The 170921-nt window shown below is 66.3% G+C and carries 167 protein-coding genes, 2 tRNA genes, 1 rRNA gene, 1 pseudogene and 1 riboswitch (1 of these 172 cut by a window edge); of the genes and pseudogenes, 94 read left to right on the top strand and 77 right to left on the bottom strand.

The window, feature by feature from the left end:
* Positions 1–111 (top strand): 5S ribosomal RNA (gene rrf, locus ACQCVD_RS05265); the annotation flags it as partial.
* Between the two features lie 132 nt (positions 112–243).
* Positions 244–600: a VOC family protein gene (locus tag ACQCVD_RS05260; protein WP_426822663.1), complete on the top strand. Its 357-nt coding sequence runs from the start codon at positions 244–246 to the stop codon at positions 598–600.
* On the opposite strand, the gene ACQCVD_RS05255 is transcribed toward ACQCVD_RS05260, so the two are convergent.
* The 4 genes from ACQCVD_RS05255 to ACQCVD_RS05240 form a co-directional block, all read right to left on the bottom strand.
* Positions 597–1766 (bottom strand): pyridoxal phosphate-dependent aminotransferase, encoded by a 1170-nt coding sequence (locus tag ACQCVD_RS05255; protein ID WP_426822662.1) that lies wholly within the window; start codon positions 1764–1766, stop codon positions 597–599. The two genes, ACQCVD_RS05260 and ACQCVD_RS05255, sit on opposite strands and share 4 nt — an antisense overlap.
* 14 nt (positions 1767–1780) lie before the next feature.
* On the bottom strand, positions 1781–2422 hold the full coding sequence (locus ACQCVD_RS05250) for a DUF3239 domain-containing protein (protein WP_426822661.1): 642 nt from the start codon (positions 2420–2422) through the stop codon (positions 1781–1783).
* Positions 2423–4111, bottom strand: a complete 1689-nt coding sequence (locus tag ACQCVD_RS05245) for a DNA repair helicase XPB (protein ID WP_426822660.1) — start codon at positions 4109–4111, stop codon at positions 2423–2425.
* Between the two features lie 65 nt (positions 4112–4176).
* Entirely contained in the window at positions 4177–6453 is a 2277-nt protein-coding gene (locus ACQCVD_RS05240) for a helicase-associated domain-containing protein (RefSeq protein WP_426822659.1), read from the bottom strand.
* A gap of 100 nt (positions 6454–6553) precedes the next feature.
* On the opposite strand from ACQCVD_RS05240, the gene ACQCVD_RS05235 reads away from it, so the two are divergent.
* Complete coding sequence (locus ACQCVD_RS05235; RefSeq protein ID WP_426822658.1) at positions 6554–6745, top strand: hypothetical protein; 192 nt, start codon at positions 6554–6556, stop codon at positions 6743–6745.
* 133 nt (positions 6746–6878) lie between these two features.
* Here the strand turns inward: ACQCVD_RS05235 and ACQCVD_RS05230 are convergent, their stop codons facing one another.
* Positions 6879–7484, bottom strand: coding sequence for a resuscitation-promoting factor Rpf1 domain-containing protein (locus tag ACQCVD_RS05230; RefSeq protein WP_426822657.1), 606 nt, complete (start codon positions 7482–7484; stop codon positions 6879–6881).
* Between the two features lie 6 nt (positions 7485–7490).
* A riboswitch (cyclic di-AMP (ydaO/yuaA leader) is annotated at positions 7491–7661 on the bottom strand.
* Between the two features lie 395 nt (positions 7662–8056).
* Between ACQCVD_RS05230 and ACQCVD_RS05225 the strand changes: the two genes are divergently transcribed.
* On the top strand, positions 8057–8443 hold the full coding sequence (locus ACQCVD_RS05225; protein ID WP_426822656.1) for a cold-shock protein: 387 nt from the start codon (positions 8057–8059) through the stop codon (positions 8441–8443).
* Positions 8444–8451: 8 nt separating this feature from the next.
* On the opposite strand, the gene ACQCVD_RS05220 is transcribed toward ACQCVD_RS05225, so the two are convergent.
* Positions 8452–9000: a DUF2771 domain-containing protein gene (locus tag ACQCVD_RS05220; protein WP_426822655.1), complete on the bottom strand. Its 549-nt coding sequence runs from the start codon at positions 8998–9000 to the stop codon at positions 8452–8454.
* Between the two features lie 11 nt (positions 9001–9011).
* Positions 9012–9830, bottom strand: coding sequence for a glutaminyl-peptide cyclotransferase (locus ACQCVD_RS05215; RefSeq protein WP_426822654.1), 819 nt, complete (start codon positions 9828–9830; stop codon positions 9012–9014).
* Between ACQCVD_RS05215 and ACQCVD_RS05210 the strand changes: the two genes are divergently transcribed.
* Positions 9829–10545, top strand: coding sequence for a DUF3027 domain-containing protein (locus ACQCVD_RS05210; RefSeq protein WP_426822672.1), 717 nt, complete (start codon positions 9829–9831; stop codon positions 10543–10545). The genes ACQCVD_RS05215 and ACQCVD_RS05210 overlap by 2 nt on opposite strands.
* On the opposite strand, the gene ACQCVD_RS05205 is transcribed toward ACQCVD_RS05210, so the two are convergent.
* The gene (locus ACQCVD_RS05205) at positions 10542–11243 is read right to left on the bottom strand and encodes a hypothetical protein (protein WP_426822652.1); all 702 of its coding nucleotides are present in this window, start codon (positions 11241–11243) and stop codon (positions 10542–10544) included. The two genes, ACQCVD_RS05210 and ACQCVD_RS05205, sit on opposite strands and share 4 nt — an antisense overlap.
* A 149-nt stretch (positions 11244–11392) precedes the next feature.
* Here ACQCVD_RS05205 and ACQCVD_RS05200 point away from each other — a divergent pair, with 149 nt between their 5' ends.
* Entirely contained in the window at positions 11393–12871 is a 1479-nt protein-coding gene (locus ACQCVD_RS05200) for an NCS2 family permease (RefSeq protein ID WP_426822651.1), read from the top strand.
* 39 nt (positions 12872–12910) lie between these two features.
* A complete protein-coding gene (locus tag ACQCVD_RS05195; protein WP_426822650.1) occupies positions 12911–13747 on the top strand; it encodes a TrmH family RNA methyltransferase in 837 nt (278 codons plus the stop codon).
* On the opposite strand, the gene ACQCVD_RS05190 is transcribed toward ACQCVD_RS05195, so the two are convergent.
* From ACQCVD_RS05190 to serC, 3 genes are all read right to left on the bottom strand, one after another.
* Positions 13744–14652 (bottom strand): DUF6928 family protein, encoded by a 909-nt coding sequence (locus tag ACQCVD_RS05190; RefSeq protein ID WP_426822649.1) that lies wholly within the window; start codon positions 14650–14652, stop codon positions 13744–13746. The genes ACQCVD_RS05195 and ACQCVD_RS05190 overlap by 4 nt on opposite strands.
* A gap of 21 nt (positions 14653–14673) precedes the next feature.
* Positions 14674–15648 carry a septation protein SepH gene (sepH, locus tag ACQCVD_RS05185; RefSeq protein WP_426822648.1) on the bottom strand — a complete coding sequence of 325 codons (975 nt, stop codon included), beginning with the start codon at positions 15646–15648 and terminating at the stop codon, positions 14674–14676.
* A 109-nt stretch (positions 15649–15757) separates the two neighbouring features.
* Positions 15758–16897 (bottom strand): phosphoserine transaminase, encoded by a 1140-nt coding sequence (serC, locus tag ACQCVD_RS05180; RefSeq protein WP_426822647.1) that lies wholly within the window; start codon positions 16895–16897, stop codon positions 15758–15760.
* A gap of 516 nt (positions 16898–17413) precedes the next feature.
* Between serC and ACQCVD_RS05175 the strand changes: the two genes are divergently transcribed.
* The 6 genes from ACQCVD_RS05175 (at position 17414) to ACQCVD_RS05150 (ending at position 23507) form a co-directional block, all read left to right on the top strand.
* Entirely contained in the window at positions 17414–18727 is a 1314-nt protein-coding gene (locus ACQCVD_RS05175) for a citrate synthase (protein ID WP_426822646.1), read from the top strand.
* A gap of 146 nt (positions 18728–18873) precedes the next feature.
* Positions 18874–19236 (top strand): FKBP-type peptidyl-prolyl cis-trans isomerase FkpA, encoded by a 363-nt coding sequence (gene fkpA, locus ACQCVD_RS05170; RefSeq protein ID WP_426822645.1) that lies wholly within the window; start codon positions 18874–18876, stop codon positions 19234–19236.
* A gap of 91 nt (positions 19237–19327) precedes the next feature.
* Positions 19328–20191: an aldo/keto reductase gene (locus ACQCVD_RS05165; RefSeq protein WP_426822644.1), complete on the top strand. Its 864-nt coding sequence runs from the start codon at positions 19328–19330 to the stop codon at positions 20189–20191.
* A 406-nt stretch (positions 20192–20597) separates the two neighbouring features.
* A complete protein-coding gene (locus tag ACQCVD_RS05160; protein ID WP_426822643.1) occupies positions 20598–20879 on the top strand; it encodes a DUF485 domain-containing protein in 282 nt (93 codons plus the stop codon).
* Between the two features lie 9 nt (positions 20880–20888).
* Positions 20889–22535, top strand: a complete 1647-nt coding sequence (locus ACQCVD_RS05155; protein WP_426822642.1) for a solute symporter family protein — start codon at positions 20889–20891, stop codon at positions 22533–22535.
* Positions 22536–22622: 87 nt separating this feature from the next.
* Complete coding sequence (locus ACQCVD_RS05150) at positions 22623–23507, top strand: hypothetical protein (RefSeq protein WP_426822641.1); 885 nt, start codon at positions 22623–22625, stop codon at positions 23505–23507.
* A gap of 9 nt (positions 23508–23516) precedes the next feature.
* On the opposite strand, the gene ACQCVD_RS05145 is transcribed toward ACQCVD_RS05150, so the two are convergent.
* A complete protein-coding gene (locus tag ACQCVD_RS05145) occupies positions 23517–24401 on the bottom strand; it encodes a DUF1906 domain-containing protein (RefSeq protein ID WP_426822640.1) in 885 nt (294 codons plus the stop codon).
* Between the two features lie 156 nt (positions 24402–24557).
* Complete coding sequence (locus tag ACQCVD_RS05140) at positions 24558–24740, bottom strand: hypothetical protein (protein WP_426822639.1); 183 nt, start codon at positions 24738–24740, stop codon at positions 24558–24560.
* 927 nt (positions 24741–25667) lie between these two features.
* Here ACQCVD_RS05140 and ACQCVD_RS05135 point away from each other — a divergent pair.
* The 4 genes from ACQCVD_RS05135 to ACQCVD_RS05120 all read left to right on the top strand — a co-directional run bounded on the left by ACQCVD_RS05135 (position 25668) and on the right by ACQCVD_RS05120 (position 29245).
* A complete protein-coding gene (locus tag ACQCVD_RS05135) occupies positions 25668–26459 on the top strand; it encodes an ABC transporter permease (RefSeq protein WP_426822638.1) in 792 nt (263 codons plus the stop codon).
* Between the two features lie 191 nt (positions 26460–26650).
* Positions 26651–27394: an ABC transporter permease gene (locus tag ACQCVD_RS05130; protein WP_426822637.1), complete on the top strand. Its 744-nt coding sequence runs from the start codon at positions 26651–26653 to the stop codon at positions 27392–27394.
* Positions 27387–28205 (top strand): ABC transporter ATP-binding protein, encoded by an 819-nt coding sequence (locus tag ACQCVD_RS05125; protein ID WP_426822636.1) that lies wholly within the window; start codon positions 27387–27389, stop codon positions 28203–28205. The genes ACQCVD_RS05130 and ACQCVD_RS05125 overlap by 8 nt, the downstream gene beginning before the upstream one ends.
* A 68-nt stretch (positions 28206–28273) precedes the next feature.
* Entirely contained in the window at positions 28274–29245 is a 972-nt protein-coding gene (locus tag ACQCVD_RS05120) for an ABC transporter substrate-binding protein (RefSeq protein WP_426822635.1), read from the top strand.
* Between the two features lie 120 nt (positions 29246–29365).
* Here ACQCVD_RS05120 and ACQCVD_RS05115 read toward each other — a convergent pair whose 3' ends face one another.
* Positions 29366–29905 (bottom strand): MarR family winged helix-turn-helix transcriptional regulator, encoded by a 540-nt coding sequence (locus ACQCVD_RS05115; RefSeq protein ID WP_426822671.1) that lies wholly within the window; start codon positions 29903–29905, stop codon positions 29366–29368.
* 539 nt (positions 29906–30444) lie between these two features.
* Positions 30445–30517, bottom strand: a tRNA-Arg gene (locus ACQCVD_RS05110).
* A 165-nt stretch (positions 30518–30682) separates the two neighbouring features.
* On the opposite strand from ACQCVD_RS05110, the gene ACQCVD_RS05105 reads away from it, so the two are divergent.
* Positions 30683–30955 (top strand): hypothetical protein, encoded by a 273-nt coding sequence (locus tag ACQCVD_RS05105; RefSeq protein ID WP_426822634.1) that lies wholly within the window; start codon positions 30683–30685, stop codon positions 30953–30955.
* Here ACQCVD_RS05105 and ACQCVD_RS05100 read toward each other — a convergent pair whose 3' ends face one another.
* From ACQCVD_RS05100 to ACQCVD_RS05085, 4 genes are read right to left on the bottom strand one after another with little or no spacing between them, the layout of a single operon-like run.
* Positions 30956–31207: a mycoredoxin gene (locus ACQCVD_RS05100; protein WP_426822633.1), complete on the bottom strand. Its 252-nt coding sequence runs from the start codon at positions 31205–31207 to the stop codon at positions 30956–30958.
* 3 nt (positions 31208–31210) lie between these two features.
* Positions 31211–31741 (bottom strand): dihydrofolate reductase, encoded by a 531-nt coding sequence (locus ACQCVD_RS05095; RefSeq protein ID WP_426822632.1) that lies wholly within the window; start codon positions 31739–31741, stop codon positions 31211–31213.
* On the bottom strand, positions 31741–32553 hold the full coding sequence (locus tag ACQCVD_RS05090) for a thymidylate synthase (protein WP_426822631.1): 813 nt from the start codon (positions 32551–32553) through the stop codon (positions 31741–31743). Before ACQCVD_RS05090 ends, ACQCVD_RS05095 begins: the two co-directional genes overlap by 1 nt.
* A gap of 47 nt (positions 32554–32600) precedes the next feature.
* A complete protein-coding gene (locus ACQCVD_RS05085) occupies positions 32601–33362 on the bottom strand; it encodes a 3'(2'),5'-bisphosphate nucleotidase CysQ (RefSeq protein WP_426822630.1) in 762 nt (253 codons plus the stop codon).
* Between the two features lie 34 nt (positions 33363–33396).
* Here ACQCVD_RS05085 and ACQCVD_RS05080 point away from each other — a divergent pair, with 34 nt between their 5' ends.
* On the top strand, positions 33397–38145 hold the full coding sequence (locus tag ACQCVD_RS05080; protein WP_426822629.1) for an ATP-dependent helicase: 4749 nt from the start codon (positions 33397–33399) through the stop codon (positions 38143–38145).
* 199 nt (positions 38146–38344) lie between these two features.
* On the top strand, positions 38345–39196 hold the full coding sequence (locus ACQCVD_RS05075) for a DNA-formamidopyrimidine glycosylase family protein (protein ID WP_426822628.1): 852 nt from the start codon (positions 38345–38347) through the stop codon (positions 39194–39196).
* Here the strand turns inward: ACQCVD_RS05075 and ACQCVD_RS05070 are convergent.
* Positions 39132–39785 carry a DedA family protein gene (locus ACQCVD_RS05070; protein WP_426822627.1) on the bottom strand — a complete coding sequence of 218 codons (654 nt, stop codon included), beginning with the start codon at positions 39783–39785 and terminating at the stop codon, positions 39132–39134. The genes ACQCVD_RS05075 and ACQCVD_RS05070 overlap by 65 nt on opposite strands.
* Before the next feature lie 37 nt (positions 39786–39822).
* Positions 39823–40392, bottom strand: a complete 570-nt coding sequence (locus ACQCVD_RS05065; RefSeq protein WP_426822626.1) for a DUF1707 domain-containing protein — start codon at positions 40390–40392, stop codon at positions 39823–39825.
* Between the two features lie 133 nt (positions 40393–40525).
* Here ACQCVD_RS05065 and ACQCVD_RS05060 point away from each other — a divergent pair, with 133 nt between their 5' ends.
* Positions 40526–40939, top strand: coding sequence for a YccF domain-containing protein (locus tag ACQCVD_RS05060; protein ID WP_426822625.1), 414 nt, complete (start codon positions 40526–40528; stop codon positions 40937–40939).
* Positions 40940–40943: 4 nt separating this feature from the next.
* Here ACQCVD_RS05060 and ACQCVD_RS05055 read toward each other — a convergent pair whose 3' ends face one another.
* The 6 genes from ACQCVD_RS05055 to ACQCVD_RS05030 form a co-directional block, all read right to left on the bottom strand.
* Positions 40944–41489 (bottom strand): hypothetical protein, encoded by a 546-nt coding sequence (locus tag ACQCVD_RS05055; RefSeq protein WP_426822624.1) that lies wholly within the window; start codon positions 41487–41489, stop codon positions 40944–40946.
* A 66-nt stretch (positions 41490–41555) separates the two neighbouring features.
* The gene (locus ACQCVD_RS05050) at positions 41556–43043 is read right to left on the bottom strand and encodes a glutamate-cysteine ligase family protein (RefSeq protein WP_426822623.1); all 1488 of its coding nucleotides are present in this window, start codon (positions 43041–43043) and stop codon (positions 41556–41558) included.
* A gap of 64 nt (positions 43044–43107) precedes the next feature.
* Positions 43108–44754, bottom strand: coding sequence for a glucose-6-phosphate isomerase (gene pgi, locus ACQCVD_RS05045; RefSeq protein WP_426822622.1), 1647 nt, complete (start codon positions 44752–44754; stop codon positions 43108–43110).
* A gap of 99 nt (positions 44755–44853) precedes the next feature.
* Positions 44854–45681 (bottom strand): hypothetical protein, encoded by an 828-nt coding sequence (locus ACQCVD_RS05040; RefSeq protein ID WP_426822621.1) that lies wholly within the window; start codon positions 45679–45681, stop codon positions 44854–44856.
* A gap of 9 nt (positions 45682–45690) precedes the next feature.
* Complete coding sequence (locus tag ACQCVD_RS05035) at positions 45691–46164, bottom strand: DUF6998 domain-containing protein (protein WP_426822620.1); 474 nt, start codon at positions 46162–46164, stop codon at positions 45691–45693.
* A 7-nt stretch (positions 46165–46171) separates the two neighbouring features.
* Entirely contained in the window at positions 46172–46480 is a 309-nt protein-coding gene (locus ACQCVD_RS05030; protein WP_426822619.1) for a chorismate mutase, read from the bottom strand.
* 78 nt (positions 46481–46558) lie between these two features.
* On the opposite strand from ACQCVD_RS05030, the gene pcrA reads away from it, so the two are divergent.
* A complete protein-coding gene (pcrA, locus tag ACQCVD_RS05025; RefSeq protein WP_426822618.1) occupies positions 46559–48973 on the top strand; it encodes a DNA helicase PcrA in 2415 nt (804 codons plus the stop codon).
* On the opposite strand, the gene ACQCVD_RS05020 is transcribed toward pcrA, so the two are convergent.
* Both ACQCVD_RS05020 and ACQCVD_RS05015 read right to left on the bottom strand, forming a co-directional pair.
* A complete protein-coding gene (locus tag ACQCVD_RS05020) occupies positions 48970–49308 on the bottom strand; it encodes an antibiotic biosynthesis monooxygenase family protein (protein ID WP_426822617.1) in 339 nt (112 codons plus the stop codon). The two genes, pcrA and ACQCVD_RS05020, sit on opposite strands and share 4 nt — an antisense overlap.
* A 96-nt stretch (positions 49309–49404) precedes the next feature.
* The gene (locus tag ACQCVD_RS05015) at positions 49405–50199 is read right to left on the bottom strand and encodes a M23 family metallopeptidase (protein ID WP_426822616.1); all 795 of its coding nucleotides are present in this window, start codon (positions 50197–50199) and stop codon (positions 49405–49407) included.
* Positions 50200–50480: 281 nt separating this feature from the next.
* On the opposite strand from ACQCVD_RS05015, the gene ACQCVD_RS05010 reads away from it, so the two are divergent.
* From ACQCVD_RS05010 to purH, 3 genes are read left to right on the top strand one after another with little or no spacing between them, the layout of a single operon-like run.
* Entirely contained in the window at positions 50481–52148 is a 1668-nt protein-coding gene (locus ACQCVD_RS05010; RefSeq protein WP_426822615.1) for a DUF6350 family protein, read from the top strand.
* 10 nt (positions 52149–52158) lie between these two features.
* A complete protein-coding gene (purN, locus tag ACQCVD_RS05005) occupies positions 52159–52758 on the top strand; it encodes a phosphoribosylglycinamide formyltransferase (protein ID WP_426822614.1) in 600 nt (199 codons plus the stop codon).
* Entirely contained in the window at positions 52748–54316 is a 1569-nt protein-coding gene (gene purH, locus ACQCVD_RS05000; protein WP_426822613.1) for a bifunctional phosphoribosylaminoimidazolecarboxamide formyltransferase/IMP cyclohydrolase, read from the top strand. The genes purN and purH overlap by 11 nt, the downstream gene beginning before the upstream one ends.
* Positions 54317–54358: 42 nt before the next feature.
* Here the strand turns inward: purH and ACQCVD_RS04995 are convergent, their stop codons facing one another.
* Entirely contained in the window at positions 54359–54865 is a 507-nt protein-coding gene (locus tag ACQCVD_RS04995) for an RDD family protein (protein ID WP_426822612.1), read from the bottom strand.
* Between the two features lie 49 nt (positions 54866–54914).
* Positions 54915–55214, bottom strand: a complete 300-nt coding sequence (locus ACQCVD_RS04990; RefSeq protein WP_426822611.1) for an antibiotic biosynthesis monooxygenase family protein — start codon at positions 55212–55214, stop codon at positions 54915–54917.
* Positions 55215–55293: 79 nt separating this feature from the next.
* Between ACQCVD_RS04990 and ACQCVD_RS04985 the strand changes: the two genes are divergently transcribed.
* From ACQCVD_RS04985 to ACQCVD_RS04975, 3 genes are all read left to right on the top strand, one after another.
* A complete protein-coding gene (locus tag ACQCVD_RS04985; RefSeq protein ID WP_426822610.1) occupies positions 55294–56145 on the top strand; it encodes an HpcH/HpaI aldolase/citrate lyase family protein in 852 nt (283 codons plus the stop codon).
* Positions 56146–56306: 161 nt separating this feature from the next.
* Positions 56307–56876, top strand: coding sequence for a hypothetical protein (locus tag ACQCVD_RS04980; protein WP_426822609.1), 570 nt, complete (start codon positions 56307–56309; stop codon positions 56874–56876).
* Entirely contained in the window at positions 56873–57736 is an 864-nt protein-coding gene (locus ACQCVD_RS04975) for a hypothetical protein (RefSeq protein WP_426822608.1), read from the top strand. The genes ACQCVD_RS04980 and ACQCVD_RS04975 overlap by 4 nt, the downstream gene beginning before the upstream one ends.
* A gap of 25 nt (positions 57737–57761) precedes the next feature.
* On the opposite strand, the gene ACQCVD_RS04970 is transcribed toward ACQCVD_RS04975, so the two are convergent.
* From ACQCVD_RS04970 to ACQCVD_RS04955, 4 genes are all read right to left on the bottom strand, one after another.
* A complete protein-coding gene (locus tag ACQCVD_RS04970; RefSeq protein WP_426822607.1) occupies positions 57762–58454 on the bottom strand; it encodes a TetR/AcrR family transcriptional regulator in 693 nt (230 codons plus the stop codon).
* Between the two features lie 74 nt (positions 58455–58528).
* Positions 58529–59476, bottom strand: a complete 948-nt coding sequence (locus tag ACQCVD_RS04965; protein ID WP_426822606.1) for a putative nucleotidyltransferase substrate binding domain-containing protein — start codon at positions 59474–59476, stop codon at positions 58529–58531.
* 177 nt (positions 59477–59653) lie between these two features.
* Entirely contained in the window at positions 59654–59827 is a 174-nt protein-coding gene (rpmF, locus tag ACQCVD_RS04960) for a 50S ribosomal protein L32 (protein ID WP_426822605.1), read from the bottom strand.
* A gap of 14 nt (positions 59828–59841) precedes the next feature.
* Positions 59842–60108: a type B 50S ribosomal protein L31 gene (locus ACQCVD_RS04955; protein WP_426822604.1), complete on the bottom strand. Its 267-nt coding sequence runs from the start codon at positions 60106–60108 to the stop codon at positions 59842–59844.
* Between the two features lie 233 nt (positions 60109–60341).
* On the opposite strand from ACQCVD_RS04955, the gene ACQCVD_RS04950 reads away from it, so the two are divergent.
* Together ACQCVD_RS04950 and ACQCVD_RS04945 are read left to right on the top strand one after the other, a co-directional pair.
* A complete protein-coding gene (locus ACQCVD_RS04950) occupies positions 60342–60704 on the top strand; it encodes an ArsR/SmtB family transcription factor (protein WP_426822603.1) in 363 nt (120 codons plus the stop codon).
* A gap of 1 nt (position 60705) precedes the next feature.
* Positions 60706–62334, top strand: coding sequence for a SulP family inorganic anion transporter (locus ACQCVD_RS04945; RefSeq protein ID WP_426822602.1), 1629 nt, complete (start codon positions 60706–60708; stop codon positions 62332–62334).
* Here ACQCVD_RS04945 and ACQCVD_RS04940 read toward each other — a convergent pair.
* A complete protein-coding gene (locus tag ACQCVD_RS04940; protein ID WP_426822601.1) occupies positions 62298–63206 on the bottom strand; it encodes a CPBP family intramembrane glutamic endopeptidase in 909 nt (302 codons plus the stop codon). The genes ACQCVD_RS04945 and ACQCVD_RS04940 overlap by 37 nt on opposite strands.
* A 110-nt stretch (positions 63207–63316) precedes the next feature.
* Here ACQCVD_RS04940 and ACQCVD_RS04935 point away from each other — a divergent pair, with 110 nt between their 5' ends.
* The 11 genes from ACQCVD_RS04935 (at position 63317) to ACQCVD_RS04885 (ending at position 71214) form a co-directional block, all read left to right on the top strand.
* Positions 63317–64486 carry a sensor histidine kinase gene (locus tag ACQCVD_RS04935; RefSeq protein ID WP_426822600.1) on the top strand — a complete coding sequence of 390 codons (1170 nt, stop codon included), beginning with the start codon at positions 63317–63319 and terminating at the stop codon, positions 64484–64486.
* A complete protein-coding gene (locus tag ACQCVD_RS04930; protein ID WP_426822599.1) occupies positions 64483–65106 on the top strand; it encodes a response regulator in 624 nt (207 codons plus the stop codon). Before ACQCVD_RS04935 ends, ACQCVD_RS04930 begins: the two co-directional genes overlap by 4 nt.
* Positions 65107–65277: 171 nt before the next feature.
* Positions 65278–65514 carry a 50S ribosomal protein L28 gene (gene rpmB, locus ACQCVD_RS04925; RefSeq protein ID WP_426822598.1) on the top strand — a complete coding sequence of 79 codons (237 nt, stop codon included), beginning with the start codon at positions 65278–65280 and terminating at the stop codon, positions 65512–65514.
* A gap of 2 nt (positions 65515–65516) precedes the next feature.
* Positions 65517–65681, top strand: coding sequence for a 50S ribosomal protein L33 (gene rpmG, locus ACQCVD_RS04920; RefSeq protein WP_426822597.1), 165 nt, complete (start codon positions 65517–65519; stop codon positions 65679–65681).
* A gap of 3 nt (positions 65682–65684) precedes the next feature.
* Positions 65685–65990: a 30S ribosomal protein S14 gene (gene rpsN / locus ACQCVD_RS04915; protein ID WP_015400294.1), complete on the top strand. Its 306-nt coding sequence runs from the start codon at positions 65685–65687 to the stop codon at positions 65988–65990.
* A 15-nt stretch (positions 65991–66005) separates the two neighbouring features.
* Positions 66006–66251: a 30S ribosomal protein S18 gene (gene rpsR / locus ACQCVD_RS04910; RefSeq protein WP_426822596.1), complete on the top strand. Its 246-nt coding sequence runs from the start codon at positions 66006–66008 to the stop codon at positions 66249–66251.
* 420 nt (positions 66252–66671) lie between these two features.
* Entirely contained in the window at positions 66672–67364 is a 693-nt protein-coding gene (locus tag ACQCVD_RS04905) for a response regulator transcription factor (RefSeq protein WP_426822595.1), read from the top strand.
* A gap of 128 nt (positions 67365–67492) precedes the next feature.
* Positions 67493–68938: an ATP-binding protein gene (locus tag ACQCVD_RS04900; protein WP_426822594.1), complete on the top strand. Its 1446-nt coding sequence runs from the start codon at positions 67493–67495 to the stop codon at positions 68936–68938.
* Between the two features lie 107 nt (positions 68939–69045).
* On the top strand, positions 69046–70332 hold the full coding sequence (locus ACQCVD_RS04895) for a S1C family serine protease (RefSeq protein WP_426822593.1): 1287 nt from the start codon (positions 69046–69048) through the stop codon (positions 70330–70332).
* 76 nt (positions 70333–70408) lie between these two features.
* Positions 70409–70990, top strand: a complete 582-nt coding sequence (locus tag ACQCVD_RS04890) for a MogA/MoaB family molybdenum cofactor biosynthesis protein (protein ID WP_426822592.1) — start codon at positions 70409–70411, stop codon at positions 70988–70990.
* 2 nt (positions 70991–70992) lie between these two features.
* Positions 70993–71214: a hypothetical protein gene (locus ACQCVD_RS04885; protein ID WP_426822591.1), complete on the top strand. Its 222-nt coding sequence runs from the start codon at positions 70993–70995 to the stop codon at positions 71212–71214.
* Between the two features lie 5 nt (positions 71215–71219).
* Here ACQCVD_RS04885 and mscL read toward each other — a convergent pair whose 3' ends face one another.
* The 3 genes from mscL to ACQCVD_RS04870 form a co-directional block, all read right to left on the bottom strand.
* Positions 71220–71648, bottom strand: coding sequence for a large conductance mechanosensitive channel protein MscL (gene mscL, locus ACQCVD_RS04880; protein ID WP_426822590.1), 429 nt, complete (start codon positions 71646–71648; stop codon positions 71220–71222).
* A gap of 130 nt (positions 71649–71778) precedes the next feature.
* Positions 71779–72414: an SAF domain-containing protein gene (locus tag ACQCVD_RS04875; protein WP_426822589.1), complete on the bottom strand. Its 636-nt coding sequence runs from the start codon at positions 72412–72414 to the stop codon at positions 71779–71781.
* Between the two features lie 38 nt (positions 72415–72452).
* Entirely contained in the window at positions 72453–73061 is a 609-nt protein-coding gene (locus ACQCVD_RS04870; protein WP_426822588.1) for a 5-formyltetrahydrofolate cyclo-ligase, read from the bottom strand.
* 163 nt (positions 73062–73224) lie between these two features.
* On the opposite strand from ACQCVD_RS04870, the gene ACQCVD_RS04865 reads away from it, so the two are divergent.
* The 6 genes from ACQCVD_RS04865 to ACQCVD_RS04840 all read left to right on the top strand — a co-directional run bounded on the left by ACQCVD_RS04865 (position 73225) and on the right by ACQCVD_RS04840 (position 78656).
* Entirely contained in the window at positions 73225–74166 is a 942-nt protein-coding gene (locus ACQCVD_RS04865; RefSeq protein ID WP_426822587.1) for a UTP--glucose-1-phosphate uridylyltransferase, read from the top strand.
* A gap of 87 nt (positions 74167–74253) precedes the next feature.
* Entirely contained in the window at positions 74254–75543 is a 1290-nt protein-coding gene (gene glp / locus ACQCVD_RS04860) for a gephyrin-like molybdotransferase Glp (RefSeq protein ID WP_426822586.1), read from the top strand.
* A gap of 4 nt (positions 75544–75547) precedes the next feature.
* Complete coding sequence (locus ACQCVD_RS04855; RefSeq protein ID WP_426822585.1) at positions 75548–76240, top strand: GNAT family N-acetyltransferase; 693 nt, start codon at positions 75548–75550, stop codon at positions 76238–76240.
* Between the two features lie 100 nt (positions 76241–76340).
* A complete protein-coding gene (gene glpR / locus ACQCVD_RS04850) occupies positions 76341–77501 on the top strand; it encodes a gephyrin-like molybdotransferase receptor GlpR (protein WP_426822584.1) in 1161 nt (386 codons plus the stop codon).
* A gap of 74 nt (positions 77502–77575) precedes the next feature.
* On the top strand, positions 77576–77998 hold the full coding sequence (locus ACQCVD_RS04845; protein WP_426822583.1) for a DoxX family protein: 423 nt from the start codon (positions 77576–77578) through the stop codon (positions 77996–77998).
* On the top strand, positions 77991–78656 hold the full coding sequence (locus ACQCVD_RS04840; RefSeq protein WP_426822582.1) for a zf-HC2 domain-containing protein: 666 nt from the start codon (positions 77991–77993) through the stop codon (positions 78654–78656). The genes ACQCVD_RS04845 and ACQCVD_RS04840 overlap by 8 nt, the downstream gene beginning before the upstream one ends.
* Before the next feature lie 12 nt (positions 78657–78668).
* Here ACQCVD_RS04840 and ACQCVD_RS04835 read toward each other — a convergent pair whose 3' ends face one another.
* Positions 78669–80243, bottom strand: a complete 1575-nt coding sequence (locus ACQCVD_RS04835) for a dolichyl-phosphate-mannose--protein mannosyltransferase (RefSeq protein ID WP_426822581.1) — start codon at positions 80241–80243, stop codon at positions 78669–78671.
* Positions 80244–80292: 49 nt separating this feature from the next.
* Here ACQCVD_RS04835 and rsmI point away from each other — a divergent pair, with 49 nt between their 5' ends.
* The 4 genes from rsmI to ACQCVD_RS04815 all read left to right on the top strand — a co-directional run bounded on the left by rsmI (position 80293) and on the right by ACQCVD_RS04815 (position 87211).
* Positions 80293–81156, top strand: coding sequence for a 16S rRNA (cytidine(1402)-2'-O)-methyltransferase (gene rsmI / locus ACQCVD_RS04830; RefSeq protein WP_426822580.1), 864 nt, complete (start codon positions 80293–80295; stop codon positions 81154–81156).
* Positions 81157–81327: 171 nt separating this feature from the next.
* Complete coding sequence (locus ACQCVD_RS04825) at positions 81328–83130, top strand: BCCT family transporter (RefSeq protein ID WP_426822579.1); 1803 nt, start codon at positions 81328–81330, stop codon at positions 83128–83130.
* Between the two features lie 53 nt (positions 83131–83183).
* Positions 83184–85022 (top strand): methionine--tRNA ligase, encoded by a 1839-nt coding sequence (gene metG, locus ACQCVD_RS04820; RefSeq protein ID WP_426822578.1) that lies wholly within the window; start codon positions 83184–83186, stop codon positions 85020–85022.
* A gap of 56 nt (positions 85023–85078) precedes the next feature.
* Positions 85079–87211, top strand: a complete 2133-nt coding sequence (locus ACQCVD_RS04815) for a RecQ family ATP-dependent DNA helicase (RefSeq protein ID WP_426822577.1) — start codon at positions 85079–85081, stop codon at positions 87209–87211.
* Here the strand turns inward: ACQCVD_RS04815 and ACQCVD_RS04810 are convergent.
* Complete coding sequence (locus tag ACQCVD_RS04810) at positions 87208–87630, bottom strand: DUF3806 domain-containing protein (protein ID WP_426822576.1); 423 nt, start codon at positions 87628–87630, stop codon at positions 87208–87210. The two genes, ACQCVD_RS04815 and ACQCVD_RS04810, sit on opposite strands and share 4 nt — an antisense overlap.
* A gap of 11 nt (positions 87631–87641) precedes the next feature.
* Positions 87642–88556, bottom strand: a complete 915-nt coding sequence (locus ACQCVD_RS04805) for a phosphotransferase family protein (protein WP_426822575.1) — start codon at positions 88554–88556, stop codon at positions 87642–87644.
* Between the two features lie 25 nt (positions 88557–88581).
* Between ACQCVD_RS04805 and ACQCVD_RS04800 the strand changes: the two genes are divergently transcribed.
* From ACQCVD_RS04800 to ACQCVD_RS04785, 4 genes are all read left to right on the top strand, one after another.
* Positions 88582–89430 (top strand): TatD family hydrolase, encoded by an 849-nt coding sequence (locus ACQCVD_RS04800; protein WP_426822574.1) that lies wholly within the window; start codon positions 88582–88584, stop codon positions 89428–89430.
* A 276-nt stretch (positions 89431–89706) separates the two neighbouring features.
* On the top strand, positions 89707–90855 hold the full coding sequence (locus tag ACQCVD_RS04795; RefSeq protein WP_426822573.1) for a transglycosylase family protein: 1149 nt from the start codon (positions 89707–89709) through the stop codon (positions 90853–90855).
* Positions 90856–90932: 77 nt separating this feature from the next.
* Positions 90933–91823 carry a 16S rRNA (adenine(1518)-N(6)/adenine(1519)-N(6))-dimethyltransferase RsmA gene (gene rsmA, locus ACQCVD_RS04790; protein ID WP_426822572.1) on the top strand — a complete coding sequence of 297 codons (891 nt, stop codon included), beginning with the start codon at positions 90933–90935 and terminating at the stop codon, positions 91821–91823.
* A 4-nt stretch (positions 91824–91827) separates the two neighbouring features.
* Positions 91828–92793, top strand: coding sequence for a 4-(cytidine 5'-diphospho)-2-C-methyl-D-erythritol kinase (locus ACQCVD_RS04785; RefSeq protein WP_426822571.1), 966 nt, complete (start codon positions 91828–91830; stop codon positions 92791–92793).
* On the opposite strand, the gene ACQCVD_RS04780 is transcribed toward ACQCVD_RS04785, so the two are convergent.
* On the bottom strand, positions 92790–94040 hold the full coding sequence (locus ACQCVD_RS04780) for a hypothetical protein (RefSeq protein ID WP_426822570.1): 1251 nt from the start codon (positions 94038–94040) through the stop codon (positions 92790–92792). The two genes, ACQCVD_RS04785 and ACQCVD_RS04780, sit on opposite strands and share 4 nt — an antisense overlap.
* 88 nt (positions 94041–94128) lie before the next feature.
* On the opposite strand from ACQCVD_RS04780, the gene ACQCVD_RS04775 reads away from it, so the two are divergent.
* The 3 genes from ACQCVD_RS04775 to ACQCVD_RS04765 are packed head-to-tail and all read left to right on the top strand — an operon-like array spanning position 94129 to position 98065.
* On the top strand, positions 94129–95943 hold the full coding sequence (locus ACQCVD_RS04775) for an ABC-F family ATP-binding cassette domain-containing protein (protein WP_426822569.1): 1815 nt from the start codon (positions 94129–94131) through the stop codon (positions 95941–95943).
* Complete coding sequence (locus tag ACQCVD_RS04770) at positions 95940–97712, top strand: alpha/beta hydrolase (protein ID WP_426822568.1); 1773 nt, start codon at positions 95940–95942, stop codon at positions 97710–97712. The genes ACQCVD_RS04775 and ACQCVD_RS04770 overlap by 4 nt, the downstream gene beginning before the upstream one ends.
* Before the next feature lie 29 nt (positions 97713–97741).
* Positions 97742–98065: a putative quinol monooxygenase gene (locus ACQCVD_RS04765; RefSeq protein ID WP_426822567.1), complete on the top strand. Its 324-nt coding sequence runs from the start codon at positions 97742–97744 to the stop codon at positions 98063–98065.
* Positions 98066–98125: 60 nt separating this feature from the next.
* Here the strand turns inward: ACQCVD_RS04765 and ACQCVD_RS04760 are convergent, their stop codons facing one another.
* Complete coding sequence (locus ACQCVD_RS04760; protein ID WP_426822566.1) at positions 98126–98683, bottom strand: DUF6434 domain-containing protein; 558 nt, start codon at positions 98681–98683, stop codon at positions 98126–98128.
* Between the two features lie 79 nt (positions 98684–98762).
* Between ACQCVD_RS04760 and ppk2 the strand changes: the two genes are divergently transcribed.
* Positions 98763–99632, top strand: a complete 870-nt coding sequence (gene ppk2 / locus ACQCVD_RS04755) for a polyphosphate kinase 2 (RefSeq protein ID WP_426822670.1) — start codon at positions 98763–98765, stop codon at positions 99630–99632.
* A gap of 55 nt (positions 99633–99687) precedes the next feature.
* Entirely contained in the window at positions 99688–100761 is a 1074-nt protein-coding gene (locus ACQCVD_RS04750; protein ID WP_426822565.1) for an enoyl-CoA hydratase/isomerase family protein, read from the top strand.
* Here ACQCVD_RS04750 and ACQCVD_RS04745 read toward each other — a convergent pair.
* The 5 genes from ACQCVD_RS04745 to ACQCVD_RS04725 form a co-directional block, all read right to left on the bottom strand.
* A complete protein-coding gene (locus ACQCVD_RS04745; protein WP_426822564.1) occupies positions 100758–101963 on the bottom strand; it encodes a DUF6882 domain-containing protein in 1206 nt (401 codons plus the stop codon). The genes ACQCVD_RS04750 and ACQCVD_RS04745 overlap by 4 nt on opposite strands.
* Positions 101964–102043: 80 nt before the next feature.
* Positions 102044–102637 (bottom strand): TetR/AcrR family transcriptional regulator, encoded by a 594-nt coding sequence (locus tag ACQCVD_RS04740; RefSeq protein ID WP_426822563.1) that lies wholly within the window; start codon positions 102635–102637, stop codon positions 102044–102046.
* On the bottom strand, positions 102621–104999 hold the full coding sequence (locus ACQCVD_RS04735) for an MMPL family transporter (protein WP_426822562.1): 2379 nt from the start codon (positions 104997–104999) through the stop codon (positions 102621–102623). Before ACQCVD_RS04735 ends, ACQCVD_RS04740 begins: the two co-directional genes overlap by 17 nt.
* A gap of 206 nt (positions 105000–105205) precedes the next feature.
* The gene (locus ACQCVD_RS04730; RefSeq protein ID WP_426822561.1) at positions 105206–106345 is read right to left on the bottom strand and encodes a glycosyltransferase family 4 protein; all 1140 of its coding nucleotides are present in this window, start codon (positions 106343–106345) and stop codon (positions 105206–105208) included.
* An 18-nt stretch (positions 106346–106363) separates the two neighbouring features.
* On the bottom strand, positions 106364–107578 hold the full coding sequence (locus tag ACQCVD_RS04725; protein WP_426822560.1) for an NAD-dependent epimerase/dehydratase family protein: 1215 nt from the start codon (positions 107576–107578) through the stop codon (positions 106364–106366).
* A 332-nt stretch (positions 107579–107910) separates the two neighbouring features.
* Here ACQCVD_RS04725 and ACQCVD_RS04720 point away from each other — a divergent pair, with 332 nt between their 5' ends.
* Positions 107911–108573: a hypothetical protein gene (locus tag ACQCVD_RS04720; protein WP_426822559.1), complete on the top strand. Its 663-nt coding sequence runs from the start codon at positions 107911–107913 to the stop codon at positions 108571–108573.
* Positions 108574–108576: 3 nt separating this feature from the next.
* Here ACQCVD_RS04720 and ACQCVD_RS04715 read toward each other — a convergent pair whose 3' ends face one another.
* From ACQCVD_RS04715 to ACQCVD_RS04705, 3 genes are all read right to left on the bottom strand, one after another.
* Positions 108577–108957 (bottom strand): hypothetical protein, encoded by a 381-nt coding sequence (locus tag ACQCVD_RS04715; protein WP_426822558.1) that lies wholly within the window; start codon positions 108955–108957, stop codon positions 108577–108579.
* A 9-nt stretch (positions 108958–108966) separates the two neighbouring features.
* Entirely contained in the window at positions 108967–109869 is a 903-nt protein-coding gene (locus ACQCVD_RS04710) for a hypothetical protein (protein ID WP_426822557.1), read from the bottom strand.
* Between the two features lie 626 nt (positions 109870–110495).
* Positions 110496–112136, bottom strand: coding sequence for a peptide chain release factor 3 (locus tag ACQCVD_RS04705; protein WP_426822556.1), 1641 nt, complete (start codon positions 112134–112136; stop codon positions 110496–110498).
* Between the two features lie 126 nt (positions 112137–112262).
* On the opposite strand from ACQCVD_RS04705, the gene ACQCVD_RS04700 reads away from it, so the two are divergent.
* On the top strand, positions 112263–112817 hold the full coding sequence (locus ACQCVD_RS04700) for an NADPH-dependent FMN reductase (protein ID WP_426822555.1): 555 nt from the start codon (positions 112263–112265) through the stop codon (positions 112815–112817).
* 39 nt (positions 112818–112856) lie between these two features.
* Here ACQCVD_RS04700 and pth (ACQCVD_RS04695) read toward each other — a convergent pair whose 3' ends face one another.
* Positions 112857–113531 (bottom strand): aminoacyl-tRNA hydrolase, encoded by a 675-nt coding sequence (pth, locus tag ACQCVD_RS04695; RefSeq protein ID WP_426822554.1) that lies wholly within the window; start codon positions 113529–113531, stop codon positions 112857–112859.
* Positions 113532–113552: 21 nt separating this feature from the next.
* Between pth (ACQCVD_RS04695) and ACQCVD_RS04690 the strand changes: the two genes are divergently transcribed.
* From ACQCVD_RS04690 to ACQCVD_RS04675, 4 genes are all read left to right on the top strand, one after another.
* On the top strand, positions 113553–114557 hold the full coding sequence (locus ACQCVD_RS04690; RefSeq protein ID WP_426822553.1) for a nitronate monooxygenase: 1005 nt from the start codon (positions 113553–113555) through the stop codon (positions 114555–114557).
* 136 nt (positions 114558–114693) lie between these two features.
* Entirely contained in the window at positions 114694–115647 is a 954-nt protein-coding gene (locus tag ACQCVD_RS04685) for a 3,4-dioxygenase subunit beta (RefSeq protein WP_426822552.1), read from the top strand.
* 92 nt (positions 115648–115739) lie between these two features.
* Positions 115740–117197, top strand: a complete 1458-nt coding sequence (locus ACQCVD_RS04680) for a glyceraldehyde-3-phosphate dehydrogenase (protein ID WP_426822551.1) — start codon at positions 115740–115742, stop codon at positions 117195–117197.
* 199 nt (positions 117198–117396) lie between these two features.
* A complete protein-coding gene (locus ACQCVD_RS04675) occupies positions 117397–117612 on the top strand; it encodes a hypothetical protein (protein WP_426822550.1) in 216 nt (71 codons plus the stop codon).
* Between the two features lie 22 nt (positions 117613–117634).
* Here the strand turns inward: ACQCVD_RS04675 and ACQCVD_RS04670 are convergent, their stop codons facing one another.
* Positions 117635–118891, bottom strand: a complete 1257-nt coding sequence (locus ACQCVD_RS04670) for a M20 family metallo-hydrolase (protein ID WP_426822549.1) — start codon at positions 118889–118891, stop codon at positions 117635–117637.
* A gap of 59 nt (positions 118892–118950) precedes the next feature.
* Between ACQCVD_RS04670 and ACQCVD_RS04665 the strand changes: the two genes are divergently transcribed.
* Positions 118951–119901, top strand: a complete 951-nt coding sequence (locus ACQCVD_RS04665; protein WP_426822548.1) for a LysR family transcriptional regulator — start codon at positions 118951–118953, stop codon at positions 119899–119901.
* On the opposite strand, the gene ACQCVD_RS04660 is transcribed toward ACQCVD_RS04665, so the two are convergent.
* From ACQCVD_RS04660 to ACQCVD_RS04645, 4 genes are all read right to left on the bottom strand, one after another.
* Positions 119898–120635, bottom strand: a complete 738-nt coding sequence (locus ACQCVD_RS04660) for a maleylpyruvate isomerase family mycothiol-dependent enzyme (protein WP_426822547.1) — start codon at positions 120633–120635, stop codon at positions 119898–119900. The genes ACQCVD_RS04665 and ACQCVD_RS04660 overlap by 4 nt on opposite strands.
* Positions 120635–121462 (bottom strand): fumarylacetoacetate hydrolase family protein, encoded by an 828-nt coding sequence (locus tag ACQCVD_RS04655; protein WP_426822546.1) that lies wholly within the window; start codon positions 121460–121462, stop codon positions 120635–120637. The genes ACQCVD_RS04660 and ACQCVD_RS04655 overlap by 1 nt, the downstream gene beginning before the upstream one ends.
* Positions 121463–121467: 5 nt before the next feature.
* Complete coding sequence (locus ACQCVD_RS04650; protein WP_426822545.1) at positions 121468–122595, bottom strand: cupin domain-containing protein; 1128 nt, start codon at positions 122593–122595, stop codon at positions 121468–121470.
* A 144-nt stretch (positions 122596–122739) separates the two neighbouring features.
* Positions 122740–123525, bottom strand: coding sequence for an IclR family transcriptional regulator (locus ACQCVD_RS04645; RefSeq protein WP_426822544.1), 786 nt, complete (start codon positions 123523–123525; stop codon positions 122740–122742).
* Between the two features lie 65 nt (positions 123526–123590).
* Here ACQCVD_RS04645 and ACQCVD_RS04640 point away from each other — a divergent pair, with 65 nt between their 5' ends.
* Together ACQCVD_RS04640 and ACQCVD_RS04635 are read left to right on the top strand one after the other, a co-directional pair.
* The gene (locus ACQCVD_RS04640) at positions 123591–124961 is read left to right on the top strand and encodes an MFS transporter (protein ID WP_426822543.1); all 1371 of its coding nucleotides are present in this window, start codon (positions 123591–123593) and stop codon (positions 124959–124961) included.
* Between the two features lie 64 nt (positions 124962–125025).
* Positions 125026–126402: an FAD-dependent monooxygenase gene (locus ACQCVD_RS04635; protein ID WP_426822542.1), complete on the top strand. Its 1377-nt coding sequence runs from the start codon at positions 125026–125028 to the stop codon at positions 126400–126402.
* Between the two features lie 26 nt (positions 126403–126428).
* Here ACQCVD_RS04635 and pth (ACQCVD_RS04630) read toward each other — a convergent pair whose 3' ends face one another.
* Positions 126429–126983 carry an aminoacyl-tRNA hydrolase gene (gene pth, locus ACQCVD_RS04630; RefSeq protein ID WP_426822541.1) on the bottom strand — a complete coding sequence of 185 codons (555 nt, stop codon included), beginning with the start codon at positions 126981–126983 and terminating at the stop codon, positions 126429–126431.
* A 141-nt stretch (positions 126984–127124) separates the two neighbouring features.
* A complete protein-coding gene (locus tag ACQCVD_RS04625; protein ID WP_426822540.1) occupies positions 127125–127736 on the bottom strand; it encodes a 50S ribosomal protein L25/general stress protein Ctc in 612 nt (203 codons plus the stop codon).
* Between the two features lie 468 nt (positions 127737–128204).
* Here ACQCVD_RS04625 and ACQCVD_RS04620 point away from each other — a divergent pair, with 468 nt between their 5' ends.
* From ACQCVD_RS04620 to ACQCVD_RS04610, 3 genes are all read left to right on the top strand, one after another.
* On the top strand, positions 128205–128987 hold the full coding sequence (locus tag ACQCVD_RS04620; protein WP_426822539.1) for a 2-keto-4-pentenoate hydratase: 783 nt from the start codon (positions 128205–128207) through the stop codon (positions 128985–128987).
* Between the two features lie 42 nt (positions 128988–129029).
* On the top strand, positions 129030–129458 hold the full coding sequence (locus tag ACQCVD_RS04615; protein ID WP_426822538.1) for a VOC family protein: 429 nt from the start codon (positions 129030–129032) through the stop codon (positions 129456–129458).
* A 213-nt stretch (positions 129459–129671) separates the two neighbouring features.
* Entirely contained in the window at positions 129672–130787 is a 1116-nt protein-coding gene (locus ACQCVD_RS04610) for an MFS transporter (RefSeq protein WP_426822537.1), read from the top strand.
* Here ACQCVD_RS04610 and ACQCVD_RS04605 read toward each other — a convergent pair.
* From ACQCVD_RS04605 to ACQCVD_RS04575, 7 genes and pseudogenes are all read right to left on the bottom strand, one after another.
* A pseudogene (locus tag ACQCVD_RS04605) lies at positions 130788–131423 on the bottom strand (DNA alkylation repair protein).
* A 16-nt stretch (positions 131424–131439) separates the two neighbouring features.
* Positions 131440–132198, bottom strand: a complete 759-nt coding sequence (locus ACQCVD_RS04600) for an SDR family NAD(P)-dependent oxidoreductase (protein WP_426822536.1) — start codon at positions 132196–132198, stop codon at positions 131440–131442.
* Positions 132199–132533: 335 nt separating this feature from the next.
* Positions 132534–133511 (bottom strand): ribose-phosphate diphosphokinase, encoded by a 978-nt coding sequence (locus ACQCVD_RS04595; protein WP_426822535.1) that lies wholly within the window; start codon positions 133509–133511, stop codon positions 132534–132536.
* Positions 133512–133521: 10 nt separating this feature from the next.
* Entirely contained in the window at positions 133522–134988 is a 1467-nt protein-coding gene (gene glmU, locus ACQCVD_RS04590) for a bifunctional UDP-N-acetylglucosamine diphosphorylase/glucosamine-1-phosphate N-acetyltransferase GlmU (RefSeq protein ID WP_426822534.1), read from the bottom strand.
* A gap of 137 nt (positions 134989–135125) precedes the next feature.
* Entirely contained in the window at positions 135126–136661 is a 1536-nt protein-coding gene (locus ACQCVD_RS04585) for a cation:proton antiporter (protein WP_426822533.1), read from the bottom strand.
* Positions 136662–136719: 58 nt separating this feature from the next.
* Entirely contained in the window at positions 136720–137937 is a 1218-nt protein-coding gene (locus tag ACQCVD_RS04580) for an MFS transporter (RefSeq protein ID WP_426822669.1), read from the bottom strand.
* Between the two features lie 167 nt (positions 137938–138104).
* The gene (locus ACQCVD_RS04575) at positions 138105–138464 is read right to left on the bottom strand and encodes a hypothetical protein (protein WP_426822532.1); all 360 of its coding nucleotides are present in this window, start codon (positions 138462–138464) and stop codon (positions 138105–138107) included.
* 81 nt (positions 138465–138545) lie between these two features.
* Here ACQCVD_RS04575 and ACQCVD_RS04570 point away from each other — a divergent pair, with 81 nt between their 5' ends.
* From ACQCVD_RS04570 to ACQCVD_RS04550, 5 genes are all read left to right on the top strand, one after another.
* Complete coding sequence (locus tag ACQCVD_RS04570) at positions 138546–140054, top strand: multicopper oxidase family protein (protein WP_426822531.1); 1509 nt, start codon at positions 138546–138548, stop codon at positions 140052–140054.
* Between the two features lie 247 nt (positions 140055–140301).
* Positions 140302–140967 (top strand): TetR family transcriptional regulator, encoded by a 666-nt coding sequence (locus tag ACQCVD_RS04565; RefSeq protein WP_426822530.1) that lies wholly within the window; start codon positions 140302–140304, stop codon positions 140965–140967.
* Positions 140968–140993: 26 nt separating this feature from the next.
* A complete protein-coding gene (gene mfd, locus ACQCVD_RS04560; protein ID WP_426822668.1) occupies positions 140994–144632 on the top strand; it encodes a transcription-repair coupling factor in 3639 nt (1212 codons plus the stop codon).
* A gap of 177 nt (positions 144633–144809) precedes the next feature.
* A complete protein-coding gene (locus tag ACQCVD_RS04555; protein ID WP_426822529.1) occupies positions 144810–144950 on the top strand; it encodes a hypothetical protein in 141 nt (46 codons plus the stop codon).
* 100 nt (positions 144951–145050) lie between these two features.
* The gene (locus ACQCVD_RS04550) at positions 145051–146427 is read left to right on the top strand and encodes a benzoate/H(+) symporter BenE family transporter (protein WP_426822528.1); all 1377 of its coding nucleotides are present in this window, start codon (positions 145051–145053) and stop codon (positions 146425–146427) included.
* 50 nt (positions 146428–146477) lie between these two features.
* Here the strand turns inward: ACQCVD_RS04550 and ACQCVD_RS04545 are convergent, their stop codons facing one another.
* Positions 146478–147956, bottom strand: a complete 1479-nt coding sequence (locus tag ACQCVD_RS04545) for an amino acid permease (protein ID WP_426822527.1) — start codon at positions 147954–147956, stop codon at positions 146478–146480.
* 68 nt (positions 147957–148024) lie between these two features.
* On the opposite strand from ACQCVD_RS04545, the gene ACQCVD_RS04540 reads away from it, so the two are divergent.
* A complete protein-coding gene (locus ACQCVD_RS04540; RefSeq protein ID WP_426822526.1) occupies positions 148025–148666 on the top strand; it encodes a MazG nucleotide pyrophosphohydrolase domain-containing protein in 642 nt (213 codons plus the stop codon).
* A gap of 7 nt (positions 148667–148673) precedes the next feature.
* Here ACQCVD_RS04540 and ACQCVD_RS04535 read toward each other — a convergent pair whose 3' ends face one another.
* Together ACQCVD_RS04535 and ACQCVD_RS04530 are read right to left on the bottom strand one after the other, a co-directional pair.
* A complete protein-coding gene (locus tag ACQCVD_RS04535) occupies positions 148674–149093 on the bottom strand; it encodes a hypothetical protein (RefSeq protein WP_426822525.1) in 420 nt (139 codons plus the stop codon).
* 166 nt (positions 149094–149259) lie between these two features.
* Positions 149260–149640 carry a hypothetical protein gene (locus tag ACQCVD_RS04530; protein WP_426822524.1) on the bottom strand — a complete coding sequence of 127 codons (381 nt, stop codon included), beginning with the start codon at positions 149638–149640 and terminating at the stop codon, positions 149260–149262.
* Between the two features lie 235 nt (positions 149641–149875).
* Between ACQCVD_RS04530 and ACQCVD_RS04525 the strand changes: the two genes are divergently transcribed.
* The 6 genes from ACQCVD_RS04525 to ACQCVD_RS04500 all read left to right on the top strand — a co-directional run bounded on the left by ACQCVD_RS04525 (position 149876) and on the right by ACQCVD_RS04500 (position 154464).
* A complete protein-coding gene (locus tag ACQCVD_RS04525; protein WP_426822523.1) occupies positions 149876–150661 on the top strand; it encodes a lytic transglycosylase domain-containing protein in 786 nt (261 codons plus the stop codon).
* 178 nt (positions 150662–150839) lie between these two features.
* A complete protein-coding gene (eno, locus tag ACQCVD_RS04520; protein ID WP_426822522.1) occupies positions 150840–152117 on the top strand; it encodes a phosphopyruvate hydratase in 1278 nt (425 codons plus the stop codon).
* Positions 152118–152207: 90 nt separating this feature from the next.
* A complete protein-coding gene (locus tag ACQCVD_RS04515) occupies positions 152208–152777 on the top strand; it encodes an FtsB family cell division protein (RefSeq protein WP_426822521.1) in 570 nt (189 codons plus the stop codon).
* A gap of 33 nt (positions 152778–152810) precedes the next feature.
* Positions 152811–153368: a DUF501 domain-containing protein gene (locus tag ACQCVD_RS04510; RefSeq protein ID WP_426822520.1), complete on the top strand. Its 558-nt coding sequence runs from the start codon at positions 152811–152813 to the stop codon at positions 153366–153368.
* Positions 153365–154351: an exopolyphosphatase gene (locus ACQCVD_RS04505; RefSeq protein ID WP_426822519.1), complete on the top strand. Its 987-nt coding sequence runs from the start codon at positions 153365–153367 to the stop codon at positions 154349–154351. Before ACQCVD_RS04510 ends, ACQCVD_RS04505 begins: the two co-directional genes overlap by 4 nt.
* Positions 154352–154390: 39 nt before the next feature.
* Positions 154391–154464 (top strand) — tRNA-Leu (locus ACQCVD_RS04500).
* A gap of 3 nt (positions 154465–154467) precedes the next feature.
* Here the strand turns inward: ACQCVD_RS04500 and ACQCVD_RS04495 are convergent.
* Positions 154468–156108, bottom strand: coding sequence for a dihydroxyacetone kinase family protein (locus ACQCVD_RS04495; RefSeq protein WP_426822518.1), 1641 nt, complete (start codon positions 156106–156108; stop codon positions 154468–154470).
* A gap of 113 nt (positions 156109–156221) precedes the next feature.
* On the opposite strand from ACQCVD_RS04495, the gene ACQCVD_RS04490 reads away from it, so the two are divergent.
* Entirely contained in the window at positions 156222–157031 is an 810-nt protein-coding gene (locus ACQCVD_RS04490) for a Bax inhibitor-1/YccA family protein (protein WP_426822516.1), read from the top strand.
* A 146-nt stretch (positions 157032–157177) separates the two neighbouring features.
* On the opposite strand, the gene ACQCVD_RS04485 is transcribed toward ACQCVD_RS04490, so the two are convergent.
* The 3 genes from ACQCVD_RS04485 to ACQCVD_RS04475 all read right to left on the bottom strand — a co-directional run bounded on the left by ACQCVD_RS04485 (position 157178) and on the right by ACQCVD_RS04475 (position 158906).
* A complete protein-coding gene (locus ACQCVD_RS04485) occupies positions 157178–157678 on the bottom strand; it encodes a hypothetical protein (RefSeq protein ID WP_426822515.1) in 501 nt (166 codons plus the stop codon).
* 19 nt (positions 157679–157697) lie between these two features.
* A complete protein-coding gene (greA, locus tag ACQCVD_RS04480) occupies positions 157698–158222 on the bottom strand; it encodes a transcription elongation factor GreA (protein WP_426822514.1) in 525 nt (174 codons plus the stop codon).
* A 243-nt stretch (positions 158223–158465) separates the two neighbouring features.
* Positions 158466–158906, bottom strand: a complete 441-nt coding sequence (locus ACQCVD_RS04475) for a DUF4307 domain-containing protein (RefSeq protein WP_426822513.1) — start codon at positions 158904–158906, stop codon at positions 158466–158468.
* Positions 158907–159068: 162 nt separating this feature from the next.
* Here ACQCVD_RS04475 and mca point away from each other — a divergent pair, with 162 nt between their 5' ends.
* From mca to ACQCVD_RS04455, 4 genes are all read left to right on the top strand, one after another.
* Positions 159069–159938, top strand: coding sequence for a mycothiol conjugate amidase Mca (gene mca / locus ACQCVD_RS04470; protein WP_426822512.1), 870 nt, complete (start codon positions 159069–159071; stop codon positions 159936–159938).
* A 56-nt stretch (positions 159939–159994) separates the two neighbouring features.
* Positions 159995–160312 carry a hypothetical protein gene (locus ACQCVD_RS04465; RefSeq protein ID WP_426822667.1) on the top strand — a complete coding sequence of 106 codons (318 nt, stop codon included), beginning with the start codon at positions 159995–159997 and terminating at the stop codon, positions 160310–160312.
* Positions 160313–160579: 267 nt separating this feature from the next.
* Entirely contained in the window at positions 160580–161683 is a 1104-nt protein-coding gene (locus tag ACQCVD_RS04460) for a 3-deoxy-7-phosphoheptulonate synthase (RefSeq protein WP_426822511.1), read from the top strand.
* Between the two features lie 65 nt (positions 161684–161748).
* Entirely contained in the window at positions 161749–162519 is a 771-nt protein-coding gene (locus ACQCVD_RS04455) for an isoprenyl transferase (RefSeq protein WP_426822510.1), read from the top strand.
* Positions 162520–162527: 8 nt separating this feature from the next.
* Here ACQCVD_RS04455 and coaA read toward each other — a convergent pair whose 3' ends face one another.
* Positions 162528–163451, bottom strand: coding sequence for a type I pantothenate kinase (coaA, locus tag ACQCVD_RS04450; RefSeq protein WP_426822509.1), 924 nt, complete (start codon positions 163449–163451; stop codon positions 162528–162530).
* A 197-nt stretch (positions 163452–163648) separates the two neighbouring features.
* On the opposite strand from coaA, the gene glyA reads away from it, so the two are divergent.
* The gene (glyA, locus tag ACQCVD_RS04445; protein WP_426822508.1) at positions 163649–164953 is read left to right on the top strand and encodes a serine hydroxymethyltransferase; all 1305 of its coding nucleotides are present in this window, start codon (positions 163649–163651) and stop codon (positions 164951–164953) included.
* Between the two features lie 139 nt (positions 164954–165092).
* Here the strand turns inward: glyA and ACQCVD_RS04440 are convergent, their stop codons facing one another.
* The gene (locus ACQCVD_RS04440; protein ID WP_426822507.1) at positions 165093–166556 is read right to left on the bottom strand and encodes an MFS transporter; all 1464 of its coding nucleotides are present in this window, start codon (positions 166554–166556) and stop codon (positions 165093–165095) included.
* Positions 166557–166961: 405 nt separating this feature from the next.
* The gene (locus ACQCVD_RS04435) at positions 166962–167318 is read right to left on the bottom strand and encodes a DUF5997 family protein (protein WP_426822666.1); all 357 of its coding nucleotides are present in this window, start codon (positions 167316–167318) and stop codon (positions 166962–166964) included.
* A 63-nt stretch (positions 167319–167381) separates the two neighbouring features.
* Here ACQCVD_RS04435 and ACQCVD_RS04430 point away from each other — a divergent pair, with 63 nt between their 5' ends.
* The 4 genes from ACQCVD_RS04430 to ACQCVD_RS04415 form a co-directional block, all read left to right on the top strand.
* Entirely contained in the window at positions 167382–168050 is a 669-nt protein-coding gene (locus ACQCVD_RS04430) for a LysR substrate-binding domain-containing protein (protein WP_426822506.1), read from the top strand.
* A gap of 134 nt (positions 168051–168184) precedes the next feature.
* A complete protein-coding gene (locus ACQCVD_RS04425) occupies positions 168185–168823 on the top strand; it encodes an LGFP repeat-containing protein (RefSeq protein WP_426822505.1) in 639 nt (212 codons plus the stop codon).
* Positions 168824–168912: 89 nt separating this feature from the next.
* Complete coding sequence (locus ACQCVD_RS04420; RefSeq protein WP_426822504.1) at positions 168913–169770, top strand: EamA family transporter; 858 nt, start codon at positions 168913–168915, stop codon at positions 169768–169770.
* A 233-nt stretch (positions 169771–170003) separates the two neighbouring features.
* A protein-coding gene (locus tag ACQCVD_RS04415) for a PhoH family protein (RefSeq protein WP_426822503.1) crosses the window boundary here: on the top strand, positions 170004–170921 show its 5' portion. It continues 456 nt past the right edge of the window; the window shows 918 of its 1374 coding nt (coding positions 1–918); it begins with the start codon at positions 170004–170006; the stop codon falls past the right edge of the window.

Here is a 170921-nt window from a genome sequence, read left to right as displayed (position 1 = left end):
GTTTATTGCGGCAGGGTCACGCCCGGTCCCGTTCCGAACCCGGAAGCTAAGCCTGTTTGCGCTGATGGTACTGCACCTGGGAGGGTGTGGGAGAGTAGGTTGCCGCCAACCTTTTAACTTCATGTGTGAAGAGTCGGTTATTCCGGCGTCCTGTTGTGGGGCGTAGGGATGACCGGCTCTTTTCGTGTTTCTGGACCATTTAACTGGCTGCGGACCACCGCCTCCGCCCTTTAAGCTGGATCCATGGATTTTCGTGCCGTAACCGTCGGTGTCCCCGTGCGTGACCTGCATTCTGCGACGATTTGGTACCAGAAGGTTCTGGGTGTGGGCGATCCAGAGCATCATCCGGCGGAAGGTGTCGTCGAGTTCAGTCTCGGTGTGTGCTGGTTGCAGCTGGAGGAGTCCGAGGAGCGGGCCGGTTGCCACGGCATTACCGTCAATCTGGAGATCGCCGACCTCCGCGGGGAACATGGGCGCCTCGAATCAGCCGGCATCCGGTTGACAGACATTGAATCGGTGCCGGGAGTCGTCGAGTACTTCGAGGCGATCGACGCCGATGACAACCGGATCGGTTTTGTCCGGGTGGTTGACCCTGATTAGCGTCCGGCGGCGAAACCCCGGAGACGTTCAACCGCCTCCTCCATAATTTCAGGGCGCTTACAGAAGGCGAAACGGACCTTCGTCCGCCAGGGCTCGGTGTCATCGCAGAAGGCCTGGACCGGGATGGCCGCCACCCCGATGTGTTCGGGAAGATCCAGGCAGAACTTCGCCGCATCGGCATGACCCAAGGAGGAGATGTCAGCCACCACGTAGTAGCTACCGGGGCTGTGGTGCACCTGGAAGCCTGCTGCGCGCAGAGCTTCCGTCAGTCGGTCGCGATTGCTCTGCAGTCCGGCCACCATGTCTGCGACCCACGGCTCCTCATTGTCGAGTGCATGGGCGACGGCGGGTTGAAAAGGGGTGGCACCGACATAGGTCAGGAATTGCTTGGCACCCACCACGGCGTCGAGCAGCTCCGGGGAAGCCAACGCCCACCCGGTTTTCCAACCGGTGGCATTGAAGGTCTTGGCGGCGGAGGAGACCGTGACGGTCCGCTCCCGCATGCCCGGCAGACTGGCCAGGGGAGTGTGGGACAGGCCGTCGAACACGAGGTACTCGTAGACCTCGTCGGAGAGGACGGGGAGGTCGAACTCGACGACCACGTCCGCCAGACTCTGCAGTTGCTCGGGGGTGAAGACCGAACCGGTCGGGTTGTGCGGGTTGTTCAGGATGATGAGCGCCGTCCGGTCCGTCACTGCCGCGCGGATAGCGGCGCCGTCCAGGGCCCACGTCGCGCCGTCGGCACGCAGTGGGACGGAGACCCGCGTAGCGCCGGCCAGGGCGATGGCGGCGGCGTAGGCGTCATAATAGGGTTCCGTCACGATGACCTCGGAGCCGGGCTCAACGAGGCCGAGGACGGTGGCGGTGATCGCCTCGGTGGCACCGACGGTCACCAACACCTCGGTGGTGGGGTCATAATGCAGGCCGTAGCGTCGTTCCTGCTGGCGGGCCACAGCCGCGCGGAGCTCGGGGAGACCGCGCCCGGGACCGTACTGGTTGTTACCGGCCGCGATTTCTTCGCGGGCGATCTCGAGCATGCGGGCGGGGCCGTCCGTGTCCGGAAAGCCCTGGCCCAGATTGATGGCACCGTGTTCGACGGCTCTCGCCGTCATCGTGGCGAACACAGTCTCGCCGAAGGGGCGGAGGCGGCTGACGATTCGGTTCATGCCGCCCAAGTGTATTAGAGGATCAGGAGGTTGTTCCTGGTCTGCTTGACCTCTTCATAGCGCTTTCGGCCCTTTTCCAGTTTGACCCACTGATCCTGGGGGATGGACTTGCGGGCCTCCTCCACGACGTGGAAGTCCTGGGTACCCCAGGCGATCGGCATGGGGCTGATCTCGTCCCAGTGGTCCTGGTCGCGCATGGTGCGCTGGCCGTGGACGGCCGCGACGGGAAGCTGGGTGCCCAATTTGCGGTCATGGCCGCCCAGGCGGTTGATGGTGCGCAGTGCCAGGCCCCAGCGCGGGGGACGTTGCGGGTCAACGTTGGTGTTGACCAGCGCCATGATCACCACATCGCGGGCGTTGACCTCGGCCACCATAGCCGGCGCCAGGGGATAGGTGTCATAGAGCTCCTGGGCACCGCCCATCTTCTTCGGCACCGCCAGGGAGATCGCCACGAAGATCACGGCCATCACGGCGAAGACAATGGCGGTGATCCAGCCCCAGGCGGCACCGTCGGCCAGGAACCAGGCGACCAGACCCACGATGAGCAGGATGATCGCGAAGACCACGCCGGAGAGCACCAGGCGGCGGCTGTCGCGGAGCATCTCGTTGTTCTGCTTGGCGTACTGCTCGTCCACCTCGAACTTGAATACCTTCACTTAGAGTTCTTCCTTCTTGGTTTCAGTTGGGTCAGAAGCCGCGGCGAGATCCGCGGCGTCGAGAATGCGGTAGGCGTAGCCCTGCTCGGCCAGGAAACGCTGGCGGTGGGCAGCGTACTCGGCATCCAGGCTGTCGCGGCTGACCACGGAGTAGAAGTAGGCGTCCCCGCCGTCGGCCTTCGGGCGCAGCAGTCTCCCCAGGCGCTGGGCCTCCTCCTGCCGGGAGCCGAAGGTGCCGGAGACCTGGATGGCCACAGCGGCCTCGGGCAGATCGATGGAGAAGTTCGCCACCTTGGACACCACCAGCACCGGGATCTCCCCGGAGCGGAAGCCGTCGAAGAGTTCCTCGCGCTTCTTGTTCGAGGTCTTGCCCTCGATGATCGGCGCGGTGAAGCGCCGCGAGAGTTCCTCCAGCTGTTCCAGGTAGGCGCCGATGATCAAGGTGGGTTGCCCGGCATGCTTGGCCAGGATCTTCTCCACCACCTGCAGCTTCGAACCTGCACAGGCGGCCAGCCGGTAGCGGTCCGCGGTCTCTGCCGTGGCGTAGAGCATCCGCTCGGTCTCGGACATGGTGGTGCGCACCTCGACGCATTCCGCCGTGGCGATGTAGCCGGCGGCCTCGATCTCCTTCCAGGGGGCGTCATAGCGCTTCGGCCCGATCAGGGAGAAGACGTCGCCCTCCCGGCCGTCCTCACGCACCAGGGTGGCCGTGAGCCCCAGGCGACGCCGGGACTGCAGATCGGAGGTCATCCGGAAGACCGGGGCGGGCAGCAGGTGGACCTCGTCATAGATGATGAGGCCCCAGTCACGGGAGTCGAAGAGCTCCAGAGCCCGGTACTCGCCCTTGGTTTTGCGGGTGACCACCTGGTAGGTGGCGATGGTCACGGGCCGGATCTCCTTGCGTTCCCCGGAGTACTCACCGATCTCGTCCTCGGTCAGCGTGGTGCGTTTGAGCAGCTCGTTGCGCCACTGCCGGCCGGCCACCGTGTTGGTCACCAGGATCAGGGTGGTGGCCTGCGCCCGGGCCATCGACGCCGCCCCCACCATCGTCTTGCCGGCCCCGCACGGCAGGACGACCACGCCGGAGCCGCCCTCCCAGAAGGAGTCGGCGGCATAGCGCTGGTAGTCACGCAGCTCCCAGTCCTCGTTCTCGGTGGACAGGTCAATCGGGTGCGCCTCGCCGTCGACGTAGCCGGCCAGATCCTCGGCCGGCCAACCGACCTTGAGCAGTTCCTGCTTCAGGCGCCCGCGCTCCGAGGGGTGCACCGCGATGTTTTCCTCGTCGATCGGGGTGCCCAGCATCGGCTTGATCTTCTTGTGGCGCTTGAGCTCCGCTAGGATCGCCGGCTCGGCGGACTCCAGCAGTAGCCCGTGGGCGGGGTGCTTGTGCAGGCGGACGCGGCCATAGCGCGACATGGTCTCCGCGACGTCGATGAGCAGTGCCTGGGGCACGGGGAAACGTGAGTACTTCTCCAGCACGTCGACGAGCTGCTCCGCATCGTGCCCGGCGGCGCGGGCGTTCCACAGCGCCAGCGGGGTGATGCGGTAGGTGTGGATGTGCTCCGGGGCCCGCTCCAGCTCGGCGAAGGGGGCGAGGCCGGCGCGTGCCTCGCCGGCTAGTTCGTGGTCGATCTCCAGCAGCACGGTCTTGTCTGACTGCACGATCAGGGGGCCGTCACCGAAACCCAAATTTCCTCCTCATAGGGATTGGGTGCAAATACCTCCCATTATGTCACCAGCCACCAAACCGGTGCCTAATCCACGATGACCTCGGTGATCCGGTGAAGGGTGAAGCGGTGCGCCGACCCGGTCGCGGGGTCCACGGCATCGACCTGCCCGCCACCGACCTTGAGCGGGCGCACCACGCGGTGCACGGCCCGGCCCTGCTTGTCGACGAAACCGAGGGTCACCGTCCGGCCCGCCCGGGCGGCCGCCTGCAGCACGCTCAACGGATCCTCGGTGGTGCGGGTGCCGTGCCGGGCGCGGGTTTCGACGCCCTCCGCCCGCCGGATCGCGGCCACGGCGGCCCGGATGCGGGACTCATCCAACTCGGCGGCACCACGGTGGGGCTCCTCCCGCACCGTGACGCGGGCCGGTGTCGGACGGATGTCCAGGCTGGCTCCTCCGGCGTCTTCCGCCACCGGTTGGAAACCCGCGTCGCGCAGAGCGTCGATCACCGCGGCCAGGGGAGTCTGCGCGATGGCCACCGTGGGGGCGATCAACCGCAGTCCCACCTCGCGGGCCGCGTTCGTGCGGACGGCCTCCAGCAGCAGGGATTCATCGTCACAGCGCAGGTAGCTCAGCGTCGGCCCACCCCGCAGGGAGCCGTGGCGCCGCGCGACGTCATCGATCAGATAGGTGATCGACTGCGGTACCTCGCCGAGGGAGTGCTGCGCCAGGAAGTCCTTGAGGTCGGCACCGGTGCGCCCGGTGTCCAGCGCCCGCCGCACGGACGCGTCCGTCACCCGGTAGACGCTGGCCAGGCCGGCCGACTCCAGCTCCGCCAGGAGCTCGATCTCCTGCTGGAGGGTGCGGGGCAGGGGGCCGGGTGCCAGGATGGTCATGTCCGCCTGCGGGATGACCTGTTCCACGGTGCCCGGGGTGATCTGCTCGGTGGCCGCTGCCAGATCCGCCCCGCCCAGCAGGGTGTGGAGGACCGTGGTGGCGGTGTCGCCTGCGACCGCCCCCACCCAGCGGGCTTCGGCCAGGAGTCGGGCCACGGTGTCCTCACTGATCCGCAGGGCCGCTACCGGGGCGGAGAAACGCAGGTCAGCCAGCAGCTCGGGGAGGGGGACCGGGGTGCCGGCGGCGGGGCGGGCCACCTGCCGCAGCACCAGGTGACGCGCCTCGACGAGCGTGTCCCGCCGAACCCCGGTCGACAACAGCCGACGGGGCCCGTGGTGCTCGTCGCCCATCCCGACCAGCCAGGTCTGCCAGGGTGAGGACCACCAGCCGCGGAGCACCACCGACCAGCGTTGGCCGAGGTCGGCGGCCAGCCAGGGATCGGCGGCCGGGGTCGGGGCGAGATAGTCACCGCCCTCATCGTCGGCCGGGAGGGGAACAGGCTCCCCGCGGCCCAGGAGACCGGCGGCCTCGCCCACGGAAATCAGCCGGATGATCTCATCCTCACTCAGTTGCAGTTGGCGGGCGAGTTTGGCGGTGGCCCGCACGCCGACGTCACCTTCCTTGAGCAGCACCAGCGGTTCGGCGCCGAGCAACTCGATCAGCTGCCGCAGGTGCCGGGTGACCTCTAGCCCGGCAGCTGCGCCGGACTGGTCCGCCCTGGTGGCTGCCCGCGGGTCCGGCGTGGACGGGGCAAAGCGTGCCGACGGCGTCAGCGGCACCGCCGGTTCCGGCTCACCACGCAGCAGACGCCGCACGTTCAGGGGGAGCGAGACCGTCTGGGCGTCGGTACGCGTCAGCAGTCCCGTGGCGATCAACTGCGGCACGGGACGGGTGGGATCGGCGTCGGGGGCGGCGTCCTTCGTCAGCCCACGGCCACCGGACCGGGCCAGGGTGTCCAGAATCTTGCGTTGATCCTCCGGCACGGTGGCGAGCAGTTCCCGGGCGGTGGTACCGCTCAACGCCGTGCCTCCCGGGTCGGGAAGGAGCTGCCAGTCCTGCGGCAGACTGCCCATCGCCTCCCGGACCAACTGAATGTCGCGGCCGTAGAAGAGGGCGCGGGCACGCAGGTCAGCCACCGCTGTGGCGATCAGTTCCGGGGACGGCTGGTCCTCCGCACGCGTGCGAACCTCCGCAATGACCGCCGACTCCGCCACCGGCTGCAGTTCCGCCCCGAGGTCGGCGGCGGCCTCCACCACGGCCAGGTGGAGCGCATCCAGGGTCCGGACGACACGGGAGACGGAGGCCCGCAACTGCAGCCGCGCGGCGAGCGGCCCGATCCCGGGTGGGACCGGCAGCACGGTGTCCGGGCGCAGGCGCAGGGTGGCCGCCAGCTGCTCGTCGCTCAAGGTGCCCAGCCACTCGCGGAAGGTGGGGGCGATGGGGGCCTGCGGTGGGGTGTCAGTCATGTCAGATGCCAGGGAGCTTTCTTCGCGGGAGGGTGCGGGGGTGACAGATTCAGGGACGGTTAAGTTACTTTTTTGCCGAGTATTTGACAGAATAGGAGTTATGGCAAACGTTGAGAAGAAGGGCTACGTCGATCCGGGCTGGCCGAAGCACGTCCCGGGTGACGGCCACGCAGTCACTGAAATTAGCTCCAAGCTGGCAGGCGCCTCAAGCCCCTACGGCGATGACACCGTGTTCCCGGTTCCCTATGAAGAACTCGGATATGTCCACCCCTACACCCGGATCAACCGCTAGGTCTCCAGGTATTCCTCAGTATCCCCGTGGCACCGGAGCAACTCCGGCCCCACGGGGATTTTCCAGCGCAAAACCCGCCTGAGCCGGAAGGCTGAGGCGGGTGGTTCGCATGCGGCGCATCGGCCGCGTCCCCTTATGCCAGGGTGGAGTCGATGATCTCGCGGTTGGCGGTGTAGAAGGCGTTGAAGTCGTCGCGGTTGGCGTGGTAGTAGGCCTCGACCTGGGACGGGACCTGGACGCCGTACTCGGCCAGGGAGTCGACCAGGAGGTTGTAGACCGCGTCCACGGCCACGGAGTCGTCGGAGGAACCGGACTCGGTGGAGGCTGCCACGGCCTGCTGGACCGGGGCCGGGGCCTCGGCGGCGACGTCGCGGGGGGTGGACGCGGAGGTCAGGCCGAGCGAGGCGGAGCAGGCGGGCCAGGCGCCCCAGCCCTGGTTGGCGAGGGTGCGCTCGGCGACAGCGATCTGCTGCTCACGGCTGGCCTGGTCGGCGGTGGCGGCGTACTCGGTGCCGCCGTATGCTGCCCAGGTGCCCTGGTTGAACTGCAGGCCGCCGTGGTAGCCGTTGCCGGTGTTGATCTGCCAGTTACCGCCGGACTCGCACTGCGCCAGACGGTCCCAGTCGGAATCCGGGGCGGCGGAGGCGGTCGGGGCCAGGATGGTGGCGGCAGCGCCGAAAGCGACGGTGCCGGCGGCGATCTTGGTGAAGGTGGCGGACTTACGGGAGTGACGGGCCATGGTGGGAGTTCCTCTCATTGTGTCGCCTGCGAGGTGAGCTGTCGGGTTCGGGCGGAGGATTGGGCTGCCCGGCCGCGCAAGCGCGGCTTCACCCCGAGGGGCTCCTGCGAGGGGCCCCGGTGCGGTGTTGACCGCGGTGGGTTCCCCGCCCCTGTCTGTGTTCAGATGTTCAGTTCAGTGGGACCTGGTGTCCCGGTAAAGTAGAGCGTGCACATCTCAAGGGGAGTTCTTCTGACGTCCAGACAGGGTTCGGCGGAAACGTCAGATCGTTGATCTCCCTGGTGCCTGCGGAACACACTAACGCTTTATAACGTTTGCGTCACGTTAACGGCGCATTTTAACGAATATTCGTGGCATCTTGGGATAAGAATGCAGGTCAACGGGTTGTGGAAGGCGGTGTGAATTACGTCTCAGCTACCTTTCGGTAACGATTTCGACAGCCGGAGTCCCTCTCCGGGCCCGTGTATAATTTGATCTTCATGTTCAGATACGGTCGGCGCCCCAGTCCCAACGGCTGCGCCGGCCGCCGCGGGCGGAACCCCGTGGCACAAGCAGGAAAGTGGTGAGCGCACATGCCTATCGGCAAGGTGAAGTGGTATGACGCCGACCGTGGCTTCGGCTTCGTCTCCAATCCCGGGGACGAGGATGTCTACGTCGGCAAGCAGGTGCTGCCGGAAGGAGTGGAGGAACTCACTCCCGGGCAGCGCATCGAATTCGACTTCGCGGCCGGTCGCCGCGGTCCGCAGGCACTGCGGATCAAGATCCTGGACACGCCGCGGGCGCGGCGCCCGCAGCACAAGTACAAGCCGGAGCAGCTGCACAGCATGATCTCCGACATGGTCACGCTCCTGGAGGCCAGGGTGCAGCCCGACCTCCGGGCGGGACGCTTCCCGGACCGCAAGAACGGCCGGCAGGTCGCCGAGATCCTGCGGGCGGTCGCCCGGGAACTGGACGCCTGAGCCGGTACCTACCGGTTGGTGGCTTCCTCACCCCGGGCATTGATCGACCACACCACACTGACCGGGATCTCCTCGCCGTTGTCATCGGTGGAGATCATGGCGTTGGAGACCTCGACGACCACCAGCTGCGGCCGCTCCGCAGACTCCTCGTTGACCGGATCGACGGAACCGGGGATCTCCACGGTGTCGGTGTCATGACCGCCGTGGAGCTGCTGGTCATTGGCGGCCGGATCATCATAGATCGTCAGCACCGACCAGTCCCGCTCGTGGATGGCCTCGGGGACCTCCAGGGTCAGCGTTTCATCCGGGCCAACCTCGAGGGCGGGCACCTCGCCCTCGGGGCATTCCTCACCTGGGGCGCAGACCATGTAGGGCAGGATCTCCATCTCGCGGTCCCCCACCTTCGCCGTGATGGCCACCTCCGCCGGATCCGGACCCGGTCGGCTGTTCCACCAGTTCTGGAAGAGGATGGAGGCCACCGCCACGATCACCACCGCGATGATCAGGGCGAGCACCAGCAGCAGCGACTTCTTCTTGGCTTTCTTAGGACTGACCATGGTGCCCCATCCTAATTCGCGGGTACCAGGGAAACCTCGTAGAGGTCGGGCCAGCGTTTCCCGCTGAGCAGGAAACTCTCCCCACCATCGACGGCGGCGATGCCGTTGAGCACGTTGTCGGGGTGATCGGCGGCGTTGTTCGGGAGGTTCGAGGCGTCGATGACGGCGGTGACCTCGCCGCTCGCGGCGTCGATACGCATGATGTCCGTGGACAGGAACACATTGGCGTAAACCTCGTCGCCGACGCACTCCAGTTCGTTCAGCCCGTCCACCGGCTCCCCGTTCAGCGTGACGGTGACGGTGTCGTGGGCGGTGAAGGTGTCCGGATCCAACCGTTCCAGTTCCGCGGTCCCGTCGGAGAGCAGCAGCTCATCCTGGCGGGAACAGATCCCCCAGCCCTGGCCCTCAAGGGGGAAGCGGGCGGTTTCGGCCAGCGTCTCCGTGTCCCGTTTCACCGCCACGCCGTCCTGCCACGTCAGCTGCCAGAGATCGGCACCGTGGACCGTGATGCCCTCCCCGAAGAACTCCGTGTCCAGGTCCTCGGTCTGCAGCTGCTCGCCGTCGAGGGTCGAGCGGTACACCCGCGACTCACCGACCATGCCGGTGCCCACGAGCAGATTGCCGCTTCCGTCCATCTCAAGTCCCTGGGTGAAGCTGGTGGGGTCGAAGGGGTGGGTGGCGATGATCTCCGGTTGCAGCTGTTCCACCCTGGTCTCGGCCGACCCGGAACTGGTGCAGGCCCCGAGGCCGGGCAGTACCGAGAGGGCGGACAGGGACGCGCAGAATTTCAACGGAGACAGGGCCATGTGCACCATCATGCCCCAGCCCATGGATAATGGGGGAGTGTCCCGTCAACGTCAACGAAAGCCCCGAAGGAATAACAACTCCAATCCGCTCCTGGACGCCCGTGCCGTCCACGTGGCGCGCAGCGCGCTGGAAGAACTCGGCGACGGTGAGGTGGGCGAGCACGTGGGCGTGGTCCTGACCGGCCAGAACGTGGCCACCCACCGCTTCGCGGCCGATGTCCCGGGATACCACGGCTGGGAATGGAACGCCGTGGTGGCCTGTGCCGTCGGTTCGAGCCACGTCACCGTCAATGAGGTGGCGCTGATGCCCGCGCACGAGGCGCTGCAGGCCCCGGACTGGGTGCCCTACGAAGACCGGATCCGGCCGGGGGACCTGGGCCCCGGAGACCTCATGCCCCCGCGCCCGGATGATGAACGTCTGGAACCGGACGGCCAGCGCCACCGCCTCTCGCGCCGGGGACTGCAGGATGCCCTGCACCGCTGGCGTACCGGGGAGTTCGGGCCTAATTCCGAGTTCGCCGAGAAGGCCCAGCTCAATTGTCGTACCTGTGCGTTCTTCCTTCCCGCCGGCGAAGAGATCGGGGAGAATTTCGGGGTGTGCGCCAATGAATTCTCCGCCGACGGCCACCTCGTGCACGCCACCTACGGTTGCGGTGCCCATTCGGAGACCCCCGGGGGAACGGTTGATCCGCAGCCCGCCGCGGAGGCCTTCGACGATGAGTTCCCGATCGAGATCTAGACGGCGTCGGCGGTTTCCCAGCGCCAGGTCTCGACCGTGCGGTGGTCGGGGGCGGCCCGGTGGCTGAGAGGTCGGGTGCCCATGATGGAGCCGTATTCCAGCCAACCGGTGACGAGCTGTATCCCGGCCACCGGGTCCAGCACCCAGACCTCGCAGCGACGCAGGGGCGACATGGGGAAGCCGCCCGGCTCCGCCACTACCTCCAGGCCCAGCTCCGCCAGGTGGGCGACGACCCCGTCCAGCATCACCGAGGGAGTCGCCCGCGGATGCGTGGAAACGTGCACGCTGGCCTCGGTGAGCAGCAGCAGTGGGGCGGCGATCGCGGAGATCACCGCCCCCTCCTTGTCCAGCAGCACGGATTCCCCGGCCCCTTCGCCGCGGACCCAGGCGAGCTGTCGCGACTGCCAGCCCCGGTCCGGGCCCGGTCGGGTCGGGTGCGTGCGCTGATCGACGGTGCCGGCGGCGTCCAGGATCACCTGATCGGTGGCCGCCGGTGGGAGGGGACGGGTCTCCACCGTGAAGGTGCCGGGCGTGGAGCGCAGAATGACGCGATGGGCGGCCGGCCCTGCGGCGCGTAGTCTGGCCAGCAGCGCCGCCTCGCGTTCGGGCCCGAAACCCTCGTTGGTCCGGAGTGTGTCCAGCAGCGCAGACAGATGAGCCACCCGCTGTCCGCGGAGGGCAAACTCGACGGTGACCATGACTTACCTCCCCAGGTTTTCCGCTTTCTTAAGCTAGCACCAGAGTCCCGCGAGCGGGCTCTTAGGTCGCTGCTTTTGTGAAACGGTTGCCCGGGTGAGAATCTTTATGGGTACCACACAACTAAATTCTCGATGAGGGGGATCCCCGGATGACCCATGGCGTAGAGCAATCTGACAGCGCCCCGGCGGCCCAGGACAACAGATCCGGGGGCGCTCTTGACCGCTACTTCCACATAACCGCACGCGGTTCGACCGTCGGCTCGGAGATCCGCGCCGGTGTGGTCACCTTTTTCGCGATGGCCTATATCGTGATCCTGAACCCCCTGATCCTGGGCACCACCGAGGACAGCGCGGGCAACACGCTCGGTATCGCCCAGGTGGCCGCCGCCACGGCGCTCGCCGCCGGCGTCATGACCATCGCCTTCGGCCTGATTGCCCGGTACCCCTTCGGCATCGCCGCGGGGCTGGGCCTGAACACGCTGGTCGCGGTGACCCTGGTGGCCAACCAGGGGCTGACCTGGCCCGAAGCCATGGGTCTGGTGGTCCTGGACGGTGTGGTCATCGTCATCCTCGCGGTCTCCGGTTTCCGCACCGCGGTCTTCCGGGCGATCCCGATGTCGATGAAGGCGGCCATGAGCGTCGGTATCGGCATGTTCATCGCCACCATCGGACTGGTCGACGCCGGCTTTGTCACCCGGGTGCCGGACGCGGCGAACACGACGGTGCCGGTGCAGCTGGCCGACGCCGGTTCCATCAACTCCTGGCCGACCCTGATCTTCATCATCGGTCTCCTCGTCTGCGGCACCCTCGTGGTCCGGAAGGTCCGCGGGGGACTGTTCATCGGCATCGTCGCCACCACCGTGCTGGCCATGATCGTCGAGTCGGTCGTGGGGGCAGGCTCCTCCGCGGAGAGCCCCGGCGGCTGGTCACTGGCCGTGCCGGCGGTCCCGAGTTCCATCGGGGGACTGCCGGATCTGTCGATCGTCGGTGACGTCAACATCTTCGGTGCCTTCACCCGCATTGGCGTGGTCGCCGCGACCATGCTGGTGTTCACCCTCGTCCTGGCCAATTTCTTCGACGCCATGGGCACCATGACCGCACTGGGCAAGCAGGGCAACCTCACCGACGAGAAAGACGAGTTGCCGGACATGAAGAAGGCCCTGGTGGTCGAGGGCGCCGGCGCGATCGTCGGTGGTGCGGCATCGGCGTCGTCGAACACCGTCTTCGCGGACTCCGCGGCCGGCGTGGGTGATGGCGCCCGCACCGGTCTGGCCAACGTGGTCACCGGCGTGCTCTTCCTGCTGGCGATGTTCCTCACCCCGCTCTACGAGGTCGTCCCGATCGAGGCCGCCGCGCCGGTGCTCGTCATCGTCGGTGCCATGATGATGGGGCAGGTCCGCGAGATCGACTTCGCCCGCATGGACATCGCGCTGCCTGCCTTCCTGACCATCGTGACCATGCCGCTGACCTACTCGATCGCCAATGGCATCGGCGTGGGCTTCATCGCGTTCACCCTGATGGCCGTCGCCGCGGGACGGATCAGGCAGATCCACTGGATCATGTGGCTGATCTCCGCACTGTTCATCGTGTACTTCGGCATGGAACCGATCATGAACGCCATCGGCTAGGGTTTCGCACTGTCGAAGCACCCGCTCTAGCATGGGCGTGTGAACCCGATCCGCATCACTGACCCGGCCGACCCCCGCCTGGATGACTTCCGCGACCTCAACCGCTCCGACAACCGCCCCGATCTACCGGGCGGGAAGGGGTTGGTGATCGCGGAGGGGCCCCTGGTGGTGGGTCGGCTTCTTGCGTCCCGCTTCCCGGTGCGTGCCCTGGTGGGCTTCGGTTCCCGACTGGCGAGCTTCCTTGCGGAGCAGGATGTTCCAGCCGGGATCCCCGTCTACGAGGTAGAACGGGAGGCGCTGAAACAGGTCGCCGGGTTCGACCTGCACCGCGGACTACTGGCGGCGGCCGACCGGGTGCCCGAGGCCCCGGTGTCCGAGGTGATCGCCCCCGCCCGCTCCGTGGTGGTTCTGGAGGGCGTGGGAGACCACGAGAACATCGGCTCGCTGTTCCGCAACGCCGCCGGGCTGGGAATCGACGCCGTGCTCTTCGGCAACGGCTGCGCGGACCCGCTCTACCGCCGGTCGGTCCGGGTGTCCATGGGACATGTCCTGCGGACCCCGTACGCGCATTTTTCGGGCACCTTCACCACCTGGCAACGCGAGCTCGAGGAACTGCGGGCCGCGGGCTTCCGGCTGGTGTCACTGACCCCGGACCCTGCGGCGCAGGACCTGGCCGGGGCACTGGTCGACGCCGCAGGTCGTCCCTGGGAGAAGGTCGCGCTGCTGGTCGGTGGTGAGGGGCCCGGACTGACCGAGCACGCCATGCGGGCGACGGACGTCCGGGCCCGGATCCCCATGGCCCCGGACACCGACTCCCTGAACGTGGCGACGGCGGCGGCCGTCTCCTTCTACGAGCGGCAGCGCTCCCTGCGCTAGGGGCGGTCAGTGTGCCGGAGTTTCTCCGCCACCGTGGCCCGGGTCTGCTTCGCCCGGTGCCAGAGCCCCTTTCCCAGCCGCTTCGCGACGCCCGCCGCTGCCCCGGCGAGACGGGCGGCCTCGGTACCGGCTCCGGAGACGGTTGAGGGGCCGTCGGAGGCTTCCTCATAGTCGTCATACCCGCTGCGGTTGGCTCCCAGTCCGAGACGGGCGGAGGCGGCGCTGGCGATCTGGCTGACACTGCGCATGCGGGTGGTGGGGTGCGGTTCCACCTTCGGTTCCGGTCGGCCGTCCACCGCGTAGGCCACGACGTTGATGTCCGGGCCCTCCGGGGAGACCTCCACCCCCAGCCAGGTGCGTTCCGCCTCTGCGACCAGTTCCGTCGGACGGAAGGGCAGGTAGATCCCACCCAGCTGTTCCCCCCGCTGCCCCGCCCAATAGGGGTTCTCGAAGGGTTCGGGGAGCCCCTGATCCTCGATCAGTTCCATGGGGCGGGCGCAGAGGGAGCGCTTGAGCTGCCCGTCCTGCCAGCGGGCGAAACCGCCGAAGCCGGTGGTTTCATTGGCGGCAAAGGCATAGACCGTGGGTGCCTTCACTGAACCCAGCAGCTGCGGGCTGAGTTCGGAAAGGAGCGTCAGTTCCTCCACCACGGTCTGCACGATGGTGATGCCGGGGAAACCCGCCACATAAAACTCCCCGGGTGAGGCCGGGGTGGAACGGTTGAGCGGGAACTGGCCGATCGGGCTGATCGGCCAGGCGGGATTCAGCTGTGCCAGATACTTGCGTCCGAATCCACGGTCCGCCCGAGGTTCCGCCTCAATGACAGCGGCAGGGGAGTCTGTGGTGACAAACCAGAGGGTGACGACCACGCCACTCGAGGTCTCATCACGGTCCCAGAAATCCATCTCGCCTCATCCCCGCCCGGATCAGTTTCTCGGACGCTTGGTGTTGGTGCGCACGCCCAACAGGACGTCCTCCCAATGCGGGGTCACCGCCTTGCGGCGCCGCTTCTGCGGTGCCTGCTCGGGCTCCGGGTCCCGCAGCTCATCTTCCTCGGACTCCTGCTCAACCGGCACCGGCTGCAGATCATCACGGTCCCGCACGGGGTCGGGTTGCTGGGAGCCCGGCTGTTCCGCGGGTTCGGCCAGTTCCTCGTAATAGCGACCTCCGTCCGAACCGATCGAGGTCAGGGAACGGACCGGTTCGATGAAGTCCGGGTCCGTCAGGTCAGCGGCCACGCCGTTGCGGGCGACCGCGGTGGGGGAGCTGGTGGTGTGGTTCTGGAAGGTCCACTCGGCGACATTGTCGCTGTGACCGGCACGCCAGGAGACCCGGATGACCCACTGGCCGGAGGAATCGCGGTAGGCGTCCCACACGGCGGTGGTCAGGTCCGTGCCCCGGGCGGCGAAGGCGGTCGCGAGCACTTCCGCCAGGGTGAGCTTGGCGGGACCGTCATCCCGTACCGGGTGGGCCTGCTTCGCCAGCTCCGCCACCCGCGCCCGCTCCAGCAGTACCGGATGCGCGAAGGGCTCCACCCGCGCCTCAGTCACGCCCATTTCCTCGGCGAGGTCGGCGAGTGAGGTGCCGCCCCGGATCCGGTCCTGAATCTCCCGGGGCCGCAGGTTCATGGGGGTGGAGAGCCGGGGATCCGGATCCGGTAACGGACGAGGTTCCCTCGGTGGCGCGGGCGCGGGAACCGGGCGCTTGGCCGGTTCCGCCGGTAGCTCCTCCCGCGGCTCGGCGGGTTCTGGCGTGGCGGGCCGCCGCCCCAGCAGCACCGCCCGGAGATTGTCATCGACGGCGAGGAAGAACTGCTCGGCGGACTCGTCCGGTTCCGCAGTCGTACGGAATACCAGGGACGACTCCGTCGATTCACTGCTGACGAGAAAAAGCTCGCGCATGCCGTTCTCCTTCGAAGATGGTGGGCAGGTCGGGTGTCCCTTCCAACCCTAACGCAGAAAAGCGCCGCAGCGCGGGAGGCTGCGGCGGATGTTCTGCGGTTATCGCTGGTTAAGCGCGCGCATGGCCGCCGTCGAGAATGAAATCGACCGCCTTGGTCAGCTTCTCGACGTCGGTGGTCTCGATCGCCGGGAACATGCCGACGCGCAGCTGGTTGCGGCCCAGCTTACGGTAGGGCTCGACATCGAGGATGCCGTTGGCCCGCAGGATCTTGGCCAGCGCGGCGGCGTCGACGGACTCGTCGAAGTCGATGGTGCCGACCACCAGGGAGCGCTTGGCGGGGTCCGAGACATAGGGGGTGGTCTCCGAACGCTGCTCGGCCCACTTGTAGAGGGTGTCCGAGGAGGCGGTGGTGCGGGCGACCATGCCGTCAAGACCACCGTTGGCGTTCATCCACTTCACCTGGGCGTCGAGCATCAGCAGGGTGGCGACAGCCGGGGTGTTGTAGGTCTGGTTCTTCCGCGAGTTGTCCACGGCGGTCTGCAGGTTCAGGAAGGCCGGGATGAAGCGGTCGGAGGCGTTGATCTTCTCGATCCGCTCCAGGGCGGCCGGCGACATGGCCGCCAGCCAGAGGCCACCGTCGGAGGCGAAGCACTTCTGCGGGGAGAAGTAATAGACGTCTGATTCCGCGATGTCGACGGGCAGCCCGCCGGCACCGGAGGTGGCGTCGATGGTGACCAGCGAGCCGTTGGAGCCTGCCGGGCGGGTCACCGGGACCATGGCGCCGGTGGAAGTCTCATTGTGGGCCCAGGCGATCACATCGGCGCCGTCGATGGCCTGCGGCTCGGGAGCATCCCCGGTGGGGGCCTCCAGGACCGTGGGGTCCTCCAGCCAGGGAGCCTGCTTCGCGGCCTTCGCGAACTTGGAGGAGAACTCACCGAAGGAGAGGTGACCCGACTTACGTTCGATCAGGCCGAAGGTGGCGGCATCCCAGAATGCCGTGGCCCCACCCAGCGAGGTCACGATCTCATAGCCCTCGGGCAGGGAGAAGAGCTCCGCCAGACCCTCGCGCACGGAGCCGACGACATTCTTCACTGGCGGCTGGCGGTGGGAGGTGCCGATCACGGTCTGGGCACCGTCGACGACCGCCTGGATCTGCGCGGGGCGTACCTTGGAGGGGCCACAGCCGAAGCGGCCATCGCTGGGCAGCAGCTCGTCTGGAAGGGTCGGGAACTGGGAGGTCTCGGTCATGTCTCCTGCACACTTTCGCGTCGCTCACAATAGAAACTGGACCTCACTCACTTTAGCCATACCGGTTGATGAATAGGTAGGCGCTGCGGCGCTTCCCACTCCAAGCGGGGGTGGTGGCGGGTGGCCTTGCGGGTTGTGGATACGGCAGCATGCGTGTTGTTGCTATCACAAAGTTTGCTAGACTGTGTCCAGTTCCATTACGTGTCCTGTCGCGGGCGCGCGATGTCGGGGGAATCCCGGCGTTTCGCAAGCTGGGAAGGGGTGCGGGAGCATGCCGGAACGGATAATTCAATAGTGCGGATCTGGATTGCGGCGAAGGGTGGTCAGTCCTTGGCTTAACCGGATTCACGTACTGCCGTACGTGGTAGCGTCGATACGGGTTGAAATATGACTCACGCTTCCCGGCGGGTATAGCGTGAATTGAGGTTCGCTCTTCGAAAAAAGAGTGCCTGCAAGCCGTCAGGTCGCCGGTCGTGACCGGCGGCTGTCCCGGTCCGGGAATATTTTTGACAACTGATGTTTGAAAGGGAAACTGTGGCTTCTGACAACAAGGAAAAGGCCGTACTTCACTACCCCGGTGGTGAATTTGAGATGGACATCAAGCAGGCCACCGAGGGAAACTCGGGCGTTGACCTGAACAAGATGCTCAGCGAGACCGGCTACGTCACCTTTGACCCCGGTTACGTCAGTACCGGTTCCACGGAGTCCAAGATCACCTACATCGACGGTGGCAACGGCATTCTCCGCTACCGCGGTTATGACATCGCAGACCTCGCCCAGAACGCCACCTTCAACGAGGTTTCCTACCTCCTGATCAAGGGCGAGCTGCCGACCCTGGACCAGCTGCACCACTTCAACGATGAGATCCGGCACCACACCCTGCTGGACGAGGACTTCAAGTCCCAGTTCAACATCTTCCCGCGCAACGCTCACCCCATGGCCGTGCTCGCGTCCTCGGTGAACATCCTGTCCACCTACTACCAGGACCAGCTCGATCCGCTGAACGAAGAGCAGCTGGACAAGGCTACCGTGCGGCTGATGGCCAAGGTGCCGATGCTGGCCGCTTACGCCTACCGTGCTTCCCGTGGCAAGCCCTACATGTACCCGGATAACTCGCTCAACGCCCGCGAGAACTTCCTGCGCATGATGTTCGGCTACCCGACCGAGCCCTACGAGATCGATCCGATCCTGGTCAAGGCCCTGGACAAGCTGCTGATCCTGCACGCCGACCACGAGCAGAACTGCTCCACCTCCACGGTCCGCATGATCGGCTCGGCCCAGGCGAACATGTTCGCCTCCGTCGCCGGCGGCATCAACGCCCTGTCCGGCCCGCTGCACGGCGGCGCCAACCAGGCCGTCCTGGAGATGCTGGAAGACATCAAGAACAACCATGATGGCGATGCCACCGAGTTCATGAACCGCGTCAAGAACAAGGTCGACGGCGTGCGTCTGATGGGCTTCGGCCACCGCGTCTACAAGAACTACGATCCGCGTGCGCAGATCGTCAAGGAGACCGCCCACGAGATTCTGGAGCACCTCGGCGGCGACGACCTGCTGGACCTCGCGCTCAGGCTCGAGGAGATTGCGCTCAACGATGACTACTTCGTCTCCCGCAAGCTCTACCCGAACGTGGACTTCTACACCGGCCTGATCTACCGCGCCATGGGCTTCCCGACGGACTTCTTCACTGTCCTGTTCGCCATCGGCCGCCTGCCGGGCTGGATCGCGCACTTCCGCGAGCAGCTGGAGATGAACACCAAGATCAACCGTCCCCGGCAGATCTACACCGGTGAGACGCTGCGCAAGTTCACCCCGCGTGAGCAGCGCTAAGGGCTAGACTCCGCCGCACCGTCGCGCCCGACGGGCCGGATGCCGGACCAGACACATATACTGTCTGGGAAGCGTCCGGCCCGTTTTGCCGTTTCCTGGGTCGGAACCAGACGCAATATCTTTAAGAATCCAAGGAGTTTCACCTCATGGAAAAGCCGCAAATCGAGACCCCGACCGGTCCCGCCCCAGAGGACCTCGTCATCGTCGACCTCATCGAGGGCGAGGGTGAGGAGGCGCAGGGCGGTGGCCTCGTTGAGGTTCACTACGTCGGCTTCGACTTCGAGACGGGCCAGGAGTTTGACTCCTCCTGGGACCGTGGTCAGAGCATCGAATTCCCGCTGACCGGTCTCATCGCCGGCTGGCAGGAAGGTATCCCGGGCATGAAGGTCGGCGGTCGTCGGCAGCTGACCATCCCCCCGGAGGCCGCCTACGGCCCCGCCGGCGGTGGACACCCGCTGTCGGGCCGGACGCTCGTCTTCGTGATCGACCTGCTGGGTGTCGGCGGGTAATTCCGCGGCAATCCGGCATCGGGAGGGCAAGCCAGTTTCGGCTTGCCCTCTTTTGTCCCCGCCGTGCGGGCTTTCGGTGTTGAATGGGGGCATGAGTGACATGAATGTACCGAACCTGACACTTAATGACGGCACGGAGATGCCCCAGCTGGGATTGGGGACCTGGAAGCTGGAGGGGGAGGAGACGCTGCGTGTGGTCCGGGAGGCGATCGCCCTCGGTTACCGCCACATCGACACCGCAGCGTCATATGACAATGAGGAGATGATCGGCCGGGCCGTCGCCGACGCCATCCGGGCGGGCGACGTCACGCGGGAGGAGCTCTTCATCACCTCGAAGGTCCGGAATGAGGACCAGGGGGCGGAACGGGCTTCCCGGGCCTTCCAGGGCTCTCTGTCCCGGCTCGGGCTGGATTACCTTGATCTCTACCTGATCCACTGGCCCTGGCCGCAACGGGGTTTGTATGCGGAGACCTTCGCTGCCATCGCCAAGATCCAGGGACTTGGCACCGTGCAGTCCATCGGGGTGGCCAATTTCTATGAGGAAACGCTGCGGGAACTTGTCGCCGACACCGGCGTCACCCCCGCAGTGAACCAGGTGGAGATGCACCCGGGGTTCTCGCAGGCACCCCTGCGGGCCGTGCATGAGGAGCTGGGGGTGATCAGCGAGGCCTGGTCCCCCCTGGGGCGGGGAATCCTCCTCCAGAACCCGGTGATCGCGGATATCGCGGACCAGGTGGGGCGCTCGTCGGCCCAGGTGATCCTGCGCTGGCTGATCCAGTTGGATGTTTCCGTCGTCCCGAAGACGGCGGGCGAGCTGCGGCTCCGGGAGAACTTCGATCTCTTTGATTTCGAACTCTCGCCCGGTCAGGTCAATCAGATCTTGGCCCTGGATGATCTCAGGGGGTTCGGCCGGATCTTCGGCGACCCGCTGACCTATCCCGGGGAAGCCGGGTAGTTCCCGTCGCCGATGGCGGGGGAGACGTATTCCTGTCTCAGTGACGGCATCGGCAAGGTGAGTGAAGACAGTGAATGTTGCCATGACCCCCTTTGCATGATTGGCAGATGGAAGAATCTTCAGGTTTCGGGGGTGGGCAGGGAACTTATATCACTGCAGGATATTGGGAGGATCGGGGGTGCTTTCTGGCGTGGAGCTCAGGAAGTCACGGCATTCACTTAATCATTGCACTGTGAGTTGGGTAACTTAAGTTAGCAACTGGGATTGTGACCGTACCCACAGGGCGGGACAACCCCTGTCGTCCCCAGCACCGTTTCAACGGTAGAGAAAGTGAGATGAGAAGCCAGTGAGCTCCACACCTCAGATTAAACAGCGGCGGGAGCCGACCTCCGAAGAATTCGTGGCTATGCAGAAGAGCCCTGAATTTCAGGACCTGCGCTCCAAGTTCCGGGGTTTCGCCTTCCCCATGTCGGTGGCGTTTTTCGTGTGGTACATCGCCTATGTGGTGGTGGCCACCTTCCTCCCGGATGTCATGGCGATTGAGCCGATCCCCGGCTTCAACATCGGCATCATTCTCGGTCTCGCGCAGTTCGTGACGACCTTCCTGATCACCGCCATCTACATCCGGTTCGCGAACAAGAACCTCGAGCCCCGTCAGACCGCCATCCGCGAAGCAATGGAAGGCTAGGAGTGCAACATGAATAACACGCAGATTCTTGCGCAGGACATTCAGGCGGGAAACCCCGTCCTGAACATCGTGGTCTTCGTCGCCTTCATCGTGATCACCATGACCGTGGTGCTGCGGGCCGGTAAGTCCACCAAGGAGGCCTCGGACTTCTACACCGGTGGCGCCTCCTTCTCCGGCACCCAGAACGGCCTGGCCATCGCGGGTGACTACCTGTCCGCCGCGTCCTTCCTGGGTATCGTCGGCGCCATCGCGCTGAACGGTTATGACGGCTTCCTGTACTCCGTCGGCTTCTTCGTGGCCTGGCTGGTGGCGCTGCTGCTGGTCGCCGAGCCGCTGCGCAACGTCGGCCGCTTCACGATGGCGGACGTGCTCTCCTTCCGGTTGCGGCAGAAGCCGGTCCGCATCGCGGCGGCCTTCGCTACCCTGTTCGTCTCGCTGTTCTACCTGATCGCGCAGATGGCCGGCGCCGGCTCCCTGGTTTCTGTGCTGCTCGATCTGCACGGCTTCGCCTCGCAGGCCATCGTCATCGCCATCGTCGGTGTCATCATGATCGCCTATGTCCTGATCGGCGGAATGAAGGGCACCACCTACGTCCAGATGATCAAGGCAGTTCTGCTGGTTTCCGGCGTGGCCGTCATGACGGTCTGGGCATTCGTCGCCATCGGTGGTGGCTTCAACACCCTGCTCGATGAGGCTGTCAGCATGCACGCCGGTTCCCAGGCGATCATCGATCGCGGTTATGAGGCCACAGATATTCTGAACCCGGGTCTGCAGTACGGGGCCACCGTCGCCAAGCAGCTGGACTTCGTCTCCCTGGGGCTGTCCCTGGTCCTGGGTACCGCCGGTCTGCCGCACGTGCTGATGCGCTTCTACACCGTGCCGACGGCGCGGGAGGCCCGCAAGTCCGTGGTCTGGGCCATCGTCCTCATCGGCGCCTTCTACCTCATGACCCTGGTCCTGGGCTACGCCGCCGGCGCCCTGGTCGGCCCGGATGCGATCCTCGCTGCCCCGGGTGGGGCGAACGCCGCTGCCCCGCTGCTGGCTCTCCAGCTGGGTGGCCCGATCTTCATGGCCCTGATCTCCGCGGTCGCCTTCGCCACCGTGCTGGCCGTCGTCGCCGGTCTGGCGATCACCGCGTCCGCCTCCGTCGGCCGTGACATCTACGACGCCGTCTTCCGCGACGGCCAGTCCACCGAGGCCGAGCAGGTGCGCGTCTCCCGCATCACGGTGGTGGTCATCGGCATCGCCTCGATCATTCTGGGCATCCTCGCGATGCAGCAGAACGTCGCCTTCCTGGTGTCCCTGGCCTTCGCCATCGCGGCGTCCGCCAACCTGCCGACGATCCTGTACTCCCTGTACTGGAAGAAGTTCAACACCACCGGAGCGGTCTCCTCGATCTACACCGGCCTGATCGCTGCCCTGGTCCTGATCTTCTTCTCCCCGGCGGTCTCGGGCACCGAAACCTCCATGATCCCCGGCGCCGACTGGGCGATCTTCCCGCTGACCAGCCCGGGCCTGGTGTCCATCCCGCTGGCCTTCCTCGCCGGCATCATCGGCACCTACGTGGGGAAGCCGGACAACCTCGATCACCTCGCCGCCGAGATGGAGGTCCGTTCCCTGACCGGCGTCGGCGTGGAGGCTCCGGTCGACCACTAGTCACCGCCACAGTCGTGTCTCGCGCATACTGAGCTAACCGGTACCGCCCTCGCAGCCGCTGCGAGGGCGGTACTACTATCTATGGCCATGACCTCAGGATCTTCCGGGGCGGGAGCGGGGGAGCAGATGATGCAGCGGGGCACGGGACGCCGGCGTGGCCGAGTCGGTGCCGTGCTGGCGATCATCATGGTTCTCGCACTGCTCGCCATCCCCGTTGTCGTCGTCTTCGGCGGTGACCGCAGCTCTTCCCCGATCACTCTGAACAGTCGCGCTGATGAGTCGGCCGGCCGCGCTGTCCTGGATGTCCCGGAAACCGCGGGATGGAACCCGGATACTTCTGCGACGGCAGGGGAGATGGAGGACTTCCTCCGCAACTCCACCGGCTCCCAGGTCACCTTCGTCCGGCTGACGGACGGCTTTCACGCCGGTACCGCCACGGAGCGTTTCGCCCGCCCCGCGCTGAGCCTCAGCAAGCTCTACATCGCGGACTACGTGCTCCGGCACGGCAGCAACGTCGAGATCTATGAAGCGATCGAGATGATCCGTTCCTCCGATGACCGCATGGCTGAGGAACTCTACGAAAAGTACCCGGACTCGATCGACGAGACCGCCGAGACCTACGGGCTATTGTCCACCCGTGGAGACGAACGCTGGGGATACAGCGTGACCTCCACCTACGACGTGGTGACCTTCATCGCCGCGCTCATGGAGTCCGACATGACCCACCCCATTCTCGTGGCCATGGCCGCCTCCGAGGACGTGGCCGCCGATGGCTATGACCAGGATTTCGGTACCGCGGTGCTGTCTGGTTCCCTGGGAACGAAATGGGGCTGGTCCGACAACCGTCAGCTACACTCCTCCGTCACTTTCGGGGAGGACTGGGTGGCTGCGGCCGCGGTCACCGGTTCCGCCGAGGATCTGAGCAGCCTGGTGAGCTACCAGATCGAGGATCTGCCCGGGATGGAGCTGTAGGGGCAGCTTCTACTGGATCTGGCTGGAGAGCTGATTGAGCAGGCGGGCGCCCTCCTGGATCTGCTCCGCACTCGGCATGGAGGAGCCGTTGATCGTGAGGGACTCTCCCGGGGAGCTGGGGATGCCCGGCAGCCCGCCACCGGACTGGCCCGGAGTCCATTGGCCCCAATCCCGGGCGTAGACGTTGTTGATGTCCACACCCACGCCGCCCACGGTGTCCTTGTCGATGCGGATCTGGTGCAGTGTGGTGCGCTGGTGGATCCGGCCGTTCGAGCCCCAGTTGTGTAGCCAGAAAAATTCGCCGAGACCGTCGGCGATGGCCCAGTCGATCGTGTCGTAGTTGCCGTAGACGCCCAGCTGGAGGCCGGCGGCGGACAGGGCAACCTTGAACGCCTGGAGATAGGGGCGGATCAGTCTGTTGTACTGGTCGCGGGAGGGATTGTCGTCGATGGCGACGTAGATCGGACACCCGGTGGGACCACCGGCCGCCTTATGCAGGGCGATGGCCTGTGGGGCATGGACGGCAGCCCCAGCAGCTCCCCGCAACCAGTCCGCATTCCCCGCCTTGCCGAACTGGTAGACACTCGCGGTCTGCAGCCCCAGGTCGGCCATCGCCCGGGTCTCCCGGGCCGTGACCGGCTTGCCGAGCATCCAGGACTCGGTGCCCGGCCGACGTTCCGAGACATAGCGCACCGCGCCGAGGTGCCCGGCGTTCTTGATCGCCTGGGCAGTAGGGACGCCGGCGGCGTAGTCGATCACGGTTCCCAGAACCGGTCCGGGGGCTGCGAGAGCGTGCGGTGCGGCCTGCGTGGCGACGCCCGCGGTGAGAGCGACCGCGGTCGCCCGGAACAAGGTTCGGCGGCTGATCGGGGTGGAGAAGCGGGACTGGGTCATATCAGGAATTCCTTCGGGATCCGCCTGCTGTGTAGAGACACAACAGGAACAATGGCAACAGCAGTCACAATATCAATCGGTGGACACCTGCACCATAAATACAGAAGGCAAAGAAAACCCCGGCCAGTCCACGACTGGCCGGGGGAGAAGGCTGGGTTAGTAATTAGCCGGCGGATCACTGGTGGGGAAGGACTCATCGCCCCACTCATCGGCGAGCTCTTCGGGGTCCTCCGCGAAGTTGCCCTCCTTGTCTCGCTTCTCGTCCTCTTCCTTGGCCCGGTAGTCGGCCTTGTCCTTCTTTTCCTTCGGGTCCGGGTTGTTCTGGTCGTTATCGCTCATCAGCTGCCCTTTCTCGAGATGGATCAGGGTGTGTCTCGGCGGTCTCCTTCTCGGGCGACCGCCTTGGCATCCCAGGATACTCCTTCTACGGGGCCGCGCGCCGGGATCGTTGCATGACCGGGAAAGTTGGGGGAGGAAAGAAATATCGGGCTGGACGGCCTCCGGAAGACCGAACGGCAGGTGAGGGGTTTCTTCTCCGGACGTCTGGGCTGGATTGCTGTTCTTGTCCAGACGATAGCCGCAAAGGCCTACTGGGTATGTCCCACCACCGAAGGGCGTGGCGTCGGGCTGCCGTAGGGGACGGGAGTGAAAACGAAAGGGCCGGCCAACCGTGCATGGGTACATCAGGCTGTCCGAGTTCTGTGAAAGGTGTGCAGATTTCCGGCCGATCTTCATTGCCATTCTCGGAGTCTGTGGTCGGGTGGGCCAATGGCGCGGTGGAGTGGCCTTCGAGCGAGTCTCCTCGGTGCGGTGTGTCTCCGAATGGGCTCGTTCAGCTCTCCAGGGGCAGACCAGGTGATTGAGGATTCGGTGGTGCCATACCGGGCGCCCGCCGAGTGTGCTGACCTGTCGGTGCCGGGACAGCGGTACGCCTGGGAGGACTTTCGGCGCGAGGATACCGCGCGCAGCTAAGTGAAGTTGTGCAAACAGCAGGTTTCCAGCCGGTGGCCGGGCTTCCTGCCATTTAACTTAGCTATCAGGGATACGGCTCCATAACAGCCGTCCGTCATGCTGTTCCCTACTCATGTGCAGGGGCCACTCCAATGATATTTGGGGGTTAAGGTGCGTTTATGCCAGGGGTGATCTGAAACATTAGCGCAAAATATTGTTGCATTCATCACATATAACATGTATCTTTTAGCTAAATTAATTTGCAGGTCCACAAGCTGAAGGTTTCAGGCGGACCGTGAGAGAAAGGGGTGAGCTATGAAGACTATCCGCGAGCCACTGTCGACGTCGCGTGCGGCAGTGCTCGGCACAATCGGTGTGATCGGATCCGGGGTGGTCGCCGAGATATTCCTTCGATCTGGCTTGATAGCGACCGAAGGTTTACCGATCCCCAGCCAGGTCATCAGTGGGGCGGTTGCCCTTGTACCTGACGGTGGGTTCTGGCAGCAAGTAGGCTTCACCCTCGGTGAGTGGGCGCTCGGAATGATCATCGCCACCGTCGTGGGGGTGGTGCTGGGCGGACTGATGGGGGCGTTCACCTCCTCGTACATCGCCTTCGAATGGCCGGTGGAGGCGTTCCGGGTGCTGCCCTCGGTGGCCTTGGCCCCGATCCTGGTTCTGCTCGTGGGACGCGGAATGGTAGCCCTCTCGCTCGCCGTCGCACTGGCATGCGTGTGGCCGATCCTGCTCAACACCATGTATGGAGTGAGGGGAGTGGACCCCACGTCGGTTAACACGGCCCGCACATTCGGGATGAGCGAGATGCAGATCCTGTCCAAGATCAAGATTCCTACCGCGCTACCGTTCGCGTTCACCGGGATCCGAATCTCTGCGTCGATCGGCCTCTTGGTGGCAGTGTCGGTGGAACTGCTCGTCGGGGATGGCTCCGGTATCGGCGGATTCATTCTGACCCAGTCAGCAAACGCAGCGAATCTGGACATCGTCTACGCCGCGACCCTCATCGCCGGCTTCATCGGTGTCATCGTCAACCTGGTAATGGCGCGTGCTGATTCTCTAGTTTTTGCCTGGAAGAAGGGACTTAGCCAATGACTAGCCAATCAATAGCTGTGACACCGAGCGACCCGGTTACCGGGGTCGAAACCTCCTATCACCAGCAGGAAAGTACGTCCCCCACAGGTGTGGGACAGACCTCGCCTTCAAACGGGGCGAAGGGCATGCGAACCGGGACGAGACACCGAAGGGGGAGAGGGGGAAAGACGGCGTCGACGGCACTGCTGCGTATGTCCGTGCCTGTGCTAATCATCGCCGCGTGGTGGGGGATCTCGCAGACGGAGATCACCGGGCTGTTTGTTCCCGCCCCACACGAGGCCGTGCTGCGGTTCTGGGACGAGTTCATTGTCGGGGACGCGATCGTCGCGCACACCTTTCCGAGCTTGTTCCGAGCGCTCTGCGGGCTCGGGCTGGCAATTGTCATCGGTATCGCCGTCGGCGTGGTACTGGGTACCTCGACTATCCTCACGGGTCTCTTCCAGCCACTGGTGCATCTGGGACGGTCATTGCCCTCACCGGCGCTCCTGGGGGTGTTCTTCTTCTTGTTCGGGGTCGGCGATGCCCCGAAGGTCTTCCTCATTGCGTTCGCGGTGGTGTGGCCGATCCTGCTCAACACCATCGACGGGGTTGGCGCGGTGGGGGAGACCAGATCGCAAGCAGCACAGGTCTTCCGAATCCCTGCCCACCGGGTCCTGGCCAGTATCGTCCTCCCCGGCGCCTCACCGAAGATCTTCGCCGGTATCCGCACCTCGATGTCCTATGCCCTGATCATGATGATCATCTCGGAGTTGCAGCGTTCGGAGAACGGGCTCGGCTACATGCTCGTGCAAGCCCAGCGCAACTTCGACTTCTCCACTTTCTTCGCAGTACTGATCATGCTCGTAATCATCGGTGTGATCTTCAACGTCATCTTCAAGACCATCGAACACCGCGTTCTGGCGTGGCACATAGGAGTTACTGCAAATGATGACTGAATCCAAAGTTGATTCCCCCGCTGTGATCAACTCATCCCCACCGGAGCTGACACTGGACGGGCTATCCAAGACGTACGGTGATAACCTCGCCGTCCGCTCGATCACAGCGGACGTGCCGGCGCACAAGATAACCGTGATCGTCGGCCCGTCGGGATGCGGCAAGTCCACCCTGCTCCGAATGATCTCAGGCCTGGACAAGCCTACCGCCGGCACCGCGTTCTTCGAGGGAGAGGAGGTGACCGGGGTTCCAGAGGGGTTGGCCATGGTATTCCAGGACTATTCCCGTTCGCTGTTTCCCTGGATGCGGGTCAACAAGAACATCGCATTCCCGATCAGGGGCCTTTCTAATCCCGAACGGAACAGGCGGGTCGAAGAGAGCATCGAGGCTGTGGGACTGTCTGGTAAAGAACACCTCTATCCCTGGCAAATGTCCGGTGGTATGCAGCAGCGAGTGGCGATCGCCAGGGCGCTTGCCTCCCAGCCCAAGTTGTTGCTGATGGACGAGCCATATGCCTCCGTTGATGCCCAGACCCGAGCGGATCTGGAAGATCTGCTCATGACAATTCAGACCCGCCTGGGGATCACCGTGCTGGTGGTGACCCACGATATCGACGAAAGCGTTTATCTCGCTGACCAGATCGTCGTGTTGTCCAAGCCACCGAGTGTCGTGGCCGAAGTGATCGAGGTCGGCCTGGAGCGTCCACGCGATCACCTGCGCACCAAGACCTCGAAGGAGTTCATCGACATCCGTGCTCGCGTGACCGCCCTCCTCCGACCATCAGCCAGTTCCGAGGAAATTCTCAACACCTAAGAACCACCGTGGCGCGCGTCCACGATATACGCGAACGTATTCCAGGCTCACCCATCATTGGAGGAAAAATGTCCAAACTAACTAAAGCTCTCGGTGTGGTCGTTGCCGCCACCGCCCTCGCATTCACCGCCGCGTGTGGAGGAGAGGCCGACACGGCAGCCACAGGAAACGGTGAAATCGAACAGGCCGATGTGACTGTCGGGGCCCTGCCCATCGCCGACTTCTCTACCCTGTGGTGGGCCGATGAGAACGGCTTCTTTGAAGCTGAAGGGCTGAACGTCACCATCGAGCCCGTGCAGGGCGGGCCCGTCGGTGCGCAGATGGTCGCCAGCGGTGAGCTGGACTTCACAACGTCGACGACGTTCAACACCGTAAGTGCCACCGACAATGGGATGCCGATCGATACGGCTGCGCTGTTGAGTGGTTCCGCTGACAATTCAATCGCTATGTACGTGAAGCCGGATTCGGACATCCAGGGGATCGAGGATCTCGACGGCGCGACTATCGGCATCAATAACACCAACAACACGGGCGACGTGACCTTCAACGCGCTTGCTGACCATCTGGGTGTCGACGTCACTCCGACTTTCATCGAGGTGCCGTTCCCGGAGATGCTCGCTGGTGTGCAGTCCGGCTCCATTGACGTGGGTTACTCACCTGAGCCCTATCTCAGTGCGGCATGGGATGCCGGGATGCGGCAGATCATCGATCTCACCGATGGGCCGAACAATAAGATTGCCACGTCCAATATCGTCTCCGGTAGGGCGTTTTTGAACAGCAATCCCAACACGGCTGCAGCCTTCTCTCGGGCCCTGTATGCGGCCAACGAGGATATTCTGGCGAACGAGCAGGAATGGCGCGATTGGCTGCCCTCCATTGCGCACATCGACGAGGGGACGGCTCAGACACTCCCGATGCCGGTGTTCTACACCGTCATGGACGCGGATGCCGTTCAGCATATTGCCGATCTCATGATCTCGCAGGGGATTGTCAGCGAAGACTACGATGCCTCCGAGTTCATCTGGGAGGGAGAGTCGTAGGAGTAGGCTCTGGTATGGCACGGGGAGCGGCATGCCGCTGAACCTGTGGCACAATCTCCCCCCGGATCACACGAGAACGTGTGATCCGGGGGGCTTCCTCAATCGTGACCCCCGGGGCCGCTACGTGTTTGTGTGGCTCTCGGGGGCGCGAGGATCACGGCCGCTACCGGCGGTGGAAATAGATTCGAAAAGCCGGGCCAACAAATGGGAAAGCTGTTCGGCTTCCTCAGCGGACAGGTCGGCCTTGAGCCGGCCGAGATTCTCGTAGTGCGAGCGAGCGGCTCGGTCTATCAGTTCCATTCCCGATGCCGTGAGCTGGACGTGGATGACTCGTTGGTCGTTGGCGTCACGGTGACGGACGACGAGACCCTCCTCCTCAAGTTTCTTGACCCGTAGGGTCAAGCCGCCGGTGGTCACGAGAGTCTGTTCAGCTAATTCACCCGCTGTCAGCGTGTAGGACGGTTCGGCGCGTCTGAGCGCGGCAAGAACGTCGAATCCGGGTTCGGATGTTCCCAGCTCGGCGAACAGCGAACTGATTTCCGTGCGGTACAGCAGGAACGTGCGGTGTAGGCGCCCGAAGACCTTCAGCGGTGAGACATCGATATCCGGTAAGACGACCTGCCATTGGGCGATGATGGCATCGACAGCATCGCGGTGCATGCTCGGCACGATTTCAATCCCGCGCTCGGAAGCGCCCGGATGTGATTTGCGGGGGTATGGACCGGACACCGTGGAATCCTATCGTCGGTAGTGATTATGCTGCTGGACGCGCCTGCTGGGGCGGGGCTCCTCCCGGGCGTGGCCGGGAGAATAACGCGTAGCGTTTCAGGTGCTCATCGTATCGATAGGGTGCTCCCTTGAGGAATTGGCGCGGGACACACCAGTCCCGAGACCCAGTCCCCCGAAACGAACGTCGCGGGTAGGGTCCCTCAACCGACAATGGCGGGCTGTGCGTGAGCAATTCAGCGGCTTCCAGCTCATTGAAGCTGGGCTCATGGGGCGGGGAGTTCGGTGCTGCAGGAGATCGGAGTACTGGTGTCAAAGACGGCCACTAGCCCCAGGCTGCGGATGTCCTGCCGGCCCTTCGTGATGGTTGGTTCGGCCTAATTGCGGTGGGATTGGTGGTAATCGTCGTTCCGAGAACGACGGCACCCCAGTCTGTACCAGCGAAAGTCCAGTTCATGCGGTATTTCCGTAAGTGCCCCAGAGAGGAATCGAACCTCCGACACCGGCTTTAGGAGAGCCGTGCTCTATCCACTGAGCTACTAGGGCAGTGCTGCAGCTCCAAATGTAGCGCACCACTTTTCAGAGCTGAAAACCGGGGTGGATTCCCCGGGGCGATTCCTGCGGGATGTACTGGGCAAACGCACTAGACTGGGAGTATCAGCCCCCGGCCATCAAGCGCGCCGGGGCAACCGATCGCCACCGGGAGCCGAGATGGATCTTCACAAGCCCACCTTCATCGATGTCAAGCGTCGTGAGATCGTCGCCCGGCTCATCGAGGAGGACGGTATCCCCGCGCTGGCCATCGATCAGATCCTGGAGGACGGCTCCCTCAAGCCGCTGATGCTGCTCAACAGCGTGGACGCCCAGCAGCTCGCGAACACCCTGGAGGTGTACACCAAGCAGGTGTATTCCGCCGAGATGTCGGGCAAGCGCGTCGGGTTGTCACCGCATGAGATGCTCGCCCTCTTCGGCGGACACAGCTGATCAGCCGGCCAGTTCCTCCAGTTTGCGGCGCACGGCGCCCGCCGGGGGATTGGTCGCGTGGCTGTCGTCGCTGTAACGGACGGTTGGCACCACCCGGTTGCCCTCGTTGACGGACTCGACCCAGGCTGCGGCCTCGGTGTCCTCGTCCACGTTAACGGTGGTGTACGGGGTTTCGGTGCGATCGAGGTTGCTCATCAGCTTCTTGCAGAAGGGGCACCAGTCGGTCATGTAGATGGTCACCGGATCGCTCATCGCTCAACGGTCCTTTCGTTCGTAACGCTGAAACCGGTACCGGACCGGTCCCGGGAAGTTTTCTTCTCCCGCAAGTCTAAGCTCTCCGCGGGCGGAAGCGTGCCACCCGGTCTCCGAGACGAGCTCGAAGTCCGCCGGGATCTGCGGGGCGAGCACCGCGGCGTCGCCGAGCACCGGCCGCAGCTCGGCGTCGATGACGGTGATCTCGAGGACCGCGACGTCATCAAGCGTGGCGTGGTAGACCTGCGAACCACCCATGATCCAGGTGTCACCGCCCAACGGCGGAAGTTCCGCGAAGACCTCGGCACCGGCGGACCAGTCACCCGGGGCACGGGAGGAGAGGATGAGATTTTCCCGCCCGGGCAGGGGACGGACCTTCTCCGGAAGGGATTCCCAGGTGTGGCGGCCCATGATCACCGGATATTTGAGGGTGATCTCCTTGAAATGAGCCAGGTCCTCAGGGATATGCCAGGGCATGTCGCCCTCGAATCCGATGACGCCGTCCCGGGTCTGAGCCCAGATCGCGCCGAGCACTAGACCGCGACCTTCGCCTTGATCGCCGGGTGCGGGTCATAGCCGATGACCTCGACGTCGTCGAAGCCATAGTCGAACATCGAGTCGGCCTTGTGCAGTTTCAGCTGAGGGTAGGGGCGCGGCTCGCGGGTCAGCTGTTCGGCCACCTGCTCGTGATGGTTGTCGTAGATGTGGCAGTCCCCGCCGGTCCAGATGAACTCGCCGACCTCAAGGCCCGCCTGCTGGGCGAACATGTGGGTCAGCAGGGAGTAGGAGGCGATGTTGAAGGGCACGCCCAGGAACATGTCCGCGGAGCGCTGGTAGAGCTGGCAGCTGAGCCTGCCGTCGGCCACATAGAGCTGGAAGAGCAGGTGGCAGGGCGGCAGGGCCATGTTCTCCAGCTCGGAGACGTTCCAGGCCGAGACGATGTTGCGGCGGGAATCGGGGTTGTCCTTCAGCGTCTCCAGTGCCTGCTGGATCTGGTCGATGTGACGGCCGTCCGGAGTGGGCCAGCTGCGCCACTGCACGCCGTAGATGGGCCCGAGTTCGCCGTTCTCATCTGCCCATTCATTCCAGATGCGGATGCCGTTGTCCTGCAGCCACTGGACGTTGGAATCGCCGCGCAGGAACCACAGCAGCTCACCCACGACTGACTTGAGGTGGACCTTCTTGGTGGTCAGCAGCGGGAAGGAGTCAGCCAGGTTGTAGCGCAGCTGGCGGCCGAAGACACTGGTGGTTCCGGTGCCGGTGCGGTCACCCTTGGCGGCACCCTCGGCGAGGATCTCCCGCAGCAGGTCCTCGTAGGGCGTGGGAATGGAAGAAGCGGCGGTCATGGGGCCTACTTTAGGGCTTCCGGCCGCAATTTTGCCAGCTAAGCAGCTCAGCGGTAACCGTCATTTTCCTGCCGGAACTCCTCGGCCAGTGCCAGGATGTCGTCGGCCAGTTCCTTCCGGCAGATGAGCAGGTCCGGCAGATAGGTGTCCTCGTTGTTGTAGCGCAACTCGGAACCGTCCAACCGGGAGCAGTGCAGACCGGCGGCTGTGGCCACGCCCACCGGGGCTGCGGAGTCCCACTCGTACTGCCCACCGGCGTGGACGTAGGCGTCATAGTCGCCGAGGAGGACGTGCATCGCCTTGGCGCCGGCGGAGCCGATCGCACCCGTGTCGAAGCCGAACTGGCCGGCGATGTGCAGGGCCACTGCCGGGGGACGGTTGTGGGAGATGGCGATCTTCTTCGCGTACGGGCCCTTGACGGCGCGGGCCTCCTCGGAGTCGAAGACCACGCCCAGGTCCGGTAGCCCGACGGCGGCGTGGATGGGGATCCCGTTCTCCACGAGGGCGATGTGGACCGCCCAGTCCTGCCGCCCGGTGGCGAATTCCTTGGTGCCGTCCAATGGGTCAATGATCCAGACGCGCTCCTTGGTCAACCGGGCGCGGTTATCGGCGGCCTCCTCGGACAGGAAGCCGTCATCCGGGCGGTGCTGTTCCAGCACCCGGGCGATCCAGTTCTGTGCCAGGTCATCACCGGCGTCACCGAGCTTGCGGCCCTGGAGCAGACCGACATCCCGCACCCCCTTGAGGATTTCTCCCGTGCCCTGTGCCAGCAGGCGGGTCAGCCGCGCGTCATCGATGTGAACGGTCATGGGGGCGAGTCTAACCGGTTGGTTAAAGTAAGGCATGGCCAAAAACATCCTGGCGCGATTTCGTCCGCAGGTAGCCACCTGGTTCGAGGACGTCTTCGCCGCACCGACTGCCGTCCAGGAGCAGGCCTGGGAGAAGGTCTCCGACGGTGACAATGCTCTGGTGGTCGCCCCGACGGGCTCCGGAAAGACCCTGGCTGCCTTCCTCTGGGCCCTGAACTCCCTGGTGGAGCCCGCGGGGCAAACCGTGCTGCAGCTGCCGGAGTCCCCGGCGGTGCCGGTCCGCGGGCGGGGAGTGAAGGTGCTCTACATTTCTCCCCTCAAGGCGTTGGGGGTGGACGTGGAGAACAACCTGCGTGCCCCACTCACGGGCATCTCCCGGGTGGCCGACCGGCTGGGACTGGACATGCCGAACATCACCGTCGCCGTGCGCTCCGGGGATACTCCGCAGGCGGAGCGGGCCCGCCAGGTCCGTAAGCCGCCGGACATCCTGATCACCACCCCGGAATCGGCCTACCTGATGCTGACCTCGAAGGCGGCCGCCGTTCTGCGCGACGTCGACACGGTCATCATCGACGAGATCCATGCCCTGGCCGGCACCAAACGCGGCGCCCACCTGGCGCTCAGTCTGGAACGGCTGGAACGCCTGGGGAACCGGAAGATCCAGCGGATCGGCCTGTCTGCCACGGTGCGGCCGTTGGAGACTGTCGCGGCCTTCCTGGGTGGGGACCGGCCGGTGGAGATCATTGCCCCGCCGGCGGACAAGGCCTGGGAACTGGACGTCCACGTGCCCGTGCCCGACATGTCAGACCTGCCGGTGCCGGAGGAGGGTTCCACCATCGGGGACCTGGTGGTCGATGATCCGCTCGGACTGACCCAGCCGCTGGAAGAACCGACGGATGTGGGGGAGTCCGCCCTGCCCACCCAGAAGTCCATCTGGCCGTTCATCGAGACCGAGCTCTACCGGGAGGTGCTGGACGCCCGCTCCACGCTGGTCTTCGTCAACTCCCGGCGCACTGCGGAACGGCTGACCAGCCGACTCAACGAGCTCTACGCCCAGCAGTACGCCCCGGAGACTCTGTCCCCGCCGACCCGGCGCGATCCCGCACAGTTGATGGCCCAGTCCGGGGTGGCCGGGCAGGCACCGCCGGTGATCGCCCGGGCCCACCACGGTTCGGTGTCCAAGGACGAGCGTGCCCTCACGGAACAGATGCTCAAGGAGGGCACCCTGAAGGCGGTGGTGGCCACCAGTTCGCTGGAGCTGGGCATCGACATGGGCGCGGTGGACCTGGTGATCCAGGTGGAGTCTCCGCCGTCGGTGGCCTCCGGCCTCCAGCGCGTCGGGCGCGCCGGGCACACGGTGGGGGCGGTGTCCCAGGGCTCGTTCTACCCCAAGCACCGCTCGGATCTGGTGCAGTCCGCCGTGACGGTGGAGCGGATGCGTTCCGGGCTGATCGAGGAGCTGCAGGTGCCGCGCAACCCCCTGGATGTGCTGGTGCAGCAGACGGTGGCCGCCGTGGCCGTCGAGGACCTGGACGTGGAGGAGTGGTACGCCACGGTGCGGCGGGCCCGCCCCTACCGGGAGCTGCCGCGTGACGTCTTCGACGCCGTGATCGACCTGGCGGCCGGGGTCTACCCGTCCACGGATTTCGCGGAGCTCAAGCCCAGGATCGTCTTCGACCGGATCTCCGGGATGATGAGTGCCCGGCCCGGCGCGCAACGGGTGGCGGTCACCAGTGGTGGCACGATCCCGGACCGCGGGATGTTCGGGGTCTTCCTGGCCGGCGGGGAGGGCGCTCCCCGCCGGGTGGGGGAGCTGGATGAGGAGATGGTCTATGAGTCCCGGGTGGGGGACGTGTTCACCCTCGGGGCATCGAGTTGGCGGATCGAGGACATCACCCGGGACCAGGTGATTGTGACGCCGGCGCCGGGGCACACGGGTCGGTTGCCGTTCTGGACCGGGGACGGCGCGGGACGTCCGGCGGAGCTGGGGGAGGCCCTGGGAGGCTTCCGTCGGGAGGTGCACGCCGATCCGTCGCGGCTGGCGGGATTGGGGCTGGATGAGTACGCCCGGGACAATCTCTCGGCCTTCCTGGCCGAGCAGGCCGAGGCCACCGGGGTGGTCCCGGATGAGAAGACGCTGCTGCTGGAGCGGTTCCGGGATGAGCTCGGGGATTGGCGGGTGGTGCTGCACAGCCCCTACGGGCGGGGCGTCAACGCCGCCTGGGCCTTGGCGGTGGGGGCCCTGGTCGCGGAACGGACGGGGATGGACGCCCAGGCGGTGGCCGGGGACGACGGCATCGTCCTGCGGCTTCCGGAGGGGGAGGAGGAACCTTCCGCGGCGCTGTTCCTGATCGACGCCGAGGAGATCGGCGACCTGGTCACCGAGCAGGTGGGCAACTCCGCGCTGTTCGCCTCCCGGTTCCGGGAGTGCGCGGCGCGGGCCCTGCTGCTGCCGCGCCGGAACCCGGGGAAGCGGGCACCGTTGTGGCAGCAGCGCCAGCGCGCGGCGCAGCTGCTGGATGTGGCGCGCAAGTACCCGAGTTTCCCGATCATCCTGGAGACGGTGCGGGAGTGCCTGCAGGACGTCTACGATCTGCCGGCACTGACCCAGTTGTGCCGGGACTTAGGCCACCGCCGGGTGCGTATCGCCGAGGTCACCACGGAACAGCCCAGCCCCTTCGCGTCCTCGCTGTTGTTCAACTACACGGGCGCGTTCATGTACGAGGGGGACTCCCCGCTGGCGGAGAAGCGGGCGGCGGCCCTCGCGCTGGATCCGTCCCTGCTGGCGAAGCTGCTGGGCGAGGTGGAACTGCGGGATCTGCTGGACTCCACGATCATCGCCCAGGTCCATGCCCAGCTGCAGCGCACCGATCCGCAGCGCCGGGCCCGCGGGCCGGAGGAACTGGCGGATGTGCTGCGCATCATCGGACCGGTTCCACTCGACGAGCTGAGCGATCACTGCAGTTTTGCGCACCCGCTGCAGCAGGCCCGGGCGGTGTTGCGCGACCGGGTGATGGTGGTGCGTATCGGGGGCCGTGAGCATCTGGCCCAGGCCCTGGACGCGCCGCTGCTGCGCGACGGCCTGGGGGTCCCGGTCCCGCCCGGGATCGCCGCCCAGGTGGGCACCGTCATTGACGCCCTCGACCAGTTGGTCGGCCGTTTCTCCCGGACCCGTGGCCCCTTCACGGTCCAGGACCTCGCCGAGGCCTTCGGACTGGGCGTCGGCGCCGCGCACTCCGCCCTGCAGCAGGCGGCGGGCAAGGGCACGGTCGTCGAGGGACGCTATCGGCAGGGCGTGGTTGAGCAGGAGTACTGCGCCGCCGAGGTGTTGCGGATCATCCGTTCCCGGAGCCTCGCGGCCGCCCGGCAGGAGACGGAACCGGTTTCGGGCACCACCTTCGCCCGCTTCCTGCCCGACTGGCAGCAGGTGGCGGCCGTGGGGGAGCGCGGCACCCTGTCCGGTCCCGACGGGGTGTTCGCCGTAATCGAGCAACTGGCCGGGGTCCGCCTGCCGGCCTCCGCCTGGGAAACGATGGTGCTGCCCTACCGGGTGGGCGACTATTCGCCGGGCTTCCTCGATGAGCTGACCGGCACCGGCGAGGTGCTGATCGTGGGGGCGGGCTCCGCCGGCGCCCGGGATCCGTGGATCATGCTCCTGCCGGCCGACTATGCCGCGCAATTGGCTCCCCAGGTCGAGCCCACCGGGCTCAGTGGTCTGCAGGAGTCGGTGCTCACGGTCCTCGGTCGGGGCGGTGGTTTCCATTTCCCCGAGCTGCTGGCAGAGACCACCGGCGAGGACCTGGGACTGGTCACCGGTCAGACCACCACCGAGCAGCTGCGGGAGGCGCTGTGGGGGCTGGTGGAGATGGGGTTGGTCTCCCCGGACAGTTTCACCCCGGTCCGGGCGCGCCTGGCCGCCGGCGGCACCACCGCCCACCGTGCGAAGCGGCGCCCCACCCGTTCCCGGCTGCGCATGGGGCGCACCAGTTTCACCCAGGCCACCCGGGCGGCGTCGACGGTGCCGCCCGACATGGGCGGACGCTGGGCACTGGCGGTGCGCGCCACCGACGACGCCACCTCCCGGTCGGTCGCCCACGGCGAGGCCTGGCTGGACCGCTACGGTGTGCTGACCCGCGGCAGTGTCGTGGTCGAGGATGTGCTCGGCGGCTTCGCCCTGGCGTACAAGGTGCTGTCCCGTTTCGAGGAGAACGGGCGCGCGATGCGGGGCTATGTCATCGAGGGCCTGGGGGCCGCCCAGTTCTCCACCCCGGCCGTGATCGACCGGCTCCGCGGGCTGTCCGACACCCCGGACCTGGAGGGCTGGCCCTCGGGTACCGGACAACCGGCCCTGCATCTGCTCGCCGCCGCCGACCCCGCGAACCCGTACGGTGCGGCTCTCCCGTGGCCGACCACCGGTCCCAGCCGGGCGGCCGGGGCCAGCGTCATCCTGGTCGACGGTCTGCTGCTGGCACACCTGACGCGGGGTGGCCGGAGCCTGACCCTGTTCCTGGAGGAACTGCCCGAAGGGTTGCCGGTGGATCGCGCCGGGCTGGTCGCGATGGTGGTCACTGCGCTGGCCGACGCAGTGACCCGCAACGCCATGACCCGGGTGGTCGTGGAGAAACTCAACGGCACTCCGGCCCTGGAACACCCGATGCTGGAGCTGTTCCGGCGCGCCGGGGCCGGCATCACCCCGAAGGGGATCCGGATCGGGGCGCGCCCCAGCACCGGCGGGCCCCGCCGCGGCCGCAGCATCGCCCAGGCCCTGGATGAGTTGCAGTGAGCATTGTATTGGGCGCTCTCAGATGGCTGACAGGTAAAATAAAGGTAATGTGATCGCCGCGGGGCGGGCCAGGGCCCGTGGGGTCGCCGCCGTGCACCGTGCCAGCCGCCGAATGGGGGAGAGCTGCTGACGGAAATCCGGTGCAGAGGATGTCGACCCCGCGGTTTCCCGCCCCGGTCCCAGCAGTACCCTGGGCGGCATGCCCGAGGGTGATTCCGTCTTTCAGTTGTCCCACCGCCTGCAGTTCATGGTTGGCCGGGAGGTGTTGGCCTCTTCCCTGCGGGTCCCCTCGGTTGCGCTGGCCGATTTCTCCGGTGCCGCTGTCGCAGCGGTGTGGCCGTATGGCAAGCACCTGTTCATGCGGATCGGGGAGCGCGTGCTGCACACCCACCTCAAAATGGAGGGCACCTGGGCGATCCACCTGAAGGGCGACCGGTGGAAGAAACCCGGGCACACCGCCCGGGTCGTGCTCGAGCTGGCGGGCAGTCCGCACCCGCGCCCCATCGAGGTGGTCGGCCATTCCCTGGGCCTGGTCCGGGTCTTTCCCGACAACCAGTACGGGGAGCGGATGGGGTACCTCGGTCCGGACGTGCTGGCCGGGGACTGGGAGGAGAGCGGATACGGGACGGCCCGTGCCCGGCTACTCGCCCGGCGGGAGCGTCCCGTGGGTACCGCCCTGCTGGACCAGAAGAATCTGGCCGGGGTGGGCAACGAGTACCGCGCGGAAATCTGCTTCGTGTGCGGCGTGCACCCGGCCACCCCGGTTTCGGCGGTGGACATCGACCGGGTTCTCACGGTCACGCGGAAACTCATGTGGGAAAACCGCAACTCGCCGATCCGGGTGACCACCGGAGTCAGACGGGCCGGGGAGAACACGTACGTCTTCGGTCGTAATCAGCGGCCGTGCCGGCGTTGTGGCACCCGCATCGTCAAGGATTTTCTGGGTGGCGTCGATCTGGGTGGGGACGCCGAGGAACTCGAGCGGGTCATCTGGTGGTGTCCGAGCTGTCAGCCTGCGCCGACCGGTTACGCCGCTGCCGGGCGCGGTTGATGAGGAATCCGACCGCCACGAGGACGGCCAGCGAGATCAGCGCGTAGACGACCGTCGAATACTGGTCCATGAGGTTGCTGACGGTGTGCCAGCTCTCCCCGAGCCATACACCGCAACCGATCAACGCGGCATTCCAGATGGCGGACCCCACCAGGGTGAGCAGGCCGAATTTCACCAGGTTCATCCGGTCCACACCCGCCGGGATGGAGATCAGGCTGCGGATGCCCGGGATGAACCGGCCGAAGAACACCGACCACTGCCCGTAGCGGTCGAACCAGCGCAGGGACTTGTCGACGTCCTCGGCCTCCACCAGCCACATCCAGTCGGCGATCCGGCGGAGGCGCTCGGACCCGATCGCCGCACCGATCCAGTAGAGCAGAAAGGCGCCGGCAACTGAGCCCGCGGTGGCCCAGATGAAGGCCGCCCAGACATTCAGCGAGCCCTGCGAGGAGGTGAACCCGGCCAGCGGCAGCACCACCTCAGACGGGATCGGCGGAAAGAGGTTCTCCAGAAGGATGGCGATGCCCACCCCGGGGGCGCCCAGGGTCTCCATGAGGGAGATCACCCAGTTGACTATCGAATCAAGCATGCAGTTCTTTCGCTAGAGGGACAGCTGCGGTTGCAGCCTAGTGTCCGTCCTCAAGTTCGCGCATCCGCTCTGCGGCACGCCGGATCCGCTGTTTCCGAGCTTCATTCTCGGCTTCTTTCAGCTCCTCATAAGTCTTTTCGTCAGCGTCGTTGTAGCGGTAGATCAACCGCGGGATCGCCAGGGTGAGTGCCAGCGAAGGCCAGACCACCCACGCCCATCCCACACCGATCACGAACTGCAGGATGAGGAAGGCCACCAGGGTGACTCCGAGGACCGCACCGTCCAGGCTCTCGACCTTCTTGCCCCGGGACTTCAGATCCTGCATCTCCGCCAGCTCCCGGTCCTCCGGGGAAATCGGACTCAGCGGAGTGCCGATGCTGACGGGGACCAACTGGCCGCCGCTTTCCGCATCCCCCTGCTGGAACGGTAATTCCCCCGGCAAGTCCGCGAAGGCCGGGCGGATCTCCCCCAGAACCCGGGCATCGGCCACGGTGCGGGTCCGCTCATCGAACTCGACATTGTCCAGCCGACCGTCGGCGTAATGCGTGCCCAGCACCTGCAGAGCATGCAGCCGGTCATTGTCGCTGAGACGGAAGTTGTCGTTCATGTCTCCAAAGTTACTGCGGGGCAGCCCGGTTGCCCACCGGATGCGGCAACTGATCCCCGCTGTCAGCCGCCGCACCTGATTCCGTGGCCCGCAGCTTCTGTCCGGGGTGGGTTTTCTCACCTACTGTGGAGGCATGAAAACGCTGCTCAACCTCATCTGGTTCATCTTCGGCGGCTTTCTGCTCGCCGCCGGATACTTCCTCTTCGGAATCATCGCCTGCATCTTCATCATCACCATCCCGGCGGGCGTGGCCTCCTTCCGGATGGCCAGCTACGCACTGTGGCCCTTCGGCCGCTCCGTGATCCAGCCGGTCGGCGGTACCGGGGCACTGTCCACCGTGACCAACGTGATCTGGTTCGTGATAGCGGGGCTGTGGTTGGCCATCGGCCACATCGTCACCGCGGCGGCGCAGGCCGTGACCATCATCGGCATTCCGTTGGCCATCGCGAACGTGAAGATGATCCCCGTGACCTGCTTCCCCTTCGGCCGCCGGATCGCTGACAGCGACCACATCCCCTACGGCTACGAGCCGATGGTCAAACTCTAGGGGACTAATTCAGGAACTGCTCGAGATCGTCCAGGGTGTAGCCCTCCGGCAGGAAGTCCTCCGGATTGATGTTCTCCGGGTTCAGCTCCTCAGGGAGGCCGGTCGGGAGCGGGAGCCCGGTGTCTCCGGTGGGTTCCGGGCTGGGCTCCGCACTCGGGGCCGGGGTCACGGACTCGGTGACCGTGGTGGTCTGCTCCACGGTCGAGGTCTCCGGCGGGACGGGCTCGCGGTCCGCCTCTGAAGCGGCGTTCCGCCAGAGGAAGAAGACGATGATGAGTGCCGCCAGAGCGAGGACCAGCAGGACACCGAGGATCCAGCCGCCGGTCCCGCCCCGGCGTCGCGGCTCCGGTTCATAGTCCCCGCCGTAATACTGGTCCTCCGGCGGAGGTGCGTACTGCGGCTGCCGGTCGTACTGCTGCCCGCCGAAATCCTGGTCCTGGTATCCGGGCTGCTGCTGTGGCGGGAAGTACTGCCTGGGGGCCTCGGGCCGCGCCGGCTGCCCGAGGAACCTGGTCTCATCGTTCGCGCCGTTGTCCTGTGGGCTGGTCATCTACGGAGTGCTCCTTGGGTTCGGTCCCCGGGGCTGGAGACGTGGACAGGGAACGATTGTAGGTGTTCAGCTCCCGATCTCCCAGGTGTGCACCGGTTCCCCGGAGTCCTGGTGGGAGAGGTAGCGCCGCAGCATCTCCGCCAGCGCCCGCTGCCGCTCCGGGCTGTCCGGTGTCGTACCCACCGGTTCCAGCCGCCCCAACGCGGACAGTTGCCAGGCCGCGCCGTTTTGCCGGGTGTGTGCCCGTTCCCCGATGATCCCCAGGTAGTACTCGATCAGGTCCGCGCGGACGCCGAGGGCCCGCAGGCCCTCCGCAGCTTGCTCGAGGAGGTGCCCACCGATGAGTTCGGCGACGTCGATGCGCCCCAGCGTGGGCCACGTGATCCGGGCACGCAATCCATCCCGGGCGCCGGCGAAGAAATTCTCCGTTGCATCCGGGAAGGTCAACCGGGACCACACCGGACGGGTTTCCTCGGCCAGGTATTTGACCATCCCGTAGTAGAACGCGGCATCGGCGATGATGTCCGCGACCGTGGGGCCGGCGGGCAGGAGGCGGTTCTCCACCCGCAGGTGCGACAGTTCCTCACCGGGGGCGTAGATCGGCCGGTTCCAACGCCACACCGTGCCGTTGTGGAGGTTGAGGTAGTGCAGCGCCGGTGTCTTGCCGGTCATCATCGGCGTACCGGAGATCTCCCGGGGCTCGGGCAGCAGCGGAGAGAAGTAGCGGACATTCTCCTCGAAGAGATCGAAGATGCTGGTGATCCAGCGTTCCCCGAACCAGACTCGGGGGCGGACCCCCTGAGCCACCAGTTCCGGGGTGCGCGTGTCAATGGACTGCTGGAAGACCGGAATCCGGTTCTCCGCCCAGAGCCGGTGGCCGAGAAACAACGGGGAGTTGGCACTCAGTGCCGCCTGCACCCCGGCGATGGCCTGGGAGGCGTTCCAGGCATCAGCGAAGCGGTTGGGTGCTAGCTGCAGGTGCAGCTGGAGGGAGGTCGAGGCGGACTCAGTGGCGATATCGGCGAAGTCATGGCAGAAGTGCTCGCGACCGGAAATATCGATGCGGACCAGTTCACCGCGGCTGCCCATCACCGAGTTGTTCAGTGCCCGGTAGCGGTTCTCCGGGGTCATCCACGCCGGGTCCTTGAGGAACTCGGTGCTCAAGGTCGGCAGTGTGCCGATCATCGCGACCCGGGTGCCGGCCTGCTCGGCGGCGGCGCGCACGGCGTCGATGCGGGCGGTGATGCCCTCGCGGAGTTGCTCCAGGCCGTCCCCGGCAAGGCTCAGGGGCGGATGGTTCAGCTCGACGTTGAAACTGCCCAGTTCAGACTGGTACTCATCACCCAACCTCGACAGCACCTCGGCGTTCTTCCGGGCCGGCTGCATGTTCTCATCGACGAGATTGAGCTCCAGCTCCATGCCGATCGTACCCTGATCATCGAACTCCGAGCGCTGGAGATGACGGTCGAAGATCTCCAGGTCCTTCGCCAGGTGCTCGCGGTAACGGGTCCGCTGGTGCGGGGTGTAGGTGTCAGAGGAAACGGCGTCGCCCATACCTCAAGAGATAACCACAACATGCCGCACCACCGCCCGGAAACCGGGGAAACCGCAGGTGGGGTTATTTCTTTGAGCGGTACCAGGTGATCAGAGCGTCGGTGGAGGCGTCGCCGGAATCCACGTCCACCTCGCCGGCGACGGCCGGCGCCAGCGACTTCGCCTGGGCCTTGCCCAGCTCCACGCCCCACTGATCGAAGGAGTTGATGCCCCAGATGACGCCCTGGACGAAGGTGACGTGTTCGTACAGGGCGATCAGGGACCCGAGCACGGCCGGGGTGAGTTCCTCGGCCAGGATGGTCGTCGACGGGCGGTTGCCCGGCATGACCTTGTGGTTGACCAGTTCCGCCGGCACGCCTTCGCCGGCGATCTCCCGCTCGGTCTTGCCGAAGGCCAGCACCTTGGCCTGGGCGAAGAGATTGCCCATCAACAGATCATGCATGGATCCGGAACCGTCAGCGGTGGGCAGGTCCTGCTTCGGACGGACGAAACCGATGAAATCGACCGGAACCAGGCGGGTGCCCTGGTGGATCAGCTGGTAGAAGGCGTGCTGGCCGTTGGTGCCCGCCTCACCCCAGTAGACCTCACCCGTGGAGTACGTCACGGGGATGCCGTCACGGCGCACCGATTTGCCGTTGGACTCCATGGTCAGCTGCTGCAGGTAGGCGGGGAAGCGGGCCAGATCCTGCGAATAGGGGAGCACGGCATGGGTCTGGGCGTCGAAGAAGTTGGTGTACCAGACCCCCAACAGGGCCATCAGCACCGGGACGTTCTCCCGGAACTCCGCGGTGCGGAAATGCTCGTCCATGGCGTGGAAGCCCTCCAGGAAGCGCATGAAGTCCATCGGCCCGATCACGGCCATCAGCGACAGACCGATGGCGGAGTCCACGGAGTAGCGGCCGCCCACCCAGTCCCAGAAGGGGAACATGTTGGCGGTGTCGATGCCGAACTCGGCGACCTTCTCCGCGTTGGTGGACACCGCCACGAAGTGCTTGGCGACGGCCTGCTCGTCCCCGTCGAAGGCCTCCAGCAGCCAGCGCTTCGCGGCGTGGGCGTTGGCCAGGGTCTCCTGGGTGGTGAAGGTCTTGGAGGCGATGATGAACAGGGTGGACCCCGGGTCCAGGTCCTCCAGGACCCACGTCATGTCGGCCGGATCGACATTGGAGACGAAGTCCGCGGTGATCCCGGCGGTGGCGTAGGAGCGCAGTGCCTGTGTCGCCATCGCAGGTCCCAGGTCGGAGCCGCCGATGCCGATGTTGACCACCTTCTTAATGGTGTGCCCGCTGTGGCCCAGCCAGGACCCGGAGCGCAGGGCCGCGGCGAAGTCGCGCATGCGGCCGAGTACCTCGTGGACGTCGGCCGCAACGTCCTGTCCGTCCACCTCGAGATCTGCCTCAACCGGCAGCCGCAGGGCGGTGTGCAGTACCGCGCGGTCTTCGGTGGTGTTGATGTGGGTGCCGGCGAACATCGCCTCAGTCTGCTCCTTCAAGCCGGCCTGCTGCGCGAGATCCAGCAGCGCCTGCAGTGAGCGCTCGTCAACGAGGTGCTTCGATAGGTCGACGTGCAACCCGGCCGCGTCGAAGCTCAGGCGCCCGGCACGGGCGGGGTCGGCGTCGAACAGCTCCCGAAGGGTGGTGCCACGGAGGCGGGAGTGGCTGTCCTGCAGCGCGTGCCAGGCGGAGGTGGCGGTGATCTCTGGCGAATGCATCATGTTCGGCTCCCAATCAAGAGGTGGTCAAGCGAGTTTGCAACCCAAACTTAGTTGAGGATCCGACGGCATGCCCGTGGGCATGACGGGAACGGGGGAGGACTATTCCAGCGCCTCGGCGTCCCAGGCTGCGGGCAATTCGGACTCGGGCAAGAAGGGGGTGGGGTCCCCGTCGCAGCCGACGACCAGCCGGGCGCGGTGGGGCCACCGCTGGAGCGGGCTGCTGCCGGAGGCGGTGGGATCGGAGACCATCTGCCGGGCGGCCGCCAGCCACAGGGGACCGGCCACGAGGGCCGCGGCGTCAGGCTCATCATCGGAGAGCCGTTCCGGAGCCGGCGAGTGGGAGACGAGCGTGACACCGGCGACGTCGTTTTGCAGCAGGTCGAGGAGCCGGGAGTACTCCGCGGCCAAGTGGTCATCTTCATCGGGCGCGGCCAGCAGATGCAGGGTCAGCAACCAGGTGCCGGCGTGGGGCAGGGCCGGAACGGGCGAAACCGCAGTCAGTGGGGGCGGCGGTGGAACCGGGAGCAGCTCAGTTGGCGGCGCATGGGGTACCAGGATCACGGAAGTGGACATGGCCGGGAAGGGATCCGGCGCGGTGAGGTCGGCGAAGAAGAGCTTCTCGCTGACCTCCTCAGCCCACTCGGGATTGACCCGGAGGACACAATGGAGACTGAACATTTCGAGGGAGTCCGGGGCCCGGGTTCCCGCCGCCGCGGCCTCGAACACCGCTGTGACGCGCAGAAACCACGACTCATAGCCCTCCGGTTCGCCGACGGGGTGGGCGGAGACGAAAAGTACCCGGGCGTGCTCCGCCGGGATCTCACTGAGCCGTGCCGCATAGAGCTGCTGCGCGCGCTGGAGTTCCTCGGGGTGGGCGACGAACGTCGTGGTGGCAAGCTGGACCGGCCAGTCCGTGGAATCGGTCATGGCCACAGGCTAGTGGGGTCTGAGGGGAACCCGCTCCGGGCCGGGAACCGAGGAGTTCAGTTCCCGCAGCCGACTCAGGCTGATAACCGCCGCGCCATTGCTCTGGAACTGGCCCAGCTGCGCATACACCAGGGCGAAGGGGCCGTTATAGACCACTTCGTGGTCTTTCTCGGGCACCTTGGACAGCTTGAGGACGAGGAGCGAATCCGCCACACCTCCGGAAGTTTTCCGGATCCCGATGCCGGACCTGCCGTAGGTGGCCTTGATCTCGACACGTCGTCCGTCGGCGGCCAGGGCATCATGCCCTGTGCTGGAGGCGGTGAGCAGCTTGATGTCGAAGAGGACTGCCGCAGTAACCTCACCCAGAGAACCCACCAGGTGGCCATCCGGGGTGAAGCGGCGTCCGGGGTAGAGCTCTTCGAGCTGGTCGACGATGGCGTGCAATTCGCTGACGAGCCGACCGGTACGGGCGAGACGCTCCATGTCGGGGTCAGCCCAGACGGCCGCGCCCCATGCGCAGCAGAATTGCCGCGAGGGCGGGGCCTTCCTCGCCGATCTCCTCGCGGAACCGGTTGATGATGGCCACTTCACGGGTGTGCACGAGCCGGGTGCCGCCGGACCCCATGCGGGTCTTGCCCACCGCCTTGGAAATAGCGGTGCGGCGCTTCACGATCTCCAGCAGCTGGTCATCCAGGCGGTTGATTTCCTCACGATACTTCTGGATCTCCGCGTCAGAGAGCGGGTCATCAGTGCCGGAGGGCATCCGGATATCGAAGTCTTCGTGGGCAGCGTCGGTCATGTACATATTGTGCCATGCCCGCATTCTGAGAGGTACTTCACCTGGGATGTCCGGGTGGCGGGGTAGGTTGGAGACATCATGGACAGTTCCGCCACATCACCGTTTTCCGCTTCCGCCAACTCCGATGCCTCCGGCCCTGCTGTTGACCTGACCGAGGGGCTCAACCCCCAGCAGAAGGCCGCGGTGGAGCACGCCGGGTCACCGTTGCTCATCGTCGCCGGCGCCGGCTCCGGCAAGACCGCCGTGCTGACCCGCCGGATCGCCCACCTGCTGCGCAACCGCGGCGTGCACCCCGCCCAGATCCTGGCGATCACCTTCACCAACAAGGCCGCCGCCGAGATGCGGGAACGCGTCGGCGGTCTCGTCGGCCCGGTCGCCGAGAGAATGTGGGTGGCCACCTTCCACTCGGTGTGCGTGCGGATCCTGCGTCAGCAGGCCCAACTGGTGCCCGGCCTCAACACGAACTTCACCATCTACGACGGTGATGACGCCAAGCGGTTGCTGACGATGATCGCCAAGGACCTGAACCTGGACCTGAAGAAGTTCACCGGCCGGATCCTGTCCTCGGCGATCTCGAACCAGAAGAACGAGCTCATCGGTCCGTCGGAGGCAGCGGCTGCCGCGGCGCAGACCAGGAACCCTTTCGAGACGACCGTGGCCGCGGTCTACGCCGAGTACCAGCAGCGCCTGCGCCGGGCTAATGCCGTGGACTTCGATGACCTGATCGGGGAGGTGGTGCGCATCTTCACCGAGCACCCCGAGGTCACCGAGTACTACCGCCGCCGCTTCCGTCACGTGCTGGTTGATGAGTACCAGGACACCAACCACGCCCAGTACATGCTCGTGTCCACTCTGGTGGGTAAGCCGAGTGCGGATCCGAACGCCGTGCCACCCAGTGAGCTCTGTGTCGTCGGCGACTCCGACCAGTCGATCTACGCCTTCCGTGGTGCGACCATCCGCAACATCCAGGAGTTTGAACGGGATTATCCGGAGGCCACCACGATCCTGCTGGAACAGAACTACCGTTCCACCCAGACGATCCTGAGCGCCGCGAACGCCGTGATCGCCAGAAACGAGGACCGCCGGGAGAAGAAACTCTGGACCGCTCTCGGGGAGGGGGACCAGGTGGTCGGCTATGTCGCGGACAATGAACACGATGAGGCCCGCTTCATCGCCGCGGAGATCGACCAGCTGGCGGACCAGGGGCGCCACTACTCGGACATCGCCGTCATGTACCGCACCAACAACTCCTCGCGTGCCCTGGAGGACGTGTTCATCCGCAGCGGTATCCCGTACAAGGTCGTGGGCGGCACCCGCTTCTATGAGCGGCGGGAGATCCGCGACGTGATCGCCTACCTCCGGGTGCTCGACAACCCCGATGACACCGTGAGCCTGCGCCGGATCATCAACACGCCCCGCCGCGGCATCGGGGACCGGGCCCAGGCCTTCATCTCCCTGCACGCCGAGAACAACGCCACCAGCTTCGGGTCGGCGCTGGTCGACGCCGCGGCAGGCCAGGTGGATCTGCTCGGGGCGCGCGGCCGCAACTCAGTGGTCAAGTTCAATGAACTGATGGACGGTCTCCGCTCTGAGGCGGTGGAGCTGAAGAACGAGATCACCGGCATGCCCGACATCGGGGAGCTGATCAACCGCATCCTGGATGCCACCGGCTACCGCGCGGAGCTGGAGGCCTCCAATGACCCGCAGGACGGCACCCGGCTGGACAACCTCAATGAACTGGTGTCCGTGGCTCGCGAGTTCTCCTCGGAGGCGGCCAACCAGGTCGCCTACGAGGAGATGGACGGCGGTGAATACGAGCTGGGGGAAGGGGAAGCCGCGCCGGGCAGCCTCCAGGCGTTCCTGGAGAAGGTTTCCCTGGTGGCCGACGCCGACCAGATCCCGGAGAACGAGCAGGGTGTGGTGACCCTGATGACGCTGCATACCGCCAAGGGCCTGGAGTTCCCGACGGTCTTCCTCACCGGTTGGGAAGACGGGCAGTTCCCCCACATGCGGGCGTTGGGGGACCCGAAGGAGCTGGCAGAGGAACGGCGGCTGGCCTACGTGGGGATCACCCGGGCGCGCGAGAAGCTCTACGTCACCCGGGCCATGCTGCGCAGCTCCTGGGGTAACCCCGTGACGAACCCACCGAGCCGCTTCCTGGCGGAGGTGCCGGCTGAGCTGCTCGACTGGCGTCGGGAAGAGCCCGAACAGTCCTTCAGCTTGAGCTCCTGGGGCAATCCACCCGGTTACTACAACGCAGGGCCGCGGCGTTCCGCCCCGACGAAGAAGACCGGGCCCGCCATCCCGAAGCGGGCGAAGAACAATGATCTGCAACTGGCGGTGGGGGACCGGGTCAACCACGCGAAGTACGGGCTGGGTACCGTGCTGTCCTCAGACGGCTCCGGGGCCCGGGCAACGGTGACCATTGACTTCGGGACATCCGGAAAGGTGCGGCTGATGCTGATCGGCGGCGTGCCGATGGAAAAGCTCTAGGAGGCGGGGTCCGTCGACGCGCCCGGCAGGGAGCTGAGGACCACGTCGAACTCCAGTAGCTCGGCACCGGAGGCCACCGGCCGGCGTTTTTCAGCCCCCTCGGGGGCCTGGTGGGCGGTACGGGCGTCACCGTCGCGCCAGGCCGCATAGGACTCTTCATCGGACCAGTAGGTGACCACGAAATACCGGCTCTCCCCGGAAACCGGGCGCAGCAGATGGAATCCCTCGAATCCCGGGGCGTGGTCGACGGCGTGCTGACGTTGCGCGAACCTCTTCTCCAGCTCCTCGTCGGAGCCCTCGGGGACGGTGATCGCGTTGATTTTGACGATGCTCATGCTGTCAGCCTACCCATCCGGCGTGGTCCCGGTTCCGGGACGACGAAACCCCGCGGACTCTTCAGTCGGCGGGGTGAGCGGCGTTGCTGCGGCGGTTTAGATGGAGATGCCGTGCGAACTGAACCACGGCACCGGGTCCACGGCGTTGGTGCCGTCGGGGTGGATCTCGAAGTGCAGGTGGGTGCCGGTGGAAAAGCCGAGGTTGCCCATCCCTGCGATCTGCTGTCCGGCGGTGACCCGCTCCCCGACGCCCACGTTCAACGTGGACATGTGGCCGTAGACGGAGACTGCGCCATTATCGTGCTTGACGCGGATCCACTGGCCGTAGCCGGAGGCCGGGCCGGAGTCGATCACGGTGCCGTCCATCACGGCGAGGATCGGGGTGCCCTCGGAGTTGGCGATGTCGATGCCGGCGTGGAAGGAGCCCCAACGTGGGCCGAACCCGGAGGTGAAGGCGCCTTCAGCGGGCTTGGCCACAGAGCCGTCCTGTGAGACGGTGGCGTCCAGGGCGCGGCTGGCCTCTGCCTCGAGGGCGGCCTGGGTTTCCTGGATGCGCTGCTCGTTGTACTGCACTGCAGTGCTGAGCTGCTCATCCAGGTTGGCTACGGGCTTGTACTCCGCGATGTTGAGGATCTGCGGGGCTGAGGACCCGGTAGCAGGCTCAATCGGGTCGGTCTCGGCGGTCAGCTGGTAATCGATATCGGTGCTGGCTTCGACATTCTCGGTGGGCTGGTCAGCCTGCTGCAGCTGGGCTGCGGCGGCGCCTCCGACACCGGCGGTGGACACCGCACCGGTGGCCACGGCTACGAGCGCGATCCGACCCTTGGCCGTCTGCGAGGCGGTAAACTTGCGGTGCCTACCTCGGGACGCCCGCTGAGTCTGGTTCTGCATGAGCCTACTTCCATCCTCCGGCACAATTCTTTTAACAATTGTGACCGTCTTGTTATCTGCTGGAGGTAACGATAGCGTCCCGTTACATCCGCAGCAACCTAATGGGAATCATGACACCAATAAGTGGGAAAGATCACAAAATGGTTTCCTTGAGGGGACGCCACCCCACACCTTTTCACTTCGGGCCGCGGGAACGACCGCGGTGGATCCCCCTTCCCGCTTCCTGGCCCGGCCGTGGTGCCAACGGCGTTTCGGGGAGCGGGCATGGCACAGTAGACAGGGTGAGTAAAAAGACCAGTCCGCAGTCCCGGCCCACCCGCCGACCGCGCACCCGTGGTCCCCACCAGTCCCGGGTCAATGGCTCCTCGGCGGCAACGAATGCCCGTTCATCCCAGCGGTCCGCCCGTCCCGACCGCAGGGGAGCAGCGGAGCAGACATCCCCGATGCCGGAGAACTTCCGTGGGCGCCTGCGCCGGTACCTGCCCACCGCCCTGATCCCCAACGTGGTCGCCGTACTCACCGTCATCGTCGTTGCGCTGGCGGTGCTGCTCCTGGCCTCCGTGGAGATGGCGGCGCTGCCGGCCACGATCGCGCAGTTCTGGTTGATCCTCAACCTCGTGCCGGTCTCCTATGAGGGGGCCACCATCGGGCTGCTCCCGATGCTGCCGGCGCTAATTCTGGTGTGGCTGATCGCGCGGCAGGTCCACAAGGCCGTCAAGGACCGCGTGAGCGTGGCTGATCTGGGTGTGCTGCTGGTCTGCATCCTCGTTGTGCCGCTGGTTCTGACCGGCATCGCGGCCGGAATGCTCTGGGACGCCAGCGCGGTATATGAGGTGGCGCCGCCGGAGATTCCGGTCCTGCTGGCACGGGTGGTGGCCCTGCACCTGGTGGCGATGGTCATCGGTATGGGGACGAAGCTGTGGCGTGCCCTCTGTCGCCGTTACGGACTTCCGGAGGCGCTCGTGGACAACGCGCGCACGGCGGCGCGCTGGTTCAGCTATCTCGGTCTCGTCGCCCTGGTGGTGCTGCTGGTCGCGATGGTACTCGGCTGGAACCGCCAGGCGGAACTGGTCGAGTTGTACAACGGTGCCGGTGCCCTGGTCGCCCTGGGTGTGGTGTGTCTGCTGTATCTCCCGAACGCCCTGATCGGCGCCGCTGCGGTCCTGGTTGGCGGGGAGTTCCACCTCGGAGAAGCCTCGGTGTCCTTGTTCTCCATCCACCACACGCCGCTGCCGCCGGTTCCGCTGGTGGCCGCGATTCCCGCAGAATCCCAGGTGTGGTTTCCCATCCTGCTCATCATTCCCGCGGCGCTGGCCACCTACCTGGCCTACCGGAGCAGCCCGTCACTGCTTTCGGCCGTGACCACCGGCTTCTTTGCCGGCATCTGCATGTTGGTGGCCGGATACTTCGCACAAGGGGCGCTCGGGGCATTCGGCCCCTCCGGCCCCATGGTGCTGTTGAGTGCTGCCCTGGTCTTCGTCTGGTTGACCCTGGCAGGGGTGGCCACAGCGTTGTTGCTCAAGCTGGCGGAACGCCGTCAGAGCCGAGCGGAACAGCTGGCTGAATCGGCCCCGGCAGCGGCGACGGAAACGGATCAGGAAAACACCTCATATATAGAGGACCTGGAGGAATCCGAGGACGCGGACCCGGAGCCTGACGAGACCGAGGACCCCGGGGAGACTGAGGTGGAAGATTCCGAGGAGACCCCGGAGACCCCGGAGGACCCCGAGAGCACAGAGGCCGACGGAGACACCGGGGATCCTGAAGGTGAGGAATCACCTGACGATGCCCATGCCCCGTCCGAGGCGGACGAGGACACCACGGCGGACCCCGCTACCGCGGATGAAGAGCCGGACGGCGCCGAAGAAGCCCCGGAAGACGGGGAGGAGGACGACGAGGTGGGGGAGCCCGGGGTCACCGAGGGGGAGTCTGACACCCCGAGGGGCTAGAATCGGGCGGGTGACATCCACGAATCCGATCAACGTCGTCGCCCTGGTTTCCGGCTCGGGTACCCTGCTCCAGGCCATTCTCGATAACCGGGACGATGCCTACACCGTCTCCCTCGTCGTCGCCGACAAGCCCTGCCCCGCCCTGGAACGGGCACGTGCCGCGGGCGTCGCTACGCAGGTGGTGGAGATGACTGAGGACCGTGACTCGTGGAACGGCACGCTGGCCGCCGCCGTGGGGGAGGGAGACCCCGACCTGATCGTGTCGGCGGGCTTCATGAAGATCCTGGGCGCGGCCTTCCTGGCTCGTTACGGCGGGCGCATCATCAACACCCATCCGGCGCTGCTGCCGTCCTTCCCCGGGGCACACGGGGTCCGCGACGCGCTGGCGTATGGCGTCAAGGTCACCGGTTCCACGGTTCACTTCGTCGACGAGGGCGTGGACACCGGCGCGATCATCGCCCAGCAGGCGGTGGACGTGGCTCCGGATGACACCGAAGGTTCCCTGCATGAGCGCATCAAGCAGGTGGAACGCAAGCTAATCGTGTCGGTTCTGCGCAGGGTCCAGATCGACCGAGCAACAGGAGAGGTTCAGTTCACCCATGAGCAATGACCACAAGGCCATTAAGCGCGCTTTGATCAGCGTCTACGACAAAACCGGGTTGGAAGACCTGGTCACGGCGCTGCACCAGGCGGGAGTGGAGATCGTCTCCACCGGTTCGACCGCTGCCAAGATCGCGGAGCAGGGTGTGCCGGTCACCCCCGTGGAACAGCTCACCGGTTTCCCGGAGTGCCTCGAGGGGCGGGTGAAGACCCTGCACCCGAAGGTCCACGCCGGCATTCTCGCCGACACCCGCAAGGAAGACCACCTCAAGCAGCTGACGGACCTTGAGGTCAGCCCCTTCCAGCTGGTCGTGGTGAACCTGTACCCCTTCAGTGAAACCGTCGCTTCCGGCGCGGACTTCGACGCCTGCGTCGAGCAGATCGACATCGGGGGGCCCTCCATGGTGCGCGCCGCCGCGAAGAACCACCCCTCGGTGGCCGTGGTCGTCGACCCCGCCCGCTATGACGACGTGATCACCGCCGCGCAGTCCGAGGGCTTCTCCCGTGCCCAGCGCACCGAGCTGGCCGTCGACGCCTTCCGCCACACCGCGGCCTATGACGTCGCCGTCGCTTCCTGGATGGGGGCGCAGCTGGAGAGCAGCGAGGATGGCGCAGGCTTCCCCGCCTGGACCGGTGCCACCCACGAACTGGCGCACACCCTGCGCTACGGCGAGAACCCGCACCAGAAGGCTGCCCTGTACCTGGATGGGGCCGGTACCGCCGGGGTGGCCCGCGCCGAACAGTTCCACGGCAAGGAGATGAGCTACAACAACTACACGGACACCGACGCCGCCTGGCGCGCGGCCTGGGACCAGGGGCGCCCGTGCGTGGCGATCATCAAACACGCCAACCCCTGCGGCATCGCCGTCTCGGATGAATCCATCGCCGCCGCCCACCGCGAGGCCCACGCCTGCGACTCGACCTCCGCATTCGGTGGGGTCATCGCCGCCAACCGCGAGATCACCGTCGAGATGGCCGAACAGGTCGCCGACATCTTCACCGAGGTCATCATCGCACCCTCCTACGAGGACGGCGCCGTCGACATCCTCAGCCAGAAGAAGAACATCCGTATTCTGCGTGCCGACGCCCCGGAGCGTGAGACGCTCGAGCGCCGCGAGATCTCCGGCGGCCTGCTGGTCCAGGAAAGCGACCGGCTCCAGGCGGAGGGCGACGACCCGAAGAACTGGGAACTGGCCACCGGTGAGGCCGCCTCGGATGAGGTGCTCAACGATCTGGCGTTCGCCTGGACCGCGGTGCGTTCCGTGAAGTCGAATGCGATCCTGCTGGCCAAGGGCGGTGCCACCGTCGGCGTCGGCATGGGCCAGGTCAACCGGGTCGACTCTGCCCGGCTCGCCGTCGAGCGGGCAGGGGAAACGCGGGTGTCCGGATCCGTCGCGGCTTCGGACGCCTTCTTCCCCTTCGCGGACGGCTTCGAGGTGCTGGCGCAGGCCGGGGTCAAGGCTGTGGTCCAGCCGGGCGGTTCCATCCGGGACGCCGAGGTCATCGAGGCCGCGAAGAAGGCCGGCGTGACGATGTACCTGACCGGTGCCCGCCACTTCGCACACTAACCAGGTTATCGGCGACGTAGGCCGCCGCCAGGGAGCCCGGTACTACCGGGCTCCCTTTTCCTGGTTCGGGAGGTTGACCACCCGGGCACCGGCGAGACGGTCGGTGAGCAGCCGGCCGTCCTTGCGCAGAATCAGTGAGATCAGCGCGGTGACGATCAGACCGGAGAGCAGATTCTCCGGCATGATGAGGCTGAGCAGCACGGGGATCCAGAGCCAGGCATTACGGATCACGGCCGGCAGGAGGCGTTGCGCGCCGTGGCGGGGGCGCCCGGCAGTGTCCCGGTAAGCCACCCCGAAGCCGGAGAGTTTCTTGCCGGGGCTGGTGCCCCAGATGGTCTCCGCGATGATGCGGACCACGGCCACCGCCAGGATGGCGGTGATCGCTGGCCCCCAGAGTCCCGCCGGATCGATCGGCAGCAACATCAGGACACCGACCGTCACCAGGGAGATGGCCGCGAAGTCGCCGAACACCACGGCACCGAACCTCCGGATGGGGCTGACGGCAGCGGAGTCGGACGGGGTGGTCTCAGGGGAATTCGCGGGGCTCATACCCTCTGACGTTAGTGCTGGAACGGCGGGACAGCGAAAACCTGCCGGGTCAGGAGAGCTCGACGGTCTCAAACTCCATGACATCGACACTCATCCCGGGATGCCGCTGCTGTGCCTGCTCATCGGCCTTGTTTGCGGCCCGGACGGTCATCCACCGGTCGAAGTCCTCCCGGGTCTCCCAGGTAGTGCAGACGAAATACCGGCTCTCTCCCTTTACGGGACGCAGCAGCTGGAAGGACAGGAAGCCCTCCTCCCGGTCCACCGCCTGCTTACGGTGGCGGAAACTCTCCTCAACCTGTTTCTCCATGCCCTCGGGAAAGTTGAGCGCGGTGATGTTGATGAACGACACGTTCACGTCCTTTCAGTTAGGTTATCCTTAGCACCAGCGTACGCTGTCGAGGGAATGGACAGCGGGCATAATCGAGCTCATGGATACTCTCATTACCGGGCCCGCACTGTTATTCGCCCCCGCCCACCGGCCGGAGCTGCTGGCCAAGGCGGCGGAGCGGGCGGACATGGTCATCGTGGATCTGGAGGACGGCGCGGGGGAAGGCGACCGCGAGGCCGCCCGGGACGTCGTGCGCACCTGCGCACTCGATCCCGCGCACACGATCATCCGCGTGGTGGGGCCGCAACACCCGGACTTCGCCGGGGATGTGGCGATGGTGCGGGAGACGGCGTTTCGCACCGTCATGGTCCCGAAGCTCACTGACTCGGTGCCGACCGAAGTGGCCGGCCTTGATGTCATCGCCATGGTGGAGACCCCGCAGGCGGTACTCAATATCGCCGCCCTGAGCAGCCACCGGGATGTGGTGGGCCTGTTCTGGGGTGCCGAGGATCTGACTGCCCAACTCGGCGGTTCGCATTCCCGCTTCTGCGCCGACGAGGCGACACCGGGGCGTTACCGGGATCCGATCCGGCTCGCCCGCTCCCAGGTGCTGCTGCATGCGGCCGCGGCGGGGAAGTTCGCGATCGACGCGATCTACGCCGACTTCAAGGATCTGGCCGGCTTGCACAGCGAAGCGCTGGACGCTGCCCGGGTGGGTTTTGCGGCCACCGCCTGCATCCATCCCGGCCAGGTGACCGTGGTCCGCGAAGCCTATCTGCCTGACTCCTCTCAGCTGGAATGGGCCGGGAAGGTCCTGGCGGGGGCCACTGACAAGGGTGGTGCCTACCAGGTGGATGGACAGATGATCGACGCCCCGATCATCGAGCAGGCGAAGCGTGTCCTTCACCGGGCCCCGCAGCACTCTTCCGGGATGCCCGCCGCGGGGGAGTAGCGGATTTCCCGCTTCCTTCGATAAGCGGCGAGATCGATCCCTGTAACCCCGGGAAATGCCAGCGATATCCCCGCATATGGTTCGCTAATGTTACTATTATCAGGTTCTCACATTGATTCGGGTGCGACGTGACGGCTCGACAGCCATGAAGGATGGGCATCATGGGAAGTACCGGACCGGCACCGGGGCCGGATGGACAGTGGGCGCAGTGGCAGGCCGTTTCCCCGGTGCAACCGCCGAAGGGGCCGTCCACCCTACTGATCGTCGGTGTGATCGTCGCCGCGGCGCTGCTGTGTGTCGCGGTCGCGGGTCTCGGCTGGTACCAGAACTGGTTCGGGCTCCGGTCGCTGGGCGATGGCGGTGCGGACACCACGGCTTCGGTGACCACCCCTGCCTCCGACCCCGCGGAGGAAGAGGTTCCGGCGGACGCCGAGCGCCCGGAGTTCCCGGTGCTGCCCGGTGGTGCGGTCGCCGCGAATGAGTCCGCCCGTGACGCGGCGCCGGCCGGTGACTTCAACAATGTCTACGTCGGCACCACGGTCACCAGTGAACCCTTCGCCCGTGAGGTTCGCGAGGCCTACGCGCGGCAGTTCCTGGACACCGGAAGCTTTGATGCCTCCCTGCGGGTCACCAGCCCGGTAACCGGGGAAACCTACACGATGAACTGCCACGACAACGGTGAGTTTGTCACCTGCAGCGGCGGAAACAACGCGGTGGTCTACATCTCATGAGCCGGCCCGGGAGGGCCCTGCGGGCCGCGGTGGCGATCGCCGTGACCGGTAGCCTGATGGCGGCCTGCACCGGCGGCGGGGGCCAGGAACCCGGTCCCGCGGGGCCGGCGGACTCCGAACCTGCTCCCCGGCCGACACTGACGGGAACGGTTCCATCGCCGGATCCCCGTAGCGAATCGCTGCAGCGGCTGGTCGACGATGTGACGGCCGACTTCGGCGGACAGGCGAGCGTGGCGCTCCATGGGGAGGGCCGGGACATGGTCGCCGGGCCGGATGACCCCCACCCGGCCTGGTCCACCATGAAGGTGCCGGTGGCGATCGCCGCACTGCGGGTCGACCCGGAACTGAGCGGCGTTGCGGCGGCCGCCATCCGTTCCTCGGATAATGACGCCGCTGAACAACTGTGGAATTCCCTGGGCGATCCGGCGGTTGCTGCCGCAGCCGTGGAGCAGGTGCTGGCTGAAGGGGGAGTCCGGGTGGATGTCCCGGCGGAACAGATCCGGCCCGAATTCAGTGCTTTCGGGCAGACGGCGTGGAGCCCTTCCCAGCAGGCCAGATTCGCGGCCGAGCTGTCCCGCATCCCGGCGTCGGAGCCGGTCGTCGCGCTGATGGCCGAGATCGACTCCGGCCAGGCCTATGGGCTGGGGGCTCTGCCCGGCACGGCCTTCAAGGGAGGGTGGGGCCCGGGTGGGGACGGAGCGTACACGGTGCGCCAGTTCGGTCGCGTCCCCACCGAGACCGGCACGGTGGGCGTCGCACTGAGTGCGACTCCCGGATCAGGCTCCTTCGCTGACGGCCAGGTCATGATCGACCGCCTGGCCCAGGGGCTGCCGGATGTGCTGGCGGAGACGGCGCCCTGAGAACCGGCGGATCCTCGAACAGAGCCTAATCCGCCTGCCGGGTTCCGTCCGTCTCGGCGAGCATCGCCAGGGTGCGTTGCGCCCTCTCCTCGGGGAGCGGGGTGTGCAGGACGTCCAACGCGGCGTCGGCAAGCATGACTGCGGTGTCCGGCAGCGCTTCGGTGCTCAGCGGGTGGGGGACGGTGCCGGTGTTGTCGCGCATCTCGATGACCGACATCGCGATGTGGAAGGGCAGCTCGCGCCGGGGGTCTTCCGGACCGACAATGTTGCCGGCCAGCCGGGTGAAAGCTTCATGCAGGTCGGTGCGCTGGCGGTGGTATTCGGCGAACTCCTCCGCCCCGGCGATCGGGAGCTGATAGAGTCGCCCGACATTCCACCGGGTGGACAGCAGGAGACGGGCCTCCGCCGCAACCAGAGCCCACAGGCGGAGGGGAGCAGGGGCCTCGTCCGCGCTGATGCCGCTGAGATGTTCCGCCAGTTCAGTGGAGGGCTCAATGGTTGATTTCAGCAGAGTCAGGAAGATCTCCGTCTTCGACGGGAAGTGGTAGTACAGGGAGGCCTGCCGGATGCCCACCGCGTCCGCTATCTGATGGGTGGAGGTGGTGGCGAAACCCTGGATGGTGAACAGCTCAGCTGAGGCGTCGAGAATTTCCTCCCGCGCGGTGCTACCGCGCCGGCGAGGGCTGTTCTTGCGGGGACGACCCACTGCTCCGGCCACTGGTTCACTGCTCCTTAACTATTGACCAAAAGATTCGGCAATCGCATTGTAGCGAGAGCTGCTGGACGGGGGTATCAGAACGTGGCGGCCGCGAGGTCGATGTCGTGCCGGACCGCCAGCGAGCGTATCGCACCGGCGACACCGCGGCTGGCTGCGCCGTATGAGGAGCGTTGCAGTGCCGTCAGGTCCTCAGCGGTGGACTCATGGCCGACCACGTGATCCCGCCACCGGCGCAGCTGCAGTTCGAGCCCGGTTTTCCAGCCCTGTTGCAGGAGATCTGCTTCCTCCGTCGTCAGAATGCCATTAGTCTGGGCGGCAGTGATCTGCTCCGGGGTGGACAATGTCCGGGTCCGGCCCGTCAGGCCGGCCCACCGGGCGATGGCGGAGACCGGAGTCAGCAGATCCCGGTGGATGTCCACCGCCGCCTCCCGATCCGGGAGGCCGTTTGCCGCGCGTAGGGCAGGGGGACGGTGGTTCACGGCTTCCCGGAGCAGGGGGAGGGCTGAGCCGAGGTGTTCCAGGAGTTGTTCCCGCATCCAGGAGCCGGCATCGTCGAAGAGACCGATCTGCCGGGCGTCTCCCCGGGCGGCCGCCTCCCTGATCCGCCGTAGCCATTCCTCCCGGCCGGCAGCGGTGAGCCCCTGCTCATGGGGCGCCGCCTCCAGGTCGACGCTCTCCAGTAGTTCGGTGATGGCGGCATGGGCCCGCCCGCCGTCGCTGTCCACGGAACCGGTGACGGTGAACCAGTGAATGTGGGAGGTGGGGAGGCCGTCGCCCCGCCCGATCGCGCCGGTGAGCACGATCTGTGCCACCCCGGCGCCGGCTGCATCACTGACGGCGGGAGAATGCAGGACATCAGACACCAGCGTGGAGTACCAGCGGGTCAGTTCGAGTGCATCGGCCCGGTGGGCCACCGCGTTGCGGAGCAGTTCGTGAGATTCCGCGAGGATCCCCCGCGCCGTGGCCTCGTCCCGGCAATGGGGAGCCTGTTCGGCAAGCTCCAGCAGCGACTGATGCAACACGATGTGCCGTCCTTTCCCTATCGCGACAGGTCTTAAGGCACAGAATACCAGCCAGAACCGCCAGGACAGCGGCGGGAACGGGGCTGGCGGGGCGGGGACAGAAAGAACCGCCCACCGGAAAGGTGGGCGGTTCTATCGCTCGGGCCTTCGGCCCGGAGCTGGTTGCGGGTCAGGCTGTTAGAACTGCTCGACCTCGACCAGGCCAAGCTGGGCGGCCTTGACCAGACGGCGCGGGACGCGCACGGTCTGTCCGTCGATCTTGACCTCCTGGAGGGCGACGTTGTCGGCCTTCCACTGGGAACGACGGGCGCGGGTGTTGGCGCGGGACATTTTACGCTTCGGAACTGCCATGGTTGTTTCCCTCCTTAAGCTTTCTTCTTGCGGCGGGCCATGCCGCCGAAACGCTTCTGGAACTTCTCGACACGGCCAGCGGTGTCCATGACACGCTGGGCGCCGGTCCAGAACGGGTGCGACTCGCTGGTTACGTCAACGACGATCAGCGGGTACTCGTTGCCGTCTTCCCACTGCACGGTGCGGGAGCTACCAGTGGTGGAGCGGGTGAGGAACTGGAAGCCAGTACCTGCATCCTGGAAGACCACCGGGTGGTAGTCGGGGTGGATGTCCTTCTTCATTAACTCTCGATTCCCTCAGGGTTGAACTTCAGGTCGGTTCCGCAGCCCGTCGCGGGAGTGGATCGTGCCTGAGTTGGGTTCGCGATTGAATCTGCACCGCCCGGAAGGGCGATGAACCTCCAATACTTTACACGTGTTATGTCCATACCGGAAATTCCCGGCGGGGACACTCTCCAGCTCTAAATAGCGATATGATGAAGTCATCATATTCTCATGTAAGTGGAAGGTTATTGATGTTCAGTTCTGAGCAGCTGCCGCTCTACGAGCGCAAGGCCAACCTGTTCAAGGGGCTCGCGCACCCCTACCGCGTCCGGGTGCTGGAAATTCTGTCGGCCGCGCCAGAGGCCTCCGTGTCCGAGCTGCTGGCAGACACCGGGCTGGAGGCGTCCCATCTGTCGCAGCACCTGGCCGTGCTGCGGAAATACGGGTTGGTGGTGTCAGAGCGCCGCGCCAATATCGTCCACTACCGACTGGCCCATTCCGAGGTGGCCGATCTGCTCCAGGCTGCCAGGCAACTGTTGACCGGTATGCTGCACGTGTCGCGGAAACAGCTGGACTCACTCGAGAACCTGCCGGGCATCGCCGGGAGGCGCTGACGTGAAGGGTGGTTTCCGGGGGTTGTTCCCGTCCCGGGGAGACTATGCGCTGTTGCGCTACACCTGGCGCGCGGACATCACTGCCGGACTGACGGTGGGGATCGTGGCGTTACCGCTGGCGCTGGCCTTCGGCGTGAGCTCCGGGGTAGGGGCGGAAGTCGGGTTGATCACCGCGATCATCGCCGGCCTGATCGCGGCCGTGTTCGGCGGCTCCAATGTGCAGGTTTCCGGGCCCACTGGAGCGATGGTCGTGGTACTGGCGCCGATCGTGATCGACCATGGGGTGGCGGCCGTGGCCGTGGTCAGCGTCATGGCGGGTCTGCTGGTGTTGCTGGCGGGCCTGTTCCGGCTGGGTGGGACCGTCAGTTATATCCCGTGGCCCGTCATCGAGGGGTTCACCGCGGGGATCGGCGTCATCATCTTCATGCAGCAGGTCCCCGACGCGGTCGGCTACACAGGTGACCAGCACAGTAATGCCCTGGTCGCCGCTTGGCAGGCCGTGTCCGGCACGGAGTGGCCCGCGGCCCTGGTACCTGTCGCGGTCGTGGTCGCGGTGGTGCTCATCATGCTGGTCCTGGGGAATCTTGCCCCGAAGGTCCCGGCGTCTTTTGCCGCGATAGTGGTGGTCTCCGTGCTTGTCGCAGTGCTGGCACTGCCCCTGGACACCATTGGGGAACTGCCCCGTTCCCTGCCCCCGCCCGGTCTGCCGGCCATTGAGCCGGGAATGATGCAGGCCTTGGCCGGCCCGGCGGTCGCGGTCGCTGCGCTCGCCGCGATCGAGTCGCTGCTGTCGGCGCGAGTGGCGGCGTCGATGGCCGACACCGGCCCCTACCACGCTGATCGTGAGCTGGTGGGGCAGGGACTGGCGTCCATCGGAGCGGGGTTCTTCGGCGGGATGCCGGCCACCGGGGCAATCGCCAGAACCGCGGTCAACGTGCGTACCGGCGGCCGCACCCGGGTTTCCGTGATCGTCCACGCGCTGGTGCTGTTGGCCGTGGTGTATGTGGCGGCGGGCGTGGTGTCCGTGATTCCGTTGGCGGCACTGTCCGGGGTGCTCATGGTCACCGCTGCCCGGATGGTCTCCCCGGAGGTGATCGCGAGGATCCTGCGCTCCTCCCGGTCGGATGCCGTGGTGTTCCTCGTGACCGCCGTGGTGACCGTCAGCGTGGATCTGGTGGTCGCGGTGTTCGTCGGTATCGTCGTGGCGGCGTTCTTCATCCTGCGCACGATGAGTCAGAACACCCGGGTGATCCGGGAAGTGCTGCCCGGGGAGGCGGAGCCCGGTGACTCCCGGATCGCACTGTTCCGTATCGAAGGTTCCCTCTTCTTCGGGGCCGCCGAGCGGATCCTCGAGCAGGTCAACGATTATGCCGGGGTGAGCGTTGTCATCCTCCGGCTCTCCCAGCTGCAGATGATCGACACCACGGGAGCCCACCAGTTGACGGAGTTGGTCGGGTCCCTGGAAAAGCGCGGGGTGACCGTCCTGATCAAGGGGGTGAGGCCGGAACACATCCATGTGCTCGGCGTGTTGGGAGCCATCCGGTCGCTGCGGCATCCGAACCATCTCTTCGAGGAGCTGGATCCGGCGGTGACTCACGCCCGCTCCCACATCGACCGGACCGGGGGCTGACCGCCGTCGCGTCCGAGGCGCCACAACAGCAGGACGCCCCCTGCCACCAGAGCCTGGGTCAGGCCGAGCACCAGCCACTGTAGGGGCCCAGCCGTCATCGGCACCATGATGGACGCCACCGGCAGGCACACATGCATGCCGCCATGGGTGCCCACCGCCCACCACATCGATCCCCGCCACAGCACAACTGCACCTGCGAGCAGACCCATCCCCAGGGGGAGCGCCAGATAGTAGAGGTGGTCGAGCACCGACTGCTGCCCGCCCGCGGAGGTCACGTGGATGACGGTGAACGCGAGGGTGGTCCACCAGAAGGTCAGCCAGGGACGACTGCGGGTGAGGGAGAAGAACCAGCCGCGGTAGAGCAGTTCCTCGGGAAGCCCCTGCAGGAGATAGGCGCGGACGAACATGAAGAAGAGGAGAGCGCCGGTGGAGGCCCCGAGGCCGGTACCGCCCAACTCATCCGGTGGGTTCTGCAGCTGCTGTCCGAGCAGGGCGAGCCCTGCCCATCCGAGTGCGGTCGCCAGCGCGATCAGGAGCATGCCTCCGAGGATTCCGGGGAGGATCCGCCGGAGGTCCAACAGACCGGTGACAGCGAGCGGGATCCGTTCCACCCGGCGAAACCACAGGGAAACGACGGCAATCACGATGATGGGGGTGATCAGGAAGATGAGACTGTCAGCCAGGAGCTGAGCGGACTCATCCGCTGGTAGGCGGGCCGCGCTGAACTGATGAACCGGAACCCGGATGAAGTTGGCGATCAGGAGAACCGAGACGCCGACCACGACGCGGATGAGAATGCCCCACCAGGTGACCGGCAGACGTGCCTTCCGGTCATCCGGTGAGTTGAGGGAGTGCGGGAGCGTGGTTTCCATGTCGCTCACGTTAGGAATGGCCGGCCAGGATTTTAAGTAGCTCGAGTCATGATTGTGGCGGGAGAAAGTCATGACCCAGGTCATGGCACGTCCCCGGTAGCGTAAAGGGGGTGAAACCTTCGGAACAGGTCCGCCAGCGGGGGTACGACGGGCATAGTCCCGCCGTCAGCCCACAGTTGCTGGATTTCTTTTTCGGGATCGCGGTGATCCTGCTGCTCAACGCTGCAGGGGCCGGGGGTCGGCCACCGGCCTGGGAGATTTCCGGTGTGCTGACCACCATCCTGCTGACGGCACTGTGGATCTGGTGGCGCCAGTGTCGGCAACCGGTAGCTGCCATTGCCTTCGCCCTGACCTCCTTCATCTCCTATGTGATAGCGAACTCGCTGGTCAGTGTGGCGCTGCAGTGGGTGGCGCTCATCGTTCTCGTGCTGACCCTGGGCAGGCTCGCGGGGTACTTCTACAGCGTGGGCATCCTTGTTCTGCTGGTGTCCGTCCATGTGGTGGCGGGATCGGATCTGATCCGGATTCTCTCGGAGGCGTTGTACTCGCTGTTGCTGGTGGTCGCGGGTATGTCCTTCGCCAATCTCATGAAGCGTTCGAACCTGCTTGACAGTGAACGTCGCCGCGCATTGGTCGAGCTTGAGACGGCCAATGCGGCACTGAACCGCAGTCTCCGGGGCTCCCGGGATCTGGCACTGTCCCGGGAGCGCAGTCGCGTGGCCGCGGCGTTGCACGACGGGCTCGGACACCGGCTCACCACCGTCGGGCTCAGTCTTGATTTTGCGGACCGGATGTTGGACCGGGATCCGGAGCGCGCCAGAGAGGAGATCCGGCAGGCACGGGCGGCTGCCTCCGAGGCGCTGGGGGAGATGCGGGCGACAGTCCGGGCGATGACCCCGGTGGAACTTGCGGACGGCGACATCCGGGAGGCCCTGTCCCGACTGGCCGGTTCCTTCGCCGGCACCGGTCTCACGGCCGACTTCGCGGCCAGCGGCGACCGGGAACCCGCGGAGGACCTCAATCAACTCCTGCTGCGTTTCACCCAGGAGGCGCTGACCAACGTGATCCGCCATGCCCGGGCCGACCGGGTGGAAATCAGGTTTCACGGTACCCACCTGTCCGTCGCCGATAATGGATGCGGTAACGACGCCCCTCCCGGTTACGGCCTGGAGTCCCTGGCGCTCCGGGCGAAGGAGCTGGGCGCGGGCATCGAAGGGGAGCCGCACGGCGGGATCGACGGCGGATTTCTGATCACACTGGAACTTCCGGAGGAAGCATGAATGCAGAGACCGTCCGGGCGATCCTCATCGACGACCATCCGGTGCTGCTGCGTGGCATGAGCCTGCTCTTCGAGACGATCGAGGGCATCGACATCGTCGCCACCACCACGGACGGGTCGCGGGCGGTGCAGCTCAGTTCCGACCATGCAGCCGACATCGTCATCACCGACGCGGCGATGCCGGGCACCGACGGCCTCGGAGTGGTCCGGGAGTGTGCCGGGCAGCTGCCGGTGCTCGTGCTGACGACTTTCGACGACGCCGAGCTGGTGTCCTCACTCATCGACGCCGGGGCGGCCGGCTACCTGCTCAAGGACGTCGACCCTGATGCCCTGGCTGACGCCATCCGGGCGGCCGCCGGTGGGGGACTGGTCCTGGATCCCCGCATCGCCCGCTATGCCCGGGCGTCGGAAAGCCGTCGGGACGAGCTGGCGCTGTTGACCCGGACGGAGCGCGTCGTCGCCGGTCTGGTGGCTCGTGGGGCCAATAACCGGGAGATCGCCGGGCAACTCGTGCTGGCGGAGGGTACGGTGAAGAATCATGTGTCGGCGTTGCTGCGCAAACTGGATGCGCGGGACCGGACGGTGCTTGCCCTGCGGTTGGCGAAGGCTCTCGGAATATGAGAATGCGGCCTCACAAGGGGATTAGGAAATCACGCGTTTAGTGTGTAGGCTAACCCCTTGCTGTTGTCGTAAGTATTCGTTATCGCCCCGTCAGCTGGCATCACTGCGCCCCGGTCCTCCGGTGCGGCGCTTTAAGCAGTTCGGCGTGGGCGGCTAGGAGAAAGAAAGTCCATGTCGGCTATTTGCCAGGTCACGGGACGCAAGCCGGGTTTCGGCAAGTCTGTCTCGCACTCGCACCGCCGCACGTCGCGTCGTTGGAACCCCAACGTGCAGCGTCGTCGGTTCTTCCTGCCCTCCGAGGGCCGGACCATCACCCTGACCGTTTCCACCAAGGGTCTCAAGATCATTGATCGTGACGGCATCGAGTCCGTTGTCGCTCAGATTCGCGCACGTGGGGAGAAGATCTAAAGATGGCTCGTAATGACATCCGCCCGATCATCAAGCTGAAGTCTACGGCTGGCACCGGTTACACCTATGTCACCCGGAAGAACAAGCGCAACAACCCCGATCGCATCAAGCTCATGAAGTTCGATCCGATCGCCCGCAAGCACGTCGAATTCCGCGAGGAGCGATAATCAATGGCTAAGAAGTCAAAGATTGCCAAGAATGAGCAGCGCAAGGAAATCGTCGCCCGCTACGCGGAGCGTCGCGCTGAGCTCAAGAACATCATCAAGAACCCGAACACCAGCGACGAGGACCGTCTCGACGCTCAGTTCGAGCTGAACCGTCAGCCGCGCGACGCCGCCAAGGTGCGCGTCCGCAACCGCGACTCCCACGACGGTCGTCCGCGCGGTTACCTCCGCAAGTTCGGCCTGTCCCGTGTCCGTATGCGCGAGATGGCTCACCGCGGTGAGCTGCCTGGCGTTCGTAAGTCGAGCTGGTAAGGGAGTTTCACAACTATGAAGCGCAACATCAAGAAGGCGCGGATGGAGCAGTCCCGCCGCCCGAAGAAGAACCCCCTCAAGGCTGAGGGAATCGAGAAGGTGGACTACAAGGACGTCAAGACCCTGCGTCTGTTCATCTCCGACCGCCACAAGATCCGTTCCCGTCGCGTCACCGGTCTGACTCCGCAGCAGCAGCGTCAGGTTGCCACCGCCGTGAAGAACGCACGCGAAATGGCTCTCCTGCCGTTCACCAGCCGCTAAATCCGGCAACGGGACGCAACGCAACAGCGCACTTTTGCCGCTGGCTTGTGTGACACGGTAAAAGGACCGGCACAGCCCGCCCACCCTGAGCATCAGCTCGGGGGAGGCGGGCTGTGTCGATTTCTGCTGTCTGAGGACGGGGCCTAGGGGAGGGGTCGGTGAACCCACCGGCTCCTGGTACGCCGCTTAAGGTGGCGAAGCTTCCCGGCACCGGGAACGGGCAGCTCAGAGTAGGTAGGCCGGATCCCGGGTGGGGGTGACGGCACCGGTAGTTGGGTAATGCCCCAGACCCGGGAAAATTTTTGCTTTCCGGAGTAACAGCAGGTGGCCGGGCATTCGCTGATGTTTTCCTTGACTTTCACAGAAACCCGCCAGGAAACCGACAGCGCGGTTTCATCGGGATGGCGCATAATGGAAGACATGAAAATCTTAGTGGTGGATGACGAACAGGCGGTCAGGGATTCCCTCCGTCGGTCCCTCAGCTTCAACGGCTACGATGTCTCCCTGGCTGAAGATGGCGTGGAGGCCCTCGAGAGCATTGAGCGGGAACAGCCTGACCTGATCATCCTCGATGTGATGATGCCCCGGATGGACGGGCTGGAGGTCTGCCGCAATCTCCGCGGCTCCGGATACGACCGTCCGATCCTGGTGCTCACCGCCCGGGACGGAGTCTCCGACCGGGTGGCCGGCCTGGACGCCGGTGCCGATGACTACCTGCCCAAGCCCTTCGCTCTGGAGGAACTGCTGGCCCGTGTCCGTTCCCTGATGCGCCGCGCCGCAGCGGACTCCATCGGCTCCTCTGAGGTCAGCGAATTGAACTTCGAGGATCTCCGCCTCGACCCCGAAACCCGTGACGTCTACCGCGGAGAGCGGGCGATCAGCCTGACCCGCACGGAGTTCGCGTTGCTCCAGTTGCTGATGGCCAACCCCCGTCGGGTGCTCTCACGCACGACCATCCTGGAAGAGGTCTGGGGCTATGATTTCCCGACCTCGGGTAACGCTCTCGAGGTCTACATCGGTTATCTCCGGCGCAAGACCGAGGCGGACGGTGAATCCCGGTTGATCCACACCGTCCGCGGCGTCGGTTACGTCCTGCGGGAGACCGCTCCGTGATCCTCCGAAGAATTTCCCGGCCTCCGCTTCCAGCGGAGGGTCGGGATTTTCCCGTTTCCACGGCTTCCCCGGGAGACGGGACGACCCCGGCGCCGCCCCCGCCGGAGGACGGTGCACGGGGACGACGGATGCCGCTGCGGTGGCGGCTGTCCATGCTCACGGCCGTGATGGTGCTGGTGTCCATGGGGGCCATGACGGTCGTCGCCTACGCCACCATCTCCTCGTCCCTGACCGCCTCCGTGGACCGGGACCTGGAGGAAAAGGCGCATTCCCTGCTGAATCGTACCCTGGACCCCTTCGTCATCGCCCGGATCGACGATGAGATCTCCCTCTTCAAGGCGTATAACCCGGACACCCGGATCTCAATCTCCCCGGGCGGCTGGGGCTCCTATCACGGCGACGTGATCCCGGTGGGTGGGGAGTTCCATGAGTCTGCGGAGGGCACGACAGTGTCGCTGCGCACCGTGGGCAATGAGCGGGTGCTGGCGGCCGCCAATGAGTACGGTGCCACTGTCCGACTGGCCCAGGACATGTCCGACACCCAGGAACTCATCACTTCGTTGGGTGTGGTGCTGCTCTCGATTTCCGCGGTGGGGGTGTTCATCGCGATTGCCGCGGGGATGGTCACCTCCTCGGCCGGTCTGCGACCGGTCTCCCAGCTCCAGCGCGCAGTTGACCGGGTGACCCGGACCGATGAGCTCCGGCCGATTCCGGTGGACGGCAATGATGAGCTGGCCACCCTGACCCACAGCTTCAACGCGATGATGGCGGCGTTGCAGGATTCCCGCACCCGGCAGACCCAGTTGGTCGCGGATGCGGGGCACGAGCTGAAGACTCCCCTGACATCGATGCGGACCAATATCGAGCTGTTGATGATGTTGAATCGCAACGGTTCCCAGGGACGGATCTCGGAGGACGACCGCAAGGATCTGGAACGCGATGTGATGGCGCAGATGGAGGAGCTCTCGACGCTGATCGGGGACCTGGTCGATCTCGCCCGTGAGGATGCGCCGGAGAAGACGATGGAGTCCATCGATTTCCGGGAGGTTGTGGAGACCTCCCTGGAACGGGTGAAACGGCGTCGGCCGGACCTGAGCTTCGAGCTCAAGACCGTTGGCGGAGAGGTCACCGGTGATCCTTTCGCGTTGGGCCGGGCGGTGCTCAACCTCATGGACAACGCGGCCAAGTGGTCTCCGGCGGACGGGACTGTCCGGATCCGGTTGTCCGCGGTGGATGAGCGCACCTTCGGCCTGACGATCGCCGATTCCGGCCCGGGCATCCCGGTGGCGGACCGGGAACGGGTCTTCGAGCGCTTCTACCGGTCCGTCAGTTCCCGGTCCATGCCCGGCTCCGGGCTCGGCTTGTCGATCGTCAAGAAGGTGATTGAGCGTCACGGAGGTTCGATCGTCGTGGATGAATCCGATGACGGCGGCACGCTGATGAGGATCACACTGCCGGGGAAGCCGGAGACCACCGGTGACAGCAACGGACACGTGCGGGTGGCCGAGCCCAAGGGGCGGGGGCAGGTGTTCGCAGAGCGGTGGATGAAACGCAACAAAGACGGCTTGACGTGAGTGGTTTGCGCTGGTGGGAGCCTGTACAGGAAATTCCCAGCCGATGCTGGTGAACCTGGCAGATCTTCACCAGCGCTGACACAGTAGGAGAAGGCAGAATAGGGCTCATGAACAACACGACTCCGAATGACCCCCGCAACGGCAGTCAGGGGTGGGGCGCCGGAGCCCCCCGGGAAAATTATGAGCCGGTGGACTCACCCTACGCCGGCTGGGGACAGTCCCAGCAGGCCCCGGAACAGACCACGCAGAGTCTCCCGCCCCAGAACAGCGCCGTCCCACCGGTCGCCGTCGATGAGGAACCGCGACCGAAAGGAAAGCGCACCGTCGGGCTGGGGACCGCCCTGGCACTGATTGTCGCAGCGGCAGTGGCGGCCGGAGCCATCACGGGAGTCGTGGTGGGCAATACATCGGGGTCGTCCGGTTCGGAGCCAGTCAACTCCCTCAGCGCGCCGAGCGCGGACCGCGGGGAGACGGCCCCCGCCGGTAGCGTGGAGCAGGTGGCCGATCAGACCCTGCCATCCGTCGTGGCCATCCAGGTGGCCTCCCGTACCGCGGTGGGGGAAGGATCGGGGTCGATCATCTCCTCGGACGGGCTCGTGCTGACTAACCACCACGTGGTCTCGGAGGCGGCGGACGGGGGCGGGCAGATTCAGGTGACGCTCAATGATGAACGCACCTTCGCCGCAGACTATGTGGCTTCCGACCCCTCCACGGATATCGCGGTGATCAAGATCCGTGATGTCTCGGATCTCCCGGTCATCCAGTTCGGTGACTCGGACCAGCTGGAGGTCGGCCAGCAGGTCGTCGCCATCGGTAGTCCGCTGGGGCTGACCTCAACGGTCACCACCGGCATCGTCTCGGCCATGAACCGACCGGTGCGCGCCGCCGGTGGGGAAGGCGGGGAGTCCTCCCTGATCGACGCCGTGCAGACCGACGCCGCGATCAACCCCGGCAACTCCGGCGGGCCTCTGGTGGACATGGAGGGCAACTTGATCGGGATGAACTCCGTGATCGCCTCCCTGAGCAGCGGTAGCGACACCGCCGGTTCCATCGGCCTGGGCTTTGCGATCCCCTCGAACTTCGCCAAGCGGGTGGCCGACCAGCTGGTGGAAACCGGGGAGGCCACTCACCCGATGATCGGCGTCCAGGTCTCCGCGACCTCACCGGCGGAAGGCGCACTGGTGGCCAGCGTCGAGGAGGACGGTCCCGGCGCTGCGGCCGGGTTGAATGAGGGGGACGTGATCACCCGGATGAATGACCGGAAGATCGACAACTCCGACGAGCTGATTGCGGCGGTGCGTTCCCAGGATTTCGGGGCGACGGTCACGCTTGAGGTGACCCGGCAGGGTACGGATGACACCAGAGAGGTAGATGTAACGCTGACCGGCGAGTAAGTTAACAGCCAAGACCCGCCCCAGATCTGGACGACCCCGAATCCGGGGTGGCCGAAGACGTCATGTGAGGATACTGATGGACAACACCTTGAACACGATCACGGAGAATGTCTCCGACCCTGCCCTGCTCGACGTCGCTGAACCTGATCACGACTTCCTTCTGGCCTCCGAACAGGAGGATCAGATCCTCCCGCGCCGCCGTTCCCTGGTGGTCCTGGTCGACGATGATGACACGGCGCTGGAAGACGGCACCGACCGCCTGCTCACCGAACTGCTGAATGAGGCTGATTTCACGGTTGATGCGGTGGTCACCGTGCGCTCGAAGAAATCCCAGATCCGGCAGGCCATTGAGACCGCCGTGGTCGGGGGCGTTGATCTGGTGCTGACGGTCGGGGGTACCGGGGTGGGACCGCGGGACAAGACCCCGGAGGCGACCCGCTCCGTGCTCGACCAACTGGTTCCCGGTATCGCTCAGGCGATGCGGGCCTCGGGGCTGGCCAGCGGCGCGCTGGACGCGTGCACCTCGCGGGGGATCTCGGGGGTGTCCGGCTCCACCGTGGTCATCAACCTGGCGGCCTCCCGGACAGCGATCCGGGACAGCATGGCCACGCTGGCTCCGCTGGCGCACTTCGTCATCAACCAGTACAGCGTCGAGTGACCGTGAGCGAGCAGTCGCAGCCCCGCCGCAGGCGTCGTGTGGTCCGGCCTTCACCGGCAGAAAATATCGACCGCACCGCAGATCTGCCGGATGACAGGTTCCGTGGTGCGGGGGAGTGGGACGGGGAGCGGATCGTCGACCTGGAGCCGGAGGGGACCCACGACGAAGACTCTCTTTCCCGGGAGGAATTCTGGCGCGGGGAACGGCCGCCGCACCACGGTTGAGGGAATCAGGCCTGGTGGCGCCCCTCGGAGGACTGCTCTGACCTGAGTAGGTCGCGGATCTCTTCGAGGAGGTTCGCCTCCAGGGACGCCGGTTCCTCTTCGGCTTCCACAACTCCCTTGCGCTTCTGCAGGGCCTCGTTCAGCTTGTTCATCGGCATGATCAGCACGAAGTAGATGATGGCGGCGATCATCAGGAAGTTGATGGCGGCGGTGATCACGGCACCGAAGTCCACCACCGTCTCGGGATTGCCCCCGATGAGCTGGACCGCCAGACCGTTGACGTCCGGGCTGCCGCCGACGGCAGCGAGGAGCGGGTTGATGATGTGGTCGGAGAATGCCGTGACAATTGCGGTGAAGGCGGTACCGATCACAACCGCGACCGCGAGTTCCACCACATTACCGCGAAGAATGAAATCCTTGAATCCCTGGAGCATTCCGCTCCTCCTTGCTGTAGCCCTGAATGATGTGTGCCACTGCGGGCACCTGGACCAGTAGGACATTAGCGAAACCGGTCCGGGGCTGCCAGAGCTGCGTCGCGGTGCAGCTCCGATCGGCCCCGCTGTTTCACCGCGGTCCGGTGAGCACCACCGCCAACGGTGTGGTCAGTGCGGCTGCCGCAACCTGTCGGGCCGCGGTCTCCGGCAACGCCACCAGCACCGTGGCGGCCTCCTCCGTCGATTCCGCCAGAACCACCCGGGCGTGTTCGGCGATGACCACCGGTTCCGGGGACTCCGGACGGTGACTGACCACGGTGACCGTGTCGCCGTGGCGCAGCAACGCAATGACCTCCGGCTCCGCCAGCTTCAGGGGCACCAGGTTGCCGGGTTCCGGGGACCCCGCGAGCAGTTCGTCCACCAGCCGCTGACCGACGAAGCTCCCCGACGTCGGAATGCTCCCGGCCGGCAGCGCCGTCGCCGCCACCTGACCTGCGACGGGGACCGGATCCGTGACCGCACCGGCCGGCCGCAGGTGCTCCGGCACGGGGACCAGACTCAGGTCGTCCTCACCGACGGTGGCACCCGCGGGAATGTCCCGGACGGTCACCGCGAGACGGGTGTCGTCTGCGTCCCCACGGTGCACGGTGGTCAGGACGGCGGCGCTGAGCAGGACCACTGCCGCGCCACGCCGCAACAGGACGGCGCGGCGCCAGCCGGGGGTGCGCACTGTGGTCAGGAGGGAGGGACGGAAACGGCGGCTCACACCTTGATCTGACCGTCCTCAGACTCGGTCGGTTCCCGTTAGTCCGCGTGGTTGAGGTGGCGGATGCCCGTGGGGGTGATGATGATGTCCACTGCCCGGTCATGGTCCTCGACGGGGAGATCATCACGGATCTCGCCGTTGTAGAGCAGCACCGCGGTAGTCGGGGTCTTCCCACGGGTGAGGCGGTCCAGCTCCGCCAGAGCCCGGTCATAGTAACCGCCGCCCTTGCCCAGCCGGATACCCGACGGCGTGCAGGCCAGCGCCGGTACGAAGATGACGTCACACTCGGTCAGGGCGGCGGTGGGGAAGCGGTCCCCGGTGGGTTCGGGGATGGCGAGCTTTCCGGGACGTAACGCCATCTCGCCCTTGTACGTCGACCATTCCAGCACCCCATTCTCCCCGGAGATGGGGAGCAGGATGGTCGGGGCCTGCGTGTGCAGGGCGTTCAACAGGAGGGTGCCGCCGGGTTCTCCGCGGCGGGGCATGTAGGCGGCGATGGTGGACGGGGTGCCCGACCGGGCGCGCAGCAGAGAGGCGGTGTACGAGGCCACTGCGGAGTCCTCGCGGTGCAGGTCACTGTCACTCATGCCACGGCGCGCCTGCAGCAACCGGGTCCGCATGTCCTTTTTGGCCTCGCGAATGTCCATGAACCAACGATAGGACGGATGCCGCACGGTTCCCACCCCCGGGGTTGAGCAGCTCACACCTGGGTGTGCCGGTCGGGGACCCTGCCGGTGCGGGCGGGGGTGACACACACGCTGTACCGCCTCTTGCGCCGTGCCACACCGAGACCCAGGTATGGTGAATTGCATGAATTTCCCGAACGAAGACCGCAACCACGGGGTGAAGACCGTGGTCGTCCCGGCGGCCGGCATGGGAACAAGGTTCCTGCCTGCGACCAAGACCGTGCCCAAGGAGCTACTCCCGGTCGTCGATACCCCGGGTATCGAGCTGATCGCGGAGGAGGCGGCCAAGCTGGGGGCCGAACGCCTGGCCGTGATCACCGCTCCGAGCAAGCAGGAGATCCTCGCCCACTTCGAGCGATTCCCGCAGCTGGAGGAGACGCTGACGGAGCGCGGGAAGGATGAGCAGGTCGCCAAGGTCCGTCGGGCCAATGAGCTGATCACCCCGGTGGCCGTGGAACAGGAACGTCCACTGGGGCTGGGGCATGCGGTCGGCCTGGCGGAATCGGTGCTGGGCGAGGACGAGGACTCCTTCGCCGTGATGCTGCCCGACGACCTCGTGCTGCCGATGGGTGCGGTCGAGGAAATGGCCAAGGTTCGTGCGGAGCTGGGGGGCACCGTGCTGTGCGCGATCGAGGTGGACCCGGACGAGGTCTACAACTACGGCGTCTTCGACATCGAGGAGGTCGACGGCCGCGAGGACGTCAAGCGGGTCAAGGGCATGGTGGAGAAGCCGGATCCGGCGGACGCCCCCTCCAATTACGTCGCCACCGGCCGCTATCTGCTGGACCGGGCGATCTTCGATGCGCTGCGCCGCATCAAGCCGGGCAAGGGCGGCGAGCTCCAGCTGACCGACGCCATCGCCCTGCTGATCGAGGAGGGGCACCCGGTGCACGTGGTCGTCCACCGCGGCAGCCGTCACGACCTGGGCAACCCCGGGGGGTACATCCGGGCGTGTGTGGATTTCGGACTCCGTGACCCGAAGTACGGCCCGGCCCTGCGCAAGGCGATCCTGGAAATCCTCGACGAAGTCGATGGCGAGTCCCCGGCGGGCGCGGAACAGGCCTGACACACTCCACCGCGGGAAGTCCCGGAATCCGCCCGTCGCGCCGGTAGACTTCCCGGTTAGTCGTTTCATCCCGAGAGGAGAACGTGAGTGCGTTCCGTTGAACAGCAGTTGGCGCTGGTCACTGACTCAGCGGTGACCCCTGAGCCGGTTCGTACCGCGATCGCCGATGCCCTGGGGCTCATGTGCGCGGAAGAGGTGCAGGCCACCCGCGCGCTGCCCGGTTTCCCGCAGGCGGCCATCGACGGCTACGCGGTGCGGGCAGTCGACGTCGGCGGTGAACGGGGGCTCGGCCGACTCATCCAGGAGGAAGAGGCCGTGGCTCCGGCCACCCCCAAGCCTCTGCCGGAACGCTCCCTGCCGGTGGTCGGCGAGGTTCACGCGGGGTCCCAGCGCCCGCTGCGACTGCAGCCGAAGCAGGCGGTGCGGGTGCACACCGGTGCCCCGCTGCCCACGCTTGCCGACGCCGTGCTGCCGCTGGCGTGGTCCGACCGGGGCCGCAAGCGCGTGGTCGCCGAACAGCCGGTGCGGTCCGGGGACTTCGTCCGCCGCCCGGGCGATGACATTCAGCCCGGCGACGTCGCCGTCAGCTCCGGATCAGTGCTCGGCCCCTCGCAGATCGGACTGCTGGCCGCCGTTGGCCGCGCCAAGGTCCTGGTCTACCCCCGTCCCCGGCTCTCCGTGCTCTCGTTGGGGCACGAACTGGTCGACATCGACCGGGACCCGGGCCTGGGGCAGGTCTTCGACGTCAACTCCTACTCGTTGGCCGCCGCCGGACGGGAGGCGGGTGCCGACGTCCACCGGGTGGGCATCATCGAGGGTGAACCCCGACGGCTGCGGGACATCATCGAGGGTCAGCTGCTGCGTAGTGAGATCATGGTCATCTCCGGGGCAGTGGGCGGTGCCGCTTCCGAGACCATCAGGAAGGTGCTGTCCGAGATCGGCGACATCGACACCTCCCGGGTGGCCATGCATCCCGGCTCGGTGCAGGGCTTCGGTCTGCTCGGCCCCGACCAGATCCCGGTCTTCCTGTTGCCGAGCAACCCGGTCTCCGCACTGGTGACCTTCGAGATCTTTGTCCGCCCGCTGATCCGGCTGTCCCTGGGCAAGCGCAACGCAAACCGCCGCGTGGTTCGCGCCCGGGCCCTCAACCATGTCGCCTCCCGCGCGGGGCGGCGCGGCTACATCCGCGCGCGCCTGATGCGGGATTCAGAGACCCACGACTACCTGGTCGAGGGGCTGGGTGGGGCGACCGGCGCGCCGGCCCACCTCCTGGCCGGGCTGAGCGAGGCCAACGCCATGATCCGGATCCCCGAGGAGGTCACCGAGGTCCGCCCCGGCGATGTCGTCGAGGTGCTGTTCCTCTCCCAGAGTCAGTGACCTGATGATCGATCCCTTCGGTACCGCCGCGGTCCGCCTGCGGTCGCCCGCCACCTCCCACCCCCACCCGCTGCACCCGGGCTGGCCCGAGTCCACTCCCGACGTCCGGCTGCGGGATGGTGCGCGGCTCCGGCTCCGGCCGCTGCTGCGTTCCGACGGTCGTGACTGGCGTGAGATGAGGCTGCTCGACGAGGAGTACCTGCGTCCGGTGGAACCCACCGCGCACGAGAGCTGGAATCAGGCACACAACACCGGGGCGTGGCGCAGCAACCTGATGTCGCTGCGGGATCTGGCCGGCCGCGGGATCGTCGTGCCGTTGACCATCGAGCTCGACGGCCGGTTCGCCGGACAGGTGACTCTCGGCAATATCCAGCACGGCAGTGTGTCCTCCTGCTGGATCGGCTACTGGGTCTTCAGCGGTCACATGGGCCGGGGAGTGGCCACCGCGGCCTGTGCCCTGGGCGTCGACCACGCCTTCCGGAGGATCGGCCTGCACCGGGTCACCGCCACGTACCTGCCCAGCAACCCGGCTTCGGGGGCGGTGCTGGCGGCCAACGGGTTCCGCCGGGAGGGGCTGCTGCGGCGCAACCTTCACATCGATGGGCAGTGGCGGGACCACCATTTTGTGGCGCAGACCACGGAAGACCACCCGGACACCTGTGTCTCCCGGCTGCGCGCGGCCGGCCGGATCCAGTGAACGTGGGGCTTCCCCGGCGTGGCAACGGGTTGTGATTCCGGTCGCTGGTTAAGCTGGGGGTCATTGCTGTCCATTCCCAACTGGAAGGCGGAACCCCCACGTGTCCGGAAGTCTGGTAATTGTCCTGATCATCGTGGTGTGGCTCTTTGTGCTCGCACCGCTGCTGCTGAGAGGGCAGAAGCCCATCCGCAAGGCAGGCGAAGCCTTCGATGAGACACGCGTCATTCACGAGGGCGGCAGCGGGGTGCTGCGGAGCCGCAGACGTCCGCGGGTCACTCCGGCCGATGTCCGGGCTCCCCGTGACGAGGACGACGAGAACTATGAGCTGGTGGACGTCGATGACGTGCTGATCGATGACCGTGAGGAAGGACAGGCCACCGGTGGCATCGGCAATGTCTTCGCCTCTGCCTCGGCTAAGTTCCGGCGCCGGGAGAGCAAGGCGGAGGATCTGACGGAGGACCGGGTCGTCGACGGTGACCTCGTCCACGAACTCGAATCCGCTCCGACCGAATCCACCCCGGAGACTACCGTCACCCTGGCCATGCCGGCGGTGGAGGCGGTGCCTGAGCCGGATGAGTTCTCCGCCGATGACAAGTACTACGAGGTCTCCGAGGCCTACACCTCGCCGGCGGATCTGCTGGACCCGCGGGCCGCGGGCGACCCCGCCCCGGCGGCGCCGGTCACCCGGCAGGACGCCCATGACTTCCTGCCTGCGGAAGCGGACGATGTCCGGGGCGAGGGCTCGTCCGCTGCTGACGGTGACCTGACCGAGGAGGAACTGGAATTCGCGCAGCGCCGCCGGGGCCGGGGCGGTTGGGACCCGGAAGCGGATGAGCACCAGTCGCTCACCCGCTACCAGCGTCGCCAACGCACCCTGCTCGGGCTGGGGGCCGGCGTGGCGGTCTCGGTGATCCTCGGCTTCATCTTCGGTGGCTGGATCTGGACGCTGCCGGTGCTCGCGGTGGCACTGAGCGTGTTCTATCTGGCCGCGCTGCGTGGCCAGGTGCGTCAGGAGCAGGCGCTGCGGGCCCGCCGCATCCGTCAGTTGCGCCGCTCCCGTCTCGGGGTCCGGCGTTCCGAGGAGGACGAACGTCCCCTGCCCCGCCAGCTGCGGCGTCCGGGCGCGGTCGTGCTGGAGATCGATGACGAGAGCCCTGATTTCGAGCATCTGGAAGCCATGTCGCCGACTGCCTTCGACCGGGCCGGCACTTCCCAGCACGCCACGACCTACGACCTGTCCGAACGCCGCCGCGTCAGCTGACCCGTCCTCGGGGTGCCCCGTCGGTGGGCGTGGCTGCGTCGAGGCGTCGCGGGGGAGAAGGTATTCTGTGCTTCATGGATAAGCCGGTGGTCAGGGATACAGCGTTGCTGGTCTTCCGCGCGGTGTTGGGGGTGGTGTTCATCGCCCACGGGTGGGACAAGCTGTTTATCACCGGGATCGTCGAAACCACCGGTCAGTTCAGTGCCTGGGGAGTGCCGCAACCGAAGTTGTCCGCCTATATCGCCGGGATCGGGGAACTGCTCGGCGGTGCCCTGTTGACGGTCGGTCTGCTGACCACCATCCTCGCTGGGGCGCTTGCTCTGCTGATGGTGGCCGCGGCATATTTCGTCCACCTCGATCAGGGGTTTTTCGGCGATAACGGTCTGGTGTCCGGTGGCGGCGTGGAGTATCCGTTGGTGTTGATCGCGGGGCTGCTCATGATCGTTGTCTTCGGGTCCGGACGGGCCAGCGTGGACGGGGTGTTGTCCCGTGCTTGAGCATCAGGAGGTCCAGGCGGCGCTGTCGGCTCGGGTGGACGGCGAACCCACCGGCTACCCGGATGATGTCATCGACGCCCACCTCGCCAGCTGTGAGCAGTGCCAGGCCTTTTACCGGGAGATCATCGCCCTCAGTCAGACTCTGCAGCCGGCCACGCGGGATCTGGCGGAGGAACCGGCCCCCGATCTGTCTGACGTGATTCTGGCCGGGGTGGAACCGGAGTGGCGTCGTCGGGCGGCCTCCCGGGCACTCGGCCTGGCGGTCACGCGGTTGCTGCTGGTGCTGCTGGGGCTCATCTTCGTGGGATGGTCGGTCAGCATGCTGGCCACTACACCGGCCCAGCTGATCGACGACGGGTACTCCGCCCTCCTGGTGGAATCCGCCGCTTTCCGGTTGGCGCTGGGCTTCGGGTTGTTCTTCGCCGCGTGGCAGCCCCGCCTGGTGGTGGGGATGGTGCCGATCCTCGGGGCCCTGTTCACGTTCAGCGCCGGTTTCGCCGCCCGGGATGTGGTGCTGGGGATGTCCAACGCAGGCCAGCTGGGGCATCTCTTCCTGCTTTTTGTCACCCTCGGGGTGCTCGTCTGGTCCTGGCTGAACAACTATGGTGCGGACGCTTTCCGGCACACCTGGGAGGCACTCTCGGCGAAGCCGCAGTAGCGCCGCACCACCTCAGATCCAGCTGGGCAGCCACATCAGGTCGAAGTACAGCGAATCCGGGATCCGCAGGCCATAGAGGATCGGCAACCAGTACAGGAACATGGCGACCACCAGCGCCAGATAGCTGGTGACCCCGACCGTGCCCCAGGTGAGGACGCGGCCCCCGGTCACCGCGCGGGTCCATTCCGCCGGTTTCCCCGTGCCCCAGAGCTGGCCGAGAGTCAGCGCCAGCAGACAGATGGTGAACGGCACGAGCGCCGCGGCGTAGAAGAAGTACATCTGCCGGTCATAGCCGATCAACCAGGGCAGGAAGCCGGCGGTGAACGCCACCAACGGCAACAGGAAACGGCGGTCGCGCCGGATGATCAATGACCATACCCCCCACAGGAGTACCGGCACCGTCAACCACCAGATCGCAGGAGTACCGAAGAGGAAGATCATCTCCCGGCAACTGCCCGCGGCACACTCCAGGTCGGTGTTGGAGTAGTAGAGGATCGGACGGGCCGCCACGAGCCAGGACCAGGGCTTGGAATCCCAGGGGTGGCTGTGACCGCCGGAGGTGGTCAGCGAGGCATGGAAGTCCAGGACCGAGAAATGATAGTGCAGCCAGCCGGCCAGTGCCCCGGGAAACAGCTGCAGCCAGGAGTCGTCCGGGATGGTGCCGTCCACCGCGGCGTGCCGGTAGACGCTCGTCTCCGAGGCGAACCAGGCCCGCCAGCTGAACAGGTAGAGCAGCGCGGGAACCAGGACCAGCGACGCCAGCGCCGGGAGGGTGTCCCGGACCAACGTGCCGAGCACGGGACGGCGGATTCCATAGCGGCGTCGCAACGCCAGATCAGTGAAGACGCTGAGCAGGCCGAAGAAGGCGATGTAGTACAGGCCGGACCATTTCACGGACAGCGCCAGGCCGAGCAGCACCCCGGCGGTGAACCGCCACCAGCGGAAGCCCAACCGGGGGCCGAAGTCACTGTCTCCCAGCAATCCGTGGAGCCAGGCGTGGTGGAGCCGGTGGTGCATCTGTTGGTGGTCCCGGGCCAGAGCCCAGGCTCCCGCGACGATGAAGAAAACCTGGAAGATGTCGAGCATGCCGAAGCGCGAGGAAACCAGCAGCACCCCGTCGAACACCGCCAGGAGCCCGGCCAGGGCTGCCACCTGCCAGGAGTGGCTGAGCTGGCGCACCAGGGCCATGATCATCAGCACCAGGGCGGTGCCGAACAAGGCGGTCATCACCCGCCACCCGAGCGGGGTGTAACCGAAGACCTGCTCGCCGAGCGCGATCAATTGTTTGGCCAACGGCGGGTGCACCACGAGGCCGTACCCCGGGTTGGACTCAATACCGCCGATCAACGGGTTCACGCTGGAGCGGACGATGTCCCAGGCCTGGGGCACGTAGTGCTTCTCGTCGAAGACCGGGGTGCCGTCATCGTTGGCCACGGACAGTCCGGTGAACCGGGTCAGCGCCGCGAGCGCCCCGATCACCAGCACACTCAGCGTGTCCGCCCGGCGCCACCGGTGACGGTGGGGCACCGGTGGCGCCGGGTGTGCGGCGGCCGGTGCGTCGGGCGCAGGTTCAACTGAGGTGCTCACCCGGATGATTCTAGAGGTCACCTACGGCAGGTGTGGGATGCTGGGGGACATGGACAGTACAGAACACTTGGAAACCACCGGCCCGCTGCCCCGTGGTGTGATCATCGCCGCGACCCCGTTGGGCAACATCGGGGATGCATCTGCAAGGCTCCGGCAGGGGCTGGCCGAAGCGGACGTGATCGCCGCGGAGGATACCCGCCGCACGCGCGCGCTGGCCGCGAGTCTCGGGGTGGGCATCCGGGGGAAGGTACTGTCCAACTTCGATCACAATGAAGAAGGTCGGGTACGGCAGCTGATCGACGCCGCCCGGACCGGCACCGTCCTGGTGGTCACCGACGCCGGGATGCCGGTGGTCTCGGACCCGGGGTTGTCCCTGGTGGATGCCGCCCATGACGCCGGAGTACCGGTCACCTGCTTCCCGGGTCCCTCGGCGGTCCCCACCGCTCTGGCACTGTCGGGACTGAACGTCGGCAAGTTCTGTTTCGACGGCTTCGCCCCGCGCAAGACCGGGTCGCGCCGGGAATGGCTGGGCAGCCTGAGAACCGAGCAGCGCGCAGTGTGCTTCTTCGAGTCACCGCATCGCCTGGCGGACACGCTTGCCGACGCCGCCGAGGTGCTCGGTGCCACCCGGCGGGCGGCGGTGTGCCGGGAATTGTCGAAGACCTATGAGGAGGTCCGCCGCGGCACCTTGCCGGAATTGGCGGAGTGGGCCGCCGGGGGAGTACGGGGCGAGATCACCGTGGTCCTGGAGGGCGCGGACGAGGAAGAAGTGGACGTCAGTGCCCTGGTGTCTGCAGTGGAGGAACGCGTGGCCGACGGCGAGCGGCTCAAGGACGTGTGCAAGGACATCGCGGCAACGCGCGGCATCTCGAACCGGGAACTCTATGAGGCGGTGCTCGCGGCCCGCGGCTGACACCCCCGCTGGGATAGTTATCGAAATGTTACCTATATTCAGGAACTTGCCTATTGCGCTGCGCGGTTAGGGGTAAAGAACGGGTAAAGGTTGCGGCTCTTTCGTGGGTGCGGCGCGGTGAGCTGCTATTTTAAGTTGATATATCCCCGTTTCTGCCGGATTCTGGATAGCATGACAACTAATGACCAGAATGCCGACAAACCGGCTGTGACACCCCCGTTGGAGGGAACTGTCGAAGACGAGATTCAGGCGTCGACAGCCACGGAGCAGCTCGCGGGAATGCTCTCGGACAGCTCGGTCATCGAGAAGGGGCTGGGCAGCAGCGAAGAGGACGTTGAACTCGCGGCGGAACGCAAGGACCAACCGATCAACTGGTCCGTCGTGGTGCCGGCCGCGATCATCATCCTGGCTACCGCGATCTGGGGCCTGACCGGCGGTGAGGGCTTCACCAACACCGCTGCGACTGCACTTGACTGGGTCGTGACCAACCTCGGCTGGGCCTTCATTCTCTTCGGCACCGTGTTCGTGGCGTTCGTCCTGGTGATCGCCTTCAGCAAGTTCGGGTCGATCCGGCTGGGCAAGATTGACGAGGCCCCCGAATTCCACACGATCTCCTGGATCGCGATGATGTTCGCCGCCGGGATGGGCATTGGCCTGATGTTCTACGGCGCGTCCGAACCGCTGACCTTCTACCGTGACGGGGTACCCGGGCACGCGGAATACGAGGTCGGTACGGCGATGTCGTCCGCGATGTTCCACTGGACCCTCCACCCCTGGGCCATCTACGCCATCGTCGGCCTGGCGATCGCCTACTCCACTTTCCGGTTGGGGCGGAAACAGCTCATCAGTTCCGCCTTCACGCCACTGGTGGGCGAGAAGAACGCCAATGGCCTGTTCGGCAAGATCATCGATATCCTGGCGATCTTCGCCACGGTCTTCGGCACGGCCTGTTCGCTGGGACTGGGCGCTCTCCAGATCGGTGCGGGCCTGTCATCCGCCGGCATCGTGGAGGATCCGGGCACCTGGACCGTCGCCGGGATCGTCTCCGTGCTGACCCTGGCCTTCCTGCTTTCGACCATCTCGGGTGTGGGCAAGGGTATCCAGTACATCTCAAACTTCAACATCGTCCTGGCCGCCATCCTGGCGCTGTTCGTCTTCGTCGTCGGCCCGACCGTGGCCACCCTGAACCTGATCCCCGGCTCGGTCGGCACCTATCTCAGCCAGTTCTTCGAGATGGCCGGCCGTACCGCCGAGGCCGCGGACGGCACCGCCGGCGAATGGCTCAGTGGCTGGACCATCTTCTACTGGGCGTGGTGGATCTCCTGGAGCCCGTTCGTCGGCATGTTCCTGGCACGCATCTCCCGCGGCCGCTCCATCCGTGAGTTCATGCTCGGTGTACTGCTGGTGCCCTCCGGTGTCTCCATCGTCTGGTTCGCCATCTTCGGTGGCACCGCCATCACCTTTGAACGGGAGGGAAACTCCATCTGGGGTGACGGTTCCGCCGAATCCCAGCTGTTCAACCTCCTGCACGAACTGCCCGGCGGCTACATCATGGGCATCGTCGCCGTGATCCTGCTGGGTACCTTCTTCATCACCTCCGCGGACTCCGCATCCACGGTGATGGGCACGATCTCCCAGAACGGCAAGTCCGACGCCAACCCCTGGGTCTCCGCGGTCTGGGGGCTCATGACGGCACTGATCGGCATGACCCTGCTGATCTCCGCTGGTGAGGATGCGCTGAACAACATCCAGAACGTCACGATCGTCGCTGCGGTGCCCTTCCTGTTTGTTGTCATCGGACTGATGTTCGCCATCGTCAAGGACCTCAAGAATGACGTGATCTACAAGGACTACCGGGACCAGCAGAAATTCGCTGCCCGACTGGCGCGCGAGCGTCGTGTGCACGCGGAACACCGCCGCCGCACTGAATTGCGTGACCGGAAGTCCGTGCGCCAGAAGTTGCGCCGCCCCTAGGAACTGCTACGCCGCTGCTGAAGCCCGGGCGGACATAAATTAGACTGGCCCACATGTCTAAGTCTGTGCTCGTTTCAGTTGCCTGGCCTTATGCCAACGGTCCCCGCCACATTGGACATGTGGCGGGGTTCGGCGTTCCTTCGGACGTGTTCGCGCGGTACCAGCGAATGTCCGGCGCCGAAGTGCTGATGATCTCCGGTACTGATGAGCACGGCACCCCGCTGCTGGTCCAGGCTGATAAGGAAGGTGTCTCGGTCCGGGATCTGGCGGACCGCTACAACCGGCAGATCGTCGAGGACCTGGCGGGCCTCGGCCTGTCTTATGACCTGTTCACCCGCACCACCACCCGGAACCACTATTCCGTGGTGCAGGAGCTGTTCCGCGGCCTCCACGACAACGGCTACATGCTCCGGGAAACGATGATGGGGGCGGTGTCGCCGACCACCGGCCGCACCCTGCCGGACCGCTACATCGAGGGCACCTGCCCCATCTGCGGGGCCGACGGCGCCCGCGGTGACCAGTGCGACAACTGCGGCAATCAGCTCGACCCCGCAGATCTGATCAACCCGGTGTCCAAGATCAACGGCGAGACCCCGGAGTTCCGCGAGACCGAGCACTTCCTGCTCGACCTGCCCTCCCTGGCGGATGCCCTCGGGGACTGGTTGCGAACCCGGGACTCCTGGCGCCCCAATGTCCTGAAGTTCTCCCTCAACCTGTTGGATGACCTCCGGCCACGCGCCATGACCCGCGACATCGACTGGGGTATCCCGATCCCGGTCGAGGGTTGGCAGGACAACAACGCCAAGAAGCTCTACGTCTGGTTCGACGCTGTCGTCGGCTACCTCTCCGCCTCCATCGAATGGGCCTACCGCTCCGGGGAACCGGAGGCCTGGCGGAAGTTCTGGAATGATCCGGAGACCAGCGGCTACTACTTCATGGGCAAGGACAACATCACCTTCCACTCCCAGATCTGGCCGGCCGAACTGCTCGGCTACGCCGGCAAGGGGGCAAAGGGCGGGGAGACCGGTGAGCTCGGCGAGCTGAACCTGCCCACCGAGGTCGTCTCCTCGGAGTTCCTCACCATGTCCGGATCCAAGTTCTCATCCTCCAAGGGCGTGGTCATCTACGTCAAGGACTTCCTGAAGGAGTTCGGCGCCGATCCACTGCGCTACTTCATTTCCATTGCCGGCCCGGAAAACCACGACACCGACTTCACCTGGGACGAGTTCGTCCGACGCGTGAACAATGAGCTGGCCAACGGTTGGGGCAACCTGGTCAACCGAACCGTGTCCATGGCGCACAAGAACTTCGGAGAGGTGCCCGCGCCGGGGGCGGTCACCGAGTCCGACCAGAAGTTGCTGGATCTGGCCAGCGCCACCTTTGACTCCGCAGCCGCCAACCTGGCTGAATCCAAGTTCCGGAATGCGCTCAGCGAGATCATGCACGTGGTCGGCGAGGCCAACGCCTACATCGCCGAGCAAGAGCCGTGGAAGCTGGCCAAGGATGAGACCCAGCGGGAACGGCTGGCCACTGTCCTGTGGACGGCCCTGCAGGTGGTCAGTGACTGCAATGTCATGCTCACCCCCTTCCTGCCGCACACCGCCCAGCAGGTCCACGAGACCCTCGGCCGGGACGGTGTCTGGGCTGCGCTGCCGAAGGTGGTCGAGGTCGCTGACGACATGCCGGTCGAGCTGGTGGGTACTGGCCTGCCGGAGGAGGGGCGCACCTATCCCGTCATCATGGGGAACTACGACGCCCAGCTGGCCACCTGGCGGCGGGTCGAGGTGGAACCGGGCACCAAGCTCGAGAAGCCGAAGCCACTGATCACCAAGCTCGACCCGGAGCTGGCGGAAACCGGCCCGGAGTGGGCACCGGTCAACCCCACGAGCTAACTAGTGGCGCTCCCGGGATGGAAGGCGGTGTCCACACCGGGTGTTAGGTTCAAGGCATGACTGCGACCCCTGCCCACAACGCCACCACCCAGAACGCCGCTGCCCAGAACACCACCGCCACCCGGGAACGGGCCAATGAGCTGCTGGCCGGCATCGCCGGTTCCGGTGCCACCCTCCGGGAGGACCAGTGGACGGCGATTGACGCCCTGGTCAACCACCGGCGCCGCATGCTGGTGGTTCAGCGCACCGGCTGGGGAAAATCCGCGGTGTACTTCATAGCGGCGAAACTGCTGCGGGACCGGGGCGCCGGCGCTTCCCTCATCATCTCCCCGTTGCTGGCATTGATGCGCAACCAGGTCGCCGCCGCCCAGCGCGCCGGAATCCGGGCGGCCACCCTGAACAGCTCGAACATGACCGAGTGGAATGACATCCAGGAGCAGGTCGTCCGCGGGGAGGTGGACGTGCTGCTGGTCTCCCCCGAGCGGCTCAACAACCCCGGCTTCCGGGATGAGGTGCTGCCGGACCTGGCACGCACCGTCGGAATGGTGGTCATCGATGAAGCGCACTGCATCTCCGACTGGGGACATGACTTCCGGCCGGACTACCGGCGGATCCGTGATCTCCTGGGGGGACTGCGGGAGGGGGTTCCGGTGCTGGCCACCACCGCCACCGCCAATGACCGCGTGGTCGCGGATGTCCAGTCCCAGCTGGGGCCGGACACCGGGGTGTTGCGCGGTGGCCTGGACCGGGCGGCCCTGCACCTCGCCGTGGTCCGACTGGAAGACACCACCCGTCGGCCGGCCTGGTTGGCCACCCACCTCAGCGAGCTGGAAGGGTCCGGCATCATCTACTGCCTGACCGTGTCTGCCGCCGAGGACCTGGCGCAGGCGCTCGACGCCGCCGGATGGAATGTGGCCGCCTACACGGGGCGGACGGAGGCCGGCGAACGCGAACGCCTGGAGCAGGCGTTGCAGAACAACGAACTCAAGGCACTGGTGGCCACGTCGGCGCTCGGCATGGGGTTTGATAAACCCGACCTCGGGTTCGTCGTGCATCTCGGTGCCCCCTCCTCACCGGTCAGCTACTACCAGCAGGTCGGTCGTGCCGGCCGTGGCACGGACCGGGCTGACGTCATCCTGTTGCCCGGTGCCGAGGACCAGGAGATCTGGGACTACTTCGCCTCGGTGTCCTTCCCCGGAGAGGACACCGTCCGCAACCTGCTGGGAGCGCTGGACGAGGCCGAGGCACAATCCACGATGAAGCTCGAGGCGAAGGTCGACCTCTCCCGTTCCCGACTGGAGCAGGTCCTCAAGGTCCTTGATGTGGACGGGGCCGTCCGCCGCGTCAGGGGCGGGTGGCTGAGCACGGGCCAGCCCTGGGCCTATGACGCCGACCGTTACGCCGGTCTGGACCAGGCCCGCAAGGCGGAGCAACAGGCGATGCTGGAATACGAGCGCACCACCGGCTGCCTGATGCTCTTCCTGCGGCATCAGCTGGACGACAGCACCGCCACTGAGCCCTGCGGGCGCTGCAGCAACTGCACTGGACGCAACTGGGAGCTGCAGATCGACCCTGCCGCGGAGCAGTCCGTCACCCAGCGGCTGCGGGCCCCCGGTGTCCGGCTGGCGGCTCGGAGACAGTGGCCTACCGGGATCAGCATCCGCGGGAAGATCAAGGGCGTGGGGGCGGGTAGGGCTCTCGGCAGACTCAATGACGTCGCCCGTGGCCCTGCGCTGAAGACCCTGCTGGAGGAGAAGAGCTGGGCTCCGGCGCAGGAGTGGCGCCAGGACCCGTGGCTGCCCCGGATCGTCGCGGTGCTCGCGGACTGGGACTGGGACCAGCGTCCGGGCAGTGTCGTGGCACTGGGCGCCGGGGACTCCGCCACCAGGGCTCTGGTGGAACGCACCGCCGTAGCCATCGCCGGAGTGGGGCGCATGCAGTATGCCGGTCTCCTGCCGGTACGGGCCGGGGAAGGCGAGGTCGCCGCACAGAACTCGGCCTACCGGGTCCAGGCGCTCCTGGAGCACTGGGAGTGGTCGGCGATCGCCGGGCTGCGGGTGGCTGACGGGCCGATACTGCTGGTCACAGATCTCATCGACACCGGCTGGTCCGTCACGGTCGCCGGTGCCACGCTGGCGGAGCGAACCGGGGCGCAGGTGCTGCCCTTCGCATTGGCCGGACGGGGTTAGCTGCGTGCCAACTTCGCTTTACTGACCACAAGGAAGTGGTTGCAGAACTCCTCGAGCTGACCGTTTTCATAATCGGCGTCAAAGCGTTTCCCCACCACCACGATGGGGCAGGAGTAGACCAGGCTTCCGTCCGGGGCCTCCTTCAGGATGGCGAGGTCAGTGCCGTAGTCATCGGTGATGACCTGCCACGCCATGCCGAGCTCCCGGCGCAGGTACTCGCCGACAGCGATGCCGAAGGAGGCCATGAACGGGGTGGGGTCGATCTTTTCCTCGGCACTGGCCGCGAGGTAATCGGCCAACGTCTGTTCGAAGGCCTCGAAGAGCTTCGGCGGGGTGGTGCCGAAGCCGGTGTCCCCGGCGACCCGGAGATTGTCATCGATCCACTGGCGGGTGTCCGCGTCCGGTTCCTGAACCTGCATGACCGGTCACTCTACTCCGCCAGCTCCGCCCGTGCCGCCGCGAAACCGGACCAGGCGAGGTCCCCGGGGGTACGGTCGGTGCGCAGATGGTCCACGAGCAGGTACACGGCGTCCCAGCGCCGGTAGATGGCGGCTCGGGCCAGCAGATCGTCATCCACCCCCGCCCGGTAATGGGCCAGCACCCCGTGCGGATCCGGCAGATGCGCGAAATCCACTGCGGGGTCGCCCAGGTTCATGTCGGAGAAGTCGATCACCCCGAGGCGTTCCCGCTCGGGATCCCAGAGCAGATGCTCGTCGTAGAGGTCGCTGTGGATCAGCCGGGCGGGCCGGGCCGGATCCAGCAGCGTGTCCATGTCGGTGAAGATGCGCTCCACATCGGTCAGGGAAGCCTGGTCCAGTGCCCCGGGGAGCAGACGCTGGGCGCGTTCCCGCAGGAGCGCGACCTTGGCGGGCAGGGAGCGGGGCGCGGTGTTGCACCTGCCCCTGCGGCGCCAGGGCTCCACCGCGCTGAAGGGGGCGGTGGTGACGTCCCGGGTGTGCAGGGCGGTGAGCAGTTCCCCGAGCTGCCGGTTGACCACCTCGCGGTTTTCCGCCGCCCCGGCCAGGGCGGTGTCGTCGAGCGGGCTGCCGGGGACGAGGGTGTGTACGGTCAGCGTCCCATCCCCGGTGGTGCGTACCGGTTCCGGCAGGACGACGTCGGTCAACGTCGAAACCTCGGCCAGCACTGCGGCCTCCACCTCCGCCTGGGCCCGGTACTCAGCGGTGTGCGGGGCGCGGGCCACGAGCGTGCCGTGAGCCGTGCCGTGCAGCAGGACGACGGCATGATCGAGCCCCTGGCCGGGGATCTCGGTGTGGGTGAAGGCCAGCTCGGGGAATGCCGACCTGACCATGGCAGGCAGGGCTGCGGCGCTCAGGCTGGTGCTCATGGTGGTTGAGTCTAGAATGACGCCCATGTCGAAGAAGAAGCCACGTCCCACGCCGGAGCCCGCGGAACCGCTTCCCGGGCTGATTGACGCCCACACCCATCTCGCCGCCACCGGGGCCAGCACCCCGATGGACGTGGCACAGCTGGTGGACCGCGCGGTGGCGGCCGGTGTCGAGAAGCTGTGCACCGTCGGTGACGGCCTCGCCGAGGCGGAGCTGGCGCTGGCGGCCGCGCAGCACAACCAGCGGGTGTACGCCGCCTGTGCCATCCACCCCACCCGCGCCCACGAGCTCGACGACGCCGCGCGCGCCCGGCTCAGCGAGATGGTCCGCGACCCGCGGTGCGTGGCCGTGGGGGAGACCGGTCTGGACACCTACTGGATCACCCACGATCCGGAGCGCACCGCCTCCCTCGAGACCCAGGAGGAGGCGCTGCGCTGGCACATCGACCTGGCCGTCGCCACCGGCAAGGCACTGATGCTCCACAACCGGGACGCGGACGAGGACCTGTTGCGCATCCTGGCGGACAGTCCGGCGCCCCGGCACACCATGCTGCACTGCTTCTCATCGTCCACCGAGGTGGCCCGGGTGGCGGTCGAGCGCGGCTACATCCTGAGTTTCGCGGGCAACGTCACCTTCAAGCGCAATGCGGAGCTGCGGGAGATCGCGGCGAAGGTGCCTGCCGGGCAGCTGCTGATTGAAACTGACGCGCCGTACATGACCCCGGAGCCGTACCGCGGGGCCCGTAACGAGACGTCGTTGATCGGCCATACAGCGCTCTGCGTGGCGGATGCCCGCGGCCAGGACCCGGGGGACCTGGCAATGGAGGTCAACCGCACCTTTGACGAGGTTTTCGGCCTGAATCTGCCGGAATAGGTCGGCGGAGGCCACCGCGAGGGGGTGCCCGAATGGGTCTTGTGAGGAATCTCACTCAGCCACTTTGTCGTGGGTAGACGGGGTTCCTGAGGTGACAGGGACGCAAGGGGCACTCGGGGTGCGTGCCCAGACTTTCTCGTTGTCGTGTCTTCTTTGTTATCGTACCGTTATTCATTGTTCCGTCGGACGCAGGGCGTCCGCGGAGTCCAAGTAGGTAATGAGAGCCGGCCGGGCAAGCAGGCCGGACTGCGAGCAGAGCGAGAATAAGAAGCCCTCATGGGAATCAGTCAGAAGTCGCGAATCAACCGGTCCACCTCGAGTATCTCCGTCCCGATGCGGATCGCCGGCGGTGGGGTCGCCGCCGCCGTGCTCGTCGGTGGCGTGTCCGTCGCCGCCGCCAGCCAGAAGGACGTCGTGGTCGACGTCAACGGGGAGCAGGTGCCCGTCTCCACCTTCGCCGGTGACGTGCAGGGTGCCCTGGAGGCCGCCGGGGTCCAGGTCGGGGACCAGGATCTGGTCTATCCCGCGCCGAGCGAGTCGCTGCAGGACGCCGACACGATCAGCGTGCGCACCGCCAAGCAGGTCTCCGTGGTCATCGACGGCCAGGAGCGGGACCTGACCTCGAACGCCGTGACCGTCGAGGAACTGCTCGACGAGGTTGAGGGCTACCAGCCGGGGGCGGAGGTTTCCGCGGAACCGGGTGCCAACGTCGCTGACGGGTTGACCGTGGAGATCACCAAACCGAAGATCGTCGCGGTCAATGACGGCGGCAACGTCACCTACACCTCGATCGCCGCCGCCACCGTCGGTGATGTGCTCGCCGAACGCGGCGTCGAGCTGGGCGAGCATGACACCGTGAGCCCCGCCGCAGACACTCCGCTGACCCACAACCTGACGATCGACGTCGACCGCGTCAGCATCGAGGAGATCACGGAGCAGGAAACCTTCGATGTCCCCACCAACTACGTGGAGGACTCCGAGGCCCCCGAGGGGGAGGAGACCGTCGTCGAGTGGGGCGAATCCGGACTGCGGGACGTGACCAGGAAGGTCACCACCGTCAACGGCGCAGTCACGGCGGAAGAGGTGCTGCACGAGCACACCGTCCGGGAGGCCACCCCGGCCGTCATCAAGCGCGGCACCAAGCCGAAGAGCACCGCCTCGGCCGCCGCCGTCGCCGGCGGTTCCGTCTGGGACCGCCTCGCCCAGTGCGAGTCCGGCGGCGACTGGTCGATCAACACCGGCAACGGCTTCTCCGGTGGTCTGCAGTTCCACCCGCAGACCTGGCAGGCTTACGGCGGCAGCGAGTACTCGGCCACCGCCTCCGGCGCCTCCCGCGAGCAGCAGATCGCCGTGGCGGAGAAGATCCAGGCCGCGCAAGGCTGGGGCGCCTGGCCCGCCTGCACCGCCTCCATGGGCATCCGCTAGCTGCAGAGACCCGCATCGGACACCCCTCCTCGCACTGAGTGAGGGGTGTCCGGCTGTTGCGGGTAGATTAGGTGGCTATGGATCACAAGGACGACCAGGCACCGGACCAGGGCGGCGCTGCGGCGCTGCTCGGCCCCGTGGAGATCAGACAGCTGGCAGAAAAGCTCGATGTCACACCGACCAAGAAGCTCGGCCAGAACTTCGTGCACGATCCCAACACTGTCCGCCGGATCGTCGCCGCGGCGGAGCTCACCGCCGACGATCACGTGGTGGAGGTCGGCCCCGGCCTGGGCTCACTGACCCTCGCCCTGCTAGACACCGCGGCACAGGTCACCGCCGTGGAGATCGACGGGCGACTGGCCGGCGAACTGCCCGTCACCGTCGAGTGGCGGGCACCGGAGTTCGCCGACCGGCTGACCGTCCGCAACCGGGACGCCCTGCGCCTCGGCCCGGGGGAGCTCGACCATCCCACGGCGCTGGTCGCGAACCTGCCCTACAACGTCTCCGTGCCGGTGCTGCTGCACCTGCTGGCCACCTTCCCCTCGATCCGCCGCGTGCTCGTGATGGTCCAGGCGGAGGTGGCCGACCGGCTGTCGGCCGGTCCCGGCTCCAAGATCTACGGCGTACCGAGCGTCAAGGCCGCCTTCTACGGCGAGGTGCGGCGCGCCGGGTCGATCGGCCGCAACGTCTTCTGGCCGGCCCCGAAGATCGAGTCCGGGCTGGTGCGTATCGACCGGTTCGTCCCCGGCACCGAGCCCTGGCCCCTGGACGACGCCACCCGGGCCCGCGTCTTCCCGCTTGTCGACGCCGCCTTCGCTCAGCGCCGTAAGACGCTGCGCGCCGCGCTGTCCGGCCATTATGGTTCCGGTGCCGCAGCCGAGGAGGCGCTGCGTGGCGCGGGAATTGAGCCGAGTCTGCGCGGCGAGAAGCTCGGGGTGGCCGATTTCGTTCGGCTGGCGGGGGTGTAGCTCCATGGGGGTCGATGTCATCCGCGCCCGCGCGCACGCCAAGATCAACCTGCACCTGGGGGTCGGCGCCGCCCGCGCCGACGGCTACCACGAGCTGGTCACCGTCTTCCAATCCCTGAGCCTGCATGATGAGCTGGAACTGCACGTCCGGCACGGCACCTCAGCCGGGGCGGGGTCCGTGGTCAACTCCCTCGACCTGGGCGGCACGGCCGGCGGCGTCCCGGCGGACAGTTCGAACCTGGCCTGGCGGGCCGTCGACAAGCTGGTTGCCGTCTACCGCGGCGCCGGGGTGGGCGACCTGCCGATGGTCGACCTGAAGCTGCGGAAGGGGATCCCGGTGGCCGGCGGCATGGCTGGTGGTTCCGCTGACGCGGCTGCCGCGTTGCGGGCCGCCCACGCCTGGCTGGCCGAACTGGCGGATCCGGTACCGGAGGCGGACCTCGAGCGCATCGCCGCCGAACTGGGTTCGGACGTGCCGTTCACCCTGCACGGCGGCACCATGCTGGGAACCGGGCGCGGGGAGAACCTCGTGCCGGTGCTCTCCCGCGGGCAGTACCACTGGGTGCTCGGGGTCTCCTCGCAGGGGCTGTCCACGCCGGAGGTCTTCGCCAAGCTCGATGAACTGCGGGCGTCCGGCCGGGACCTGCCGGCCGCCACCGACACCGCGGCCCTGAACCGGGCGTTGCTCAGCGGCGATCCGACGGAGCTGGCCGGGTGTCTGGTCAATGATCTCCAGGCCCCGGCGACCAGCCTGCGGCCCGGACTGCGGAAGATCCTCACCGCCGGCAGCGCCGCCGGGGCATTGCAGGGCATTGTCTCAGGTTCCGGGCCGACCTGCGCCTTCCTCTGCCGGGACGCCGATCACGCCGGGGAGGTGGCCGCGGAGCTGACCGACACCGGGCTGGTGCTCACCGCGCGCACGGCCACCGGGCCGGCCGAGGGGGCGCACGTGGTTCCCGAGACGTTCTAGTCGGCCTCTCCGGTGACCACGGCCATCTCCACCGGGGTGACCGGCAGCTCAAAGCGTCCGGTGACGTCGCCCTCGGTGAGATCGACGAGCACCAGCTCGTTGTTCCCCGCATCCGTGACATAGGCGGTGTCTCCCGCGACCTGCACCATCGGGCCGGGCTCCTGCCAGTTCTCCTTTTCCTCCCAGGGTTCGACCACCGGGGTCTCGCGCACTATCTCACCGGTCTTCTCGTCGATGGTCACCAGGTCACCGTCATAGGTCAGCACCAGCGCCTCGCCTTCCGGACCCCGTGCCAGGGAGCGGAACCAGTAGGAGGAATCCAGCTCCACCAGCTGCAGTTCAGCGCTCTCCGCGTCGATCAGGGCCACCTGGGTGGGGCGTTCCTGCTCGGCGTCCGGATCGGTCTTGTGGTCGGCCAGGACGATGGGGGAGCCCGGTGCCGCCGCCATATTCCCGGAACGCTGGTAGTCCGTGTCCACCGCCACCTTGCGGAACTCCCCGCCGGAGAAGACCACGGGCCCGTTCTCGCAGCCGAAGACAACGGCCTCCCCGGCAATCGCGGAGCCGTGGACCCCGGGGCAGTCGGTGGTCTCGGCCAGGACCTCGTCTCCGTCCACCTGCCGGACCGTGTCGCGGTGTTCCTCGGTGCCCACGGTGGTCAGCAGAGTGCCGTCGGCCAGCGGGACGGCCACACCATGATGGGCGGCACCGGTTTCGTGGGTGGTGAAATCCGGGGTGCCCTCGCTCAGTGACTCTGGCCCGGACTGGGTGAAGGTCCGGCTGGCGCCCTCGGCGTCCGAGAACAGACTGGTGCGCCCGGCGTTGGTGATCACGTGCCCGGCCTTGCCGGACGGGAGCACGATGTCCGTCAAGGCGGGGTGCTGCTCGTAGAAGTGCGAGTGATCGCCGTGCGGCTGTTCGCAGATTCCAGCGTCGAAGACCTGGAAACCATCGGGGCCGGAGACCAGCACATGGCGTCCGTCCCCGGCCGGGTTCAACCGCAGGAAACCCGGCTGTCCGGTCTCCGCGACGGTCTCACCGGTTGCGGCGTCGATGGTCAGCAGGCCGTCGTCATGGCTGAGGACCACCCGCGGGGTCAGGGAGCTGACCTCGGTGGCGGTGGCGGCGGTGGTTGCCGCGGTATCGCCCGGCTCCGGTGGGGTGGCGGTGCCCGGGGCGCAGGCGACGAGCGCGAGGGCGGACAGGACGGTGGGGACTGCCACGAGAGGTGGCCGGTGGTTTCTCATGGGAAAGACAGTAAATGAAAACGAAAATCGTTTGCAATAGGGAACGGCTGTCGGGGGTGGCGGCCGGATGCTCTAGGATGAACTCGACATGGTGAATCTGATCAACCTTGAAAACGTGACCAAGTCCTTCGGCCTGAAGACGCTGCTGGACGGCGTGAGCCTGGGCGTGCAATCCGGTGACCGCATCGGTGTCGTCGGCCTGAACGGCGGGGGTAAGACCACCCTCCTGGAGGTGATGACCGGTATCGAACCGCCGGACGGCGGCCGCGTCTCCCGCAACTCCGGGCTCCGGATCGCCGTGGTCACCCAGCGCGCCGAACTGGACCCTGACTCGACGATCGCGGGCGTCGTGCTCGCCCCGCTGGAACTGGAGACCTTCGAGTGGGCCTCCAACGCCAAGGTCCGCGAGGTGCTCGGCGGACTCGGCATCGTGGACCTGGGGCTGGACACCAGGGTGGGGGACCTGTCCGGCGGAGAACGCCGCCGCGTGAACCTCGCGGCCGCCCTGGTCCAGGAACTGGACCTGGTCGTCCTGGACGAGCCGACCAACCACCTCGATGTCGAGGGGGTGCAGTGGTTGGCGGAATACCTCATGTCCCGGAAGGTCGCGATCGTCGTGGTCACCCACGACCGCTGGTTCCTGGACACCATCGCCACCCAGACCTGGGAGGTCCACGACGGCCGCGTCGACGTCTATGAGGGCGGCTACAACGACTGGACCTTCGCCCGTGCGGAACGCTCCCGCCAGGCCGACGCCGCCGAGCAGCGCCGGCAGAACCTGGCCCGGAAGGAACTGGCCTGGCTGCGCCGCGGCGCCCCGGCCCGGACCTCCAAGCCGCGTTACCGCATCGAGGCCGCCGAGGCCCTGATCTCCGATGTACCGGCGCCGCGCAACAAGGTCGAGCTCATGAGCTTCTCCCGGTCGCGTCAGGGCAAGGTCGTCATTGAGTTGGAGCACGCGCAGATCGACGCCCCGGACGGCCGCAACCTGGTCGACGAGCTGACCTGGCGGCTGGCCCCGGGGGAGCGGATCGGTCTGGTCGGTGTCAACGGCTCCGGCAAGACCACGCTGTTGCGCGCGCTAGCCGGTGAATACCCGTTGAGCGCGGGCAAGCGCATCGAGGGCAAGACCGTCCGGCTCGGCTGGCTCCGCCAGGAACTCGACGACCTGGATCCGGAACGGCGCCTGATCGACGCCGTGGAGGACGTGGCCACCTACGTCCAGCTGGGCAAGAAGGAGCTCAGCGCCTCCCAGCTGGCCGAGCGCCTCGGCTTCGACCCGAAGCGGCAGCGCACGCCGATCCGGAACCTCTCCGGTGGTGAACGGCGCCGCCTCCAGCTGACCCGCGTGCTCATGGCCGAACCCAATGTCCTGCTGCTGGACGAGCCCACCAACGACCTGGACATCGACACCCTGCAGGAGCTGGAGTCCCTGCTCGACGAGTGGCCGGGCACGCTGGTGGTCATCTCCCACGACCGCTACCTGATCGAGCGCATCGTGGACTCCACGTGGGCGTTGTTCGGTGACGGTCAGCTGACGAACCTCCCGGGCGGCATTGAGGAGTACCTGCGGCGCCGTGCGGCGATGGTGGCGTCGGAAGGCGGCGGCGTGCTCAACCTGGGGTCGGTGGACGGGCCTGCCGACGCCCCGGCCCCCGGCCCCGGGAAGAAGCTCAGCTCGCAGCAGGAACGGGAGCTGAAGAAACAGCTCAACGCCATCGAACGCAAGATGGGCAAACTGGACCCGAAGATCGACAAGGTTCACACCCGGATGGCGGAGGCGGCGGAACAGGTGGATACCGCCAAGCTGGCTGAACTCGACGCCGACCTGAAACAGGTCCAGGCGGAACGGGAGGAGCTGGAGATGGAGTGGCTGGAATTGGCGGAGCAGCTCGAAGAATGACGGGACCGGCGCAGCAGGAACCCGGCCCCTGGACCCGCCGGTGGCGACGCTGGCAGTTCCACCCCTGGGGACTGATCGCCGGCACCCTCGGCTTCACCCTGGGACTGACACCTTCCCTGCTGCCCCGGACCTTTCTCTACCAGGCCCTGGTCTCCGGCCTGGCCGCCGCAGCCGGTTACGGACTCGGCATCTTTCTCCACCTGATCTGGGACCTGTGGGTCCGGGAGCGGGTGGCCCCGCGACTGCAGCCGTCGCTCACCCGGATTCCCGATCGTTGGCGCACCATCGGTGAGATCGCTCTGACTGTCGCCGCGCTGCTCGGCATCGTGGTCATGGTCATCTTCAGCCTCCGGTGGCAGCGCGGGCTCGCCGAGCTGACCCGATCTGAGCCCTATTCGTTGTGGCAGTTCCTGCTCGTCGTGCCGCTGGGCGTGGGGGTGTGGGTGATGCTGCTGCTGATTGCCCGGGGAATCCGCCGGTTGACGAGGAGCCTCGCCCGGCTCACCCCGGACTGGCTCAACCCCTCCGCGAAGGGCGTGGCCGCGTGGGCCGTGACGGTGGTCATCGGCATCCTGCTGATTGAACAGATCATCCCCGGGGCCCTCGTGCGGACTGCGGAACGCACCCTGGCCAACCAGTACCTCGAGCCGGAAGACGGCATGATCCAACCGACGATCCCGGAACGATCCGGCTACCCCGGCTCCCACTCGGAATGGGAGGGACTAGGACAGTACGGCATGCGCTTCGTCAACCAGGGACTGCGGGAGGAGCAGCTGGAGGAACTGACCGGGACCCCCGCGGAGGAACCGATCCGCGTCTACGCGGGGCTGCACAACGCGCCCACCAATGCGGAACGCGCTCAAGTGCTCATCGATGAACTCATCCGCACCGGCGCCACGGAACGAGAGGCCATGGTGCTCAACTTCACCACCGGTACCGGCTGGGTGAACGCGCAGGCCGCGCAGGCCTTCGAGCTCCTCCACAACGGCGACACCGCCTACGCGGCCGCCCAGTACTCCTACCTGCCGTCGGCCTACCACTTCCTCAACGGCGGAGAGGACGTGATCGACGGCGGCCGGGAACTGATCACGCCGATCATCGACTGGTGGAACACCCTGCCTGAAGATGACCGGCCGAAACTCTATCTCTACGGCGAATCGCTGGGTGCCTCCGGCGTGGAATCGGCCTTCTCCGGGATCCGGGACATCACCAATTCCGTGGACGGCATTCTGTTGACCGGCCCGCCGAACTTCAACCCGTTGTGGCAGGCCTTCGTCGACCGCCGCGACCCCGGTAGCCGTGAAGTCTCCCCGGAATACGCCGGCGGCCGCATGGTGCGTTTTGCACAGAACCCGGAGGAGATCCGCGATTTCGCCACCGACACCACCCCCTGGGGGCCGACCCGCATGCTCTATGTCCAGCACGCTTCCGACCCCGTGGTGTGGTGGTCCACCGACCTGATCTTCCGGGAACCGGACTGGCTGAAGGAACCTGCCGGATTCGACCGGCTGCCCGCCATGGCCTGGATGCCGGTCATCACCTTCCTCCAGGTCTCCGCCGACCTGCCGATGGCCCAGGGCGTGCCCGACGGGCACGGGCACAACTACGGCACCTCGATGCTGGACGGCTTCGCCGCCGTGGACGGCAGCTTCACTCTGGAAGAGGTGGACCGGCTCAAGCCCCTCCTGGGAGAGGCCTTCGACATCAGCGGCGACAGCGTCTTCAATCCTGCGCCGAATATCCCGGAAGAGTTGCTGGTTGATCCCTGAGGGGCCGTGATTTGGGTATCCTCGGAATCATGATTTTGATTAACGTCCGGTTCCGCCCGAAGCCCGAATACGTGGAGAACTTCCGGGAGAAGGTCGACGCCTTCACCCAGGCCACCCGTGCTGAGGAGGGCTGCATCTTCTTCGACTGGGCCCGTAACACCGATGACCCGAATGAGTACATCCTCAACGAGGCCTTCCAGGATGACGCCGCCGAGGCCCACGTGAACAGCCAGCACTTCAAGGACGCCCAGGAAATGTTCCCCGAGATCCTGGCCGAGACCCCGCAGATCATCAACACCCTGATCGAGGGCAAGACCGAATGGGACCGCATGGCCGAGTTCCAGGTCAAGTAGCCGACTTTCCACCCCGACAAGCCGCACCCACGCCAGCTGATGGCGTGGGTGCGGCCTGTCTCAGATCCGGCCGCGCTCGTCCACCGGCCGTTCCCGGTAACGGCGCCAGGCGGCCAGGAGCTGCTCGGTGGTGCCGGACGGGTTAGCGGCATGCCAGGCGCGGGTGAAGCGGTTGTACTCGAACTGCCTCCCGATCTTCTCCGGCCCGCAATTCCTGGTGCTGTGCCAGTGCGTCAGAGCATCCCGCAGGGTGGTGGTGCCGTCTGCGGCCGCGAAGAAGCCCCGCATGTGTCGGTCGAAATGGAAACCGGCGCCAACCTGCGCCTTGAACCATGCCCGGAGGATCTGGCTGCAGCGTTGCCCCGGCGGGATGACTGTCGTGGGGGTGAGTGGTTCCGACAGCTGCGCGGTGGGGGAGACGGGCCGGGTCGGCTCGGTGAATGGTTCAGCCGCCAGCGCCGCCAGGATCCGTCCGGTCAGCACGTCCTTGTTGCCCGAAGTCCGCAGGCCGAGTTCCCTGGCAAAATCGGTCAATTCCTCCTTCAACCAGTACCACCGGTGGAATTCGGTGGCGGCAAGGTCCGGATGCAACGCCGGTCGGACAGGGTGATCGGGCATGCCCGCAATCGTAGCCGGGAAGCAGCGCCGCACGGTGGAAAGCCGGGACACCGGAAATCCACAGGGTAATCTCAACACCATGGCGAAAAAGGACGCGAGCGAACAGCCCACCAGACCCCCGAAACTCTCGAAGAAGGCCTACGAGAAGGAACTCAAGCGCCTGCAGGCCGAACTGGTGGACATGCAGCAGTGGGTGGTGGAGACCGGTGCCCGCGTGGTCATCGTGATGGAGGGGCGCGACGCCGCGGGCAAGGGTTCCGCGATCAAGCGCATCACCCAGTACCTCAATCCCCGCACCTGCCGCATTGAGGCCCTGCCGGCCCCGAACTCCCGGGAGCAGGGGCAGTGGTACTTCCAGCGCTATATCGAAAGGCTGCCCACCGCCGGCGAGATCGTCATCTTCGACCGCTCCTGGTACAACCGCGCCGGGGTGGAACGGGTGATGGGCTTCTGTACCTCCCAGGAGTACCGCCGCTTCCTGCACCAGGCACCGATCTTCGAGCGGCTGCTCGTCGAGGACGGGATCATGCTCCGCAAGTACTGGTTCTCCGTCTCTGATGAGGAACAGGTACGCCGTTTCGAGGAGCGGCGCAGTGATCCGCTGCGGCGCTGGAAGCTCTCGCCGATGGACCTGCAGTCCATCACCCGGTGGGAGGAGTACTCCCGCGCTAAGGACGAGATGTTCATCCACACCGACATCCCCTCCGCCCCCTGGTACACCGTCGAGTCCGAGGACAAGAAGCGTTCCCGGATCAACGTCATCAACCATCTGCTGTCGACGATCCCCTACGAGCGGATTGAGCGGCCGCTGCCGGACATCCCGCGGCGGCCGAAGAAGGACCGGGACTACCACCGTCCGCCGCGCGAGGAATTCCGGTATGTGCCGGACGCGGCCGCGAGGCTGGAGGAGAACCGGCTCAGGTCCGGTAAGTCCGCCAAACGCAAGTGATCCCGGAGCCCCGTATTCCCTGACGACCTGAGGTGTGTTGTGGGACACTGGGGCCATGACTGAGAACTCCGCGAATACCACACCGTCCACTGCTGACCCGGAGGTACGCGCCTATGTGCGCGGAAGCACCGGGGTCCTGGAACTGAACCGGCCGAAGGCCCTGAACAGCCTGACCCCGGAAATGGTCGCAGAGATCGCCGCGGCACTCCAGCAGTGGCGGGAGGACGACGACGTCAGCCAGGTCCTGGTCTACTCCAACAGTGAACGCGGCTTCTGCGCCGGGGGCGACGTCCGGTTCGCCCGCGACAAGATCCTCGCCGGAGAGCAGGAGGAGGTCGACCAGTTCTTCCGGGACGAGTACGACATGAACCACCAGCTGGCCACATTCCCCAAGCCCTATGTCGCGCTGATCGACGGCGTGGTCATGGGCGGTGGGCTGGGTATCTCGTTGCACGGTTCGCACCGGGTGGTCACCGAGCGGGCGTTCGCCGCGATGCCGGAGATGGCCATCGGCTACTTCACCGATGTCGGGGTGGCCTATGAGAGCCAGCGCATGGTGGGCAGGAAGGGCCAGTCCTCGCAAGCCGTGGCCCTGCTGATCGGGTTGACCGGCTGGCGCCTGAGTCCGGCGGACATGGTGTGGTGCGGACTGGCCACCCACGTCATCTCCTCGAAGAGCCTGCAGGACTTCATGGACGCCATGATCGACCGCGGTATCGACGCCGCCCTTGCGGAGCACCAGGTCACGGACCCGAAGGACTCGGAGCTGGCGGAGTACGCCATTGAGATAGAGGAGTGCTTCGGGCACCGCACGTGGGCCGACATCGACGCCGCGCTCGAGGACAGCCCCAACTCCGAGTTCAGCGAGCTGATCCGGAAGCTGATGGCAGGGGCCAACCCGACCTCGGTGGTCGCCACCACGGAGCTGTTCACCGCCTGTCTGCCCCTGCAGGACCTGCGCGCGGCCCTGGACAAGGAGGTGGCCCTCGGTGAGACGTTGCGCCGGGAGCCGAACTTCCTTGAGGGGGTGCGTGCGGTGCTGGTGGACAAGGACCGCGACGCCAGCTTCGAGCCAGCCGAGTACGCCGACGTGGACGTGGCGAAATACCGCGAAGTGGTGGGTGGTTAAGTCAGGTTCACGCTGATCGGCTCGCCCCCGACGTAGACCAGGGACTGGTCAGCGGTGTTGGCCACCCGCAGCCCCCGCAGGCGGGCATAAGCGGCGACTGCCCGACGCCCGTCCAGGCCAGCGGGAAGGGGAGTCTCGAGGGTGGCTACCACGGCGTCCCGCGTTGGGGCGGGGAGGTGGAGCCGGGGATCATCCAGCAGCACGACCGCCCACCGGGTCTCATCCAGCCGGGCGGTGGTGTGCGTCCAGCGGTGGACCACGGGCTTGGCTGCCACATGCAGCCGTTGGGAGCGGGCGTACTCGAGGGGGAGGGTGGCGGTGAAGAACTCCGGGATGCCCTGGTCCATGCCGAAATGGTGCAGACTGCGGGCGCCCTCGGCAGCCGGAGTGTCCCGGATGTCCGGGTCCGCCCAGGCCCACCGCCAGGAGTGCCCGTCCATGCTGGCGATCACGGTGGCCGCCACCGCCAGCTGCTGCTCCCCTGACACGATGCGCGCAGTGCCGGCGGCCACGTCGAGGTGAACCTGGGCGTGGGGGAGCACGCCGTCAAAGAAGAACTGGTGCTCGACGGAGTGGTACAGGGCGTCCGCCCGGACCTCCGGCAGGGTCATGCCCCCGGAGACATCCACGACCCGGTCCCCGGCCAGGGCGACGACGGTGCCGTCGCTGAAGCTGACATGCTGCGGCGTGGCCTGTACCCCGAGTCTCCGGGCGGCGGCGAAACCGAGCAGGGCGCGGCGCACGTCGACATCTGCGGGAAGGTTCGCCAGCCCGGTGATCAACGCCAGGCGCGGTGGGGCCTGGGGCAGCTCCGTTTCGATCACGACGACCGTGGTGGTCCCGTCCTGGTCGGGGACCAGAAAGGCCGGCGCGTTGCCGTGCAGGGTCCGTGCGGCCGCGATAAGCCGGTCACTGGCCGGCTGGGTGCCGGCGAGCTCGGGGATGGGGAAGGGGGCCTCACCCAGCCAGGTCCACTGATCGGCGCTGATGGTGGCGACGGGCACGGCGGGAAAGACATGCTCGCCGGAATTCCGGCCGCGGATGGCCACCTCGGTGCGTTCCCCCGCTGCGGTGTGTCCGCGGGTGAATTCCACACGGCTGACCTCACCGATGCGGGTGGACAGGCCAGCGGAGATGTCCGCCTGGGCGATGGCGCCGTCGGCGATGATGTCGGCGAGGGATTCAGGAGCGGGCAGTTGCATGGTGTGAGGGGACACGTACCTTCCGGGGCATGACAACGGGGCGGGACTTTCCTCAAGGATAGTCCCGCCCCGGGTGGGCGTTAAGTACGCCGCAGCACGTCGATCGCCCGCCGGACGAATTGTTCGCCCACGGCCGGGTCGCGGTCCGCCTGGGGAGTGCCGTAGTGCCATTCCAGGGCGGTGCTCACGGCCCCGCCGATCACCCGCAGCATCACGGTGACCTCGAAGTCCGAGTATCCCGGAAGGCGTGGATGGACGATGGGCAGCATCGGATCCAGCAGGGCGCCCAGCTGCCGGTTGTGCGGCGTGGGAACGGCACCGAGCATCTCCAGGATCTCTCCCAGCCGGAACAGCGTGGCGAAGGACTCCAGCTCGGCGTCCTCCGCGTAGAGGTTGGCGATGACCAACCGTTCCACCGCGCTGAGCAGGTCGAGCTCCGCCGGCAGCTGATCCAGCTCCGCGACCAGGGACTGGACCCGTGCCGTGAAGAATGCCTGCAGCGCCTCCTCCCGGGAACCGAAATAGTTGTGGAAGGTCCGCGGGGAGACGCCGGCGGCCTGGGTGATCGCGGCAACGGTCAGTCCCTCAGAACCCTCCCGCAGCGCGATCTCTGCGGCTGCCCGGGCGAGCGCCGAACGGGTGGCCGCCTTCTTGGTCTCACGAAGCCCCGACACCGGTCTGCTCCCTGGCCTCCGTGCTGGTGCCCGGTGTCTCCATGTTGCGCAGGGCCTCACCCTCGATGTCCACCTTGGGCAGGATCCGGTCCAGCCACTTCGGCATCCACCAGGCGTGCTTGTCCAGCAGGAACATCGTGGCCGGGATGATCATCATGCGGACCACGAAGGCGTCCAGGACGATGGCGGCGGCCAGCGCGAAGCCCATGGTCTTGATGAACACCAGATCCTGCATGGTGAAGGCCGCGAACACGGAGATCATGATCAGGGCCGCGGCAGTGACCACCCGGGCGCCGTGCTTGAAGCCGTTGGAGGTGGCATTGCCGGCCGTCTTGCCGTTCATGTAACCCTCCCGCATACGGGTGACCAGGAAGACCTCATAGTCCATCGCCAGACCGAAGACCAGCCCGATGAGCATGATCGGCAGGAAGCTCAGCAGCGGCTGCGGATCCTCGACGAGGCCGAACCAGCCCTCCTGCCACAGTGCGACGGTGACGCCGAAGGTGGCTAGCACGGACAGACCGAAGCCCAGAGCTGCGATCAGCGGCACCCAGATGGACCGGAAGGCCACCATCAGGACCAGGAAGGCGAGCACCAGCACAATCGCGATGTAGGGGACGAGCACGTCCTGCAGCCGGTCCGACATGTCGTCGAAGATCGGGGTCACACCGGTGACGCCGTAACTGGCGCCGGTCTCCTCGGCGAAGCCCGCGGCGTCGGCACGCAGCTGGGTCAGGGTTTCCGAGGTGACCTCATCGGTGGCGCCACCGGTCGGGGTGATGAGCACCTGGGCGGCGTCCATCGTGTCCGTGGTGGCCACGATCTGGGCGTTTTCCACGCCCTCGGTGGTGTTGAACTGCTCCAGGGCGGCGGTGTAGGCGCCCATGCGCTCCTGTTCGGAGAGCTCGGTGGCGTCCACCAGAGCGATCATCGGGGCGTTGCGTCCCGGGCCGAAGGAGTCCGACATCATGTCGTAGGCATCGCGCTGCGGCGAGCCCAGGTTGGAGGTGCCGTCGGTGGGCATGGCCAGCCGCATGTTGGCGGCGGGGATGGCCAGCAGGCCCAGCAGCACGACACCGGCGATCAGGTAGAGCCAGGGGTGGGCGCGGATCAGCCGCACCCATTTCAGGCCCATGGTCGGCTTCTCGTCCTCCGGGTCAGGGACCTTCGGTCCCGGCACCCGGCCGGCGAAGACCCGGGTGCCCAGCAGGCCCAGCAGTGCGGGCAGGAAGGACAGGGCGACCAGGACGGCCAGTGCCACGGTCAGCGCCGCGGCCAGTGCCATCAGGGTCAGGAAGGGGATGTTGATGATGGACAGGGCCGCCAGGGCGATCAGCACGGTCAGACCCGCGAAAACCACCGAGGAACCGGCGGTGCCGGTGGCCAGGCCCATCGCGTGGGCCCGCTGCTCCTTCGGCATGGACTTGATCCGGGCCGCCAGTTCCTTCGGCGTGAGGTCGTACGCCCCGAGTGTCTTGATGAGTTCGCTGCGGAAGCGGGAGACGATGAACAGGGCATAGTCGATACCCACGGCAAGCCCGATCATGGAGGCCAGGATCGGGGTCATCTCGTTGATGTCGTCGGAGAAGACGGTGGCCAGCTGGACACCCAGGATTCCGATGCCCACGCCGATGATCGCGGAGATCAGCGGCATACCGGCGGCGACGAAGGAACCGAAGGTGACCAGCAGAACGACGGCGGCGACGGCGAGACCGATCAGCTCGGAGGTCATGCTGATCCCGGCGGCGGAGTTGAAGGCGTTGCCGCTGTAGGCGATGTTGAGGGCACCGTCGTCGTAGTCATCGAGGATCGTGGTGACCGAGTCGAGGTCCTCCGCCGGAATGTCCATCGCGGAGTCGGCGTCGAAGGTCACCGAGAGGGTGCCGGTGGTCTCATCCTCGCTCAGCGGTGTGACCGCGGCGAGGTTCGAGGCCATCTGCTGCTCCGGCATGCCCTGGGCAGCCATCTGCTCGGTCATCTGGGCGGACATTCCCTGCGCAGCGAGCACAGGGTTGACCAGGCTCTCCGCGTCCGCCAGCGCTCCGGTGTCCTGGAGTTCACCGATCAGCTGGTCGACCTCCGCCATGACCTCCGGGTCAGTGAGCGTTTCCCCCTCGCCGGCCTGGACGACGACCGTGCCTGAAGGAGCGGAGGTCGCGTCCCCGGTATCGGGGAAGAACTCCTGCATCTTCTCCTGGGTCTCGATCGCCTCCAGCCCGGGAATGGAGAAGTTGGTGGACGGCTGCTTGGCGAAGGCTCCCGCCAGGCCGCCCAGCGCGATCAGGACGATGAGCCAGAAGGCCAGGAACGGCCATTTTCGGCGGTAGGCGGTGGAGCCTACCCGGTACAAGAATTTTGCCATGTGAGTCCTTCTAAGGTCCTTCGGTTCCGGTGGATGAAGCTGTGGCACCGCGCCGCGCGACGATGAGGAAGTTCGACGGGCCCCGCCCGGGAAAGTCTTGCACGTCGTCCGCAAAGATGCACAACGTCTGCAAGTTTACTTGGATCGTGGCACAGGACAAGAAAACCCCGCCCGAATCGGACGAGGTGTGATAGAGGGAACAGATCTCAGTGAGAGTGACGTGCGATGGCGGTGTTGTAGGACTCGACCAGGGTTTCTGTCGACGCCCGCCAGGAGTGGCGCTCAGCCTCCTCCCGGGCCGCCTTCCCCATTCGGGCGCGAAGATCGGTGTCCTGCAGCAGCTGCGCCAGGCGGGCGGCCCAGGCTCGCGCAGGTTCCTCCGCACCCACCAGGAAACCGGTCTCCCCGTCATCGATGACGAAGGGAATGCCACCGGCCCGCGCCCCGACCACCGGCACCCCGGCAGCCATGGATTCCAGGGCCACGAGACCGAGGGTCTCCGTGAGGGAGGGGAACACGAAGGCATCCCCCGTGGCGAAGGCCTCGGCCAGCCCAGCGCCAGAGAGGTATCCGGTGAAGGTCGTCCACGCCGGATCCAGGAGCTTCCGGAGGTCATTACGGTGGGGCCCGGATCCGACCATGGCCAGTCTGGCCCCGGGAACCTGCTCCCGCAGGCGGGGCATGATCTCCGCGAGCAGGTTCAGGTTCTTCTCCCGACTGAGCCGCCCGACGTAGACCACCAGTGGAGCATCGGGGTTGCCGGAGGTCAGCTTTTCCCGCATCGCCCGGTTGCGGCGCTGCGGAGTGTAGGTCACCGTGTCCACGGCCTTGGGCCACAGATCCACGCGCTCGATCCCGACGTCGTTGGCCTTCTCCACCATCGGCGCGGAGGTGCACAGGTTGACCTCGGCCTTGTTGTGCAGCGTCCTGATGAGCTGCTCCGCCGGCCGTCGGACCCAGCCGATGCGCAGTTCATCCGTGTACTCGGGGACATTGGTGTGGAAGCTGGCCACCAGGGGAAGATCACGGCGCTTGGCCGAGAGAACACCGTAGGCGGCCAGGCAGATCGGATTGACGGCGTGGACCACATCGGGTTGGAAATCCGCCATCCGTTTGGCGATCGCCGGCGTGGGCAGACCGAATTTGATCTCCGGGTAAACCGGCCAGAAGGACATCGACCGGACCTTCACCACCTCGAAGCCGGCGTAGACCGCGGGCGGATCACCGGGTGCGAAGAGCAGCACCTCGTGGCCGAGTTCGGCCAGCTGCTCCAGCGTCCGGGTGACACGGGTGACCACACCGTCGATCTTCGGCAGGAAGACCTCGGTGAACATTGCGATGCGCATGCTGCGGGGAACGGAACGCTAGCGGCGGACGGTGGCCGAGAGGGATTCCGGTTCACCCGGGGCCTGCGCCTCGGTCCACAGCGAGCGCGCCGGGATCTTGGACAGGTCCGCGCGGTCCGAGTACTTGCGTGCCGTCTCCTCAACCTCATGCAGCAGGCCGTCGGAAAGCGTGGTCGGCTCGAGACCGAGGGCCAGGAAGGTCTCATTGACCGCGTGGAGATCGTTCTCTGCGGATTCCTTACGGGGGTTGGGCACCATCTCCACCTTCGCGCCGGAGATCTCGCCGAGCAGGTTGGCCAGATCCCGGACCCGGTGGGTCTCTGTCATCTGGTTGAAGATCTTCACCCGGTCACCGGCCGTCGGCGGGTTATCCAGGGCGATCTCGATGCACCGGACCATGTCCCGGATGTGGATGAACGCCCGGGTCTGTCCACCGGTGCCGTGCACCGTCAGCGGGTACCCCAGCGCCGCCTGCACCAGGAAGCGGTTGAGCACCGTGCCGTAGTCACCGTCATAATCGAAGCGGTTGATCAGGCGCTCATCCTTCTCGGTCTGCGGTGTGTGGGTGCCCCAGATGATGCCCTGGTGCAGGTCGGTGATGCGCAGACTGTCGTTCTTGGCGTAGAAGGCGAACAGGTGCTGATCCAGCACCTTGGTCATGTGGTAGATCGAACCCGGGTTGGACGGGTAGAGAATCTGCTGCTCGATGTTCTTCTCACTCTCGCCGGCGGGCACCTCGATGTCCAGGTATCCCTCCGGGATCTCCATTCCGGCGGTGCCGTAGCCGTAGACGCCCATCGTGCCCAGGTGCACGACATGGGTGTCCAGACCGGAATCCACGATCGCGGCCAACAGGTTGTGCGTGGCGTTGGTGTTGTTGTCCACCGTGTAGCGCTTGTGGGCGGAGGACTTCATGGAATACGGCGCGGCACGCTGTTCCGCAAAATGCACGACGGCATCCGGGCGGTAGCGCAGCAGGAAGGCCAGCAGCCCCTCGTAATCACGGGCGATATCAAGATTTTCAAAACCGAGTTCCTTACCGGACACCTCACGCCAGGCCGCGATGCGCTCCTCCATGGAACGAATCGGGGTCAGCGACTCCGCGCCGAGCTCCTCATCGATCCGGCGGCGGGAGAGATTGTCGATGATGACGACGTCATGGCCCTGATCTGAAAGGTGCAGGGAAGCGGGCCAGCCGCAGAATCCGTCACCGCCGAGAATCGCGATCTTCACAGTTACTCCAAGGATGTCGGGGTCAGTTACAGGTTCCCGGATGAATGGAAACCCCTTCCCCTCAATGTAGGCAGTTTTTGATGTTTCGGCAGGGGAACCGTTGACATTCAGGGGTGACGGTACAGTGGTGAACTGGACGTACGGTGACGGACAGGTGAATGGAGGATCAAAACCGCAGGCCGGTGCGGGGGCATCCGCGGAGCGGAAATTCATTCTGCGGTGGGGACTGCCGGATTCTCCCGGAGCAGGGTCGGGGACGTATTCTGCAGGAGGTCTTCCCGGGTACCGTCTCCGTTCGCCCGGCTCGTCTGCGAGAAGTTAGGTGCCCCGCGTTGCTCCACGCCGTTTCCTTTGCGTTGTTGGATTCGCTCAACGTCCTGCTCATCGGCGTCATCGTCGCCCTCGGCATCATGCTGCCGGCCAGAGGGCCATACCGGAAGGTGGCCACCCTGCTGGTCGCCGGGGACTGGTTCGGCGTCTTCATCCTGGCACTGTTGACGATGCTCCTCTTCGACAGCCTCGGCGATATCGTGCAGCGCTTCATCGAGTCCCCGGTCTTCGGCTGGGTGCTGATCGCCGTGGGTGTGCTGTCGCTGGTGCTGACCCTGTTCAGCAAGGGGAGCGGGGACATGAAGCTCATCAGTCGGCTGCTGGGACCGCTGCGCGAGGCCTCCTGGAAGACGGTGGCCGTCGGCTTCGTCCTGGGGCTGGCGCAGTCAGTGACCTCCGGCCCCTTCTTCCTGGGACTGGCCGTGCTCTCCGCCGGGGACTTCAGCGTCTGGATCCGTTACGCCGGAATGGTGGTCTACGCCAGCCTTGCGCTCAGCCTGCCCGCATTGTCCGCCGTATTCATCGGCATGGTTCGGGCCTACCCCTACAGCCCGATGGGCCGGGCCTTCGAGGCCATGCGCCACCGCCGGGAACTCATGGTCAAACTGGCTGGCTACATCGTGGCGGTCGTGCTGATCCTGATCGGTGTGGCCGGACTGCTCTAGTTCTCAGCTGACGACGACGGCCAGATTCAGTGTTTCCAATTCGTGTTCGCCGGGTGCTTCCCGGGAGATCCGCCGGGATATCTCCGCGCCCGTCTCAGGCGAGAGCGGGAGGAGCCAGCCCAGCTTCGGGTCCAGGGTCGGGACCGAACGGGCGTGCTCCAGGGGGATCAGGGCCACGGGGCGTTTGTCACCGCAGGTCAGCCGCATGGGACGGCGGGAGACCGCCGTCTCTATGAGTGCCCTGGCACCGGCGAGGTCGGTGCTGAGTACCACTAATTCCTCAGCGGTGTGGACATGCAGATCGCCGACTTCAACTGTGTGCAGCTGCTCGGGGAACACGATGCGCTTCGGACCGGTGCGGCGGAAGCGGTCAAGAAAACCCATGGTCCCAGACTAGTTGACCTGGGCCGACTGTAGGACCGCGGAGACGTTGTGACGTATCCAGGTCAGATTGGACAGCTCCGCGCGGGTGTACCGCAGGACGATGTAGCCAGCTTGGAGCAGTGCTCTGCTCAGGGCATTGTCGGTTTCCCACTGCGGACGTTCCCCGTGGTGACCGCCGTCGTAGTAGACGAGCACCTTCAGTCGCGGCCAGGCGATGTCCGCGACGCTGATGAGACGGTTGTCGATGAATATTCGGTGCTGGGTGACCATGCCCTCCGCGAGTCCGGTGAGAGCTAACCGCAGCGAAGTCTCGGCCGGTGAATCCGACCCGGCATCACTGTGGCGGGCAATCAGTCTGCATTCGCGGCTGTTCAGGTAGTGGTGGATCAGAGGAAGCAGCGCCGCCGGGACCAAGTCCCACAGTCGACAGCAGGCATCGGCCAACTGGATCAGCCTGACCTCTGTCGGGGTCATCCCCGGTACTTTTGGAACCCACCAGGAATGTGTGCCGCGTTGCACCGAATCCAGGGCACTGGCTACCGCGAGCTCTGGAGGGGCAGTCCGCAGTGGCGGGACCGTCGGATCGAGACCGCTCTTCAGCATCAGCTTCTGCTGTGGTTCAGGTGATCTGATCCAGCCGTGTCGGCGGGCGTGGAGCACCGACCGAGGTGCTTGCCAGGTGGTGCGGGTGATGAAACAGGCGTCGGCGTGATCGCAGAACCACCGCATGCCGTAGAGACGCAGGGCCGACCAGGAGGTGGCGATCCACGTGGGATTGCGTGACCAGTGCGCCCGGGTGCGGATCTCAATGATTGCCGGGTAGGCGAGCCCGAGCGGGTGTTGGCGGCCAGCGTGAGAGAGCTTTTCCTGCTCGAACCCATGAGAGTGATGGAGGAACCGGTTCGGTGCCACGGCCACATAGTCCCGTTGGAGTGCCGGCCGTCCGATTCCCGCTGCTGCGAGCTCTTGACGGCTGCGCGGAACTGTGGCCTCGAGGTGCACACGCCGCTGAGACACAGCAGAACTCGGCCACGGCAGGGTGGCGTCAGGGACATGTGCCCAGTGCATGTGAGTGTCTCCGTCGAAGGCGTGGGACAGGGCCTCCAACTCAGACTGGGCTGATGCCTCCCGGGTTCCCTGTAATGGCCGGGCGACAAGGTTGCGGGAGTTTCGTGTCAGTTTCGGGTGACAAAACTGACACGTTGCTTCGGCAGCAGCGTCACCCGCTCGCATCGTGTGGTTCGAACGGGTGGGTTATTGACGGGGGCGACCGCAGGCTGAGTGTGCGGGTCAGTATTCCTGGAGGTCAGGGGCCCCGTGGGGCGGAGAGTGCTGGCCTGGAAGCCAGTAGACCCGCCGGATGACAAGGTTGCGGGAGTTTCGTGTCAGTTTCGGGTGACAAAACTGACACGTTGCTTCGGCAGCAGCGTCACCCGCTCACACAGGCAACCCCGCTCACACAGGCAACCCCGCTCACACAGACAACCCCGCTCACATGGAGAAATCCGACATGTCAGTCGAAGCGTCCGGGCCTGCCCTTAGTCAGCCACCATCGGGTCCATGGTCAGCTCCGGGTGCTCACGCTGGATGAACTGCAGCTTCCATTTGTCTCCGAACAGGGCGATCAATGCGCCGTCGGTGCGGGTGAATACCTCCACGCCACGTTGGCGGTTGAGGACGGGGGCTGATTCGGCGTCGGTCCGGCGGGCCACCGAGTAGGGGATCGGATCAGCGATGGTTTCGACGTTGTACTCGTTTTCCATCCGGGCCTGCATGACTTCGAACTGCATCGGGCCGACGGCGGCCATGACTGGTGCGGCGTCGCCACGGGCATCGTTGCGCAGGATCTGCACCACGCCCTCGGAGTCCAGCTGTTCCAGTGCCTTGCGGAACTGCTTGTACTTGCCCAGGGACTTCGCGCGCAGAGTGCGGAAGTATTCGGGGGCGAACTGCGGCATCGGCGGGAACTGGACCTTGCGTCCCTCGTAGATGGTGTCACCCGGCGCCAGGGAGCCGGCGTTGACCAGACCGACGATATCGCCCGGATAGGCGGTCTCCACCGTGGATCGGGTGCGTCCGAATACGGTCAGGGCGTACTTGCTGGAGAAGCTGCGGCCGGACTGGGCGTGAGTGACCTGCATGCCGCGGTCGAATTCTCCGGAGACCACGCGCATGAACGCCAGGGTGTCGCGGTGCTTCTTGTCCATGCCGGCCTGCACCTTGAAGACCACGCCGGAAAAGTCGTCGCCGGGTTCGCGGCTCTCATCCATCGCGGAGGTCGCGGCGGTCAGGGCGGCGGGGTCGGAATCCCGTCCCCGCGGGGCAGGGGCGAGCCGGCAGAGAGTATCCAGGATCTGATGGACACCGAAGTTCAGCATCGCCGAGGCGAAGATCAGCGGGGAGGTCTCGCAGGCCTCGAAAAGCTCCTGGTCATGCAAGGCCCCGTCAGCCGCGAGCAGTTCGGCCTCCTCAGCGGCGGTCTCCCACGCCCCGTCTTCCTTGGCCAGCGCCTCATCGGGGGAGTAGTGCTCCTCCGGGGCGATCGTGGAGCCACCGGCGGTGCGGGTGAAGTGGATGTACTCGTCCGTCTCGCCAGTGGCGTTGACCTGTGCCAGACCGCGGAAATCCCCGGCCTCGCCGACGGGCCAGAACAGTGGCGTGGGCTGCAGGCCGATCTCGGTGACGATCTCATCCACCAGCTCCAGTGGTTCGCGGCCCACACGGTCCCACTTGTTGATGACGGTGATGATCGGCAGGCCGCGCGCCTTGCACACGCGGAAGAGCTTGAGGGTCTGCGGCTCCAGGCCCTTGGCGGCGTCGATGAGCATGACCGCGGCGTCGACGGCGGTGAGCACGCGGTAGGTGTCCTCCGAGAAGTCCGCGTGACCTGGGGTATCCACGAGGTTGATCATGTAGGGCTCGCCCTCGTGGTCTTCCGGGGCATACTCGAACTGCAGAGCGGAGGACGCGATGGAGATGCCGCGATCCTTTTCCATCTCCATCCAGTCCGAGACGGTGGCCTTGCGGCCCGCCTTGCCGTGAGTGGCACCGGCTTCGGTGATCACGTGGGCATGCAGGGCGAGCGCCTCGGTCAAGGTCGACTTACCGGCGTCCGGGTGTGCGATGACGGCGAAGGTGCGGCGGCGGGATGCCTCGGCGGCGGCAGTCGGGGAGTTCATGGGTATTAAGGATAGCCGTCGGTGGAGGAAGTTCCGAAGCCGGTTACCGGGAAGTGCTTGCGGGGTGCCGGGACAATGACTATCATGTTGTGTTGACACGTCAACAATCTATTCTCGGGAGAGTTCATGAAGATCGGAATCATCATCGGCAGCATCCGCGATGGCCGCTTCGGCGAGGCCGTGGCCCGGTGGGTCCTGGAAGGCGCCAGGGGCCGCGGAACCGAGGGCTTCGAGTACGAGCTGATCGATCTCAAGGAGTTCAACGTCCCGCTGCTGACCAGCGAAGTGGTCCCGGGGGCTGCCAACAAGCAGTACCATGACCCGAACGTCACCGCCTGGTCCCGGGCCATCGACGCCTGCGAGGGTTTCATCTTCGTCACCCCGGAGTACAACCACGGCATTCCCGGCGCCTTCAAGAACGCCTACGATGCCCTGGGTTCCGAGTGGTACCGCAAGCCGGTCGGTTTCGTCGGCTACGGTGCCTCCAACGCCATCCGCGCCATCGAACAGTGGCGCCAGATCGTGTCCAACTTCGCGCAGATCGACGTCCGCAACCAGGTCGAGCTCTCCCTGTTCCAGGACGCCGACGAGAACGGTTTCGCCCCGGGCGAGCGCCGCAGCGGGGAACTGGAGAACATGTTGAACTCCCTCGAGGATGCGGTCTCCATCCTCAACAAGTAGCCGGATTCCGGTGAGGGGTTTCGCCTGGGGGCGCCGCAGCTACTTTGCGTGGATCTGGTTCTGCGCCCTGGCCAGTCCCTCGGTCACCAGTAACCGTGCGGCACGGGCGGCCGTTGCGATCGCGGCATCGAGTTCCGCGCCACCGCCCACCGGCCCCAGTACATACTCCGGTACGGCCATCCCCTTCGGTGGGCGGGAAATGCCGATGCGCACCCGCAGGTAATCGCGGGTGCCCAGCTGCTCGGACGTGGACTTCAGGCCGTTGTGGCCGTTTTCGTTGCCGCCCAGACGGACCCGCAGCTTGCCTTTGGGGAGATCGAGTTCATCGTGGAGGACCACCACGTGATCCGGGGAGATCCCGTACTTTCGGCACAGCGGTGCCACCGCCTCACCGCTCAGATTCATGAAGGTGGTGGAACGCACGAGGAGCACTGACTCGCCGTCCCAGTCCACCTGAGCGACCTCGGCCTTGAAGCCGTTCAGCGGGGTCAGAACCTCCCCGTCTGCGGCCAGGAGATCGTCGAGCGCCATGTAGCCCACGTTGTGCCGCGTGGCGGCGTACCTGTCACCCGGATTGCCCAGCCCCACCACCAGCCACTGCGGGGAGAGATCCGCTGCACTCAGCGTGGGAGCGGCGGCCGGGGACGGCCGGGAGCGGTCGGAACCGCCGGTGAGTCGGGACCAGAGGGCGCGGAAACTGAACACGTCCGTCATCTTCTCATATAGCCTTTTGCCATGGGCATTCTCCAGCGGCTATCCCTTCCCGTCATCGCCGCCCCGATGGCGGGTGGTCCTTCCACTCCGCAGTTGGTCACCGCCGTCGCACGCGCCGGTGGCCTGGGATTTCTGGCGGGTGGCACGACCACCCCGGGCCAGCTCAAGACCGACATGGCCGCCGTGGCAGGTCCTTACGCCGTCAACCTCTTCGCTCCGCAGGAACCCCTGCGGGAGCCGGTGCCGGTGGAGACCCTGCTGGCGCAGTTGCGTCCGATCTACCGGGAGCACGGGCTGGGCGAGCCGGCGGTACCGGAGGTCGATTTCACCAACGGCTGGGAGGAGAAGTTCGCCGTGCTTCTCGACGCCGCGCACCCGCCCGCCGTGGTCAGCTCCACCTTCGGGCCCTTCACCGCGGCGGAGATCGCCGCCCTTCACCAGCGGGGTATCGAAGCCTGGATCACCGTCACCCGCCCCGCGGACGCGCGGAACGCCGCCGAGCTTGGCGCGGACGCCCTGGTGGTGCAGGGGCCCGAGGCCGGCGGCCACCGCTCCACCTGGGACATTCACGGCGAGCCCGATCAACGCCCGCTGGAGGAACTGCTGCCCGCGGTCGCCGCCGAGGTGCCGGCGACGCTCCCACTGGTGGCCGCCGGTGGCATCTCCACCCCGGCCGATGTCCGGCGGGCCCTGGCGTTGCCGCAGGTGGCCGCCGCCTCCTGCGGCACGGCCTTTCTCCGGGCCACCGAGGCCGGCACCAGCGTCGGCAACCGGGCGATCCTGGACACGGTGGCGACGGGGGACACCGTCACCACACGGGCGTTCTCGGGGCGGTTCGCCAGGGGCGTGGCCACCGATTTCACCCGCCGGCACCCCGACCTTCCCCCGAGTTATCCTTTCCTCAACCCGCTGATGAAGCCGCTCCGCAAGGACCCCCGGTTCTCCTATTGCCTCGCCGGGATCGGCGCAGCTCAGACCAGGGAGGTCGGGGCGGCGGACATCCTCGCGGACCTGGCGGGAAAATAGCCGGCTTCTGCCAGGAAACTTTCCGGAAGCTGCCCGGGATTGCCCGGCACTTTTCCGGCCCCGTGACAGCAGGCGGGTCTTTAGTGGGGAGTAGTTGATCGCGACAGCCGCGACACTTCACCGGAAAGGACCCACCGTGTTCCACCGACAACCCGCCCGCACCTTTGAGGACCGGGTACTCGCCCGGCAGTCGGAAGACATTGAGGACCAGGGACTCGCCTTCGACCTCGGCACCGTGGTCTCACGGCGTCGCCTGCTCGGCATATTCGGTCTCGGCGCCGGCGCAGCCGCGCTGGCGGCGTGCGCGCCGGGGGCTTCGACAAGCGCCGGTACCACCACGAGCACCAGCAGTACCTCGGCTCCCGCCACCCTGACCGAGATGAACACCGAGACCGCCGGGCCCTACCCGGGGGACGGCTCCAACGGCCCGGATGTGCTGGAAATCTCCGGGGTTGAGCGCAGCGACATCCGGGGCAGCATCGACGGCGGTGCGACGGCCGCCGGGGTGCCGATGACCCTCCGGATGAACCTGATCGACATGGCCGGCGGTAACGTGCCGATGGTTGGCGCGGCCGTCTACGTCTGGCACTGCGACGGGCAGGGCCGCTACTCCATGTATGACGAGGCGTTGAGCGGGGAAACCTACCTGCGCGGGGTGCAGATCTCCGATGACGCCGGGCAGGTGACGTTCACCTCGATCATCCCCGGCTGCTACCAGGGTCGTTGGCCGCACATCCACTTCGAGGTGTTCCCCGACCGGGACTCGATCACGGAGGCGGGCAACAACATCCTCACTTCGCAGATCGCGCTACCGGAGGAGACCTGCGCAGCTACCTATTCCGGTGCCGATTACGAAGGTTCCACCGCCAACCTGGCGGGAATCACCCTCGACAGCGACAATGTCTTCAACGACGGATGGCAGCAGCAGATGCCCGCCGTCAGCGGGGATCAGACGGTCGGCTTCCAGGTGACCATCGACATTCCGATCGACACCACCACGGAGCAGGTCAACGGCGGGCCGGGTGGTGGGATGGGGGAGCCGCCGGAGGGGATGGCACCACCGCGTGGGGGAGCACCGGAAGCGAGGTGACCCCCTGGTACGGGGGTGAAAGCGGGCTGGGCTAGAGTTGATGAGGCCACAAGCACGCTTTTCTAAAGCCCCATTTCGGAGGATCTTCACCCATGGTTGAGCACCCCAACGACTGGAATGAGCGGATCACGATCGCGGAGCAGATGCTGCCGCTGATCAGCCGCCTGCACCGTGATCACAATGTGGTCACCTCAATTTTCGGTCGACTGCTTATCAATGTCACCGCGATCGACATCCTCAAGTCCCACCGCTATGCGCGCCGGGTGACCGACCGTCAGTTGCCGCCGGAGCAGACGCTCGCCATCCTCGAGCAGCTACTGGAGATGAACCTGGGCACCGGGTCCGTTGACCTGGGGAGCCTGGCTACCCGCTTCGAGCAGCAGGGTGGGGACTTCGCCGATGGTGCCGCGTTGCGGGAGTACCTTTCCGGGGAACTGGCGGGGATCGTCGGCACCGCTTCGGAGATGCGCCACACCGACGTCGTGCTCTACGGCTTCGGCCGCATCGGGCGGCTGCTGGCCCGTATCCTGATCGCCCGTGAGGCAACGTACGGGGGTGTCCGCCTGCGCGCCATCGTCGTACGTAGCAAGGGTGAGGGCGACATCATCAAGCGTGCCTCGCTGCTGCGTCGTGACTCCGTCCACGGCCCCTTCGACGGCACCATCACCGTGGACGAGGACGCCAACATCATCTGGGCGAACGGCACCCCGATCCAGGTCATCTACTCCGACGACCCGTCCACCATCGACTACACCGCCTACGGCATCGACGAGGCGATCGTCGTGGACAACACCGGCAAGTGGCGTGACCGCGACGGTCTGAGCCTGCACCTGCAGTCGAAGGGTGTCTCCCGTGCTGTCCTGACCGCCCCGGGCAAGGGCGACGTGAAGAACATCGTCTACGGCATCAACCAGGATGACGTCACCGAAGAGGACCGGGTGCTGTCCGCCGCCTCGTGCACCACCAACGGCATCACCCCGGTGCTCAAGGTGATCAACGACCGCTACGGCGTCGAGCACGGCCACGTGGAGACGGTGCACTCCTTCACCAACGACCAGAACCTGATCGACAACTTCCACAAGGGGCCCCGCCGCGGCCGTGCCGCCGGCCTGAACATGGTCCTCACCGAAACCGGTGCGGCCAAGGCCGTGGCCAAGGCTCTGCCGGAGTTTGAGGGCAAGCTGACCGGCAACGCGATCCGCGTGCCCACCCCGGACGTGTCCATGGCCGTGCTGAACCTGACGCTGAACACCGAGGTCGAGCGCGAGGAGGTCAACAACTTCCTGCGCAAGGTCTCCCTGCACTCGAACCTGCGTCAGCAGATCGACTACATCAATTCCCCCGACGTGGTCTCCACCGACTTCGTGGGCTCCACCCACGCCGGCGTGGTGGACGGACTGGCCACCATCGCCAACGGAAAGCACCTGGTGGTCTACGTCTGGTACGACAATGAGTTCGGCTACTCCAACCAGGTTATCCGCATCGTCGAGCACGTCGCAGGTTCCCGCCCGCGTGTCCTGCCGCGGCGTCTGGACCCCGCGGCCCTCTAGGGCCGGTTCCCGGAACCACCGCAGCGCACCCACCTCCCCGGGGAGGTGGGTGCGCGGCTTATTCGGGGTGGAGGCCGGGCACCTCGGCTGGGTTGGGCCCGGGATAACCCCGGTGTTGGCCAGGGGTGCCTACCCTAAGTCGGGGGTTGTGGCCGGAAGCCTATTTACCGTCCAAAAGTGAGCGAATACACTTTTGAATATGGGAAAAAAGCGCGGGCCCGGCAAGCAGGGCAAGAAGAAGGGCGTGAAAGTCACGCTCAACCCCTTGGGCATGAAGGTGAAAACCACCTGCTGCCAGTCCAACCCGCGTTGCCGCAACTGTCCCGTCGTCTACTCCAGGCTGCTGAAGTCGGGGGCCCTCGAGCGCAATGACGCGAGTCTTCCGAAAGAGCTGAAGATCGCCCGGCGGTGGTAGCGGGATGCAGACGCCCGGGCGGTCACGAGGCCAGCTTTTCCACGGTCGCGGCCAGCACCCGGACCCCGGCAGCGCAGTCTTCCGGGGTGGAGTACTCACGCGGGTTGTGGCTGACGCCGTCGTACTGGCCGCGCACGAAGATCATGGCGGTCGGGGTGATGGCGGCAATCTCCTGGGCGTCGTGGCCGGCACCTGACATCAGGTGGCTGGTGCTGTAGCCGAGCTCCTCCGCGGACGTCGCGATCAGGTTCTGGATCTCCCCGGAGAAGGGGACCTGGTTCGTCCTGGCCATGCGCCGGGTTTCCACCGCCAGGCCCGGCTGGGACTCGGGCAGTGTCTCCAGGAAGGCGGCGAGATCGCGCTCGGCGGCGACCATGCACCCGTCGTCCGGATTGCGCAGATCCACGGTCAGTTCCGCCCGGTCCGGCACTACGCTGGGCAGGCCCGGAGAGGTGGCGATGTGGCCGACGGTGGCGCGCAGCCGACCGTAGTCTCCGGAGTCCACCATCTCGCGGACCTTGACCACGATCCGGGCGGCGGCGAGACCGGCGTCGATACGCAGTTCCGTCGGGGTGGTGCCGGCGTGTGCCGCACGCCCGCCGAGGGTGATGCGTTGCCAGGAGATGGCCTGTCCACCGGTGACCACGCCGAGCTGGGTGTCCTCGCGCAGCAACACCGGCCCCTGCTCGATGTGGCACTCCACGTAGGCGTGCGGCGGGTCAAGCAGTACCGGATGTTCACCCTTGAAGCCCGTGCGCTCGAGCTCGTCGCCGAGTGTCTTTCCGGCGGCGTCGGCGAGCGCATGGGCGTAGTCCAGGCTGAGGCGGCCGGCGGCGACGGCGGAGCCGAGCATGTCGGTGCCAAAGCGCACGCCCTCCTCCTCGGTCCACGCGGCGACGACGATGGGGCGGCGGGTGGTTGAGCCGCGGTCGTTGAGGGAGCGGACCACCTCCAGTGCGCCGAGCACGCCGAGACAGCCGTCGAAGGCGCCGGCGGTGCTCACCGTATCGATGTGGGAGCCGGTGTAGACCGGATCCAGGTCGGGCTCGCTGCCTTCGCGGCGGCCGAAGATATTGCCCATCTGGTCGACGGTGACCGCGAGGCCTGCGTCGCGCAGCCAGTCAATGAGCAGGCGGCGTCCCTCGGCGTCCTCGTCGGTCAGGGACTGCCGGTTCACGCCGGTCAGTCCGGTCGCCCGGTCCTCGTAGGCACCGATACGGGCCAGTTCCTGCAGGGAGTTCCAGAGTCGTTCACTGTTGATCGTCAATTCCTTGGTCATGACCGGAAGTCTAGGAAGCGTGACACGTGGAAACGATACGATGAGATCAACATATACCGGTGAAGGAATTTCACCATACCCGGGAGTGGAGGAAGGCCGTGCTCAACGTCAACCGGCTGCGCATCCTGCGGGAGGTCCACGTGCGCGGTTCCCTGGCCGCCACAGCCCGGGCGCTCGGCTACAATCCCTCCTCGGTCTCGCACCAGATCTCCCAACTGGAGACCGAGGTCGGCGTCACCCTGCTGGAACCGGTGGGCCGTGGAATTCGGCTGACGGACCACGCGCTCGTACTGGTCGGGCACGCCGAGGAGATCCTGCGTCACCTGGAGGAGGCCGAGGCCGACCTCGCCGAGGCCACCGGCCGCATCTCCGGCACCGTCAACCTGGCCGTGTTCCAGACCGCCGGGCACGCGGTCCTGCCACTGCTGCTGCAGAACCTGCGCGGCCGATACCCGGAGCTGCGCACGGTGGTCCGCCACATCCCGGTCGAGGAGGCGCTGCCGCGGCTCATCGCGCACGAGTTCGACATCGTGCTGCAGGAGGAGTACCCGGACCGGCCGCTGCCGCAGGTCGCCGGTGCGGCGGTCCAACCGCTCGCGCGGGACCCGTTGCACCTGGTCACTCCACGTAGCTGGGGAGAAGCGGACATCACCGCACTAGGCGACGCCGCCTGGATCATGGAACCCGCCGACACCCAGGCCGGGCAGTGGGCCATGGCCGTGTGCCGGCGTGCCGGGTTCGAGCCCGCGGTCATCGCCGAAACCTCCGACGTGATGATGCACGTGCGCCTGGTCGAACAGGGCGTGGGGGCCGCACTCATCCCGGAGCTGGCGCTGACCGGCGTGGACCGGCAGGCGGTGCACACCACCCCGGTGGCCGATGACGCCCGCGTGATCTCCGTGGCGGTGCGCAGAGGTGCCGGCGCCCACCCGGCGATCCGGGCGGTGTGCCGTGAGATAGCGGAACTCCTCCAGGGCGGTGGGCACCCGGAGGAGCTCAGGGGAAACTAGAGCCAGCGCGGGGGCTGCGGCACCGCGCCGTCCGGTGTGCTGACGCCGTTGTCACCGCGGCCGGCGGCCCAGCGGACCAGGCCGGCGAGATCACCGTGGATCTCCGTAACCGGATGTGTGTCATCGGCCGGGGAGACCTCGGTACGCTCGCCGGAGGTGTCGTTGACGAGCACCAGGCCCGCGCCGTCGCCCTTGCCCCGCCACTTGCCGGGGATCTCCTGCAGCAGGGTGGTCAGGATGACCTCCGGTATGTCGGTGAAGGTGGCACGAACGCCCAGATCCACGGCGTGGATCCAGACCTCACGGGAGCGCATCCACAGCGTCTCCGCGGCGGGGACGGTACGGCCCTGTGCGGTCAGCACCTCCGCATCCCAGGCGGCGGCCGGGGCGTCGCGCCAGGCGACGTCGAGCCGGGCGACGGTGTGATCGTGCAGGTTGCGCAGCGCATCCGGGATGAGCGTGGCCCCGTACTCGATCTCCTTGTTCCGGGCGCCCGGGGAGGGGTACATCGGGTTCTCGATGCCGGTGGCCGCCCAGTCCATGAGATTGCAGATCGCCGCCGCGTTGTAGCCGACGTGGGCGATCAGATGGTTACGCGTCCATCCCTCCAGCGCGGTGGGTTCAGCGAACTGGTCGTTGTCGAGCAGGGCCAGCTGGCCGGAGTAGTGCGCCGTGCCCCGGCGGGCGAGCTGCAGCCGTTCGGTCAGCGGAAGACCGTGGAAGGAATCCACCATTACTCGAACACCGTCTTGTTGGCGATCTCGCCCAGGCCCTCGATGGAGACCCGGGTGGTCTGGCCGTCGCCGATGTAGCGCTTCGGGTCGCGGGCGTGGCCCACGCCGCCCGGGGTGCCGGTCACGATCACGTCGCCGGCGTCCAGCGGGTAGATGTGGGAGATGTACTCGATCAGGGCCGCCGGGCCGAAGACCAGGTCATCGGTCGGGGTGGTCTGCATCTTCTCGTCCTCGAGGAAGGTGGCCAGCTCGCCGCCGAACTCGAAGGAGTCGCTGGTGGTCAGCCAGGGACCGAAACCGGCGGACTTCTCGAAGGACTTGCCCTGGTGCCACTGCAGGGTGCGGTACTGGTAGTCGCGCATGGTGTAGTCGTTCATCACGGCGTAGCCGGCGATGTAGTCCTGCGCGTCGGCTTCCTTGACGCGGCGGGCGCGCTTGCCGATCACCACGGCCAGCTCACCCTCCCAGTCCAGGGCGGAGTTGGCGTAGTCCGGGACCATGACGTCATCGTAGGGGCCGGTCAGTGCGTCCGGGTACTTGACGAACAGGGTCGGGGTGGCCGGCAGCTCGCGCCCCATCTCCGTGATGTGGTTGGCGTAGTTCAGGCCGACACAGACGATCTTCTTCGGGGCCGGAACGACGGCCTCCAGATCCTGCCTGCCGAACTCCTGTGCCTCGCCGGAAGCCTGCTCGGCGATCTCGCGCCAGTTCTCGACCTGGAGCAGGTCGCCCACGTTGGCGTAACCGTCGATCTTGACGGCGGTGGTGTCGGTCTCGACGCGGGCGGCGAAGGTGCCCTCAGTGGAGCGGATGGTAGCAAGACGCATGGTTGTTAAATTCCTTCCGGAGTGTAGGTACGGGCGAGGTTGACGGCCTCGAAGATGGGATGATCGGAGAAGCAGAACAGATCGGCGCCGTCCCTGCCGGCGCCGACGGACCACTTCTTCCACGACGGTACATTGACGATGTCGCCGTGCCGGACGTCGAAGGTCTCCTCACCGACGGTGATCGTCGCCGAGCCCTCGAAGACCTGGAACACGCGGTTGCCGACCTCGTGGACCGGAGTGGTTTCCGCGCCCGGACGCAGGCGGTGGAACTCGGCCCGGATCGTGGACATGACGTCCCCGCCCGTGGTCGGGTTGGTGAACCGGATGCCCGCGTGACCGGGGGCGACCGCACCCGGGAAGCCGGCGTCCTCCAGCGCGAGCTGGTCCTTCAGTGCGGCATCCGTGTGCTCCCAGGAGTAACGGCCGATCGGGGAGGAGTTCTGTTTTCCGGGGAAGGCCAGCGGACGCAGACCCGGGTGGGCCCACAGTCGTTCGGAACGGGAGAAGTCCGGTGTGGATTCGTCGGTCAGCTGCTCCGTTCCGTACTCGAAGAAGCCGGTGTCCATCTGATAGGCGAAGGGGATGTCCAGACCGTCCAGCCAGGCCATCGGTTCGTCCGCGATGTTGTGGTGGCCGTGGAAGTTCCAGCCCGGGGTCAGGAGGAAATCGCCGCGGCGCATCGGTACGGCGTCACCATTGACCACGGTCCAGACGCCCTCGCCCTCGATGACGAAGCGGAAGGCGTTCTGGGAGTGGCGGTGTTCCGGGGCGTTCTCGCCCGGGGCCAGATACTGGATGGCGGCCCAGAGGGTGGGGGCTATGTAAGTCGGACCACCGAGACCCGGGTTGGCCAGACCGATGGCGCGCCGCTCGCCGCCGCGGCCGACCGGGACCAGTTCGCCGGCCCGCTGGGCCAGCTTGTAGAGCCTGGCCCAGTCCCACTTGTGAGCCACCGCCCGTGGTTCCGGCGCATTCGGCATGAGGCCGCCGATCTGGGTCCAGAGGGGCTTCATGTGCAGCTTGTCCATCTGGTCGTACATCTGCTGCAGCTCCTTCTCCTCTTCGGGAGTCAGGGGCGGCGGAGCGTACTCGACGTGCTTACCCGCATACTCGTCTGCGGTCGTGTTTCCCATGACAGGACATCTCCTTTCCTGGCACCGCGATGACCCACGGTGTGAGGGGTTGTGACCTCGAACCTAGGGAAGGGTGGACTGTGCCTCAAAGCAATTCCGCTCTGTGGAAAATGCACCCAGCAAGAGGGCTGGGGGTGGGTTTCCCTACCCCTTGGGGGCGGTTGCGGGCACCGTGTGGGACTCCAGGCGCCGGTTCAGACTGTGGACATGCGTGCGGAGGGACTCTGCGCAGGCGGCGTGCACGGAACGGAAGCGGGAGGTGGGAACCGCCACTGTCATGGCACCGAGCGTGTCGCCGAGATCGTTGTGGAGGCGGGCCCCCACGGCGGAGACGTCATGCTCGAACATGCCGTTATTGAGCGCAAAGCCCCGGCTCCGGATGCGGTGCAGGCGGCGGCGGAGGGCCGCGAATTCCTCTTCAGCCAGTTTCGGATAGAGAACCCGCAGTTCACCAGGGGAAAGTTCGGCCAGCATCGCGAGTCCGCCCGAGTTCTGGTTGGCGGGCATCACCTGCCCCCGGCGGCTGCCGACCCGCACCGGATGGGAGCCTTCGACGGTGTACAGGAAGTGTGAGTTGACCCCCGACAGCATCATCAGGTGACAGGTTTCGCCGGTTTCTGCGGCGATGGCGCGCATGTGGTCGGAACAGGCGGAGATCAGCTCGGACCCGGCCCCGGGCTCCAGGCTCGAGGTGGCCAGTGCCGGCCCCGGGAGGTAGGTCCGTGACTCGCTCCGGGTGGCGAAACCGCGGTAGACCAGCATCGCCAGGGATCGGTGCACGGTGGATTGGGCGAGGCCGAGGGCCTCGGCGCAGCCGGTGACGGTCAGGGTGCCGGAGTCTCGCAGCATGAGAACCAGCAGGAGAGCGAGGTCGACCGACTGGAGAAACTCCCGCGGGGGTGTGCCATGGGTGGGGCCGGGATAGTGCATGAATCAAACCTTCCGCTATGTGGAATAGCTTTGATTGTAACTCTGGTCACGTCGATCATGTGGCTATGGCTTCAACCTCACACACCACGCCGCCGGGGACATCCGGCCACCTGGGCGGTGCCACCGCATCGCCCGCCGCCGACCAGGGTTTCGGTTCGCCCGCCGGTGGTTTCACCATCCTCGGAATCAGCGGACGGCGTCTCGCCGCGGTGCTCATCGGCTGGTTCTTCGTCGTCTTCGACGGCTATGACCTCATCGTCTACGGCACCGTGCAGTCCGAGCTGATGGAGGAGTGGAATCTGTCGGCCGGCACTGCCGGAACGGTCGGTTCCACCGCCTTCCTCGGCATGGTGATCGGCGCGGTGTTCATCGGTCGACTATCGGACCGGATGGGACGCAAGGTGGCCGTCATCGGCTCGGTCATAGTCCTGTCCGTGTTCACCCTGCTGTGTGCGGTCGCCCCGAACCCGTGGATCTTCGGTGCTTTCCGCCTGCTGGCCGGTATCGGGCTGGGCGGGTTGGTGCCATCGGTCAACGCCATGACCGCTGACCTGGTTCCGCGCCAGACCATGTCCGCCTGGTCCACCGTGATGATGTCCGGTGTACCGATCGGCGGCTCGGTCGCGGCGATCCTCGCGCAGTTCATCGTCCCCTCCCACGAAGAGTGGGGCTGGCGTTTCATGTTCCTGATCGCCCTGGTGCCGCTGGTCATCGGTCTGCCGGTCGCGATGAAGATCATTCCCTCCGACCGGGAGATCGAGGCGGACTACACGGCCCGGGCAACTGCAACAGGGGAGGATCCCGAAGGTCGCTCCGGCGGCTTCAAGGACCTGCTGGGGCCGCGTTACCGTGTGGTGACCATCTGGTTCGCCCTGGCCACCTTCGTCACCCTGTTGGCCTGGTACGGCCTGGGCACCTGGCTGCCGAAGCTGATGCAGGAGGACGGCTATGATTTCGGCGCTGCACTGAACTTCACACTGGCGTTGAACCTGGGTGCGGTCCTGGGATCCGTCATCACCGCCTGGGCCGGTGACCGCTTCGGCCCGCTGCTCTCCGGCACGCTGGCGGCCGGCGTGGCGGGAGTGGCCCTGCTGTTCCTGCTCACCGAGCCGCCGGTGATCGCCGTGTACGTCATCCTGATCCTGGCGGGTGTGGGCACCCACGGCACGCAGATCCTCATCATCGCCGCCATCGCGCACTTCTACCCGCACTCCCTCCGCGGCACCGCTCTGGGGTGGGCCCTCGGAGTGGGCCGCATCGGCGCGGTCGTCGCTCCGCAGCTGGCCGGACTCCTGCTCACCTGGGGTTTCGGAGTCGGGTCGAACTACCTGTTGTTCGCGTTCTCTGCGCTGTTGTCCGCGGTCTCGCTGCTGATCCTGCTCTCCCAGAGCCGCCGGTACGCGGCCCGCTACGCCGTGACCGGGACCTCCGCCTGAGCATGGACTCCCCGCACCTGTCGGCCACGTCACCCCCTGACTCCCTGGAAAGGAAACCTCTCCCATGTCCCTGACTTCCCTCACCAAGACCGAAGACCTCACCGGCCAGAAGATCATCATCTCCGGCGGCGGGATCGGCGGCGCCTCCGGTGCCCTGGCCCTCGCCCTGCGCGGAGCAGATGTCACGCTCTACGAGCGGGCCCCGGAGTTCAAGGAGGTGGGCGCTGGTCTGCAGATCGGCCCGCACGGCGTGAAGATGCTGGAGAAGTGGGGACTGAAGGAGAAGGCCGTCGCCTCCGGTTATCTGCCCGACAATATGCAGTTCCGGGACGCCATCACCCGTGAAACAATCCTGACGATGGACTTCGGGGAGCAGTTCCGCGAGCATTATGGCGCACCCTATCTGGTCATCCACCGCTCTGACCTGCTGAATCTGCTGGTGGAGGCCGCTCGGGAAGCCGGGGCCACGCTGCACAACGGCATCCAGGTCGAAGGCGCGGACACGCGCGAGGACGGGGTCACCGTGCACCTGCGGCACCGCGGGGATGACAGTACCGAGGACCTGGAGGCTGACCTGTTGGTTGCCTTCGACGGCATTCACTCCGTGTTCCGCAAGGAGCTGTGCCAGGACGAACCGGTGCCGTCCGCCTACGTCGCCTACCGCGGCACCTCCGTACTGCCCGAGGACCCGGACATGAAGGGACTCAACAGTGTCATCGGCTATATCGGGCCCCGCTGCCACTTCATCCAGTATCCGCTGCGCGGCGGTGAACTGCTCAACCAGGTCGCCGTGTTCCAGTCCCCGCGCTACCTGGACTCCCTGATCAACGGCACGGAAGTGCCGGAGGACTGGGGCAACAACGATGAGTTCAAGGGCGCCTTCGACCACACCAACGAGTTCATTCAGGGCCGGCTGGGCAGCATGTGGCTGGACACCTGGTGGCAGATGTCGGATCGGGAGCCGCTGCCTGACTGGGTGGTCTCTGACCGAGTCATCGTCATGGGGGACGCCGCCCACCCGCCGTTGCAGTACATCGCCTCCGGGGCGGTCATGGCCATGGAGGACTCCGAGTGCCTGGCCCTCTACGCCTCCGAGGCCGCCGCCGGGGGCGAGGTGAACTGGGGTGAGGTGTTGCGCGAGGTCTCTGATGAGCGGGCCCCGCGCACCTCCCGCATCCAGCAGACCAGCCGGTTCTGGGGTGAGCTGTGGCACGTCGACGGCCTGTCGCGGCTGATCCGCAACGAGACCTTCCGCAATGCCGAGAAGTCCGGCTGGTACCGCTACGCCGACTGGCTCTGGGACTATGATGCCGCCCGCCGTGAATACCTCAGGGATCCCGCCAGGGGAAAGTTGCCCGAGGCGCTGCAGGAATGGGAGTACAACCTGCACCACATCGCCCGGGAGCGCGAGAACCTCAAGGGCCAGCAGGTCACGGTCTGACGTTCCACCTGCTTATCGACGTCCTGTCACCGCAGCGCCGCCAGCACGGCATCCGCGGCGTCCGCGCGGATGATCGGGACGTCGGCCTGCTCCGCGCGGGTGAAGGGCCTGAGCACGAAACTCGCCGGGTCCATCCTGCCCGGTGGCCGGCCGATCCCCACGGAGAGCCGCAGGTAGTCCCGGGTTCCCAGCGACTTGGTGGTTGAGCGCAGCCCGTTGTGGCCCCGGTCCCCGCCACCCGGCCGTAGCTTCACCGCACCGAAGTCCAGGTCCAGGTCGTCGTGGATGACGATGAGCTGCGCCACCGGTACCTTGAAGAAGTCAGCCAGGGCCTTGACCGGCCCGCCGGACAGGTTCATGAAGGTCCGCGGTTTCGCCAGCACCACCTTGGTGTCTCCGAGCCTGGTCTCGGCGATCTCGGCGTTGGACCGCTTGTGCACGGAGAACCCGGCGGGCATCGGGGAGGCCGCGGCAGCGAGCTCATCCACCACCTCGAAGCCGATGTTGTGCCGGGTACCGGAGTATTTCGGTCCGGGGTTGCCCAGGCCGACAATGAGGAACGGGAAGTTGCGGTCAGTCACGGGCCTCATTGTGGCACAGGGGGTGGACACCGGTGCCGCCCAGCCGTCTTCCCCGGGCGGAGAAACGGGAAACCCCTCGCCCCGGAATCTGCCGCTTCTGGCAGGTCCCGGGGCGAGGGGTTCTCGAAAGAGGAGAGACTACTACTTGTTCTCTTCCGCGGCAGCTTCGCCCTCGGCCGCCTCTTCCTCGGTCTCCTCCGGCTCCTCGGGCTCCGGGTAGACGATGTTGGCGACGAGCAGCTCCGGATCGTCGGCCAGGGTGGCGTCGCCGATCTGGATGTCGGCGGCGGTGATCTGGGCACCGAACTCCAGGCCCTCGACGGAGACGGTGATCTCTTCCGGAATGTTGAGCACGTCGACCTCGATGAGGATGGTGTCCGCCTCCTGGATGAACAGGGTGCCCGGGGCCGGCTCGCCCTCGACGACGACCGGAACCTCAACCTCGACCTTCTCGCCACGCTTGATGGCGAGCAGGTCAACGTGGTCGATGTCCAGGGTCAGCACGTTCTGGTCCAGGTGCTTGATCATGGTCAGGTGCTTTTCGCCCTCGACGTCGATCTCGACGACGGCGTTGATGCCGTCGTTACGGACGATGGAGGTGAAGTCCAGCAGGTTCACGGCGACGTGGATCGGATCGGTCTCCGGACCGTAGATCACGGTCGGGATCTGCCAGTTGCGACGCAGACGACGGGCGGCACCCTTACCGAATTCGGTACGCGGGGCGGCCTGGAGGGTGGGGTACTTTGCAGCCATGTGGTGCTCCTCAAGGTAGTTGTTGATCAGAAACGATCAGTGTCCTCGGCCGCGTTCATCGTCTGCCCCTAGAAGGGGGAGTAACGACAAAAGCCTGCGGCCGACTGTCGAAAACAATTGTTCTCGTCGAGTCTTCGCAGGCTTGATGCTGGTTCGGAAACCCGGAGCAGAAGCTTGTGAATCACAATCGCGTCGATAACGGCCCACAGGGAGCCCTCGCCGAGACTGCACCACGATAACACGTCAAATCCTGCCGCCCCTAATCCCGTTCGGCCTCCTGCGCGGTGTCATCCATGATGCCCGCGGTCGACTCGGCGCAGATCAGCCTGGGGGAGGAATGCCCGGCTTTTCCTCAGTGCCACCGCGCACGGATGGGGTGATTCTCCCGGGCGGTCAGGGAGAGACTATCCTTGGCCTCAGCCAAGCATGACACGGCCCACGTTGCGGGCGGGAAGAAAGGTGGCGCACATGACGATCACTGATGTTGACTCCGCTGTCACGGCTCTACTCGGGGCTGAGCGGCTGCGGCAGGACCGCGACCGGGTGACCGAGGAATGGGACGGTCTGGACGAGCAGACCGCCTACGAGGTGCAGCGCCGGTTGATTGCGGCCCGGCTCGACGGTGGGGAGGAGCTGGTGGGTTTCAAACTGGGACTGACCAGCCGGGCAAAGCAGGAGCAGATGAACGTCGACGCCCCGATCAGCGGCTGGCTCACCGACGCCCACCAGCGCTGCAACGGGGAACCCGTCAAGGTCGCCGGCTACATCCACCCCCGGATCGAACCCGAGATCGCCTTCATCCTGGATAAGGAGCTGGCCGGCCCGGGGTGCACCCGCGAGGACGTCAAGAACGCCACCGCCCACATCACGGCGGCCTTCGAGATCATCGACTCCCGTTACCGGGACTTCAGTTTCGCCCTACCCGACGTCATCGCGGACAATGCCTCGTCCGCAGGTTTCGTGCTCGGCTCCACCATCTGCCAACCGGGCGACTTCGACCTCATCAACGAAGAGGTCACCCTGCTGGTGGACGGGCAGGAAGTTGCCACGGACACGGGAGCGGCAGTGCAGGGGGACCCGGCCCAGGCCGTCGCTGAGGCGGTCAACCAGATCTCCGAGCGCGGCCAGACCGTGCCCGCCGGTGCCATCATTCTGACGGGCGCACTCACCGACGCCGTGTTCCTCCAGCCCGGCTCGTCCTTCACCGCCCGCTTCGCGAATCTCGGCGAGATCAAGGTCTCCTGCGTCTAGAATTTAGGGGGACCACGCAGCTCGACCGTCAAGGAGCCCGTCATGTCCGTCCCGCCCCCGATCCGACTCGAACACCGGCAGATCTTCGTCAATCTCCCCGCCGCCGACCTCCCGGGACTCCGTGAGTTCTACCGCGCCCTCGGCTGGAAGTTCAACGAGATGTTCAGCGATGAGCAGACCGCTTCCTTCGAGATCAGCGACCACATAGTGGTCATGCTGCTGGCACGGGAGAAGTTCGCCACCTTCCACGACCGTGCGACGGCTGAATCCACCGATCCCCGTGAAATGCTCAACGCCCTCGACGCCGGCAGCCCACGCGACGTTGACGAAATGGTCCGCCGGGTCCGGCAGTCGGGTGGGACCATCATCCGCGAACCGGAAGCACAAGGGCCGATGTACGGTGCCGCCTTCGACGATCCCGAAGGACACGGCTGGGAAATCGTGTGGATGGATCCCGCAGCGTTCAGGTAGGGCGATAGCACCGCCTCGGATCTCACGTGCCCGTCCCATCACCGGGGCGGGCTTTTCATATCTTGTTTCGGGTCCAAGCTCTGCGGGACCGGGAGGCATCTGCTACCTGGAGGGCGCCCCTGTGGCGACGGTCAACAACACCGGTGGGCTACCCGGAATCGGCAACCGTCAGGCAATCCACCAGGTATCCTGTGACGGTCAGAAAGGACCGTGATGAAAAAACTGCAGGGTGCGGCCATTTATGTGGGCGGCTTCATCGGGCCGTTCACCGGCCAGGCATTGGCGGTGGTGCTGCCGGAGTTCGCTGCCACCTTCGGCATCACGGTGTCGCAGGCGGCGTTGACGATGTCCGCGTATCTGTTCCCCTTCGCCACGATGATGCTGATCTCCGGCCGACTGGTGCGGGGAATCCAGCCCCACAAGGTGGTGTTCGCGGCCTATGCGGTGACCCTCCCCATGGCGTTGCTGCTTCTGGTCACGCCAGCCTGGTGGCTGTTCCTGATCTGTTTCGCCATCATCGGCATCGCCAATGCGTTCACCACCCCGGTGTTCCAGGTCATGCTGCGGGAGATCACCCCACCGGAGTCGCTCGGCTCGGCACTGGGTACCTATGCGGCGATGCAGTCACTGGGAATGCTCTCCGCACCGCTGGTGTCCGGCCTGTCCACCCTGGTGTCCTGGCGGCTGACTTTCCTGGTCACCGCCGCCACGGCCGCGTTCATCCTGTTGGTGCGGGTGCCGGTGGTGCCGGCCCCGAACGCCTCGCTGCAGCAGGTCACGGGGCGGGTGCAGTGGTGGCCGGTGAGCATCAACATGGCCACCAGTTTCGCGGTCGGTATCGGGATCATCGGCCTCGGTTTCCTGGCCTCGCTGTACGCGGAAGACCGTTTCGGCCTGGAGCCGGTCGGGCGTGGTCTCGTGATCATGTGTGGTGGGGCCGCTGCCTTCCTCGCGGCGCGGCCCATCGGCGTCATGGCTGATAAATACGGCGTGCGGATCATCCTGATCGCAGGCGGGGTGCTGGGCGGGGTCTCGCTGCTGGTGCTCCCGGTCGCCCCCTGGGTCTGGGCATTAGCGCTCATCTGGGCGGTGACCGTCATGGCCGGTCAGGGACTGCAGGCCACGGTCAACCTTGCGGTGCTCCGTGGTTCGGGAGGATCTTCTCTGCTCTCCACGGTCCAGGCTTTCCGTTTCTTCGGTACCGCTGCGGCGCCGGTGGTGTTCCTACCGATCTACACCGGCATTGGTGCCGCCGCTTTCTGGGTGGCCGCGGCGGGGTTATTGGTGGTGGCCGTGCTGCAGGGTCTCAATCCCGGCACGCGCGTGTAGTCAGAGGTATTTCGCCGCTTCCCGCCGGCTCAACGGTGACAGGGTGGCGGCGTGCTCCGCCAGGAAATTCCGTACCCATTCCGGGTCCACCTTGGAGTAGTCCCGTAGCGCCCAGCCGATGGCCTTGTCGATGAAGAACTCCCCGGAGTCGAGGTTGACCAGGATGATTTCGGTGAGCAACTCAGTGTCCGTGGCAGATTTCCGTCCCAGCTGGTGCAGGATCGCGGCCCTTCGCACCCACAGGTTCCCGTCCTGTGCCCACTACCGCATGACGCCGGGGCTGGCCGCCCGGCCGATCGGCTTGGCCAATGCATCCACGGTGTCCCACCAGGACCTGGTGCCCACCAGCTCCTTCAGGCGGGGCAGGTCCGCAGCACCCAATGGAACGCTGCGGAGATGATCGCAGGCCACGTACTGGAACTCCCGCTGTTCCGCCGCCCAGCAGTGCGCCACGAACTCCCAGTCTGGACGGCCGCGCAACTGCCGTAGCACCGCTGCGCTGGCGTTGCGCCGGTCGGGGGCGGCAACCCCCAGAAAGTCGAAATGACCGCGCAGGTACGCGGTCATTGTCTCGGCGCGGGCCGGGTCGGCACCGTCGCCGAGCGCGCGGGCGAGGGCCTGGAATGCGGTGGTCATGTCACCGATTCTAGAGCTAGAGGGCGGTGTAGCCGCCGTCCACCAAATGGTAGCTGCCGGTGACGAAGGAGGCTTCGTCGCTGAGCAGGAAGCGGGTGATGGTGGCGACCTCTTCGGCGGTACCGAGCCGTCCCAGCGGGTGCCTGGCCACCAGCGCGTTGCGGAAGTCCTGGGGCAAACCCCGCAGCAGGGGAGTGTCGATGTAGGCGGGGCCGACGGCGTTGATGCGGATGCCCTGCGCGCCGTACTCCACGGCGGCGTTCTTGGTCAGGCCGACGACGCCGTGCTTGGCGGCGGTGTAGGCGGAGTTGTCCGGGGCGGCGACGGTGCCGTGGATCGAGGCGATGTTCACGATCGCGGTACCGGCCGGGTCATCCTGCTTGAGGAACTGCTCGATCTGGTAGCGCATGCCGTAGGCGACGCCATTGAGGTTGATGCCGATGACCCGGTTCCACTTCTCGATGTCCAGCTCGCCGTGGGGCTCGCCGGTGCCGCCGATGCCGGCGTTGTTGACGGCGTAGTGCAGTCCGCCGAAGGTCTCCACGGCGAACTCCACGGCCTTCCGGTTGGCCTCGGCGTCGCTGGCGTCCTGCTCGAAGGCGGCGGCCTCCCCGCCGTCCTCCTTGATGGCGTCGGCCACGCTCTGGGCGCCGGAGAGGTTGATGTCGGTGACCACCACCTTGGCGCCGTGGGCGGCCAGATCCTTGGCGATGGCTTCACCGATGCCGCTGGCACCACCGGTGACGAGTGCGACCTTGTTGTTGAATGTGCTCATGGGTTCTCCTTCTCGCCACCTTCGCGGGGCAGCGGGTGTTGGGTTTCACCACGACTGGTGGAATGTGCGAAACAAACCTGGTGACCTGCACTGTTCCTCCAGCGGGTCTGCCCTCCAGGATACGCGTGGTGCGATTGCCCGGCTGGGGGAGAAGGGGAACTGTCCAGCAGGGGGCAGTGTCGGGTAGGTAGCGGGTACCGGGCAGATACCCTGCCCGGAAGTCCACAAACCGGCGGTAGCCGCTACCTGCCCGACAGGACGCACGAAGTAACCCCGCCGCACCACACCAGAATCTCAGGTGCAGCGCGACGGGGAAGAAGATCTACCGGGAAGCTCTAGGCTTCGCCCTCGAAGAGGGTGGTCACGGAGCCGTTCTCGAAGATCTCGCTGATGGTGCGGGCCAGCAGCGGGGCGATGGAGAGCACGGTCAGGTTGGACCAGCCCTCGGTGGACTGCGGCAGGGTGTCGGTGGTGATGACCTCCTCAGCGCCACAGTCGTTCAGGCGCTCGCGGGCGGGGTCGGAGAACACACCGTGGGTGCAGGCGATGACCACGGACCGGGCGCCGGCCTCCTTGAGTACCCGGCAGGCACCGGCGATGGTGCCGCCGGTGTCGATCATGTCGTCGAGCAGGACGCAGTCCTTGCCCTCGACGTCACCGACCACGCGGTTGGCGGTGACCTCATTGGCCACGTCCACGCTGCGGGTCTTGTGGATGAAGGCCATCGGGGCGTCGCCCAGGGTGTTGGCCCACTTCTCGGCGACTTTCACGCGGCCGGCATCGGGGGAAACCACGCAGATGTTTTCCAGGGTGTACTTGGACTTGATGTACTCGGTCAGGATCGGCATGGCGTGCATGTGATCGACCGGGCCGTCGAAGAAGCCCTGGATCTGGTCGGTGTGCAGGTCCACGGAGACCACCCGGTCCGCACCGGCGGTCTGTAGCAGGTCGGCGATCAGGCGGGCGGAGATGGGTTCACGGCCGCGGTGCTTCTTGTCCTGCCGGGCGTAGGGGTAGAACGGCAGGATCGCGGTGATGCGCTTGGCGGAGCCGCGCTTGAGCGCGTCGATCATGATCAGCTGTTCCATGATCCACTTGTTCAGCGGCTGGGTGTGGGACTGCAGCACAAAGCAGTCGGAACCACGGACGGATTCCTCGAAGCGAACGAAGATTTCGCCGTTGGCAAAGTCACGTGCGGTGGTCGGGGTCAGCTCGATGCCGAGCTCGTCCGCCACCGCTTCGCCGAGCTCCGGGTGGGCGCGTCCGGAGAACAGCATCATGTTCTTGTGAGTTTGCTTCCAGTGAGCAGTCATTAGAGTCTGCTTAGCCTTCCTGGTCAGTTTCAGGGGTATCCGCCGCGGCACGAGCTGCTGCCTCGGCGGCGGGGGTTCCCGGACGCTTCTTCTGGACCCAACCCTCGATGTTGCGCTGGTGGCCACCGGAGACGGCGAGGGCGCCCGGGGGGACATCCTCCTTGATCACTGTACCTGCCCCGGAATACGCGCCATCACCGACCGTCACCGGCGCGATGAACATGGAGTCCGAGCCGGTACGCACGTGGTTGCCGATGGTGGTGTGGTGCTTGGTGACACCGTCATAGTTGACGAACACGGAGGAGGCGCCGATGTTGGACTCCTCGCCGATGGTCGCGTCGCCGACATAGGTCAGGTGGGGGACCTTGGAGCCCCGGCCGATCCGGGCGTTCTTGGCCTCCACGAATCCACCCAGCTTGCCGTTCTCCCCGAGCACGGTGTTGGGGCGGATGTAGGTGAACGGTCCCACTTGAGCGTTCTCGCCGATCACGGAGCTGGCGCCGTGGGTGCGGATCACCGAGGCACCACGGCCGACCGTCATGTCGGTCAGGGTGGTGTCCGGGCCGATTTCGGCGTCATCGGAGATGGCGGTGGCACCCCACAGCTGGGTGTTGGGGTGGATGACCACGTCCTGGCCGATGGTGACGTTCACCCCGATGAAGGTGCTCTCCGGATCGACGACGGTGGTCCCGGCCAGCATCGCGGCCTCGACGGTGCGGCGGTTGAGCTCCCGGCCCGCCTCCGCCAGCTGCAGCCGGTTGTTCACGCCGGCGAGCTCGCGGGGGTCGTGCGCGGTGTGGGCACGGACCTGGTGGCCCGCCTCGCGGGCGATACCGAGCACGTCAGTGATGTAGAGCTCGCCCTGGGCGTTGTCGGTGTCGAGCTTGCCCAGCGCATCGCGCAGGATGGCGGCGTCGAAGGCGAAGACCCCGGAGTTGACCTCGTCGATCCCGAGCTGGGCGTCGGTCGCGTCCTTCTGTTCGACGATCGCGGTCACTTCGCCCTCGGCGCTACGGACGATGCGGCCGTAGCCGGTCGGGTCCTCGAGCCGCAGGGTCAGGACGGTCACGGCGGTGGGGACCTCGTTGTGCGCCGCGTGGAGCTCGCGGAGGGTCTCCGGGCGCAGCAGCGGGACGTCGGCGTTGGTGACGATGACGGTGCCCTCGAAGTCGGCGATCGGGGCCAGGCCGCACTGCACGGCGTGGCCGGTGCCGTTCTGCTCCTCCTGGATGGCGATCTTGATCTCGTGATCGAGCTCGGCGGCGACCTGCTCGACGGCGGGGGTCACCTGATCCCGTTTGTGTCCGATCACGGCGACGATGTGCTCAGGGTCGATACCGGCGGCCGCGTACAGGCTGTGGGAGAGCAGACTCCGGCCCCCGATCTCATGCAGCGTCTTCTGGGTCTTGGACTTCATGCGGGTGCCGGCGCCGGCCGCCAGGACGACCACGGCGCACGGATTCGGAGGAGTACTCACTGGTTCAGGTGTTCCTTCTGGCGTTAGGGGACGCGTGCCGGGGAGGAGGCGGGTCTGCCGGTCTCCCCGAACGGGTACCGAACCAGCATAACGGCCCGGGTGGGGTGGTGGCGGCAGAAACCTCCGGTGGGCCGTCGTCAGCGCCGCGCCGCGAGCAGCATGCGGTCCACGGTGGCCAGCACCTCGTCCACGTAGGCGGGGTTGACGCCGGGTTCGCGCCGGGCCTGCAGCAGTTCCTCCTGGGCGGCGTGCAGCGCCTGGATCCGGACGTGGTGGGCCTGTTCCCGCAGCCGCCGGGAGTTGCCCACCTGCTCGTCGTCGGCGGCCAGCTCCTGACTGATCCAGTCCCGGATGCTGTCCACCTGTTCCTCGGGCAGACCGGCCTTCTCGATCAGGTGGGTGGCGGCCGCCCGGCGCGCCCGGTGAACCAGCTTCTCCCGGGCCTGGTCCCCGGCGGCGTCGGGTCCCTGGTCCAGGTTGAGCCGGCGGACCAGCCACGGCAGGCTCAACCCCGGAATCACCATGGTCAGTAGGAGGACAACCAGGGCGATGACGGTGATCTCGTGGTGGAAGGGAAAGATGCTGTCCGGGATGGAGAGCACCAGCGCCAGGGTGACCAGCCCCCGCATGCCGGACCAGGTCATCAGCACGACTTCCGGTAACCGCAGTGGGGCATGGAGGCCGCGGCGAGTGCGGCGCCGGTTGACCCGGTAGGAGAAGAACAGCCAGACAAAGCGCACGGCGATGGCGACCACCGCCAGCACCGCCCCCAACCACACGGCGTGCCAGAGCTCGGCGCCGACCTCCTCGATGGCCTGCCGGACATTCAGGCCGATCAGGCCGAAGGCCACGCCGGTGAACAGCATCTCCACGGTGCCCCAGAAGGCGTGCCCGGACAGTCGGTCCTCGGCGCCGATCGACGCCCGGGAGGTCAGCTCCACGGCCGCGATGACGATGGCGATCACGCCGGAGGCTCCGATCTGTTCGGCGCCGAGGTAGACGGCGAAGGGGAGTACCCAGGTCAGGGCGTTGCGGGCCTCGACACTGTCCACGTGGTCGGTGAAGAAGGCGGCGAGCCGGCCGACGAGCAGGCCGAGCAGTACCGCGGCGAGGACAGACCACCCGAACTCGAGCGCCCCCTCGGACCAGGAGAGATCGGTGCCGGCGACCAGTGCGGCGAGCGCCACGTGGAAGGTGACGATGCTCGCGGCGTCATTGAACAGTCCCTCGGTCTGCAGGGTGGTGGTGATCCGCTTCGGGATGCCCGCGGGCTCGGCGACGGCGTCCACGGCCACCGGGTCCGGCGGTGCCAGGGCCGCGGCGAGCACGATTGCGGCGGCGACTCCGATGCCCGGCAGCAGGAGCCAGGTGACCCCGGCCAGCACCGCGATCGTGGTGAAGACCAGCAGCACCGACAGGGAGATGATGGTGCTGAGTTGGGACCGGATCACCGCCCATGACGTCCGACGGGCCAGCGCCCAGAGCAGGGGCGGCAGGAAGACCGGCAGGATCAGTTCGGCCGGGATCTCGAAGTCCGGGGTGAAGGGGATCAAGGCGCCCCCAGCGGCGAGGATCGTCAGCAGTGCCGGCCAAGGCAGCCCGGTGCGGTCGCCGAGCGCGACAACCAGGACGGTGGCCAGGAGCAGGCCGATGAGCATGAGCAGGATGATCATGGTGGATCACTCCTCGGGTCAGTGGCGGCTTCCCCTTCAAGTTCTACCTGTGCCCCGCTTATGCCGAGACCTCTTTCATGCGGGTGGCCAGGAGGGTGCCCACGAGTCCGACGGCCGCCAGGAAGAGCAGCGCGGCGTCGGAACCGGCGAGGGCGACCACCCCGGAGATCGCGCCGGTTCCCAGCAGGATCAGTCCCATCAGGGAGTTCGCGGCGCTGACGTAGCGGGTGCGCTGGTCACCCTCGGCCATGTCCACCACGTAGGTCTTGCGGGCCACCCGGACCGAGGTGTGCGCCAGGGTGACACCGAAGAAGCCGGCGGGCATGAGCCAGGCGTTGACCTCGTGCGGGGCCCACTGGGCGCCGGCGACCAGGACGAGGATGATGAGTGAGGCCGCCAGCGAGCCGAAGGCCATCACCTTTTTGGATGAGGCGTCGGACCAGATCCCCGAGATCCGGCCGCCCACCAGTGCAGCCAGTCCGGAGGCGATCAGGAAGACCCCCAGACCGGTGATGTTCTGCCCCGTCTCCTGGGACAGGGTGACGATGAAAGCGCTGGACAGGGCGGTGACCAGCAGCAGGGCGCGCACGATGACGAAATGACGGAAGGTCCGGTCCCCGGTGAACAGTTCCACACAGTCCCGCAGCCAGGAGTGGTTCAGGCCCTCGGGTTCGGTGTCGGCGTAGTCCGGCTCCCGGATGGTCCGGAAGATCAGGCCCGCCACGAACCACGCGGCGGCGGAACCGAAGATCAGTAGGGCGATCAACCACAGGGGCACGTCCCCGGGCAGCAGGAGGAGCAGGAGGCCGATGGCCAGGGCGACGCCACCGCCCAGTGCCGTCGCCCGGCCCGTGATCAACCCGCGGTTGCCCTTGTGGATCGTCCGACCCTGCACGTCCTTGGAGGTGATGGAGCACAACGCCCGGAACACGGAGAGCACGCCCAGCAGGACGACCACGGCGGCACCGAGGGCCCAGCCCGTCAACAGGAGCGCCGTGACCCCGATCAACGCAGCTGCGGCGGCCTGGCCGAAACTGCCGATCACCCAGAGGCGGCGCCGGTCCCTACGGCTGGTGACCCAGGGGGTGAGTGCGGCCTGGGGAAGCATGGAGCCGGATTCACGGATCGGCACCAACAACGCGATGAAGAAACCGGGCGCGCCGGCTGACTGCAGGAGCCAAGGCAGAACCGTCTTGGCGGCGACCACCTGGTCGCCGATGTTCTGCAGGCCGTTGGACCAGATGAATCGGCGGGCGTTGTGGTCCTCGCCAGGCAGTTTCTCCGCATCCTCGGTGGTGGTGCTCACAGGTAGGGACTCCAGTCTCTTCGGTGGGACGAATCTACATCAGCTCATGGTAGACCACTTGGTCTAAGCGGGGGTGCGCCGATCAACACTGAAACTGAGTGTCACCGGGAACGCTGAACTGGCGGCGCAGGGGGTGCTCACAGCGGGGTGAGGACCCCGATCAGCCATTCGTCGCGGACCTTGATGAGCTGGTAGCAGAACTGCTCTTTCGGGGCCTGGCCGACGTAGTCCCAGGTGACCTCGGCCCAGACGCTGTGGGCGGTGGACAGCTTGACCGTGCAGTTGAACGCGGCGTCGTGCACGTCCGCGTACTGCTGCGCGGCGCCGGCGAAGAAGTCCCGGGTCTGTTGTGGATCAGTGACGGCGATGGTGTTCCCGGGGAAGGTCACCAGTGCCGGGCAGGCGTAGAATCCGGCGATCCGCGCGGAGTCGTGGGAGAGCAGCGCATCGCGGTAGTCGTCGAAGAAGTCGTGGGCGATCATGCTGGCTTCGGTCATACCCCTCAATTTTAGCGCGGGGCCGTGGGGGATGGCACTCCCGAAGTAGACTCCACGGATGAGGTGTCTGTCCGAGGAGTAATGATGAATTCGCAGCCTGTCCGCTTCACCCGACGCACGTTCTTCCGGGGAGCGGCCGTGCTGTTTGCCGGTGCCTTTCTCAGCGCCTGCGGCACCACCCCACGCGGCTACCACGGCCCGCGGCGCGCCCTGCCCATCCCGCCGCTCGCCGACGCCGTGCGGGAGGGCAGCGGAGTCACCTTCCGGCTCGACGCCGGAGCCGTCGACGCCGCGATCTTGCCCGACGCCACCACCCCGGTCTGGGGCTTCAACGGGGCCCACCTGGGCCCCACGCTGCGGGTCCGCCGTGGCGAGGAGGTGACCCTCCAGGTCCACAACGGCCTGTCCGAGATGACCACGATCCACTGGCACGGCATGAAACTGCCGGCGGAGATGGACGGTGGTCCGCACCAGCCGATCGAGCCCGGGGAGACGTGGGCGCCGCGGTTCACAGTGGACCAACCAGCGGCGACCCTCTGGTACCACCCGCACCCGCATGGACTGACGGGACTGCACGCCTACCGTGGCCTGGCGGGACTGTTCTACGTGGACGATGCCCTCAGCGATGGACTGAATCTGCCGGGCGAGTACGGGGTGGATGACATCCCGGTGATCCTGATGGACCACAAGTTCCACGAGGACGGCACCCTCGACGACATCGAGGTTCCCGACCTGGGACTCAAGGGGGATGTGGCCACCGTCAACGGCATCACCAACGCCGGATTCACCGCCACCACGCGCCGGGTGCGGCTGCGCCTGCTGGACGCCTCCACGATGCGGTTTTTCAACCTGCGCTTCTCCGATGGTCGTACCTTCCATGTGGTGGCATCGGACTCCGGTCTGCTGCCGGAACCGGTGCCGGTGGAGCACCTCTACCTGAGCCCCGGCGAGCGGACCGAGATCGTCGTGGACCTGGCTCCGGAGGAAGAGATCATGCTGGAGGCGGCGGCATTCCCCGAGAACCTCGAGGTGCCGGAAGACGAATACGCCCTGGACTTCGGCCTGCAGGACCGGTTCGAGCTGCTGCAGCTGACCGGGCCGCCGGAGGGGACGGCGGTGCCGGGGGCACTGCCCGCGCAGCTGGCCCCGGTGCCAGAACTCGACGTCACTGATGCGGTGGAGCGGGAATTCCGGCTCAACACCTTCGAGATCAACGGTGAGCTGATGGACATGACACGGGTGGACGTCACCATCGACCATGATCGTCCGGAGGTCTGGACCGTGGTCAACGAGAACTCCGACTGGATCCATAACTTCCACATCCACAACGCCTTCTTTCACGTGCTCTCGGTGGCGGGCACGCAGGCGCCCATCTGGACGCAGGGCCCGAAGGACACCGTGGCCCTGCCACCGGGAACAACGGTCCGCCTGGCGGTCAGTTTCGGGCAGTACCCCGATCCGGAGTGGGCCTACATGTACCACTGCCACATGCTCTTCCACGAGGACCAGGGGATGATGGGCCAATTCGTGATGGTGGAACCCGGACGGGAGGCGGATCTGGGGGAGGTGTACGGGCACACCGGGCATTGAGCTGATGACTGGGCCGGGGAAAGAACCTGGGCCCGCAACCCCGGGGCGTCGATAAGCGAAACCGCACCGGCACGCTGAACGTGCCGGTGCGGTGCTGTGTATCTAGGGCTTCCCCACCAGGACTCGAACCTGGAATGACGGTACCAAAAACCGTAGTGTTGCCATTACACCATGGGGAACGACAAAATGAGAGCTTACCCGATGACCAGGTGTGGCAGTCAACTGAGGAAGCGATAGGCTGTCAGGCATGGTTCGTCAGCGGATGACCGGCAAGGAACGCCGGGAACAGCTCATCTCGATTGGGCGCAGTGTCTTCGCCGAGCGTGGTTTCGAGGGGGCCAGTGTCGAAGAGATCGCGGCGCGGGCCGCCGTCTCCAAGCCGGTGGTCTACGAGCACTTCGGCGGTAAGGAGGGCCTCTACGCCGTGGTCATTGACCGCGAGATGCAGCGCCTGGAGCACCTCATCACCGAGGCTCTGGAGAAGGGCCGGTCGAAGGTGCGCATCGAGCGGGCGGTGATGGCGCTGTTGACCTACGTGGAACAGGAGACCGACGGTTTCCAGATCCTGGTCCGGGACATGACCCCGGGCAAGGACCGCAGTTACTCCACGCTGCTCAACACCGCGGTCGGTCAGGTCTCGCACATCCTGGGCCGTTCCTTCGAACGCCAGGGACTCAACGAGGACGCGGCCGTCCTCTACGGCCAGGCGCTGGTGGGCATGGTCTCCATGACCGCCCAGTGGTGGCTGGACGAACGCCAGCCTCCGAAGGAGGAGGTCGCCGCGCACATCGTCAACCTGTGCTGGTACGGCCTGGCGGGAATGAAGGGCCATCCGCAGTTGACTGACGAGGTACTGGCGGAAGCTGCAGAGAACTCAGCGAACACGGACACCAGGAACGAGGAGAACGAGTGAGCCCGAAGGGCAACACCGAGGCACCCATGCTCGCCGGCCTGCTGAAGGTCGCGGCCACCGACCCCAAGCTCAAGGGCCTGCTCGGCAACGTGGGGGAGAAGTCCCTCCACATCACCGGCATTGACCAGGCCCGCCCCTGGACGATCGGGGCACTCGCGCACCGCGCCCCGGTGCTCCTGGTCACCGCCACCGGCCGTGAGGCCGAGGACCTGACCGCGGAACTCCGGGCGATGCTGGGGGACAAGGTCGCCTGGTTCCCCTCCTGGGAGACGCTCCCGCACGAGCGGATGAGTCCGGGTGAGGACAGCGTGGGCAGACGCGCACAGGTCCTCCACCGGCTGGAGGAACTCAAGGTCGTGGTCACCGCCGCCCGCGGGTTCTGCCAGCCGTTGCTCGCCGACACCCCGGGGCGCGCCCCCGTGGTGCTGCACAGCGAGACCGAGGTCGACTTCGGGGAGGTGACCCGGGAGCTGGTCTTCCGGGCCTACCGGCACGTGGACATGGTGACCCGGCGCGGGGAATTCGCCACCCGCGGTGGCATTCTCGACATCTTCCCGACAACCCTGGACTACCCGGTCCGCGTGGAGTTCTGGGGCGATGAAATCACCGAGATCCGCCAGTTCTCCGTTGCTGACCAGCGCACGCTCCCGGAGATCGAGATAGATGAGGTCGAGGTCTTCCCGGCCCGGGAGCTGCCCATCACCGACGGTATCGCCCGGCGCGCCGGCGAACTGCTGGAACAGCACCCCGGCAATCCCACGCTGGTGGAGCTGTTGACGAAAATCTCTGAGAAGACCCCCGCGGAGGGCATGGAGGCGCTGATCCCGGCGCTTTCCGACGCCGCGATGGTCACGCTCCCGGAGCTCATGCCGGCAGGCACCCACGTGGTGCTCGCGGCCCCCGAGAAGATCCGCACCCGCATCAATGATCTCTCCGCCACCGACGTCGAGTTCCTCGAGGCCGGTTGGGAGGCGGCCGCGATGGGCTCCGACGGTCCCGTCGCCGCCGAGGGACTCGATCTGTCGGCCAGCTCCTACCGCTCCTACGAGTCGCTGGAGGCCACCGCGGCGAAGGCGGGCATCCCCTGGTGGACCTTCGCCCCGTCCGGCATGTTCATCGCTGACGAGGCGGACACCCTGCCACTGGACTACCAGCCGGGGCCGACGCCGCGCGGTGACATCGACGCCATCGAGAAGATGATGGCCGAGCTGCTGGCGCACACCACCGCCGGCGGTCGCGCCGCGTTCGTCGCTCCCGCCGAGGCCGTCATCAAACGCATGGTGGAGCGGTTCGCGGAGAAGGGCATCCCCGCCAAGGTGGCCACGCCCGGGTGGGAGCCCAGCCCCGGGGAAGTCACGCTCTACCGGGCGCTCAGTCACGCCGGCCTGGTCTTCCCGAAGGTACGCAAGCACCGCGACGCCAACGCCCTGCCGTTGGTGGTGCTCACCGAAACGGACCTGACCGGCAACCGGGTCGGCGATATCGCCGGAGCTAAACGACGCCCCGCACGCCGCCGCAACAAGGTCGATCCGCTGGCGCTGAAGACCGGCGATTACGTGGTGCACGAAACCCACGGCATCGGCCGTTTCCTGAAGATGGCCGAGCGCACCATCACCACCGGTGACGACAAGTCGCGGCGGGAGTACATCGTGCTGGAGTACGCCGCGGCCAAGCGCGGCCAGCCCGCCGACCAGCTCTGGGTCCCGATGGAATCGCTGGACCTGCTGTCCAAGTACTCCGGCGGCGAGCAGCCGAAACTGTCCAAGATGGGCGGTTCGGACTGGAAGAACACCAAGAAGAAGGCGCGGGCCGCGGTTCGGGAGATCGCCAGCGAGCTGGTGGAACTCTACGCGAAACGCCAGGCCGCCCCCGGCCACGCCTTCGCCCCGGACAGCCCCTGGCAGCGCGAGATGGAGGACAACTTCCCCTTCATCGAGACCGAGGACCAGATGAACGCGATCGAGGCGGTCAAGGAGGACATGGAGAAGGAGGTCCCCATGGACCGCGTCATCGTCGGCGACGTCGGCTACGGAAAGACCGAGGTCGCCATCCGGGCCGCCTTCAAGGCCGTGCAGGACGGGCGTCAGGTGGCGGTCCTGGTGCCCACCACGCTGCTGGCACAGCAGCACATGAACACCTTCCTGGAGCGGATGGACGGCTTCCCGATCACCATCCGCGGTCTCTCGCGGTTCACCTCCGCGGCTGAGTCCAAGGAAACCCTCGAGGGGCTCACCTCCGGCGAGGTCGACATCGTGATCGGCACCCACCGGTTGCTGCAGACCGGCGTGCACTGGAAGAACCTCGGCCTTATCGTCGTGGATGAGGAGCAGCGCTTCGGCGTGGAGCACAAGGAACACATCAAGGCGCTGCGCAGCCACGTCGACGTGCTGACCATGTCCGCCACCCCGATCCCGCGCACCCTGGAGATGTCCATGGCCGGCATCCGGGAGATGACCACCATCCTCACTCCGCCGGAGGACCGGCACCCGGTGCTGACCTACGTCGGTGCCCAGGAGGAGAAGCAGGTGGCGGCCGCCATCCGGCGGGAGCTGCTGCGTGACGGCCAGGTCTTCTTCATCCACAACAAGGTCTCCGACATCGAGAAGAAGGCCCGTGAGCTCCGCGAACTGGTCCCGGAGGCGCGCATCGTGGTCGCCCACGGCCAGATGAGCGAGGAGATGCTGGAACGCACCGTCCAGGGGTTCTGGGACCGCGAGTACGACGTCCTGGTGTGCACCACGATCGTCGAGACCGGTCTGGACATCGCCAACGCCAACACCCTGATCGTGGAGAATGCCCATCACATGGGCCTGTCCCAGCTCCACCAGCTGCGCGGGCGCGTGGGCCGCTCCCGGGAACGGGGCTACGCCTACTTCCTCTACCCGAAGGGCGCCACCCTGACGGAGACCTCCTATGACCGGTTGGCCACCATCGCGCAGAACAACGACTTGGGCGCCGGCATGGCCGTGGCCCAGAAGGACCTGGAGATGCGTGGCGCGGGCAACGTGCTCGGCTCCGAACAGTCCGGGCACATCGCGGGCGTCGGTTTCGATCTCTACGTCCGCCTGGTCGGCGAGGCCGTGGAGACCTACCGGGCCCTGGCCACCGGCAAGCCGCTGGACGCCACGGACAAGGGGCCGAAGGAGATCCGCATCGACCTGCCGGTGGACGCGCACATCCCGGACAGCTACATCAACTCCGAGCGGCTGCGCCTGGAGGTCTACCGCAAACTGGCCTCGTCGGTGGACAGCAAGGATCTGCAGCTGATCATCGAGGAAATGGAGGACCGCTACGGTCCCGTTCCGGAGGAGGTCTCCCGCCTGCTGGCGGTGTCGCGGTTGCGGCACCAGGCCCGCCGCGCCGGGGTCTCCGACATCGGTGTGCAGGGCACCCGCATCAAGGTCCACCCCGTGGATCTGCCGGACTCCAGACAGGTGCGGCTGAAGCGGATGTTCCCGGGTTCCAATTACCGGGCGGCCGCCAAGGCCATCCAGCTGCCCTTCCCGAAGGCCGGGCGCAACGTCACGGATCCGAAGCTACGGGATGTTGAGCTGCTGCAGTGGATGGCTGACTTCCTGTCCAGGATGTTCGACCTGGACGAAGTGGATGTCACGGGCAGGACGTCGGGGGCGAGGAAGGCGTCGGTTGTCTCGGTGAGTGAGTAGTTGCAACGGGTCTGACTCAGTACGGGATGCGGAACGTTCGGTGGGGGTACGGATGTGCGGCATGTGAACGCCGCTTCAGCGGTCTGACCTGAAGAAACTCACCCTCCGGGGAAACGCCGGGGGGATGGCCCAGCTAATTCCTGGCACCTGAAAGTGTTCTCTGCCACACTGTCGAGCATGACAAAACGCGCCGTGGACAAAGGTGCCGTCACCATCGGCACCCCGTTGGGCTTCGGTGTGGTCATTGAGGAAGCCCTGTCCGAGAACCGTCCGGCACGTCGGCGGCGACCGGGTCAGCGGCGCCAGTACCCGTGCTGACGGGACCTCGTTGCGCACCTTTCCGCGGAGGATCCCTCCGCGCTGAGGTGTCAGAGTCGTCCCCGCTTATTGGCAACCCTCACTACTTCAGGAGCCCGACATGGGTGTTTCACCTCTGCTCGCAATTGAAAAACCCCAGCTTCCCCGCCCCGGTTTCCGCGAGATCTTCCGCGATCTCGGCCCCCAGGAGATCGGCAATGGCCTGGTCGCCCTCATCTTCTCCGCCTCCGGCCCCATCGCTGTGATCCTGGCCGCGGCCGCCGCCGGAAACCTGAGCGCCGGAGAAACCTCCTCCTGGATCTTCGGCGCGTTCCTCGGCAACGGCATCCTCACCCTGCTGCTGACCTACCTCTACCGCAGTCCCCAGGCCTACTTCTGGACCATCCCCGGTACCGTCATCGCCGGCGATGCGCTGGCGCACCTCGATTTCGCTGAGGTACTCGGCGCGTACCTGGCCACCGCGGTCCTGGTCTTCCTGCTCGGGTGGACCGGACTGATCGGCAAGATCATGGCTGTCCTTCCCCCGACCATCGTCATGGCCATGGTGGCAGGTATCTTCCTCCGTTTCGGCCTGGAGCTGATCACCGCCGCCACCGGTGATCCAGTGATCGCCATCCCGATGATCCTGGTGTTCGTGGCACTGAGCATCGTCCCCAAGATCGCGGCGGCGGCACCGCCGGTGGCCGTCGCGGCGGTGGTCGGCACCCTGGTGGCTGTTTTCGCCGGTCGGCTGGGATCCGGGATCCTCGCCGATGGAGTGCTCGCCGCCCCGGTCGTCACGGCACCCGAGTTCTCCTGGGCCGCGATGATGGAACTCGTCGTGCCGTTGGCGATCACCGTGGTGATCGTCCAGAACGGACAGGGCGTGGCCGTGCTGCAGGCCGCCGGCCACAAACCGGGCGTCAATCTGGCCGCGGCCGCCAGCGGCCTGTGGTCCATCCCGATGGCGTTCATCGGGAACATCACCACGTGCCTGACAGGTCCCACCAACGCACTCATCGTCGCCGGGGGTGACCGGCGGCGTCATTACGCGGCAGCGATGGTCACCGCGGTCGGAGCGATCTGCGTGGGGCTGTTCGCACCGGCCTTCGTCGGTTTCATGCTGGCCATGCCGGCCTCCTTCATCGCCGCGCTGGCCGGCATCGCCATGCTGACCCCGCTGAAGAACGCCTTCCTCGCCGGCTTCTCCGGCCCCTTCTCCACCGGCGCCCTCGTCTGCTTCCTGGTCACGGTATCGGACATGTCGCTCCTGGGGATCACCGCACCCTTCTGGGGAATTGTCTTCGGTTGCGTGGTGGCCGCCCTTCTGGACCGGACCCCGAAGAAGCAGAAGGTCGAGACCACGGCAGAGACGGAAGCCGGGGCCACGGAGTCCACGGCTGACCTGCGTGACGCGGCCCTGCTCGAAGACAGCGAGGAGCGCGAGGCAGCTGCCGGGGAGGCCGCCCACCGACACGCCGTTCGGGACCGTGGCTGAGGGAACTCAGGGTTCCAGGTGGCCGGGCCCATGCCTCGGGATGTGGGCCGTCACAGGGACAACGAGCCACTCAGTAGTCCCCAGGCTCCCGCGGCCGCCGCCACGCACACCACGACAACGACGACCCACTCGAAGACGTTGAAGACCCGTTCCCGGTTGTTGAGACGGGTCAGCACATAGGGGATCAGCCCCGGCACCACAGCCAGGGCACCGAAGAGCACATAACGCGGCTCGGCGGCATAGAACAGCCACAGGGAATACACCACCGCCAGGACACCAACCAGCAGGTGTTTCCGGTTGTCGCGGCCGCTGACGGCCGGTCCGGAATCATCGAAACGCACGCCGGCGTGGGGGTGGCTCACACCCCGGCCACGCACCGCCAGCAGCACCAGGTAGAGCGCGGAGAAGAAATAGGGGACCAGGTACAGCACCGTAGCCAGCTGCACCATGGAGGTGTAGGCGGTCTCATTGAGGAAGAACAGGATCACGGTCAGCTGGATCACGGAGGTGGAGATCAGCTGGGCCATCCACGGCGCGCCCTTGGAGTTGGTCGAGCCGACCTTGCGGGGCAGCAGCCCGTCGTAGGCCATGAGGGCCACCGGCTCGGCACACAGCATCTGCCAGGACACGTAGGCCCCGAGCACTGACAGGCACAGTCCGAGGGAGATCAGCGCACCACCCCACGGCCCGACGACGGCCTCCAGCACCGCGGCCATGGAGTTGTCACCCAGGGCGGCCAATTCCTCCTGGCTCAGTACCCCGTAGGACAGTGTCGCGATGGTCACCAGCAGGACCAGGACGGTCAGGAAACCGACGACGGTCGCCCGGCCGACATCGCGTCGGGTACGCGCCTGCTTCGAGTACACGCTGGCCCCCTCGATGCCGATGAACACCCACACGGTGAACAGCATCGTTCCCTTGAGCTGGTCGAAGACGGAACCGACGGTGTCGCCCGAGCCCCAGAAGTCGAAGCTGAACCTGTCCCAGGAGAAACCGAGGAAGGCCACCAGGATCACGAACGCCAGCAGGGGAAGGATCTTGGCGATGGTGGTCACCGTCGTCAGGAACGCCGCCTGTTTCACGCCGCGTGCCAGCACGGCGAAGACGAGCCAGGTCAACGCGGAGACGGCCACCGCGGAGACCACCCGGTTCCCGGTGGAGAAGAACGGGACGTAGTACCCGATCGTGGAGAAGAACAGCGTGGCGTAGCCAACCTGGGCGATCACGGAGCCGAGCCAGTAGCCCCACGCCGAGGTGAAGCCGATGTAATCGCCGAGACCGGCACGGACATAGGAGTACACGCCCGAGTCGAGATGCGGTTTACGGACCGCGAGGATCTGGAAGACGAAGGCGACGGAGAGCATGCCGACGCCGGCGATCGCCCAGCCGATGAGCATTGCCCCGGGTGCCGCGACGGAGCCCATGTTCTGGGGCAGCGCGAAGATCCCGGCACCGATCGTCGAACCCAGGATGAGGGCGACGAGGGTCCACATCGAGACCTTGGGGGAGGTGAAATGGTTGGTGGTCACCCATTAATTTCTAGCATCACGGTCCGCAGCGGAGAAATCGCGGCCGCTGCGCGTTCTAGGATGAGGATATGACAGTTCTGCTTCTCGACGCCCGGTGGCCCACCCTGATCCCGGTCGACGCGCTCGCCGGGCTCTCCGGTCCCGTCAACTACACCGACGAGGTCCCCGTCGCGGTGCGCTGGCATCTGGGGGATCTGATCTCCGGGGAACTGGGCAAGGGGGTACTGGTCAGCACCGACGAGACCGATGCTCAGGTGGTGGACCGTATCGCCGCCGGGGAGCGGGTGGTGGAGGTGGCCAGCCGACAGGATCCGGTCGCCCGTGCCATGGCAGTCATGAGCAGGGCCCGGACACTCGGGGAGTGGGAGGCAGCGCACACCCACCGGACCCTGTTGCCTTACCTCGCGGAGGAATCGGCGGAGTTCGCGGAAGCCGTCGACAAGTGGGAGCAGGGTGCGGGCGAGGAGCAGTTGCTCAGGGAATTGGGGGACGTCCTGCTGCAGGTGCTCTTCCACGCCGAAATTGCCTCCCGCCGGGGCGCCTTCGATTTCGGTGACGTGGCCGCCAGTTTCGTGACGAAGATGCGTTCCCGTTCGCCCTACCTCTTCGACGGCACGACGGAGATGATGGACGTGGAGGAACAGCACCGGCTGTGGGCCGAAGGCAAGGAAAACGAAAAACTCGGCCGACCGGAGTCGACCGAGTTGTAGCGTCAGATTAGTTGAGCTCGGAGGAGAGCGCCTCCAGCATGGGGAGGTTGTCGAAGATCTGGGAGCTGCCGAAGGGCAGCTCCGGGTTCTCAGCAACGTGGCCGCATTCGAGAGCCTTGTCGGCGATCTTGCCGGAGTACTGAGCCTGGATAAGTCCGATGTACGGCAGCCCACCGACGATCTCACCGAAAGCGTCCTCGCTGAGGCCGCGCAGGTTCTGGGCGAGTTCATTGCGGGTGGTCTTGTTTTCAGCGTGATCATCTTCGTAGGCACCTGCGGTCTTCAGGCCCTGGTCCAGGCTATCGCACGGAATCAGATTGATCACCTGGTCGGCGAAGTCGGTATTCTGCGCCTGCGCCGGGACGGCGAAAGCGGTGGCGGTCAATGCGGCGGCGGCTGCGGTGGCGGCAATGCGACGAAGCTTCATGGGGTTCTCCAATACGTGAATTCTGTGACTTAAGAAACCAAAGAGATAATAGAATACTTTTGAGGTAGATGTGATTTAAGTAAGAGACTTTCCCCGCCGCGGGGGTGGGGAAGGGAGGTGGCACGGTCTCCCGGCCAATCCTCTCCCTCACGTCCGGAGGTGTTCCCTAGGAGGAGAGGTTCTCCAGGGAGCCGAAGATGGTGGAGCTGCCGAACGCCGGATCTTCGTTGACCAGGCCACAGTCCAGGGCGAAGCCGGCGGTGTCGGCGGCCACCTCATCGTTGGCCATCTCCAGGAAGGGGAGCGCGAGCAGCAGGTCGCCGATGACGTCCTGGCCGCGGTCCCGGATGTTCTCCTCAAGCTCGGACTCGGAGGTGGGGAACAGCTCGTGGTCTTCCTCGTAGAGATCCCGGTCGCTCAGGTAACCGTCGAGGAGTTCGCACTGGAGTGATCTTTCGTCGTCTTCCTGGGCCGGGGCGGGGGCGGCGAAAGCGGTGGTGGCAAGGATGGCGGCACCGGCTGCTGCGGCGAGATTGCGAAGCTTCATGGTTTTCTCCGTGATGTCTGGGAGAGGGCTCGGATGAAGCAATGTGATGATCATTGCTTTCACCTGCCAACGTATCCTGGGTCGCCCGCCCCTGCTCCTCAGGCAGAAAAACAGAAGAAAAGATATGGCTTTGCTTGGGTTCTGCTTGTGGGCGATTCAGGTGGGGATTTCGGCTGCGGAAAGAGGCCGAGCGCTGACTGTGCCGGAAGGAGGTGCCCCGGTAGGCTGTGACCCCATGGGTTCAGGGCTGAAGCGGACGTTGGGTTGTGGCTGTGGGGCGGTGCTTGCCGTCATCATGGTCATTGCCGTCGTCGGCTGGGCCCTGTCTTTCGTGGAGGGTGCTAACCCGATCCGCCAGCTGGAGCCCGTACCGGAGGACCTGCCCCCGGCGGCCGGCGAGCCGGTTCCGTCCATTGACGTCCACGGCCCCGGCCGGACGTCGGATAAATTGGCCTTCTGGTCCGAACCGGTCACCGCCGATACCGGCATCCCCGGTCAGGCGCTGCGTGCCTACGCCAATGCTGAACTGATCGCCCGGGACGCGTGGCCGGAGTGCAACCTGAACTGGACGACGCTCGCCGGCATCGGCTTCGTCGAGACGCGCCACGGCACCTACTCGGGCAAGCTCTTCGGCGGCAGCAAACTCAATTCGGAGGGGGTGGCCGAACCTCCGATCACGGGGATCCCGTTGGACGGCACCTCCGGTACCGCGGAGGTCCTGGACACCGACGACGGCGTACTGGACGGCGACGCCGAGTACGACCGCGCAGTGGGGCCGATGCAGTTCATCCCGGAATCATGGGGCCGCCACGGGCTGGACGCCAACGGCGACGGAGTGGCTGATCCCCACCAGATCGATGACGCCGCACTCTCCGCGGCCAACCTGCTCTGTGAGGGGCGGGACCTGGGAACCCCGGAAGGATGGACGTCGGCAGTCCAGTCCTACAACATGAGCATGGAGTACGTGATCAACGTCCGTGACGCGGCAAATTCCTATGCGCTGCGGCAACCAGCCCGGTAGCTCCGGATCCGGAGCCGGCGGATGACCCCCGGAGCGGGTTCCTGACGGGGGCAACCGAGGTCACACCGCCCCTGGTTTCATGACACAATTGGCCGGAGGCGTGAGGAGCCGCGACGCGCGGTGTGCCCGCGCGCCCGCATCACCCCACTGAACCATCAGATGGCATAGGAGAACAACTGTGGCTGACATCATTCACGTATTTGCTCGGGAGATCATGGATTCCCGCGGAAACCCGACCGTCGAGGCGGAGGTCTTCCTCGACGACGGCTCGCACGGCCTGGCCGACGTCCCCTCGGGTGCGTCCACCGGCGTCCATGAGGCCCACGAGCTGCGTGACGGCGGCGACCGCTACCAGGGCAAGGGGGTGCTCAAAGCCGTCGAGAACATCAATGAGGAGATCGCTGATGAGCTCGCCGGTGAGGTCGCTGACGATCAGCGGCTGATCGACCACGCCATGATCAGGTTGGACGGCACCGAGAATAAGTCGCGCCTCGGCGCCAACGCCCTGCTCGGTGTCTCCATGGCCGTGGCCAAGGCCGCAGCCGACGCCGCCGCCCTGCCGCTGTACCGCTACATCGGCGGACCCAACGCCCACCTCCTGCCCGTGCCGATGATGAATATCCTCAACGGTGGCGCGCACGCCGACTCCGGCGTGGATGTCCAGGAATTCATGATCGCCCCGATCGGTGCCGGGACCTTCGCCGAGGCCCTGCAGCAGGGTGCCGAGGTCTACCACAACCTCAAGGCGGTGCTGAAGGAGAAGGGGCTGTCCACCGGTCTGGGCGACGAGGGCGGTTTCGCCCCCTCCGTCGATTCCACCCGCGCCGCCCTGGACCTGATCGTCGAGGCCATTCAGAAGGCCGGTTACAAGGTCGGCGAGGATGTCGCCCTGGCCCTGGACGTCGCGTCCTCCGAGTTCTTCCGGGACGGCAAGTACCACTTCGAGGGCAATGAGCTCACCGCCGAGGAGATGTCCAAGGTCTACGAGGAGCTGGTGGACGAGTACCCGATCGTCTCCATCGAGGACCCGCTGCAGGAGGACGACTGGGACGGTTATGTCGCGCTGACCGCCGCCATCGGCGACAAGGTCCAGCTGGTCGGCGACGACTTCTTCGTCACCAACCCGACCCGCCTGGCAGAGGGCATCGAGAAGAAGGCCGCCAACGCCCTGCTGGTCAAGGTCAACCAGATCGGTACCCTGACCGAGACCTTCGACGCCGTCGAGCTGGCCCACCGCAACGGTTACCGGACCATGATGTCCCACCGTTCCGGTGAGACCGAGGACACCACCATCGCCGATCTGGCCGTGGCCCTGAACTGCGGCCAGATCAAGACCGGTGCCCCGGCGCGTTCCGAGCGCGTGGCCAAGTACAACCAGCTGCTGCGCATCGAGCAGGAGCTGGGCGACGCCGCGGTCTACGCGGGCCGTACCGCATTCCCGCGCTTCCAGGGGTAGTACCCGCCCCAGGTGAGTGACAGCCCGAAAACGCCCCATCCGAGAGTCCTCGGGTGGGGCGTCGGGGCTTCGGGTTAGAATCGGAAACCTATGGCGAAGGAATCACGGGGTTCGAGTCGGCGTTCGGTACCGGTGTCGAGCCGGAAGGCTGCGGCGGCTGCTCCGCGCAAGGCGGGTAAGCCGAAGGTCAGGCTCGGCGCGGCTGAGATCGGTGTGCTGGTGCTCGCTGCGATCCTGATCCTGGCCACCATCGCGGCCCCACTGCGGAACTACTTCCAGCAGCGCACCGAGATCGCCCGGTTGACCGAGTCCATCGCGGCCAAGGAGGAGCAGAAGGAACTGCTCCGGGAGGAGATCGAGCGTTACGGCTCCGATGCCTACATCGCTGAACAGGCGCGCCAGCGGCTCGGTGTGATCGGGGAGGGGGAGACGGCCTACCGCATCGTCGACCCGCGGATGGACGTCGACAGCTCCGTGACCTCCGACGACCGGGAGGTAGAGGAGGACCGCACCTGGTACGAGATCCTCTGGACCTCGGTCTCCGACCCGGATTCGTTGACCTCCGAGGAGGCCGGGCCCGGTGAGATCGACACCCGGATGCCGATCGAACCGGGCCCGGAGGAAAACCCGGAACAGCCGGAGCAGGACCCCGTCCAATAACGATCTCGGCCAGCTCATGAGATAATCAATTCCATGAGTGTTTCTGACGCAGATCTCGCCGCCGTGGCCGAACAGCTGGGCCGCGAGCCCCGTGGTGTGCTGGAGGTCTCCTACCGGTCGCCGGACAGCACCCCCGGCGTGATCAAGACGACCCCCAGGCTTCCGGACGGTACGCCCTTTCCCACCTTGTACTACCTGACCGATCCCCGCCTGACCGCGGAGGCCTCCCGGCTGGAGGTCGCCCACGTCATGAAGTGGATGACCGACCGGCTGGAGGCGGATGAGGAGCTCGCGGCCGACTACCGCCGCGCCCACGAGCACTTCCTGGCTGAACGAAACGCCATCGAGGACCTGGGCACCGACTTCTCCGGCGGCGGGATGCCCGACCGGGTCAAGTGCCTGCATGTGTTGATCGCCTACGCGCTCGCCGAAGGCCCCGGACACTTCCGGCTGGGGACCGAGTCCGTCGCGATGGCGGCCGACCACGGCCGACTGCGCGGCACCGCCCTGCCGGCGGACTGGCCGAGTTGTGAGGAGCTGGGGATTGATCTGTCCCAATTCGATTTCTCCAACGCGGAGGTGCCCCGATGACGCGCGTGGCGGCGGTGGACTGCGGTACCAACTCGATCCGCCTGCTGATCTGCGAATACGACGGGCAGCACACCCGTGAACTACATCGCGAGATGGAGATCGTGCGGCTGGGCAAGGGCGTCGACGCGACCGGTGAACTGGCTCCCGCTGCGCTGGAACGAACCCGTGCGGCGTTGACCCATTACGTGGAGATCATGGAGTTCGAGCAGGTCACCGATGTACGCATGGTGGCCACCTCCGCCACCCGGGACGCCGCCAACCGCGAGGAATTCTTCGCCATGACCGCCGAGTTGCTCGGCCGGATCCGCCCCGGCGCCCGGGCGGAGGTCATCTCCGGGGAGGAGGAGGCCGCGCTGTCCTTCCGGGGCGCCGTCGCTGATCTCGATCAGTCCCAGGGACCGTTCTGCGTCATCGATCTCGGCGGGGGCTCCACGGAGTTCATCGTCGGTCAGCCCAACGGCCTAGTGCTCGGCAGCCACTCCGTGCAGATGGGGTGCGTCCGGGTGACCGAACGCATCATGCGCTCGGACCCGCCCACCGCAACCGAGATCGAGATCGCCCTGGACTTCGTCGCCGACCAGCTCCGGCACGTCGAGACCATCGTGCCGGTCGCGGACGCCCGCACGTTCGTGGGCTGCGCCGGTACCTTCACCACCCTGTCCGCCCTGGCGCAGGGACTGGAGACCTATGACCCGGCCGCGATCCACGGGTCCGAACTGCGTTTCGACGCCCTGAAGGTCCTCACCCGTGAGGTGGTGGCGGAACGCTCGAGTGAGCGTGCGCAGCACCCGGTGATCCACAAGGGACGTGCGGACGTTCTCGGCGGTGGCGCGACCATCGTCAGGGGAATCGTCGACATGATCGAGCGGAACACCCGGGCGGAGAGCTTCATCATCTCCGAAAAGGACATCATGGACGGGATCGTCGCCGACCTCTGTCGTAAATCGGAGACTGACGAAAACCTGCCCGACCCCCTCGCATAAGATGAGAGGCACCGGCTGTGGCAGCCACCGCCGGTGCACGCCCCCATAGCCCAATTGGCAGAGGCAGCGGACTTAAAATCCGCCCAGTGTCGGTTCGAACCCGACTGGGGGCACCCCTAAAACTCCTCGATGTCACCGCCGCCGAACAACCAGGCGATGACGACCGCACCCGGGTCGACCACCCCCTGGGCCGCTTTCCCGAGGTACGCCGCCCGGCCCCGCCTGCCCACCAGCTCCCGGGTCGAACGCACTCCCTCCGCGGCGGCGGCATAGCACTCTTCCCGCAGTGCCACGACGTCGTCTCCGGCCACCTGTGCGGCCCGCTCGGCGGCGGGGGAGAGGGCGTCGACCAGCGTGCGGTCGCCGACCACCGCACCGCCCAGCTCCGTGACAGCAGCCAGGGCGTTGCGGAGCCCCTCCGGCAAGTCCGGAGCCGCCGCCAGTTCACGGAAGACCGTGCCCAGCACCGCCCCCGAGGTGCCTCCCGAGCGGACCAGGAAACGGGTGGACAGTGCCTGCAGCACAGCTGTGTCACTACCGCGCAGGGGCAGTGGGATGTCTCCCAGGGCGGCGGCCATGTTCGCCCCGAAGTCGCCGTCCCCGGCCTTCCGGTCCAGTTCGCCGAGCTGCTCGGTGGCCTGCTGCACCCGCCGCACGAAGGCCGTCAACCACTCGTTCTCCGGGCCGTCGGGGAGGGTGTCCTCATGGGCAATGCGCGCCGGTGCCGGGGCAGCACCGGGCCGCCCCAGCCGGGGCCAGGCAGGGGCGGAGGTCGGGGCGTCATAGAGTTCCGTGAGCTCCGGGGTGGTGCGGGAGAGCGTGACGCTCACCCCGGCCATGTTCACCGCGGTGACGAAGTTACCCACCAGGCTGCGCACCACCGTGAGACCGCGGGCCTGTGCCGCCAGCAGCACGTCCCGGAACACCAGATTGAGTTCCAGCAGGGTGGTGGCCCCCAGCCCGTTGACCACGCACACCACTTCCTCCCCCGGCTCAAGTCCCAGGGAAGTGGCGATGTGCCCGACCAGTTCGGCCGCGATGTCACTGGCTCCGGCGATGTCGCGGCGATCCACGCCGCGCTCGCCGTGGATGCCCACGCCGACCTCCATCTGACGGTCCGGTAGGTCGAAGGTGGGGCGCGTGGCCGCGGGCAGATGACCGGGATGCAGGGCCACGGCCAGGCTGCGGGAATTCTGCGCCACCCAGGTTCCCAGGTGGGCGACTTCGTCCACCCCGTCACCCCGCTCCGCTGCGGCGCCACAGACCTTCTCCACCAGCACCGTGGCGCCGGTGCCCCGGCGGCCCGGGCCGTCCTCGTCTTCGGTGGCCACGTCGTCGTCGACCAGCACCTGACGGGTCACCACATCGTCCTGCAGGGCCTGCCGTGCGACGCGGAAATTCAGGATGTCGCCGGTGTAGTTCTTGACCACCTGCACCACGCCCCGGCCCTGGTCCGCCCAGCGGGTGGCCTCGGTGACCTGCACCGCGTTCGGCGAGGTGAACATGTGCCCGGGTACCGCGGCATCGAGCATTCCCGCCCCGACGAAACCGGCGTGGAGGGGTTCGTGGCCGGATCCGCCGCCCGAGATCACGGCGACCCGGGCGTCGCCCCGCCTGTCCCGGCCGATGAACCCCTGCTCATGCCAGGTCGCGTCGGGATGGGCCGCCACCAGGCCGGCGAGGGCCTCGGGGAGGAAGTCTCCGGCGTTGTTGTGGAAGGTGGGGAGCGGGGTGGCGGGGGTACGGGAATCAGGCATGGCACCAGGGTAGGCGCGGAGAAGAAATCATGGTGGCACGGGAACTTTCAGTATCCTGGGGACGTTGTACTCATAGACAACTCACCTACGAAGCGAAAGGACCGGGGTTACACGTGCGAAGTAGCAACCCTGTACTGAATTCACTGACCAACTCCGGAAAGCGCACCCAGCAGGGCGCGGGTGCTCCCTACGCCGGCTACGGTCAGGCACCCCAGACCATCCGCTCGAGCGAGCGGCCGATGACCGTGGACGATGTGGTGACCAAGACGGGCATGACCCTCGGGGTGATCGTCGTCTTCGCCCTGGTCAACTTCGCGATCTACGAGTTCATCAACCCGGGTCTCGCCCTGATCCTGACTGCCGTGGGTGCCATCGGTGGTCTGATCACCGTGCTGGTGGCCACCTTCGGCAAGAAGATGGACTCCGCCCCCGTCACGTTGATCTACGCCGCCTTCGAGGGGCTGTTCGTCGGAGGCATCTCGCTGATCTTCTCCGGCTGGACGATCGGTAACTCCAACGCCGCCACCATGATCGGGCAGGCCGTCCTGGGCACCGTCGGTGTGTTCCTGGGCATGCTCTTCGTCTACAAGACCGGTGCCGTCAAGGTGACCCCGAAGTTCAACCGCATCCTGACCGGCTGCCTGGTGGGCGTGCTGGTGCTCGTGGTGGGCAACCTGCTGTTTGCCCTGATCACCGGCAACAGCCCCCTGCGTGACGGTGGCCCGCTGGCCATCATCTTCTCCCTGGTCTGCATCGGTCTGGCCGCGATGAGCTTCCTGCAGGACTTTGACGTGGCGGACCGCGCCATCCGCGCCGGTGCCCCGGCCAAGGCCGCCTGGGGCATCGCCCTGGGCCTGGCCGTCACCCTCGTCTGGCTCTACACCGAGATCCTGCGTCTGCTGAGCTACTTCCAGAACAGGTGACCTGATCCCGCTAATGAACCGCACGGCCCGCTCCCCGCATCACGGGGGGACGGGCCGTGCGGTGTTTTCCAGGGCGCACCCTGAGGACACGCAAAACCCGCGGCAGGTCCAGCCCGCCGCGGGTTGTCGCAGACTCCTGGGAGTAACTACGGGGTGACGATCTCACCGTCGACGGTGATCTCGGTGAAGACCAGACCCTGGGGTCCCGCGAAGGGGGAGGCGAGGACGATCTCGACATTGTCTTCGCTGGTGGTCTCGCCCGCGGTGTCCATGGTCTCGCGGGTGCCGGTGCCGGTGGCTTCCTCAGCGCCCCACTCCTGCCACTCGATCTCAACGAGGGCATCGGAGTTGTTGGTGCAGTCGAGGGAGACCGTATCCGGGGTCTGTGCCGGGGCCGCGACACAGTCGATGAAGGACGGTGCGCCCGCCTCGGCGACAGCGGTTCCGCCGGCAGCAGTGGTGGTGGCGGTGGAGCTGGCCCCGGTGGTGGAGGCGGCGGCCGTGCCGGACGGGGCCGCGAACCCGGTGGCGGTGTCAACCTTCTCATCGGAGGGATTCTCCAGAGCAGGGGAGCAGGCCGCCACAGCGAGGGCACTGATGGCGGTGAGGCCAGTGACAACGGAGGTACGGATGAAGGAGGACTTCATGGGGTGTGTTCCTTGATTCTTAGTTAGCAGAGCGGGGAGTGGCGGCCTTGGCGGAGTTGTAAGGCTCCGCGGAGACGATCGTGACGGAGAGGATGGCGCCGTTGGGGGCGGTGTACTCCCGGGTTTCTCCCTCGTGGGCACCGACGACCGCGGCGCCGAGCGGGGACTGCTCGGAGTAGGTCTCCAGGTCCTTGTTCTCCGAGGCGGCGGCGCGGGTGCCGATCAGGAAGGTCTCCTTCTCGTTCTCGTCACCGTTGTAGTAGACGTGCACGACAGAACCGACGTGGGCCACACCCTCCACGATTCCCGAGCGCTCAGTGGTGGCGTTGGCCAGGATCTCGGAGATCTGCTTGATGCGGGCCTCCTCCTGGTCCTGCATCTCACGCGCGGCGTCATAACCGGCGTTCTCCTTGAGGTCACCCTCCTCGCGCCGCTCGTTGATCTCGGCGGCCACGAGCGGGCGGTTGTCGATCAACTCGTTGAGCTCGGCCTCCAGCTTGGCCTTGGTCTCCGGGGTGATGTACTGCTTCTGCGCATCTGCCATGCGATAAACCTTCCCTAGGTTCCGGTGTGGATCTCCCACAGCCGCCGTGTTCGTTGATCACCACGACACCCAGACACGGGACCGGCCCCCGGAACGGGGACGCTGCGGCTGCAGGTCTCCGACACGGGGCGGATGAGTCCGGCGTGACTGCTATCGACGTGGAGCTTTTGCTCCGGATTCTAACACAGGGCATTTCCACCGGGCGCCCCGCAGGCACCTCGGTGGACAGTCGGTAATCCGGGGTCAGAGGTCCAGATGGTTCGGGATGACGGTGGAGCAACCGTAGACGTCCCCGGAGACCGGAACGTCACGGGTGGTGACGAACACCTCGTGGCGGGTGACCTCCTCGCCGCCCGGCTCCAGCAGGATCTCGCGGCGGCCGACTTCGGCCATGTCGTAGTCGATGGCCGTGACGATGCAGTAGGCGGGCTGCTGGGGGTCCTCCCGGGTCACGTCGATCCACAGCCGCATCGTCTCGTCATCGACCCGCTCGAAGCTGGTCATCTCCGCGGAGACGGTCAGATCGTGCCGGTTATTGATGTAGCGGGCGACGGCCAGGACAGTGAGGATCAGCAGGATGACTGCACCGATCACGACGAGCTTTCCGCCGAGACCGCCCGGCTTCTTCGGGTTCCGCTCCCGTCCGTAGCGGGACTCGGGACGATGGTTGTCCGGGGTGCTCATTAAGATCCTCACAAAGTGCCGTACTGGTGGGTGACCCACTTATCTACCGGGTCATCCTAGCCCACCGCCTGCCGGCGGCCCCACGCGGCGGGCTAGGATCAAGGGTCAGGAGTAAGGCTCCGTTGCGCAACCGGCGCCATTCAAACGGAAGGAAGATCTACTGTGAGCGGACTGCGCCTGTTGGCGATCCACGCGCACCCTGACGATGAGGCATCGAAGGGGGCGGCCACGCTTGCCCGTTACGCCGCCGAGGGCAATCGGGTGATGGTGTTGACGTGCACCGGTGGAGAGCGGGGTGACATCCTCAACCCCGCCATGGAGAAACCGGGGATCAAGGAGAACATGACGGCGGTCCGTCGGGAGGAGATGGCCGAGGCCGTCCGGGCCCTCGGCGTGGAACACGTCTGGCTGGGATACGAGGATTCGGGTCTTCCCCAGGGGGATCCGCTGCCACCGCTGCCGGAGGGCTGCTTCGCTCTGGAGGACGTCCGTGATGTCACCCGTGAGATGGTCGCGGTCATCCGTGACTTCCGCCCGCACGTCATCATCACCTATGACGAGAACGGCGGCTACCCGCACCCGGACCACCTCCAGGTCCATGCGGCGTCGATGCACGCCTGGGAGAAGGCCGGCGACGCCGGTTTCGCCCCGGACCGGGGCGAGCCCTGGAGCCCGTTGAAGCTGTACTACACCCACGGCTTCATCCGGCAGCGGATGGAACTGTTCCACAATGAACTGGTCCGCGAGGGTAGGCCGAGCCCCTATGCCCCGATGCTGGAGCGTTGGGAGCGCAACCGGGCCGACATCATGGCCCGGGTGACCACACAGGTCGAGTGCGCCGAGTACTTCGACAACCGGGATGACTCCCTGCGCGCGCACGCCACCCAGATCGATCCGGCCGGGGCGTTTTTTGGGACTCCGGTCGACGTGCAGCGTAAACTGTGGCCTACAGAGGAGTTTGAACTCGCCAAGACCCGGGTGACCACCTCTCTGCCCGAGGACGACCTGTTCGCGGGAATTGACCGGGAGTGAGACCGGTGCCGGTGGGTCCGGCTGATCCGGTCGCCGATTAGGAAGTGCAACACGTGATTATCGCAAGCCTCGACACCAGTCTCAACGCGTTGAATTTCGCCGCGACCGAGATCTCGGTGCTGGCGCAGCAGCAACAGGGTGGGCCCCTGGGGCCGGAATTCGGCAAGGCCTCGCCGATCGGCTGGCTGACGATCGTCCTGGCCATGGCCGCGGTCCTGACCATCGGCTGGCGGTTCCACCGCCGGTTCAGCCGTTACAACCGCCGCCGCATGTTCGCTGAGGAGCACGGCATCGACGTCTTCGACGAAGAGGCAGTGGACCGTGCCATGGCGGAGGCGGGGGTACTCGACCGCCGCAAGAAGTCCTGGTTCTAGCCAGAGCACAGTCGACCTGTTATGGTCTAGGCATGTTCGTTTGGCGATTTTATTTTGGTGAGGCTCCGGGAGCGTGCCTCGCCATCTCGCCTGCGCCCGCATGGATCCCCTAGATCCCGCGCACCAGCGAACACCCCGGAGCCTCAGCAGCACTCCCCGAGAAATCGGCGGGAGGGCTGCTTTTTTGTTTGCCGGTTCCGGTTGCTATTCCTCCCGAAATATTTTCTCACCCGCCCTTGAAAACTCCCAGAAAGGCTCATCTGCGACATGAGTGCCCCGGTTTCCCTCACGAATGCTGCGTCGACCTCCAATAAACGGGTCCGTGCCTTCCACGACCTGCCCAGTCCGGCCGCGATGCTGGCCGAGCACCCGCTGACCGAGGCGCAGTCGGCGAAGGTGGAGCGTGACCGGCAGGAGATCGCCGAGATCTTCGCTGGCGAGGATGACCGCCTGGTCGTCGTCGTCGGTCCCTGCTCGATCCATGACCCCCAGGCCGCCATCGACTACGCCAACCGGCTGGCTCCGTTGGCCAAGCGCCTGTCCGGGGACCTCAAGATCGTCATGCGGGTATACTTCGAGAAGCCGCGCACCACGGTCGGATGGAAGGGGCTGATCAATGACCCGCACCTCAACGGCACCTTCGATGTCGCCCACGGCCTGGAGCTGGCACGCCGGGTGCTCACGGACGTCGTGAACCTGGACCTTCCGGTCGGCTGCGAGTTCCTGGAGCCGAACAGCCCGCAGTACTACGCCGACACCGTCGCGTGGGGCGCGGTCGGGGCCCGGACCACCGAGTCACAGGTCCACCGCCAGCTGGCTTCCGGCATGTCCATGCCCATCGGCTTCAAGAACGGCACCGACGGCAATGTCCAGGTGGCCATTGATGCGGTGCAGGCTGCGCGGAGCCCGCACTTCTTCTTCGGCACCTCGGACGACGGTCGACCCGCCGTCGTGGAGACCGCCGGCAACGAGCACTGCCACATCATCCTCCGGGGCGGCACCACCGGCCCGAACTTCGATTCGGCGTCCGTGGCGGCGGCGAAGGCGGCGGTGGGGGAGCACTCCCGTCTGATGATCGACGCCTCCCACGCGAACTCCGGCAAGGATCACGTCCGCCAGATTGAGGTCGTCCGCGACATCGCCGGGCAGATCTCCAGCGGTGACGCGGGCATCGCCGGCGTGATGATGGAGTCCTTCCTCGTCGGCGGTGCCCAGCAGCTGGACACCGCGAAGTTGCGCATCAACGGCGGTGAGGGCCTGGTGTACGGGCAGTCCGTCACCGACAAGTGCATTGACATCGACACCACCGTCGACCTGCTGGGCGAGCTGGCCGCCGCGGTCCGGGGACGTCGCCAGGCACTCGCCGGCTGACCGGGGATCGTGCCACGCGGCGGGTAGCTCTCGCGGTTTCGTGGGGTGGCGCTAAGCTGTCCGGTGTGAATCTTCTTCCCAGATTGCTCTACCCGCTCTACGAGGCACGGCTGCGTCGTGAGCTGAACGGGTGTGAGCAGCCGAAGCACATCGCGCTCATGTGCGACGGGAACCGCAGGTGGGCCCGCGAGGCCGGTTTCGTGGACGTCAGCCACGGCCACCGCGTGGGTGCGAAGAAGATCGGTGAGGTGGTCGGCTGGGCCCGGGAGTCCCAGGTGGAGCTGGTCACCATCTACCTGTTGTCCACTGAGAATCTGGGCCGCAACTCCTCCGAGCTGGAACTGCTCTACGACATCATCGTCGACGTGGTCACCGAGCTGGTGCACGGGGACCACAACTGCCGGGTGCGGCTGGTCGGCCACCTGGACCTGCTGCCCGATGACGTCGCCCTCCGACTGCGGGAGGCCGCCGCCGACACGCGGGACAAGAACGGCATCGCGGTCAACATCGCCGTCGGCTATGGCGGGCGGCAGGAGATCGTCGACGCCGTCCGCACCCTGCTGGCCGAGGAATCCGAGGCGGGCACCCCCGCGGCGGAAATGGCGGGGAAAGTGACCGTCGACTCCCTGTCGAAGCACCTCTACACCTCGGGACAGCCCGACCCGGACCTGGTGATCCGCACCTCCGGGGAACAGCGGCTCTCGGGTTTCCTGTTGTGGCAGTCGGCCTACTCGGAGATCTGGTTCACCGACACCTACTGGCCGGCCTTCCGCCGCATTGACTTCCTGCGTGCCCTGCGCGACTACTCGCAGCGCTCCCGTCGCTTCGGGAAATAGCCGGGCCGCTAGATCTTACGCATCCGCACCCGCTCCACGAGGTGATCCACACCCTTGGTCAGCACCAGGGAGGCACGGACCCGGGTGGGCAGGATGTTCTCCACCAGGTTGGGCAGGTTGATGGACTGCCAGATCTCCCGGGCCTCCGTGCGGGCCCGCTCCTCCGTGAGGTCCACGAAGTGGGAGAAGTGGGCGCCGGGCTCGCGGAAAACGGTCGTGCGCAGCTTCAGGAAACGGTCGATGTACCACTTCTCGATGTCCTCGGTGCGGGCATCGACGTAGACACTGAAGTCGAAGAGATCACTGACCATCAGGGTGGGGCCGGTCTGGAGCACGTTCAGACCCTCCAGGATGAGAATGTCGGGCTGGCTGACCGTCTGCACCTGCTCGACCCGGTCATAGAGCTTGTGGGAGTAGACCGGCGCCGCCACGTGGGGCTTTCCGGACTTCACGTCGGTGACGAAGCGAAGCAGTGCGCGCTGGTCATAGGACTCGGGGAAGCCCTTGCGCTGCATCAACCCCGCCTGCCGCAGCTCGGCGGCGGGGTAGAGGAAGCCGTCCGTGGTCACCAGGTCCACCCGCGGATGGGACTCCCAGCGCTGCAGCAGCACCTGGAGGAGACGGGCCGTGGTGGATTTCCCGACCGCCACTGATCCCGCCACCCCGATGATGAAGGGGACGTGCCCGGTGGGGGACCCCAGGAATGTCTCGGTGGCTGCGGTCAGTTCCTGCCGGGCGCGGACCTGGAGGTGGATCAGCCGGGACAACGGCAGGTAGACCTCCGCCACCTCATCCAGGTCGATGTTCTCGCCCACCCCGCGGAGGGTGAACACCTCTTCCTCGGTGAGCACCTGCGGCATCGAGTTGCGCAGATCGTGCCAGGATTGCCGGTCGAAGTCCAGGTAGGGGCTGGTGTCCTGTGGGCGCGACATGGCTCCATTGTGCACCCCCGGTTGTGCGTGCCCGCCCAGCGGGGGTGGCGAATGGGCCCGGGAAATGCCGCCGCAATGTGAGAAGCACGGATTTGGCGGGCTAAGCTTGTCAGCTGTATGTCGTCCCCGTCGGAAGCCTCTGCCCGGGGACCCCACACCACGTGGTTCCACAAAACACGAAAGGCACGAGCGGTTTCATGACAGAGCCCCAGTACACCGACGACCTACAATACAAGGCCCTGGATCAGGTCGATCCGGACGTCTACCACGCGATGCAGGGTGAGCTTTCCCGCCAGCGCGAGACCCTGGAGATGATCGCCTCCGAGAACTTCGTCCCCCGGGCCGTCCTGCAGGCGCAGGGCTCGGTGCTGACGAACAAGTACGCCGAAGGCTACCCGGGCCGCCGCTACTACGGCGGGTGTGAGCACGTCGACGTCATCGAGAACCTGGCCCGGGACCGGGCCAAGGAGCTCTTCGGCGCGGAGTTCGCCAATGTGCAGCCGCACTCGGGCGCCCAAGCCAACGCCGCCGTCCTGATGACGCTGGCCAACCCGGGCGACAAGATCATGGGCCTGTCCCTCGATCATGGTGGGCACCTCACCCACGGCATGAAGCTGAACTTCTCCGGCAAGCTCTACGAGGTCGCCGCCTACGGTGTGGACAAGGAAACCATGCGCCTGGACATGGACCAGGTTCGGGAGCAGGCCATCGCCGAGAAGCCGCAGGTGCTCATCGCGGGGTGGTCGGCCTACCCGCGCCACCAGGACTTCGCCGCGTTCCGCTCCATCGCGGACGAGGTCGGAGCCAAGCTGTGGGTGGACATGGCCCACTTCGCCGGCCTGGTCGCCGCCGGGCTGCACCCCAGCCCGGTACCGCACGCCGACGTCGCCTCCTCCACCGTGCACAAGACGCTCGGTGGTCCGCGTTCCGGCCTGATCGTCGCCCGCCAGGAGTACGCCAAGAAGCTGAACTCCTCGGTCTTCCCGGGCCAGCAGGGCGGACCGTTGATGCACGCCGTCGCGGCCAAGGCCATCGCCTTCAAGATCGCCGCGACCGAAGAGTTCAGGAACCGGCAGGAGCGCACCCTCGAGGGCGCGCGCATCCTGGCTGAGCGCCTGAATGAGAAGGACGTCGCCGAGGCCGGCATCACCGTGCTGACCGGCGGCACCGACGTCCACCTGGTCATGGTGGACCTGCGCAACTCCGCGCTTGACGGCCAGCAGGGCGAGGACGTGCTGCACGCCGCCGGCATCACCGTCAACCGCAATACCGTGCCGTTCGACCCCCGTCCGCCGATGGTCGGTTCCGGTCTGCGCATCGGCACCTCGGCGCTGGCCACCAGGGGCCTGGACGCTGAGGCGTTCACCGAGGTCGCCGACGTCATCGCCACCGCTCTGGTCCAGGGCGAAGGGGCGGACGTCGAAACCCTGCGTACCCGTGTGGAGAAGGTTGCCGCACAGTTCCCGCTCTACGAGGGCCTGGAGGACTGGAAGCTGCTCTAGGGCTTTCCGGACCTTCTCCCGCGCCCCGGCACATCCTCGTGAAGATGTGCCGGGGCTTCGTCATTGTCCCGGACACGGCACAACCCCCGGTCCCACCAGATGGTGGTGCCGGGGGCCAAGTGCGGGAGGAAAGAGCGGACTAGCTGCGGTTCAACGGAGCCTGGTCATCGCGCTTGTTGAGCGCGGGCTCTTCCGGGGAGTCGCCGTGGGAGGTGATGACCACGGTGGCTTCCGCCGGGGAGCGCGGGATCAGGGCGGTGCAGATGGAACCGATGACCGCGACACCGGCGAAGAGGTAGAAGGCGGAGGAGGGGCCGAAGCCGGCGCTGATGATGAGACCACCGATCAGCGGGCCGAAGATGCCACCGAGGCGACCGAAGCCGGCGACCCAGGACACTCCGGCGGCACGGGCGGAGGTGCCGTAGTAGTTGGAGGCCAGGCCGTAGGTGAGCACCTGGGTTCCCAGGACACCGATGCCGGCGAAGCCGATCAGCAGGTACATGACGAAGGCGGGCAGCGGGATCGGCAGGACGAAGAGGCAGATCGCGGCGATCAGGAAGGTGACGGTGATGATCTTCTTGGCGCCGACGCGGTCAGCCATCCAGGAGGCGAACAGGCCGCCGAGCACTGCGCCGCCGTTGAGGGCGAACAGGGAGTACAGGGAGTTGTCCGCGCTCACACCGTTGGACTGCATGATCTGCGGCAGCCAGGTGTTCAGACCGTAGGTGGACAGCAGACCGATGAAGCTCATCGCGCCGATCAGGATGGTGCCGGGCAGGTAGGCGCGGGAGAACAGGGCGGCGAAGCCGGTGCGCTGGAGAGCCTTCTCGCGCTCGTCGGCCGGGGCAGCGGCCTTCTCCTGCTGGGGCGCGGTGGTCTCCACGGCGAGGAACTGGCGGGCGGGCAGTTCGTGCTTGACCACCAGGGCCTCGGCGTCCTCGACACGGCCGCGGGAGACCAGCCAGCGCGGGGACTCGGGCAGCGCGAGGAGTGCCATGGGCAGCAGGAAGATCAGCGGGGAGGCGCCGATCAGGAACAGGCCGCGCCAGCCGATGGTGTCCTCGAGCAGCAGTGCCAGGACGGAGGCCATGACACCGCCGGCGGGGACACCGGAGTAGACGATCGCGTTGAAGAGGTTCCGGCGGTTGCGCGGGGCGAACTCCGCGATGACCGCGCCACCGGTGGCCACGATCATGCCGACGCCCAGCCCGGTCAGGAAGCGCAGCAGGCCGAACATGAAGATCGACTGGGCGAAGGCGGTCAGGGCCATGCCGATGGAGAACCAGATGATGGCGGTGATCATCACCTTGCGGCGGCCCAGGCGGTCGCCGACGGCACCGGCGGACAGGGCGCCGATCATCACGCCGATCATGGCGTAGGAGCCCAGCGTGCCGGCGATGGCGGGGGTCAATTCACCGATCTGCGAGGGATCGGCGATCAGGTTGGGGAGAACGGCGCCGTAGACCACGAGGTCGTAGCCGTCGAAGAGGATGGATAGGCCGACGATGGCCAGGACCAGGTAGACGGTCCGCTTATGCTTCGGCGACTGCCAGGTGTCGCCGGTGTTGACCGAGGGGGACGGTCGGGTCTGCGGTGCATTCACGAGTCTGCTCCTTTGCACTTTCTTACTCACTCAGACTCCCTGCTTTGAGAGCTGTCACACATTTAATGACGGATGCGGAAAAGTTAACACTAGGGCAATCCCTAAAGACTTCCTAGGAGCCCTTGTCCGGTGAAATGCACGTGGTTATCATCCCACACGTTTTCGCCCGGTGTCCGAGTAGGTAAAAGAGGTGGTGTGCTGCAGGAAGACAGACACTTCCGGGGTGCGGCCTCCCGCAACTGGCGCCGCCGCCGGGAGGAATCAGCGGCTCAGCGACTGCGGGCCCCTAACGGGGGAGTTCCGGTGAAGGGGCCACCTGCGTGCTGGAGCAGACGTGCAACACCCCGGAGCAGCCAGCGTCGGCTGTCCGGGGTGTGCGGGGGTGAGTGGTCTCCGGCCGGGCTGTCAGTCCTGGGGATCTGCGTCCGGCTGCTCGGCAGCCAGCCGTTCGGCGCGGCCCTCTGCCAGCGCGGTACGTGCCTGGGACAGCCACTCCGGCTGGTTCTCCAGTAGTTCCTTGATTTCCGCGGTGGTCAGCGGCTGGTCCATGTCATTGCGCTTGAGGGCGGCGATGGTGATGCCGAGCTTCTGGGCGACCACGGGGCGCGGATGCGGGCCCGTACGGCGCAGTTCAGTGAGCCACTCCGGCGGATTGTGCTGGAGTTCCTTCAGCTCGGCGTGGGTGGTGGCGCCGTTGCGGAACTCCTCTGGCGTGGCCGGCAGATAGATGCCGAGTTTCTTCGCCGCGGTCTGCGGCTTCATTGCGGTGCCGGACGGGATGCGGGCAGATTCTTCGTTCACGTCCCCAACGGTAGCATTCAGGACATGCTGACCTTAAGCTTCGTCACCGGAACCGAGCCCGGCAAGTGGTTCGGGCGCTTCCGGGAGCGCACCCGCCACGGGGGCCTGGAGGCCACCGAATCGGATGACGCCCTCGGTGTGCTCATCGACGGCCGCGTCCAGCTCGCGCTGGTCCGGCTACCGGATCAGCGCCTCGATCCCGAGGAATTCCACGTGGTGGAGCTCTACCGCGAGGGCAAGGGGGTGGCGTTGCCCGGGGACAGCGAGCTCACGCTGATCGAGGGGGCCCTGACCCCGGCCGATCTGGAGGATCAGATCATCAATTACCGGCCCGCCGCCCATGGCGGGGTGGATCCCGCCGCCGTCCGCGAGGCGCTGCAGATAGTTGCGGCGAATGTCGGTGTGGCCATCGCGCCGAAGCCGCTGCTGAAGGTGCTGAGCAAAAAGCTGGTGGTGCCGCGGCAGCTGCAGGCGGACGATGTCCCCGACACCCACATCGCCCTGGTGTGGCGCCGGACGCAGGACAATGACGCCATCCAGGACTTCGTCGGCATCGCCAAGGGGAGGACCGTCAACTCTTCCCGGCAGGTCGCCCCCAAGCGGAGCGCCCGGGAGAAGACGCTGGCGAAGCAGGCCCGGCGCAAAGCGGCGGCACCGGCGCGCAGGGCCACGCCGCGGCGGCGTCGTAAGTGAACGCTTAAGTGACAGTTCTATTACGGGCGCCTAACGATCCCTGTTTCTTCTGGCGGAACTGAAGTGATCGGCGTTACTAATGGAGGGGCACCTTGAACAAGTAGCAGGACTTGACCAGAAAGGTTTGGAGCACCATGACCCCTATTCGTAGTTCCGTTCGCAAACGTATTCTCGCCGGCGGTGCCGCCATCGTGCTCTCCCTCAGTGTCGTCGCCTGTTCCGAGGCGGAGGACGCCGCCAATGAGGCGGAGTCCGCCATCAGCGACGCCACCGAGGAAAACAACGGGGGCGGAGCCGGCGATGACGCCTCCACCGAACCCTCCGATGACGCCGATGCGACGAGCGACACTGCTTCGACCGACACCACCGGTGCGACGGAGGGAAATGGCGGGGACGCCGGTGACACCACCGAGGTCGAGTCCGCGGACGGCAGCACCATGGCAATCCCCACGGCCGTCGCGGAGGCGGCCGAATCCAACGGGTTCGCAAACCCGGAGTCGATGGACGAGGGGTCCGATGGGGAGGTCCTGGTCGCCTATGAGAACGGCCAGTACATCGTCCACTCGGACGAGACCGGTGCGCAGCCACTGGTCGGCATGATCGCGGAGACGTGGATGAACGAGGGCGGCTTCGACGCCCCTGTCGGCCTCCCCACGGCACCGGAGGAAGCCAACGAGGACGGCAACGGCTGGATGCAGGAGTTCACCCAGGGCACCATCGCGTGGGTCGCTGATGACTCCGGTGAATACTCCGAGGACGTCCAGACCAACTAACCGGCCCTTCCGCCGCAGCTGATGGCCCACCCCGGTCCAGGACACAGAGTCCGTCCCCGGGGGTGCGGGTCATAGTAGGGTGGGGCGGCATGAATCTGCTGATCACGGCGCTGACCCCGGTTATCTGGGGTACCACCTACTTCGTGACCACTGAGTTCCTGCCCGCCGACCGGCCGCTGCTGGCGGGCTTCATCCGGGCTTTCCCCGCCGGACTCATGCTGCTCGCCTGGTTCCGGGTGCTGCCGAGCGGTGCCTGGTGGTGGAAGTCGATCGTGCTGGGAGTCCTGAACATCGGGGCGTTCTTCGCCCTGCTGTTCTGGGCCACCTTTCTGCTGCCCGGAGGAGTGGCCGCGGTGATCACCAACACCTCGCCGCTCTGGGTCATCGCGTTGTCCCCGATTCTACTGGGAGCCCGGGTCCGCAGCCTGCAACTGGCGGCTGCCGTGGTCGCGGTCGTCGGGGTGGCGACCCTGGTGTTCAGTCCCGGTGCGCAGCTGAACCCGCAGGGCATCGTGGTGGGGTTGGCTGGCGCTTTGTGCATGGCCTTCGGTGTGGTGCTGACCAAACGCTTCGGCCGGCCGGAGGGGGTTCCCGGTCTGGCGGTCACTGGCTGGCAACTGACCTTCGGTGGATTGTTCCTGCTACCCCTGCTTCTGTTGCTGGAGGGGGCCCCGGCTCAGGTCAGCGGGGAGAACCTGCTGGGGTTTCTCTACATGTTCACCATCAACGGGGTGGTCGCCTACGGGCTGTGGTTCCGGGGGATTTCCCTGCTCGACACCGTCAGTGTGGCGATGCTCGGCGTCATCAGTCCCGTCACGGCCACCCTGATCGGGGTCTTCCTCAACGGCGAGGAGCTGTCCGGGCTGCAGTGGGCCGGCGGCGGGGCGGTGCTGGTGGCACTGGTGCTGGCGAATGTGGCGTCCTTGCAGCCCCGGCGCAGGGGGTGACCCGGACCGGAGGTCGCGCTGCGAAGGGCCCCGGGGCGCAGTACATTGTGGGCAACCGGGCGGGAACCGCAGTACCGGGGAGACTCCGGGTACTACGTGCCACCTCGGGGCCACACGCCCGGCGGCGTTTTTCCGGGCGTCGGTACCGGCACCGGGGGAGCGCGGCTCGCACCCAGCCGTTGTCAGCCGTGGTCTGCCGGGTACCCGCCAGGCCCGGAGGGAGCCGACCCTGCATGTTTAACCGGAACACCGACACCGCCGCGCTTGATGTCGCTGAAGCCACCACCGCCTTCGATCTGATCACCCGCACTCATGTGGTGGACACGTCCGTGCTCTTGTCCGACCCGTGGGCGCTACAGAAGTTCGCGGAACATGATGTGGTGCTGCCGCTGGTGGTCATCACCGAACTGGAGGGGAAACGCCATCACCCGGAACTCGGGTGGTTCGCCCGGCAGGCCCTGAGCCTGCTTGAGGAGCTGCGCTCCACCTACGGACGCCTGGATTCCCAGGTGCCCGTCAACACCGCCGGGGGTTCGCTGCGTGTGGAGCTCAACCACCAGGATCAAACACTGCTGCCGGCCGCCTTCCGCGGCACCGAAGGCGACGTCCGCATTCTCGCCTGCGCCCTGAACCTCCAGGGCAGTGGCCAGGACGTGGTGCTGGTCACCAAAGACGTCCCCCTCCGGGTCAAGGCCGGGGCGGTGGGCATCGCCGCTGATGAGTACCACGCCGAGGACGTGGTGCTGACCGGGTACTCCGGGATGGACACCGTCCACACCGACGCCGCCTCCGTGGATCTGCTGTACCGGGAAGGCGAGGTGTACCTGCCGGAGGCGGTCACCGATGACGGTACGGCCGTGGTCGATCTGCCGGTCCACTGTGGCGTCACCCTGCTGACCGGGACCCAATCCGCGCTGACCCGGGTGGCTCCAGACGGGGCGCTCCGGCTGATCCGCGGAGACCAGCAGGCCTTCGGGCTCCAGGGACGGTCCGCGGAACAGCGCATCGCCCTGGACCTGCTGCTGGACCCGGAGGTCGGCATCGTCTCCATCGGCGGGCGCGCCGGCACCGGCAAATCCGCCCTGGCCCTGTGTGCCGGACTGGAAGCCGTGCTGGAGCGGCGGGAGCACAAACGCATCGTGGTCTTCCGG

Source organism: Corynebacterium halotolerans, from assembly GCF_050107895.1.
GTDB lineage: Bacteria > Actinomycetota > Actinomycetes > Mycobacteriales > Mycobacteriaceae > Corynebacterium > Corynebacterium halotolerans_B.
The sequence above is the reverse complement of the archived record's forward strand: the minus strand, read 5'-3'. Positions and strand labels throughout refer to the sequence as shown.

What these genes read in the sequence shown, in the direction of transcription:
- ACQCVD_RS05260 (WP_426822663.1), top strand. Translation starts at nt 244, where the DNA reads ATGGATTTTCGTGCCGTAACCGTCGGTGTCCCCGTGCGTGACCTGCAT.
- ACQCVD_RS05255 (WP_426822662.1), bottom strand. Translation starts at nt 1,766, where the DNA reads ATGAACCGAATCGTCAGCCGCCTCCGCCCCTTCGGCGAGACTGTGTTC.
- ACQCVD_RS05240 (WP_426822659.1), bottom strand. Translation starts at nt 6,453, where the DNA reads ATGACTGACACCCCACCGCAGGCCCCCATCGCCCCCACCTTCCGCGAG.
- ACQCVD_RS05235 (WP_426822658.1), top strand. Translation starts at nt 6,554, where the DNA reads ATGGCAAACGTTGAGAAGAAGGGCTACGTCGATCCGGGCTGGCCGAAG.
- ACQCVD_RS05230 (WP_426822657.1), bottom strand. Translation starts at nt 7,484, where the DNA reads ATGGCCCGTCACTCCCGTAAGTCCGCCACCTTCACCAAGATCGCCGCC.
- ACQCVD_RS05225 (WP_426822656.1), top strand. Translation starts at nt 8,057, where the DNA reads ATGCCTATCGGCAAGGTGAAGTGGTATGACGCCGACCGTGGCTTCGGC.
- ACQCVD_RS05220 (WP_426822655.1), bottom strand. Translation starts at nt 9,000, where the DNA reads ATGGTCAGTCCTAAGAAAGCCAAGAAGAAGTCGCTGCTGCTGGTGCTC.
- ACQCVD_RS05210 (WP_426822672.1), top strand. Translation starts at nt 9,829, where the DNA reads ATGGATAATGGGGGAGTGTCCCGTCAACGTCAACGAAAGCCCCGAAGG.
- ACQCVD_RS05215 (WP_426822654.1), bottom strand. Translation starts at nt 9,830, where the DNA reads ATGGGCTGGGGCATGATGGTGCACATGGCCCTGTCTCCGTTGAAATTC.
- ACQCVD_RS05205 (WP_426822652.1), bottom strand. Translation starts at nt 11,243, where the DNA reads ATGGTCACCGTCGAGTTTGCCCTCCGCGGACAGCGGGTGGCTCATCTG.
- ACQCVD_RS05200 (WP_426822651.1), top strand. Translation starts at nt 11,393, where the DNA reads ATGACCCATGGCGTAGAGCAATCTGACAGCGCCCCGGCGGCCCAGGAC.
- ACQCVD_RS05190 (WP_426822649.1), bottom strand. Translation starts at nt 14,652, where the DNA reads ATGGATTTCTGGGACCGTGATGAGACCTCGAGTGGCGTGGTCGTCACC.
- sepH (WP_426822648.1), bottom strand. Translation starts at nt 15,648, where the DNA reads ATGCGCGAGCTTTTTCTCGTCAGCAGTGAATCGACGGAGTCGTCCCTG.
- serC (WP_426822647.1), bottom strand. Translation starts at nt 16,897, where the DNA reads ATGACCGAGACCTCCCAGTTCCCGACCCTTCCAGACGAGCTGCTGCCC.
- ACQCVD_RS05175 (WP_426822646.1), top strand. Translation starts at nt 17,414, where the DNA reads ATGTTTGAAAGGGAAACTGTGGCTTCTGACAACAAGGAAAAGGCCGTA.
- fkpA (WP_426822645.1), top strand. Translation starts at nt 18,874, where the DNA reads ATGGAAAAGCCGCAAATCGAGACCCCGACCGGTCCCGCCCCAGAGGAC.
- ACQCVD_RS05165 (WP_426822644.1), top strand. Translation starts at nt 19,328, where the DNA reads ATGAGTGACATGAATGTACCGAACCTGACACTTAATGACGGCACGGAG.
- ACQCVD_RS05160 (WP_426822643.1), top strand. Translation starts at nt 20,598, where the DNA reads ATGCAGAAGAGCCCTGAATTTCAGGACCTGCGCTCCAAGTTCCGGGGT.
- ACQCVD_RS05155 (WP_426822642.1), top strand. Translation starts at nt 20,889, where the DNA reads ATGAATAACACGCAGATTCTTGCGCAGGACATTCAGGCGGGAAACCCC.
- ACQCVD_RS05150 (WP_426822641.1), top strand. Translation starts at nt 22,623, where the DNA reads ATGACCTCAGGATCTTCCGGGGCGGGAGCGGGGGAGCAGATGATGCAG.
- ACQCVD_RS05145 (WP_426822640.1), bottom strand. Translation starts at nt 24,401, where the DNA reads ATGACCCAGTCCCGCTTCTCCACCCCGATCAGCCGCCGAACCTTGTTC.
- ACQCVD_RS05140 (WP_426822639.1), bottom strand. Translation starts at nt 24,740, where the DNA reads ATGAGCGATAACGACCAGAACAACCCGGACCCGAAGGAAAAGAAGGAC.
- ACQCVD_RS05135 (WP_426822638.1), top strand. Translation starts at nt 25,668, where the DNA reads ATGAAGACTATCCGCGAGCCACTGTCGACGTCGCGTGCGGCAGTGCTC.
- ACQCVD_RS05130 (WP_426822637.1), top strand. Translation starts at nt 26,651, where the DNA reads ATGTCCGTGCCTGTGCTAATCATCGCCGCGTGGTGGGGGATCTCGCAG.
- ACQCVD_RS05125 (WP_426822636.1), top strand. Translation starts at nt 27,387, where the DNA reads ATGACTGAATCCAAAGTTGATTCCCCCGCTGTGATCAACTCATCCCCA.
- ACQCVD_RS05120 (WP_426822635.1), top strand. Translation starts at nt 28,274, where the DNA reads ATGTCCAAACTAACTAAAGCTCTCGGTGTGGTCGTTGCCGCCACCGCC.
- ACQCVD_RS05115 (WP_426822671.1), bottom strand. Translation starts at nt 29,905, where the DNA reads ATGCACCGCGATGCTGTCGATGCCATCATCGCCCAATGGCAGGTCGTC.
- ACQCVD_RS05105 (WP_426822634.1), top strand. Translation starts at nt 30,683, where the DNA reads ATGGATCTTCACAAGCCCACCTTCATCGATGTCAAGCGTCGTGAGATC.
- ACQCVD_RS05100 (WP_426822633.1), bottom strand. Translation starts at nt 31,207, where the DNA reads ATGAGCGATCCGGTGACCATCTACATGACCGACTGGTGCCCCTTCTGC.
- ACQCVD_RS05090 (WP_426822631.1), bottom strand. Translation starts at nt 32,553, where the DNA reads ATGACCGCCGCTTCTTCCATTCCCACGCCCTACGAGGACCTGCTGCGG.
- ACQCVD_RS05085 (WP_426822630.1), bottom strand. Translation starts at nt 33,362, where the DNA reads ATGACCGTTCACATCGATGACGCGCGGCTGACCCGCCTGCTGGCACAG.
- ACQCVD_RS05080 (WP_426822629.1), top strand. Translation starts at nt 33,397, where the DNA reads ATGGCCAAAAACATCCTGGCGCGATTTCGTCCGCAGGTAGCCACCTGG.
- ACQCVD_RS05075 (WP_426822628.1), top strand. Translation starts at nt 38,345, where the DNA reads ATGCCCGAGGGTGATTCCGTCTTTCAGTTGTCCCACCGCCTGCAGTTC.
- ACQCVD_RS05070 (WP_426822627.1), bottom strand. Translation starts at nt 39,785, where the DNA reads ATGCTTGATTCGATAGTCAACTGGGTGATCTCCCTCATGGAGACCCTG.
- ACQCVD_RS05065 (WP_426822626.1), bottom strand. Translation starts at nt 40,392, where the DNA reads ATGAACGACAACTTCCGTCTCAGCGACAATGACCGGCTGCATGCTCTG.
- ACQCVD_RS05060 (WP_426822625.1), top strand. Translation starts at nt 40,526, where the DNA reads ATGAAAACGCTGCTCAACCTCATCTGGTTCATCTTCGGCGGCTTTCTG.
- ACQCVD_RS05055 (WP_426822624.1), bottom strand. Translation starts at nt 41,489, where the DNA reads ATGACCAGCCCACAGGACAACGGCGCGAACGATGAGACCAGGTTCCTC.
- ACQCVD_RS05050 (WP_426822623.1), bottom strand. Translation starts at nt 43,043, where the DNA reads ATGGGCGACGCCGTTTCCTCTGACACCTACACCCCGCACCAGCGGACC.
- pgi (WP_426822622.1), bottom strand. Translation starts at nt 44,754, where the DNA reads ATGATGCATTCGCCAGAGATCACCGCCACCTCCGCCTGGCACGCGCTG.
- ACQCVD_RS05040 (WP_426822621.1), bottom strand. Translation starts at nt 45,681, where the DNA reads ATGACCGATTCCACGGACTGGCCGGTCCAGCTTGCCACCACGACGTTC.
- ACQCVD_RS05035 (WP_426822620.1), bottom strand. Translation starts at nt 46,164, where the DNA reads ATGGAGCGTCTCGCCCGTACCGGTCGGCTCGTCAGCGAATTGCACGCC.
- ACQCVD_RS05030 (WP_426822619.1), bottom strand. Translation starts at nt 46,480, where the DNA reads ATGACCGACGCTGCCCACGAAGACTTCGATATCCGGATGCCCTCCGGC.
- pcrA (WP_426822618.1), top strand. Translation starts at nt 46,559, where the DNA reads ATGGACAGTTCCGCCACATCACCGTTTTCCGCTTCCGCCAACTCCGAT.
- ACQCVD_RS05020 (WP_426822617.1), bottom strand. Translation starts at nt 49,308, where the DNA reads ATGAGCATCGTCAAAATCAACGCGATCACCGTCCCCGAGGGCTCCGAC.
- ACQCVD_RS05015 (WP_426822616.1), bottom strand. Translation starts at nt 50,199, where the DNA reads ATGCAGAACCAGACTCAGCGGGCGTCCCGAGGTAGGCACCGCAAGTTT.
- purH (WP_426822613.1), top strand. Translation starts at nt 52,748, where the DNA reads ATGAGCAATGACCACAAGGCCATTAAGCGCGCTTTGATCAGCGTCTAC.
- ACQCVD_RS04995 (WP_426822612.1), bottom strand. Translation starts at nt 54,865, where the DNA reads ATGAGCCCCGCGAATTCCCCTGAGACCACCCCGTCCGACTCCGCTGCC.
- ACQCVD_RS04985 (WP_426822610.1), top strand. Translation starts at nt 55,294, where the DNA reads ATGGATACTCTCATTACCGGGCCCGCACTGTTATTCGCCCCCGCCCAC.
- ACQCVD_RS04980 (WP_426822609.1), top strand. Translation starts at nt 56,307, where the DNA reads ATGGGAAGTACCGGACCGGCACCGGGGCCGGATGGACAGTGGGCGCAG.
- ACQCVD_RS04975 (WP_426822608.1), top strand. Translation starts at nt 56,873, where the DNA reads ATGAGCCGGCCCGGGAGGGCCCTGCGGGCCGCGGTGGCGATCGCCGTG.
- rpmF (WP_426822605.1), bottom strand. Translation starts at nt 59,827, where the DNA reads ATGGCAGTTCCGAAGCGTAAAATGTCCCGCGCCAACACCCGCGCCCGT.
- ACQCVD_RS04955 (WP_426822604.1), bottom strand. Translation starts at nt 60,108, where the DNA reads ATGAAGAAGGACATCCACCCCGACTACCACCCGGTGGTCTTCCAGGAT.
- ACQCVD_RS04950 (WP_426822603.1), top strand. Translation starts at nt 60,342, where the DNA reads ATGTTCAGTTCTGAGCAGCTGCCGCTCTACGAGCGCAAGGCCAACCTG.
- ACQCVD_RS04940 (WP_426822601.1), bottom strand. Translation starts at nt 63,206, where the DNA reads ATGGAAACCACGCTCCCGCACTCCCTCAACTCACCGGATGACCGGAAG.
- ACQCVD_RS04930 (WP_426822599.1), top strand. Translation starts at nt 64,483, where the DNA reads ATGAATGCAGAGACCGTCCGGGCGATCCTCATCGACGACCATCCGGTG.
- rpmB (WP_426822598.1), top strand. Translation starts at nt 65,278, where the DNA reads ATGTCGGCTATTTGCCAGGTCACGGGACGCAAGCCGGGTTTCGGCAAG.
- rpmG (WP_426822597.1), top strand. Translation starts at nt 65,517, where the DNA reads ATGGCTCGTAATGACATCCGCCCGATCATCAAGCTGAAGTCTACGGCT.
- rpsN (WP_015400294.1), top strand. Translation starts at nt 65,685, where the DNA reads ATGGCTAAGAAGTCAAAGATTGCCAAGAATGAGCAGCGCAAGGAAATC.
- rpsR (WP_426822596.1), top strand. Translation starts at nt 66,006, where the DNA reads ATGAAGCGCAACATCAAGAAGGCGCGGATGGAGCAGTCCCGCCGCCCG.
- ACQCVD_RS04905 (WP_426822595.1), top strand. Translation starts at nt 66,672, where the DNA reads ATGAAAATCTTAGTGGTGGATGACGAACAGGCGGTCAGGGATTCCCTC.
- ACQCVD_RS04900 (WP_426822594.1), top strand. Translation starts at nt 67,493, where the DNA reads ATGCCGCTGCGGTGGCGGCTGTCCATGCTCACGGCCGTGATGGTGCTG.
- ACQCVD_RS04895 (WP_426822593.1), top strand. Translation starts at nt 69,046, where the DNA reads ATGAACAACACGACTCCGAATGACCCCCGCAACGGCAGTCAGGGGTGG.
- ACQCVD_RS04890 (WP_426822592.1), top strand. Translation starts at nt 70,409, where the DNA reads ATGGACAACACCTTGAACACGATCACGGAGAATGTCTCCGACCCTGCC.
- mscL (WP_426822590.1), bottom strand. Translation starts at nt 71,648, where the DNA reads ATGCTCCAGGGATTCAAGGATTTCATTCTTCGCGGTAATGTGGTGGAA.
- ACQCVD_RS04870 (WP_426822588.1), bottom strand. Translation starts at nt 73,061, where the DNA reads ATGGACATTCGCGAGGCCAAAAAGGACATGCGGACCCGGTTGCTGCAG.
- ACQCVD_RS04865 (WP_426822587.1), top strand. Translation starts at nt 73,225, where the DNA reads ATGAATTTCCCGAACGAAGACCGCAACCACGGGGTGAAGACCGTGGTC.
- ACQCVD_RS04855 (WP_426822585.1), top strand. Translation starts at nt 75,548, where the DNA reads ATGATCGATCCCTTCGGTACCGCCGCGGTCCGCCTGCGGTCGCCCGCC.
- ACQCVD_RS04845 (WP_426822583.1), top strand. Translation starts at nt 77,576, where the DNA reads ATGGATAAGCCGGTGGTCAGGGATACAGCGTTGCTGGTCTTCCGCGCG.
- rsmI (WP_426822580.1), top strand. Translation starts at nt 80,293, where the DNA reads ATGGACAGTACAGAACACTTGGAAACCACCGGCCCGCTGCCCCGTGGT.
- ACQCVD_RS04825 (WP_426822579.1), top strand. Translation starts at nt 81,328, where the DNA reads ATGACAACTAATGACCAGAATGCCGACAAACCGGCTGTGACACCCCCG.
- metG (WP_426822578.1), top strand. Translation starts at nt 83,184, where the DNA reads ATGTCTAAGTCTGTGCTCGTTTCAGTTGCCTGGCCTTATGCCAACGGT.
- ACQCVD_RS04815 (WP_426822577.1), top strand. Translation starts at nt 85,079, where the DNA reads ATGACTGCGACCCCTGCCCACAACGCCACCACCCAGAACGCCGCTGCC.
- ACQCVD_RS04810 (WP_426822576.1), bottom strand. Translation starts at nt 87,630, where the DNA reads ATGCAGGTTCAGGAACCGGACGCGGACACCCGCCAGTGGATCGATGAC.
- ACQCVD_RS04805 (WP_426822575.1), bottom strand. Translation starts at nt 88,556, where the DNA reads ATGAGCACCAGCCTGAGCGCCGCAGCCCTGCCTGCCATGGTCAGGTCG.
- ACQCVD_RS04800 (WP_426822574.1), top strand. Translation starts at nt 88,582, where the DNA reads ATGTCGAAGAAGAAGCCACGTCCCACGCCGGAGCCCGCGGAACCGCTT.
- ACQCVD_RS04795 (WP_426822573.1), top strand. Translation starts at nt 89,707, where the DNA reads ATGGGAATCAGTCAGAAGTCGCGAATCAACCGGTCCACCTCGAGTATC.
- rsmA (WP_426822572.1), top strand. Translation starts at nt 90,933, where the DNA reads ATGGATCACAAGGACGACCAGGCACCGGACCAGGGCGGCGCTGCGGCG.
- ACQCVD_RS04785 (WP_426822571.1), top strand. Translation starts at nt 91,828, where the DNA reads ATGGGGGTCGATGTCATCCGCGCCCGCGCGCACGCCAAGATCAACCTG.
- ACQCVD_RS04780 (WP_426822570.1), bottom strand. Translation starts at nt 94,040, where the DNA reads ATGAGAAACCACCGGCCACCTCTCGTGGCAGTCCCCACCGTCCTGTCC.
- ACQCVD_RS04775 (WP_426822569.1), top strand. Translation starts at nt 94,129, where the DNA reads ATGGTGAATCTGATCAACCTTGAAAACGTGACCAAGTCCTTCGGCCTG.
- ACQCVD_RS04770 (WP_426822568.1), top strand. Translation starts at nt 95,940, where the DNA reads ATGACGGGACCGGCGCAGCAGGAACCCGGCCCCTGGACCCGCCGGTGG.
- ACQCVD_RS04765 (WP_426822567.1), top strand. Translation starts at nt 97,742, where the DNA reads ATGATTTTGATTAACGTCCGGTTCCGCCCGAAGCCCGAATACGTGGAG.
- ACQCVD_RS04760 (WP_426822566.1), bottom strand. Translation starts at nt 98,683, where the DNA reads ATGCCCGATCACCCTGTCCGACCGGCGTTGCATCCGGACCTTGCCGCC.
- ppk2 (WP_426822670.1), top strand. Translation starts at nt 98,763, where the DNA reads ATGGCGAAAAAGGACGCGAGCGAACAGCCCACCAGACCCCCGAAACTC.
- ACQCVD_RS04750 (WP_426822565.1), top strand. Translation starts at nt 99,688, where the DNA reads ATGACTGAGAACTCCGCGAATACCACACCGTCCACTGCTGACCCGGAG.
- ACQCVD_RS04745 (WP_426822564.1), bottom strand. Translation starts at nt 101,963, where the DNA reads ATGCAACTGCCCGCTCCTGAATCCCTCGCCGACATCATCGCCGACGGC.
- ACQCVD_RS04735 (WP_426822562.1), bottom strand. Translation starts at nt 104,999, where the DNA reads ATGGCAAAATTCTTGTACCGGGTAGGCTCCACCGCCTACCGCCGAAAA.
- ACQCVD_RS04730 (WP_426822561.1), bottom strand. Translation starts at nt 106,345, where the DNA reads ATGCGCATCGCAATGTTCACCGAGGTCTTCCTGCCGAAGATCGACGGT.
- ACQCVD_RS04715 (WP_426822558.1), bottom strand. Translation starts at nt 108,957, where the DNA reads ATGGGTTTTCTTGACCGCTTCCGCCGCACCGGTCCGAAGCGCATCGTG.
- ACQCVD_RS04705 (WP_426822556.1), bottom strand. Translation starts at nt 112,136, where the DNA reads ATGAACTCCCCGACTGCCGCCGCCGAGGCATCCCGCCGCCGCACCTTC.
- ACQCVD_RS04700 (WP_426822555.1), top strand. Translation starts at nt 112,263, where the DNA reads ATGAAGATCGGAATCATCATCGGCAGCATCCGCGATGGCCGCTTCGGC.
- pth (WP_426822554.1), bottom strand. Translation starts at nt 113,531, where the DNA reads ATGACGGACGTGTTCAGTTTCCGCGCCCTCTGGTCCCGACTCACCGGC.
- ACQCVD_RS04690 (WP_426822553.1), top strand. Translation starts at nt 113,553, where the DNA reads ATGGGCATTCTCCAGCGGCTATCCCTTCCCGTCATCGCCGCCCCGATG.
- ACQCVD_RS04680 (WP_426822551.1), top strand. Translation starts at nt 115,740, where the DNA reads ATGGTTGAGCACCCCAACGACTGGAATGAGCGGATCACGATCGCGGAG.
- ACQCVD_RS04675 (WP_426822550.1), top strand. Translation starts at nt 117,397, where the DNA reads ATGGGAAAAAAGCGCGGGCCCGGCAAGCAGGGCAAGAAGAAGGGCGTG.
- ACQCVD_RS04670 (WP_426822549.1), bottom strand. Translation starts at nt 118,891, where the DNA reads ATGACCAAGGAATTGACGATCAACAGTGAACGACTCTGGAACTCCCTG.
- ACQCVD_RS04660 (WP_426822547.1), bottom strand. Translation starts at nt 120,635, where the DNA reads ATGGTGGATTCCTTCCACGGTCTTCCGCTGACCGAACGGCTGCAGCTC.
- ACQCVD_RS04655 (WP_426822546.1), bottom strand. Translation starts at nt 121,462, where the DNA reads ATGCGTCTTGCTACCATCCGCTCCACTGAGGGCACCTTCGCCGCCCGC.
- ACQCVD_RS04650 (WP_426822545.1), bottom strand. Translation starts at nt 122,595, where the DNA reads ATGGGAAACACGACCGCAGACGAGTATGCGGGTAAGCACGTCGAGTAC.
- ACQCVD_RS04645 (WP_426822544.1), bottom strand. Translation starts at nt 123,525, where the DNA reads ATGCACTATCCCGGCCCCACCCATGGCACACCCCCGCGGGAGTTTCTC.
- ACQCVD_RS04640 (WP_426822543.1), top strand. Translation starts at nt 123,591, where the DNA reads ATGGCTTCAACCTCACACACCACGCCGCCGGGGACATCCGGCCACCTG.
- ACQCVD_RS04635 (WP_426822542.1), top strand. Translation starts at nt 125,026, where the DNA reads ATGTCCCTGACTTCCCTCACCAAGACCGAAGACCTCACCGGCCAGAAG.
- ACQCVD_RS04625 (WP_426822540.1), bottom strand. Translation starts at nt 127,736, where the DNA reads ATGGCTGCAAAGTACCCCACCCTCCAGGCCGCCCCGCGTACCGAATTC.
- ACQCVD_RS04620 (WP_426822539.1), top strand. Translation starts at nt 128,205, where the DNA reads ATGACGATCACTGATGTTGACTCCGCTGTCACGGCTCTACTCGGGGCT.
- ACQCVD_RS04615 (WP_426822538.1), top strand. Translation starts at nt 129,030, where the DNA reads ATGTCCGTCCCGCCCCCGATCCGACTCGAACACCGGCAGATCTTCGTC.
- ACQCVD_RS04610 (WP_426822537.1), top strand. Translation starts at nt 129,672, where the DNA reads ATGAAAAAACTGCAGGGTGCGGCCATTTATGTGGGCGGCTTCATCGGG.
- ACQCVD_RS04600 (WP_426822536.1), bottom strand. Translation starts at nt 132,198, where the DNA reads ATGAGCACATTCAACAACAAGGTCGCACTCGTCACCGGTGGTGCCAGC.
- ACQCVD_RS04595 (WP_426822535.1), bottom strand. Translation starts at nt 133,511, where the DNA reads ATGACTGCTCACTGGAAGCAAACTCACAAGAACATGATGCTGTTCTCC.
- ACQCVD_RS04585 (WP_426822533.1), bottom strand. Translation starts at nt 136,661, where the DNA reads ATGATCATCCTGCTCATGCTCATCGGCCTGCTCCTGGCCACCGTCCTG.
- ACQCVD_RS04575 (WP_426822532.1), bottom strand. Translation starts at nt 138,464, where the DNA reads ATGACCGAAGCCAGCATGATCGCCCACGACTTCTTCGACGACTACCGC.
- ACQCVD_RS04570 (WP_426822531.1), top strand. Translation starts at nt 138,546, where the DNA reads ATGATGAATTCGCAGCCTGTCCGCTTCACCCGACGCACGTTCTTCCGG.
- ACQCVD_RS04565 (WP_426822530.1), top strand. Translation starts at nt 140,302, where the DNA reads ATGGTTCGTCAGCGGATGACCGGCAAGGAACGCCGGGAACAGCTCATC.
- mfd (WP_426822668.1), top strand. Translation starts at nt 140,994, where the DNA reads ATGCTCGCCGGCCTGCTGAAGGTCGCGGCCACCGACCCCAAGCTCAAG.
- ACQCVD_RS04555 (WP_426822529.1), top strand. Translation starts at nt 144,810, where the DNA reads ATGACAAAACGCGCCGTGGACAAAGGTGCCGTCACCATCGGCACCCCG.
- ACQCVD_RS04550 (WP_426822528.1), top strand. Translation starts at nt 145,051, where the DNA reads ATGGGTGTTTCACCTCTGCTCGCAATTGAAAAACCCCAGCTTCCCCGC.
- ACQCVD_RS04540 (WP_426822526.1), top strand. Translation starts at nt 148,025, where the DNA reads ATGACAGTTCTGCTTCTCGACGCCCGGTGGCCCACCCTGATCCCGGTC.
- ACQCVD_RS04535 (WP_426822525.1), bottom strand. Translation starts at nt 149,093, where the DNA reads ATGAAGCTTCGTCGCATTGCCGCCACCGCAGCCGCCGCCGCATTGACC.
- ACQCVD_RS04530 (WP_426822524.1), bottom strand. Translation starts at nt 149,640, where the DNA reads ATGAAGCTTCGCAATCTCGCCGCAGCAGCCGGTGCCGCCATCCTTGCC.
- ACQCVD_RS04525 (WP_426822523.1), top strand. Translation starts at nt 149,876, where the DNA reads ATGGGTTCAGGGCTGAAGCGGACGTTGGGTTGTGGCTGTGGGGCGGTG.
- ACQCVD_RS04515 (WP_426822521.1), top strand. Translation starts at nt 152,208, where the DNA reads ATGGCGAAGGAATCACGGGGTTCGAGTCGGCGTTCGGTACCGGTGTCG.
- ACQCVD_RS04510 (WP_426822520.1), top strand. Translation starts at nt 152,811, where the DNA reads ATGAGTGTTTCTGACGCAGATCTCGCCGCCGTGGCCGAACAGCTGGGC.
- ACQCVD_RS04505 (WP_426822519.1), top strand. Translation starts at nt 153,365, where the DNA reads ATGACGCGCGTGGCGGCGGTGGACTGCGGTACCAACTCGATCCGCCTG.
- ACQCVD_RS04495 (WP_426822518.1), bottom strand. Translation starts at nt 156,108, where the DNA reads ATGCCTGATTCCCGTACCCCCGCCACCCCGCTCCCCACCTTCCACAAC.
- ACQCVD_RS04485 (WP_426822515.1), bottom strand. Translation starts at nt 157,678, where the DNA reads ATGAAGTCCTCCTTCATCCGTACCTCCGTTGTCACTGGCCTCACCGCC.
- greA (WP_426822514.1), bottom strand. Translation starts at nt 158,222, where the DNA reads ATGGCAGATGCGCAGAAGCAGTACATCACCCCGGAGACCAAGGCCAAG.
- ACQCVD_RS04475 (WP_426822513.1), bottom strand. Translation starts at nt 158,906, where the DNA reads ATGAGCACCCCGGACAACCATCGTCCCGAGTCCCGCTACGGACGGGAG.
- ACQCVD_RS04460 (WP_426822511.1), top strand. Translation starts at nt 160,580, where the DNA reads ATGAGTGCCCCGGTTTCCCTCACGAATGCTGCGTCGACCTCCAATAAA.
- coaA (WP_426822509.1), bottom strand. Translation starts at nt 163,451, where the DNA reads ATGTCGCGCCCACAGGACACCAGCCCCTACCTGGACTTCGACCGGCAA.
- glyA (WP_426822508.1), top strand. Translation starts at nt 163,649, where the DNA reads ATGACAGAGCCCCAGTACACCGACGACCTACAATACAAGGCCCTGGAT.
- ACQCVD_RS04435 (WP_426822666.1), bottom strand. Translation starts at nt 167,318, where the DNA reads ATGAAGCCGCAGACCGCGGCGAAGAAACTCGGCATCTATCTGCCGGCC.
- ACQCVD_RS04430 (WP_426822506.1), top strand. Translation starts at nt 167,382, where the DNA reads ATGCTGACCTTAAGCTTCGTCACCGGAACCGAGCCCGGCAAGTGGTTC.
- ACQCVD_RS04425 (WP_426822505.1), top strand. Translation starts at nt 168,185, where the DNA reads ATGACCCCTATTCGTAGTTCCGTTCGCAAACGTATTCTCGCCGGCGGT.
- ACQCVD_RS04420 (WP_426822504.1), top strand. Translation starts at nt 168,913, where the DNA reads ATGAATCTGCTGATCACGGCGCTGACCCCGGTTATCTGGGGTACCACC.